Genomic DNA, 222,334 nt, shown 5'->3' with positions numbered 1-222,334 from the left:
GAATGGCGAGCCGCCTCGATCGCTGGGTCAGCCTGATGCGTATGCACGGCGGCTCACAGGCGGAGATGATTGCCGGCGCGCCGGAGGAGATACGCGAGCTTTTTGCTAAGCGCGTAAAATTAATGGCTCCGCTGCTGAAGGCGTGGAAAACGGCGCTGAAAGAGGAAAATGCGGTCGATTTCTCCGGCCTGATCCATCAGGCCATCAATATTCTTGATAAAGGACGCTTTGTCAGCCCGTGGAAGCATATTCTGGTCGATGAATTTCAGGATATTTCACCGCAGCGGGCCTCGCTGCTGGCCGCGCTGCGCCGGCAAAATACCCAGACCACGCTCTTTGCGGTCGGCGACGACTGGCAGGCAATCTATCGCTTTAGCGGCGCCCAGCTTTCGCTGACTACCGCGTTCAACCACTATTTTGGCGAAGGGGACTGCTGCGCGCTGGATACCACATATCGCTTTAATGGCCGCATTGGTGAAGTGGCGAACGGCTTTATTCAACAAAACCCGCACCAGCTGAGCAAGCCGCTCAACAGCCTGAGCGCCGGAGATAAAAAAGCCGTTACGCTGCTGGCGGACGATAAGCTTGATGATTTGCTCGATAAGCTGAGCGGCTATGTGAAAGCTGATCAGCGGATCCTGCTGTTGGCGCGCTATCATCATCTGAAACCCGCCGCGCTGGAGAAGGCCGCAACGCGATGGCCGAATCTGCAGCTCGATTTTATGACGATCCATGCCAGCAAAGGTCAGCAGGCGGATTTCGTGATTGTCCTTGGGCTTCAGGATGGCGATGATGCGTTCCCGGCTCCGGCGCGGGAGTCGATCATGGAAGAGGCGCTGCTGCCGCAGCCGGAGGATTTTCCCGATGCGGAAGAGCGGCGTCTGCTGTACGTCGCCATCACGCGTGCACGTCTTCGCGTCTGGCTGCTGTTCAACAAAGAGCGGCCGTCTGCGTTTGTGGAGATGCTGGAAGAGCTGGATGTACCGGTAGCAAGAAAACCGTAACGGCTGGCGGCCTGGCCGCCAGCGGGGTTTACTTAAGACGTTCCGCCAGGTAACGCTGATAATCCGGGATCAGAATATCGAGAGGCTCGCCAAAGTGCGGCGACAGGATAATAAAGTCGGCGGTTGAAGCATTGGTCGCAACGGGAATGTTCCATACCGTCGCCAGGCGCAGCAGCGCCTTAACGTCCGGGTCGTGAGGCACGGCGTTTAGCGGATCCCAGAAGAAAATCAGTACATCAATTTTCCCTTCTGCAATCAGCGCGCCGACCTGCTGGTCGCCGCCCATCGGGCCGCTGAGCATCGCGTTAACTTCAAGCCCGGTTGCCCGGGAGATGAGATTTCCGGTGGTGCCTGTTGCGTAGAGTTCGTGTTGAGCCAGCAGCGCCTGGTGGCGAGCAACCCACTTCATCAGCATATCTTTACAGTGATCGTGAGCAACCAGAGCGATATGTTTGCGCGCGGGTAGCGTACGTGTCGTCAGTTCCATAATTTCATTCCACATTTTAGCCTGCAGACAGATTACTGGAAGTGACTGTTGCTGCAAGCATCAGGGTGAAAAATTTTGACGTACCCGTTAGTCAGGGTAGATGGCCGGTTAGCCTGGATTAGCTTACACTTGGGCTAAATAGCGGGAGGATAAAATGAAAGAGAACGATATCGCAGGCATTCTGACCTCAACACGGACTATTGCGCTGGTGGGAGCCAGCGACAAACCGGACCGCCCAAGCTATCGGGTGATGAAGTATCTGCTGGAGCAGGGGTATCACGTGATCCCGGTTTCGCCGAAGGTAGCGGGTAAAACGCTACTGGGGCAACAGGGCTACGCAACGCTGGCAGATGTTGCGGAAAAAGTGGATATGGTCGACGTATTTCGCAACTCCGATGCGGCGCTGGGCGTTGCTCAGGAGGCCATCGCCATCGGTGCGAAAACGCTGTGGCTGCAGCTAGGCGTGATTAACGAGCAGGCGGCTGTTCTGGCACGAGAGGCAGGGCTAAACGTGGTGATGGATCGCTGTCCGGCGATTGAAATCCCGAGATTAGGTCTGGCGAAGTAAATAAAAACCCCGCCGTTGCGGGGTTTTTTTGCTAGTTGCGCAGTCGAGGCGCCTGAAGCTGCTGGCGAATGGTCCTCGCCAGCTCGTCCATTGACGGCTGCTCCGGATGCTCATCGCTGGGCTCGCTGCTGAGCTGCGCTTCGGCAAGATAGGTGTGAACGGGCTGGCCATCCTCATCTTCCATCACCACATGATACCAGGGCGATGCCCGCAGCTCGTCATTGGCCGCAATTTCGTCCTCCGCCGGTTCTGCAAGCGAATATTCTGGATCGATATCAACAACCACGCCGAGGAAGCCTAACAGCGTATGGCGAACCTGCTGGCCGATACCGAATTTGCTGGCAATCATAGGCACCTCCTGGGAAACGTTATTACCTGCTATATGCGGGCAACGTTCCGCTTTTCAAGTTACATGATGCGGCAGGCAAACCCTTTCAGATACAGACCTTCCGGGTAGGTTGCGATCACGGGATGGTCGGCAGCCTGGCGGAACTGTTCTATAAATTGTACATCACGTCCGGCGTCAATTGCGGCATCGGCGATGATTTTCTGAAATAAATCGGTAGCCATCAGACCCGAGCAGGAGAAGGTCAGCAGGATCCCGCCGGGATTAAGCAGCTGGATAGCCAGCATGTTGATATCCTTATAGCCGCGGCAGGCGCCCATCAGCTGGCTTTTGTTCTCAACAAACTTCGGCGGATCCATCACGATCACATCAAATTTTTCATTCTGGTCACGATACTTACGCAGCAGCTTAAAGACGTCATCGCGGACAAATTCAGCTTTGGAGAGATCGAGCTGGTTCAGTTCGATATTCTGCTTCGCCACGTCCAGCGCTTCCTGGGAGGTATCGACGCTGATCACCTGACTACAGCCGCCCATCAGCGCGGAAACGGCGAAACCGCCGGTATAGGAGAAGCAGTTGAGGACGCGTTTGTCGGCGACGTAGCGGCGGGTCGCCAGGCGGCTATCGCGCTGATCGAGATAGTAGCCGGTTTTATGGCCGCCCTGAATATCCACCAGCAGCTGCATTCCGTGCTCGGTGATGGGCAGCAGCGCAGGCGGCATTTCGCCGGTAACCAGGCCCTGCGCCAGATCCAAACCCTCTTTTTTACGTACCGCGACATCGCTGCGATCGTAGATGGAGCAGGTCGGGAACAGGGTCTGTAGCGCGCTAACGATGGAGGCGCGCTGATATTCTGCGCCAGCGCTGAGCAGCTGCAGAACGAAAAAATTGCCGAAGCGGTCAATCGTTACGCCTGGAAGCCCGTCGGATTCGCCGGCAATCAGACGATAGCTGTCGAGGCCATCGCGCTCCGCCAGCCATTCGCGCCAGGTTTGCGCCTGCTGCAGACGGCGTTCGAAAAAGGCAATATCGATCTCCTCGTTTCGGTCAAAACTCCAGACGCGCGCGCGGATCTGCGATGACGGAGAGAACGCGCCGCGAGCAAGCCATTTCCCCTGCGAATCAACGATATCGATAGTTTCGCCGGAACGGGCTTTACCTTCCATACGGGCGACGGCGCCGGAGAAAATCCAGGGGTGGCGACGCAGCAGGGATTTCTCGCGTCCTTTGGTCAACACTAAGCGGGGGAAAATGGAATCTGTCATGGGGCTACCTTTAGCAACGGGAATGTCGGCACCGAAAAATGGCGCGTAGGTTAGCACATGTGGCCGCCGCAAGCACCATGCCCGCTGCGCCAGCAGGTGAGCGTTTCGGCACAAAACACAGGCACTTTGGCACAATAAAAATCACCCGCGGATCTTACAGTGTTTTCCTCAACCCAATGGAGGAAAATGCAATGAAAACAGGATTTGGCTTAGCTGCGGCCTTGATGTTAGCGATGAGCGGCAGCGCGGCGGCGGCGCAGTTTCAGGTGACCAGCGGCGATATGCGGGATGAAGGAAGCCTCGCTCAGGCACATTGGTTCAGCGGTTTTGGCTGCACCGGCGGCAACGTCTCGCCGCAGCTGGCCTGGAAAAATGCGCCGCCGGGGACCCGTAGTTTTGCCGTCACTGCCTATGACCCGGATGCGCCAACCGGCAGCGGCTGGTGGCACTGGACGGTGGTGAATATCAGCAGCAGCGTGGCAAGTTTAGCCGCTGGCGCCGGAGATAAAAACAACGCTAAACTGCCGGACGGAGCGGTTCAGGGACGCAATGATTTTGGCTATGCCGGATTTGGCGGCGCCTGTCCGCCCGCCGGCGATAAGCCTCACCGCTACCGCTTTACCGTGTGGGCGCTTGATACGCCGACATTACCCGTTGATGCACAGGCCAGCGGCGCGTTGGTCGGATTTATGTTGCATAGCCACGCTATCGCCAGCGCGCAGCTGACGGCAAGGGCAGGGCGCTAAACCTGTAAGGAGGCCAGATGCAGAATATAAACTTTCGCCATAACGCCTTAACCGCGGCGGAAATTACCTCCCGGCGCCTGTATAAACTGCATCGCGTGACGCTGTTTACTCCCGCTCTGTGCCGGGTCAATCGCGGCAGCAAGATTATCGTTCAGGGCGTTAGCCAGATGCTGGCCACGCCGCAGCAGCTGATTATTCTGCCGGCCGATCTTGAGCTCGAGGTGATTAATCAGCCGGATAACGGGCTGTTTTGCTCCGATCTACTCTCTCTGACGCCAGAACTGCTGGCGGATTTTAAAGCTCGCTATATGAGTGAGCCGCAGCCCGGGCGACTGACCTCCCTGTGCGCGCCGGCGACTCCCGATCTGGTGTTTATGTGGCAAAACGTCCTGCAGGCGGTACGCAGCGGATTATCGGCCGAGCTGCAGCATCACCAGGCGATGGGACTATTGCTGGCGCTGCACCAGGCGGGTTACGCCGGGCCGCTGCTCAATGAGAGGCAGCAGAATCTGAGCGGCCAGGTGCGGCAAATTATTATGCTGTCGCCCGCGCAGGCGTGGAGCGTCCCGCGGGTGGCGAAAATGCTGTTCCTTGGCGAATCGACGCTACGCCGACGCCTGCACCAGGAAGATCAAAGTTTTCGCCAGATTGTTGAGGAGGTGCGTATGGCTTATGCCCTCGGCCAGCTACAATCGACCTCATTACCGATAGGCGAAATCGCCGTGAACAGCGGCTATCAGTCCGGTTCGCGCTTCACGGCGCGCTTTCGTCAGCACTATGGCCTGTTGCCGAAACACGTACGCTAGTCAGAATTTGCTATTCTCAGCGTAGAGTTATTGGCACGAAAGGAGAGCAATCATGGCGACACTCTGCACGATGGCATGGGTATACGGTTCAGTTCAGGGGGTAGGCTTTCGCTACACGACGCAGCGGGAGGCGCTACGCTTAGGGCTGACGGGCTATGCGCGCAATCTTGACGACGGTAGCGTAGAGGTGCTGGCCTGCGGTGAGGCGGAGCAGGTGGCGGCGCTGGTGAGCTGGCTGAAGGAGGGCGGGCCTCGCAGCGCGCGGGTCGACCGGGTGCACACGGAGCCTCATCAGCCCACCAGAGAGTGGCAAAAATTCTCCATTCTGTACTAGATGCATTTCACCGGTTTGGGCAGCCCGGCAATTTTCGTTGCCTGTTTGGCGGGGCCTTTGGGGAACAGGCGGTAGAGATAGCGGCTGTTGCCTTTCTCCTCGCCGAACTTATTTGCCATCGCCTTCACCAGCATCCGAATGGCCGGCGAGGTGTTGAACTCCAGATAAAAGTCGCGGACAAAACGCACGACCTCCCAGTGTTCAGGCGACAGGACAATACCTTCCCGTTCGGCAATGGCTGTTGCCAGGGCTTCACTCCAGAGGGTGGTATCCTTCAGATAGCCTTCGCTATCGGTCTCAATTTCATTGCCTTCAAAGATCAACATAATTCTTCACACACAGCTAAAACTGGCGGCAGTTTAGCAAAAAAAAAGGCCCCGCATAAGCAGGGCCTGAGAAGAACGGGAGGGGGATTAATCTTTGCTGGCGAAGCCCAGAATGCTCAGCAGGCTGACAAAGATGTTGTACAGCGACACATACAGGCTCACGGTTGCGCGGATATAGTTGGTTTCGCCGCCGCGGATGATGTTGCTGGTTTCAAACAGGATGGCGCCGGATGAAATCAGAATAAACACCGCGCTGATTGCCAGATGCAGAGCCGGCAGCTGCAGGAAAATATTCGCAACCATACCGATCAGCACCACCACTACGCCCGCCATCAGCATTCCGCCAAGGAAAGACATATCTTTGCGGGTCGTGAGCACGTACGCCGAGCAGCAGAAGAACACCAGCGCGGTACCGCCCAGCGCCAGGCCGATTAAATCTCCCATGCCTGCTGACAGATAGGCGTTGAGCATCGGCCCAAGGATATAGCCCAGGAAGCCGGTAAAAGCGAAGGCCGCCAGGATGCCCGACGGCTTGTCGGCCAGCTTATAGGTCAGGAACATCAACCCGTACATGCCGACCAGAGTCAGAATCAGCCCGGGAGACGGCAGCATCAGGACCGTGCTTGCCGTTGCCGTAATGGCAGAAAATGCCAGCGTCAGGCTGAGCAGGAAATAGGTGTTACGCAGAACTTTGTGCGTGCTGAGCAGCGATGAACGGTCACGCGACGACGTAATTATACGATCCATGAGTCACTCTCTTATGACAGATGTTATTAATAACGAAGCATAAAAAAACCACGCCAGAAGCCATAGTGCTTTTACCCATCTTTACTTAGACCTTAGCGCAAGATTCCAGCATATTATTCTAATAAATTACGAAAAGGCGGTGTGTTTGTGCGTTTGGCGCCAGGAACCAGATCGGAATCTGATAGGTTACTGAAAAATATTGCGTTATCGCCATTCTGTGGCTAAGTGTGGGGAGGGTACAAACGAAGCGTCATAAAGGCAAGGGATATGAAATTACAAAAATATAACGACATCACGCAGGCATTATTGATGGCGGGTTTACTCGCCGCAGCGGCGCCGACTCTGGCTGCACAGGTCCCGGCCGGGACCGTGCTGGCAGAGAAGCAGGAGCTGGTCAGAAATAACGGCAGCGAGCCCTCGTCGCTGGATCCGCATAAGGTCGAAAGTGACGTTGAATTCAACATCATCAGCGATCTCTTCGAAGGACTGGTCAGCGTCTCTCCTGGGGGCGAGATTCAGCCTCGTCTGGCGGAGAAATGGGAAAATAAAGATAACACCGTATGGACGTTTCATCTGCGTCCGGGCATCACGTGGTCTGACGGGACCGCGATTACCGCGCCGGATATTGTCTGGAGCTGGCAGAGGCTGGTTTCCCCGGCCACGGCATCACCCTATGCCAGCTATCCGGGGAACATGCATATTGTGAACGCTCAGGATATCGCGCAGGGTAAAAAAACGCCCGACACGCTGGGCGTAAAGGCTATCGATGACGCGACGCTGGAAGTCACCTTAAACCAGCCTAACGCGGCGTTCTTGCCGATGCTGGCGCATCCGTCTCTGGTGCCGGTCGATAAAGTGCTGGTAAATCGCTTTGGCGAGAAGTGGACCAAACCGGAACATCTGGTGACCAGCGGCGCCTATAAGCTGTCCCGGTGGGTGGTGAACGAGCGCATTGTGGCCGAGCGGAATCCGCGCTACTGGGATAACGCCGATACCGTCATCAATAAAGTGACCTATCTACCCATTAGCTCCGAGGCGGCAGACGTTAACCGCTATAAAGCGGGGGAAATCGATATCGTTTATACGGTGCCGATCAACCAGTTTGCTCAGTTGAAAAAAACTATGGGCGAGCAGGTGAACGTCTCGCCGCAGCTGGCGACTTACTATTACGAGTTCAATACCACTAAGCCGCCGTTTAACGACCCGCGGGTCCGGCTGGCGCTGAATATGGCGCTGGATAAAGACATTATCGCTGAGAAGGTATTGGGGCAGGGTCAGCGTCCGGCATGGCTAATTAGCCAGCCTGATATTGGCGGCGTAAAGCTGCATAACCCGGATTATGCCAGCTGGCCGCGCGACAAGCGTATTGCCGAGGCTAAAAGGCTGCTGAGCGAAGCCGGTTATAACGACAGCCACCCGCTGGTGTTTAATTTGCTCTACAACACTTCAGAATCGCATCAGCGCGTGGCAATCGCCGCCAGTTCGATGTGGAAGAAGAATCTAGGCGTTGAGGCGAAGCTACAAAATCAGGAATGGAAAACGATGCTCGACACCATGCATACGCATAATTTTGATGCGGTGCGCTACGCGTGGATTGCTGATTATGACGATGCCGCTACCTTCCTCAATAACTTCCGTACCGGCGATAGTGAAAACACCAGCCAGTACAGCAATCCTGCGTACGATGAAGCGTTACGCAATGCGGCCAAAGCGCCGGACGTGACCACCCGCGGCAAGTTTTATCAGCAGGCGGAGGATCTGTTGGGCAAAGATGTTCCGGCAGTCCCGGTTTATCACTATGTCCGCACGCATCTGGTGAAGCCGTGGGTCGGCGGATTTACGCCGGATAAGCTGGGGTATTACTTCACCAGGGATATGTACATCAAAAAACATTAACGCGGAGAGGGCGGTTGGCGCTGAAATTCTGTGCAAACCGCCTGATTTTCAGACGAATAACGCGTTTTTGTTTATTTTTAAGGCAGTTGAACAAAATCGTGCTTTACAGCCTGAACAGAGGTGTTTATAGTGCGCCCCATACCGGAAGCGTGGCCGAGCGGTTGAAGGCACCGGTCTTGAAAACCGGCGACCCGAAAGGGTTCTAGAGTTCGAATCTCTACGCTTCCGCCAAATTTGTAATAAAATCAATAACTTGAAATGTAGTTTTGATTTTATGGTGCATCAGATGGTGCAAAAAAAGCCCGTATAAACGGGCTTTTTTTGTATCTGAACTTCTTCATTTTGCTACCTTTCCCACTGAGAAGATTGTTTTTAGCGATATCTGAATCTACTATGTTGTTGTGATAGCTTCTCAAATTCTTCTGCTCTTCTGCTCTTCTGCCCTTCTGCTCTTCTGTTAGTCGTTGCGTGATCTGCCTCTGAGACAGTAATCCTGTTATGGTGCTTCCCTCACTTCTCCTACAATTTTGTCGATGATAGGAACAACGAAAGCAATCAACTCATTGAATATTATGACTAATTTTCACATTTCCTAACTGTGGGAAGAGTGTTGTTTGTGATGTGATATAAATTATTGACCTACTTTTTATAATGGTTAATTATGTCGGTGTTTACGGCTTCGTTTACATTGTGTATAGGATACAAATCACGACCTGTTAGTTATAAATAATGGAGTGGAAAATTGAAAGCGACTACGGAGTCACAAAGGAGACGGTTGATTGCTACGTTGCTAAATGATTTAGCAGAAGATAATTTAGCAATTTTTGCAGGAGCGGGCCTTTCAGCCCCCGCAGGATTTGTAAGTTGGACTGAGTTACTCCGTCCCATAGCTGAAGAGCTGGAGCTAGAGATTGAAAAAGAAACAGATTTAGTTGCTTTAGCTCAATATCACTGCAATTCAAATGCAGCGAACCGAGGTAAACTCAATCAGCTCCTGATAAATAAGCTATCTGATGATGTTGAAATAACTTCAAACCATAAAATTCTTGCAAGGCTTCCAATATCTACATATTGGACAACTAACTACGATAAACTTATTGAGAAATCTTTAACTGAAGCAGGGAAAATACCTGATACAAAATATCGTGTCAAACAACTGAGTTTTACAAAACGTGGTCGAGATGCTGTTGTTTATAAAATGCACGGAGATATAGAAAATCCTGATGAAGCTGTAATCACGAAAGATGATTACGAGAGTTATCATATCAAAATGCAGCCGTTTATTAATGCGTTAAGCGGTGATCTAGTATCTAAGACATTTTTATTCTTAGGTTTTAGTTTTACAGATCCGAACCTTGATTATATCCTGAGCAGAGTGCGAATTGCTTACTCAACGGATCAAAGACAGCATTATTGTATTCAGAAACTTGTAGAGCCAATCGCCGAAGAAACTCAGGCCGATACGGAATATAGAAAGCGCAAACAAGAACTTTTTATTCAAGATTTACTTCGATTTGGTATTAAAACAATACTTGTATCTGACTATTCTGAAATAACAGATATTCTTCATCAGTTAGAATGGGCGTATAGAAGAAAAACTATCTTTTTATCTGGTTCGGCACATGAGTATGCCCGGTGGAAACCAGATGAAGCTCAACATTTCATTTACTCTTTATCGAAAGATATAGCAGCTTTAGGATTCCGAATAGTCTCTGGGTTTGGATTAGGTATTGGTAGCTCAGTTATTACCGGAGTATTAGAAAATGTGTATATGAGCGGTAAGCGTTTAGACTCTGATCAATTAATACTGAGACCTTTCCCACAATATGAAGTTGGTAAACGACCGATTTCAGAGATATGGAATGAATATCGTACGGATATGATTTCGCATGCTGGGATAGCGATTTTTGTTTTTGGCAATAAGATAAAAGATGGTGCTGTTGTCAACGCTGATGGTTTAATTAAAGAGTTTGAAATAGCAAAGAATAACGGGCTTTTGTTAATTCCTGTCGGCGCAACGGAATATGCGACAAGAGAAGTTTATAATAAACTTTCTCAAGATGGATACTTTGATAGTGCTAATTTCACCAAAGAACTGAAAGAGAAAATAGAAAAACTTTCAGACCATAACTCAGATTTGGAAACGATTAAGGGTGTATTAATCGACTTACTTGGCTCATTGAAATAAGGATTGAATCATGACTAAACGTAATTGCTTCTACAGCTTTCATTATATTCCTGATAATTGGCGGGTCGCCACAGTGCGTAGTATCGGAGCTATTGACGGTAATACTCCCACTTCAGATAATAATTGGGAAACAGTTAAAAAAGGCGGAGATGCTGCGATAAAGAAATGGATCGCAGACGAAATGTATGGAAAATCATGCATTGTGGTGCTCGTCGGTAGTGATACAGCTAATCGCAAGTGGATCAATCACGAAATTATTGAAGGATGGAATAATGGAAAAGGTGTTGTAGGTATTTATATACATGGTCTAAAAGACAGTGGTGGAAATACCTCTACTAAAGGTGATAATCCTTTTGATTACATAGGGTATGGCGATAAAGGGAAAAAACTTTCAGCTATTGTGAAATGCTATAATCCTACCGGTTCTACAAGCCAAGAAAAATATAATTGGATTAAAGAAAATCTAGCAAATGTTGTTGAGGACGCTATCACGATTAGAAAAAACAACTAGCCTTAAATTATATAAAATAAAGGAGGCGTTGGGTCTCCTTTATTTTGGTTTAAATGTTGGGTATATAACATCTGGAACTGCTTCCTGTTGTTGTAGCCTTGATGTTTCTTTTTTCAAGTTTGATTTCAGTTTTGATTTAAATCTATTTTTAGATTCAATTAATTGGGCCGGGTTTTTCTTTATTTCCTCTTGAATGATTTTCTCTTTATTTTTAGGGGCTATAATGGGTTTGCTTATTCCTAATCGTTTTCTCATTTCTTCTATCTTAGTTGCTCTACTATTGATGTTGCCACGCTTTTTGAGTCTAAATTTATCTGTGGCTGTAGTAGCTGTTTCTGCATGATCAAGTATCCGACTGATAGAACTGCTATCAGATTTACTATACCAATGATTGAAGCGACCTTGATTATTAATTTTGTTTGGCTGTTGATTGTATTGTTTTTTAAGTCTGTTGAGAGTTTGTGTATTTTTCTGTTTTGTATTTCTAAATCGTCGATTTGCTTGTCTATCGTGTTTCTCGATAAATTTAGTATTGACGATGTTGCTGAGGCTGTTTTCTCTGTCCTCTCTAATACTTGCTGCGTCTGATTTAATGCTGTACTGACTGATTCTGATAATATCATCATCGATTCTGCCAGAGGCTCTATCACTGTTGAAATTTGGTTCAACAAGTGATCGTCCAAAACGATTTTCGTCATCTGTTTTTCTTGCTGAGAATCTTCTAATGATTTCATCATCTCTATCTTTGTCATATTTCACCTTACCTTTAATAGTGTTCCAACTAAATTTTTTACCTAATGAAGATCCCTTAAATGCTATGTCATTTACATTGAATGAAACCCCCGCCACGTTGCCAGTGCTGGCAACATTGAACCTTGGTTCAATGCCTACGGCCTGCAGACGTTCTACGAACGTCCCTAAGTCTGGTTTTCCTGCCATAGCCGCCTGTAAAGAGGCTTGAAGCACTAAACGGGCTGGTTTCTCACCTGTCCTTAATGCTTGCTCGATCTCAGCTTTGGTTGGTGCTGATACCTCTGATTTTTGACCTTTAAGACCCTGTGTAATGGTTAAGCCGTGCTTTACTTCTAAACGTTCACAAGCTGCTATTGTATTAAATGCTGAGTGCTGACCGTGCCATACAGAACCATCAAGGCCGACGCGATTCGCTACTATATGGATATGGTCTTTATCAGTATCTTTATGACGCACACAAATATATTGGTGTTTGTCTATATCGATATTCATTTCTTTCAAATAGTCTTTTGCTATCTCTTGCCATTGTTCATCTGTGAGCTTCTCATCTTTTGGAAGAGATAAAAACGCATGAAAAGTTGGTTTATTTATATCAGGTCTAAAACTGCTTACAGCTTTGAACTCATCAGTTAAATCACTAACATTATTTTTATCTGCTGACATATTGCTACAAATGAAATCATGATCATCTTTTAATATATACTTAACTCTGTTTTTAAATGATTTACCTGACTTCGCCACGTATCCCTTCATAATTTAGATCCTTGTTTATTTCTATTATCCTTCTGCTAACTTGCTTTATATTAAAATTAAGCTTATCAACTTCATTTTTATCAAAGTATTCATTGCTATTTAGTTTTTTTGTTGCTTGATTTATATTATTTCCTAACGATGAAAGTTGTATATAAGTTTTTTGATTAACTTCGGGCATCTTTCTTCTTACAATAGGTTCAGACTTTAATATTTCTCTTCGGATGTAATGGCCTCTTTCAAGGCCAGATGCTGAAACTAATGATTTTAGATATTCAAACTCTGCTTTGTTTACTCTGAACTGTATAGATATATTCCTTCGTTCCTCCGAGGTTAAATTTATACGACCTCTTTTTCTATCTGTATCTAACATATGTAATCCTTAATTGCTTTTATATAGTCTTCATCATTTTCATTAATCAATATTTTTAGAAGGTCATCAGCTTTATTTTCTTTTATATACCTGTGAGCCACGAAATAGCATAGTCTTTGTTCATCACTATTAATTTCATTGAAAGATATATCTTTATCTTGTTCTATGTAATAAAAAAATCTTGCTAATAACTCAAATTTCATTTTTAAACATATTTGTTTCTCTAAGTCATCACTATTCATATTCTATTACTCATCTTATATTTAATCAGTGCTTTTTTATCTATCATTTTTCTAACATTTGATATTGATTGCTTTGCTTCGCTTGAAGAGTCTTTTTTACCCATACAACTACGGATCATGAAGCCGCCAAGCATTATACAAAGAAACATCATTGCTATTGCTATAATCATATATTAATTTCCTCAACTAAAATGAATATAAAACTCATCTTCTTATTTTGATTTCAAAACAACATTATTATAAAAATCTTTAATGTCATTGATACGTTCAGGATCTGGATAGTTCTTTATTTCCTCACTATTTATTATTTTATTCAATGCGTTTTCTGCTCCCTTTTTACTTATTGTTTTACCTTCATTACTACCTGAAAAATGATTATCATATTCTTCACAATGAAAACTCTTATAAAAAACAGCACCAGCATAACCAAAGAAGAAAGCTATTTTTTCATCTTTTTTTCTTTCAATACTAAAATCGTGCGACATATCTATAACTCCTAATATTATTTATAATATCCAAAGTAAATCTTTGGGGTTTGATTTACCGCCTCCCCTTTGATAAGGGGAATAGGTGGAAGGGTAGATTTTTTAACAACCCTCCAAGCGTAGCGCGTGGGGGCAATCCGAAGGATTGGGTAAATACCGGCTACGGGATTACACCTTGCCTCAGTTTCCGAAAAACAAAAATAAAGTTGAACTCAATCTATATTTAAATAAATAACCGATTATAAGATCTAGTCAATAGCGGCTACATAAATAAATACACTGCACAACAGATAAAATGCAAATAAAAGATAGCGTAAATAATATATTGTCTTTCTGGTAGCTGTGCGTAATAGGTAGCTTTGCGTAAAATTTGCAACGGGGTCAAATCGTCAAGTAATAGATCGAGGGGTCCCGCTGACGGATTTTATGTCAGTGGGTTCCGATTTATTACTTGATGACGCAATGAAGGAAATAAATTTTAGATAGGTGATGGTTCGCACTGCGAGCCATCACCTTGAAAGACAGGGCAGTTTTACATTCTTCGTCTAAAAGAAATCCGTTCAGAAAAAGCCAACTTGCTAATAATAAACCCAACAATCCCAATGACAAACAAACTTATATTAAATGCAACTATCCCTACACTCAGCCCGATCAAAATCGACAATATTAAAGTCCCAAATATAACTAAAAATACGTACCAACCCGGAGGAGCACCGTATAATACAGTTGCCTGACACCCCGTGCATACGTGAACCCCTTTCTGGCTTTCTTTTAGACAGTAGGGGCATTGAATAGTATTGTTTTCCATCATAGAGCTTTCCAGCCATTGCTTGTTTTGACAAGATTCATAGCACCATTAGCAGATTCATTCATACCTTTGACGCTGCCGAACGCTTTTTTGTCAACCCAGCCCGGAACGTCAGTAAGCTTCCACGTATAAGACACGCGAACAACTTTCTGATTGCCTTCACCCGGTTCAGTCCATTCAGTAATTTCATCTACGACACGATGACCCACACAGGCACCATCTTTACGATCCCAAAATTCAACCTGCTGACCTTTATCCGTGACTTCCAGAACGTTAACGCTGCTAAAGCCGTTAGGCTGCTGTGAAACATTAAGCAGGCCCTGTTCAGCCAGACCATTTAAGATTTCATCACTGGCACTGTATCCAGAAGAACGGTAGCCTTGATTAACCTTAATGGGGAATCCTTTATTAAAAGCGAAGTCATTATCCTGCAGTGAGTAGCACAGCTTAGACTTTGAAATCTCAGCATTAATTGCTTTCTCAAAGTCGCCTTTCTCACCACATCCTGCCAGAACCAGAGTAGCTCCCGCTACTAACATAAGTTTACGCATATTTTTTCCTTAACAATGGCACAGATCTACGATCGATCTGTAAACGTCTTAGAATTCAATTATTTTCATGCCCAGTCATATCGTTTGTACCGATCGAAAATCACATTGCGATAGTTGCGATCTATCATAATCAAGTGATCGATCGTTCATACCAATTGAACAACGATCGATCCCGTGGTATTTGATTGGTAAAAACTATCAATATTTAACTATCGATCTTTTATATCGATCTGTTCCTGTTAAGGATTTGGATCTCGAACGGACGACAGCGGGAAAATTTCTATGATGGGATATCTGGCACGCGGGATATTTTGATATTTTAGATCTAGTTATACTTTTTACTTTATCCGGCTTCGCTCTATATATTTTGTAGTTCTATATTTACTGTGTTTTTTATTAGTGCCATAGAATAAAAGGCACCCTGTTATTTATTTTAACCAATAATCTCATAATATCTGATATGGTTAAGAGTGCCACTTGACTAGAATATAATATCTGTTATTTATTATAAATGAATGTAAAATCAAAACAAAAAATAAAGCCCCTATTATTCACAGTCGACTAAAACGAAAATAAAAAGGAGCATTACTTATAAGGATTGTTTAATATGATATTGAATCAAAATATTTATAATATAGAAAAATACAAAAGTCAAATACAAGAATATGCTTTATGCTGTGATGATTTTAATGATGGTGTGTATCGAAACCCTAAAGAGAAGGCACTACTGAAGAAATATATTGGATTTAATAATCGTTCTTTCGTTAACGGTCTTGTATTCGATGTAGACCACGAATACGGAGCAATAGCGTGGGATTTAGTAGGTTTACCGAAGCCGAATATTATTATTCAAAATACAAATAATGGTCATGCACATCTTCTGTATGCGTTAAAAAGTCCTGTATTGAAAACTGATGCAGCGAAAATAAAACCGTTGAAATTTGCGGCGTATGTTCAGGCGGGACTAACTGAAAGATTAAAAGCAGATAAAGCATATGCTGATATATTGATGAGAAACCCACTAAATAAAAACGAATCAAGAACAATATGTAATGATATACCAGAATATGAGCTTAATTATTTATCTGATTTCGTCCGCGAAGATTTTTCAACACAAAATAAAAAGCAGAATCGAAGTGATATATATGGATTGGGTCGCAACGTTAATTTATTTGAAGATTTAAGACAAATAGCATATAAAGATGTTTTGAGATATAAATCAAATAAATCATATAATGATTTTTTTAATGATATATTTTCAAAAGCTATTGTATTAAATAACGTTAGCAATGCTACTGATCCACTTTCTCACAATGAAATAAAACAGATCTGTCAAAGTATATGTAAGTGGACTTGGATGAATTTTTCGAAAGAAAAATTTTCTGAGATACAATCTAATCGTGGAATGAAAAATAAAGGAAAGAAAAAAATCACAAATTTAAAAACAAAACTAGATAAGATATGGGAGATATTATGATTATTAATGGAAAAAAGATAAAAGCAAAAGATTTTGCAAAAATGGCTGGCGTGTCTCGTAAAACGATAGTGAAATATTATGCTATGTCTCGTGAACAGTATGAAAAAGAAGCGGCAGAAAAAAGACAGCTTGCTTTTGAATTGAGATCATCTGGTCTTAAGTGGCGTGAGGTAGCTGAAAAAATGGATACCACCATAGATAGTGCTATGGCTTATTATCGTAGATATTTAGCATTACAAGAAAAATATAGGCCACTCCGTGGCTTATGCGGCTTTATTACGTGAATAATAAATCTTATCATTAATCCACTCGTCGATCTCACTTTCAATAAACGCAATAGCACGAGGGCCGAGTTGAATCTGAGTCGGAAACTCATGAACTTTAATAAGTTCATAGATCCAAGAGCGGCTATAGCCTGTACGGTTCATTACTTCTTTAAGTCTGATCAGTCGTGTTGTCTTATCCATATATGCTCCTTTTATTGTGTTGATGAGGCTATTATTCGAATATCGCTTATGACGATCAACATATTTTTGATAAAAAATCATTTATTTTTATGAAATATCAATCCATAAAAATAAATTAATTAAAATCAGTTAGTTATAAAGACAACAATAAGTTGACCAATCATTCATTAAATCAACCCGTTTAGGCCATAGCGTGCCACGTTGGTATGCTGCCTCTGCTTTATCAGCTAACTGATGGGCTAACGCATGTTCAATAACTTCACGTTGATGTGATGTTGCTTCACCTGCCCATTCCCTGAATGTAGATCTGAATCCGTGCTGAGTTAATCCAGCATGTCCCATTCGTTTCAGGACTGCTAATAATGACATGTCAGAGAGTATTTCGGCTCTTGGTGCTGGAAAGACATGATTATTGTCTTTGATACGTGGTAAAGCCTTTAGAAGGTCAATAGCAGCGTCAGATAGTGGGACACGATGTTCTTTATTGGCTTTCATGCGTTCAGCCGGAATAGTCCATGTTTTTGCTTTGAGATCTATTTCATTCCATTCAGCGCCACGGACTTCACCTGAACGGGAAACTGTTAGAATGGAAAACTCTAACGCACGAGCTGATATTCCTTTTTTCTTTCTCAATTCAGACATGAAAGAGCTTATTTCTTCATATGCTAAAGCTGCATGATGATTTTTATCTTGCACTTTACTCGGTAGAGGGAGAAGGGGTTTAAGTGATCCTTTCCATGCTGCCGGATTATCACCTTCAAAAAATTCTTTTGCTTTAGCATAATCAATGATGGCTTCGATACGACCACGTAAACGGCTTGCCGTTTCATTCTTTGTTAACCAGATTGGTTCGAGTATCGTTAACAGATCAATTTTAGTGATAGTGCTGACAGCTTTATCAGCAATGATAGGATAAGCATACGTTTCAAGAGTAGATCGCCACTGTGCTACATGCTTCTTGTTCTTTAGCTCACTGCTTTTGATTTCTATCACTGCTTCGGCGCATTCACTAAAGGTCTTTTGCTTACGTGTTTGAGCTTCCTGAGCAGCTTTACGAGCATGTTTTTCTGCTAGTGGATCAATACCGCTTTTGATCTGTTTACGTATCTCACGAGCTTTGTCACGAGCTTCTGCCAATGAAAGTTCCTGATAAGCACCCAGCCCCATATTCAAACGACGAGGAACTACTTTACCAGCCTTGTTGGTACGAGTTCCCATAGCAAGACGTAAACACCATACACGGGACTGTTTAACGATTCGTAAGTATAAGCCGTCTGCGCCACCAACATAGTAGTCACCATCTTCTTTAAGTTTAGAAACAGCAAGCGCGGACAGTTCTTTAGCTTTCTTTGTCATAAATAAAATATCCAATGGTGCATTGAGTGGTGCATAAAATGACAGATTTTAATCAAACACACAAGACGTTACTGGACACTAAATAATGACAACATATTGTTTTATATTTGAAAAATAAATCAATAATGGGGTTTTATGGACACTAACACGGCGGACTACGCTTCCGCCAAATAAAACAAGGGGTTACCGAAAGGTAACCCCTTGTTGCTTTGTGTTCTACATAAAGTAATACAAAAAAAGCCCATAGAAACGGGCTTTTTTTGCATCCAAAATCCGTATTTTCCCCACCAAAATATTAATGAAGTTGACTTTGAGCAAGTCGCAGCCATGCTGATGTGGTATTCGGATATATTCAGAAAGTAAATTTTACTCTTTCACCGAAAGAGACTAACAATAAAATATAACCAATCAGGCTAAATATGATTGGTAAATTCCATATCATGTATAGGAAAATAAAATAGAAAGCCGCTGCTATCGTGCTAAAAATATCAAATAAGATTTTAATGAAGTTGCGGAAATAGCGTGTGACCGGGTTTCTCCAGAGGATATAAGGGAATGCTAATCTTTATATTCATCGGATGTCGAGATATTATCTGGTAAAACGTTCCCTTTCATTCCATTTGTTTTCTTGTTGTGGAATGATTTTTAAGTATTTATTGACACATGTGGGTGGTAATCGCAATTTCTTACATTGCCACCAATGACAGGGATTCTACGCTTTCTAAGTTGAAATCAGCGGGCGAAAATGGAAATGCAGAAGCCCAATACGCTTTGGGTCTCATGTATTTCTATGGAGAAATGTTGGATGTTGATTATGAGCAGGCAAGGGCCTGGTATGAAAAAGCTGCTGCGCAAAACGATGCACAGGACAGTTCGATCCTGGCGTGATGAATGAACGTGGTGAAGGGTGAAGTATAAACCCAGAGCAAGCAACAACCTGGTATGAGCTGGCATGTAAGAATGGGCACAAGGAAGGTTGCGAACGTTATGAATATTTATTAAAAAAATAATGCAATAATAAAATCACGCGTTAATACGATAAATTTGTATGATCATAAATATCCTGTTTGAGGGTTATTAATAAACGGTGATGCTGAGGGATGAGCGACTAAAATAATCCTGAACATTTATCAGGAAGCCGGCATCCAGGGAGGACAAGAGGTAAAGCCGGGGCTAAGGGCTCCCGAACCCGGTGCGCTGAGCACCGGGCTAAGAGCGAGGTTATCGCTACGAATGTTCCTCATTCCTGATAGGTTCTTTCAGAACAAAGCCATAGCTGAGGGCCCCGAGTAATAACAGAGCCGCACCGGCAAGGAAGACATAGGTAAAGTTGTTGGTCGTATCGAGAATTAAGCCGGCAACGATAGGGGCCAGCGCCGCGCCCAGGAAACCGCCGAAATTCTGAATTGAGCCGAGAGAGCCTACCGAGCCCGCGGGAGCGACATCCGTCACCAGCGCCCAGATTACGCCTGAAGGAAGCTGGGCGGCGAAATAACCAATAGTCAGTAACAACATACACAGCGGCGTGCTTTCAATGTAAGGTACCGGCGCCACCGCACATGCCGCAATTAGCGCTCCGCCGACGATCGGGATCTTACGCGCGGTAATCGCTTTCATGCCTTTTCTAATCAGTAAGTCTGAAATAACGCCTCCCAGCAGCACGCCAAAAATACCCACAAAGAAAGGGATGGCGGCCAGCCAGCCGGTATTCATCAGACTCATATGACGATCGTGCTCAAGATAACGCGGCAGCCAGGTCAGGTAGACCCAGACCGTAAAGTAAATCCCGAAACAGCCTACGACCATCCCCCACGTCGAGCGCTCGCGGAACAGGGAACCCCAGCTGCGGGAAGGTGCGGAAGGCGACTGATGGGGGTCGACAATCTTGTCTTGCGGGGCCTCTTCTGCGGTGGGTTCGCGATAAAACCGCAGCCATGCGAGCAGGATCACCAGGCCGAGAACCCCAATGACGATAAACATGCCTCGCCAGCCCATGGTCAGCATCAGGATCGTCAGTATGGGGGGCGCGATGGCGTTGGCAATCTGCGATCCGGTGTTGAACAGAGCGGTTGGAAAGCCGCGCTCTTCTTTACTGAACCAGCTATTGGTGACTTTGACGCCGGAGGTAAAAAACGGCGATTCCGTTACGCCCAGCAGCATACGCAGCGCGTACATTACCCCAAAGCCATTAGCAAACGCGCAGAATATCGTCACCAGCGACCAGCCCCCGGCGGCAAAGGAAAACATCTTTTTGGGGCCAAAGCGGTCGACAAGATACCCGGCAGGGAGATTGGCCAGCGCATAGGGCCACAGAAAAGCCGATAGCAGTAATCCCATCTGAAATGACGACAGGCCAAATTCAGCGGCAATGGTCGAATTCGCGACGCTGAGATTGGCGCGGTCGAGATAGTTGACCACGGCGGCCAGCAAAATAATCACCACCAGGTACCATCTGAGTTTTGCTCCGGGAATGGCGTTAGCTTTATTCTGGCTGAGGGCATTATCAGGTACGGGTACAGAGTCTGTTCTTCTCATGAAAGAATCCTCTAAACTTCATCTTGACATCGACGTTATGCGTTTAAAATTTATATTATTCGTCGAAGTTAAACGGGAGCTGACGTTTCCAGTTCAGCAAGCCCGGCAATCAAGCTCTGCACTTCTTCGGGCGTAATATTTAATTGCGGCGCGCGCATAACGCCGGCATCAATTCCGCGATATTTAAGCCCTTCTTTAAAGTAAGACATATTGCTGCCGTTTCTCAGCAGCTCGCAATATTTATTCGCCTGGCGCTGGGCGGCGCGTGCGCCTGGAATATCTCCGCGATTAAAGGCCTCATAAATTTTTATAAAAGGCTCCGGGTAAACACAGGAAACCCCTGAAACCACGCCATCGCAACCCATCGCCAGTGCCGGAAGAAACAGACGATCTGCGCCGACCATAACGGAAAAATCATGATCCTTGATGGCAAGGTACTGATTCACGGTGAGGTAGTCCGGGTAGCTGTATTTAATCCCCACGACATTCCTACACTTATCAGCAACGCGCTGAGCGACGTCAGCAGAAAGGTTGTTAGCGGCGCACTGCGGAATATTGTAGAGATAAACCGGGAAATCGTGGGGAACGGCATTGGCGACGGCGACAAAATAAGCTTCCAGCTCACGGTCGTTTGCGCCGAAAAACGCCGGAGTCACGACGCCAATCCCGTCAGCCCCGGCCTCGACCGCATGGCGAGCAAGCGACAGCGTTTCTGCGGTAGTCATCGCACCGACGTGAATATAAACCGTTGCTCGTTGGTTATTTCTTTTAATTACGGTTTCGGCAACTTTCTTGCGTTCTTGTTCGCTGAGGCGAAACATTTCGCCGGTGGTGCCCAGCGGATAAAGACAGTGCACGCCTTTCCCGACAAGAAAATCGGTCAGCGCTTCGATGCTTTCATAATTAATAGTATCGTCATCATTAAATGGTGTAATCATTGCGGTGGTAATGCCATATAATTTTTTCACAGAGACCTCGTCAGATGTTGAAGAAAATATTCCGGAAATAAGCGAAAGACGCCGGGAATTCCGGAGTTTTTACTGCCTGAATAAAGGTGAACAGTCTTGTTATTTATTAACGTAGCGGCTGAATACGCTAAAAATAATCAGCGCGACGGTACCGCCAGGATCTTCTTTACCCGCGCTGCTGTCGGCAAACGCCGCTGCTTTACCATGACGTGGAAACATGGTGCGGGTTGCTTCAAGCCCGGCCAGCGCGGCCGCCTGAGCGGCTTCCGCCGCGCGGCCGAGCGGCGCTCCGGCGGCGGTTTCCCGCGCTAACGCGTCGCTGGCGGGTAATAAGACATCCAGAACGGTTTTATCCCCGGGCTGGGCTTTCCCTCGCTCCGCGATACCCTGAGTAAAGGCGCTGAAGAAGGCGGCCAGATCTGCGGCGCTGAGCGTAATCAGCTCCGGCGCAAGCGCTTTCCCACCGCGCATAAACCCGGTAGCCATCAATGTTCCCATTGTCGATGGCGCCGCCCTGGCCATCGCAAAGCCGCACTGAATGAGGTAATGAGCGATACCTTTCTCCTGCTCGGGTTGTATCTGCTGTGCGGCATGAAAGGCTTTTTGCATCGTAATGCCAAGGTCACCGTCGCCCACGGCCTGGTCTAGTTTGATTAATTCATCCCGCTTCAGGCTCAGTTCGGCAGACCAGGCGGCAATAAGGCCCGTCGTATCGTTAAATGTCAGTTCAGTTTTCATATCGTACCTTTAGCTATCCAGATCCGGCTGGCAGAAGAAGGGGGTACCGGCGGAGGTGGCGAGGTAGCCCGCCAGTTCATCGTTGAGCTTACAAAGGGACAGCGAAAACCCGGTCATTTCCATTGCCGTGGCGTACTCCCCTTGATACACGTGGTATACGACGATGCCGCGTTCATTTAACGTTTGTTTGACCCGGCGGAAAAGAATATAAAGCTCATCCAGAGGCGTCCCTCCCAGGCCATTAAGCAGAACGGCAGTACGATCGCCGGGGGTAAAATGCAGTTCGTTAAGAAGCAGGGGCAGGATGCGGTCAATAATTTCGTCGGCAGTGCCGAGCGCGGCGGACGAAATTCCGGGTTCGCCATGGATACCCATGCCAATCGCCATTTCATTCTCGGCCACCGAGAAGGCGGCCTGACCAACCTCAGGAATGATGCAGGGTGAGAGCCCAATGCCAATCGTTCTGGTGCAATCCCCGACCTGTTTAGCCAGTCTGGCGACTTCATCGAGGGATAAACCGGCGGCAGCGGCGGCTCCGGCGATTTTATACATGAAAAAAATGCCGGCGACGCCGCGCCGCGTTGCCGCCCGTTCAACCGGGGCCGATCCGACGTCATCGGCGCCGCGTACGGATAGCGTTCTGATATCTTCCATCTCCGCCATCTCGGAGGCCATGTCGAAATTGAGGATATCTCCGCTGTAATTACCGTAGAGGTAGAGTACGCCGGCCCCCTTATCCACCGCTTTTGTCACCTGTAAAATCTGATCGGCGGACGGAGATTGAAAAACATCGCCGACGGCGCAGCCATCGAGCAAATTATTCCCGACATACCCCAGAAACAGTGGCAGATGGCCCGAACCGCCGCCGGTGACAATGCCGACTTTCCCTGGGCGAGTCTCCTGGGCGGTCACCAGACAATGGCGATCGTTATTGGCATATTTAAGCTCCCGGGGATGCGCCGCATAAATTCCCTCGAGCATTTCTGCCACATATTCAGTAGGGATATTGATGAACTTCTTCATTTGGTAAATCCTTAAAGGATTGATATTTAATTAATGGCTTGCTGCCTGTCGGATATCTGTTTTGATAATGAAATTGGTCAGCGGTGGCGTAAACTAAAATTTTACTAAAATGATTTTAAGAAAAAATAATTGTGATGACTATCACATGTTTAAATTCGCTAAGCGGCTAGGGTTTATATAATAAAAGATAAGAGAATAAATCTTGTAATACATAGGGTTGAATTGTCATTATGGTTAAAATTAAAGATATTGCTCAAAAGGCCAACGTTTCTTTGAGCGCAGTATCGATAGCGATTAACGGCAAAAAAGGGTTATCCGTAGAGACGCGGGAGAAGATCCTGAAAATTGCCCATGAATTAAATTATCAACAATCATCGACAAGAGAAATTCGCGGCGTATTACGATTCCTGAAAATTGCTTTACATGGCGAAACGATCAACGAGGCGCATAACCTGTTTATCAGTGGATATATTGATGGGCTCATCGAACAGGCCGGAAAATACAGCTATGCGCTTGAGGTTGTGGGCTATGACAAAAAAAGCGTTGAAGAAATCGTCCGCTCACAGAATAGCGGAGCCCTCGCCGATGGGCTGGTCATCCTTGGCACCGAGTTCGAGCAGGGGGACTTTACGCCCCTACGCCGATTATCGGTACCCTTTGTGATTATCGATAATGTGAACGATTTTTTACCCTTTGATTTTATTAACATGAATAATCGCGCGGCGATTTACAACATTCTTCACCATTTCAAACGTGCCGGAATAGAGGATATTGGGCTGGTATACAGCGATGCGCATACGCCAAATTTCAGGCAACGTGAGCAGGCATTTCATGAACTGGTACCGACGATAGGGCTAAGATCCGCAGAGGAGAATCTGGTCTGCGTCAGTCCGAACGCCCGATCGGCATATGAAGCCATGCTGAGCCATATCAGGGCAGCAGGAAAAATTGCACAAGGCTATTTTTGCATTAATGACATCGTCGCCTATGGCTGTATAAGAGCGCTACACGAATGTGGATTCCGCGTGCCCGACGATGTTTCAGTTATCGGTTTTGACGACCTGCCGGTCTCCGGGGTGATGGAACCGGCGCTGACTACCGTGAAAGTGGGGAATAAAAAGCTGGGAGCCGCCGCCGTTGATTTACTGGTCAGTAAAATAGACCACGGGCGGAATAACAACCATACCAGCGTGTTGCTCAGCGGTGAACTGGTCAAAAGAAAAAGCGTGCGTCAACGTTCCGCAAAGCCATGATGAATTACGTTATTTCGTATCAACAGCCACGTATTATTGAGGGTATTATGATTATATCAAGCTTAGATAATGTCAGTCATGATTTTACTCCGTTAACGGAAATACTGAATCATCCCGAACTTGAGCTGTCGACGCTGATAAATACGCCGCCCGGGAAATATTCTGTACAAGGACAGGAGTGGTTCTATATTATCAGCGAAGATGAAACCAAACCTGAAACTGGTCATAAAGCCGAGTTTCATAAACTCTATGGCGATATTCAGCTGGTGATTAACGGCTCGGAAACAATTTACTTCAGGACCACTCCGCCAGATGCAGATGAGTACGGGGTACCGCCTGCCGCAACCGATCTTTATTTTTTAGAACACGGTAGTACGAATGGTTCAGTGGTGCTGAACAAGGGCGAGTTTATTGTTTTTTATCCCGGCGAAATTCATAAACCGATGTGCCATACCGCAGGTCGCGCTAATAGCGTCAAAAAACTGGTGGTGAAATTCCCTTATACCCGGCAAGAGTGAAAACGGGGTGATTAACGCAAGGGTTGCTGACGACCTTTGCGTTAATCCTGAAGGCGGGCTACCGTTTGCTGTCAGACGGGGAATTATCTCCCCAGTAGGGCGGGGTTCCCACTTTCTCAAGCATAAAGTCGATAAAGGTTCTGACCTTATGCGGTAAAATCCGCTTTTGCGGATAGAGCATCCAGATGGCGGTTTCGCTGGGGAACATACTAAACTCCCGGTCCGGAAAGACCCGCTGGATATGGCCTTTTTCCTCCTCCTCACGGGATAACCAGTCAGGCAGAATCGCAATCCCGGCGTGGTTGCAGCAGGCATAAAGCATCGCGGCGCTGTCGCTGACGCTAAGCCGATAGTTAATCGATATCCGCTGCCATTCCTCTTCTGACCCGGCTTTGCGCGTATACCACCCGGCACCGTGCAGGCGAGAAAACATCACAATATTCATCTCTTTCTGACCGTCGCCGCCGGCACCGAGGGTGGCGGGAGGGCTGTTTTGCGCGATCCACTGCGGGCTGGCCCACGCTGCGCGCGTCTGAGAGGCCAGTTTGCGAGCGTGAATAGAGGAGTCCGGCAACACCCCAATGCGGATACTCAGATCGATTCGCGCTTCAATCAGATCCTGGATCTCATCATTAAAACTGATATCCAGAGAGATGTTGGGGTGCAGGCGGAGAAACTCATCGACAAAAGGCATGACATGTAACCGGCCAAAGGTGCTGGGCACGCTGATGCGCAGCAGGCCGGAAGGGTGCTTATCCAGCGCGGAAGTTAAATGGCGCGCTTCCTCCCATTGCAGGAGCAGCTGTCGGGCATGAGAGTAGAAAAAATCCCCGGTTTCCGTCAGCGTTAATCCGCGGGTGGAGCGGTTAAACAGCGTCACCTGTAAATACTCTTCCAGTTCAGAAATATGACGAGAGGCGGTGGATACTTCTATATTTAACGCTTTGGCTGCGGCGCTAAAGCTTTTATGATCGGCGGCGCTGACAAAGGTCCTGATTGCGGATAAATGGTTCATCGAATTTTACGTCTCATTTATGATGAATGTCTTTTCAGCAACCCATTCTGGTGTAGCCGCTTAGCAATAACGGTCCTGACTGTACAGCTTATCACTTTGCTTCCCCAATTATTCCCTGCAGTATTCATGGATACTGATGGTCGATGCATAAAAACGGCTTCCCCAACTGTAGGAAGCCGGATGATTAATGGCATAACATTATTTTGCCGTAACGCGCCAGACGGTATTTCCGACATCATCGGCGATGATTAACGCCCCCTGATTATCCTGAGCGAGTCCGACCGGAGCGCCATACAGCTCTTTCTCATCCCGGGAGACAAAACCGCTGACTACGCTCTCTGGCTTACCGACCGGTTTGCTATCTTTAAAGGCGACGAAGCTAACTTTATAGCCATTGAGCGGTGAGCGATCCCAGCTGCCGTGCTCGCTGATAAAGGCGCCGCCCTGGTATTTTTGCGGCAGCATCTGCCCGGTATAAAACAGCATCCCCAGCGGCGCAACGTGGGAGCTCAGGGCGTAGTCCGGCTTGATGGCTTTGGCGACCTTGTCCGGGCGAGTCGGCTGGACGCGGCGATCGACATGCTGGCCGAAATAGCTCCAGGGCCAGCCATAAAAACCGCCGTCCTGAACGGAGGTCAGATAATCGGGAACCAGGTCGGCGCCTATCTCATCGCGTTCATTGACAATCGCCCACAGTTTCCCGCTCTGCGGCTCCCAGCCGAGGCCCGTCGGGTTCCTGATGCCGCTGGCAAAGATCCGGCTGGCTCCCTGTGCGGTATCGACTTCAAGAACGGCGGCGCGACGGTACTCAACGTCCAGACCGTTCTCGGTAATATTGCTGTTAGAACCGACCCCGACATACAGCTTCTTACCATCGGGACTCGCCAGCAGCGCTTTGGTCCAGTGGTGGTTAATGGTATTGGGCAGATCGGTGAGCTCGGTTCCGGCATCGCTGACGTGCGTTTCACCCTGCTGATAGTGATAACGCATGATGCTGTCGGTATTGGCCACGTACAGGTTGTCGCCAATCAGCTGTACGCCGAACGGGGAGTGCAGATGTTCGAGGAAAACATGTTTCTCCCAGCCGCTGCCGCTTTTGCGTAGCAGGGTAATGCGATTACCGCCTGTACCGCCTTTGCCGGACTGATTTTTTACGATCCCGGCAACCAGCTGTTTCGGTGTGGTCAGCGGCTCTTCGCCGGGACTGTTGCTTTCAACCACCAGCACATCATCGTTTGGCAGGACGTAGACCATGCGCGGATGCAGGAAACCGTCGGCCATCTTCTCAATGCTCAGTCCCTGGGCGACGTCCGGCTGCGCGCCTGCTTTCCAGCCCACGCCGGACGGAACCTGCATTGGCGGCATCAGGTAATCCTGTGCTTTTGGCATCAGCGGATCGGGCCCGGTTTGTTGAGCCGGCGACAGTTTCGCTTTTTCATCACATCCCGCAAGGACCAGAGTCAGCGTTAACATTACTGGTAGGGGCAGTAATATTTTATTCATAGCCATAACCTTTATTTTTTGCGTGGCAGGAGGAGCTGATAATGTTGGCAAGAAGCACACAGATAACGGTGATGGTCGAATAGACCACATTTTGTGGCGCAATGGCGTAAGCATCGCGGCTGTGGACAAAACAGTTCACAATGGCTGAAATAATCGCGATGACGTTCAGCCAGAAATCAATTTTCGCCGCCGGGAGCCGAGGGGAAGGGGCGAAGAACCAGACCTGCGCGAGATTAATCAGCCGTGGGACGATCGCGAAAATCAACCCCAGGGCAATAAGCCAGCTGGCGCTTTTTCCCCACATCACGTTGGCGCTGTAGAGATAAATAATATCAAAGATCCATCCGGCAATAAAAAAACCGTAAGGTACGGGGTTGAGAAGATTATAAATTATTGTCGCAAGCGTATTACGCCGGCCATGAGAGTGTTCACTCATACTATTAATTCCTCGTCAGGGAGAATAAAGGCACGCTGAGGTTTCTGCTGTCAGTTACGTAATAAGGACAGGTGAATGGCTGCCTGCAAAATAACCGGACTAATTAGTGTGTATTAACATTATAAACACGTAAATAATTATACATATTGTTAATAAGTTCGATATATCAATGTACGGAAATCTGTTTTGCAGAAATCGCCATACCTGATGGTGTTATAGTTAGTTATTGTGGTATTCAGCTAAATCGACTACGCAGAGATGTTCAGGTCATGGTCAGCGGAAACTGCGTGGGGATATTAATCGTGATGTGGGAGAATATGGAATGAACTTACCGGTTGTCGCCGTCCTTGGGCTGGGTGCTATGGGGCACGCTTTTGCCAGCAATCTGCTAAAAAATGGCTTTACCGTCCACGGCTGGAACCGTTCGCCAGAACGGGGGGAGGATCTGCTGGGCTGCGGGCTTATCCGGCATGCGACGCCGCAGCAGGCGGTGGCGTCTGCCGAGGTCATTCTGTCAGTCCTGACCGATGCGGAAGCCACATTGAACGTGATCCAGCAGATTGCCCCCGAGTGCCGGGAAGGCGCGATTTTTTGCCAGATGGGCACTATCGGGGTCGGGGAGACCCGGGAAGCCATCGGCCTGCTGGAATCAAGGGCTCCTTCGCTGATCTACCTCGATGCCCCGGTTTCGGGGACCAAAAAACCGGCCGAGAATGCGCAAATTCTGGTGCTCGCCAGCGGCGATCGTCCGCGATGTGCGGCAGCTGAGCGCGTATTCGCCGCCATTGCGCGCCGCACGCAATGGTTTGGTGAAGCCGGCAGCAGCCAGAAAATGAAGCTCGTGCTGAACGCCTGGCTGATTACGATGATGGAAGGCGTGGCCGAAAGCGCATTGCTGGCGGCGAAATTAGGGTTTTCCCCCGCAGAGTTCTGGCAAGCGGTGGATGGCGGTCCGCTGGCGGCGCCGTATGTCAAAGGCAAGCTGGATATGATTGCGGCGAACCGTTTTCCTGCGCAAATGCAGCTCAGCCACGCGCTAAAAGATGCCAATCTGGCGCTCGATGCGGCCGAAGGCACGGAGCTGCCGATCCTGAGCAAAATCGCCGATTGCTGGGACGAGGCGGCCGCAGATGGCTATGCCGATCAGGATCTGGCGGCGGTTTACGCCTGGCTTGCGGGCCAGCCGAAAAGCGAGCGCTAAGCGCTAAGCGCAAAGCGCAGAAGGTCCTGGTGAGTGTGGCGTGAAACCAGCCGCGCTCTTCACGTCGCCCCGAGGAGCGACGCTCAGGAAAAGGCCTCTACTATATCCCCGACCGTCCAATACTCTTGTGCGCCGTCAGGGAGACGGTCATTTACCCGAGTATCGATGCGTTCCGCCTGGGCGCACTGCGCCGGCGAGGAATTATTGAGTTTGCTGTAGTCGCAAACCACACTCGCCTGGCTGGCGTGCTTCACGGAGAGCGTCGCTCGCCCTGCAAAACGAACCATTCACTTTTAGAAATCCTCCGACCGACGTTAATCCCCATGTCGGCAGATAATGAATGAGTCTGTCCCAAACCAGCTTTCTACATCACACTCGCCTGGACGCACCCCACTATCAGTTTGTGCTTATTGTATTCATGCCTGTCGGTTTCTACGCTTGCGTACCGTATTCGCGGGAATAGTTCCGCGCGGAACGGTTACGGTCGGATGAGATAAGTATGTTATTCCTTGTTGGGAACTTTTTAATAGAAAAAAAGCTAATTAACTCATCCGCTTAGGTTCGAGTTTTATTGTTTTTCCTGAGAATGAATCAGTCTGGCAATAGTTTTGCTATCTATAAAAGGCAAAACCAAAACGAACGTTTCTTTTAAGAGGAAAAAGCATGACTCGTAAACTTGCTATTTATGGTAAGGGGGGGATTGGTAAATCCACCACCACGCAAAATACCGCCGCAGCATTGGCCTTTTTTCATGGTAAAAAAATTTTTATTCACGGCTGCGATCCTAAAGCTGACTCCACGCGCCTTATTCTTGGTGGTAAACCGCAAGAAACATTGATGGATGTGCTACGCGATCAAGGGGCGGAGAAAATCACTAATGAAATGGTGGTGAAAACAGGCTGTTTTAATATTCGCTGTGTCGAATCCGGTGGCCCGGAGCCAGGGGTGGGCTGTGCCGGCCGTGGGGTGATAACCGCCATTGACTTGATGGAAGATAATAAGGCCTATACCGACGACCTTGATTTTATTTTCTTTGACGTGCTGGGTGACGTCGTTTGCGGCGGGTTTGCCATGCCTATCCGCGATGGCAAAGCCCAGGAGGTTTACATCGTCGCATCTGGTGAAATGATGGCGATATACGCCGCCAACAATATCTGCAAGGGGCTGGTGAAATACGCCAAACAGAGCGGGGTGCGCCTCGGCGGTATCATCTGCAACAGCCGAAACGTTGATGGTGAAAAGGAGTTTCTTGAGGAGTTCACGGCGGCGATTGGGACGAAAATGATTCATTTTGTCCCACGTGACAATATTGTCCAAAAAGCCGAATTCAATAAAAAAACGGTGACCGAATTTGACCCCAATGCTAATCAGGCGCAGGAGTATCGCGAGCTGGGACGTAAAATCATTGAAAATGACGATCTGGTGATCCCACAGCCATTATCCATGGATCAGCTGGAAAAGATGGTTGTTAAATACGGGATGATGGATTAATTCTCTCCAGGGTTAATATCCCTGTATTCAGCCATATTTGTCAGATGGGGTGGATGATATGCCTTACCATGAATTTGAATGCAGTAAATGTATTCCTGAACGTAAACAACATGCGGTTGTGAAAGGGGAAGATGAAAATATTACATCGGCGTTACCTCTGGGGTATTTAAATACTATTCCGGGAACCATCTCCGAACGCGGGTGTGCCTATTGCGGGGCCAAGCATGTTATTGGCACGCCAATTAAAGATGTCATTCATATTAGTCACGGGCCGGTGGGCTGTACGTATGATACCTGGCAAACGAAACGCTACATTAGCGATAACGATAATTTCCAGCTGAAATACACGTTTGCGACTGACATGAAAGAGAAGCATATTGTTTTTGGTGCGGAGAAGGTGCTCAAAAATAATATTATTGAAGCATTCAATGCGCATCCGACGATTAAGCGTATGACCATCTATCAGACCTGCGCCTCAGCCCTGATCGGTGACGATATCGCGGCTATTGCGCAGGAGGTTATGGATGAGCGCCCGGATGTCGATATTTTCGTCTGTAACTCCCCGGGCTTTGCCGGTCCCAGCCAGTCAGGTGGGCACCATAAAATCAATATTGCCTGGGTTAATCAGAAAGTGGGCACCGTCGAGCCGACGATCGTCAGCGATTACGTCATTAACTATGTGGGCGAATACAACATCCAGGGTGACCAGGAAGTGATGGTGGATTTCTTCAGGCGGATGGGGATCCAGGTACTCTCTACTTTTACCGGCAACGGTTCGTATGACGACCTGCGCGCGATGCATAAAGCGCACCTCAACGTGCTGGAGTGCGCCCGTTCGGCGGAGTATATCTGCAATGAGCTGCGCGTACGCTACGGCATTCCGCGCCTGGATATTGACGGTTTCGGCTTCGGACCGCTGTCCGACTCATTGCGTAAGATTGGCCTCTTTTTTGGTATCGAAGATCGCGCTCAGGCAATTATCGATGAAGAAGTGGCGCGCTGGAAACCCGAGCTGGACTGGTATCGGGAGCGGCTGAAAGGTAAGAAAGTCTGCCTCTGGCCGGGGGGCTCTAAGCTGTGGCACTGGGCGCACGTGATCCATGAAGAGATGGGCCTGGAGGTGGTATCGCTTTATACCAAATTCGGCCATCAGGGCGATATGGAAAAGGGGATTGCTCGCTGTGAAGCCGGGGCGCTCGCCATCGACGACCCTAATGAGCTGGAGTCGCTGGAGGCGATGTACACCCTGAAACCGGACGTCATTTTTACCGGTAAACGCCCTGGCGAGGTGGCGAAGAAAATTCGCGTGCCGTATCTCAACGCCCATGCTTACCACAATGGCCCCTATAAAGGTTTTGAAGGCTGGGTGCGTTTCGCGCGCGATATCTACAACGCGATTTACTCGCCAGTCCATCAGCTGGCCAAACTCGACATCAGCCAGGACGTTATCCCTACAACTCAGGGCTTTGCCACGGCGCGCATGCTCTCTGACGCCAGCCTGAGCGAAGAGATACGCAACAGCCCGGATCTGCGTGAATACACCGGCGGCTACGACAGCGTGACGAAGCTGCGCGAGCGCGAATACCCGGATTTCCCGGCGCAGGCTTCAGGCCGCCAGGAGGCCGTATGACCCAGGATGAAAAAATCGAGCAGATGGTGGATTACATCATGAAGCACTGCCTGTGGCAGTTTCACTCTCGTAGCTGGGATCGGGAAAAGCAGAACGCTGGCGTACTGGGAAAAACCCGCGAACTGCTGTGCGGCGAACCCGTCACCCTGGATACCCCTGCGGACCGCTGCTACTGGGCTGACGCAATGGTGCTGGCGGATGCATGGCGTGCGCGCTTTACGTGGCTGAAGTCGATGAGCGTCGATGCCGTTGCCGAACTGATGGATGCGCTGCATCAGCGCCTGAACTATCTGACTATTACCGGTTCACTCAACGCCGAGCTGACCGATAAGCGTTATTAAGAGGGGTTGATCATGTCTTGTGAACTGAAAGCGAAAGATCGCACCGGGGTAATCAATCCCATTTTTACCTGTCAGCCTGCGGGCGCGCAGTATGTCAGTATTGGCATTAAGGACTGTATCGGCATTGTTCATGGGGGACAGGGCTGCGTGATGTTTGTCCGTTTGTTGATTTCCCAGCATCTGAAGGAGAGCTTCGAGATTGCCTCGTCGTCGGTTCATGAAGATGGTGCGGTATTTGGCGCGCTTGACCGGGTTGAACAGGCGGTGGATGTGCTGCTGATGCGCTATCCCCACGTTAAGGTTATCCCGATTATCACGACCTGTTCCACGGAGGTTATCGGGGACGATGTGGACGGCGTCGTGCGTAAGCTCAACGATGGGCTGCTGAAGGAGAAATACGCCGGCCGGGAAGTGCATCTGATCCCCATCCATACGCCGAGTTTTGTCGGCAGTATGATCAGCGGCTATGACCTTGCCGTGCGCGATATGGTGAAATATTTTGCCCGTAAAAGCGAACCTAGCGGCAAGCTGAATTTGATAACCGGATGGGTCAATCCGGGGGACGTTACGGCCCTTAAGCATCTGCTGGCGGAGATGGCGATCGACGCGACAGTATTGTTCGAAATTGAAGAGTTCGATTCGCCGCTGATGCCTTCCGGGAACCATGTGTCCCACGGCAACACCACGATTGCCGATCTGGTCGGTACCGCTAACGCGACCGCTACCCTTGCGCTCAACCGTTATGAAGGGGCAAAAGCGGCCCGCTATCTGGAGGAGACCTTCGAAGTGCCCGCGCTGATTGGCCCGACGCCGATTGGCATTCGAAACACCGATACTTTTTTGCAAAACCTCAAAAACCTGACCGGCAAACCTGTTCCGCCATCGCTGGTGCGCGAGCGCGGTATCGCCCTCGATGCCCTGACCGACCTGGTGCATATGTTCCTCGCCGACAAAAAGGTGGCGATTTACGGCAACCCGGACCTGGTCGTAGGGCTGGCGGAATTCTGTCTCGATCTTGAGATGAAGCCGATGCTGCTGCTGCTCGGCGACGATAACGCCGGCTACGGCAGCGACCCGCGTATCCAGGCGCTGCAGCAGCAGGTGGATTACAAGATGGAGATTGTCACCAACGCTGACCTCTGGGAGATGGAGAAGCGCATCACGGATGGCTCCCTGGAGCTGGATTTGATCCTCGGGCATTCAAAAGGACGCTTTACCGCCATCGACAACCAGATCCCGATGGTCAGAGTCGGCTTCCCCACTTACGACCGCGCCGGCCATTACCGGCACCCGGTCGTGGGCTATGCCGGGGCCATCTGGCTCGCGGAACAGATGGCCAATACGCTCTTTACCGATATGGAATACAAGAAAAATAAAGAGTGGATCCTCAACGTCTGGTAGTCGCCGTATCCAACGCCGGGGGAACCCGGCTTTTTTCCTGGAGAATATCTATGTCGACGTTACTGTTTGAAAGCGACGACCAGCGCTTTAGCCGCTGCTATGAACACGCCTGCGGCTATCATCATCGGGCGCGACTGCTGGTGGATCAGACCCGGTCATCAAGCCTGGTGTTCAACGTCGGGGCCATTGCGGTGGAGTGTTATCTCATCGCGCTCTGCGCCCTGTATGGCGATATGCCGCTCAACCACAACTACCGCAGCCTGTTGTGCAGTATTGAAGAACACCTTGAGATCGACGATGCGCTCCGGCAGAACATTTTGTCACTGGATACCATTTTCGGCATCTGCTCCGTTGATGACTATCACCACGGCGCCCCTGATGAGAGCGACGGGGCACGCATTCTGGTGCTTTGCGATGAGCTGGATGCGTTAATCAAGGCCGGGCGGGTAGCGCTCGCGGAGAGATCGTGATGGAGACTTCCTCATTCATGTCCGGACACCCGCACGGTGAAATGCGTCGGGATGAACGCGAGATAACCGACCTGGCAGAAATCGACGCCATTCTGACCCAGGAGAGGGTGATGCATATCGCGTTATCCTGCGATGACGTACCGTTTCTGCTGCCGGTTTTCTACGTATGGGATGGTTCATCGATCTATTTTCACTCTGCCCGCGCTGGCAGCAAAATTGAGATCATGAAAAAAAACCGGGCGATCTGCTTTGCTATCTCTCAGTTCGGCGGGGTGGTGGAAGATCCTCTGGCCTGTAATTATGAAGCGCGGCACCGCACGGTTATTGGCCTGGGGAAAACGTATTTCGTTCAGGATGATGCGGAAAAAATTGCCATGCTCCATCGGCTGATGGCGCGTTTTAGTCGCAAATCCTTCACCTTTCCGGCGGCTAACCTGACGGCGACGCAGGTTATCCGCATCGACATTACGTCGATGAAAGGTAAGCAGCACGGCTTTTAATGGGGAGAATGCCATGAAGATCGCCGTATTTGTTGATGAACGAGGCATAACGGCCCCGCTGGGCCAGTCCGGCTATGTCAACGTCTTTACCCGCGAAGAGGGCCAGTGGCAGAGCTGTCAGCGTATCCCTTTTGCTCTCTCACCTACGCTTACGCTTAGCCAAATTCGCCAGCGTACGCTATCCATGCTGGCCGAGCTGCCGCACTGTCGGCATTTTGTCGCCAGCGAGATCCGCGGCGCGCTGCTGGCATGGCTCGACGGCATGGGGCTAACCATGTGGAAAACGAGCGGCAGGCCGGAAGACTTTCTGGATCGTATCGTCGTGCAGATACCGCCCGCGCCTGAACCTGTCACCCTCCTTCCTCAGGCATTCATCATGCCCGCCGAGGGGGAAGGGGCGTTTCGCGTGGATTTGCTGGCGGCGCTGCAGAGCGGCGGAGCGCACACCTCGAAGCGGCTGCTGATGCCGTTCTTCGAGCAGCAGACGTTTAGTTCGCTGGAGATCCGCTGCGACCATCTGCCAAAGTGGTTTTCTGCTCTGGACCCTGCCCGTTTTACCTGGCGCGTCATGCCCGGCGGCGACGGCATGCTCAGCGTCATGGTGGAGCCTGTACGCTAATGTACGAAAGCCAACAATAATGTACCTTGCGGAACACTTTCTCCCGTCGTGCGCGCCTGGTTTTTTAAAGAAATAAATAAATTCAATTGGTTATGTCGCGCTCGTTTCAGGCTGCGCTGGCGTTGATTTTGCATCAGAGAACGCAGGCGGTTTAACGCCGCTCGCTCGTGAGTCTGGTCGTCTATTTATCGGGAGAAACGCGATGCACCTTGAGAAAAGAGCTTTTAACCTGACCGGCGCGACACTTTCCCCCCTAACGGAGCCGCTGTCGTTCAGCTGCCGTCTGGGGGAGTGCCGTTCTGAACTGATGCCGCTGCTCTCGGAGGTCAGTAAAGTGGTCAGCGCAGAGGGAAAACTTTCGCGCACCCTGAAGCTGGTGCTGGAGCTGATGCAAAAACATATGCAGGTGATCCGCGCCATGATTACCCTCTATGACGCGAGTTGCGATCAAATCTTTATCCATGAAAGCTACGGCCTGTCGCCGGAAGAGGTGGAAAAAGGCGTCTATGCGCCGGGGGAAGGCATCACGGGACGGGTGATTGAGACGCGACAGCCCATCGTGGTGCCGCATATTGCCGATGACCCTTTATTCCTTAACCGTACCGGCAGCTGGGATAAGCAGCGTGACGGGCAGCACTCGTTTATATGCGTCCCGATTATCCGTGGCCTAAAGGTGATGGGGACCATCGGCATTGAACGCGTTTACAACAATGTCCAGCTGCGTTTTTTAGATCTGGAAGTGCTGCGGGTCATTGCGGCCATTATTGCTCAGGCGGTGGAGCTTCATTTACTGGAGCGCGCGCACAAAAAAGTGCTGCGGGCGCACAGTACGGCCATCAGTCAAAGCGCGGAAAAGTATAAGCCTGCCAATATTATCGGCAACTCCCGCGCCATGCAGGCGGTATATCAGCTGATTGATAAAGTCAGCCACGCGCGCACCACCGTGCTGATCCTCGGAGAGAGCGGAGTTGGCAAAGAGCGGGTAGCTACGGCGATTCACCAGAACAGCCACTGTTCGGCGGGCCCCTTCATCAAATTCAACTGCGCGTCATTGCCGGAGAGCGTTATTGAGAGCGAACTTTTCGGCCATGAGAAAGGGGCGTTTACCGGGGCCATTTCCCGCCGGGCAGGACGTTTTGAAGAGGCGGATGGCGGTACGATTTTTCTTGATGAAGTCGGCGAACTCTCGCCCTCGGCGCAATCCAAACTGCTGCGCGTCATACAGGAGCGCAGCTTTGAGCGAGTGGGCAGTAACGATACGCTGCAGGTTAACGTCCGGATCCTCGCCGCCACCCATCGGGATCTCAGTGAGATGGTCGGGAAGGGGACGTTTCGCGAAGACCTCTATTATCGCCTGAACGTCTTCCCGGTTACCATTCCCCCCCTGCGCGAACGCGGGAACGATATTTTCATTCTTGCCGATCACTTCAATGCCTGGTTTGCCCGCGAGCAGGGGGTAGAGATCCCCACTATCGCCACGCCTGCGCTGAATATGCTGCTCAACTACGACTGGCCAGGCAACGTACGGGAGCTGGAAAACGTAATGGAGAGGGCGGTGCTGCTGGCGGATGAAGGTATCATTCATGCCTGGCATCTCCCCCTGTCGCTTCAGCCGGTGATTGAGCATCTGGCGGAGCAGGATGGCCTGGAGGCTCGCCTTTCGCGAATCGAATACGATCTGATTGTTGAAGCGCTGGGTATGTTTCAGGGAAATGTCTCTCGCGCCGCCGCGCATCTGAATATGACGCGTCGGGCGCTGGGGCTAAGGCTGGAAAAATACCGCTTGAACTACAAACAGTTTAGGGGGCAAGCCTGACGATGACGCGTAACAACCGCGACAATATCCATACGCCTGAGCGTCCGGCACCCAGGCACAGTGAACCCCGCCCGCTGATTGCCCATTCGCCAGCGATGAAACAGGTGATGACCCGCTTGCAACAATATGCGTCAGTGCAAACGCCGGTGCTGCTGCGCGGCGAACCCGGAACCGGAAAAGATACCATCGCGCGCGCCCTGCATCGCGGGTCGTCCTGGCGGGAAGGTCCCTTTGTGAAGCTTGCCTGCGATCATGTGGCGGAAGAGGAGGTATTGCACGCGTTGCTGGGAGATGCCATGCGCACGCCGCCGGTGCCCGGAGCGTTGGAGCAGGCGGCGGGCGGAACTCTTTTTCTAAGCGAGATCGGTCACTTTTCATTACGCCTGCAACGGCTGTTGATACTGCTGCTTGAGCAACGTCCTTTTCTCTCTCCGGTCGATAATCGCAGCCGGTGCGGCGATACCCGGCTGGTGTGCGCCAGCGAGCTTAATCTGGAGGAACGGGTTGCTCAGGGCGCTTTTTTGCCGGAGCTATATTACCGCTTGCACGTGGCCAGTATTCCGCTCCCGCCGCTACGCGAACGACCTGAGGATCTCCCTGGGCTGGTGGAGGATTTTTTTCGCCGCTTTAACCGGCACAATCACGTTAAGGTGCAGTTGGATCCGCAGGCGCTTTCGCCGCTGTATGTTTGCCAGTGGCCTGGCAATCAGCGCGATCTGGAAAACTGTCTTGAATATGCGGTGCTGCATCGCCAGAGCGATATCATTGCGCAACTGCCCTGTATTCAGGGACGCTGTCTGCGTAAGCAGCTGAATTTGCGTATTGAAAACTACAGTAAACGACGGAGAAATATCTCTCTGCCGGAACCTGCCGGCGGGTGGGATCCCTGCCGGGCGCCCGCAAATATCCAGGCGCCGACGGCGGTGACGGTAAGCGGTAGCGATGCGGATGACGAAATTCGGCATCGATTTATTACGGCACTGGAGAAAAGCGGATGGGTAAAAGCCAAAGCCGCGCGGTTGCTCAATATCACGCCGCGCCAGCTCTATTATGCGCTTCATAAGCTGAAGATTGAGGTGCGAAAATTTTGAATGAAAATAGGGGAAGGTCATCTTACTCAGAACAACGCCAATAATGACATCCTGCTTTCTTGTATGTTCCATAAGCTATTCACCGTCAGCAGATGGGGAGATAATAAGTATCCTTATTGCGTCATGCGCCACCCCATATCCAATTGATGTTCCCCAAATGCCATCTGGTAATTTTGCTTCAACGGACTCCTTTACCGACGGCGGCTTGAGCTATAGCCAAAATTAAGAATGCCGACACAGCAATTGATAAGTTACTATTTTGGTTCCATAAAATCCGGGAGAACGGGTACCGGCAGCACGGAAAGGACTTTTAAGCGCTGCAAAGTTCGGACCTGAGCGCGTTCGAGATGGTCTTTCAGGCAGGCTGCCGCCAGGGGCCAGTTTCCTTTCAGCAGCATGCCATACACCAGAGCGTGTTCCTCCAGCGTGGTTGTTTCCACCGGGATAGCAAGTAAATCGTAGAAGATGCGCGTGACGATGAAGGGGGACTGATGCTGACGCAGGATTTGCATCATCAACTTATTACCGGCAGGTTCGAGGCAGCGGACGTGCAAATCCTCTTCAAGTAATTCCAGCTCCGTGGCCGTCAGCTGCCGGCCTTTGTATTTATGCGTCTTTTCCAGCATGGAAGCAATCCACTCCGCCTGGAGGAGAGGGCCAGCCTTGCAGAGCGCTGCGGGTTCGAGGCTGGCGCGGATCTCAAAGTGATCCGCGATTTCTCGAGCGGTAAGCGGTCCCGTCAACCACTGTGAATAGGGCTCTTTTTCTACCAGTCCCTTATCGCGCAAGCGCATCAGGCTTTCACGGACCACCGAACGACTCACGTTGTAGTACAGCGCCGCCTTTTGCTCATTAACCTGATAACAACCGAACACCATCGCGGTTGAAAGCACGATCTGCAGCCCTTCCAGTACCTTCTCCCCGCTGGTGCGAGTGTCCACCAGCGCTTGCTGCTCGTTAAGCCCGAACAATTCTCGCGTTAAGGCAATACGCAAGGGTTCTACGGCTTCCGCATCCTGCGCCACGATAAAGCCGCGACCCTCAAATCGGGTAATCAGACCTTCTTCATGTAACAGACTTAACGCCCGGCGCACCGGTACCCGGCTGGTGCCGAATAGTTGCGCTAACGGACCTTCCAGCAGCACCAGGCCCTTAGGCACTCGCTGCTCTATCAAGGTGTGACGTAAAAACTGCCGAATGACTTCATAGCGCGCAGAGGCGGTTTCTTCCGTTGCCGCATGCGAAGGGTTTGTCTGCATGACCATATTTTCGATCCTTACCTCATCGCACTTACCTTATCACATCCTGCTCAATGACATAGCTACCCGCATCGCTGGCACCGCCGTGGTGCAGAATGCCCTTTAATGGACCATTGATAACAAAATACATTTTGTTCCATGTCGTGCCGATCCGGGGAAGCAGGAGCAGAGGCCGCAACAGCTATGCTTCATCTCCATGATATTTAATGATTAATACAAATATAATACACTTTGATCACATTTTGGTCACTTATTTGTCGTTTTATTGGCATTCGTTTTGCTATGTTTAAATGGATTTTTAATTAAATATACATTTAAGGTGAGCATGAACGCCAACACGATCCGCCAGCAGTTCCAGCAGGGCCAACTCGATGCCTGCTCTATTGCCGCACTGTTTGCCGAGGGCCAGCTCTCACCGCTCGATTTCACCGACGCATGCCTGGCGGCGGCGGAGAAATCGAGCGGCATTTTCATAACTCTGACTCCCGAGCGCGCTCGTAAAGAGGCGGCGGCGTCGGCGCGGCGCTGGCAGCAAGGGGCGCCGTTGAGCGCGCTGGACGGTATCCCCGTCGCCTGGAAGGATCTGTTTGATATTGCGGGCACACGCACGACGGCAGGGTCGGCAACCCGCCGGAACGCCCCGGCGGCCGTTTGCGACGCCGCGCTGGTGGCGCGTCTGACCCAGGCGGGGATGGTCACGATGGGTAAAACCAACCTGAGCGAATTTGCTTTCTCCGGACTGGGCATTAACCCGACGTTCGGCACCCCGGCCCTGCTGGCGGCTGACGGTGAAGAACAGGTCCCGGGCGGTTCTTCCAGCGGCGCGGCCAGAGCGGTAGCGCTGGGGCTGGCCTGCATTGCGATGGGGACGGATACCGCGGGTTCGGTACGGATCCCGGCGGCGTTCAACGGCGTGATGGGATATCGCTCCAGCCGTCAGCGCTATGACGCGAGCGGGGTGTTCCCTCTCGCCGATTCGCTGGACACGCTCGGCCCGCTGTGCCGTAGCGTTCGCGATGCCCGCGCGCTGGATGCGATTCTCTGCGGCGTGGAAGAGGAGACGTACCCGGCTCCGGCGCTGGTTGTTGATTCTCAACTTATGGACGCCGCTGATGCTGCGGTCCGGGAACAGGGCTATCGCCTGCTTTCGTCCCTGGCTGCCGCAGGTATCGCCGTGGAGTACCGGCGGCTAAACGCCTTCCATGATGCGCTCGCCTGGATTGCGGCGCACGGCTGGCCGGGGGCCGTTGAGGCTTTCCAGCTACATGCTGCGCTGCTGTCATCGCCTGCGGCGGAAAATATCGATCCGTTTATTCGTCGCCGCCTGATGGCTTCCGGGCGCATTGACCCGGCGGTGCTAACCACGTTTTTGCGCCAGCGGCCGCTGTGGCAGCAGGCGCTGGCCGATGAGCTCAATGGTGCGGTGCTGGTGACGCCGACGGTGGCGCATACCGCGCCGCGCCTGGCGCCGCTGGTTGCGGATGCGGAGGCTTTCGCCGTGGTCAATAGCGCGACGCTGCGTTTGACCATGCCCGGCAGTTTGCTGGATATGCCCGGCGTCGCGTTGCCGAGCGGGGTGACGGCTAACGGGCTGTTCACCAGTCTGCTCTTCTCACTACCGACCGGCGAGGATCGCCGTCTCTTGATGGCCGCCAGTGCGGTATCCGACCTTCTTGCGCAGCGGCATGCCGCCTGCGCTGACCCGTTGTATCTCAACTCTTAAGGAAATGAAATATGGCCAAAGACATCCTTTGCGCGTTTGGTGTAGACGTTGATGCCGTTGCCGGCTGGCTGGGTTCGTACGGCGGGGAAGATTCGCCGGATGATATCTCGCGCGGTCTGTTCGCCGGCGAGGTGGGGGCGCCGCGGTTGCTGAAAATGTTCGCGGAACAGAACCTGCGCACCACCTGGTTTATCCCGGGCCACTCGATTGAGACCTTCCCGGAGCAGATGAAAGCGGTTGTTGATGCCGGGCATGAGGTCGGGATCCATGGCTATAGCCATGAAAACCCGATTGCGATGACCCCGGCTCAGGAGGAAGCGGTACTGGATCGCAGTATCGAACTGGTGACGAAGTTAGCGGGTAAACGCCCCACCGGCTATGTGGCCCCCTGGTGGGAGTTCAGCAACGTGACCAACGAGCTGCTGTTGAAAAAAGGGATTAAATACGACCACAGCCTGATGCACAACGACTTCCATCCCTACTACGTGCGGGTTGGCGACAGCTGGACCAAAATCGACTACAGCCAGCATCCGGACGCCTGGATGAAGCCGCTGCAGCGTGGTGAAGAGACTGATTTGGTGGAAATTCCCGCTAACTGGTACCTCGACGATCTGCCGCCGATGATGTTTATCAAAAAATCCCCCAACAGCCACGGCTTCGTCAATCCGCGCCATCTGGAGGAGATGTGGCGCGATCAGTTCGATTGGGTCTATCGCGAAAATGATTACGCCGTCTTCACCATGACCATCCACCCTGATGTTTCCGGCCGTCCCCAGGTGCTGCTGATGCTCGAGCGCCTGATTCAGTACATCCGCAGCCACGAAGGGGTGCGTTTTGTCACCTTTGATGAGATTGCGGACGATTTCAAGGCGCGCGAACCGCGCTCGGCATAATGTCATTTAACCCCGACCGAGGGATTACGCTATGAGCATTTTTAAGAAAACCTCCGTAAACGGCTGGCAGCCGCAGCAGTTGACTATCAAGGATGTGAAATTCGCCACCTGGATTGCATTTTTTGCCTGGGTTTTTGCTGTATACGATTTCATTTTGTTTGGTACTTTGCTGCCGGAAATAGGCGTGCATTTTGGCTGGGACGAGGTTGAGCAGGCGGAAATCGCCACCTGGGTCGCGGTTGGCGGGGCGGTAATCGCGCTGGCGATTGGCCCGCTGGTGGACCGCCTGGGTCGGCGGATGGGAATTGTTATTACCGTCGGCGGCGCCGCGCTTTGCTCATTACTGACCGCCGTAGGCGGCTCCTGGGGGAAAGGCGCGCTCACGGCGATTCGCTCAGTCGCCGGGTTGGGGTATGCCGAGCAAACGGTGAATGCGACATATTTATCCGAGCTATATACCGCCATTGACGACCCGAAGCTCAATAAGCGCAAAGGCTTTGTCTATAGCCTGGTGCAAGGGGGATGGCCGGTGGGTGCCCTGGTGGCTTCGGCGCTGACCGCTATTCTGATGCCGATTATCGGCTGGCAAGGCAGCTTTATTTTCGCCGCCTTACCTTCACTGATTATCGCGGTGTTGGCGTTAAAGCTGAAAGAGACGCCGCAGTTTCAGGTGCAGAAAAAGATCCAGCAGCTGCGCGAGCAAGGCAATGTTGCCGATGCGCGCCAGGTGGCGGCGGATTATCAGGTTTCCTGGGAAGAGCATCACCGCGGCGGCATCGCCGCAGCCTTTCGCGGTCCCTCGCTGCGCGCCACGCTGGTGCTGGGTGCGGCGGTGCTGATTAACTGGTTCGCCATTCAGATTTTTAGCGTGCTGGGCACCACGGTCATTACCAAAACTCACGATGTCTCCTTTAATAACTCGCTGCTGATCTTGATTCTGTCGAATCTGGTGGGCTATTGCGGCTACCTGGCCCACGGCTGGCTTGGCGACCGGATTGGCCGGCGTAACACCATCGCGGTCGGCTGGATGCTGGGGGGGATCGCTTTTGCCGGCATGCTGTTCTGCCCGGACAACTTTGCCACGATCGTCGCGTTGTACAGCATTGGATTATTTTTCCTGATCGGTCCCTATGCCGCGGCGCTGTTTTTCATTAGCGAAAGCTTCCCTACCGCGATCCGCGCTACGGCGGGCGCACTAATCGGCGCGATGGGGCCGGTCGGGGCGATTATCGCCAGCGTCGGTACTACCGCCGTGCTGAGCCACGGCGGCAACTGGCAGGATGCGGCGCTGTGGTTCGGGGCGGTTCCGTGCTTCATCTCCGGCATCGTGATGTGGTTTGCGCGTGCCGATATGCAGAGCGCGGCAGCAGTCAAAAATGCGGTTAACACTGAGCCTCAAATTTAAGGAGCGATTATGCACATGACGATTTCCAGCCAACCTGTCGCCGCCATCAGCGGCGCAGCGAGCGGTATTGGGCTGGCGTTAGCGACGCTGTACGCCCGGCGCGGCGTTCGCGTGATTGCGGGCTACTACCCTGACGATCCGCATGACCCTGCCGCCGCCGCGGCTCAGGTCGAGGCCGCCGGAGGGGAGGCGCTCTGGCTGCCGCTGGACGTGGCCGACACCGCGTCGGTGGATGCGTTTATCTCCCAGGGGGTGAACCATTTTGGCCGTCTTGATTATGTTATTGCCAATGCCGGGATCTTACGCTGTTCGCCGATTGAAGAGATGAGCGACGAGCGGTGGAACGCCATGCTTAATGTTGATTTGACGGGCGTGATGCGTTGTTTTCGCGCCGCGGCCCGACATCTGGGGGACGGCGCTAGCCTGGTGGCTATTTCGTCGATTGCTGGTGGCGTCTACGGCTGGCAGGAGCATGCGCACTATGCGGCGGCGAAGGCTGCCGTGCCTGGGATCTGCCGTTCGTTAGCGGTTGAGCTGGCTCCGCGAGGGGTCCGCTGCAATGCGGTTATTCCCGGCTTGATTGAAACGCCGCAGTCGCTGGATAAACAGAACTCTCTTGGGCCCGAGGGGCTGGCGAAAGCCGCGAAATCTATCCCATTGCAGCGGGTGGGGCGTCCGGAGGATATTGCCCGGGTGGTGGCCTTTCTGACCAGCGCAGAGAGCAGTTATCTGACCGGACAAAGCCTCATTGTTGATGGCGGTCTGACCGTTCGTTGGCCTGATTAAGGAGTCAGTATGCTACTGCAAAACAGACGTTGCGTTATCACCGGGGCGGCCAGCGGAATAGGCGAGGCAATCGCCGTGCTGTTTGCCTGCGAAGGAGCGCGGCTGGTGTTGACCGACCGCGATAGCGATAGATTGTCCGCCGTGGTTGAACGCTGCCGACAGTCAGGGGCGGTATGCCAGGGCATCGTCGCCGATGTCGGCGAGGTCGCCGGGGCGACCGCCGGGGTTGATGCCTGTCTTGAATACTATGAAGGCATTGATGTGCTGGTCAACAACGCGGGTATGCTGACCCAGGCGCGCTGTAGCGACATCACGCTGGAGATGTGGGAAACGATGATGGCGGTGGATCTGCGCAGCGTGTTTCTGGCGAGCCAGCGTGCGCTACCGGCGATGCTGGCACAGCGATGGGGGCGCATTATTAATATTGCCTCCCAGCTGGGCATTAAGGGTGGGGCTGAGCTGTGTCACTATGCGGCGGCGAAGGCGGGGGTGATAGGCCTGACAAAATCACTGGCGCTGGAAGTCTCTTCCGGCAACGTGCTGGTGAACGCTATCGCGCCTGGGCCGATTGATACACCGCTCATCGACGGGATTAACCAGGCCTGGAAGGCGGCGAAAGCGGCAGAGCTGCCGTTGGGCCGCTTTGGACGAGCGGAAGAGGTGGCGCCGGTGGCGTTGCTGCTGGCCAGCGAACCCGGCGGCAACCTGTTTGCCGGCCAGACGCTGGGCCCTAATTCTGGCGATGTGATGCCCTAAGGAGCCCAAAATGTGTGGTGTTTGCGGTCTGCTTGACAACGGGCCGCAGTGGAGCGATCCGCTGCGGCAGGATATTCCCCGGCGCCAGCTGCGTTTGCAGCAGCTGGCGCTGCTCAACCGGACTCTGAAGCCCTGGCGCCTCACGCTGACGGAGTTTCACGGCAGCTGGCTGCTGGCCAGCCCAACGGGGCAGCAGGTGCTGGTGCACTCGCTTGACGTATTGTGGAAAGAGGCCGAAAAAATGCTCCACCGCGCGGTCGACCCGCTGGATGAGGGCTGGCTGGCCGCGCTGGACGCGACGGGGAGGGATGATGTCTTACGATGAAAAATTACCCCTACATGTATTGAGCGGGTTCCTTGGCAGCGGCAAAACGACGCTGCTTAAAGGCTGGCTGGCTCAGCAGAATCTCAACGATGTCGCCTTGCTGGTCAACGAGTTTGGCGAGGTCGGTATCGACCATCATCTGCTGAATGAAGTTGCGCCGGATACGGTGCTGCTGCCGAGCGGCTGCGTATGCTGCCAGATTCGCGGCGAGCTAAAGGCTGCCCTGTTGGATCTCTATGAACGCCGGACCCGCGGCCTTATCCCGGCATTTCATCATGTGGTGCTTGAGACCACCGGGCTGGCCGATCCGGCCCCCATTCTTTCCACGCTGCTGCACGATCGGCAGCTGCAGAACCATTTTGTGCAGGGAACGCTGGTTACGCTCGTTGATGCGGAACATGCTCGTCATCAGGCGGATAGCCAGCCCGAGTGGCTGGCGCAGGTTAGCGCGGCGGATAAATTGCTGGTGAGCAAAAGCGATCGCGTCCCGACGGAAGAGGCGGCCGCCCTGCGGCAGTGGCTGCGGCAGCTGAATCCGCTGGCGGAGTTGGGGGATACCCGGCAGGCGCTGGATGCGCCAGCGTGGTTATTCCGCAGCGAAGTCGTTCGCGGCTCCCCCGAGCAGCGCGTTCGCTGGCTGGGCGCTTGCGCGGAGAAGACATTTACGCTGATGCCAACCCCCTACAGCGAGGCGCATCCGGCGACGCAGACCTGCGTAATTTCGCTTGAACGGTCGTTAAACTGGCCGGCATTTGCTATCTGGCTATCAATGCTATTACATTGCCATGGGAGCGCAGTCCTGCGGGTGAAGGGGATTTTGCGCGTCAGTGACAGCGACTCGCCAGTGGTGATCCACGGTGTGCAGCATACGCTGCATCCGCCGGTGCATTTACGTGACTGGCCGGGAGCGCTGGAAAGTTCAACGCTGGTCTTTATTTTGCGGGGGCTTGAGGCCAGCTGTTTACAACAGGCCTTCAGCCGCTATATGCATGTATTACAGGAGTCCTGAAGGGATGAATTCAGCCGCGATAATGCGCCCCCCGCTGACGCTTCGGGTGCTTGGTACATCGGTGACGTTGCTGGAGATGCTGCGCATACGCGCGGAGCAAGAGCTGGGGATTAACATCGAATACCTGCTGCACAGCGTTGAGGACGCGCAGCGTATCGCAGTCATGCAGCCGGAAAGTTACGATCTGTACGATCAGTGGTTTCATAATATCGATTTTGTCTGGCCAGCCCGCGCTATTCAACCTCTTGAAATTAAACGGTTGAAATACTGGGATGAGGTCAACGAGCTGGCTAAATTGGGCACCTTAACCGGTGAGCTTGCCGACGGCAGCGTCCCGTCCCAGCGCTTGTACGTCCAGCGCGATCTCCATTTGAGCAGCCAACCGAGCGATCGCATTAGCATGCTGCCGCTGACGCATAACGCCGATAGCTTTGCCTATCATGTCGACCGTCTTCCTGATGCGCTGCGCGGCGAGGAGGAGAGTTGGGGGTGGCTGCTGCATCCTGCGCTCACCGGGGCGGTTGCGCTGCAGGAGGATGCGGCAATGGGGGGCATTGATGCGGCCCTGGCTATGCAGGGGGCCGGGATGGCGCGGTTTTCGGATATCGGCAATCTGTCGCTGGAAGAGATCGATGTTCTGACGGAGGAGCTGACACAGCTCAATCGCCAGGGGCACTTTGCGGCGTTCTGGTCGACTCAGGAGCAGGCTTGCGACTTAATCGATAACCGGCACGTGGAGGTCCAGAGCCTGTGGGCTCCTATCTATTTCCGTCGCCACTTTCACCAGCGGGGCTATAAAATGGCGCACCCGAGAGAAGGGTATCGCGCATGGTACGGCGGGATGTCGTTATCACGCTGCGTGACCGGGAGCATAAAAGATGCGGCATACGAATACCTCAACTGGTGGCAGTCCGGCTGGCCCGGCGCGGTGATGGCCCGGCAGGGATATTACATCTCCAATCCACAGCGAAGTCGCGCTCATCTCTCACTGGCTGAATGGGATTTTTGGTATGGGGGAAAACCTGCCGCTGAGCTGCTATTTGATGCGCATGGCGCGCCGCTGATCCCTGTGGGCGAGATCCGTGACGGCGGAAGTTACGCGCAACGTATGGGACATATTGCGGTGTGGAATTCGGTTATGGATGAACATAATTATCTGACGAGACGCTGGCAGGAGGCCATGTTAAAGAACTAACCCTATTCTAAGGGAGTAGATTCTCATCAATCCTTTTCTTTAATTGGTTCACTGCGTACTACGGTGGAAACCGTTAAACAACGATCTCATCATTCAGGGGGAGAGCCGGAAGGGAAAACGTTACCCTGAGGCAGGCCGAAGCATTGTGACACCGGCCATGCGCCGTGGGGCTTTCCTGACGCGCTGAGTGAGTGTTAAAGATGGCTTTTGGGGGAAAATCTTCGACGTAGAATTCATCTGTTGCTTTGTTGTGAGATAGCTCAAAAATCCATAACGAAACCGGCCTGAATTTCCGCATACCGTGTCACGATAGATATTCATACGCTTGATGAATATTGATTGTGTAGGGAGCGGCATATGAATTCACTCGCGCAGCGAACGCAGGTCATCGAAAACTGGTATCGGGAATCCGATGATTTTTCGACGCTGGTTAACTATCGGGTTCTCAGGGCGGGGCATATCCGGACTAACGCCAATTTTCATATTCAGCGCCAGTCCGTTGTCGGGCATGAGCTTATATATTGTCTCAAAGGGCGAGGCGTTGTTCGCCTGGAAAATAATCTTCATCATGTGCAGGAGGGGAATCTCGCCTGGCTGCCGGTAAGATGGCCGCATGAACACTATCCGGATAGCGCCGAGCCTTGGGAAATATTATGGCTGAGAATAGATAGTTCAAAATTAAATAGCATCATGCATATTCTCAATGTTCTCCAGGCGCCCGTTTTTACCTTTCAACAGCCGGAGAAGGTAACAGAAATTTATTATCAACTCTTCGGCTTAATGAAAAGCCATACGCTGGTTTCGGACGCGCACTGTGATGCGCTGTGCGCCAAACTTATTTTTACTTTGCTGGAAAACCGCAGTCAGGAAACGGAGAAATCTCCGGTGATTACCCATCGGGGACTGGGGCATCTTATTTATCAGATCCACAGCCACTATAATGACGAGTGGGATATTGGCAAATTTATGCAGTATTGCCAGGTCAGCAAGTCGCAGTTATTTCGCCTGTTTCAGGAAACCTTCAATCAGAGCCCGTTAAAATGGCTAAAAAACTATCGCCTGTCCCAGGCCCGGCGCTTACTGGTGGAAACGGATGACACCATTGGCAAAATTGCCGGGCAGGTGGGCTATAACGATCCGCTGCATTTTTCGCGTGATTTTCATCGTGCGGTTGGGGTTTCGCCCAGCGAGTTTCGCCGCCAGGAGAGACAGCTGTCGGACGGATCGGCAGAATAAACCAGCAGGTGTTCGGCTTTGCCTGAAAGCCGAACACCTTCGATCAGAAGAAGGTTTCCATCTGAATACCAAACGACCACTCTCCACCGGAGTTAAAGCCTTTCTGGCCCAGCGTATCGTTCGGACTGTAGTTATCCAGCGCCTTATCCCAGTTCATCCAGGTGGCAAAAACGCGCAGCTCCGGGCGGGTGAAGAACGGCGAAATATCATCCGGGCGGAAGGTTGGGGCAAAGGTGAGTTTATAGAAGTTGCCGTGTACCTTCTGGTACTGCTGATAGCCGTTGGGGTCGAGATCCATATACTGCCACGTGGCCTCATAGCCTAAAGCGAAGTTTTGCGTAATGTTCTGCATCAGGCGGCCGTTGAGGGTTATCCAGCGGTAGTCGTCGCCCTTGACGTAGCGATCGCGGCTAGATTGCGCAAGGACCGAGGGGGCAAAATCCCAGTCGGGGGCCAGATTGACCATCCCATAGCTAGCAAAACGCAGGGTGCTGGCATCGGAGAGTAGCGCCGGGTCGGTGCCGATATTTTTCACCTCCGCGCCCAGACCTTGTCCCCATGACAGCACGCTGCGCGTTTCCCCCTGCGTCAGCCCATAGAAGCTATCGCCCTGATAGCCGAGCAGGACGGTGTAGCCTTTATTGGCGGCGTTAAAGACTTTATAGCCGCTAAGCGTTTCCCGTTGCTCATTGTCCTTTGCCTGCATGCCGCTGACAAACAGCTGTACCGGGCCAAAATAGTTGTTGGCGGTAAGGATATAGTTCTGCACATCATTATTAACTACGTCGACATCGCCGAAGCTGCGCCCGATAAAAGAGAAGTTGCTGCGCGTATTCTCCGACCAGCGAACGTCATAAATGCCGCCTCCGGTACCGTTGAGCGCCACGAATTTGGAGTCGAGCCACGGAATTTCAAAGTTATCGCGATCGACGCGCTTGCCGGCCCACAGCGTGGTGTCCTTAAGCGGCCCGCTAAAGCTGGGCAGAGAGGCGATTTCGGCAAACGCCTGACTGACGTTTAAGGTGCTGGAATCAGCGGTCCAGTCGTTATAGCTTTTTTGCTGGTCGGCGATCATGGTCATAAAGCGGGTGGTCGCGCCATTATCCAGGCGCTGTTTTTTCTCCAGATAGACTTCGACATAGGTGTCCGGCTCGTTCCCCAAACGGCCAATTGCGCCGCCAGTTTGCCCGGCCGGGGTCATAAACGGTCCTCCCTGTGAATGGCGGGCGTTGTGGTTGGTCATCATCCCGGAGCGCGCATAGCCGTGGAGTTCAAAATAGCCATTATCATCAGGAGTGATTTTTTCAATTTTTTGCGTACGGGTTTCAAGATCTTCGACCTTTTGTTGTGCCTGGTGCGAACCCGCTTCCGTTTGTTTTAGCTGGGTTGCTAATTGTGCATTTTTTTGCTCTGCCACCGCGGTGCGATTTTCCGCCTGCTGAAGCCGTAATTCCAGCTGATTCAGGCGTTGTTCGATACTGACATTCTGTGCGGAAAATGCGTAAGGGATGGTCATGATATTTATCAGGCAGAAACCTGGTAGGGTCATAGAGGTTATTTTCATCTTATTCTCATTAGGTCACTATCATAAATAAAAGTGCAGGGAACCCTGCGCCAGTAAAATAACGCAGAGTGGGGTATTTATTTTTTCTATTAATCGAGGTGGTAAACTTCTTCCATTTCAGCCCACAACGAGCCTTCCGGTTCGCCGTCGAGAGGCATCTGGCATGGCCCGGTCTCCTGCCACCATGCCTGGGTTTTTAAATGCGCGGCCATTTTCTTTTGGTCAGCTTCGTAATCGTCACCGTCATACTCCAGATAGCTGAACAATAATCCATTTTTATAGTAAATAGAGAAGTTGCGTAAATGGCACTCTTTAATCATGGCATTGACTTCCGGCCAAGGGTTAGCGTGAAGCTCTTTATAATAATCGAGCTTTTCTGGACGGACTTTAACCACACAACCAAAGCGGCGAACTTTACTCATCGTTGTCATCCTTATTAATAACGTGGGCACGGTGCAGAATCTGTTTAATTTCTTCTTGCATTTCGTTTGTTAATGGCGACGCGGGAGGTAGCGCATAGACAGGAATATCCACGCCGGTCAGCCGGAGGGCATATTTCACGGCATTATAAAATGGCACATCGATAGCGTAGAGCGGCGGGATCCACGAAAGAGACTGCTGCAGGGCCACCGCTTCGCTAAGATCGTGACGATGCCAGGCGCGAAGTATTCCGCAGGCGAGCTGCGGCGCAAAGTTGGCGCTGGCTGGAATAGCGCCGTCACCTCCCAGAATCAAGGTCCCCAGTAGATATTCGTCATAGCCGGCAAACACCGCGAAATCCGGGCGTAGGGGCTTGACCGCGTGCAGGGTTTCTCTGATATGCGAGAGCGTATCGACGGTATCTTTCAGGCCCACGATATTCGGGCAGCTCAGCGCCAGGTCTTTGATAACCGACGGCGGGATCGACTGACCGGTAAGCGCCGGGAAGTTATAGAGAATGATGGGGAGCGGCAGGGCGTTAGCAATCGTTATGAAATGGCGCACCAGATTGCTTTCACTCAGAGGACTGTACCAGGGGTTAACCACCACCACGCCGTCTGCGCCAGCCTGTCGCGCATGCAGTCCGACCTCGATTGTCTGCTGAGTGCCGCAGCAGGCGATGCCGATCAAAACGGGTTTTCTCCCACCCACCTGGGTGAGACAGAATTCTGCTACATGACGCCGCTGGGCATCGGACATATGGGCAAATTCCCCCGCGCTGCCGAGGAAAAAAAGGCCATCTACCGGCGATGCCAGCAGGTGTTCAATTAATATTGCCTGGGCGGATTCATCAAATTCTCCCTGCGCATTAAATAGCGTAGGTACCGGGGGAATGACCCCGTGGAAAAGAGGCTGAGCCATTGTATTCTCCTGTGAAAATTACCGGGAATCCCGGTATCAGGCGCAGGCGAGGGCCTTCACACTCATTGCTGAGCGCGCTCTCGCCTGCATATAACGCGTTATTTATTTAACGGATTTAATCGGTAATACAAAAAACGATGAAGCAAAGACGAAAACAATAGCGGCAATAAATAGCGATGAATAATCATTATTAAACGTTGCCAGTAGCCATGCGGATAATATTGGGCTGAAAGATTGTGGTAATACGGTAGCAATTGTCAGGATCCCCATATCTTTACCGGCCTGTTTACCGCCGCCCGGCAGCACCTGAGTCATCAGCGCCATATCGATGGAGGTATAAGCGCCATAGCCCAGCCCCATAATGGCGGCATAGATATACATTCCGGTCAGCGTCGGCATAAACAGAGGAACGCATAAACCAGCGGCCATCAGCAGAGTTGAGAGGAACACAAAGATTTTTCGCCGTTGCAGTTTGTCGGAGATGATGCCGGAAACCAGACCGGAGAAAAGCAGCGTCACCAAAGTGATGACCGAGATGGTGCCGATAGCATAGTTAGAATCTTCGACGCTTAAGCCAATGAAATCTTGCAGAATATACAGCTGGTAAGTGACCACGCCCTGGTAGCCCAGATACATGGCGAAGCGGCCAAAGAATGCCCAGCCAAAATCAGGGTATTCGCGTGGGCTGACCCAGAAGTTTTTGAAGAACGACCCCCAGCGGAAGGGTTCAACCTCCATGGCTCGGGTCGAAGGTTCGCGGTTGATCAGCACAAAGGCCACGCAGCAGGCGGCGATAGCCAGTGCGAAAACCAGGTACCCCAGCTGCAGGTTCCAGGCCAGATAGCCGGCAAGAATAATCCCCACCGTGCCGCCGGCGGTGGAACCCGCGCCGACGAAGCCGGAAGCGATACCGCGGTTCTCCGGTAAGAATCGGTCAGCGACCACCGTAGCCAGCGGGCCGTTCATGCAGTTCAGCGAGACGGCAGCCATTAACCAGAACACCGCAATGCCGGCGATAGTGGTTGTCATGGAGATGCCGAAGATAGCCAGCCCGCCGATTAATGCACCGCCAACGATAAACGGCGAACGGCGTCCCCATGTCGAACGGCAGCGGTCGGATACGGCTCCGGCAATCGGCTGAGCGAAAATCGTAAACAGCAGCGCCGAAGTCATGACGATAGCCAGGTTGTTAGCTTTATTTTCCGGGTCGATTTGCGCCACGTGATTGGGGAGAAGAACTGAGATAACCCCGCAGTAGAGCGCCAGCAGAACAAAGAAATTAGTAAACAGCGAGGCCAGCAGAATATTTTTCTTACGCCCCGTCACCATAATGTTATTTGCTGGCGACGTGGTTTGCGACCGATCGTCAACCTTGCCGCCGGGTAATGAATTGATATTATCGGACATGCTTATTTCCTCATTATTATTCAGTAGGGTGAATTGAAATAAACGTCATCTGACTCAGTTTTTATTTATTTTCCCCTCCTGATTGCATCAGGTAAATACGGCGCGCGTTTTCGCCCATTACCGCGTTAATGTCCTCGGGAGATAAGTGGGCAATGGCCTCGGTCACGCAGGTTTGCCAGCGCGCGTAGCCACCCGCCAGTTCGACTACCGGCCAGTCGCCGCCGAATAAACAGCGCCGTGGGCCAAATACCGCTATTGCCTGTTGGATCCAGGGCCGCAGCTGCTCCGGCCGCCAGCTTTGCCAGTCCGCTTCTGTCGGCAAGCCAGAGATTTTGCATGCCAGATGAGGAAAGGCGGCGAGAGCGGTAAATGCGTCCAGCCAGGTCTGCCATTGGGCGTCAGCGATAGCCGGTTTTCCCATATGATCCAGCACGACCAGGGCTTCAGGCGCGCGTTGATACAGCCACGTCAATAAATCGTGAAGCGCGGTCAGTTGAGATGCCCTGACGCACATATCCAGCACAAAGCCTTCGCGGGCCGCCGCCAGTAAACCCTCGCGATAACCGGCGTGATAAAACAGATCCAGCGGCTCATTGTGCAGGGAGCGCCGGATGCCCACCACGCGCGGCAATTCACGTAAATGGCGCAGATAAGGCGCCACGGCGTTGCCCGTTTCCAGCGGCGCCCAGGCGACAATTCCGGCAAGTTTAATCGCGCTGGTTTCAGCCAGCTGGTTTATCCACGCCACCTCCTGGAGCGCCTGCTGCTCGGCGCAGTCGGCCTGAACTACGATGGCCGCTTCCGGGGACTTCGCCACTTCCGCCAGCTGAGCGGGCAAAAAGGGCCGGTTAAGCGCCGGGAGTTCCTGCAGCCAGTCGTAGCGCAGCACGCGCGGATCCCAGAGATGCAGATGGCTGTCGAAGGTGCTCATTTTTGCGCTTTCCCTCCGTTGCCCGGCAGCAGATCCCAGCCAATATTGAGTACGGGAGCCATCAGCTCATTGATTTGAGCGAGCAGTTCCGGGTCAAGCGGCTGCGTGCACCAGCGGATATTATCCAGCATATTGTCGGCGCTGGCGGTGCCGATTACCGTGGAGGCAATGCCGTTATCCGCTGCGGTGGTGAGCGCAAACTGGAGAGCAATCTGGGCAATATTCACGCCGTGGCTATCGCACAGGGTGGACACCTGGCGGCAGATAGCCTGCACATCCTGATGCGCCGGGTGCCAGTCCGGCGCGCCGCTGCGGGTCAGCAGCCCCATCGCCAGAGGCGAAGCGTTGAGTACGCCAATCCCTGCCTGATTCAGCCGCTGCGCTACCGAGCCCAGCCGTCGGTCCTGTAAGCTCCAGGTACAGTAGGCCATCACGGTATCCACTTTTTGCTCACAGGCGACGCGCTCCAGCAGGGCAAGATTGTAGCCGGTGATACCGACGTGGCGTACGACGCCGCTATCGCGTAGCTCCCGCAGCGTCGGCAGCGCTTCATCCAGCAGTTGCCCCATATCACCGTATTCAATGTCATGGCACTGAATCACATCGATATAGTCGCTGCCCAGACGGGTAAGACTTTCATCGATGCTGCGCAGGGTGGCCTCGCGGGAGAAATCCCACTGGCTGTCGCCGTAGCGCCCGACTTTCGTCGCCAGGGTATAGCTGCCGCGGGGTACGCCTTTTAGCGCGACGCCCAGGGCGGTTTCCGCTTTGGTCAGCCCGTAATAGGGGGCAACGTCGAAATAGTTCACGCCGTGGGCAAGGGCCGTCGCCACGGTTTCGTTAGCCTGCTGTTGCGATACCGGGTGATAAATGCTGCCCAGAGAGGCCGCGCCCATCGCCAGCACCGGTACCTGAATTCCCGTGCGTCCAAAAGGTACTGTTTTCATTATTCGCTCCATTATGATTAATCGTCGACGGGCGTCCGCAGGCTCAGGCGCAGCCCCGCGCGTTCGGGCCTGACGTGCGGGCCCTGAGCTATCGTCCAGTTGCCGTCGTTTTGCTGTTGCTGTAATGCGTTTTCATCAATGGCGATCCCGAGCCCCGGTTCGTTGCCCAGTACGATGCCGCCGTTTTCGATGCGCTGATCCACGCGTAATCCGTTCGGGAAGGTGAGATCCTGTATCTCGCAGCTGAGATGGTTGCTGACCGCCGCCGCCGCGTGGGCCACCGGATTGGCGTTGTAGCCGACCGGGCTGACCGGCAGGCTAAACGCCTGCGCCAGGTTGGCGACGCGCAAAAAGTGGGTGATGCCCCAGCACATGCCTGCCTGAAGGACATCCACTGCATTCTCTTTCAGCAGCGGCAGAAATTGTTCCAGGCCGGTGAGGTTCTCCCCGGTAGCCACCGCGCAGCGCACCTGCTGGCGAATGGCGGCGTGTCCGGCGGCGTCCCAGCGGCGCACGGGTTCTTCAATCCAGCTCAGATCCAGCGCTTCCTGCAAACGACTGACGTAGCGCACTGCCTGTTTCGCGCTCATCGATTCGTTAACATCAATCATCATCACCGGCGAAGGGCTGTTAGCGAGATACACTTCGCGCACCGCCAGCAGGCGCTGTAAATCCTGTTCAACGTCGAGGCCGCCCTTGAGCTTAAAGGCGCTGAATCCACGCTCGGCGAAACGCTGATGGAGCGCGGTTAACGCCTCCAGCGACAGCGGGAAATCCAGCCCCGAAGCATATCCGGGGACGAACGGGCTTCTCGCGCCGAGCAGACGCCAGAGCGGCTCCCCGGCGCATTTGGCCTTCAAATCCCACAGCGCCATATCGACGACACCGATCGCCCCAAAAACGCTGCCCGTATGGCCGCTTTTAAAGACCCAGGCCTGCATTCGGTCGTAGAGCGCCGTCACCGCACGCGGATCTTCGCCTTCGATGGCGGGGAAAATGCGCGCAATATCCGCATGTCCGCCGACGCCGATACCGCTAATGCCCTCATCGGTTTCGAGGATCAACACCGGGACTTCAGTGACGCCTGAGGTGAGGGTGCCGTTGACATCGCCAATCGGCCGCCCCCAGCGGTGCCAGGTTTTCAGCGTGCGCCAGCCGGTAATCTTCATGCGCCTGACTCCTCTGTTTGCCGCGACGTGCGTAAATCAATCACCATGCGTCCCTGGATGGTGCCGTTGTCCATCTCGTTAAAAATGGCATTGATCTCTTCCAGCCTGCGGGTCTGTACCACCGGGCGAACGCGTCCGGCCAGCGCGTGCTGAAAAGCCTCCGCCAGATCCTGGCGGGTGCCCACCAGGCTGCCGACTATCTGGATACCATCGAGTACGGTTTTGACGATATTCAGGTCCAGATCGCCCGGCGGAACGGCGACGCAAACCACTTTGCCCGCGGCGCGGACGCTATTGACGGCCTGGTGAAAGGCGGCGCGCGCCACGGCAACCACCACGGCGCAATGGGCGCCGCCATCGGTGATCTGCTGGATGCGTGCGGGAACGTCGTCCCGGCTGGGGTTGAGGGTAATTTCCGCACCGCACTCGCGGGCGAGCGCCAGCTTGTCGTCCTGCAAATCGATGGCGATAACGCGGGCGTTAAAAACGTGGCGGGCAAACTGGATCGCCATATTGCCCAAACCACCGGCACCCCAGATGGCCAGCCACTGTCCGGGACGAACATCGGAGACGCGAATGGCTTTGTAGGTGGTCACGCCAGCGCAGGTAATGCTACTGGCAATCAGCGGGTCGAGGCCTTCGGGGACTTTTACCGCGTAGTCGGCTTTTACGATGCACTGCTCGGCCATCGCGCCATCGACGCTGTAACCGGCGTTTTTTACGCTGCGGCAAAAGGTTTCCCGACCGCTGACGCAGTATTCACATACTCCGCAGCCTGCATAGAACCAGGCGATACTGACCCGGTCGCCGGGCGTCAGGCTGGTCACGTCGTCGGCGACGGCGCGAACGATGCCGATCCCTTCATGGCCCGGAACCCGACCGGGAACGGGGCCAAAATCGCCCTGCACGACGTGGAGATCGGTATGGCAGACGCCGCAGCACTCCACGTCCACCAGCGCCTCGCCGGAAGCTAAAGGACGAACCGCCATCTGACGAATCTCAACCTGGCCTGGATGACGTTCACTGACTACTGCTGCTTTCATCATTGCCTCCCGTCAGCTCAGTTCTGGTACAGCGTTGTCGGTCATGCGCTGGCGTCGCGCGACGTAAGCGGGCAGGGGCTGCACGCCTGAATCGTCGGTAAACCAGGCGAAAGGATCGGTGCTGGCGACGAGAGCGAAATTCGCCCATGGCTCGAACGATCCGGAGCGAATAACCAGCCTGGCTTTGTGCGCGATCTCGTGGCACAGCGTTTCGTGGCTGGCAGCGTAAAACGCCGCGCCAGAGCCGGTATAGATAGTTTGTACTTCGCGATACAGCTGCGGGTGGCAGTCGCGGACTTCGCTGGCAAAATGCACTTCTTCAACGAAAATCTCCGTTCGCAGCACGCGCAGGATGTCGCGGACATCGACGGTGCCGGGCCACAGTCCGAGGTCGATACGGTTCGCTCCGGCCGGGATTGGAAACCCTGCGTCGGTTACCAGCACGATATCGGTATGGCCGAGCGTCGCCAGAGCGGCGGCAAGTTCAGGGTGTAAGATTCTATCGGGTCTCATTGTTATTATTCCTCGGTCACGACGTGAGATTGCAGAAATGCGTCGACATCGGTGCGGTATTTATAAGAGGGGACGGTTTCCCAGTCAGAGCAGCACAGGGCCGCCGCGGCGTTGGCGAACAGTACCGCTTTGCTTATCGGCAGGCCCTCATCCAGCGCCACCGCGAGGGAAGCGTTAAAGCTGTCGCCCGCGCCGTTGCTGTCAACCACATCCACCTGGCAGGGCGGGATCTCCTGAGTGGTTTGCGGGCCAAAAACGGCGGACCCCGCTTCGCCCAGCGTCATCACCACATAGCGGCAGCCGGTTTCAAGCAGCATACTGGCGATTTCCCGGTTGCTGCGGGCGTCGTCCGGCGCCAGGCCCAGCGCGACGCGGGCTTCGGTTTCATTGGGCGTCAGGTAGTCAATGGCGCTCAGGTCGAGGCCGCGCAGGTCTCTGGCCGGAGCCGGGTTGAGAATGGTGATTTTATCCAGTGATTTTGCGCGTCTTAGCCCGTAGAGCGCGGTTTCCAGCGGGATTTCCAGCTGAGCCAGCGCCACGCCACAGCTCTTTATCTGATGCAGAGCGTTATCCACCAGCGCCGGGGTAAACAGTTTGTTGGCCCCCATATCAACCACAATCACGTTGCGCGCTTCTTTATCTTTAATAATCAGGCCAGCGCCGGTCGGCAACTCGTTGGTCAACGTGAGACCGTCGATATTGATCCCTTCCTCAAGCATCAGCTCAACAAACTCATTGCCGAACGTATCTTTACCGACCACGCCGCTATAGACCACATCCGCCCCCAGGCGGGCGGCCTGCACTGCCATATCGGAACCTTTGCCGCCCCAGGTCTGACGAAAGTCATGTCCGATTAGCGTCTCACCAGCCAGCGGTATGCGTTCGGCCGTCATCACCAGGGCTTTTGCATAACTGCCGAGAATAAATACACTCATCACATACTCCTTAAATTGTGCGGGCGTAGTACCGCCGTTACCGGCGGTACTCTTCGGTTAATAGGCGTTGATGTCGCCGACCAGACCTTTCACCAGCTCAGGGCCGGAACTGGTGCCAACCAGCTCTGCGCCTGCGACGAACATCTCTTTCATCTTCTCAAGCGTGTTCACTTTACCGGATACTTTGACCCGGCAAGGGGCCTGGATATTGGCTTTGAGAAGTTGGACATCTTCTACCGTTGCCGCGCAGCCGCCTTTGCCCCAGCCGCTGGATTGTTTCACCCAGTCAATACCTGCTTCGTAGGCGTAGCGGGTGGCTTTGATTTTCATCACCTCTTCGGTGATAAAGCCAAACTCCAGCATCGCTTTGACTTTCATTCCCAGGTCATGGGCAATGTGGGTCACCTCTTTCAGCTCGTTGAAATAGAGGTCATCCATTCCGCCGAGCAAAAAGCCTGGGTTGGGCGGGAAATCAAATTCATCGGCGCCTTCTTTTGCCAGTTCTCTCACCACGGCGACTTTCATTGCTGTCGTATCGTTGGCCTGGGGGAAGTTCACGGTGGTGGCAACGCGAATACCGGTTCCTTTCAGGACGTCTTTGGCGACGGCGACCCAGCACGGCGCGATCATTGCCGCATCAAACTGATACTCCATACAGATGTTGAGATGCTGAATAAGCCCTTCGCGGGTCAGGTCCGGGTTGACGTTGGTGAACTGAATGGCCTTTGCGACCTGGCGGGGATCATTAAAATCGATCATGTACCACTACTCCTGTTGGCTGAAAAAACATAGGTTACGATGTGAATGACATGGGCTTACTGTAAGGAGCTGGCGGAAAAGGCGTGATAGGCAAGAGTCCCGGCCATATGGACAGAATTTTCAGACGGATAATTTTGTGAGGGAGTTGGCAAAATGAGCCGGCGGACAGCGCAGGAAAACGATTGAGGAGGGCGGGTTGCAATCAGGCAAAAAAATAAGGAGTTTCAGAATGCCTGCCAGGCATTGCTCGTTGGAGCCTTATAGTCGAGGCTTATTCAATTGATATGGCTTGTTTTGTCGGCCGGGCAAGGCATGGGCCTCCACCCGGCAGAAATACGATGATAATAGATCCGGTCTCGCAAAATCTTTCTATACGATAATGCGAGGTTTTATTTTATTTTGAATTTCCCTTGCTTCCACTGTTTGATCGTATTCGCTTTTGCCGCAGCGCTCTGGATATATCCTATCCCCCACGAGCCAACGCCATACTGATAAATTTGATTTTTATAGGCACTTTCGGCTGTCGCCTCATGGGCGTAGGGAGCCACTGTACCCTGAAATGCCATAATCCCTTCGTTTGTTCCAAAGTCAGGCCAGTCGGTGACGAACTTTTTAATATCATCAGCCCCCTTGCTGCAGGCCGCAATCAGCTCTTTATAGGGGGTTGCCGAACCCTCTTTTTTTAATGCTTTGGCATTGTAATCGCAGTTATATTCGATATAAGCGGCAACGGCTTTGTCATAATCTGTATCAGCGAGTGCTGGCTGGCTGAGGATGATTAGCGCCAGCAGGTATTTTTTTTCCATTTTGCAAACTCTCCATAATTTAAGGCAATGCGGTGAAATAATTAAAGTCAGCAAGAACGCAGACCGTCAACAGCGCCGGTGCTAAGGACCATCGTTGATTTTATGCTGACGATGATTTTATCGATAATGGCCTGACGTGGGCCTTCGCGCCACGCCGGGCTGCGATAAAAGGCTTCCTGCGAAGTTTTTAAATGAGTTAGATCGCCATAGGCGCGAATCAAATAGTAAGCATCTTTGTCTTCGACAGAGTTACCAAAAGAGACGATATCCATTCCGGCGGCACGGTGGCAAGGCGCACTTTGCTCCAGCATAATCTGGTGAAAATCTTCTCCGGTGCCGGGTTTTAGGGTGTACAGCAAAAACTCAACCGTTTTCATCCTGAACGTTTCCTTTTGAAATCACGTTAGTGATGTAGCAATACAGCACAGCGGTACTCTTTGGACAACCACCAATGTTTTAACTTTTCTCGCCGGTCAGGTCATGAGAGCAGGTTGCAAACCTCCGTCTTTTATTGTTATGTTATAACATAACAATAAATCATTGTGAAATATGTGGCTATTCACCTTTCTTTTTAGATGATCATTATTATCATCTGTTCCAGGGAGTAAAAGATGAAAAAAGATGGGCCGGCAATTCGCTCTGAAGAGCGGCGAAGAGCCTGCTAATGGAGGAGCGTTTGACAAATTGTGGTACGGCCGTTGAGCCGGTGCTTAGCGTCAATATTGAATCATTGCCGCGACCCGGCGGCGGGGAGCTTCTCTCCGGCATTCATTTTAATGCCGGCAGGGGAGAGTGCCTGGCGGTGATTGGGCCGAATGGCAGCGGGAAAACCTCTTTATTACGGGCGATCGATCAGGAGCTGACTTCGCGGGATAGCGACATACGGCTATTCGGTCGCTCCGTTGCGGCTTTGACCCGGCAGCAGCGGGCCCAGCAGATTGCAGTCCTCGCGCAGAATGATGCCCCGGATATGCGGCTGATTCTTGAGGATTATGTCACTCTCGGACGTATTCCTCACGCCCGGGATATGTCGCGTCGTGAACATGAAACCATCGTGACCCGAGCCATTAACGATACGGGATTGCAGAAGCTGCGCAAGCGTCCGCTATCTGCGTTATCCGGCGGGGAGCGGCAGCGGGCGGCGCTGGCGCGGGTGCTGGCCCAGTCGCCAAAACTGGTGCTGCTGGATGAGCCGACCAACCATCTTGATCCGTCGGGCCGGGTGGAACTGCTCTCGCTAGTGAAAAGCCAGGGGATCACGGTAGTCGCGGTACTGCACGATCTTTCACTGATTGAATCCTTCGCCGACCGCGTTTTGCTTTTATCGCAAGGGCGCGCCGTGGCCTGGGATGTGCCGGAGCGCGTGCTTGTTTCGAAACAGCTTTATCCCGTTTTCGGCGTGACCAGCTTTACCGTACCGCATCCTGAGACCGGGAAGGCGCTGCGGATTTTTGAGGTTCCAGGCTATGCGTAATAAATTTCTGAGGACAAAGAATAATGAATAAATGGTTTGCAGGCATGATGGCTGTTCTATCCGTTTCCGCGGCAAACGCTGCTGATTATCCCGTCACCATTGACAGCTGCGGGACGCCGGTGACGTTTACACAAGCGCCGAAAAGGGCGGTAATACACGACCTTAATATGTCTGAAATGGCTTTTGCTCTCGGGTTGCAGGACCGTATCGTTGGGTTAACCGGTATTACCGGCTGGTACAAAATGACCCCGGAATTTAAAAAGGAGATGGGTTCAATTCCCGAGCTTGCGCCTAAATATCCCTCTCTGGAAACGCTGCTGGCGGCTAATCCCGACTTCTTTTTCGCGGGCTGGAATTACGGGATGAAAGTCGGCGGAGAGGTCACGCCTTCCGTGCTCGATAAATACGGCATCAAGACATTTGTTTTGAGCGAGAGCTGCGTATTTACCGCTGACAATAAGCGCAAAGCAAGCATGGACCTGCTGTATAACGATGAGCTGACGCTGGGCAAGATTTTCGGCAAACAGCATGAGGCGCAGGCGCTGGTCGATGGCTGGAAAAAAACGCTGGATGAGCTGCCTGAGCCGCCGCCAGGCGTTCAGCCATTGAAAGTGTTTGTCTATGATTCTGGCGAAGATAAGCCCTTTACCAGCGGTCGATACGCTATGCCGACCGCCATTATCGAAGCGGCGGGGGGCAAAAACGTGATGGACGGGCTGGATATCAGCTGGGGAACAACCTCCTGGGAGAGCGTCGCGACGGCAGAGCCCGACTTTATTATTCTTCTTGATTATCAGACCGGTAGCGGAGCGGATTCGCTGCGTCGCTTCCTCGAAAATCATCCGTTAATGAAGCAGACTCCGGCGGTGAAGAATCAGCGTTATCTGAAGCTGCAGTACGCTGAACTGACGCCTGGTCCGGCAAATATTAAAGCGGCCGAAAAACTGGCTCATGCGATGTATCCAGCGGCCAACCAATGAGTGGTACTCAATGTCGCTACTACTGGGCAATGTGGGGCGCTGTGCCAGTATTAGCCGGATTGATGCTGCTCAGCGTTGCCAAAGGCAGCGCGCCGCTATCGCTGGAGCAGGTCCTGGGTGCCTTACGGCTTCTTGATGTGCCGGTTTCTGAGATGGTCAGCCGCATCGTCATTGATTTACGTGTGCCAAGAACGCTGCTATCGGTGCTGGCGGGAGCCGTGCTGGCTATGGTTGGCGGGCTTTTGCAGACCACCACGCGCAACGATCTGGCCGATCCTTTTTTATTCGGACTTTCCTCCGGCGCTTCGGCGGGGGCGGTACTGGTGATTACCCGATTCGGTGAGCGGCTTGGCGCGCTGACGCTGCCGGTATCGGCGTTTGTCGGCGGTATCTGCTCCGCGGTGGCGGTGATGCTGCTGTTCCATTTTAAAAAGCAGCGTGGCGCCGAACACTTAGTGATCTGCGGGCTGGCTATCTCCTTTTTATTCGGTGCGCTGACCAGCTATCTGATTTTCTCCGGCGATCAGCGGGCCGCCAGTTCGGTGCTGTTCTGGTCGCTGGGGGGCCTCGGTCTCGCGCGTTGGGATAATTTACCTTATGCCATATTTAGCCTGCTATTTCTCAGCGCTTTTATTCTGTTACGCTGGCGCTCGCTGGATGGTTTACTGGCCGGTGAGCAAACGGCGCAGTCGTTGGGGATTAACGTCAGCCGCCTGCGGATGGAGGTTTTCCTCTGCTGTGCGCTGGCAACTTCGCTGCTGGTGGCTTTAACCGGGGTGATTGGCTTTATCGGGCTGATGGTTCCGCATATGTGCCGCTACTTTTCCGGCGTTAAGCATCTGCTGCTGCTTCCTTTATGCGGTCTATGGGGGGCGGCGCTTTTGTGCGGCGGCGATATCGTCAGCAGGACGCTGTTAGCCCCGCAGGAGCTGCCGATTGGGATCATTACTGCAGGAATAGGCGGCTTGTTTATTATTATCCTGCTGGCCAGAAGCCGTTCATAAACCTATCAACGCCGGGCACCGGCCTGGCGTTTTTATCTTATCGGGTTGGTGTATTGATAAATGGATATTTTCAATTTCAATCATCAAATACCTGTCGATTCACAGCGCCTTGCCGGCATTGTCTGATTATTTACAGGCATCTGCGATGAGCGATAAATTCACGACGGATTAATCACCCCGCAGTCATGCATTACGGTATCTTTCTTCTTCCATCCGCATTCGTTGCGTAGGTAAGGATCGCTTCTTTACCCATCCGCCGCCGCAAAACCATAAACAAATGTGAAGAGGGCAGCCGCATGCGGGAGATCATTAATCTTCAGCCGAAGGACGAGCTGGTCGCGCTTAATGAATCTTTCTCTCCGGCACCTGAGTGCGCGGAATAACGGCAGATAGCTGATTCTCCGCTCCTCGACAGAAAGAACGGAGATATTTCCTCTATATCACCGTCATGACCAAAAAGCCGGCAGCGGTCATCAGTAGTGAACCAAAGACATGCGCCAGTACCGAAATGATGGCCCACGAATAATTACCGTTCTGAAGCAGCACCACAACCTCGGCGGAAAACGTGGAAAAGGTCGTCATGCCGCCGCACAGCCCGGTGGTAATAAAAAACTTCCACGCCGGATCAAGATGCGGTTGCCTGACGAAAAAGGCCAGAGCAAGTCCGATAATAAAGCCGCCAATCAGGTTAACCAGCAGGGTACCGGGCGGCAGATTAGGAAAGGAGCCATTAAGACGCATGGAGAGTACCCAGCGGATCACGCAGCCCAGCGATCCGCCGATAACCACCGCGAATAATGATTTATACATAAAACCTCACAGATATACGGGAGCGTCGGCGCTGACTCCAGAGGAGAGCGGCCGCGGGGTTAGCGTTTTTTAAAGGCGGACTTACCCGCAAAGACGGCCGCATCGCCCAGCTCATCTTCAATTCGCATCAGCTGATTGTATTTCTCAATCCGCTCCCCGCGGCTGGGGGCGCCGGTTTTCAGGTGCCCGGCGCGAAGTCCTACGGTCATATCAGCAATAAAGCTGTCCACGGTTTCCCCGCTGCGGTGCGAAATAAAGGTCCCCCAGCCGTGGTCCTGGCACAGCTGTACAGCCGCAATCGTCTCACTCAGGGTGCCGATCTGATTGAGCTTAATCAGCGCCGCGTTGGCCAGGTTCTCATCAATGCCGCGCTGAATGTATTTCACGTTAGTCACAAAAATGTCGTCACCAACCAGCTCGACTTTATCGCCCAGCGCGTCGCTCAGGATTTTCCAGCCAGCCCAGTCATCTTCCGCCAGGCCATCTTCAATCAGGACAATCGGGAACTCCTCCACCAGCTGCTCATAGTAACGAGTCATCTCCTCGGCACTGAGCTGCGCATTTTCCGTACGCAGGGTGTATTTCCCATCTTTATAAAACTCGCTGGATGCCGGGTCCACGCAGATCGCGATATCTTCGCCAGGCCGGTAGCCGGCCTTCTTAATGGCTTCGACAATCAGCTCCAGCGGCTGCCGGTTGGAGGAGACCACCGGGGCAAATCCCCCCTCGTCACCCACGCCGGTGGAGAGGCCTTTTTCAAGTAAAACCTGACGCAGATTCTGATACACCTCGCTACCCCAGCGAATAGCCTCACGTACGGAGGAGGCCCCCCAGGGCGCAATCATAAACTCCTGAAAATCGGCGCCTTGCCAGCGGGCATGAACCCCGCCGTTAATAATATTCATGCAGGGGACCGGCAGCAGATTAGCGCCGATGCCGCCCAGATAGCGGTACAGCGGGATACCGGATAGCCGTGCGGCCAGACGAGCCACCGCCAGCGAGACGCCGAGAATGGCGTTGGCGCCTATCCGGCCCTTATTTTCCGTCCCGTCCAGGGCAATCAGACGGCTATCGATATCTTTCTGCCGGCGGACGTCGTAGCCCCGCAGAGCATCGTGAATTTCCGTATTGATGCTGTGCACGGCATCCAGCACTCCCTTGCCGCCAAAACGTCGCCCGTCGCCGTCGCGACGCTCAATAGCCTCACGGGAACCCGTGCTGGCGCCGGAAGGCACTGACGCCCGCGCAACGCGGCCATCAGCAGAGGTCACCTCCACTTCTACGGTTGGATTACCCCGGGAGTCCAGAATTTCTCTGGCGATTACACCTTCGATTTCATAGCTCATACAATGACCTTATTTTAAGGAGCAGGTATATGTTTAATCAGTACATCAACGCAGAGGTGGTTGATAAATTCGCACGAGAACGAGGAATACACCCCGAACAGGCGGTTTTTATGCCCCAGCATGACCAGATCGATATCCTCATGCTGCACCACGTCTTCAACGTCTCTGAAGCGATGAATACTGACGAGGGATTTGACTTTGATATCAATACTGCAGGATTCCACCAGGCGGCTCAGCATCTCCTTTGCATCGATAATTTCCCGCGACTGGCGGTCCTTGATGAGTGAATCACTGGTGTACTCCATTTCCCGATAATCAGCGCTGAGATGGCCAACCGTGATGCGGATTGCCGTCTCTTTTGCCAGGCGTTCAGCATGTCGGAGCAGCAGCAGCCCGTCGGTTTCATTCTGAACAAGTAACAATGCGTGCCGGTAGATGTGCATAGCTCACCCCTTAGTCGAAGCGAAACGAAGCGTTAGCGAAGGAAGATCGTCTTTTTCCTGCAGCTGAGCTGGCTGAGTCACGTCGGATTTTGGCCGAATGTACTGGGTTTTCGAGGGCATTTCCCCGAGATGAGAGGGCCTTACGGGCCTGATGGTATGGCCGAGCCAGCCGGTAATAACCGGCGCGCGGCAGGGCGTGTTGCCGTCAGGATTGTCATGGACAAAAACGCGAACGGGAGCGCCGCTTTCAGATGAGAAAGCCGTGGGAAGTGCAGAAAAATCAATTATGTTTTGCATAGCAACACCTGACATACATGCCTAAAAGGAAACAGCAACAGTTGTATATCAGGCGTCATCATCCGGTTCAACAGAACCGGCGGTTGGGAAAGGTGGAACACCATCACCTTGTCATTTGAGCTTATATGACGCTTTTCGCTAAATCAATATTTATTGATGCCGAGGGGGCGGTTTTTCTTCCGCTATGGCGGCGGAGCGATCGGGATTTTTACCGATGGTTGAGTTTATTCGCATCCGGTGACATTTAATAAAAGTGGCCTTCGCAGGGGCCTGGATGCGAGGGGACCATATTCAAATCGACGCCCTACATCGTTACGTGATTATTTGTACGGTTAATATCCATTTGTGGTTAAATATTAATCTGATGCTTATTTTGCTATTATCTGAATTATTCTCTCATCAGGGTGTTGCTGTCGAGGGTATATAAATTTAATACATACCCTACGCGCTAGTGATAAATTTCGCGGATATTAGCGATAGCGAACGCCCGGCATCGGAGCCGGTAAGGAATATCAAATGCGAACCAGGTATTAATCTTATCCCTCAAACTATATTAGTATCAAAAAAAGGAGGATTTATGCTACTAATTGATGACGTAAAGAATGAAGAGCTACGAGATATACGTTTTGTTTTAACCGATATGGATGAAACGCTAACCTATCGGGGAAGGTTACAGGCGCGGACTTATGAAAGCCTTGAGCTGCTACAGGATGCTGGAATTAAAGTCATTCCTGTGACTGCAGCCTCCGCCGGATGGGCGGATCAAATGGCCAGAATGTGGCCGGTAGATGGCGTTATTGCCGAAAATGGAGGGCTATTCCTCACCCGTAACGCCGACGGTCATAGCGTGCAGAGATACTACTGGCATGAGGCCGCGTTTTTAAACAATAAACAACGGCTCACTGATATTCAGGAAATAATTCAGCTTAAGCTTCCATGGACACGGGTATCTGACGATCAGGAGTTTCGCCTTACCAGTATTGCGTTCAGGCTCCCTGATTCCCCTGTACAAACACAACAGCTTGTTGACGAATTACGTCAACAAGGTTGCTGTTACACCATTAATAATTTATGGCTGCTAGGCTGGCTGGGGCAGTATGACAAGCTGGCTATGAGCCGAAAAGTTCTGCAGCAATTTTATGCTCTGCGAGAACAAGATGAGCAAGCCTCTGTCTACTACAGCGGCGATTCGCTCAATGACGCGCCTATGTTTCGGTATTATCGTAAAAGCTTAGGAATGAGCACCGTCAATAAAGTGTTACAGGAAATGCCTGCTTTGCCCAGCTGGATTAGCAAATACCCCGGTGGAGAGGGATTTGTGGATGGCGCGCTTAGGATTCTTAATGCCAGGATAGGCCAGTAAAGCATCCTCTGCATCCGCGCCCGAGGCGGCGAAACCACTGGTCAGAGATGCTTGTGGAAAGAGCTGTAGCGATGGGTTACATTGTGATTAACATATTTGCACGTTTTTCTCCTGTGATTCTGTCATGCATACTGCTACGCCTCTGGGTTGGTTTATATGGATAACATAATGTTAACTGATATTTCATATCGTCATTTCGTTGAAAATGTGAAAGATTATGCTATCTATATGCTGGATCTGGATGGCACGATCGCCAGCTGGAATGAAGGCGCGCGCCGGGCTAAGGGCTACTCCAGCAAAGAGATTATTGGCAGTAACTTCAGCATATTTTATAGCGAAGGCGAACAGCAATCGGGAGAGCCGGCGAGAAATCTGGCGATCGCCCTGAAAACCGGGAAATTTGAGGGAGAAGGGTGGCGCTACAGGAAAGATGGTTCGTCCTTTTGGGCGCACGTCGTAATAGACGCTATCAGAAATGATGATGGTACTTTACTGGGTTTTGCCAAAATAACCCGGGATATTACCGAGCATAAGGAAGTGATTGATAAGCTTTCGTGGATGGCGAGGTATGATTCTCTTACCGGGCTACCTAACCGGGTGGCATTCTTTGCGTTTGTCGAAGGATTGATGGCGGGCAATAACTATACGCAGCTGGCGATCTTTACTATAGACCTTGATAAGTTCAAGGAAATAAATGACGTTGAGGGTCATCTTATTGGCGACCTCCTCCTGCAAAGAGTCTCGGCTAATGTGACTAAAATGGTCAAGAATGATGAACTCGTGGCGAGGTTTGGCGGCGATGAGTTTGTGGCGGTAAAGCCGTTTGAGTCCGCCGAAGACCTCGACCTCTTTATCGAGAAACTGCAGGGCTGTTTTACCGGAACGCACAATTTTGCCAGCACTTCGGTTTCAGTCATCGCCAGTATTGGGATTTCTATTTTCCCGCGCGACGGTTCCGATATTAACACCTTAATTAGCAACTCAGATTTGGCGATGTATCGTGCCAAATCTGATATCGACAACAAGGTATGCCGGTACGAGCCTGAAATGGATGAACGAACGCGTAAGCGTAATCAGATGATTTCAGATATCAGGCAGGGGATCAAAGACGGCCAGTTTTATCTCCATTATCAGGAAAAACACTCAATTTCCGGGCAGCAGGTTACGGGGTATGAAGCCTTATTACGCTGGCAGCATCCGGAACTCGGGCTGATATACCCTGACGAATTTATTCCCGTCGCGGAAGAGAGCGCAACGATTATACCCTTGGGCTATTGGGTATTAGAGCAGGTGTGCCGCGAAGCGTTAGTGAACAAGATTCACAAGAAGGTTTCGGTAAATATCTCTCCGGTGCAGCTGCGGCATCGCCATTTTATAGACAATGTCCGCGGCATTCTTATGAGAACCTGTTTCCCGGTTAGCCTCCTTGAGTTCGAGGTGACGGAGACGGCGTTTATTGTCGATAAAAAGCTGGTATTTAACGTTCTCTATCAAATAAAAAATATGGGGATCAGTATCGCCCTCGATGATTTCGGAACCGGCTACTCCTCCATTAGCATGCTGCGTGAATTTCATTTCGACCTCATCAAAATGGACCGCAGCTTTCTGCAAAACATTGAGAATGACTCCGAAGTTCGCTCCTTCGTGAGAGCGGTGATCTCACTCAGTAAATCGATTAACACCCCGCTGATTGCCGAGGGGGTTGAGACGTTCGAACAGCTGAAAATTCTGGAAGATGAAGGCTGTAAAGAAGTTCAGGGATTTCTTTTTGGCAAGCCGACGATTATTGAGCAATTAAAAAAGTAGGCTCTCAGGTTCTTCATCTCTACGCTGCGAGCAGGCCCGAGAGGCCTGCCTGCCGGCAGAAAGCCGGCTTCTCCTGCGGTTCGTCCCTCGACTGAAACTCCCCGAATGAAAAACGCCGGCGTTCCCGACGGGGGAAAGCGTGATGGCATTGACATTTTATCTACCAACTAGTAGGTTGTTTTTGCCGGCCGCATAAAACTACCCGATTCTGACCACTGCGGGTCGGCTAATAAACGCAAGCCTCGGCCCTTAACGCGGTTTTGCAGCAATAAGATTTTGTCCTGCGGGAATCGTTTCTCGCGTATTTGTTTGTGGGTGCAATGTTAATAGTGTGAGCGAAAATATGACAACCTCTTCACTTTCCGGTGGCCAAAAAATAGCGCGTCTGCTGTTAGTTGGTCTTATTCCTTTAGGCGTAATATTGCTCTTTCTGTGGGCGGGCGGCTGGCTGACGCCGAATCGTCTCAGCGCGGACAAGCTGGTGACGGTCCTGCAAAAATCGGGCGGCGAGCATCCTGGCTTTCGTCGCAATCATGCCAAAGGCGTATGCGTGGTGGGGCGTTTTATCTCTAACGGCAACGCCAGCTCGCTGTCGCGCGCAGCGCTGTTCGCCGCCGGAGAAACGCCGGTAACGGGCCGCTTTGCCATCGCCGGCGGCAACCCCAACGCGCCGGATTATGCCGTTCCCGTACGCAGCATGGCGCTGGAGTTCAGACAGGGGAACGGGGAGCAGTGGCGGACGGGGATGAACGCCATGCCGCTGTTCCCGGTTTCCACCGTTGAAGAGTTCTACGAGCTGCAAACGGTCACCTTGCCCGATCCGGCAACCGGCAAGCCGGACCCGGAAAAGCTGAAGGCGTTTGTGGGCTCGCACCCCCAGCTGCAGCGCTATCTGGCCTGGGCGAAGCAGTACGTCCCCTCATCGAGCTGGGCGAGCGATCGCTATAACAGCCTGAACGCGTTCCGTTTTATCGACAGGACGGGGGCCGAGCATCTGGTTCGCTGGAGCATGGTGCCGCATACCGGCTATCAGCCCATTAGCGAGGCGGATAAAAGTAATAAAGATTTCCTGCAGCAGGATATTACACAGCGCCTGGCTCAGGGACCGCTGCGGTGGGATCTGATGATCACCGTCGCCCAGGCGGGCGACGCGAGCAACGATGCGGCTAAACTCTGGCCTGACGATCGGCAAACCGTCAATGCCGGTACCCTCGAGCTGGTAAGCGCCAGCGCGCAGGAGAACGGCCCATGCAACGATATCAACTACGATCCGCTGATCCTGCCGGCCGGGATCGCCGCGTCGGACGATCCTTTACTCAACGCGCGTTCGTCGGCCTACGCCAAATCGTATAACGCGCGCACCCGCGAGCAGTCCCAACGGTCAGGAGCCCACTTATGAAACAGGTAACCCATTTTCATCCGGCGCTGCGCTGGCTGCACTGGCTGATGGCCGCGGCAATCGTGGCGATGCTGTTTATTGGCGTGGCGATGGTTTCAACGGTTTCGTCGCTGCATGCGCTGCTGGTGTCGATTCACAAACCGCTGGGCCTGATGATCCTGCTGCTGGTGGTGGTGCGGCTGTGGCTGCGCTTTTACACCGCCGTGCCGCCGCTGCCGGCTGCCATACCCGCCTGGCAACGGCGGCTGGCGCATCTCTCGCACTGGATACTGTACGCGATGATGTTCCTCCAGCCGCTCATCGGCTGGGCGATGCAGTCGGCGGCGGGGTATCCGGTCTCCGTCGGCGGGGCCCTTGTTTTACCGCCTGTCGCGCCGGTGAATAACGACTGGTATGCGCTCCTGCGCCCGCTGCACTCTGCGGTTGCGCTACTGCTGTTCATTACCGTGATGCTGCATCTGGCCGCCGCGCTATTTCATGCTTTAGTGCGCCGCGACGGCGTCTTTGAAAGTATGTCCGGGAGCGGCAGGCGATAAGAGAGTGAGGTCGGGGATAAGGCGCTATCGAGCCGCCGGGCAAAACCGTGCCGAACTGTTTTCGGCACGGGGTGGGGGATTAATCCGGGTTCATGGCGCGAAAAAGCGTCGCAAACGTGCCCTCTTTTTCCGCCCAGCGGCGGCCCTTATCGCCATCAAGCAGGATCTCCCCGTTCGGGTGCCGATGGTGCTCAATCAATTCCATCACTCTCGAGATATACTCCGCCAGCGGCATCGCCCTCGGGTCGGCGGCCTGAGCGCTGCCCGTCAGCTCGGTCTGCACGTACGGCGGCGACAGCTCAAGGACCTCAACCGGAATATGCCGCATCTGGTGACGCAAAGAGATCAGCCACGAGTGCAGGAACGCCTTGCTGGCGCAGTAGGTTGGGAAGTCCGCCTTAGGTACGAATGCCAGCGCGGAGCTGGTTGCCATAAAGGTGGCGTCCGGCTGGCCCTGAATCAGCGGCAGGAAGGCCGCCGCGAAGCGGATGGTGCCGAGAATATTGGTCCTGACTATGTCCTGAGCGACGCCCGCGTCCCCGCCGTCGGCGAGGAAATTTTCGCTGCGCGAAATACCGGCATTGGCGATCAGCACGTTCAGCTGTGGAAAGCGCGCTTTGACCTCTGAGGCAACGGCCTCAAGCATCGCGTCATCATCTATATCGAGCCTGAAGCCCGTTATTCCGGGATGAGTGCGGGCGATCTCGTCGAGCAGAGCCTGGCGGCGTCCGGTGATGATGACCCGGTTGCCGCGCGCGTAAAACGCTTCGGCCAGCGCGCGGCCGATACCGCTGGTGGCGCCAGTAATCAGAATGGTGTTACCGCTAATTTTCATAACAATGTCCTCTCCGGTCAGAGCTGGTGGAAAGGCGGCGAGGGGCTATCGGAGCTGCCGTAGCAGATGATAACCGCCTGAAAACAGAACGTCGCCGCTAGATCCCCGTATTCTCTGCTGAGACCCTGGGGTATCCGGGCGCGTTGGATGACGGTAACGCCTACGGCATTGTGGAAATGCCCGGTGATTATATTTACGCCATCTTGGGTCGGCAAGGGAATTATCTGACCAGCGATTGTCGGTTAAACCCCGGCGGCGCTTTGCGCATCGGCAGGAGGGCTACCTGTTGGTAGGTTTCCTGCCAACGCTCTGATATTATGCACCTTATTCAGTATCACATGCACACGCGGATCCGACTATGGCGACTGAGCGTTCATCGAAAGCAAACGAAATTATTTCTTATACCCGACAGCTACTTACCTCCGGCGGCTACCAGAGTTTCAGCTTTGCCGATATTTCTGCAAAGGTGAATATTCGTAAAGCGAGCATTCATCACCATTTCCCGAGCAAGGCGGAGCTGGTGAAGGTCGTGGTAACCGGGTATCGGGAAGAGGCGCGGGCCGGAATGCAGGCGATGAGCCGGCAGATGAATAACCCGGTGGCGGAACTTCAGGCCTACGTCGACTACTGGGCTACCTGTATTCGCGAGGGCTCCTCACCGTTTTGCATCTGCGCGATGCTTGCAGTCGAGCTGCCGACGCTGCCGCCGGAAATAGCCAGCGAAGTGACCGGGCATTTCAGCGATCTTACCGATTGGCTGGCCTCTTTACTGCGCAGGGGGGAAAGCGAAAAGCGCCTGCGGATATCCGGCGCCCCTGCGGATGAGGCGAGCCTGCTGATGGCGACGGTGCATGGCGCCATGCTGTCGGCGCGCGCCTTTAACGATGCGGATATTTTCCGCAGAATTGTGCAGCCACTGATCGATAACATCACGCTCCGCGCCTGATCGTTCGCCGGAGATCGCGCGATACAATCAGCCGTCTCATATCTGCGCAGCGTTGACCCAATGCGGCTATTGATCGGCAAAAAGGGCATTCATTTTGAATGAGTCATAATATCCCCAGATTTTTACGATTTTCTGATGCTCCAGGCGCAACACCCAGCAATATTGCATATTAAAATCTGCGCCGTTTTTACCTTGACCGCCGGTGGCGTGGAACTGCAGGCAGGCAAGGTCTCCGTCAACGATCAGGCTATCGACGATCGGCATGGGCCATGACGCCAGTCGGTCATCAAGCCGTTTAAGCAGCCGTTGGCGGTAGTTTTCTTTTCCCCGGTAGCATCCCGAGATCGGCGAGGTGCCCATAGCATTGAATTCCAGATCGTCATGCAATGCGGCGATAAAATTCTCTCCCCATCCCCGATCCGCTATCGAAAGGAAAAGCGACGATAAAAACTGGCGGTTCTCTTCACTCATGATCTTGCTCCGTAGCGGTTAATGGGTTCTGGTAGGTCGCCTGCAGAACATCTGCGAGGCCTCGCGCCAGCAGCTGACGCGGGGCCTCGCTCCCGTCGACGGGAAGCAGCGTTCTGCTGCGTATTTTCCAGCGCCCGTCGTGGCATTCAAGCTCCCAGCGGTTAACGACAACCCGATGGATGCGGTACCCGGTGGAGGTGCCGTGGTTAGCCATTTCCCGCGGCGCACCCTGCTTATCCAGCTGCAAAAGCTGTAAATAGGAGGTCACAACGGCCGTATCGCCGCGCAGGTCGATAAGCGGTAATCCGGCAAAATGCGCCAGCCCGCTTTTGATGGCCTCTTCATGAGCCGGCCTGAGAATAAATGCCGCAATAGCCGCCACGCCTTTTGCGCCGTCCAGCCCCTCTCCGCGATTAAACACGCCGTCCTCCATATAGACGGATGCCGTATATTCAGCGAGCCCGCTGTCGGCGCTGGGGGGATGAGAGGCAATAAGCTCATAGATCGCTAATTTCGCTTCTATTATTCGCAGCCGTTGTTCTATCGTAAGTTGATTTTCGTTAGCCATACGGTATCTCTTCCTGTTGTTTCGGGCTTGACTAAAGCGGTACGACCATAATAATTGTTTTATGGAATTGCATAATCCGCTAAAAACTTGATGCAGTGATTAGCCATATTTAATAAAGGGGCAACGGATGATTAGCCGCGCGCATTTTCCGGCGCTTAATACGTTTGTTATGGTCGCCGAAAAGCTGAACTTCAGGGCCGTTGCGGACGGGCTGGGCGTTTCCGCATCCGCCGTCAGCCAGCAAATTAACGGGCTTGAAGAGCAGCTGGGGCTGCGGCTTTTCAACCGAACAACGCGTTCCGTAAGCCTCACCGAGGACGGCAGGGGGCTGTATCTGCAGGTCGCCCCGCTGCTGGAGAACCTTGCCGGCGCGCTGATGCAGGCGCAGTCCCGCAGTCGGGTCATCAAGGGGCATATTCGCCTTCACGCTTTTCGCTCGGCGGCAGAAATGTTCCTCGACGCCAGGATACCCGCTTTTCTCGCCGCTTTTCCCGAAGTGCATATAGATATTGCCGTCCACGACTCCCCCGTGGATCTGATTGCCGGTGGGTACGATCTTTCGCTTCGGCTGGGCGAGGTGCTGGCGCCCGGGTTAGTTGCGGTCCCCGTTGGCGGGCCGCTGCATCAAATCGTCGTCGCGGCGCCGTCCTATCTGGCAAGGCATGGCAGCATCGGGCAGCCAGAGGATTTAAGCCATCACAACTGTATCGGCTGGCGGTGGCCGGGAGCGGCAACGCCGGAGCCCTGGCAATTCGCTTATAACGGCCGGTTAAAAAATATTGCGGTGAGCGGGAATTTGCTGGTGGACGATCGCGAGCGGCAGTATCAGGCGGCGATCGCGGGAGTCGGGGTGGCTCAGGTTACTGAGGAACGGGTGAAGCCGCATCTGGTTTCCGGCGCCCTGCAGCGCATTCTTAGCGCCTGGGAAACTGAATTTGCGGGATACTATCTGTGCTGGACGGCGGGGAGAGCTATGTCGCCGGCGATGAGGGCCTGTATCGACTGGTTACGGCAAGAACCGCGAGAGCCTCTGGCGTCAGGCGGCTTTAATCCGGGCGAAAAACCTCACGGATAATCGCCATGAGGCTGGTGGCTACTTGCCGAATTTTTCATGGAATCGGCGCTCTATTCCGCCAAGGTGCCAGTGCAGTTTCTCATGCGCCTGCTGGTCCTCCTGCCGCTCTAACAGCCCGACGATCGTTTCATGATCAACCTGGGAATTTTGAAACTCTTCCGGCGTTCTGGTCAGATGGTTCAGGAAGGCGCGTATGCGGTTGATGCTGGTTTTATAGAAACCGATCAGCTCCCTGTTCTGACTGGATTCAACGATCGCCATATGAAAATCCGAATCGGCCTGGCGGTAGCTCTCCGGCGCGTTTTGCAACGCCTCGCGTCCCCGCTCAACGTGCTCTTTCAGCAGCGCAACCAGCGCCTGGCGATCGTGTCGAAGAGCCAGCGTTAGCGCGCCGGCCTCAAGGATTTGCCGCATTTCACAGGTTTCCCGCATCTCCTGCTCATTGAACTCAAAGACGAAGGTCCCACGCTGGGGGAATATTTGTACCAGGCGTTCCATTTCCAGCTTTTGCAGCGCGGCTCTTACCGGCGTCCGGCTCACGTTGAGCTGGGCCGCAATATCATTTTCTGAAATTAGCGAGCCGGGCTCTATTTGGCAATTGACGATGAGGTCGCGAATGTGATCGGCCAGAATACTACTCAGTGACTGAGGGCGGATTATCTTCTTCGAGGACCAGTCAATAAATAGTTTATCGGAGGACATAGCGTGGCGTACTTCCCTAATACAAATAGCCTTTATTGCCTCAATAGTTGCACGATCCGATTTAAGATGCAAGGTGTAGTATACAAGATACATCCCCCTCAAACGGCAGGAAATTCGCCGTTTGAGGGGGGCAGGATCAGGAGGTGAACAGGTACTCCTGATGTCGAATATGCTCAGGATTAAGCGCCATCCCCATGCCCGGCGCTTCAGGCACCCGAATCAGGCCATTTTCCGGGACCAGCGGTTCGCTGAGGAAATACTGGTGAATGTCGTTCCATTTCACCAGGTACTCCTGATAGGGCGTGTGGATCGGCGACTGCGTGGTGGTAAAGTGGGCCGTGGCGATGGTGGAATGACCGTGCGGAATGACCTGCAGATCGTACATCGTGGCGGCCGCGGCGATTTTTAAGGTTTCAGAAAGACCGCCGCACCAGTAGATATCCGGCTGAATAACGTCCAGCACGTCGGCCTCAAAGAAGCGTTTGAAACCCCAGCGGGTATATTCATGTTCAGCCCCTGCCAGCGGGATGGTCAGCTTCTCTTTCAGGCGGCGCATGCTGTCGATTCTGTCCGGCATGACGCACTCTTCCAGCCAGCGCGGGCGATAGGGCTCAATGGCCTTCGCCAGTTCGATGACGTAGGTCACGTCCATCGACTGCCAGCAGTCAAACATCAGATCGTAATCCTCACCCACCGTCTCGCGCAGGGTTTTTACCAGCTCAACGTTTTTCTTTAATCCTTCCCTGCCGCTCATTGGCCCATGACGGAAAAACCATTTTTGTCCGCGATAGCCCAGCGACTTGTACTGCAGCGCTCGTTCACGCACTAGTCCCATATCCTGTACGGCAAAGCCCAGCATTGAGGCGTAGGCCGGGATCTCCTCGCGAATTGAGCCGCCCAGCAGACGATAAACCGGCTGCTGCATCCACTTGCCGCGGAGATCCCACAGCGCGCAGTCGACCGCGCTAATCGCCAGCATGGCGTCGCCCTGGCGACCGTGAATCAGGGCCCGATGCATCTGGTCCCACAGGCGCTCGCTGTCGCGCGGGTCCTGGCCCAGCAGTAAAGGGCGCAGCTGGCCGTGGACAATCGATGCCACGGCGTGGGGAACGGGGCCCGCCAGCCCTTCAACGCCTTCGTCGGAGATAATTTCCAGAAAGACGGTGGATATAGAAAAACCCTCTTTCAGCTGCACGCCGCCGTCATGATTGTCCACGATGCGATACTGGGCATACACGTCGGTCGGGCGAGCAAGGCGCTCTTCCCAAAAGTCCACTTCCCCGGGCAAAACGCCCTTAACCTGAAGTAACCGGACGTCGATAATCTTCATCTTACTGACCCTCATGTTGTTCATTGCTGTTTTGATATACCGATGATTGCTGGCGACGGAAAATGATGCTCAGGGTAATGATGGAGAGCAGCGCCATTGCCGCCAGCCAGTAGAATCCGCCGTTATAGCTGCCGCTGCGATCGCGGATAATGCCGATGACCCACGGGTTAACTACGCTGGCAATGCTGCCGAGGGCGTTAATCAGCGCGATGCTGCCCGCCACCACCGATGCGGGGAAGAACTGCGCCGGCAGGCCCCAGAAAACGGGCATCGCGCCGAAAAAGCCGAACGCCGAGCAGCAGAGAAACGCCATTTTGAGCAGGGAGTTATCGAACCACGCCACGCAGAGCAGGCCGAGGCATGAGATAAGCAGCGCCGCGTAATTGGCCAGCAGGCGCGAGCCGGGACGGTCGGCGATGCGTCCTAATACCAGCATGCCAATCAGGCCGAAGATATAAGGAATAATGGTGATAAAGCCGGTCTGCACGTGGCTTAAACCCGTTTCGCTGATAATTAGCGGCAGGAAGGTGCTGACCGCGCCGTTGAGGTTAGCCAGCCCGTAGTAGGTGAGGCTGAATAACAGCACCAGCGGGCTGAATAGCGCTTTGAGCAGGCCGCCGTGTCCGCGTGACGGCAGCTTTTTTTGTTCCGCAGCGAGGGTTGCCATCAGCCAGCGCTGCTCTTCTGCTTCGAGGAATTTGGCGTCTTTGGGTTTGTCGGGCAGCGCGAAGGGGACAATCAATCCCAGGGCAATGGCCGGAATGGCTTCGATCAGGAACATGATCTGCCAGCCGCTGAGCCCCATCCATCCGTGCAGCTCCAGCAGCAGGCTCGAAATCGGCGTGCCGATAATCAGCGCAATCGGGATACCCGTCATGAAGGAGGCAATAATGCGTCCGCGCCAGGCGGCGGGGAACCACATGGTGAGATAAAACACGATGCCAGGGAAGAAGCCGGCTTCGGCGGCGCCGAGCAGGGCGCGCATCACGTAAAGGCTATTTTCGTTCCAGACGAAGATATGCGCGCCGGAAACGAGCCCCCACGTCACCATAATTCTGGCGATCCACCAGCGGGCGCCAATTCTTTCCATCAGCAGGTTTGAGGGCAGTTCAAGGAGAGCGTAGGGGACAAAAAACAGCCCGGCGGCCAGGCCAAAGCTTGCGGCGCTGAGGCCGATATCCGCATTCATGGTTAATGCGGCAACTCCGATATTGGCCCGATCGATAACGGCGATGACGTAGCAAGCAATCAGCAGCGGGATCAGCCGCCAGGAGAGTTTGCGTATAACCCTTTTTTCAATTTCAGAATCTGTGGTTTGCATGGTGTGTCCTGATTATAAGGTCATAGGTATTCAAGGTTCTTGTATACAAGTTCTGTTGTATTCATCTCCCGTCCGGAGTTCAATACCGTCATTATCGAAATGAGATGTGAAACGTTTCAGCCGATGATTACAGGTCCTGGGCGATCGATAACGTTGAGCGGGGGCGGCAAAAGCGTCGGGCGGGGTTCCGCGCACGAAGCGGCGGCGCAGCCCCGATGAGTTAAGCAAGGCTGGGGGAAAAGGCGCCGACAAAGGTGCGGTGAAAGGCGCGAATCACGAGCGGAAGCGCTGGGCTCCCCGCCTCAATTAGCGCGCGTTTCGGCGGCGTTACTTTGCAGAAGGATGGGGAAAGAGCAGCCAGAAGCTCGTCCGGCGCCGGCCGGAGTTTACGCCGCAGCGCCCCTGGTGCAGCTGCATAATGCTGCGCACGATAGACAGACCCAGCCCGCTGCTGTTTCTGGAGGCGTGGCGGGCGCTATCGGCGCGCCAGAAGCGATCGAACAGCCGCTCCTGCTGCTCCGGCGAAATCGCCTCGCCGCGGTTGGTGACGCTAAGCAGTACGCCATCGGGCTGGGTCTGCGCTTCAACCTGTACTTCGCTACCGCTGTCGGCGTAGCGAATCGCGTTATCGAGCAGATTGGCGACGGCCCGCCGCAGCAGGTCGGCATCGGCGGTGATTTTTCCGCTGGCCGAAAAGCGCAGGGCGATCTGCCGCTCTTCCGCCGGACCTTCAAAATATTCCGCCAGCGGACGTAGAACCTCATCCAGCGACAGCGGCGCTTTGTTAATCGCCTGGCTGGCATTTTCCGCCCGGGCGAGGAACAACATTTTGTCGATCATGGTGGACAGGCGCACCAGCTCTTCAAAATTGGAGCCCAGCAGCGCGGTGTAATAGGCTTCGGTGCGTTTTTGCGTCAGCGCGATTTCGGTCTGCCCCAGCAGATTGCCGATGGGCGTGCGCAGATCGTGGGCCATATCCGCGCTGACCTGGCTGAGCTGCTGAAAGCTGTTTTCCAGCCTGTCCAGCATCTGATTAAAGGCGCTGATAAGCGGCCGTAGTTCCGCCGGAGGGTTGCGCAGCGTGATGCGCCTGCCCAGGTGGCGTACGTCAATCGTCGACGTTTCTCTGGCCAGACGCTGCAAAGGCCGCAGGCTGCGCCGGGCGAACAGGGCGCTGAGCACTATCACTACCAGCGCCGCGCACAGGGTGATCAGCGCGATCTGGCGAAGGTAGTTGGCCTGGATTTGCGTCCGCTCGGTCATCAGCCTGCCGGTAATAATTTCCAGCTGGCGTGAGGGAGAATGGCCGGTAATCGCCAGAGCGGAAGCCGAGATAAAGGGCACGCCGTTTGGCGTCTGCTGGTGATGCACGTCCTGCGGGACGATTGGCCGGCTGGCGGTTACCGGCTCGATGTCCGGCAGCGGACGCCTGCCCGGATTGACCTCAATCAGCGCAGGCTGGCCGGGGAAACGCAGCACCAGCAGCGATTCGGTATTGCCCAGCATATTGGTAAACAAATGGGGCTTTTCGCGGATCATCTGCTGGACATCCTCGTTAAGCACCAGCGTGCGGATTTGGTCCAGGCGGTTGGTTAAGGCGATGTCGTCGCGGATGCTGAGCTGCTGGCAGAGAGAGCGGTAGAGCGCGGTACCGACGCCGAACAACACCACCAGAACCGCAGCCCCTATCATCAGTGATAATCGGGTGCTGATTGCCAGGCTTCTCATTCCTGCTCCTCGCAGCAGTAGCCCACGCCGTGCACGGTATGAATCAGCGGAAAGTCAAAGGGCGCATCTACCTTTTGCCGCAGACGGCGCACCGCCACATCCACCACGTTGGTGTCGCTATCAAAATTCATGTCCCACACCCGCGAGGCGATCAGGGTGCGGGTCAATACCTGGCCGGAGTTGAGCATAAAGAGCTGTAGCAGGTTGAATTCTTTGTTGGTGAGGTCCAGGCGTACGCCGGCGCGCTCTACCCGCCGCGTCGTGATGTTGAGGCGCAAATCGCCGACCGTCAGCTGCTCTTCGCGCTTAGCCTGTCCGCCGCGGCGCAGGGCGGTGCGGATGCGCGCCAGCAGCTCGGCAAACGAGAAGGGCTTGAGCAGATAGTCATCTGCGCCGAGTTCCAGCCCCTTGATTTTGTCCTCGACGGTGCCTTTGGCGGTGAGGAAAATCACCGGGGTGTCAAACTGCTCATCCAGCTGCGCCATCACTTCCCAGCCGTTCATCTGCGGCATCATCACGTCCAGCAGGATGAGATCGTAGTGGTGCTCCCGGGCCATAAACAGCCCCTCCTGGCCGTTTACGGCAACGTCGACCACGTAGCCGGACTCGGTCAGGCCGCTGCGCATGTACTCACGCGCTTTGGGTTCGTCTTCTATCACCAGTATTTTCACCATGGCTCCTGAACGCGTTTCCCCACGCAGCGGCAGCGACTCACTTCTGCGCGCCGTTGGCCGCCTGCTCAATCAGCGCGGCGACCTCTTTGGGATGAGACTGAAAAACGGAATGGCTGCCGTCAACTTCCACGGTATGGCTTTTCGCGCGTTTAGCGTACATGCGCTCCAGATCGGGGTTAATAATTTTGTCCGATTTCGCCACCATATACCAGCTCGGCTTGGTTCGCCACGCGGCCTGCGTCACCACGGCAGCAAGCGAGGTCGGGGAGGTGGGGATTTGCGACTGGGCGCCAAATTGAGCCTGCTCGCGCGGCAGGTCGGCGGCAAAATCCCCCGGGAAGTAGCGCGGATCGAGCATCACGTAGCCGTCAGCCGTTTTGATAAACGGGTGCGCGGAGTTGGGATATTTTTTGCTGACCTCCGCCCGGTTCTCTCCGGCATCCAGCGCGTGGGCGGCGATATAAACCAGCCCGGCCACCTTCGGGTCGTTACCGGCCTGGGTAATAATCGCCCCGCCGTAGCTGTGGCCGACCAGAATGACCGGACCCTCCTGACGATCCAGAATACGCCGGGTGGCGGCGACATCGTCGGCAAACGAGGTCAGCGGCTCCTGCACCAGCGTGACCCTGTAGCCGTCGCGGCTCAGGATGTCATAGACCGGCTTCCACCCGGAACCATCAACAAAGGCGCCGTGTACCAGCACGATATTTTTCACCGGCGCGGCCTCGGCCGCGTGGCTGGCGCCGGCCATCATCATGGCCGCGGCGACAAGGCTCATTACTGCTTTATGTTGGATTTTCATGCTCATTCTCTCCTCAACGGGGATTTGTTCGGTGTGGGAGTGAGTGTAGCGAGAGGGTTCTGACAGGAAGGTGAGTCAGTTATGACAAAAAAATGACGGGCCGGGCGCGGGCCTTTGGCGCACGGGGAGAGGCGCGGAGGAAGGCGTGGCTAAAGGCGCGCGGCGGCGTTTAGGCCCCTGTTCGTGACCCGGAGAGCCGCCTGGGGTTCACGCCATTACCGCGCGTGGCGACTTCAGCGTTCTCTGATCCCAACCAGAAACAGGTTTACCAAATGCGCGATGCGCGATGGCGGCGATTCATCCTGCTCCGCTGCCAGAGAGATCGCCGTGACGACATACACCAGATCGTCAAAGGTCACATCGTGACGCAGGATCCCGGCTTCCTGCCCGCGGCGGAGCAGGCGCTGGCCCTCTTCGGTTATCGCATGGCAACCGGGCGTACCGCTTTGCAGAACCGTGCCAAGCGAGGCGGCAAGGCTGCGATAGATATTGGTGTTGGTCACGAGCTCTTCAAGATAGAGGCGTACCGCGCTACCCGGATCGACCTCGGCATCCCGGGCGCGGCTGGTCTCCGCCAGAGACAGAAAGCGCTCGCTGCAGGCGGCTGCCAGAAGGGCTTCACGGGTCGGGAAGCGCCGATACAGCGTACCGATACCGACCCCCGCACGTTTAGCCACGTCTTCCAGCGAGACGCTGGCCCCTTTGGTCAGAAATACCTCTTCGGCGGCGGCAAGAATCCGCTCGCGGTTTCTCTGCGCGTCAGCGCGCAGTATGGATTCGTCGTTCAATTTTTTCTCTCCCCCTTTGACAAGTGGAGGATACCTCCGTATTTTAAGTGGAGCAATACTCCACTTATTGATTGAGAGGGCGATGAAATGACGAAGCGGTTTGAGAACAAGGTTGTGGTCATCACCGGCGGCAGCGACGGTATTGGCCTGGAGACGGCGAAACGGTTCGCCGCTGAAGGTGCCCACGTGTATATCACCGGGCGTCGGCAGGAGCATCTCGATGCCGCCGTGCAGGAGATTGGCAACGGCGCGGTGGGCGTGCAGGGGGATGTCGCTATTCCCGCCGATCTCGATCGTCTCTTCGCGCGGATCGGGCATGACCACAGCAGGGTGGACGTTGTCTTTGCCAATGCGGGGATTGCCGAAACGCAACCGCTGGGGGCGATCGACGAAGCCCATTTCGACCGAATGTTTGCGGTGAATGTCAAAGGCTTACTTTTCACCGTGCAGAAGGCGCTCCCGTTGATGAGTGCGGGGGGCGCGATCGTCCTCAATGGATCGGTCGCCGGCAGCAAAGGCTTTGCCGGCCAGTCGCTGTACAACGCGAGCAAGGCCGCGGTTCGCTCGTTCGCGCGAACCTGGACCAATGACCTGAAAGAGCAGGGTATTCGTGTGAACGTCGTCGCGCCGGGAGGCACGGAAACACCTCTGATGCGTGGCTATCTTGACGCGCGTCCTGGATTTGAAGATATGCTGAATCAGCTTGTTCCGCTCGGCAGGCTGGGGCGGCCGGACGAAGTGGCGAAGGCCGTGCTGTTCCTGGCATCCAGCGAGAGCAGCTTCATCGCCGGCAATGAGCTGTTTGTCGATGGCGGCAGCGTCGCCGTTTAGCCGCCTCGCTGCCTGGGGCAGAGCCATTCCGACCGGCGGCGGGGAGAGCTCTGCCATCTCCCGGGACAAAAGCGCGGTGGACAATCCGCGCTTTTTTTTATGGCACGCTATCTCTAAATTTTATCCCCGCAGGGGGGCGTTTACGCACTCCGGACGGCAATACACTTTATTTCGACCAGCAGGCCCGGATGCGCCAGGTTCGTCACCTCTACACAGGTCCATGCGCTTCTGCCTCGTGGGAAAAGGCTGTCCTTCACGCGGCGAAAGGTACTCATATGTTCCGCCATATCAACGTGATAAGTGGTCATCTCCACCACATCGTCAAAGCTGCAGCCCGCTTCGTTGAGCACTAATTCCAGGTTACGCCAGCAGGCAATAAACTGCTGTTGCGGGTCGGTAATCACCTCAAGCTCGGCCGTGCGGCCCACCTGCCCGGCGCAATAGAGGGTGTTGCCGACCAGCACGGCGGGCACGTAGCCGGTGCGTTCAGAGAGCGCCCGCATGGCGGCGGGGATAATGAATTTTCTTTCAGTCATGACGTATTTAATCCTTCGTTGTGCAGCCAGGCGGCTTGCGTTTGTCCTTCCGCCGCTGCTAGTATAGGAACCAATCGGTTTATAATCTAAGCCTCCTGTTTGGGTTTATCAATGAAAAATCTGTCTGGTATCGGGCGTCCGCGAGAGTTTGAGCTGGAAGAGGCCGCCCGCGATGCAATGAATGTTTTTTGGGATCTCGGCTATGAGGCGGCCTCGCTGCCGGATTTGATCGCCGGTACCGGCTTATCGCGCGGTAGCCTTTACAAAGCGTTCGGCGATAAAAAGGGGCTGCTGCTGGCCGCGCTGGATCTGTACACCGCCGACGGGCTGAAGGCGACGGCGGATATTCTGTCCCAACCCGGATCGGTAGCCGAAGCGATCCGCGCTTCGCTGCTGCGCTATGCCGCGCTTTCATCGGGCGAGAAGGGGCGACGCGGCTGCCTGGTGGTGTCATTGACCACCGAAATGGCCGCGCGCGATGAGCAGGTGGCCGAGCGAACCGGGCGCATGTTCCGGCGGTTGCAGCAGCTGTATGCCGCGGCGATCGTGCGCGGTCAGATCGGCGGCGAGCTGCCCGAGTGCGATGAGCAGGCGGCGGCACGTTTTCTGGTTTGTCAGATTGAAGGTATGCGGGTGCTGGGCAAAACCGGCGCGCGCGAAGAAGAGATGCACGCCGTGGTTGATTGCACGATGCGGGTTATCGAGGGTTAAATTTTTATCTTATTTGGAACTGAATGGTTCCATTTTGGAGGCCGTATATGTCCCACATAGATCCTGACTCAGCCGAGCCTCATCGTTGGGCGATGTTTATCGTCCTGCTGGTGGGCGCTTTTTTACCGCCGCTTGATTTTTTTATCGTGAACGTGGCGCTGCCTTCAATTCAGGGGGAGCTGGGGACCTCAGCTTCGGCTGAGCAGTTTGTCATATCGTCCTATGCCGGATTTTATGCCGTTACGCTGATCACCGGCGGGCGGCTGGGGGATCTGTTTGGGCGCGGGCGGATGTTTTTTACCGGCTTGATTGGCTTTGCCGCGGCATCGGCGCTGTGTGGTTTTGCCTGGTCGCCCGGGGCGCTGATCGCCGGCCGCGTGTTGCAGGGGATCGCCGCCGCGATTATGGCTCCGCAGGCGCTGGCGTCGATTCAGGCTATTTTCCCGGAAGCGGAAAAATCGCGCGCGCTGGGCCTTTACGGGGCGGTGTTCGGCCTGGCGTCGGTTATCGGCCAGGCGCTGGGCGGCATTCTGATCTCTTTAAATCTCTTTGATAGCGGCTGGCGGGCCATTTTCCTCGTCAACCTGCCGATCGCGCTACTGGTCATCCTGTTCGGCATTCCGCTGATAAAAGAGACGCGCGCACCGCAGGCCCGCAGGTTAGACATGGGCGGGATGACGCTCTCAGTCATCACCCTGGGGCTGCTTATCGTACCGCTGATCGAAGGCCGGGAGGCGGGCTGGCCGTGGTGGTCCTGGCTGGCGCTATCACTCACGCCGGTCGCTGCCTGTCTGTTCTGGCGCTATGAAAACCGGCTTGCGCGCAGGGGCGGCGATCCCCTTATCGACCCGATGATTTTTCGCGAGCCGGGCATGGGGCTTTCCCTGCTGCTGGCGCTGCTGTTCTATTCGATTGGCGTCTTTTTCCTGCTGTTCTCGATCTATTTGCAGAGCGCTCTGCAGCAAAGCGTACTGCGGGCAGGGCTGATCTTTTTGCCGTTCGGCGCCGGTTTTTTGCTGGGGCCGCTGTCAACGCCGTTTGGCCGACGGATGGTCGGTCCTTACGTCAATCCCATCGGCATGGGGCTGGAAACGCTGGGTCTGCTCGGATTTGCCGGGCTGATGATGACGACGGCGGACGGTATCCCGCCGGCCGCCGTCCCCCTGTCAGCGGCGCTTTTCATCATCGGCTTCGGCCAGGGGCTGGCGCTCCCGACGCTGATGCACATTATTACCGGCCGCGTTGCGCCGGCCTATGCCGGGATGATTGCCGGCGTGGTCAGCTCGACCCTACAGCTGAGCACCGCCCTTAGCGTGGCGGTTATTGGCGGCATTTTTTATGCCGTACTGGGTTCACGCAGCGATCCTGCCGCGATTACCCATGCCTTTATCGTCGCCGTCCTGTGCATCGCCAGCTGTCTGGCGGCCGGGGCAGGGTTAAGTATCAGGCTGGCCCGAAAGTCTGCGGTTGGGCTGAAGGTCCTTAAATCGAACGTATGAGCCGCTCAACCCGCGCTGAGGCCAGCGCGGCTATTTCAAATCCCTTTAACAGAAGAGCATTATGAATACAGAGAATACGCAGGTTGTTATCTACGTCAGCTATCAGGGCAGCGCGCAGGATCGTTTCGATCGGCAATACTATGTTAACGGCCATCTTCCGCTGGTGATGGACCTCTGGGGAAAATATGGTTTGCTCAGCGTGGCCGCTTTCTTCCCGATGCGGGAGGAACCGGGAACTCTTGCCATTTGTGAATGTATTTTCCGCGATGAGGCGGCGGTGGCCGCGGTATTTTCTTCGCCGGAAGTCGCCGAAGTGATGGCGGACGTGCCGCTGTTTACCGATATCCACCCCGTGCGCATGCGCGCTCGTCCGCTTTGATTACGTAAATAAGCCACCTGCAGAGCAGGTGGCGTTAATCTTATTGCGTTTCCGGGAATCAGATGCCGGGACGACAGGCCTCACCAATCAAATTCGATCGCAATTTTACCGAAATGCCCGCCTTGCGACATCAGCTCATAGGCCTGCGCGAGCTCGTTGAGGGTGAATTTGCGGTCGATGACCGGCTCGATGCGGTGTGCTGCGATCGCCGCCACCGCAGCGGCCAGATCGGCCACCGACCCACCGTTGGCGCCCTGAACGCGCACCTCCTTGAAGATCACTGACAGCAGGTCCAGCGGAGTCGAGCCACCGCCGAGAAAACCGATCGCTGCTACCGTGCCGCCGTGGCGCACGGCGGATACCGAGCGGTTAAAGGCTTCCCCTCCGACGGGATCGATAACTAAGTCCGCGCCCACGCCGCCGGTGCGCTGCTGGATAAATACGTCCCATGCGGCGTCCTTGCGGTAGTTGAACACCTCATCGGCACCTAGTTCACGGGCTCGCCTCAGCTTTTCCTCGGAGGAGGAGGTGATGATGACCCTGGCCCCGCGGGCCTTGGCCAGCTGCAGAGCGAATATTGACACCCCACCTGTACCCAGCAGAGCGACGGTCGATGCGGGTCCAATATGCGCCGCCTCCAGAGCCCGCCATGCGGTCATCGCGGCGACGGGCAGCGTACCCGCCGCTTCCCAACTTAAGTAATCAGGGATCTTTACAACGCCAGCCGCGTCGAGTTCGGCGATTTCAACCAGCGAACCGGGGAGGGTCGCTCCGCGCATGGGGTTGGCCAGCTCGGCGCTGGAGCGGCCGGCAATCCAGCGCGCCTTAACGTGGACGGCGACGCGATCCCCCACTTTGACCTGCCAGACATCCTCCCCGATAGCCACGACTTCACCCGCGCCATCGGCAAGCGGAATAATGGGATAAGGCACACCGGGATATTGGCCGGAGGCCACGGCCAGATCGGCGAAATTAATACTGCCAGCCTTCATCCGTACCAGGATGCGCCCTTTGGTCGGGGGGACGGGGTCGGGACGCTCTCCATACTGGAATGCATCTCGTGAAGGGGCTGTGATTTCAATGTATTTCATCGGGGTTACTCCGTGGGGAAAAACCCACTGTACATTGCTGCATTTATATTTAGAATTGATAGAAATTACACTTCATCCGTGCGATATATGCAGCAATCATTCTTTTCTAATTTGAACGAACTGGCGGCATTTGTGGCGCTGGCTGATACGGGGTCTTTCGCCGCGGCCGGTCGGCAACTCGGACGCGATTCGACGGCTATTTCTCGCCGCCTGAGTGCGATGGAGGCGAGAATGGGGATCAGACTGGCGGAGCGAAGCACGCGTAAGGTTGTCCTCACGGAAGCGGGCCGCAGCTACCTGGAGCGTATTCGTCCGCTGCTGTATGAGCTGCAGGCCGCCGGAGGGGAGGCGGCTGCCTTTGCCGATGGCGAAGCCCGCGGACATTTACGCGTCACCTTGCCGGGAAACTTTGGCCGCCTGTGGCTGACTCCGCTCATCCTGGAGTTTCTGCGCGCGCATCCTCAGGTAACCGTGGAAGTGGATACCAGTAACCGATTCGTCGATCTTATCGGCGAGCGTTTTGATCTCGCTATTCGGCTGGGAGAGCTCCCCGACTCGCGCCTGGTTGCGCGCAAAGTAGCCGAGCGGCGCCGATTAATCTGCGCATCACCGGCGTTTATTGCCCGGCATCCGACTATCCGGGTACCGCAGGACCTGACGAACGTGCCGTGCTTATGCTTCACCGGCCGGCACGATCCTTACAAATGGAGCTTCAGCAAACCAAACGGAGGAGCCTCTGGCGTCGCGGTGACCGGCCCCCTTGCTTCGGACGATGCCGAGCTATTGGTCGAGGCGGCCGTCAGCGGCATGGGGGTTTTATATACTTCTGACTGGTATGCCTCCCGTGAACTGGCAGCGGGGCGGCTTGTTGAGATCCTGCCTGACTGGACCCTACTCGACCGAGGTGCGGTGTATGTGGTCACCCCCGCAGCCGCGGGTACGCCCTCGAAAACTCGCGCCTTTTCTGATTGGATCGCGGAGAGATTGAAGCCGCCGCCTTGGGCCGTGTTACCGAAGGTTGCCTCCTGACCATCCCGTCACGCTGAGTTCGCACGATCGCGGCGCGGGGGGATAATTCAGCGGGTTATGATAAAGCCCTGACGGCTCCTTCAGGGCTTTTTAATTGGGCGCTTCGGCAGGGGGCCGTATGCCCGGTGCAGGCCGCAGGGGGGAGGATCGAGGCCAGCGCCACTCGGTCAATTTATTTGATGCATTATGTTAAATAAACGATATTTATTCTCATCAGCGAATGCGTAAAGTAGACCTAAACCTCGGCAGGTGCTGATTGACGGCACCGTGGTCAATGCCAGCCTGCGGATAATTTCCCTGCAAACCAGGATGAATACGTCATGAAAAAGATTGGATTTTTGTCATTTGGTCACTGGACGCCGTCGGCGCAGTCCGCAACCCGGTCGGCCGCTGACGCGCTGCTGCAATCCATCGACCTGGCCGTTGCCGCCGAAGAGCTGGGCGCGGACGGCGCCTATTTCCGGGTGCACCATTTTGCCCGCCAGCTCAGCTCGCCGTTTCCTCTCCTGGCCGCGATAGGCGCGAAAACCCGCAGCATTGAAATCGGGACGGGCGTTATCGATATGCGCTATGAAAATCCGCTGTATATGGCCGAGGACGCGGGGGCGGCGGATTTGATCTCCGGCGGCCGCCTGCAGCTTGGTATCAGCCGCGGCTCTCCGGAGCAGGTGATCGACGGCTGGCGTCATTTTGGCTATGTGCCTTCCGCCGGGGAAAACGAAGCAGACATGGCGCGCCGTCATACCGAAGTGCTGCTGGACGTACTGCGAGGCGAAGGTTTTGCCAAACCGAATCCGCAGCCTATGTTTCCTAACCCGCCGGGCCTGCTACGCCCCGAGCCCTATGCCGAAGGGCTGCGCGAGCGTATCTGGTGGGGGGCGGGCTCGAACGCGACCGCGGTATGGGCGGCGAAGCTGGGCATGAACCTGCAAAGCTCGACGTTGAAAGATGACGAAACGGGCGAGCCTTTCCATATTCAGCAGGCGAAACAGATCCGGGCCTACCGCGAGGCCTGGGCGCAGGCGGGACATTCCCGCACGCCGCGCGTCTCGGTCAGCCGCAGTATTTTTGCCCTGATGGACGACCGCGATCGGATGTATTTCGGTTCCGGCCGCGATGACGGCGATACGATCGGCTTACTGGATGAGAAAACGCGCGCGATTTTCGGCCGCAGCTATGCCGCAGAGCCGGACAGGCTTATCGAGCTGCTGAAACAGGACGAAGCGATCGCCGAAGCGGACACCTTATTACTGACCGTGCCGAATCAGCTGGGCGTGGATTACAACGCGCACGTTATCGAGTCGATCCTCAAACACGTTGCGCCGGCGCTGGGCTGGCGCGGCTAATTGGCTGTAAGGCAAAACGCTCCGCAGGCATTGCGCCATGCGGGGCGTTAATCATCGATACGTTGAACGCACGACCCTACGGGTGCGTTTGCGGCTGTAGCTGATAGATCCATGCGCACAGGCGCCGACCATCGGCCGTCGTCACCTCAACTTCCACCCGGTCGTAGCCCTCTTCAAATTCATCCAGCATTGGCCAGCACTCCGCCAGCTTCGCGGACAAAAACAGATAACCCTGGACCTGCGGCCCGTTTTTACTCAGGACGATCCCCGGAAAATCAGCGGCAGCGCCCCAGCCGCGTTCGTAAAACGTGCCGGTCACCGCGCCTGGCAGCCACTCTCCGCCGATGTTTTCCAGAATATGAGCATTAGCGTGGCCCGGGCGCAGCGTGCCGTAGACAAATAAGCGTTCCATTATCCCTCATTAAGCAAAGTGATGAATTCCCCAACGGGCAGGGGACATCGCTTATACTGGCGGAATCATCACGCTTTTTAAAGCGCCGGGATAGCGCTTCAGCCTGGTCAGCGACCCGCCGGTGTGAATAAAAGGACGTCACAGGAACCGTTCTGATACTCTGACATGCTTTGTTTGCCGGACGGTCAACGGAGCGGATGGATATCAATAAATAAAAAACGAGCGCATCTGGCGAGCAGGCTGCGTTCAATATTTCCCGCATTAACGCCCTGCCGTTGGCGGCTGGCGTGGCGGGCTAAAATGTTATGTCGATCGCGTTTATTATTATTGCGCTTAAAAAACATTTCCACCTTAAGGTTATTTTAAGCTTCTTTTATCCCGTAATTTAAAATAAGAATAATCAAACAAGCCGCTTATTAAACAGAGTGTTTTTAACTGTTTTGTTTTGATGGTAATTGTTTTCATTATCATTCTTATTTCTCTGTGCTTTAATCCTTTTCGCTCTGCTTTGGTTGCCCTTTTTCTTCTATTACTAAGGATTAGCATATGAATTTCCGCCTCTCATCCTGTTACTCTGCGGCGTTGGTCGCGTCGGCAATGTTCCTTGCGCCCCAGGCTCTGGCTGCAGATAGCAGCGAAGGTATTGTTATTTATAATGCGCAGCATGAAAACCTGGTTAAGTCGTGGGTTGACGGGTTTACCAAAGAGACCGGTATTAAAGTGACCTTACGTAACGGCGGAGACAGCGAGCTGGGCAACCAGCTGGTGCAGGAAGGGGCGGCATCTCCGGCCGACGTCTTCCTGACCGAAAACTCTCCGTCGATGGTGCTGGTTGATAACGCCAGGCTGTTTGCCCCCCTGGAGGCCGATACCCTGAAGCAGGTGGCGCCAGAGTATCGCCCGGAGCACGGGCGCTGGGTCGGTATCGCCGCACGCAGCACCGTGTTCGTCTATAACCCGCAAAAAATCAGCGAATCTCAGCTGCCGAACTCGCTGATGGACCTGGCAAAACCAGAGTGGAAAGGGCGCTGGGCGGCCTCTCCGTCAGGGGCCGATTTCCAGGCTATCGTTAGCGCGATGCTGGCGCTGAAAGGCGAGAAGGCGACCCTCGACTGGCTCAAAGCAATGAAGGCCAACTTTGTGGCCTATAAAGGCAACAGCACGGTGATGAAGGCGGTCAACGCGGGACAGATTGATGGGGGCGTGATCTACCACTACTACCGCTTTGTCGATCAGGCTAAAACCGGCGAAAACAGCAAAAACACCAGGCTCTATTACTTCAAGCAGCAGGACCCGGGCGCGTTTGTCAGCATTTCCGGCGGTGGCGTACTGGCATCCAGCAAGCATCCGCAGCAGGCCCAGGCCTTTATCAGGTGGATCACCGGCAAGCAGGGCCAGGACGAGCTGCGCACCAACAATGCGTTTGAATATGCCGTTGGCGTCAACGCGGCCTCCAATCCGAAGCTGACGCCGCTGCGCAAGCTGGATGCGCCAAAAGTTGAGCCTTCCTCACTGAACGGTAAAAAGGTCATCGATCTGATGACGCAGGCTGGTCTGCTGTAATCCCTGGCTGAAGTGAAAAATTTATGTCTGGTCTGAGTCTTATACTCGGAAAAAAAGTTGGACGCCTGCCTGAGCGCAGGCGTCCTGCGTTTCCGATGATGGCATTAGCCGTCCTGTTTTCATTACTTGCGCTGCTGCCGCCCGGTTTTGTCATTGCTGTTGGCATTGAAACCGGCTGGGAGACCATTAAAACGCTGGTATTTCGCCCGCGGGTTGGCGAATTGCTCAACAACACGCTGTGGCTGACCGCGCTGACGATCCCGCTGTGCATTACGCTCGGGGTGATGGTGGCATGGCTGACGGAGCGCACGACGCTGGCGGGTCGCGGGATATGGTCGGCGCTGGCCGTTGCGCCGCTGGCCATTCCGGCATTTGTGCAAAGCTATGCCTGGGTCAGCGCCGTTCCGTCGATGCACGGCCTCTCCTCCGGCGTCTTTCTCTCGGTCTTAGCCTACTACCCGTTTATCTATATGCCGGTTGCGGCGGTGCTCAAACGTCTTGACCCGACGCTTGAGGACGTGGCTGCATCGCTCGGGACGCCGCCCTGGAGGGTCTTTTTCAGCGTGGTATTCCCCCAGCTGAAGCTGGCGATTTGCGGCGGGGCGCTGCTGGTAGCCCTTCATCTGCTGGCGGAGTACGGTCTGTTCGTGATGATCCGCTTCGATACCTTTACTACTGCGATTTACGACCAGTTTCAGTCCACTTTCAGCGGCTCGGCCGCGAACATGCTGGCCGGCGTCCTCGCGCTGTGCTGCCTGGCGATTTTACTGCTGGAGGGCGCAGCGCGCGGTAAGGCCCGCTACGCGAGGATTGGTGCGGGGGCCGCGCGCGAACAGAAGCGGCGGACGCTGAAAACGCCGGCCACCCTTGCCGCGCAGCTGCTGCTTTTTACGCTGGTGCTTCTCGCGCTCGGCGTGCCGCTGATTGTCCTCTGCCGCTGGCTATGGCTGGGGGGAGTGGCAAACTGGTACCACGCCGATCTCTGGCTCTCGCTGCGCCAGACGCTGATGACCGGCGCCGCCGGCGCCCTGTTGACCACCGCCTGCGCTATCCCCATCGCGTGGCTGGGCGTACGCTATCCGCACCGCGTGTTCCGCCTGCTGGAAGGGTGCAACTATATAACCAGCTCGCTGCCGGGTATCGTCACGGCGCTGGCGCTGGTGACGGTCACTATCCACTACGCGCGGCCGGTCTATCAAACGGAAGTCACTCTGTTTCTTGCCTATCTGCTGATGTTTATGCCCAGAGCGCTGATCAATCTGCGCGCCGGGATTGCCCAGGCGCCGGTGGAGCTGGAAAACGTCGCGCGCAGCCTGGGGCGAACTCCTGCCCGGGCGCTCTGGAGCGTCACCATGCGCCTCGCGGCACCCGGCGCCGCCGCCGGCGCGGCGCTGGTCTTCCTCGGCGTGAGCAACGAGCTGACCGCCACGCTGCTGCTTTCGCCGCTGGGTACCCGCACGCTGGCAACCGGCTTCTGGGCGCTCACCAGCGAGATTGACTACGTGGCCGCCGCGCCCTACGCGATGTTAATGATTCTGATCTCGCTGCCGCTAACCGGCATTCTTTATGTACAGTCGAAAAAAATGGCAGGTTTGTAATATGCTGGAACTCACCTCGCTCTCTAAATCTTTTGCCGATGCCCTGGTGCTGGATAATCTCAATCTGACGGTGGCTCCCGGCAGCCGTTCGGCGATCGTCGGGCCTTCAGGGTCCGGAAAAACCACCTTGCTGCGCATTCTTGCCGGCTTTGAAACGCCGGATACCGGCCGTATCGTTATGCAGGGAAAAACGCTGTACGGCGAAGGGGTTTTTATTCCCGCTCACCAGCGTGGTATCGGCTTTGTGCCGCAGGAGGGGGCGCTTTTCCCCCATCTTAACGTGGCGGACAATATTGCCTGGGGTCTGGACGATACCCGCCGGGAGAAGCGCCGTAAGGTAGAGGCGCTGATGGAGATGGTCTCTCTGGACCCTCAGCTGGCGACCCACTGGCCTCACGAAATTTCCGGCGGCCAGCAGCAGCGCGTGGCCTTAGCCAGGGCTCTGGCGCAGCGTCCCGCGCTGATGCTGCTGGATGAGCCTTTCTCGGCCCTCGATACCGGACTTCGCGCCGCCACCCGCAGAGCTACCGCAGATTTGCTGGCGCAGAGCGGCGTGGCGTCCATCCTTGTAACCCACGATCGGAACGAAGCGCTCTCTTTCGCCAGCCAGGTGGCGGTGATGCGCGAGGGGCGTTTCACTCAGGTCGGCAGCCCTTTTGCGGTTTACTCCCGGCCGGTTGATGAGGCGACCGGGCTGTTTCTTGGCGACGCGCTGGTGCTTCCCGCCCGGCTCAGCGCCGGCCGCGCGGAGTGCGTCATTGGCGAGGTGCTCACCGATGATGACCATGCTGCGGGGAGTGGCCGGATTATGCTGCGCCCGGAGCAGCTGATTGTTACCGTCTGCCAGGCGCATGAAAGCGCCATGACGATCGTTGACGTCGATTTTTGCGGACATCTCTCTACCCTGAGCCTGGCAGCCCCGGGGATGGCGGAACCGCTGATCCTGAAAACCGTTAGCCAGGCAGGCTGGACGATGGGCGCCGCGGTGCGTTTAGCGGTCGCCGGGAAGGCGCGGGTATTTATGCATTAAAATAATGATACCTCTTTTGTCGATGATTGTTCTGTCCGGGCAGCCAAATGGCGTGACAGAGTGCTGCATATCTGCTGCCGAATAATGATAACGCGATATTTTCACGGTAAATGCGCCATATTACGCTGCGGTTTCGGGCTATAAAATAGCCGAAGTCCGCAGCCTCACGGCGTATTGATTGCCCTTGAGTTCACGGAATGAATGGATTACTGTAGGGCGGCGCTTATTTATTGCGCGTTCCGTGCGTTCGCCGATAAGCGCAAAATACTAATAAGATAATACTTGCCCGATCCCATTATCAGGGAGGCGGCGCTGTTCGTTTTTACACACAACAAAATCATAATGCGGCTGCTGGAGTTCATATGTGGACTGTGATTGGCATTCTAATTGTGCTGGCTATTATTGGTAACTTAATAAAAAAAAAGGAAACGCCACCTACTAAATCAGGTAGTCAACCGGTTGCGCCGCAGGCGGTGGTTGCAAAGCCAGAGGCGCGCCAGCGAGGGGCTGAGCCGTTCCGCGAGGCGGCGGAACAGCGCAATTCACTATTTAATAACCGCGAAGTAGTTAATAAAGAAAAGCCGGCGCTAAGTCGCGAGCCTGATAATGTACCGGTGTCGATTACGATGACCGAGGCGCTGGCTATTATTATGCATGTCGTCGGGTTTAAAGATTATATGCTAACGCGCTACGCGATTACCGGGTTGACCAATCTGGCGCCGGCCTATACATCAGATTTACATTACGCATTTATGCAGCAAATTCCGGGCAAGCCGTTCTATGCCATTCAGCAATTTAACTGGGCGCGGGCGATAGATTTTTCGCAGGTAAAACGCCGGAATATCTCTTCACTGTATCACTTTACTCACCTGGATAATTTGAAAGGGATATTTTCATTAGGCATTATGACGCGCCAGCAAATTGAAAATGCGGGCTACTCTTTTCACTATAATGACGAACTACGATTGGATGGGGTACGAGATTCAATATCTCTGTCGGTAGGCCATATTAATAGTAAAATGCTCTACAAATATTCTCAGGGGTTAAGCCATCGTGAGTGGGTGATTTTGAAGATCAAAAAAGAGCTAATCAGCGGGCCCACTCAGCCCTCATTTGACTTTTCACAGCTGCTCAACCGGGCCGTATTCTGCAGAAGCAACGCGGCATCGAATGCGGTGAAGGCCGTCAGCGTTGACGAGCGTAAAAAGCATACGGCGTTTCAAACCATGTTTGTCGGGGATAATGACGAGGAGTTCGGGGATCGCCCGTATGATATTCAGGCGGAAATTCTCTATCTTGGCAATATTCCCCCCGGGTTTATCAGTGAAGTTATTTTCTACAGCGCCGATAATATTCCTTTATGGCTACGCGATAGTCCGGTGATAATCACGGTCGATCCTTCTCGTTTTTCTTTCAGGTGAATTTATGGCCGTACGCCCCGTGTTTATCCCGAGAAGCCAGGGGGATACCCTGGTCGATATCGCTAATGTGGAGTTCAGCTGGTCAGCCGGGCTGGCGGTGACGCAAAAGCAGAAATCTATCGCCTCCCTGCACGATAACTATCGGCAACATGCCCCGGGCGCGAAAATTCTTGAGGTATCCAGTAAGTCCACGCAAGCCGTGGGCAGGGAGCTGAGCGCCTTTAATATGGGCGTGCAGAGCAGCGGGGGGCAGTTTATTAGCGTGGAATCGCTATTTCAGTCTTCGAAAGTATTTATTGATAACGGGATTGTGCGCGGCCCTTTTCGCGAACTGATGCGCATGTCGCCGAAAGACGCCAAGCGCGCGGAGCAGCTGAAAACGTCCGGGCGACTGGCGCACTTTTCCTTCCAGCCGAACGAACAGCGCGCAGCCATCATCTGGGCATTAGAACCGAAAACCGCCTTCTATGACTGGCTGTACCTCAATGCGCTCAACCATTCGCCGGTTAAAGAGAGCGTGCTGGATTACCAGGCGTTTACAGATATTGAATTCAACCCGGAAAAATCGGTGAATTGTCAGGCCTACTCCGTGGCGCTGTGGTGCGCCCTGAGCCAGCGTAAGCTGCTGGAGAACGGGATCCCGCCGCGCGACGAATTTATTGCACTGATCGAGAGATTCACGATTTACAACACCAGCGATGGCGATCTGCGCAATATGCGTCTGTTTTAAATTATCAGGAGGCTCTTATGGTCAGGCGACTCCCTGGCACGGTTTTCACCACCGACTCTGCATCAACGGATGCCTTTACCGATATCCCTGCCGAGCGTCGACGGGAGATTCAGGCAGAAGTGCAGCAAGCGTACTTCGACCGCGTTAACGCGGTTAAAAAACAGGTGGATGCGCTAAGCGTCGCGCAGCGGGAAATGTTTCATCGCCAGCTGGCAGAGACGCTGAGGCTGATCTCGGCCGGGGGAACTGAGCAATGAGCGAGAATAAAATACTGGCCGCCGTCGCCGAATCGCTGCAAAAAAGCAGCGCCGCGATTAATCAAGCTAATAGCAAAATGGGCGCGCTGGCGCGGGAGTTTCTCTATCGCTCAAAGCTTGAAAGTGAGCTGGCAGGGGAGCTTATTGCTATGGAGGCGGCGCTGAAATCGGTGCAGGAGAGTATCCGCAGGCAGGAGCAGCGCGAGGCGCTGGTGGCGGATTTAGACCCGCAGAGCCGCGAGACGTTTAACGCACTCTTTGCGCAAAACCATGCCCGCTTAAGCGACCTGCTGAAAAACGAAAAATCAGGCCGGTGACGGCAAAAAAAAGCCAGCCAAAAGCTGGCTGGCAAATACTCGGATAGAACTCAATTTTATTGTGGATGTCCAGAATGATTCCTGAGCACCGGTCTGGAGGCTGCGACAGGCAATACCCAGACAGCTGGTCAGGATCGTCACGCTACTTGTCTACCAGGAGAGACCTTCTCTTACTCTCTGCCAGCAGGAGGCGTCTGGCGAGGCCTGATTTGTCATACAAATATGGCGGTATTTGCTTCAGAAAGGAAATGAATAATTTTTATCAGAATTATTCGATTAGGGAATGTTTAACTAACTTTTTGATATGTAGATATTTTATCGGCGGGCAGGGCGCCAGCCTGCTTTATGGCAGCCTGGCGCCAGCGGAGAGCGGCATCCGCTAGAGATCGATCAGCAGGTTTGGCGAGTGGCTGCGGGAGCAGCATAGCGCGATACGCTGCGCGGCGGCGGCTTTCTCGGTCGGGGACTGTACCGTATCCCGGTGATCGACAACGCCCTCGATAACCGGCGTGAGGCAGGCGCCGCACATCCCCATCTCGCAGGACAGCGGGACCGCAACTCCCTGCTGCTGGAGCACCTGGGCGATAGTCTGGTGCGCCGGCACCGGCCACTGCGCGCCTGATGACGCCAGGGTGACGATAAACGTATCGGACTCACTGTTTACGTCGGCGATCGCCGGCGTCGCCTGAAACGCTTCGCTGTGGATCTGCGCCTCCGACCAGCCCCTTTCCGCCGCGGCCTGGCGTGCGCAGGCCATAAAACCGTGGGGCCCGCACAGATACAGATGCTGCCCGGCCCGCGCCTCGGCGAGCGTCGTGGCGAGGCGCTGACGCGGGCTTTGCCCCTCTTCTGAGCAGTAAAGAGTACAGGTTCCCTGACGGAAGCGCCGTGCCAGCTGGCGGATGAACGCCGCGTTTTCGCGGCGCTTCACGTAATAATGCAGCTCAAACGGCACGCCGTCCGCTTCGAGCTGCAGCAGCATCGCGTACAGCGGCGTAATGCCAATACCGGCGGCCAGCAGCAGAACGCGTTCCGCCGGTTGGAGCGTAAACAGATTACGCGGGGGAGAGATGCGCAGCGCCTGGCCTGGGCGCAGCGCCTCGTGGATATAGCGCGATCCGCCCCGCGATGCGCGATCCCGCGCGACGCAGATCAGGTAGCCCTCCGCGCCGCTCGTCGGGCCGGTCAGCGAGTACTGGCGCATCATCCCATCCGGCAGATGGAGATCGATATGCGCCCCCGGCCGCCACTCGGGAAGCGGCTCCCCGCGGCTGGCCACCAGCCTGACGGCGAGGCTGGTATCGCCCTCGCGCCACATTCCGTCAACGACAACCTGCAGCAGTTCACTCATTTACGCCTCCGCCTATACGAGGAAAAAGTCGCCAAAGCCCATCTTCTGCAGCCCGCGACGGTAGGCAATCGAGCTGCGGTCGGCGGGAATATGCGCCTCAAGGGTTAAGTCCAGCGGCAGCCTCTCCGGCCGCTGGGTTTCGACCATCAGCCGGTCCTCCTCGAAGACGCGCAGATTGAACGCGTGAACGTCCGCGACCGGAACGTGTAGATCGAAGTTGCGCGCAATCGGGGCGAACATGCGGGTGACGCGTGACGATACCGGCGAAGCGGCGTTCATAATCACCAGCCTGGCTTCGCCGGGGAAGTGGATGGTCAGCGTCGCGGTAAAGGGCAGGTGCATCTCGAAATGGCGCAGCCACTGAAACCCCTCCGGCGCGCGGAATCCGGCGCTGGCCGGATAGTTGCCGACCGAGCTCCAGTAATCGGCAATAAAACCAAAAGACGTTTCCTGCGGGCTGTAGGCCGGCACCTCCTGATTATCCGGGTCGGCGAAGGTATCGGTATGGATCCAGGCAAAATGGGCGACATCGAGAAACCCCTCCACCTGACGGCCGGCAAAGCCGTTGACTTCAAACGCCGGGCAGTTGATCTGCTGAAACCCCTCATCGTGCCAGTGCGGCATGGTGGGCAGCGGCATCGGGTTCTCCGGGTCGAAGGCCATGCACACCCAGATCAGGCCAAAGCGCTCCTCCACCGCATAGTGGGTCAGGTGGAGCCTCGCCGGAACCGGCTGGTCGGGGCTGGAGGGGATTCGGTTGCAGCGCCCCTGTTCGCCGAAGCGCAGGCCGTGATAGGGGCAAATAATCCCTTCGTCGTCGTGAGAGCCGAGGGTCAGCGGTACGCCGCGATGGGGGCAGACGTCGCGGGCGACCACCACCGAGCCTTTAATCCGGTAGATAACCAGCGGTTCGTCCAGCAGGGTCGCCTTCAGCGGGGCGCCGCCGACATCCTCGGCGCGGGCGACCGGGTGCCAGCATTTCGCCAGCCTGAGCCAGTCATCCGGCTCGAAGGTGCAGCGGGCCGGTGGGGTGGGATTGGTTCTGTTCATCATGTTCCTTCCTGCTCACGGAAAAGCATTTGTTTAATTGTTGTGAGTTTATTGTTGTCATATTAGGGTGTTGACATCCATCGCCATTAATTCAATAACCCGTTGCAAAAAAGAGAACAGGTGGGATATGAGTCCGTTTTCGCGTTTCGCTATCTATTTCGCCGCGGTGGCCCGCAGCGGCAGCCTGCGCCGGGCGGCTGAAAAGCTGCATATCTCGGCCTCGGCGATTAACCGCCAGATCCTGCAGGCCGAAGAGGAGTTCGGTACGCCGCTGTTTGAACGGCTGCCGGAAGGGCTGCGAATGACCACCGCCGGAGAGCTGCTCTATGACAACCTGCTGCGCTGGCAAAAAGAGTTTCAGCTTACCCGCCAGCAGTTTGACGAGCTGCAGGGGTTAAAGCGCGGCAGCGTCAGCATCGGCATGGTGCAGGCGCTGGCGGAGGGCAGCTTTGCCGCGGCGCTGGCCGATATCATTACCGGGTGGCAGTGGCTGGAGCTCAATCTGCGGGTGGCGGATAGCCACGCGGTGAGCGAGAAAGTCCGTCAGGCCGACGTCGATTTTGGGCTGATTCTCGACCCGGAAGGCCAGGCGGGACTTAGCGTGCTGGCGTTCGTCGAGCTGGAGATGGGGGTGGTGATGCGCCCGGACTGCCCGCTCGCCCAGGGCGCTGCGCTGTCGTTAGGCGATCTCAGCCAGCTGCGGCACATCGTTCCCGGCGCGCCGCTTATCGTGCACGACCGGGTGGCGATGCTCTACCGGCACTATGACTTTTCCCCGGCAAACAGCATCAGCTGCAATGATATTCGCCTGATTAAATCGCTGGTCCTTAAAGGCAGCGGCGTGACGGTATTGAGCCTGCTGGACGTGCTGGATGAGGTAAAAAGCGGACAGCTGGCGTTTATTCCGTTGCGCAATAAGCTGCTGCGGCCGCTGACCCTGGCGCTGTGCACCGCGCCATCGCGCCAGCTCTCTCGTCCGGCGCAGATGGCGATTCAGAAACTGACGGCGGTGATGGAGGAGATGCAGGCCGTCGGCGAAAGGCGAGGCAGCGGCCCTGAAAGCGGCGGCTAGCCGAGCGGGCCGCCCTGTATCGTCTCGCACAGGCCGTTGATAATCCGCTCGCCGCTCTCCTCCTGCAGCTCCCGGTACCAGGCCTCGGTCAGCGCCATCTCCTTGCCGTGGGTGATATCGCAGCGCTTTCGCGCTTTCAGTACCAGGTCGCGAACCCGCTCGCAGCGCCGGGCTTCGTACTGGCGCAGCGCGGTGACAATATCCTTGCCGTCGCGGAACATCTCGCCCAGCACAACCGCGTCTTCCAGCGCCGCGCAGCCGCCTTGGCCGATATCCGGGGTGGTGCTGTGCCCGGCGTCCCCGAGCAGGGCTACCTTCCCGCGCACCAGCCTGTCGAAGGGCTCAATATCGTGAATTTCGATACGGTTGGTGGTGGCCGGATCGAGGCGGGCTATCAGCTTCTGCACCGGCGCGGCCCAGCCGCTGAAATAGCGGCTAAGATCCGCCCTCAGGGTGCTGCGATCTTCCTGCAGTCCGGCCGGTAGGGGGACATCAAAGAAAAAATAGAAGCGCCCGTTGGCTACCGGCATCAGCGAGACGCGTTTGCCTTCACCGACGAAGGTGGTCCACTGATCGGCGGGGGCAATGGACTCATCAATCTCCACCAGACCGTTCCAGTTGACGTAGCCCGCGTAGCGCCGTTCGGGCGTAAAGCCAAGCACGTACGGGCGCAGGGCCGAGTGGCTGCCGTCGGCGGCAATCAGCATATCGCCGTGGGCCGTGGTTCCGTCGCTGAACCACACCGTCACGCCGTCCTCCTCCTCCTGCACGCGGGTGGCCCGTTTACCGAACCGTACCGCGTCGCGGCCCCAGAAATTGAGCATCTCGCCCTGCAGTTCGCTGCGCGAAACCGGGCAAGGGCGGCCGCCGGTGCGCTCGACCAGCGGAGCAAGGCTAAAGCGGGTCAGGGTTTTTCCATCCAGGTAATCCTGATAGGCCATATAGCGCAGCGGCCCGCCGTAGGTCTCGGTGATGTCGCCCATACCCAGCCGGTTCATGCACTTCACCCCGTTGGGCCAGATTGAGATGGCGGCGCCAACCGGCTTAATCTCCTGCACCGCCTCAAAAACTTCGCAGCTAATCCCGGCGTCTTTAAGCGCGACGGCCGCGCTCAGGCCACCGATACCGGCGCCCATCACTAATGCTTTCATCATCTTCTCCTGTGGCATGCGTCCTGAAGAACCGAGCAATTTGCGTACCAGCTTGCCGGCGGGCGCGACAGAGGCGTCTGGCGGACGCGTTGGCGGGGGTTATGCGCTAAAGTGGTGCGTTATCGGGCAATAATTGCCTTTTTTTGCATCAAAAATTGTAAGGTTGGCGTATGAGAATCAACCGTTTCATCAGGCCGCGGCGGCCAGACCCGCAATGAGGGAATGTGGCCTGCTTTGTGCAAGCCGCTTTGTGCAATATTGCGCTAACGCTATTAACAACGAGCCGCATGGCCGTTTGGCATAAGGGGCGACAACATGTCCGAAGAGGCCGCGACAATCGCGATTGGGGAGTTTAACCTGCTGGATGAAGAGGCGGCCTGCTGCCTGCTGCGGCCCTGCGTGGCGATCCCCGCCTGGGCCACGGCGCTGGTGCGGGGCCGTCCCTATCCTGACCTTGCCGCGCTGCTGGCCGCCGCCAATGAGGCCGCGCAGCGCTGGGGGGAGGCCGAGCTGGATCGGGCGCTGAGCGCCCATCCGCGAATTGGTGAAAAACCGGCCGGAGAGCGGGGCCATGCCGCGCTGTCGCGGCGGGAGCAGGCGTCCATCAATGATGAAGATACGCTCCTCGCTCAGGCGTTGAGGGAGGGCAACGCCCGCTACGAAGCCCGCTTCGGACGGGTGTTCCTGATCCGCGCCAAAGGCCGCAGCGGGGAAGAGATACTGCAGGCGCTGACGCAGCGGCTGAACCACGGCGAAGCGGAAGAGGCGCAGGTGGCGCTGGCGCAGCTTCGCGAAATTACCTTATTAAGACTGACGGGAGTCATAGGCGAATGAATACGTTGAGCACCCATATTCTCGATATCTCCAGCGGCAGGCCCGCCGAGGGCGTGGCGGTGAGCCTGCTGCTGGGCGGGCAATCCATCGCCAGCGGCCTGACCGATGAACAGGGCCGCATTGCGCTGCTGGCGCCGGGCATGCTGGTTGCCGGGCGCTATCGGCTGGTGGCGGAGATTGGCGACTGGTTTTCGCGCGACGGGCGGGAAACGCTCTACCTCAAGGCGCAGATCGATTTTGCTATCGGCGAAGAGGACGGTGAGCACTTTCACCTGCCGTTTTTGATCGCCCCCGGCGGCTGGTCAACCTATCGGGGGAGCTAACTTTTCCTTGCGGCCCGGCCTGCGGCGTCAGCCCTGCTGGCGCCAGACGGGCTCGCCGTTGACCCAGGTCTCGCTGATATTACGCTCGTCGCCGAGGGTCATCAGCACAAACAGCTGCTCGTAGATATCTTTGCAGCGTCCGATCCGCAGCCGCTGCAAAGGGGTGGCTGCCGGGTCGATGACCACGAAATCGGCCTCTTTTCCCGGCTGGAAATTGCCAATTTTATCGTCGAGGCGCAGGGCGTGCGCGCCGCCGAGAGTGGCGTGGTAAAAGGCCTCGCAGGCGGGCAGACGATAGCTTTGTAGCTGCGCAACTTTGTAGGCTTCACCTAGCGTGCGCAGCATGCTGAAGGTGGTTCCCGCCCCCACGTCGGTGCCGATGCCGATCCGCACCCGCTGCTGCCAGCTGGCGGGCAGGCGAAACAGGCCGCTGCCGAGGAACAGGTTGGAGGTCGGGCAAAAGGCCAGCGCGGAACCGGTATCGTGCAGGCAGCGCCACTCCGCGTCGGCCAGATGAATGCCGTGCGCAAACACGCTGCGCTCGCCGGTCAGCCGGTAGTGGTGATAGACGTCGAGATAGTGCTCATGCTCCGGCCACAGGCTTTTCACCCACGCCACCTCGCTGAGATTTTCGCTCAGATGGGTATGCAGCCAGGTGTCCGGAAACTCCTCCCTCAGCTGCTGAATGGCCGACAGCAGCTCCGGCGTGGAGGTGGGGGCAAAGCGCGGGGTAATGGCATAGCCCAGACGCCCGCGGTGGTGCCAGCGTTGAATCAGCTCGCGGGTTTGCCGGTAGCTCTGCTGCGCCGTCTCCGTCAGATAATCCGGCGCGTGGCGGTCCATCATCACCTTCCCGGCGAGGAGCCGCATATTCAGACGCAGCGCTTCGGTAAACAGCGCATCGACGGACTCGGGATGCAGCGTGCAGAAGACCAGCGCGGTGGTGGTGCCGTGGCTGAGCAGCTGGTTGACAAAAAACTGGGCGATCTCCGCGGCGTAGGCCTCATCTGCGAACTGGCTTTCGACCGGAAAAGTGTAGGTGGTTAACCACTCCAGCAGCTGTTCGCCGTAGGCGCCAATCATCTCCGTTTGCGGATAATGGACGTGGGCGTCGATAAAACCCGGCAGCAGCAGCCGGCCGCGCAGGTCGGTATAACCCTTGTGCGGATGGAGAAACTGCTCTCCCTCCAGCCACGGCAGCAGCATGCGGATCGCGCCGTTCTCAATAAACAGCAGGCCATCGGCAAGATAGCGCGCGTGGCGGGCGATATCGTCAGCGCTGTCGGCGACCTGGGCGATATCGAAAAACGCCCCGCGAATTGCAGCATCGTACGACCTGATGGTTTCCGCCATGTTGACTCCCTGTTGAAGCGCTCATTGAGTAAAATTTAAAGCAATATTGATGCCAGCCGTCGCGGTTGAGGAGTATGCCGCGCCGGAGGCGCGGCCAGAGAGGGGAGATTACTCTTTCTGCGCAACGGCGCGGGCGTCATAGCGCGTGGCGACGACGGCGGCGCGATCGTCGCGGGCAATCCAGCGGTAGGCGGCGCCGCTCAGGAACACGCCGATAAACCAGCTGAAGTTGGCGACCTCGTGCAGGGCGGGGATAAAGCTGATAACCAGAGCGATAGCCACGGAGGGCACCAGCGCGGCAATGGCCTTCGGGTTAAAGCCGTTGCGATACCAGTATTGTCCTTTCGGCGTGTCGTCAAACAGATCGTCCACCGAGATTTTCCCGCGCTTAATTAAGTAGAAATCAACCAGCAGAATGCCGAACAGCGGGCCGATAAACGCCCCCAGCACGTCGAGGGTGTAGTGGATAAGCTCCGGGGAGTTGAACAGGTTCCATGGGGTGAGCAGGATCGACCCCACCGCGGCGATCATGCCCCCGGTACGGAAGCTGATTTTTTGCGGCGAGCAGTTGGAAAAGTCGAAGGCCGGGGAGACAAAGTTGGCGACGATGTTGATCCCGATGGTCGCGGTGATCATCGTCAGCAGGCCGATCGCCACCGCCAGGTCGTTACCTACGCGGCTCACGGTTTCAATCGGGTCGGTTATCATACGGCCGAACAGCGACTGCGTCCCGGAGACAATCACCACGGTGACGATAGAGAACAGCAGGAAGTTAAACGGCAGTCCCCAGCGGTTGCCGCGGCGGATTTCACCCATGCTTTTGCCATAGCGCGAGAAGTCGCCAAAGTTAAGCAGCGGGCCGGAGAAATAGGAGACCACCAGCGCGGTCGCGGTGATCATCTGCCAGGTTTGCTCCCCGGCGCTCAGCGACTTGCTGGCGAGGGTAAAGGAGATCCCGTCAAAGCCGGTCTTGTATACAATCCAGCCCGCCAGCGCCAGCATCACCACGTAGACCGCCGGACCGGCGATATCAATAAAGCGCTTGATGGCGCTCATGCCGTGCCAGAACACCATCGCCTGCAGCAGCCACATGGTGGCGAAGCACAGCCAGCCGAGATGAGACAGCCCGAGGAAGCTGCTCGCGGTAAGCGTCGCCAGCGACGGCCAGAACTTTAGCATCACCAGCATCAGCGCGTTGGCGGCCAGATAGGTCTGAATCCCGTACCAGGCAAAGGCGATAAGCCCGCGGATCACCGCCGGAATATTGGCGCCGAAGACGCCGAACGCCTGGCGACAGATCACCGCATAGGGCACGCCCGCCATCTGGCTGGGCCGGGCGACCAGGTTGGCGCACAGCTGGACGATACAGATGCCGACCAGCAGGCACAGCAACACCTGCCAGCTGGCTAGGCCCAGGGTAAAGAAACTCGCCGCCACGACGTAGCCCCCCATGCTATGCACGTCCGACATCCAGAAGGAAAAGATGTTGTACCAGCTCCAGTTCTGATCGCGCGTCGGCGCCAGATCCTCATTGCACAGCCGTGGACTGTAGCCGGCGCTGGAGTCAGCGGCCTTAACCTGATGCGTATTTTGTGAATGTGGCATGAAACCTGCTCCTCTTAATGAAACCCCTTGAAATGGATTGATGAGGCTGTTGCAGGAATTAGGCCAAAATAGTTAATCTTGTATGCAGGATTTAATTTTTATGTATACGATCCGATATCGAAACGTGAATATGGAGCCGGTTAATGAGTCACGAAAATCGTCTGTACGCCGCGCCAGGCCTGCAGGACAAGGATGAACCCATCTATCAGGCGCTGATGACCGCCATTGTTGAGCATCAGCTGCCGCCGGGCAGTAAACTGCCGGAGGAGGCGCTGGCGGAGGTCTTTGGCGTCAGCCGCACGGGGATCCGCAAGGTGCTGCAGCGACTCGCCGCTGTGCAAATGGTCGCCCTGGCGCCCAAACGTGGTGCACAGGTTGCCAGCCCCACGGAGGAAGAGGCGCGGGATATCTTCCGTACGCGAGAGCTGCTGGAGGTGGCTAATTTGCCCGACGTGCTGGCCCGCTGCCGGCCGCCGCATCTGGCGGCGCTGGAGGCGATTATTCGCCAGGAGCAGCAGGCGCATGAAGCCTGTGATGGCCCGGCGGCGATCCGCTACTCCGCCGAATTTCATATTCAGCTGCAGGCGATCTCCGCCAACGAGGTGCTTACCGATATGGTCACCCGCCTGAGCCAGCGCTCTTCATTAGCTATTGCGGCATGGGGCTCGCCGTGGCGACAGGGCTGCCGCTGCGACGATCACGGGCAGCTTATCAGGCTGCTGCGCGACGGGGAGCTGCAGCCGCTGAGCGAGGCGCTGACCCACCACTTTGCCCATATTGTTGCCAGCCTGCGCTTTGACCGGGCGGGCGTTTCCCTGCCCGATTTCGCCCGGCTGTTTGCCGGCTACAAGGAGCCGTAATGCCCTCTGTTTGTATACAAGTGATTAATCCCAACACCAGCCTCGCCATGACCGAGACCATCGGCGCCGCCGCGCGGGCGGCCGCCGCGCCGGGAACTGAGATTCTGGCGGTCTGCCCGGCGGAGGGCGTGCCCTCCATCGAAGGGCATTTCGATGAAGCCATCGCCGCGGTCGGCGTGCTCGAACAAATTAAGGCCGGGCGCCAGCAGGGCGTCTCCGGGCACGTGATCGCCTGTTTTGGCGATCCGGGGCTGCTGGCGGCGCGCGAGCTGGCGCAGGGGCCGGTTATCGGCATCGCCGAAGCGGCGATGCATATGGCGACGCTGGTAGCCACCCGCTTTTCCATCGTCACCACGCTGCCGCGCACGCTGATTATCGCCCGCCACCTGCTGCACCAGTATGGCTTCTATCATCACTGCGCCGGGCTGCACGCCATCGACCTGCCGGTGCTGGCGCTGGAAGATGGCAGCGGGCTGGCGCAGGAGAAGGTACGTCAGCGCTGCATTCAGGCGCTGAAGGAGGACGGCTGCGGGGCGATTGTGCTGGGCTGCGGCGGGATGGCGACGCTGGCGCAGGAGCTCACTCGCGAGCTGCGCGTTCCGGTCATTGACGGCGTGAGCGCGGCGGTAAAAATGGTCGAGTCGCTGGTGGCGCTCGGCCTGTCGACCAGCAAGCAGGGGGACTTAGCTTTCCCGGAAGCGAAAAATTTAGGCGGCAGGTTTCAGTCATTCAACGGATAGTGATTAGTGAAGAGGTGGGAGATGGGTCAGCAGTCAGCGCTTTTTAATCAGGACTACCCTCGCGACCTGCGGGGCTACGCCGGCCAGACGCCGCGCGCGCCGTGGCCGCAGAACGCGCGTATCGCCGTACAGTTTGTTTTAAATTATGAAGAGGGGGCGGAAAACCACGTGCTGCACGGCGACGCGGGCTCCGAGCAGTTTCTCTCCGACATTATTGGCGCCGCCAGCTACCCTGACCGGCATATGTCGATGGACTCGCTGTATGAGTACGGCAGCCGCGCCGGGTTCTGGCGCATTCACCGCGAGTTCAGCCAGCGCGGGCTACCGCTGACCGTGTTCGGCGTGGCGATGGCGCTGGCGCGGCATCCGGATATCGTGGCGGCGATCAGGGCCGCCGACTACGACGTGGTCAGCCACGGCTGGCGCTGGATCCACTATCAGCAGATGGATATCGAGACCGAACGCGCGCATCTGCAGCAGGCGGTGCAGGTGTTAACCGATCTCTTCGGCAGGCCGCCCACCGGCTGGTACACCGGGCGCGACAGCCCCAACACTCGCCGGCTGGTCGTCGAGCACGGCGGCTTTGATTACGACAGCGACTACTACGGCGACGATCTGCCGTTTTGGGTTGAGGTGCCGTGCGGCGACGGTTCGCGTAAGCCGCACCTGATTGTGCCCTATGCCCTCGACACCAACGACATGCGTTTTGCCACCGCTCAGGGGTTCAACACCGCGGAACAGTTTTATACCTACCTCAAAGATAGCTTCGACGTGCTGTATGAAGAGGGGCGCGAGGCGCCGAAGATGATGTCTGTCGGCATGCACTGCCGTTTGTTAGGCCGGCCGGGACGCTTTCGGGCCCTGCAGCGCTTCCTTGATTACGTCCAGCAGCATGAGCAGGTGTGGGTCTGCACCCGCCAGCAGATAGCCGACCGCTGGCGGGAGGCGCATCCGTTTCGTCGCTAGCCGATGGCCGGACCGGAGCCTGCTCCGGTCCGGTTGTACCGGCCGCTTTCGTTAGCTCATCAGGCTTACCTGAGCGGCGACAATGCGCCAGCCGAAGGGAAAGCGCACCCAGGTTTGCTGCTGGCGGCCCACGCGATCGCTGCCTTCACGCGTAAACTCGGTGCTGCAGACCGCGTAATCCTCGCCGAAGCTGACGATCACCGTGTGGCGCAGCTCGCGCTGGAGTCCGGCCGCCGGGCGGGCGGCGCGAAAGGCGCGGATTTCGTCCGCGCCGTAGAGATTCTCCCCGGCGCCGAGGCGCACCGTGCGTTTATCCTCCCAGAACAGCTCGTCGAGCACCGCGACGTTGTTGCTGACCAGCGCCTCTTCATAGCGATAAAAGGCGGCCGTCACCTCGGCCAGAACGCGAGGCCGGTTGATATTATCCTGATCGATCATGCTATTACCTCCGCAGGGCTGGCATCGGTAAGCCCCATCTCTTCCAGTACGCGCGCCGCCCGCAGGCAGGCCTGTTCATTAAACGGAGCGGCGATCAGCTGCAGGCCAATCGGCCGCCCGGAGGCGCTGCGCAGCGGCACCGTAGCGACCGGCAGCCCCACGAAGGAGATGGGCTGGGTGAGCATTCCCATGCTGGCGCGGACCGGCAGCGGCTGGCCGTTGATTTCCATCGTCTGCTCGCCGATGAGCGTGGCGCTGCGCGGCGTTGCCGGCGCGATCAGAATATCGGCGTGGGCAAACAGCGCCTGAAACGCCTGCCGGGCGTGGCGGCGAAAACGCTGCGCCTGAATATACCAGCTCGCCGGGATCATCGCCCCGGCCAGCAGGCGCTCCCGGGAGTGGGGTTCGAAGCGTTCCGGCTCGCGGCGCAGCGCGGGCAGGTAGTGATTGCCCCCTTCGGAGGCGCTGATGATAAACGCCGCCGAGCGGGAGAGCTCGGCCTCGGGGAACAGCAGCTCTTCACGGGCGTCGAGGGCCTGGGCCACCCGGGCGACGGCGGCCCGCGCGTCGTCATCGCACCAGCGGCTAAAATAGCCGCCGAGCACCGCGCAGCGCAGGCCTTCCAGACCGCGTGGCAGCAGGTTGCTGGTTCGCTCGCTGGCCTTATCGGCCTGGAAACCGTCGCCGGGATCGCGCCCCTGCAGCGCATCGTAGACCGCGGCGAGGTCGCCGACGCTGCGGGCTAAGGGGCCGATGTGGTCGAGGCTGGCGACGAACGGATGGCTGCCGGATCGCGACAGGCGGCCAAAGGTCGGCTTGAGGCCAAAAATGCCGCATAAGGAGGCCGGTACGCGGATGGAGCCGTTGGTATCGCTGCCTAAGGCGAAGTGCACCAGCCCGGCCGCCACCGCCGCCGCCGAACCGCCGGATGAACCGCCGGCGATGCGCGCCAGGTCGTGCGGGTTACGCGTCGCGCCGTAGTGGCTATTTTCGGTGGTAAAGCCGTAGGCGTAGGCATCCATATTCAGCATCCCTGACAGCAGCCCGCCGGCGGCGTGCAGCTGGCGCACCGCCCAGCCGTCGGCCGCGGCGGGAGCGCGTTCGCTAAACAGCCTGGCGCCGGCGAGGGTGGTCTGTCCGGAGACATCGAACAGATTCTTCACCGCGTAGGGGACTCCGGCTAGCGGCGGCAGCGGCTGCTTGCCCCGGCGCAGGGTATCAATACTCTCCGCTTCGGCGAGCATTCGCGCTTCCGTCACCGTCGTCCAGGCGTTGATGTGCGGGTTGACCCGCGCAATGGCATCCAGGGTCTGGCGCGCGATCTCCCGGGCGCTGAGCTCCCCGGCCTGCAGCGCGCGCTGGATCTCGCTAATCGTCATTTGGTTAAGCGTCATGCTTTATACACTCCGGCGATTTCCAGGCGTTCATCGATGGGGAAGGCCATCAGCGGTTCGGCCATGGCGGCGATGCGGCTGAACTGCAGCTGAAGCTCGGCGCGGCGGGCTTCATCAAGCTCCATCCCGAGGATCTGCTCCATTTGTGCCAGGTACGTGCTCCAGTCGAGCGTCATTTTTTGCATGCTAAACTCCTAATAACCAGCGGCTGAGCCGTTGCTGCGCGGATCGGATGCCCCTTCAAACAGGCCATTCGGATGACGGACGATGGCGCCGGCGTGGCCCATAGCTTCGCTGAAATCGTCCAGCACTTCGACCTCATGCCCCAGCGCCCGCAGGCGGGCAACGCTCTGCGGCGTAAAGCGGCCTTCCAGCTTCAGCGAGTCGGAGGTTTGTCCCCAGGTCCGCCCCAGCAGCCAGCGCGGCCGGGAAATGCTCTCCTGCAGCGGCACCCCCTGCAGGATATAGCGGGTAAATAGGGCGGCCTGAGTTTGCGGCTGGCCGTCGCCGCCCATCGAACCATAAACCATCACCCGGCCGTCGCTGAGGCGGGCCGCCGCCGGGTTAAGGGTGTGGAACGGCTGCTTGCCGGGAGCCAGCGCCAGCAGGTGCTGCGGATCGAGGCTGAACGAGGCGCCGCGGTTCTGCCAGACAATCCCGCTCTCCGGCAGCACGACGCCGCTGCCGAACTCATGGTAGATGCTTTGAATAAAGGAGACCGCCAGCCCGCTGCCGTCCATGACCCCCATCCACACGGTATCGCCGGGACCTTTGCCGGCGCCCCACGGGGCGGCCTGCCGGTCGCTGACCTGCTCGGCCAGCGCCTGCAGCGCCGCCGGTTCCAGCAGACTTTGAATATCGACATCAAGATGGCGCGGGTCGGTGATATGGGCGTCGCGCAGGCTAAAGGCCAGCTTGGTCGCCTCGACGATGCGGTGGACGGTCAGGGCCTCATCGGCCTCGGCCATCGCCAGGCGATCGGTAATGCCGAGAATCGCCAGCGACACCAGCCCCTGGGTCGGCGGCGCCAGGTTCCACAGCTCGCCGTGCTGATGCGTAAGTTTTAGCGGCGCAGGGCGGCGGGCGCGGTGCTGCCGAAGGTCGTCGAGGGTGATGGGCAGTCCGTACTGCGCCATGCCCTCGGCCAGGGTTTCAGCCAGCGGGCCGCGATAGAAGCTATCCAGCCCCTCATCGACCAGCCGTCTGAGGGTGTTGGCCAGCGCCGGTTGGCGAAAGCGGCTGCCGGCGACCGGCGGCTGGCCGTCGACCAGAAAGGTCCCGGCAAATCCCGGCAGCGAGCGGAGTTCATCAAGCTTGCCGGCGGTGGCGCTGGCCTGGGATTCGGTGACCGGAATACCGTTGCTGGCGTAGCCGATAGCATCTTCCAGCAGACGCGCCAGCGGCAGCGCTTTTCCGCTCAGGGAGCGCGACACCTGGAGCGCTTCGTCCCAGCCGCTGACGGTGCCGGCGACGGTCAGCGCGGCGCGCGGGCCGCGGTGCGGGATCTGCTGCAGGTCGGAATAGGCGTTCAGCGTTGCTCCCGAGCCCGCCGCGCCGCTGGCGTCTATCGCTATCGGTTCCCCTTCCGGCGGCACGATAAGCCAGAAGCCGTCGCCGCCGAGCCCGTTCATATGGGGATAAACTACGGCGATGGTGGCCGCCGCGGCGACCATCGCTTCTATTGCGCTTCCGCCTTCGCGCAGAACGGCAAGCGCGCTTTGGCTGGCCAGGTGATGGGGGGCGACCGCCATCCCCCGGGTGGATACATGACTGTGCATTCGTTGTCCTCGTGACGCGATGTATTCTCTCAGAGTGCAAAAGCCGTTCCACTTCTGAACCCAAAGTTTCATTCCCGGCCGCCGACGCTTTTTGCCGGACTGGCACGTATCGTGAAAGGAAGGGTATTCAACGTCATGCGCGCCGCAGGCCGGGCATAAATAGCGACAACAGCGCGAGACGCATCGCCAGCGCATAGGCAAGGTGGAGTATGACGGGTATAGTTTGATGAAACAAAAGTTACAGGGGCCTTATGCAACAGCTTGATGAACGACTCAAAGGGCAGTACGCCGCCCTGTCGCCCCAGGAGCAGCGGGTGGCGGATTTTATTTTCGATCACTTCGATGACCTGATTAGCTATAACAGCGCCGAGCTGGCGCAGCTTAGCGGGGTGTCGAAAGCGACGGTGAGCCGCCTGTTCAAGCGGCTAGGGTATGAGAAGTATAAGGATATGCGCGATGAGCTGCGCACCCTGCGGCAGAGCGGGATGCCGCTGACCGATAACCGCGACGCGGTGCAGGGAAACACGCTGCTGGCGCGGCATTATAAGCAGGAGATGGCCAATCTGACGCAGTGGGTCAATGCGCTCGACGCGCGCCAGTTTGCCGAGGCGATTAACGCTATGGTGACCGCCGAACGGGTGGTCATCGTCGGCATGCGCAACGCCTATCCTGCGGCGCTACACCTGCGCCAGCAGCTGCTGCAGGCGCGCGGTCAGGTGCAGGTGCTGCCGCAGCCGGGGCAAAGCTTAAGCGAGGAGCTGGTGGATCTGTCGGCCAGAGATGTGGTGGTGGTGATGGCCTTTCGCCGCCGCCCGCGGCTTATTCGTCCGCTGCTGCAGCAGCTCCAGGCCAGCGGCGTTCCGGTGCTGCTGATGTGCGAGCCGCAGGCGCACGGCCTGTTTCCGCTGGCCCGCTGGCAGCTCTGCGCGCCGCTCGATAGCGTCTCGGCCTACGATAGCTATGCGTCGGTCAACAGCCTGATCAACCTGCTGGCTAACGCGTTTTTGCATGAGATCCTCGATAAAGGTCGCCCGCGCATTCACGAAATCGCCACCCTTTATCAGCAGCTGGACGAGCTCGAGCAGCGATAATGGGGCGTCAGCGTGGTGCTTTGCATTATTTTAGTGCGAATTTCCGACGGTGAGAGAGGGCGATATTTCCCCGCATTCTCTCTCTCTTCCTTGTTTCATCGCTATTTAATGGTGCTTTCCGCGTCGGCGCCGGCGTCGCAAAGACCTGGCACATTAGTTGCAAAAGTTTATTTAAAGAATCTTTTGTTTCATACTAACGTAACGGGTAAACATCATGAAAAAACTGTTGATCGCACTGGCCGGGGCCGCCTGTCTGTTCACGCAAATTAGCGCGGCCAAAGCCGACCAGCTGCAGGATATTGAAAAGCGCGGCGTTATCCGTATCGCGGTGCCGCAGGATTTCCCGCCGTTTGGCTCGGTGGGTACCGATCTTCAGCCCCAGGGCTATGACATCGATATGGCGCGCTACCTGGCGAAGCAGATGAAGCTCAGGCTGCAGCTGGTGCCGGTGACCAGCGCCAACCGGGTGCCTTACCTGCAAACCGATAAAGTGGATCTGGTTATCTCCAGCCTCGGCAAGAATGCGGAGCGCGAGAAGGTGATTGATTTCAGCCGCGCCTACGCGCCGTTCTTCCTCGGCGTCTTCGGGCCGAAGGGGCAGGAGCTGAAGGATGCGGCGGCGCTGAGCGGTAAAACCGTCGGCGTTACCCGCGGCGCGGTGGAGGACATGGTGCTGAGCGAGCTGGCGCCGAAAGAGGCGCAGATCAAGCGCTACGAGGATAACAACACCACGCTGTCAGCCTACCTCTCCGGGCAGGTGCAGTACCTGGCGACCGGTAACCTCGTGGTGGCGGCTATCTCCCGGCAAAATGCGCAGAAGGCGCCGGTAGCGAGCTTTATGCTGAAAGATTCGCCGTGCTTTATCGGTCTGAAAAAGAACGAGCCGGCGCTGAAGGAGAAGGTGGACGCGCTGATTGAGCAAGGGGTTAAGGACGGCACGCTCAACGCGCTGTCGCAGCAGTGGCTGAAGGCGCCGCTGCCCGCAGGCTTTGGCGCATAAGGTCCCGGCATGACGGAACAACTTCATTTTTCCGAACTCTGGCCGCACTGGCCAGAGCTGCTGGCAGGGCTGTGGGTGACCGTTCAGCTGACGGTGCTGGCGACGGCGGGCGGCTTAGCGATAGGCATTTTCGGTGCCGCGATCCGCAGCGGGCGTCCGACGTGGTTTAGCCGCATCTGGGGCGGCTACGTGGAGCTGATTCGCAATACGCCGTTCGTGGTCCAGCTGTTTTTTATCGTCTTTGGCCTGCCCAATTTAGGGTTGAAGATGACCGCCGGCGAGGCCGCGCTGCTGGCGATGGTGGTCAACCTCGGGGCTTACAGTACCGAAATCGTGCGCGCCGGGATTCAGGTTACCCCCAAGGGGCAGTGGGAGGCCGGGCGCGTGCTGGGGCTTAGCCGCACGCAGACCTTTATTCAGGTGGTTCTGCCGCCGGCGCTGCAGCGGATTTATCCGGCGCTGGTGAGCCAGTGCATCATCGTGATGCTGGGATCGTCGGTGGTTTCGCAGGTTTCGTATGAGGAGCTGACCTTCGCGGCGAACCTGATCCAGTCGCGAACCTTCCTCAGCTTTGAGGTCTATCTGGTCACCACGGGGATCTACCTGGTGCTGTCGATAACAATGCGTCAGCTGCTGATGGCGGCGGGGCGAAAATGGCTGGGAGTACAGGCATGATGGCCACCTTTACCGACTGGGACATTATCCGCAATCTGCTGCTGGCCGGGCGCTGGACGGTGCTGCTGTCGCTGGTGGCGTTTCTCGGCGGAGCGCTGGTGACGCTGCCGCTGCTGCTGCTGCGTCTGACCGGCGGGCGCCAGATCAAGCGGCTGATCCGCGGCTACGTCGAGCTGTTCCAGGGAACGCCGCTGTTAATGCAGCTATTTTTGGCCTTCTTCGGCGTGGCGCTGTTTGGTATCGACGTCTCGCCGTGGACCGCTGCATCGCTGGCGCTGACCTGCTATACCAGCGCCTTTTTGCTCGATATCTGGTTTGGCAGCCTGCGCGCCTTACCGAAAGGACAGTGGGAGGCGTCGCGCTGCCTCGGGCTGAGCTTCACCCAGACGCTGTGCCGGGTTATTGCGCCGCAGGCGCTGCGTATCGCCATCGCCCCGACGGTGGGCTTCGCGGTCCAGGTGGTGAAAGGCACCGCCCTGGCGTCGATTATCGGCTTCGTCGAGCTGACCAAAGCCGGAACGATGCTGACCAACGTCACCTACCAGCCGTTTAAGGTCTTTGCGCTAGTGGCGCTGGGCTACTTTATTCTGTGCTACCCGCTGTCACGCTACAGCCGCTATCTGGAGAACAAATTCAATGCCTCTCATCACCATTAATCAGATGCAGAAGTACTACGGCGACAACCACGTGCTCAAAGGCGTCGATCTGGATATCGATATGGGCGAGGTGATCTCGATTATCGGCCGCAGCGGGTCGGGGAAAAGCACGCTGCTGCGCTGCATCAACGGCCTGGAAGGGTATCAGGACGGCAGCATTAAGCTCGGCGGGATGACCATTACCGACCGCGATTCGCAGGCCCGCGAGATCAGCCGTTCCATCGGGATGGTGTTCCAGAACTTTAATCTGTTCCCGCACATGACGGCGCTGGAAAACGTGATGCTGGCCCCGCGGCGGGTGCTGAAAAAGAGCGCCGCCGAATGTCGCGAGCTGGCCCGGCAGATGCTGGAAAAAGTGGGGCTCGGCGACCGGCTGGACTACTATCCGGCCAATCTTTCCGGCGGCCAGCAGCAGCGGGTGGCGATTGCACGGGCGCTGGCGATGTCGCCGAAGGTTCTGCTCTGCGACGAGATAACCTCGGCGCTGGACCCCGAGCTGGTTGGCGAAGTGCTCAAGGTCCTTGAGCAGCTGGCGGCCGAAGGGATGACGCTGATCCTCGTGACCCATGAAATGAATTTTGCCCGTGAAGTGGGCGACCGCGTGGTGTTTATGCATCAGGGACGCGTCTGGGAGCAGGGCGACAGCAAAACGCTGTTTGCCAACCCGCAGACTCACGAACTGAAGCAGTTTATCTCCTCCGTGCGTGGCCTGAATTAAGAGCCTGGCCGTTAGGCTATTTTATTCAGCATTTTGAACCTGGGCAGTGCGCAAAATCCTCACGTACTACGTGTACGCTCCGGTTTTTCCGCGCTGTTCTTGTTCAAACTGCCTTCAACAATTGCGCCTACCGGGATAGGCACACTAAGGAATCTAAGATGGATATCGCTCAATTTTCTCCAGTCAACCCGCCGCCGCGTATGCTGATGGGGCCGGGACCGATCAACGCCGACCCGCGCGTGCTGCGCGCCATGTCGAGCCAGCTTATCGGCCAGTATGACCCGGCGATGACTCACTATATGAACGAAGTGATGGCCCTGTATCGCGGCGTGTTTCGCACCGATAACCGCTGGACGATGCTGGTGGACGGGACTTCGCGCGCGGGAATTGAAGCGATTCTGGTCTCCGCCATCCGCCCCGGCGACAGGGTGCTGGTGCCGGTATTTGGCCGCTTTGGCCACCTGCTGTGTGAAATCGCCCGCCGCTGCCGCGCCGAGGTTCATACCATTGAGGTGCCCTGGGGAGAGGTCTTCAGCCCGCAGCAGATTGAGGACGCCATCCGCCGCGTACGCCCGCGCCTGCTGTTAACGGTGCAGGGCGACACCTCCACCACCATGCTGCAGCCGCTGGCCGAGCTGGGCGAAATCTGCCGCCGCTACGACGTGCTGTTCTATACCGATGCGACCGCTTCGCTGGGCGGTAACGCCCTCGAAAGCGACGCGTGGGGGCTGGATGCGGTATCGGCGGGGATGCAGAAGTGTCTTGGCGGCCCGTCCGGGACCTCGCCCGTCACCCTGAGCGTGCGGATGGAGGAGGCTATTCGTCGCCGCAAGTGCGTAGAAGAGGGGATTCGCACCGACGCCCATCTCGACGGCGTTGATGAGGCGATCTACTCCAACTACTTCGATCTCGGCATGATCATGGATTACTGGGGGCCGGAGCGCCTGAATCACCATACCGAGGCCACCTCGGCGCTGTTCGCCGCCCGCGAATGCGCCCGCCTGATCCTTGAGGAGGGGCTGGATAACGGCATTGCCCGGCATAAGCTGCACGGCGATGCGCTGCTGAAGGGGATCCAGGCGATGGGGCTGGAGATCTTCGGCGACCTGCGGCACAAGATGAACAATGTGCTGGGGGTGGTTATTCCGCAGGGGATCAACGGCGACCAGCTGCGTAAAATCATGCTCGACGATTTCGCCATCGAGATCGGCACCTCGTTCGGCCCGCTGCACGGCAAGGTATGGCGTATCGGCACGATGGGCTATAACGCGCGCAAAGATTGCGTGATGACCACCCTCAGCGCTCTGGAGTCGGTGCTGAACCACCTCAAATTTGCCACCACTCAGGGCGCCGCCATGCAGGCGGCATGGGACCACTACCGCAGCGAGAGTCCGCAATGAGCCAACCGGTACGCCAGCAGGCGGAGTGGGCGCAGGCCGCGGCGCGGGTGATGGCGCGGGCCGATGAGCTGGCCGCGATCAGCGAAACCGCTGATGCGCTGACCCGGGTTTATCTTTCACCGCAGCATCTGCAGGCCAACCAGCAGGTCGCACGCTGGATGACCGAGGCCGGGATGCGCGTCTGGCAGGATAGCGTCGGCAATATTTGCGGGCGCTACGAAGGGGAGCAGGCAGGGGCCGCGGCCATTCTGTTAGGTTCGCATCTCGATACCGTGCGCAACGCCGGGCGCTACGACGGCATGCTGGGGGTGCTGACGGCGATTGAGGTAGTACAAAGCCTCTATCAGCAGGGGCGACGGCCGGCGCGGGCGATTGAAATTGTCGGCTTCTGCGATGAGGAAGGGACGCGTTTCGGCATTACTCTGCTCGGCAGCCGGGGTTTGACCGGCACCTGGCCCGAGGGCTGGCTGGCGCAGACCGATGCCGAAGGCACCAGCGTGGCGCAGGCGATGACGCAGGTCGGGCTCGATCCGACGCGGGTCGCGCTCGCCGCCCGCCGGGTGGAGGAGATTGCCGCCTACCTGGAGCTGCATATCGAGCAGGGGCCGTGCCTCGAACAGGAGGGGCTGGCGCTGGGCGTGGTTGAGGCGATCAACGGCGCGCGCCGCCTGAACTGTCGCTTTCGCGGAGAGGCGGGCCACGCGGGGACGGTACCGATGATCCACCGCCGGGATGCGCTGGCCGCCGCCGCCGAATGGATGACGCTGATTGAGAGCCGAACCCGGCAGCAGGGGGGCAACCTCGTGGCCACGGTAGGCACCCTGCACTGCGCGCCGGGGGCGGTCAACGTGATCCCCGGCGAGGTGACGCTGAGCCTTGATATTCGCGGCCCGCACGAGGGGCCGTTAGAGGCGCTGCTGGACACGCTGCTCGACGATGCGCGGACGATTGCCGACCGCCGGGGCCTGCAGTTTGGCTCCGAGGAGTTCTACCGGATTGCGGCCACCGCCTGCGATGAGCGGCTGCAGAAGGTGCTGAGTACCGCAGTCTGCCGGGTGCAGGATCGTTCCCTGTCGCTGCCGAGCGGCGCCGGGCACGACGCCATCGCGATGGCCGAACGCTGGCCGGTAGGGATGCTGTTTGTCCGCTGCAAAGGCGGCGTCAGCCATCATCCGGCGGAGTCGGTGACGGCGGCGGACGTTGCCCTGGCGATCGCGGCGTTTAGCCAGGCAACCCTGGCGCTGAGCGATATTACCTGATGTTTCCCTCCCGTTTTGGGAGGGAAAAGTCGGGGGGATTTGTAAAAAAACTAGCACTAAATGCTAAAAATGCCGCAGGCGATCGCTATACCATCCGCGGCACTGACCTCGTCGCCACGGATTGGTAGTCAGTTGGAAAAATTCCGCGGGGTCAGTCCACTCTCTTAGTCCACCTTTTATACCCACTTCGTGCCGCTTATTTACGCTCCCGCTATGCGGGTTTTTGATGCGCCGAATCTCATCGGGCTGGTATGCTGCGTTTTGAGAGAGACAACGTTGTTTGAGAGACACGCCGATGCCTGATTTACAAAAACATTTGCCTCCCAAGGCCCCGCTGGCCACTTCCCCGGGTAACCTGCTTCCCGCGCTATTCGTGATTATCGCCGTATCGGCGTTATGCGTTTTTATTTCCCAACCTTTAGGCCCCTGGAACGTGATATTTGCCAACTCCGGATTCTATATTGATCTGCTGGCCCTGCTGTTTCTGGTATTTATGCTGTGGAATTCTGCAAAAGTCAGAATGAGCCACGTGGCGGTTAACTGGGTGCGCTACGGGCTGCTGCTGTGGATCGCCGGCGGCACCTTCGATTTAATGGACGAGATTTTCGTCCAGCCGCGGTGGATGGGCTACTACTGCGAAGATCTGCTGCGCCTGTCGGGCATGCTCCTGACCACTATCGGGATCTACAAAATTATCGATCGCATTAACATCCTCTACGTCGACGCGCGCTCGCAATCGCTTAAAGATGAATTAACCCAGCTGCCCAACCGGCGCTTTTTTATTGATACCATTCGCGAAAAGCAGGGCCACCAGCTGGCGCTGATGATTCTCGACATCGATTTCTTCAAGAAAATTAATGATACCTACGGTCACCTGGTGGGCGATGAGGTGCTGTTTGCGCTCGGCAAGCAGCTGGCAAAATTAACCAGCGATAAAATACAGCCGGCGAGGATTGGCGGCGAGGAGTTCGCCATTATCATCGACGGTATGTCGCCTGACGAGGTGCGTGGCCTGGCGCAGTCGATTCTGGAGAATGTCCGCACCATTTTGATTAATAGCGACTACCCGCTGTCGGTGAGTATCGGCGTCGGCATGCGCGGCCGCGATGAGCCTCAGGAAACGTTTATCAAGAAAGTGGATGAAGCGCTGTACAAGGCGAAAAATAACGGCCGCGGCCGGGTGGAGTGGGCCTGACGCGCGGCGGGAATTACGCCTGCTGCGCGCTGCGGCAGTGGCGACGATACTCTGAAGGGGAGCGCTCGGTGTAGCGTTTAAAGACCCGGCAAAAATAGTTGCTGTCGACGAAACCGCAGTTATGGGCGATCTCTTTGACCTTTAAATCATAGCCGCGCAGCAGCTTTTTGGCTTTTTCCAGCCGAACGCTGGTCAGATATTCGTTAAACCCGACGGAGCCCGATTTCTGGAATATATGCGAGAGGTAGTTGGGGGTAATATGGAAACGTTTCGCCACCGACTCCCGGGTTAAGGGCTGGCTGAGATTGTCCTCCAGAAAATCCTGGACGGCCAAAAACAGATCGCGGCTCCGGCTGACCCGCATCTCAAGCCCGACGAGCTGCTCAAGACAATGGCTTAATAGCGCCGACACCACCAGCCTGGCGGTGACCGGGTCCGGCTGAAGGCAGATTTCATTCAGCGCCAACAGCAGATACGATCCGACGCGCGGCCCAAGCCGGGCGACGTTTTGCTTCTCCGTGTGCAGCTGCTTGCCATCCCAGCGCTGGATGCAGAATCCCAGCTTTTGTCTGCCGAACAGGATGCTCAGCGTCGACGCCGGGCCGGTCCACTCCGGTAACGTCCATTTACCTGCCTGCACGTACAGCGCCTGCGATAGCCTTAGCTGGCTATCAGACAGCGGCAAACCGCGCTCTCTTAGCTCGCCGTCCAGCACAATTTCCAGCCGAGGGAAGGGCACTTTATAGGCCAGCTCAGGGACCGATACGTCCGGCTCAGGGAATCTGACCTGCAGCGTATCCTGCTGATTGACCAGGCGATGTAGAATTTCCGGCAGATCTGCAATCATCCTCTAAACCCCGAAAGATAGCTATTATCCTTTTGATTATAAACTATTTTATAAATAAATGACGCGGTTGGATCACCTTGCAGCGCGCCGGCTTCGCCGCGGACGGCAGCGGATGCGGAGATTTTGATGGCAATCACAGTTTGCTCCCCCGCGTACGGATATCCAGTTTTTCGTAGGATTAGCCTCATGTATTTCAGCCGGCCGCCGTTTAAAGTTTATTTCGTGTTATCGAAAGGTTAAAGGAAATAAATATGGAACATCAGTCTGCCGTATATCTGGATGCGCTTGGCGCCAATATTGCGCTTACAGAAAAGATGAAAGAGGAGCTGAATACCCTCGGCTACACCGTGGTGCATGGCGTCGCCGACCCGCAATGGCTGGAGGCGATGCGGGACCTTATCGACGAGATTGTTGAGAAAGAGGGGGATAATCTCGCCATCGAACACCATCAGGAAGCAACGGCGACCCGTATTGCCAACCTGATTAACAAGGGCGTGATTTGGGAGAAAGTCTGGGCTCATCCGCTGATCCTCTCCGCCTGTCGGTATATTTTTCAGGGCGATTTTAAGATTTCCAGCCTCAACGCGCGGGAAGCGTTGCTCAACGGCGGCAGCCAGCCGCTGCATGCCGACTGGAAAAAGCCGCGACCGGATTTTCCGAAAGTACATCTGGTAAATACGATTTGGGCTATTGACGATTTAAGCGCCGAAAATGGCGCGCCGCGCATTATTCCCGGCACTCATCTGCGACCGGAGCTGCCGGAGGACGTGCTGGAGGACCCCGAGCTGCCGCATCCTGACGAGGTGGTGTTTGCCGCGCCAGCGGGAAGCGTGATGATTTATAACGCCCATACCTGGCACGGCGGCACCTGCAATCACATCGGCAGCAGAAGGCGCGTGCTGCACGGTCTCTATATCGACAGGCAAGATACGCCGCAGCAGGACCAGCAGCGCTGGCTCAGGCCTGAAACGGCAAGTCGTCTGACGCCGGCGCAAAAATGGTTGCTTGATGTGAAGTAGGCCAGCGAAATAAGGGCGGTTCAGGGGAGCCGCCCTTTGCTGAAGGAAAGGTCAGGGAATATCCAGATAGACGACCGGTTTTTTCATGATGCACTTCACCGCCTCAATAACCTGCTGCGGCTGAAGTAAAAAGGTTTTGATGCTGGTTTTAATGGTCCGTACGCCGATAAACCGTTGCGCATCGTCGATTTCAATATCTGTCACCAGCAGCACCACGTCGGCGTGGGTAATTTCGTCAGGGGTAATCTTATTCTCAACGCCTAATGCGCCCTGGGTTTCAATTTTCATATGCCATTTTTCATGGTGAGCGACTTTGACCAGACGTTCCGCCGCCATATAGGTGTGCGCCACGCCGCTGACGCAGGCGGTCACCGCTACGATATTCAGTTCCATATTCTCCTCCAGGCGCTAACCGCCGATGGTGACGCGAAAACCCGCTTTCTCAGCCATAATCCTGAATGGCTCAATCTGTGACGCGTCCGGGGCCTTAATTGTCGCCATCGACCACTTCCTGCCGAGCAGCGCGTATTTAGGCTCGCCATATTGATGGAACGGTAGAAGATGTATTTCAGGAAGCTTAAATGGCGCCAGAAACGCCAGGATTTGCCGGAAGTTCTCTTCGCTAAGCGTATACCCGGGAATGAGCGGTACCCTGGGAATAACCCGAATGCGCTTCTCCACCAGCCTGCTGAAATTATCTAGCACCCGCGGTACATCGATCCGCAGCTGAGCCTGCGCGCGACCGGTATCCATGATTTTCAGATCAAACAGCACCTCATCGCACTGCCTGGCGAGCGGGTAAAAGCGGCTGAACGCCGCGTCGCCGGCCGTTTCAATCGCCGTGCGTATTCCCAGCTGGCGTAAGGTTTGCAGGAAGCGAGTTGCAAACCCGGCCTGCATTAATACTTCGCCGCCTGACAGGGTGACGCCGCCGCCGGAGGCGCGAAAGAAAACGTCATCCTTGAGGACTTCCTTAACTAAATTATTCAGCGTCACGTCGCGGCCGATTTGCTCCCATGCGCCGGAGGGGCACTCTTCGACATCCTGCTGGCAGCGCGTACAGCGCAGGCATTTGCTCTCCCGGCGTACGGTCTCTATTTTAGTGGAGATAGATTCCGGGTTGGCGCACCACGGACAGACGTGCGGGCAGCCTTTAAAAAAGACTACCGTCCTGATCCCCAGGCCATCGTTCAGCGAGTAGCGCTGGATGTTAAAAATGCGCGCCCGATCGGCGCGCGTCTCCAGAACCTCACAGCTGATGCGCGGTGCGGTGGATAATGTCATCCTGAATCTCCTTTGATAGCTCGACAAAGAAGGCGCTGTAACCCGCTACGCGCACCACCAGGCCTGCGAAATCCTGGGGACGCTGCTGCGCTTCGCGCAGGGTATCGGCATTGACCACGTTGAACTGGATATGCTGAAGCTTGAGCTTGCTGAATGCCTGCAAAAAGTCAGCCAGCTTATTGAGGCCGCCGTCACCGGCAAGGGTAGCCGGCGTAAACTTCACGTTAAGCAGCGTACCGTTGGATAAAAGATAGTTATCCAGCTTGCTGACGGATTTCAGTACCGCCGTCGGCCCTTGAGAGTCCTGGCCGACCATTGGCGAAAGCCCGCCGTCGGCTAGCTGATCGCCGGCCAGACGACCGTCGGGCGTTGCGCCGACCACTGACCCCAGGGGCACGTGCGCTGAGACGGTGTAGGAACCCGGCGTGAAATGTCCGCCGCGCGGGTTGAGATACTGCTCGACTTCTTTACAGTAAAAACGCAGTAAATCGGCGCTGATATTGTCGACTTCATCGATATCATTGCCATATTTTTCAAAACGGTTAATCAGCCGCGCGCGGATCTTTTCCCCTTCCGGAGTTTTGAAGTTGGCCTTAAGAACCTGAATGAGCTCATCAAAACTCATCCGCTGCTGCTCGAACACCATTCCCTTGAGCGCATGTAAAGAGTCGCTGAGGTTGGCGATACCAATGCCCTGCACGCCGGAGAAGTTATAGCGCGCTCCGCCCTCGGTGATATCTTTACCGCGTTCAATACAGTCCAGAATAAAAGAGGACAGCAGGGGAACCGGCGCCTGGTCGCGATGGCCGATATCGCAAATATTGCTGCCGTTAATCATCAGCTTGATGTAGTAGCGAATTTTTTCGCGGATTTGGTTGAGCAGCCCGTTCCAGCTCACGTCGGGATTGCCTTCATTCTCCAGGATTACGATCTCCATCACCTTGAGCAGGTTAAACATCGCAATATCGTGCAGCCCGTATGTTCGCCCGGGGATCGACAGCTCAACGCAGCCGACGACGGCGTAGTCGCGAGCATCCTCAAGCGATACCCCGCGATTCAAAAACGCCGGAATTACGACTTCATCATTAAAGACCTGCGGGATACCGGTACCCAGGCGGATCGTTTCTGCGGTCTTGCGCAGGAACGGACGGTCGATCAGCTCATTGACGCGGACGCCAAGATTAGGCTGCGGTAGCCGGACTTTCTGATACGCATCAAGAGCCAGAAACGAGAGTACGTTCACCGCGCTGCGTCCGGTCTCGCTCAGCCCGCCGAGCAACGCGGTATAGCCGGTCGGGAAGCCGGCAAAATAGCGAGCGCTGCTTGACGAGCGCAGCAGGACGATATCGTTGCACTTGACCCACAATGACTCCAGCAGCTCCTGCAGGAAAGCCGGGTCCTGGCCCCGATTTAACGATGTCTGATAGAACGGCAGCATGTACTGGTCGAAGCGCCCCAGCGAGAGGGAGCTGGCGTTAGATTCATGCTGCAAAATAATATTCATATGCCAGAACAGCTGACAGGCCTGGTAGAAATCCTCCGGGCGATGAACCGCGTTATGCCGGGAGATCGCGGCGATTGCGGCGAGCTCCTGACGCCGCTTAGCGTCGCTGCAGGCGGCGGCCATCTCCTCGGCCAGCAGCGCATAGCGCAGAATGTGCCGCTGCGAGGCCTCCAGCAGAATCAGCGCGGCCTGATAGAAGTGGTTGCCTGGCGCGCTTTCGGCCGCCGCCCGTAGTTCTGCAACCAGGGCCGCGAGGCCATTATTGAGCAGCCGGGGGTAGTCGATAATGATATGGCCCTGGCCCTTATCGGTCTGGTTGACGCTGAAAATCTGGGTGCTGACGGCCGCTTTGACCTCATCGGTCATCCGGGCGTTAATAAAGTCTTTCATCGAGCGCTTTTCCCAGTAAGGAAACAGCGCTTCGCGGTAAATGCGTTTATCTTCTTCGCTGATGACAAAACGATCCTGGGGGCGAGAGGCGAAGCTGTCCAGTTCGTTCAGTAACCAGTAAGGGTCCATTTCCGGGGAGACGATCCCGGCTCGCGGCTTGACCGTGCGGTTGCCCACAATGAGTTCATCCTCACGAATCGAGATCTGCACATGATCAAGGATCCACGCGGTGGCTTTCGCCCGGCGTAATAGCACCGGCTCACCCGCCGTCTGTTTGTGGCTTGCGGTATACAGCAGCGCCCGCTCAAGCGAGATCTCCCGCGGCTGGGCGAACAAACTGTCTTTTAAGCGTTGAGTACGATTCGTCATGACAAACTCCATGTTAGTCCGGCGGAGCGCCAGGGCGCTCCGCTCTGTTCAGGCTTTCTGTGCAAGATGGCCGTCGATTTTTTGCATGATAGCCTCCGCGCGTTTCACCGCATCGCTGATATTGACGCGGACGATGGTTTTACCGGAAAAGCGCTCTTCAAACTTGATGCCGATATCCTTGGTCAGGATGACCATATCGGCGCGGGCGACATCCTCCGCCGTCAGTTCGTTTTCGATCCCGATAGAGCCCTGGGTCTCGACTTTTATCTGCCAGCCTTTCGCTTTGGCGGCGCTCTCCAGCGACTCGGCGGCCATATAGGTATGCGCTACTCCCGACGGGCAGGCGGTGACGGCAATAATGTGGGTCATAGAATTATCCTCTCTGCTTCTCAGTTAATTTCGAAATCAAGATCCAGCTCGTCATCGGCTTTAGCGGCCGGCGTTTTCTTTTTTGTCAGCGCTTTAAGAGTAATGACGCAGGCGGCGGCGACGCATGCGCCGACCAGCAGGCCAGCGATAAATCCGCCTTTACCCTGCACGACCGGCAGCACGATTAGCCCGCCCCAGCCGGCATAGCACTGCACGCCGAGCAGGGCGGTGGTGACGCAGCCGCTGGCGGCGCCAATCATAATTGAGGGGATCACCCGCAGCGGGTCGGCGGCGGCAAAGGGGATGGCGCCTTCGGAGACGCCTACGCAGCCCATCACCAGCGCGGCTTTGCCGGTCTCACGCTCTTCGGCGCTGAAATATTTGCGGCCGACAAGCGTTGCCAGCCCCATGCCAAGCGGCGGAACGGCGATACCGACGGCGGCAATCGCTACGACGCTGTAAATGCCCTGGGAGACGCAAATCAGCATAAAGGCGTAAGCCACTTTATTCACCGGGCCGCCCATGTCGAAGGCCAGCATCAGGCCCATAATGATGGCGAGCAGGACAATACTGCCCTCGCGCATTCCCTGGAGCCATCCGGTGAGGCTGGCGGTTAGCGCACCGACGGGCTCGCCTAAACCCCACATCATGATCCCGGCGGTAATAAAGGTGCCGACGATCGGGATGACAAAAATGGGCATCACCGAGCGCAGCACCTTGTGGACCGGGATCTTCTTGAGGTAATAGACCACCAGACCGCCGATCATCCCGGCGATCAGCGCGCCAAAGAAGCCGGCGCCAAAGCTGTTGCCTACCCACGCCCCGATGGCGCAGGGCGCCAGAGCCGCGCGGTCCGCAATGGAGTAGCCGATATACGCCGCCAGGAAGGGCACCATCAGCGTCAAACCGGCGACGCCAATATCAAACAGTTTTTTCAGATTCGGATCGGTCGCGACATCCGGGACCGCGCCCTTGCCGTACAGCATGACGGAGATGGCGAGCAGGATGCCGCCGGAGACCACGAAGGGGATCATATGTGAAACGCCGGTCATGAGATGCTGGCGTGTATTTTTTAGTATTTGCACCAGTTCGTTCATTGCTTGCTCCTGAGCGTGCTCTCGCTCGTGACGGTATTGATGTCTCAACAGTAGGAAAATGGCGGTACAGAAAATAGAAGAGAAAAAGTGCATTTACTGGATATTTGTAAGGTGAGAATAAAATTGCGATCCACCTCAAATCTTAGCGCTGGCGGGTATAAAACCAATTTATACGCCGCATTTGTGACCGCGGGCATGAAAAAGAATGCTGTGTACAATAGTCCAGTAATTAAGAGTTATTTCGCGTAGTGCCGCCAGGGTTCTTTCTTTACCTTTTGGGTAACTAACGTATTGCTCAGGAGAAAGGCGATGGCTCTGGTCATTAAATTCATATGCGATTTGTCGAATGGCGTTCACGCCCGCCCGGCCAGTCTGGTCGAAACGCGCTGTAATACCTTTTCGTCCACCGTCGACTGGCTGAATACGCGCAGCGGAAGGCGCGGGAATGCGAAAAGCGCGCTGGCGATCATCGGTACCGATACGATTAAGGGGGACGAGTGCCAGTTAATCATCTGCGGCGATGACGAGCAGCAGGCGTTTGCCGCGCTGTCGACGTTTATTGTGGAGGAGTTTCCGCACTGTGATGCGCCGCTGGCAATGGTAAACAGCATGGACGTGCAGCCGGTCCCTGAATCGCTTTCCCGCCTGAACCCGACGCTCTTTCGCGGCCAGCCCGTCTGTGGAGGGAGCGCGGGAGGCAGGCTCAGTCATCTGAAATCCCTTGAGCTTAGCGACCTCGGGCCGCTGCCCGCTGCCGGCAGTATCGAAGAGGAGCAGGCGCTGCTGGATAAGGGATTGCTGCTCCTGGTCAGGAATATCGAATTCCGCCTGCTGGACAACGACGGTACCGCCGGCGCCATCCTTGAAGCGCATCGTTCTCTGGCGACCGATGCCTCCTTGCGCCAGCATCTGCTCGACGGGCTGCTTGGCGGATTGAGCTGCGCGCAGGCGGTTGTCGCCAGCGGCGAGCACTTCTGCTCCCGGTTTAGCGAATCCGCGAATAGCTACCTGCAGGAAAGGGTGCTCGACGTCCGCGATATCTGCTTTCAGCTGCTGCAGCATATCTACGGCGAGGCCCGTTTTTCGGCGCCGGGTCAGCTCAACGCGCCGTCTGTTTGTCTGGCAGAAGAGCTAACGCCCGGCCAGTTTCTTGAACTGGACAAGACCCTGCTCAAAGGCCTGCTGCTGCGCAGCGGCGGGACCACCTCGCATACCGTGATTCTGGCGCGTTCGTTTAATATTCCCACGCTGGTTGGCGTCGATATGGACGCGCTGCTCCCCTGGGTCGGCCAGGCGGTGCATATCGACGGCAACGCCGGGCTGCTGGTGGTCAATCCCGATGAGGCGGTCGCGCGCTATTATCAGCAGGAGGCCTGGGTTCAGGCGCAGGTGCATAGCCAGCAGCAGGCGTGGCTGGATAAGGAAGGGCAGACCAAAGACGGCCTGCGTCTGGAGGTGGCGGCAAATATCGCGCACTCCGTTGAAGCCGCTGTGGCATTCAATAACGGGGCGCAATCGGTAGGTTTGTTCCGCACCGAAATGCTGTATATGGACCGGCCCGGCGCGCCGTCCGAGTCCGAGCTCTATAATATTTTCTGCCAGGCGCTGGAGCCGGCCTGTGGGCGCAGCATTATCATCCGCACGATGGATATCGGCGGAGATAAGCCGGTGCCCTATCTGAATATTCCGGCTGAAAACAATCCGTTCCTCGGCTACCGCGCGGTGCGGATTTATGAAGAGTATCAGGCGCTGTTTCATACCCAGCTCAGGGCCATTCTGCGCGCCTCCGCGCACGGTTCGCTGAAAATCATGATCCCGATGATTTCGTCGATGGAGGAGATTCTATGGGTGAAAGATCGGCTGGCGGAAGCCAGGCAATCGCTGCGCGACGAGCATATCCCGTTTGATGAGAAGATCCCGCTCGGCATCATGCTGGAGGTGCCGTCGGTGATGTTTATCATCGATCAGTGCTGCGAAGAGGTCGATTTCTTTAGTATCGGGAGTAATGACCTGACGCAATATTTGCTGGCGGTAGACCGCGATAACGCGAAGGTGACGCGCCACTATAACAGCCTCAACCCCGCTTTTTTACGCGCTCTGGACTACGCGGTTCAGGCCGTGCATCGCCAGGGAAAGTGGATCGGTCTTTGCGGCGAGCTAGGTGCGAAGGGCTCCGTTTTGCCGCTGCTGGTCGGCCTCGGAATGGATGAGCTGAGCATGAGCTCGCCGTCAATTCCGGCAGCTAAATCGCGCCTGGCGCAGCTCGACAGCCGGGCGTGTCGCCAGCTGCTGAACCAGGCGATGCAGTGCCGAACCTCGCTGGAAGTGGAGCATCTGCTGGCCCAGTTCCGTATGACCCAGCAGGACGCCCCGCTGATCGCCAGCCAATGCATCACCCTGAACAGCGACTGGCGCAGCAAAGAGGAGGTGATTAAAGGCATGACTGACAACCTTCTGCTGGCGGGCCGCTGCCGGTATCCGCGCAAGCTGGAGGCCGATCTCTGGGCGCGGGAGGCGGTGTTCTCCACCGGGTTGGGCTTCAGTTTCGCCATTCCGCACAGCAAGTCGGAACATATCGAACAATCCACCATCAGCGTTGCCCGCCTGGCTGAGCCGGTGGCCTGGGGAGAGGACGAGGTGCAGTTTGTCATTATGCTGACGCTGAATAAGCACGCCGCCGGCGACCAGCATATGCGAATTTTCTCCCGTCTGGCGCGGCGCATTATGCATGAAGCGTTCAGAAACTCGCTGGTCACGGCGCAGAGCAGCGAAGCTATTGCTGAACTGCTACACCGCGAACTCGAACTGTAAAGCGCTACGGACTCTGCGGTCCCGGGTAGGGAACGGAAAAAAGCAGATGCCAGAGCCCGGCGTCTTCGAGGGACAGGCCGCGTCAGCGACGCGGCATCTATTTTATCTGCTGCTCTTAACGCAGAATGGCCTGACAAATGGCCTCGCTGACCTGCTGAGTCGAGGCCGCGCCCTGCATATCCGGCGTTTTTGGCCCGCTGGCGATAACCTGCTCAATCGCTGCCAGAATACCGTTATGTGCCGCTTCGTAGCGCTCGTCGCCCGCCCCGAGGAAATCAAGCATCATCGCCCCGGCCCAGATAGTCGCTATCGGGTTGGCGATATTTTTGCCATAAATATCCGGCGCCGAGCCGTGGACCGGCTCAAATAGCGACGGGAAGGTGCGCTCGGGGTTGAGGTTTGCCGAAGGGGCGATACCGATGGTGCCGGTACAGGCCGGGCCGAGATCGGAGAGAATATCGCCGAACAGGTTCGAGGCCACCACCACGTCAAAGCGCTCGGGCTGCAGCACGAAGCGGGCGCAGAGAATGTCGATATGCTGCTTGTCCCAGCGGATCTCCGGGTAGCCCTGCGCCATCGCCTCAACCCGCTCGTCCCAGTAAGGCATGCTGATGGCCAGACCGTTGGACTTGGTCGCCGAGGTCAGGGTTCTGCGCGGCCGGCTCTGCGCCAGCTCAAAGGCGTAGCGCAGAATGCGATCGACGCCGCGGCGGGTGAACACTGACTCCTGGATCACCACCTCGTGCTCGGTGCCTGGATTCACGCGCCCGCCGAGGGCCGAATACTCGCCTTCGGTATTCTCACGCACCACGTAGAAGTCGATGTCACCGGCCTTTTTCCCCGCCAGCGGGCAGGGGACGCCGGCGAACAGGCGCACCGGGCGCAGGTTGACGTACTGGTCGAACTCGCGGCGAAACTTCAGCAGCGATCCCCACAGGGAGACGTGATCCGGCACGGTATCGGGCCAGCCGACGGCGCCGAAATAGATGGCGTCGAACTCTTTGAGCCGGGCATGCCAGTCGTCCGGCATCATTTTGCCGTGGCGGGCATAATATTCGCAGCTCGCCCATTCAATCTGTTCAAAGCTGAGCGCCAGATCCCAGCGTTCGGCCGCGGCCTGGAGTACGCGAATACCTTCAGGCAGAACTTCCTTACCAATACCGTCGCCGGGAATAGCGGCAATGCGCCAGGTTTTCTTCATACGGGTTCTCACTTATTAGCGGGCGAAATTGACTTCTCCTCAATCCTATAATTGACTGCTTCATAATTAATCATGCTAACTGGTGAAACATAAAACACAGATCATGAACAATCTGCCGCTGCTAAATGATTTACGCGTGTTTATGCTGGTTGCCCGCCGCGCCGGTTTTGCCGCCGCCGCCGAAGAGCTGGGCGTCTCCCCGGCCTTCGTCAGCAAGCGAATTTCCCTGCTTGAACAGACCCTGCACGTGGCGCTCTTGCACCGCACCACGCGGCGTGTCGCCATCACCGAAGAGGGCGAGCGCATCTACGAATGGGCGCAGCGCATTTTGCAGGATGTGGATCAGATGCTGGATGAACTCTCCGACGTCCGTCAGGTTCCGCAGGGTACGCTGCGCATTATCAGCAGCTTTGGCTTCGGCCGGCAGGTGGTGGCTCCCGCGCTGGCGGCGCTCTCCCGGCAGTATCCCCAGCTGGAGCTGCGCTTCGATGTTGAAGACCGGCTGGTGGATCTGGTCAGCGAAGGGGTGGATTTAGATATTCGCGTGGGGGACGATATTGACCCGAATCTGATTGCCCGCAGGCTGGTGAGCAATCGGCGCATTCTCTGCGCCTCGCCGACCTTCCTGGCGCGCCACCCGCAGCCGAAACAGCTTAGCGATCTGGCGACCCTACCGTGCCTGGTGATTAAAGAGCGCGACCGGCCCTTCGGCGTGTGGCAGCTGCAGGGTAAAGAGGGCGAACGGGCGATTAAGGTCACCGGCCCGCTGTCGTCGAACCACGGCGAAATTGTGCATCAGTGGTGTCTTGACGGCCAGGGGATCGCTTTACGTTCATGGTGGGATGTGAGTGAAAATATCGCCAGCGGCCATCTGGTTCACGTGCTGCCGGACTATTACCAGCCCGCCAACGTCTGGGCGGTATACGTGTCGCGGCTGGCGACCTCAGCTAAAATTCGCACTACCGTGGAGTTTTTGCGCCACTATTTCCAGCAGCACTATCCGCAGCAGCGTATCGTCAGCGACGAGGTGAAATAGCCGACGGCGTTGGCCGCCGGCCGAGGGCGTTACGGGCGGGTCACCTTTTGCAAAATGGCCAGCGCGCCGGCGAACTGCGCGTCAGGGATGGTGAGCGGATAGAGGAAACGGATCACGTTGCCGTACTGGCCGCAGGTCAGCAGCAGCAGGCCCTGCTCCAGCGCCCGGCGCTGGATCTCCTGCGCCAGCGCCGCCGAAGGTTCGCCGCTTGCCGGGTCAACGAACTCGGCGGCAATCATCGAACCCACGCCGCGCACTTCAGCCAGCCCCGGACACCAGGCTTTTGCCTCTTCCAGGGTCGAAATCAGGCGCTCGCCGAGGGACTGCGCGCGCGCGCACAGCGCTTCTTTATCAATAATGTTAAGCACCGCGTGGGCGGCGGCCACCGCCAGCGGGTTACCGGCATAGGTGCCGCCTAATCCACCTGGCGCCGGAGCGTCCATAATCTGCGCGTTGCCGACCACCCCGGAGAGCGGCATTCCGCCCGCCAGGCTCTTCGCCATGGTCATCAGATCCGGCTTGTCGGCATAGTGATCCATCGCGAACAGCTTACCGGTACGGGCAAAGCCGCTCTGCACCTCATCGGCGATCATCACGATGCCGTGCTCGTCGCAGAGGCGGCGAACGGCGGCGACCAGCTCTTTAGGCGCGACGTTAAAACCGCCTTCACCCTGTACCGGTTCAAAAATAATCGCCGCCACCTGTTTGGCTTCAATATCGGCCTTGAACAGACGTTCGATGGCGGTCATCGCATCCTGAGTGGTAATGCCGTGCAGGGCCGACGGATAGGGGACGTGGTAGACGGAGCCGGGGAACGGCCCAAAGCCCAGCTTATAGGGGGCAACTTTACCGGTCAGCGCCATCGTCATGTAGGTACGGCCGTGGAAGCCGCCGCCAAAGGCGATCACCCCGGGACGTCCGGTATGGGCGCGGGCAATTTTAATCGCGTTTTCTACCGCTTCGGCGCCGGTAGAAAAGAAGGCGGTTTTGGCCGGACCGCGCACCGGCGCCAGCTCGTTAAGCTTCTCGGCCAGCGCGACGTAGCTCTCGTAGGGCACAATCTGGTAGGCGGTATGGGTAAACAGCTGCAGCTGCTGCTGTACGGCGGCGACCAGCTCCGGGTGACGATGCCCGGTATTCAGCACGGCGATCCCGGCGGCAAAGTCGATGTAATCCCGACCTTCGACGTCGGTCAGGGTGGCGTTTTGCGCCGATTGGGCAAAGAAGTTGCACATCACGCCCACGCCGCGCGGGGTCGCTGAAAGACGACGCTGATGAAATTCGCTGTTGCTCATGTTTAACACCTTTTAGCAAAGTTGATGACGTTGACCGGCGCGGAGGCTTAAACCCCGAGGCGATCGCGCAGGCTGTAGTAGGCGGCGCCCATCGCGGTAAACGGAATGCGCAAGCTGCGTCCGCCCGGGAACGGGTAGTGCGGCAGTTTGGCAAAGGCGTCGAAGCGCTCGGCATCGCCGCGCAGAAGCTCGGAAATCAGCCTGCCGGCGAGATGCGTACAGGTGACGCCGTGGCCGCTGTAGCCCTGCATGTAATAAATGTTCTTATCGAGACGGCCGAACTGCGGCATCCGCGACAGGGTCAGCAGGAAGTTGCCGGTCCAGCGATAGTCGATCTTCACCCCTTTCAGCTGGGGGAAGGTTTTCAGCAGCTTCGGCATAATCAGACGCTCGACGTCGTCAGGGTCGCGGGCGCCGTACACCACGCCGCCGCCGTAGAGCAGGCGGTTATCGCCGGTTAAGCGGTAGTAATCCAGCAGGTAGTTGCAGTCCTCTACGCAGTAGTTCTGCGGGATCAGCGAGCGCGCGACCTCAGCAGAGAGCGGCTCGGTGGTGACCACCTGGGTGCCGCAGGGCATGCTGCGCTTCGCCAGCTCCGGCTCGAGCTTATCGCCCAGATAGGCGTTACCGGCGACAATAACGTAGCGCGCGGTGACCTGGCCGCGGGCGGTGCTGACCACCGCCGGGCTGGTGTGCTGGATCTGCGTGACCGGCGACTGCTCGTACACCCGGCCGCCGTTGAGGCGGATAGCGTCCGCTTCGCCGATGGCCAGATTCAGGGGATGAATATGACCGCCGCTACGATCGAGCAGCGCGCCGGTGTAGCGATCGCTGTTGACTTCGCGGCGGATAGCGGCGGCGTCCAGCAGCTCCAGCTGGGTATTGCCGTAGCGCTCCCAGTTCTCTTTTTGCTCCTCCAGCGTCTCCAGCTGCTTATGGTTCATCGCCACAAACAGGCCGCCGGGGCGGTAGTCGCAGGCAATCTGATAGCGCTCGATGCGTTCGCGGATAATATCGCCGCCTTCAAACATCATGCTGCCCAGCATTTTTGCCGCATCCGGGCCGTAGGTGCGTTCAATCACGTCGATATCGCGGCTGTAGGAGTTAACCAGCTGGCCGCCGTTGCGGCCGCTGGCGCCGAAGCCGATGCGCGCGCCTTCCAGCAGCACCACGTCGTAGCCCATTTCCGCAAGATGCAGGGCCGAAGAGAGGCCGGTATAGCCGCCGCCGACGACGCAGACGTCGCAGCTGATGGATTCATCCAGCGTCGGGAACGGCTCGTAGGCGTTGGCGCTGGCGGCGTAATAGCTGGTGGTATGTTCGGTCATGATTAAGACTCCAGAGCAATCCAGATGGTTTTCAGTTCGGTGAATTTTTCCAGCGCATGCAGGGATTTATCGCGTCCGTTTCCGCTCTGCTTGTAGCCGCCAAAAGGTACGGTCATATCGCCATCGTTATAGTTGTTGACGAAGACCGAGCCGGCTTTCAGGCGGCGGCTCAGGCGGTGGGCGCGGGAGAGGTCGCGGGTCCATACCGCAGCGCCGAGGCCGTAGCTGCTGTCGTTGGCCAGCCGCAGCGCCTGTTCCTCGCTTTTAAAGCGGGTCACCACCAGTACCGGGCCGAAAATCTCTTCCCGGCTAATGGTCGAGGCGGGATCGACGTCGACAAAAATGGTCGGGCCAATGGCCGCCGGCCACGGGTTTTTGCGCCCGTCGAGCAGCAGGGTGCTTTTACTCTCCCCGGCGCGAATAAAGCTGTGAACGCTATCGGCGTGGGCGTTATCGATAAGCATGCCCATCGTGGTGTTCGGATCGAGCGGGTTGCCCGGCTGCCAGCGGCTTGCCTGCTCCTGCAGGCGGGCAAGAAACGCGTCGGCGATGCTGTCTTCGACCAGCAGACGGGTGCCGGCGATGCACACCTGGCCCTGGTTATAGAAGATGCCGCCGGCGGTGGCGTCCACCGCTTTCTGCAGGTCAGGGCAGTCGGCAAAGACGATATTGGCGCTTTTGCCGCCGGCCTCCAGCCACACGCGTTTCATATTGCTGTCGCCGGCATCTTTTAACAGCTGCTTGCCGGTGCGGGTCGAGCCGGTAAAGGTAATGACTTCTACATCCGGATGCAGGGAGAGGGCCTGGCCCGCCTCGTGGCCGTAGCCGCTGATGACGTTGAGCACGCCGTCCGGCAGCCCGGCCTCTTTCGCCAGCCCGGCAAGACGCAGCGCGCTGAGCGGTGATTTTTCTGACGGCTTAAGGATCACGCTGTTGCCGGCCGCCAGCGCCGGGCCCAGCTTCCAGCAGGCCAGCAGCAGAGGGAAGTTCCACGGCACAACCGCGGCGACGACGCCAATCGGTTCGCGGACGATCAGCGCCAGCTCGTTCGTCCCGGTCGGGGCAACTTCGCCATAGACCTTATCGATAGCCTCGGCGTACCAGCGGATCGCCCGCGCCGCGCCGGGGATATCATCGCGCAGGCTGTGGCGAATCGGTTTGCCGGTGTCGAGGGTTTCCAGCAGCGCCAGCTCTTCGCGATGGGCTTCTATCAGGTCGGCAAATTTATGCAGCACCGCCTTACGCCGGGCCGGCGAGGCCTGGGACCAGTCGCCGCGATCGAAAACGTCGCGCGCTGCCTGAACGGCGCGATCGACGTCGGCTTTTTTACCGCGCGCCACGTGGGCCAGCGTTTGCTGAGCGGCGGGGTCGATGGTTTCAAAGGTGCTATTATCGGCGGCGGCGCAATATTCCCCGTTAATAAATAGCCGGGTCTCCGGTTGCAGGCTATTTGCTTGTTCCTGCCAGTAGGTCAGATGCTGAAAATCCATATATAGACTCCATCATAATATAAGCGGGTAAGAATATTCATAAAGTAATCGGATAATAATATTAGGTATTTTCAGACAGCGCGGGACGGATTGCGTCATACCTCAAGCCGAAGCCTTGAGATATAGGCGGTCCCCGGAGTCAGATACCGTTAAGCGCTATTTTATTTGCGCGTATTATTAAGGCCGGCGGAGAGTTATATTTCCGCGCTGCGCAAATAGATTATTTGCGTACTCTGCGCGCCGGCGGAAATATTTCAGCCGCCGGCGCGGGCCTGAAGAATACCTGAAACCAGCTCAGGCTAAAATTAGAACGTGGTGGGGGTATGGGCACTGATAATTCGGCAAATACCTGCCGAAGTGTTGCTGAAGCTGTGCGGTATGCCGGTATTAATGGCATAGCTTTGCCCGGCAACCAGGTGATACGACTGACCGTTAACAATCAGCACAACCTCACCTTCCAGTACGGTGCCTATTTCCTCACCCTGATGTTTGATCCTCTCCCCGGTGGTGGTTCCAGGCTGGTAAGTTTCAAAAATCATCGCCAGCGTACGGTTCGGATTTCCGTTGTGAACCAGCTTCATCGAAACGCCCTGACTGCCCATTTCAATAAGGTCATCCTGATTAATAACCACCTGCGGTTCATCAGGTTTTTCTGGTTCAGAAAAGAATTCCGAGAGCGACAGCCCATAGACTTTCAGCAGCTTTTGCAGCGTACTGATGGCAGGACTGACTTTATCCTGCTCTATGGTACTGATGGCACTATGTGTTAACCCAGACAGTTCGGCGGCACGACGTTGTGAGAGACCCAGCTGTTGGCGGATCGCTGACAGACGTTTCCCTGGCGCCAGTCCGTCATCGCTCATATTTGCATTTCCTTAACTGTAGTGGTCAGAGCCGCTGCTTTTCAGCAATGTGGTTCTGACAGGCGGTGATAAAACCTTCAAACAACATACGCGACAGGGCGTATTCGCTACTGTTCCATTCAGGATGCCACTGTACGCCCAGCGCGAAAGGGTGGTCGTTAACGCTGACCGCTTCCGCCAGCCCGTCCGAAGAGCGGGCCTCCACGCGCAGACGTGGGCCTAATGTTTTTGCTCCCTGCCCGTGTAGCGAGTTTACCCAAAACGTGTTGCAGCCCGGTATTAACTGAGAAAGTAATCCTCCTTCCTGAACCTGAACTTCGTGAGAGGGAGCGTACTGCTGCTCTACCGGAAGCTCGGGGTCTTCGCGATGTTCAAGCAGTTCCGGCTGCTCGAAAAGACGACGATACAGAGTCCCGCCGGTGGCGACAACCAGTTCCTGCAACCCACGGCAGATGGCGAAAATGGGGATGCGCCTTTCGAGTGCGGCGGCAATTAATGCCATGCTCAGAAGATCACGCCCGGGATCGGCGTCAGGCTCATCGCCGTTTTCACCATAAAGGTGCGGCTGGACGTTGCTGGGGCTGCCTGGCAGATAGATTCCGTCCAGTTTGGGTAACAGCGCGGCCAGCAGTTCCGGCTCGGCCAGCGCGTGCGGCAGGGCAATCGGCAGCCCACCGGCGTTAATAATCGCATTCAGGTACTTTTCTTGCAGGGTCTGGGTCTGATGACCCTTGAGCCTGTTCCTGCACATCACGACGCCAATAACCGGCCTGTACATTATATTTTCCATGATCGCCCTCACAAAGTGGACTAAATTATGACCATTTAGGGTGTTAAAAGGCCATATCGTTCAATATTTTCTCAATCTAGCAGCGAGAATAGCCGTTTGCAAACTTAATTTAACATTTGACAAACATTTTGTTTGCATACACATTCGAATGGTGGACATTATATTTAACGGCAGCAGGCCGAAGTCCGAAACCAACACAACGGCGGTGAATGATGGAAACCAATATCGTAGAAGTTGAGAATTTTGTTCAGCAGTCAGAAGAGAGACGGGGCAGCGCATTTGCTTCTGAAGTAAAGCGCTACCTTGAACGTTACCCTGATACCCAGTACGTCGATGTGCTGTTAACCGACCTTAACGGCTGCTTCCGCGGCAAGCGCATCCCGGTTTCCAGCCTGAGTAAACTGGAGAAAGGCTGCTACTTCCCGGCTTCGGTTTTTGCGATGGACATTCTGGGTAACGTGGTTGAAGAGGCGGGTCTCGGCCAGGACATGGGCGAGCCGGACTGCACCTGCGTGCCGGTGCCGGGCACCTTAACGCCTTCCGCCGCCGATCCGCAATACATCGGCCAGGTGCTGCTGACTATGGTTGATGAAGATGGCGCTCCCTTTGACGTTGAGCCGCGGAACGTACTTAACCGTCTCTGGCAGCAGCTGCGCCAGCGCGGGCTGTTCCCCGTGGTAGCGGTAGAGCTGGAGTTCTATTTACTCGATCGCAAGCGTGATGCCGAAGGCTATCTCCAGCCGCCCTGCGCGCCGGGCACCGACGTGCGCAACACCCAAAGCCAGGTTTACTCCGTTGATAACCTCAACCACTTCGCCGACGTGCTGAATGATATCGACGAGCTGGCCCAGCTGCAGCTGATCCCCGCCGATGGCGCGGTAGCGGAAGCCTCGCCCGGACAGTTTGAAATCAACCTTTACCATACCGATAACGTGCTCGATGCCTGCGATGATGCGCTGGCGTTAAAACGCCTCGTGCGTTTAATGGCGGAGAAGCATAAGATGCACGCCACTTTTATGGCCAAGCCTTATGAAGAGCACGCCGGTAGCGGGATGCATATCCATATCAGCATGCAGAACAATAAGGGTGAAAACGTGCTGGCGGACGCGCAGGGCGAAGATTCCGCGCTGCTCAAGCGCGCGCTGGCCGGGATGATTGACCTGATGCCGGCATCGATGGCGCTGCTGGCGCCGAACGTTAACTCGTACCGTCGCTTCCAGCCGGGAATGTATGTCCCGACCCAGGCATCGTGGGGACACAACAACCGCACCGTGGCGCTGCGCATTCCCTGCGGCGATCGCCATAACCACCGCGTCGAGTATCGGGTCGCGGGGGCGGATGCCAACCCGTATCTGGTGATGGCGGCAATCTTTGCCGGGATTTTACACGGGCTGGACAATACGCTGCCGCTTCAGGAAGAGGTGGAGGGCAACGGGCTCGAGCAGGAGGGGCTGCCGTTCCCGATTCGCCAAAGCGATGCGCTATGGGAATTTATGCAAAACGACTCCCTGAGAGAGCTGCTCGGCGAGCGCTTCTGCCACGTTTACCATGCCTGCAAGCATGATGAGCTGCTGCAGTTTGAGCGCCTGATCACCGAAACAGAGATTGAGTGGATGTTGAAAAACGCCTGATCGCCGCCCCGTAAGGGGGCAACGGGTGAGAACCATCGGTAGCATCATACGGCCTGAGCGGAGCCTGGCCGAATATTTTTGCTGGGGATCCAGCCGCTTCCCGGATGTCGCGTTAAGGAGCGCAGGCGACAACGGGGCTTCAGTTAACGACACAGTGTGTGACGAGGTAGGAGATGATGCAGATGTTCAAATATCCGCAGGGAGAAGGGGGCCATGAGGGCCGCTATGAATGTGAACCCGCCGCCGTTCGCCGGTACGTTTTACCCTGTTGTTTACGCTTAACCCCCTTGCTAAGCAGGTTTGTAACCCGGTCAGTGTACCCACAAACCTACGCGTGCATGGGGGGAAACGGTCATGGCTGCTAATACTTCTCTTAACATCTCATCCGAGGCGGGAAAGCCTCGGCTGCGCAAGTCGCTCAAGCTCTGGCAGGTGGTGATGATGGGCCTCGCCTACCTGACGCCGATGACGGTGTTTGATACCTTCGGCATTGTCTCCGGCATCAGCAACGGCCACGTGCCCGCCTCCTATTTACTGGCGCTGGCGGGGGTGCTGTTTACCGCCATCAGCTACGGTAAGCTGGTTCGTCAGTTCCCGGAAGCGGGGTCGGCGTATACCTACGCTCAGAAATCAATCAGCCCGCACGTCGGCTTTATGGTTGGCTGGTCGTCGCTGCTGGACTACCTGTTCCTGCCGATGATCAACGTCCTGCTGGCTAAGATTTATCTTTCCGCCCTGTTCCCTGAAGTCCCGCCGTGGGTGTGGGTGGTGTCGTTTGTGGCGATCCTCACCGCCGCGAACCTGAAGAGCGTGAGCCTGGTCGCCAACTTCAACACCCTGTTTGTGCTGGTGCAGATTTCTATCATGGTGGTCTTTATCGTGCTGGTGGTGCAGGGGCTGCATAAAGGTGAAGGGGTGGGGACCGTCTGGTCGCTGCAGCCGTTTATCAGCCAAAACGCTCATCTCATCCCGATCATCACCGGGGCGACGATCGTCTGCTTCTCGTTCCTCGGCTTTGACGCGGTGACCACGTTGTCGGAGGAGACCCCGGACGCCGCGCGGGTGATCCCGAAGGCGATTTTCCTCACCGCCATGTACGGCGGCATTATCTTTATCGTCGCCTCGTTCTTTATGCAGCTCTTTTTCCCCGATATCAGCCGCTTTAAGGACCCCGACGCGGCGCTGCCGGAGATCGCGCTCTACGTCGGCGGCAAGCTGTTCCAGTCGATTTTCCTCTGTACCACCTTCGTCAATACCCTGGCGTCGGGGCTGGCTTCGCACGCCAGCGTCTCGCGTCTGCTGTACGTGATGGGGCGCGACAACGTCTTCCCGGAGCGCGTTTTCGGCTATATCCACCCGAAATGGCGGACGCCGGCGCTGAACGTGATTATGGTGGGAATTGTCGCCCTGTCGGCGCTGTTCTTCGACCTGGTCACCGCCACGGCGCTGATCAACTTCGGCGCGCTGGTGGCCTTTACCTTTGTCAACCTGTCGGTGTTCAACCACTTCTGGCGGCGCAAGGGCTACAACAAAACCTGGAAGGATCGTTTCCACTATCTGCTGCTGCCGCTGATTGGCGCCGTGACGGTCGGCGTGCTGTGGGTGAATCTGGAGGCGACATCCCTGACGCTGGGCCTGGTGTGGGCCGCGGTCGGTCTGCTCTATCTGACCTGGCTGACCCGGCGCTTTCGTAAGCCGCCGCCGCAGTTTGACGGCGCCAGGGCGGAGCAGGCCTGGGAGTCGTAGCGCGCAGGTGGGAACTGAATAAAGAAAAGCAGGCAACATGCCTGCTTTTCTTTTGTCGCTATAGCGTCTCTATAGCAGACCGGGGGTTATTTTTTCTTCTTGTGAAAAGGCAGCTGGCTGGCGCGACGCTCCTTGACGTATGACACCAAACTGTAAAGCGCAACCCCCAGCAAAATGACCGCAGCGAGAAGGAGAATAATACCGGACATACACAATCCTGGGTCCTGGTTGAAAACGATGCACTCTATAAATACGCGGCTAAGATAGCATCGGGATATGTCTGAAATATGACTCTTCCATCGGTAAAACCTAACAAACGCGGCAGGAAAACCTGTTGTTTTGTCGGGCGGGGTAACACTCCGTTAAGTGATTTTACAGACGCGCGGCCTTCAGGCTGTTACTCTGCACGCGAGTTCGAATTGTCTGAGAATATTGAATGCGTAATAAACATGTCGTCAGCCTGCCAGGGCTGGCACTTATCCTGGTCTCGTTTGCTTCACAGGCGGAGTCCGAACGTCAGCAAACCCGGGAGCGGATCGTCGATCAGGTACTCAAACCCTGCGAAGGAAAGAAGGCCGGAGACAAAGTGGTGATGGTCGATCGTCGCGGCGGAGAGCATGAGGCTATCTGCACGCTGGCGGCGGTACCGCTGCCGGAGTAACGTCTACCGCCGCCGGGCAGATTAGAGATTTCCCGTGCCGCCATCCACCAGCAGCTCGGTTCCCACGACGTAGCTGGACTCGTCCGAGGCGAGGTACAGCGCGGCTTTCGCCAGCTCCTGCGGTGTGCCCATTCGCCCGAGCGGGACCAGGTTTTTGATCTCCTCCTGCAGGGCGCTCAGCGCCTGCGCGCTGAGGCCGAGCTTATCTAGCGCCGGCGTGCGCACCGGGCCCGGGCTCAGGCCGTTAACGCGAACGCCGCGCGGCAGCAGCTCCGCCGACAGGGTGCGGGCCAGCGACAGCAGCCCGGCTTTGCTGGCGGCATAGGCGCTGCTGGTCGGCAGGCCGATATGGGCGCTCACCGAGCCGCAGAGAATCACCGAAGAGGGGTTCGCCAGCAGCGGCAGCAGGGCCTGAAGTAAAAAGAACGGCCCTTTGAGATTGGTATTCATCAACCGATCCCAGCTCTCTTCACTCCAGTCGCCAATATTCGCGTGGGTGACGTCGCCGGCGTTGATGAATACCGCATCAAGGCGCGGCCAGCGGCTGGCAAGAACGTGCGCGAGCCGACGCTGGTCTGCGGCATCGCCCGCATCGGCGGCGATAGCCCATCCTCGATCCCCCAATAGTTCCTGCGCCTGTTGAAGCGCCTCAGGGCTGCGGCCGGTTACCGCAACCTGCGCGCCCTCGGCGATAAATTCCTGCGCCGTAGCAAGGCCGATGCCGCTGGTTCCACCGGTAATTAAGGTCAATTTTCCTGCTAAACGTCCCATCGTTGTGCTCCCAATCGCTCACTGGAAATCCCACTATAAAAGCATTAGTATCCAAAAGGTACCAGGTACCAATTGGGTACTAAATAGGGGAGTGGTGTGCTATGGCGAAAACAGCGGCGCAGGCTGCGGAAAATAATTTTGTACCACCGGTTTGCCCGATGACCAGCTTCGTTAATCTGATCGCCGGGAAATGGGCGATCCCCGTGCTCTATCGTCTGATCGTGCTGAATACTCCGGTGCGCTTTGGCGAACTGCTGCGCGCAATCGCCCCCATTACGCAAAAAGAGCTGACCCGCCAGCTGCGGCTGTTTGAGCAGCGCGGGCTGGTGTCGCGCTGCGTCTATCCGGAGATCCCGCCGCGGGTTGAGTATCAGATAACCGAGCTCGGGCTATCGATGCGCGAGGCGCTGCAGCCGCTGGCGGAGTGGATGAACCACAACGGCCATCGGCTGAAGCGGTAAAAGAATGCCCGCTGCCTCAGTTTGCGCGCTGTTATCTGGCAAAATGTCATAAATTTGTCACAATCAGGGCGATGCTAATCACTGACTGAGGGTTAAGGGATGAGAAAAAGTCTACTCGCCGGCGCGATTGCCGCTGGCGTTTTGTTATCCGCGGGCGTCCAGGCACAGGAACAGGCGGCCCCGCAGGGCTATCAGCTCCAGCAGGTGCTGATCATGAGCCGCCACAACCTGCGCGCGCCGCTGGCGAATAACGGCAGCGTGCTGGAACAGTCAACGCCGAAATCATGGCCGGAGTGGGACGTCCCGGGCGGGCAGTTGACCACCAAGGGCGGGGTGCTGGAAGTCTATATGGGGCACTATATGCGGGAGTGGCTGGCGCAGCAGGGGCTGGTGACCAGCGGCGAGTGTCCGCCGGACAACGCGGTGTACGCCTATGCCAACAGCCTGCAGCGCACCGTCGCGACCGCCCAGTTCTTTATTACCGGCGCCTTTCCCGGCTGCGGCGTAACCGTCCATCACCAGCCGCAAATGGGCACTATGGACCCGACCTTTAACCCGGTTATCACCGATGACTCCGCGGCGTTTGGCGAGAAAGCGGTGCAGGCAATGGAAAAAGAGCGGCAAAAAATGCAGCTCACCGACAGCTACAAGCTGCTTGAAGAGATGACCGACTATCGCAATTCGCCTTCCTGTAAAGAGAAGCAGCAGTGCTCGCTGAGCGACGGAAAAGACACCTTCAGCGCCAAATATCAGCAGGAGCCGGGCGTTTCCGGGCCGCTGAAGGTCGGTAACTCGTTGGTGGATGCGTTCACCCTGCAGTATTACGAAGGCTTCCCGCAGGACCAGGTGGCGTGGGGTGAAATCAAAACCGATAAGCAGTGGCAGGTGCTGTCGAAGCTGAAAAACGGCTATCAGGATAGCCTGTTTACCTCAACGGAAGTGGCGCGCAACGTTGCTAAGCCGCTGGTGAAGTATATCGACAAGGCGCTGGTGGGCGATGCGACGCAGGCGGCGAAAGTGACGCTGCTGGTGGGACATGATTCCAATATCGCCTCGTTGCTGACGGCGCTGGATTTTAAACCTTATCAGCTGCACGATCAGCACGAGCGCACGCCGATTGGCGGGAAAATTGTCTTCCAGCGCTGGCATGATAGCGGCGGCAACCGCGAGCTGATGAAGATCGAGTACGTCTATCAAAGCACCGCACAGCTGCGTAATGCCGACGCGCTGACGCTGCAGTCGCCGCCGCAGCGGGTGACCCTGGCGCTGAGCGGATGTCCGGTGGACGCCAACGGCTTCTGCCCGATGGAGACCTTTAAAACGGTGATGAACCAGGCCGCAAAATAAACAAAAAACCCGGAGCAATCCGGGTTCCTGACCCCATGATAAAGCAGCGTTTTTGCGAGCGATCGTGGGGTTAATTATTGCTATGAAGGATCGACGTTAATCGTGGTTATGGCAGATATTTTTTTAAATCCGCTATCAACGGCTTAAGCACGTCATCATCCTCCCAGTACTGGGTGTGGGACATTGGGTTCCAGCTTCTGCCAATCCATCCGAAAGGGCCTTCTCCGGCATTTATCGCGTAGTCCTGGACCACTAAACCATATTCGGTGGAAAGCTTTGCGAGCGGCCATCCGAGCACATCGTCTTTATCGTAGTAGTTTTTCCAGATAAAACTGTCGTTTGGTTTGAACGGTAAAATATCAACGGTGGCATGGGCCGCAACGAAGATTGGAATATTGCAGCCGGTCGTATAAAAATACTTAAATCTATTTCCTGCTAAAAACGACAGCTGTGCCGGCGTTAATTCATTGCCATTATTCACGTATAAATTCAGGTCGCTGTTACTCTTCCATATCCCGGCGCTAACGAATTTGTTCTTCTGATGTTCCTGCGCATCCCAGAAATAACAGGATGCGACATGGCAACCCAGCGATTGTGCAATGATAAAAACGGGTGCATCAGCTGCAATCTTGCTGTAGGTATCAAGCAGAACTTTACCTATTTCAGCCTGGGCCAGAGTATAAACGCTATTTGGGTACTCTTTTTTGGCCTCCAGCCCCGCCGCGTCACCGAATCCGAAGAGGACAAACTCTCTCAGATCCAGCCATCTGACCTGATCCATCACGTTTTTCCAGACCGCGTCTTCATTGTCCTGCAATATTTTTTGGTAATAAATTCTGTCCGTATGCAGGGAATCATATTTTTTCCCCAGCATCTTTTTTACGACCTTAAAAAAACCGTCAGGATAATCTTCCTGGGTTTTTCCCATCCCATGTATGGTTATCAAAGCCGCTTTTTTTGACATATCTTCTCCAGAGATGCGTAATCACAAAGGATAGCCTGAAAAGTAATAGCCTGATCATCAGTTGTATAAATAAAGGCGTCCGCGCCTTCAATAAGAAATAGCATTTGTTTAATAGGGCGTTTGGATTTTGCTGAAAAAAATATATTTCACTTCTAAAGGCCAAATGAGCGGATTTTTTTCTACGCCAGGGAAAGAAAACAAAAATATATACTCAGCCAAGAGGGGGAAGTTCGCTGCTAATGTAACCCTTTGGATTATATTGATGCGTTATGGTTAAGGCGGTGATAAAAACCCGTACCGGCGGGGCCGATATGGACGCCCGGTGGCTGCACATTCGGCAAAAGGCGCAGTATTGCGCTGCGTAAAAAAACCCGGAGCAATCCGGGTTTTTTTATTCTGCCGCATCGTGGTTACACGTTTTTACGCTCGATGGTTTGCTCGCCCCAGAACAGCGAATCTTTATCCGTTTTCGCAAAGGCCAGCGGCAGCACTTCATCGCTGCCTTCTTCCCAGATTTTTTCCGCTAACTTTTCATCGTATTTAGCCAGTTCGAAAATCGCTTCGGCGATCTCCACCGAGGTATTGCGTAAACTTGCCCACTCACCGACGTGGTGAGCTTTTGCTTCTTGAGTTGGCATGCAGATCCTCCTGCTGAGGGTTAACCCTGTAATTTAACCGCCAGGCCGGCGACATGTTCGCCCTGGTAGCGGGCGATCGCCAGCTCTTCTTCGCTCGGCTGGCGAGAACCGTCGCCGCCGGCGATGGTGGTTGCGCCATACGGCGTACCGCCGCGAACCACCGAGACATCAAATAATTCCTGAGCGCCGTAGCCAATTGGCACGATCACCATCCCGTGATGGGCGAGGGTGGTCCAGGTCGAGGTAATGGTTTGCTCCTGTCCACCGCCGGTGCCGGTAGAGCTGAATACGCTGGCCAGCTTGCCGTACAGCGCGCCGGATGCCCACAGACCGCCCGTCTGATCGAGGAAGGTGCGCATCTGTCCGGACATGTTGCCGAAACGGGTCGGGGTACCAAAGATGATAGCGTCATACTCTGCCAGCTCCTGCGGCGTGGCGACGGGCGCATTTTGCGTTTTCCCGCCTGCTTTGGCGAATGCCTCAGCATGCATAGTTTCCGGCACGCGCTTCACCACCACTTCCACGCCGTCTACTCTGTTCGCCCCTTCGGCGACGGCATGAGCCATGGTTTCGATGTGTCCATACATTGAATAATAAAGCACCAGAATTTTAGCCATTTGCATCACTCCTCGGTTGCGTTATAGGCCAGCCAAACGACTGGCTATCTTTAAAGATAAGGCGTCTGGCGGAGAGTGCAAATCTAACAATCATTTATTTGATTTATAACAAAATTGCAAAGATTGCTTTTGTCGCAAAAAGATACATTTTCCGCTGCGCTGTTTTCGTCTGCCTTAAGAGAGGCTTAGCGCACGGCAGGGGCGGGAATATGTCTGCAAAGTCGAAAGCTGTTGCAGGATGTTACTATTGGCGAGATGAATGAGTTTCGTTCGCTACGCTTAAAGGCACGCGATACGATAATGGTGATGCCATAGGCCGCAGACGCTGCGGCTGCGTATCGCGCGTAATGCAGTATGATGTCTAACCAAGTGGAGGTCAGTGATGGCAAACCATCGTGGCGGTTCCGGCAACTTCGCCGAGGATCGTGAAAGAGCATCAGAAGCAGGTCGTAAAGGTGGTCAGCACAGCGGGGGGAACTTTAAAAACGATCCCCAGCGCGCCTCTGATGCGGGCAAAAAAGGGGGCAAAAATAGTCACGGCAATCGTCATAGCTGATTCATCGCGGATGATGTTTGTCGACCGTTTATGATGCGGGGTTAATCTCCCCGGTACCCTCCGCATCGCCCTCGCCGCCGGCAGCTGCCGGCGGTTTTTTTATCGCCAACGGTTGCGCTCGCGGCCGGCTAATTGCACACTAGCTGGCTATCTATCGTTACCGGCCGCGCTATGTCTTCGTTCAAATTCTCCATTAAACCCCAGGAAGCGATCCTCATCGTGATCACCATGTTCTGGGGCGGTACCTTCCTTGCCGTGCAGTATGCCGTGACGCTCAGCGGGCCGTTCTTTTTTGTCGGCGTTCGTTTTGCGACCGCGGCGCTGGCGGTTGCCCTGCTATCGCTTCGCGTCCTGCGCGGGCTGACGTGGCTTGAGCTGAAGGCCGGCTTGGCGATCGGCGTATCCATTGCGCTGGGGTACAGCCTGCAAACCTGGGGCCTGCAGTCGATCTCCAGCAGCAAGTCGGCATTTATTACCGCCATGTACGTTCCGCTGGTGCCGCTGCTGCAGTGGCTGTGCCTTGGGAAAATGCCGGGAGTGATGTCCTGCCTGGGCGTGGTGCTGGCATTTACGGGCCTGATCCTGCTGGCCGGGCCGGAAAATAATCTGCTGGCGCTCGGCGTCGGCGAAGCGATCACCCTCGCCAGCGCGCTGGCGATCGCCGCGGAGATTATCTTAATCAGCGCCTGGGCCGGGAAGGTGGACGTCCGGCGGGTGACGGTGGTGCAGCTGGCAACCGCGTCGCTGGTGGCTTTTGCGGCGATGGTGCCGGCAGGGGAAGCGATTCCCCCGATGTCGCCGGGGCTGCTGGGCGTCGCGCTGGGGTTGGGTATTTTCAGCGCCATTATTCAGGTCACCATGAACTGGGCGCAGCGCAGCGTGTCGCCGACCAGAGCGACGCTTATTTATACCGGCGAGCCGGTGTGGGCGGGCATTTTTGGCCGCATTGCCGGCGAGCGCTTGCCGCTACTGGCGCTGGTAGGCTGCGCCTTTATTCTGGCCGGCGTTCTGGTGAGCGAGCTGAAGCTGAAGCGAAAAAGGGCCTCCGATGTACAGGAGGCCCCGGCAGAGGTCAAGGCGCTGTCCGAGCTGGCGGAGCGTCCGGACCCGTAGTTCCGGTCGGCATGGCGCGACCGGGAAAGCCCGGTCTACACCGTGGCGTTAGGTTCTTCCGCTACCCGCGCGCGGCGGCTAAGCAGAGCGTGCAGGAGAATGGCGCCAAAGGTCGCGGTGCCGATCCCCCCCAGGGTGAAGCCGCCCAGCGAGAGGGCAAAATCACCGGCGCCGAGCACCAGCGTCACCGCCACCATAATCAGGTTCCCGTTCTGGCTCAGATCGACGCGGTTCTGCACCCAGATCCGCGCCCCGGCCACCGCAATCAAACCAAATACCACAATCGAGGCCCCGCCGATTACCGGCCCGGGAATGGTGTGGATCAGCGCGCCAAACTTGGGCGAAAACCCGAGCAGGACGGCAATCAGCGCGGCGGCAACGAACACCAGCGTCGAGTAGACTTTGGTGACCGCCATTACCCCGATATTCTCCGCATAGGTGGTGACGCCGCTGCCGCCGACGGCGCCGGAAAGCATCGTCGCCAACCCGTCGCCGACGAACGCCCGGCCCATATAGGGGTCCATATTGCGCCCGGTCATTCCGGCTACGGCCTTCAGATGGCCGAGGTTCTCAGCGACCAGAATCACCGCCACGGGCGCAATCAGCATCATCGCCTGACCGTTAAAGGTCGGGGAGGTGAAGTGGGGGAGACCAAACCACGCGGCCTGTTCCAGCAGAGAAAGATCGAGCGGCTTGCCCAGCCCGAGGCCGTTTGCCAGCAGCGCGTAGAGCACGCAGGCCACAATCAGGCCGACGAGGATCAGCAGCCGCTGGAGCATTCCGCTGGTGAAGACCGCCACGAGGCCGATGCACAGCACGGTCAGCACCGCCATCCAGCCGTCAAACGGCGTCGCTGAAACGCTGCGCACCGCAATCGGCGCGAGGTTCAGGCCAATCGCCATCACCACCGCGCCGGTGACCACCGGCGGCATCAGGCGTTCAATCCAGCGGGTGCCGGCTTTCATCACCACCAGGCCAATCAGGGTATAGAGCAGGCCGCAGACGATAATCCCGCCGAGGGCGACGTCCAGATGCGGGTTCAGCCCCTGGCCGTTAAAGCCGGTGACGGCAATGACCACGCCGACAAAGGCCGCGCTGGAGCCCAGATAGCTCGGCACCCGGCCGCCGGTCACCAGGAAGAACAGCAGGGTGCCAATGCCGGACATCAGGATCGACAGGTTGGGGTCGAGCCCCATCAGTATCGGCATTAGCACGGTGGCGCCGAACATCGCGACCGCGTGCTGCACGCCCATGACCACGGTTTGCCCGACGGAGAGGCGTTCATCTGGGGCCACCACGCCGGAAGCGGCGGAGGGGGAGGTCAACTGCCAGCGAGGAAAATCGAAAAGTGCCATGATGATATCCCGGGTTCAAGGTTAACAGGCTGGGCGCATAAGCGTGTGATAGCCGCGGTCGAACCACATCAGCCCGCGCGGCTGCGGATGCTTAACGATGGCGGCGACCTCGCAGAACAGAATGTCGTGGCTGCCGACGCTGACGACCTGGCTGATGCGGCAGTCGAAGCTCGCCAGGGCATCGTTCAGGCGCGGGCAGCCGGTGACGCCGGGCTGCCATTCGGCGGCGGCGAAGCGCTCCGCCATCGGCGTTTTACCGCCAAACAGATTGGACAACGGCTCCTGTCCCGCCGCCAGCGTATTGACGCACAGCGTTTGATGCTGGCTAAAGGTCGGCCAGACCGAGGCGGAGCGGTTCAGGCAAACCAGCAGCGTCGGCGGCTCGTCGGTCACGCTGCACACCGCGCTGGCGGTAAAGCCGGCCCGGCCCGCCGGGCCGTCGGTGGTAATAATGTTAACCGCGGCGCCGACCTGGGCCATGGCGTCGCGAAAGCTTTGTTTATCCGCTATAGGCATGGAGGCTCCTTATGCCAGCCGGCAGGCATCGTCAAAGGAGAGACGCGGCAGGCGATCGTAGAGCTTTGTCTCATCGCCATAGCCGATGTTAATCAACAGGTTGCTCTTCCATCCGCTGTCGGCAAAGAACGCCGCATCGACCTTTTCCCGATCGAATCCCGACATCGGCCCGGTATCCAGACCGAGCGCGCGGCAGGCGAAAATCAGATAGGCCGCCTGCAGCGAGCTGTTGCGGAACGCGGTCTCCTCGGCGAGCTGGGGGCTGGAGGTAAACCAGCTGCGGGCGTCGCCGTGGGGAAACAGCTCCGGCAGGCGATCGTAAAAGGCGCTGTCCCACGCCACGATGGCGGTGACCGGCGCGCGGAGGGTTTTTTCCACGTTGCCGCTGGAGAGCGTCGGGCGCAGCTTCTCTTTGCCCTCCGGGGTGCGGACAAAAACGATCCGCGCCGGAGAGCAGTTGGCCGAGGTCGGGCCCATTTTCATCAGCGCGTAAATTTCCTCCAGCAGGCTGTCGGCTACCGGCTTATCCAGCCAGCCGCTGTGGGTCCTGGCGTGGCTGAACAGCGTTTCGCACGCGCTTTGGCTAATACTCTCACTCATAAACTCTCCTGGCCGGCGGGCAGCATCGCGGCAAGCCCGTCGCATAAAATGGGGTTGAAGGTCTCGGTATCGGTGACGTTACAAGCATGGCCTCCCCAGGCCATCTCCACCAGCTGACTGCCGGGGATTGCGGCCTGCAGCGAGCGCGAGCAGGAGGCGGGCACCAGCAGATCGTCATGGGCGCTGATCATCAGGGTCGGACAGGTCACCGCCGCGGCCTGCCGGGAGAAGTCAGCCTGCTTCAGCGCCTGTAGCCGCTTCAGCAGATTGTCCTTACCCTGAAAATGGCTGAGCGCGAGGGCATCCTCCGCCTCCAGCCGCGGCGCGCGCGCGGCCATCCACTCCGCCGGATAGAGGAACAGCGGCTGCGCTTCCACCCACGCCTGGGCGCCGCCGGTATGCAGCAGGCGCTCGCGCACCTGGAAGCAGCGGCGGGTGTGGGTCGATAGCGTCAGCCAGGCGTTGACCAGCACCAGCGCGCTGACCGCCCGGGGTTTGTCCAGCGCCAGCTGCAGGCCGATCAATCCTCCCAGCGCATGGCCCACCAGCGCGAAGCGCGTAATTCCGGCCTTCTCCAGCGCCTGCCACAGCTCCTGGGCCATAGTCGCCATGCTGTAGGCGGCGGGCAGCGGGCCGGCGTTTTCGCCGGTGCCGTTCTGGTCATAGGTCACCAGCTGGTATCGCGCTGCCAGCGGCGCGCGCTGCGCGGTCCAGTAGCTGCCCGCGCCGCCCAGCCCGGCGCTCAGCACCACAACCGGGGCGCCCTCGTAAGGCGCAGGGGCGATATTCAGCTTCATGGCGCAGGTTTCCCGATATGCGCCACCGTGGCGATCTCCACCAGCGCCTCGGGCTTCACCAAACCGCATTGAATGCAGAACCGCGCCGGCTTATCGCCGGGGAAAAACTCGGCGTAGACTTCGTTAATCGCGGCGTAGTTTTTCCAGTCGGTGATAAAAATGCTGTTGAAGGTCACATCCTCCATACTGCCCCCCGCCGTTTCGATAACGCTGCGGATGGTCTCCAGAACGTGACGGGTTTGCGCCTTTGGGTCGCCGATGTGGACCACGTTGTTTTGCTTATCGAACGGCAGCGTACCGGAGACATACACTACGCCATCGGCCAGCGTGCCGGGTACGAAAGGGGCGATCGGCGTGGTGGTGCCGGGTGGAATAATGACCTGTTTAGGCATAACGTTTCTCCTCCGGGAACGGGATGGGGCTGGCGGGCTGCAGGGCATCGCAGAAGCTGGCGACGTCGCTGACCCAGCCAAAGAAGGTCTCAATATTGAACAGCGCCGCCTGCTGAGCGAAGGCCGGTCCGGCCTGATGGGTAGCGTCTTCCAGCACGATGCCGAAATATTCGAGGAAGAAGCCGTCGCGCAGGGTGGACTCCACGCAGACGTTGGTGGCGATGCCGGTGAACACCAGGTGGCGAACGCCGCGGCTGCGCAAAATGCTGTCCAGCTGGGTGTTGTAGAAGCCGCTGTAGCGCGGTTTCGGCAGCACCACGTCGCCCGGCTGCGGCTTAAGCTCATCGACCAGCTGGTAGTCCCAGCCGCCTTTAGCCAGCAGCTTGCCCTGCAGCTCAGGACGGCTGCGCATGGTCTTCAGGGCGTTGGATTTATGGTAATTGGGCGAGCCGGGGCCGCCGGCCTCCATGTACTGGTCGTCCCAGCCGTTCTGAAACCAGATAATCAGCATCCCGGCGGCGCGGGCGGCGGCGACGGCGGTGTTGATGTTGTCGATAACCGGCCGGGTGGCGGAGACGTCAAAACCGGCCAGATCGAGATAGCCGCCCTGGCTTGCATAGGCGTTTTGCATATCAACCACGATCAGCGCGCTGTTTTGCGCCGCGAAGGTCAAGGATTCCGGGCGAGCGGGAAGGGTAATCATCAGGCAACCTCGCGAGTAGCGGTGGCAATATGGTCGCGGCAGCGCATCAGCGGCTGAATGCGCTCGCCGAAGGCGTCAATTCCGGAGAGGAAATCATCAAAGGTCAGCAGCACGCCGTCGGTACCGGGGACCGCGGCGACTTCATCGAGCATGCGGGCGACGCTGGCGTAAGAGCCGACGAGAGTGCCCATGTTGATATTGACCGCTGAGGTGGGGTCGGCCATCTGGCGGACGTTGGTATCGCTACCGGAGCGGGTATCCTTCTGGCTCTGCTCGGTCAGCCACGCCAGCGCGTCTTCGTCGGCGCCGGCTTTGTAGTGCTCCCATTTCGCGCGCGCGGCTTCATCCGTTTCGTCGGCGATAACCATAAACAGCACGTACGAGCCGACGTCGCGGCCGGTTTTTTCCGCCGCCTGCATCATGCGCGCGGCGGTCGGGGCGAAGGCGGCCGGAGTGTTGACCCCTTTGCCGAAGCAGAAGTTGTAGTCGGCGTACTGGGCGGAGAAGGCCATACCGGCATCGCTTTGCCCGGCGCAGATAACCTTCATCGGCTGCGACGGCTGCGGGCTGACGCGGCAGTCGTTCATCGTGAAGTAGTCGCCCTTAAAGTCGCTCTGCCCGGTGCCCCACAGGTCGCGCAGCACCTGGACATATTCGCTGAGATAGTCGTAGCGGCTGGCGAAATAGTCGTCACCCGGCCAGATCCCCATCTGCTCGTATTCTGGTTTTTGCCAGCCGGTAACCAGGTTGACGCCGAAGCGGCCGCCGGAAATCGAGTCAATGGTGGAGGCCATCCGGGCGACGATGGCCGGAGGCAGGGTCAGGGTGGCGGCGGTGGCGTAGATTTGGATCCGCGAAGTCACCGCCGCCAGGCCCGCCATCAGGGTGAAGGATTCGAGATTGTGATCCCAGAATTCGGTTTTGCCGCCAAAACCGCGCAGCTTGATCATCGACAGCGCGAAGTCAAAGTTGTAATGCTCGGCTTTCTGCACAATCGCTTTATTCAGCTCAAACGTCGGCATGTACTGCGGGGCATGGGTGGAAATCAGCCAGCCGTTATTGCCAATCGGAACGAAGACACCAATTTTCATATGCACCTCAATGCGGTCGTTAAACAAGAAGGCGTGCGGCGCTGCATCCTGCATCTCCCTGAGCCACCTCGCTAACAGGCTAAAGCAAAGGTGATGCCAGTTTTACAAAAGCCAATGTTATTAATGTGTTGCTTAATGGTTGCCGGATATGATGTCGAGAAAAGTAGACTAAATGGTCAAAATCAGTGCACGAAAAAACGGCAGTCATGCGCAATTGGGGTGCAGAAGGTCGTGTCGGCGATGGGCTTTTGCTATGCTGATGGCGGTGAAAGAAGGAGATAACGAATGGCACAGGGCGCCGAGAAAAAAAACGGCAAGCGTTCACTGGCGGTGAGCGCAAAAAAAGAGGCTATCCTCGCCGCCGCGCTGGACGCGTTTTCGCAATTTGGCATTCACGGCACGCGGCTTGAGCAGGTTGCGGAGCTGTCCGGGGTATCGAAAACCAATTTGCTTTACTACTACCCGTCGAAAGAGGCGCTGTACGTTGCCGTTTTGCAGCAGATCCTCACCATCTGGCTGGCGCCGCTGAAGGCCTTTCGCGAAGATATCAGCCCGCTGGTGGCGATCCGCGAGTACATCCGCCTGAAGCTGGAAGTCTCCCGCGACCATCCGCAGGCGTCTAAACTGTTCTGCCTGGAGATGCTGCAGGGCGCGCCGCTGCTGATGGGAGAGCTGACCGGCGATCTGAAAGCGCTGGTGGATGAAAAGTCGGCGATCGTTTCCGGCTGGGTCGAAAGCGGCAAGCTGGCGCCGGTCGATCCCCAGCACCTGATCTTTATGATCTGGGCCACCACGCAGCATTACGCCGATTTTGCCACCCAGATTGAGGCGGTGACCGGCGCAACGCTACGTGATGAAGCGTTCTTTCAGCAAACCGTGGAGAACGTTCAGCGGATGATCGTTGAAGGGATCCGGGTGCGCTAGTTGGCCGGCGGCAGCGGGCAGCTCTGATCGCCATCTTCGCACTGCAGCAGCGAAGAGAGGTACGATTCGCGCTCCACGGTTTTGTCCGTCATGCACTGGTTGATCAGCGTCGGCTGGATGGTGCCGCCTTCGGCTCCGGAGGCCAAAAACGCGCAGTCGGCATCGCGCAGCGCGATCCACGCCAGCTGGGATTTTTTCAGCAGCGTCAGCTGGTTGCCTGAGGCACGTTTCAGCGCCTGCTGATAGGTCTGGTTGAGCTTGCCATCGGCCGCCTGATACTGCGCCGCCGTGCACTGGTTCATCTCCATCTGATTGTTGGCGTTAGCGCATTCGTCCGCCAGCGCCTGCCCGCTTGCCAGCAGGGCGGCAAGCGCGAGTAAAGTGCGTTTCATTGTTCCACTCCCATACATAAAAAAAGGCCCCCGTCCGGGAGCCTTAATTAACCACAGCTTTGGCCTGCTGTCATCCGGTCCGCGATCCCCCGGCGGCGGGCTACGGTTTTGCCCGAACCGCTGCCGGACGCCGCCTCGGGGATCGGCCTTAGCCGATGGTCATCAGGCTGGCGTTGCCGCCCGCCGCGGCGGTATTGACGCTGAGCGAGCGCTCGATATAGAGGCGCTCCAGCAGCAGGTTGGTTTCGCCGCGGGCGAATCCCTGTACCGAAACAATCGCCCCGTCCCGCGCCGCCACCTGTTCGCACAGCTCGCGCAGCTGATCGGAATCGCCGTGGTAAATCACCGCGTCGAAGGCCTGGGCGGTCAGATCGGTCTCTTTGGCGAAGTGGATGCGCTCGCTGACTTCGCGCGGCAGCTTCTTCGCCAGTTCGCGATGCAGGGCGTTATCCGGCCACAGGATCTCGCAGCCGACGGCGGCGACCGCCGCCAGCTGGGTCAGCGCATCCTGTTCATTATCCGCCACGCACAGCACGCGATCGCGGGGAATGAAGGTCAGGGTGTTGCGCTCACCTGTCGGCCCCGGCAGCACACGCTGGGTGCCGGCCTGCGCCTGTTCGCTATACTGCTGGCACAGCGTCTGCAGCTCCGGCCGGCCTGCGGCCCACTGCTGTAGCGCGACCAGCGGTTTTTCCAGCAGGGTTTTCAGCTGGGCGTCCAGCGGACGTTCAGCGTCCTGGCGGGCGAGGGTTGCGCCGACGGCGTTCTGCGGACGGCTTGAGAGCAGGCGGTACAGATACAGCGGGCCGCCCGCTTTCGGGCCGGTTCCCGACAGGCCTTCGCCGCCGAACGGCTGGACGCCAACCACCGCGCCCACCATATTTCGGTTGACGTACAGGTTGCCGACTTTTGCGCTGCCGGTGACCTGGGCGATGGTTTCGTCGATGCGGGTATGGACCCCGAGCGTCAGGCCATAGCCGGAAGCGTTGATCTGCTCAACCAGCCGATCCAGCGCGTTGCGGTTATAGCGCACCACGTGCAGGACCGGGCCAAAGACCTCTTTTTTCAGTTCGTCAAAGCTGTCGAGTTCGATAAGCGTCGGCGGAACGAAGGTCCCGCTCTGCCATTCGCGCGCGTCGTCGCTGTTCTCGCGCACCGCCTGGAAGACGTTGCGGCCCTTGGCGCGCAGCGTCTGAATATGCCGCTCGATATTCTCTTTGGCTTCGGCATCAATCACCGGGCCGATATCGGTGGTCAGGCGGCCCGGGTTGCCCATCCGGCATTCGCCCATTGCGCCACGCAGCATGGTCAGCGTATGGTCGGCGATTTCCTCCTGCAGACAGAGCACCCGCAGCGCGGAGCAGCGCTGGCCGGCGCTATCGAAGGCGGAAGCCAGCACGTCAACCACCACCTGCTCGGTAAGCGCGGAAGAGTCGACAATCATGGCGTTCATGCCGCCGGTTTCGGCAATCAGCGGCGTCGGACGCCCCTGGGCGTCAAGGCGGCTGGCGATATTGCGCTGCAGTAAAGTCGCGACCTCGGTTGAGCCGGTAAACATCACCCCACGCACGCGCTGGTCGCCGGTGAGCGCCGCGCCGACGGTTTCCCCGCGGCCCGGCAGCAGCTGGATAACGCCCGGCGGGACGCCGGCCTCCAGCAGAATCGCCACGCCCTGAGCGGCGATCAGCGGCGTCTGCTCGGCGGGTTTCGCCAGCACGCTGTTGCCCGCGGCCAGCGCGGCGGCAATCTGGCCGGTGAAGATCGCCAGCGGGAAGTTCCATGGGCTGATGCACACCACCGGCCCCAGCGGACGGTGGGTTTCATTATCAAAGTCGTCGCGAACCTGACCGGCGTAGTAGTGCAGGAAATCGACCGCTTCACGAACTTCGGCGATGGCGTTGCTGAAGGTTTTACCCGCTTCGCGTACCAGAATCCCGATAAGCGTTTGCGTTTGGCCTTCCATTAAGATCGCCGCGCGTTCGAGGATTGCCGCGCGCTCCTGCGGCGGCGTGGCGAACCAGATCGGCGCGCAGTTGACCGCGCTGGTCAGCGCCTGCTGTACCTCTTCGTCGCTGGCTTCGCGTCCGTGGCCGACGATATCTTTCGGTTCCGCAGGGTTGACGATCGCCTGCAGCTCGCCTTCGACGACCGGATGCTCCAGCATCGGCAGAGCCTGCCACTTATGCAGGGCGCTGTTGAGTAAAGAGGAGGAGAGGGAGGCGAGGCGGTGTTCGTTCGCCAGATCCAGTCCCGCCGAGTTGCTGCGGCCCTGACCATAGAGATCGCGCGGCAGCGGAATTTTCGGATGCGGCAGGCCGGCCTGGCCTTCCTGCTGCGCCAGCTTCTCGACCGCGCTGACCGGGTCGGCGACCAGCTCGTCAAGCGGCAGGCTGGTATCGGCGATGCGGTTGACGAAGGAGGTGTTGGCGCCGTTCTCCAGCAGGCGGCGTACCAGGTAGGCCAGCAGGGTTTCGTGGGTGCCGACCGGGGCATAGATTCGGCACGGGCGGTTAAGCTTACCGTCGGCCACTTTGCCTACCACCTGCTCATACAGCGGCTCGCCCATGCCGTGCAGGCACTGGAATTCGTACTGACCCGGATAATAGTTTTGCCCCGCCAACTGGTAAATAGCCGCCAGGGTGTGGGCGTTATGGGTGGCGAACTGCGGATAGATCAGGTTCGGCACCGTCAGCAGCTTTTTCGCGCAGGCGAGATAGGAGACGTCGGTGTAAACCTTGCGGGTATAAACCGGATAGCCTTCCAGGCCGTCCATCTGCGCGCGCTTGATTTCGCTATCCCAGTAGGCGCCCTTGACCAGGCGGATCATCAGACGACGGCGGCTGCGGGTGGCGAGATCGATCAGCGAGTCAATCACGAACGGACAGCGCTTCTGATAGGCCTGAATAACGAAGCCGATCCCGTTCCAGCCCGCCAGCTCCGGCTCAAAGCACAGCTTCTCCAGCAGGTCGAGAGAGATCTCCAGGCGATCGGCCTCTTCGGCGTCGATATTAATGCCGATATCGTACTGGCGCGCCAGCAGGGTTAGCGACTTCAGGCGCGGATAGAGCTCATCCATCACCCGATCGTACTGCGCGCGGCTGTAGCGCGGGTGCAGGGCGGAGAGCTTGATGGAGATCCCCGGGCCTTCATAGATGCCGCGGCCGTTGGAGGCTTTGCCGATCGCGTGGATAGCCTGCTGGTAGGAGACCATATAGGCCTGGGCGTCGGCGGCGGTCAGCGCCGCTTCCCCGAGCATATCGTAGGAGTAGCGGAAGCCCTTCTCTTCGAGCTTCCGGGCGTTGGCCAGCGCTTCGGCGATGGTTTCGCCGGTGACGAACTGCTCGCCCATCAGGCGCATCGCCATATCGACGCCTTTGCGAATCAGCGGCTCGCCGCTTTTACCAATGATTCGGTTCAGCGAGCGCGACAGGCTGGTTTCATTGTGGGTGGAGACCAGTTTGCCGGTAAACAGCAGCCCCCAGGTGGCGGCGTTTACGAACAGCGACGGGCTGCGGCCGATATGCGACTGCCAGTTACCGTTGCTGATCTTGTCGCGAATAAGGGCGTCGCGGGTGGCTTTATCCGGAATACGCAGCAGCGCTTCCGCGAGGCACATCAGCGCCACGCCCTCCTGTGAGGAGAGGGAAAACTCCTGCAGCAGGCTCTGCACCATTCCGGCGCGCCCGCTGGCGGTTTTTTGATTGCGTAACTTTTCCGCCAGCTTCCAGGCCAGCTTATGCGCCTGTTCGTTCAGCGGCTGCGGCAGGCGGGCCTGTTCGAGGAGCATCGGTACGGCGTCGGTTTCGGCGCGGCGATACGCTGCGGTAATGTCCGCCCGCGCCACCGACTGGGGCAGGATCTGCTCGGCAAATTCAAGGAACGGCTGGTACGGCTCCTCGGTCAAAGGACCCGATTCGTCGCTTTCGTTGGCCGCGCCGGAGAGCAGCGCCGGAAGCTCTGGCAGCGATTCGTCATTCTCCAGCTTTTCCAGATAGTTGAAAATCGCCTGCTTGATCAGCCAGTGCGGCGTGCGGTCGATACGGCTGGCGGCGGACTTGATGCGTTCGCGCGTGGCTTCGTCAAGTTTAACGCCCATGGTGGTGGTGCCCATGTCATGAACTCCTGTTATTGGTCATTCGCTTCAGCCATTACCCGGCCCGCCTGGCGGCGGCATGATTCGGCGGATTGAGCTTCTGTGCGGTTATGCGGTTGCGTAGGAATATCTACTATGTTGCAACTTTGTGCAACCTTGTTAATCACAACTTGTGGACCAGGCTGAAAAATGCCTTTGTTGTTAAATTTAATGGCGGGATTAGCGACAATTTAACCTTTATTTAATGGCGTATTTATCTGCGTCAGTTAACAGTTTTACCAGGTGCAACCAATAAAAACGTGAGGAAGTGCAACCTATAACAAAATGAAGTTTGGTCATTGGCGGAATTAGTGTAAATGCTGTGTTAAATCGTTTGTGAAAAAACGCAGCTTCCGTCAGGATACGGTCGCCCAATACAACCATTGTGCCATTACCCCGTTCCGGTAGTGGAATAAACGACAAATCTGGACGCTGTCGACAAAAAAATTCTGGAGATTTGCATGGCTATTAGCACCCCGATGTTGGTGACTTTTACGGTTTATATATTTGGCATGGTACTGATCGGGTTTATTGCCTGGCGATCGACGAAGAACTTCGATGATTATATTCTGGGCGGGCGGAGCCTCGGTCCATTCGTGACCGCGCTGTCTGCCGGGGCCTCGGATATGAGCGGTTGGCTGCTGATGGGGCTGCCGGGGGCAATATTCCTTTCCGGCATTTCCGAGAGCTGGATTGCCATCGGCCTGACGCTGGGGGCGTGGATTAACTGGAAGCTGGTGGCCGGTCGTCTGCGCGTTCATACCGAGGTGAATAATAACGCGCTGACCCTGCCGGACTATTTCACCGGCCGTTTTGAAGATAAAAGCCGGGTGCTGCGTATTATCTCCGCGCTGGTTATTTTGCTGTTCTTCACTATTTATTGCGCCTCCGGCATTGTTGCCGGCGCGCGTCTGTTTGAAAGCACCTTTGGCATGAGCTACGAAACGGCGCTGTGGGCCGGTGCCGCCGCGACGATTATTTATACCTTCGTCGGAGGGTTCCTCGCGGTAAGCTGGACCGATACCGTACAGGCCAGCCTGATGATCTTCGCGCTGATCCTGACGCCGGTAATGGTGATTATTTCCGTCGGCGGTTTCGGCGATTCGCTGGAGGTGATTAAGCAAAAGAGCATTGAGAACGTTGATATGCTGAAAGGGCTTAATTTCGTCGCCATTATCTCGCTGATGGGCTGGGGCCTCGGCTACTTTGGTCAACCGCATATTCTGGCACGCTTTATGGCAGCGGACTCCCATCACAGCATCGTGCACGCTCGCCGTATCAGCATGACCTGGATGATCTTCTGCCTGGCGGGTGCCGTGGCGGTTGGCTTCTTCGGCATCGCGTGGTTTAACAACAATCCGGCGCTGGCTGGGGCGGTAAATCAGAACTCCGAGCGCGTCTTTATTGAACTGGCGCAAATCCTGTTTAACCCGTGGATTGCCGGGATCCTGCTGTCGGCGATTCTGGCCGCGGTGATGTCAACCCTGAGCTGCCAGCTGCTGGTCTGCTCCAGCGCGATTACCGAGGATTTGTATAAGGCATTTCTGCGTAAGAACGCCGGCCAGACCGAGCTGGTGTGGGTTGGTCGGATGATGGTGCTGGTGGTGGCGCTGATTGCCATCGCGCTGGCGGCAAATCCGGATAACCGCGTGCTGGGCCTGGTGAGCTATGCCTGGGCGGGCTTCGGCGCCGCCTTCGGTCCGGTAGTGCTGTTCTCGGTGATGTGGTCACGCATGACGCGCAACGGCGCGCTGGCCGGAATGGTTATCGGCGCGCTGACCGTCATCGGCTGGAAACAGTTTGGCTGGGTGGAACTGTACGAAATTATCCCTGGCTTTATCTTTGGCAGCCTCGGGATCGTGGTCTTCAGCCTGCTGGGCAAAGCGCCTTCGGCAACGATGCAGCAGCGTTTTGCCGAGGCCGACGCGCACTATCACTCCGCGCCGCCGGTACCTGCGACCGCAGAGTAACCTTTCCCTCCTGCTAAAGCCCGCCTCTGGCGGGCTTTTTTGTGCGGCTTACCGCCGCCGACCCGCCTCAGCCAGTGCCGATGCGGGCAGGAACCCTCTTGCTAATTCTCTGAAAATACGCTGATATCTCAGCACAAATAACAATGAGGATAGCAATATGACTTTCAGACAGGGTGCGATGGCGTTGGTTCTGGCAGGGCTGCTTGGCGGCTGCGTGGCGCCGAGCAAAACGACCGTCTCAGCGCCGGCTGCCGCGGCCTGCCCGGCGGACAATACGATGGAGCAAACCACGCTGTACTTCGGCCTCAGCCGACCGGCGGGTAAAGATATCTCCGCCGAGGAGTGGCAGCGGTTTGTTGACCGCGATGTCACCCCGCGCTTTCGCGATGGCTTGACGGTGTTTGACGCCCGCGGCCAGTGGCTGGGGAATGACGGTACCGTTGCGCGCGAGCAGAGCAAGGCGCTGATGTTGATCCACGGTAAAGATGCGAAGAGCGAAGAGGGGATTGAAGCGCTGCGCACGCTCTACAAGTCGCGCTTCGCCCAGGAGTCAGTGATGCGCGTCGATCGGCAGGTTTGCGTCCATTTCTGAATAACGTTTGTTTCTAAATAAAAGGCGGGGCATAGCCCCGCCTTCAGAATGCTGATATTCGCAGCGTGCGCCTGGCTTACAGCACCAGCCCGGCGAAGCTGGCGGAGAGCAGGCTTACCAGCGTCGCGCCGTAGACCAGGCGCAGGCCGAAGCGGGAAACCGTATTCCCCTGCGGCTCATTAAGCCCTTTAATCGCGCCGGCGATAATGCCAATAGAGGCAAAGTTAGCAAAAGAGACCAGGAATACCGACAGAATACCCAGCCCGCGCGGCGTCATGCCGGCAGCAATTTTCTGCAGCTCGATCATCGCGACAAATTCGTTGGCTACCAGCTTGGTCGCCATAATACTCCCGGCGTTCAGCGCATCGCTTAGCGGAATACCAATCAGCCACGCCAGCGGATAAAAGACGTAGCCCAGAATCTGCTGGAAGCTGAGGCCAAATACCGTAGCGAAGAGGGCGTTGATGGCGCTGATTAAGGCAATAAAGCCGATCAGCATCGCCAGAATAATCATCGCCACTTTGAAGCCAGCCAGAATATATTCGCCGAGCATTTCAAAGAAGCTCTGCGATTCATGCAGCTTCTCCAGCTTAATCTCTTCTTCGCTGCCCGGTCGCGTCGGGTTAATAATTGACAGCACAATAAAGGTGCTGAACATATTGAGGATCAGCGCCGCGACGACGTATTTCGCGTCCAGCATGCTCATATACGCGCCGACGATCGACAGCGATACCGTCGACATCGCGGTGGCGGCCATGGTGAACAGACGACGAGAGGAGAGATCGCCGAGCACGCCTTTATAGGCAATGAAGTTTTCCGACTGCCCGAGGATCAGCGAGCTGACGGCGTTAAAGGACTCGAGCTTACCCATGCCGTTGACTTTTGACAGCAGGGTGCCGATGACGCGAATAAAAATGGGCAGAATGCGCCAGTGCTGGAGAATGCCAATCAGCGCCGAGATAAAGACGATCGGGCACAGCACGCCGAGGAAAATAAAGGCCAGGCCTTTTTCACTCATGCCGCCAAATACAAAACTGGTGCCTTCAGCGGCAAAACCGAGTAATGAGGTGAAAAAGCCGGAGATATTTTTAACTACCCACAGGCCGCTTTCGGCGTGGAGAAAAAAGAATGCCAGCGCAATTTCAATAACAATTAACTGGATAATATAGCGAATGCGGATTTTTTGTCGGTCATAGCTGGCAAGCCAGGCAAGGCCGAGGATAACCACCAGCGCCAGCAGGAAGTGTAAAAACTGTGTCATATTATTCTTTTCGCAGGTAAATAAGGCCGCTATTTAGCCACAGTCGCTACGCCCGGTAAATATCTGCCGCGAAAAAACCGCCGATCCTGCCCGCCGCCGCTGGCGCAGGCGAATACTTTCCTAAGTAATTATTTAACAGCGATTAATTTACAACTCGTCATCATTCTCTACACATTTCACTTGTGTTTCTGATTATTGTAATGATAATCACTATCAGAAATATTTACCTATCTTTGCATCCGTTGACCGCGGCTCACATTTAAGGATGTTGGCATGTTTGTTCCATTTCTCATCATGTTACGTGAAGGCCTGGAAGCAGCGCTGATTGTCAGCCTGATCGCCAGCTATCTGAAACGCACTCAGCGTGGAAACTGGATTGGCGTAATGTGGATTGGGGTCATCCTCGCGGCGGCGCTGTGCCTCGGGCTGGGGATCTTTATCAACGAAACAACCGGCGAATTCCCGCAGCGTGAACAGGAGCTGTTTGAGGGCATCGTGGCGCTGGTCGCGGTCTGTATCCTGACCTGGATGGTGTTCTGGATGCGCAAGGTGTCGCGTAACGTGAAGCAGCAGCTGGAGCAGGCGGTGGATAACGCCCTGCAGCGCGGCAATAACCACGGCTGGGCGCTGGTGATGATGGTCTTTTTTGCCGTGGCGCGCGAAGGCCTGGAGTCGGTATTTTTCCTGCTGGCGGCGTTCCAGCAGGATGTCGGTATCTGGCCGCCGCTGGGCGCGATGCTTGGCCTCGCCACCGCCGTCGTCCTCGGTTTCCTGCTGTACTGGGGCGGCATCCGCCTTAATCTCGGCGCGTTCTTCAAGTGGACCAGCCTGTTCATCCTGCTGGTCGCCGCGGGCCTTGCTGCCGGCGCCATTCGCGCCTTTCACGAGGCCGGGCTGTGGAACCACTTCCAGGACGTGGCGTTCGATCTGAGCGGCGTGCTGTCGACGCACAGCCTGTTCGGTACGCTGCTTGAAGGGATCTTCGGCTATCAGGAAGCGCCGACCGTCAGCGAAGTGGCGGTGTACTTTATCTATTTGATTCCGGCGCTGGTGCTGTTTGCGCTGCCGCCGCGTAGCAATCCAGCAGCCTCGCGTACCGCTCCGCTTAAGTAGGGCGCCCGCAGGTGTAAATAGTGACCACATACTTATCGAAAGGGATGATCATGATGACTCATTTTCGCCGTAATGCGCTGCAGCTTGCCGTCGCAGCGTTGTTCAGCTCCGCCTTCTACGCCCAGGCTGCGGATATTCCGCAGGTAAAAGTGACCGTTAATGACAAGCAGTGTGAACCGATGAACGTGACCGTGAAAGCGGGTAAAACGCAGTTTATCATTCAGAACCACAGTCAGAAGGCGCTGGAGTGGGAGATCCTCAAAGGCGTGATGGTGGTGGAAGAGCGTGAAAACATTGCGCCGGGCTTTACGCAAAAGCTGACGGCTAACCTGCAGCCGGGCGAATACGACATGACCTGCGGCCTGTTGACCAACCCGAAAGGTAAGTTAATTGTCACCGGCGCGGCCACCAAAGACTCGGCGAAAGCCGATGCGCTGCTGAGCCTCGGCGAAGCGATTACCGCCTATAAAGCCTACGTCACGGCGGAAACTGCCCAGCTGGTTACCGGCACGAAGGCCTTCACCGACGCGGTGAAAGCGGGCGATATCGAAAAAGCGAAAGCGCTGTATGCCCCGACGCGTCAGCACTACGAACGTATCGAACCGATCGCCGAGCTGTTCTCCGATCTTGACGGCAGCATTGATGCCCGTGAAGACGATTATGAGAAGAAAGCGGAAGATCCGAAATTCACCGGCTTCCACCGTCTGGAAAAAGCCCTGTTTGGCGACAACAGCACCAAGGGCATGGAGAGCTACGCCGACCGTCTGAACACCGACGTGCTGGAGCTGCAAAAACGCATCAGCGAGCTGGCGTTCCCGCCGTCTAAAGTGGTGGGCGGCGCTGCGGGCCTGATTGAAGAAGTGGCCGCCAGCAAAATCAGCGGGGAAGAAGATCGCTACAGCCACACCGACCTGTGGGATTTCCAGGCCAACGTTGACGGCGCGCAGAAAATTGTCGATCTGCTGCGTCCGCAGCTGCAAAAAGAGAACGGCGCGCTGCTGGCGAAAGTTGACGCTAACTTCAAGAAAGTTGACGCTATTCTCGCGAAGTATCGCACCAAAGACGGCTATGAAACGTATGACAAACTAACTGATGCGGATCGTAATGCGCTGAAAGGCCCGATCACCACCCTGGCGGAAGATCTGGCTCAGCTGCGCGGGATCCTGGGTCTGGACTAAGTCGATGGCAGAACAGAAGCAATTCGACGTGAATGAGCCTTCACGTCGGCGGTTATTAAAAGGGATCGGCGCGCTAGGCGGCGCGCTGGCCATTGCCGGCGGCTGTCCGGTTGCGCATGCGGCCAAAAGCACCAGCTCGCCGGGAACGCTATCACCCAACGCGCGTATGGAGGAGCAGCCCTTTTATGGGCTGCACCAGGCGGGGATCCTCACCCCGCAGCAAACCGCGATGATGCTGGTGGCTTTCGACGTGCTGGCCAGCGATAAGGCCGACCTTGAGCGTCTGTTCCGTCTGCTGACCCAGCGTATTGCCTTCCTGACCAAAGGCGGGCCGGCGCCGGACACGCCAAATCCGCGCCTGCCGCCGATGGACTCGGGCATTCTCGGACCGTGGATCGCCCCGGATAACCTGACGATGACCGTTTCGGTCGGCCATTCGCTGTTTGACGAGCGCTATGGGCTCGCGGAACACGCGCCGAAGAAGCTGCAGAAGATGACGCGCTTTCCCAACGATTCGCTGGATGCCGCGCTTTGCCACGGCGATTTGCTGCTACAAATTTGCGCCAATACCCAGGATACGGTGATCCACGCGCTGCGCGATGTGATTAAGCATACCCCGGATCTGCTGAGCGTCCGCTGGAAGCGCGAGGGCTTTATCTCCGATAGCGCCGCGCGGAGCAAAGGCAAGGAGACGCCGGTTAACCTGCTGGGCTTTAAAGACGGTACGGCTAACCCGGTCAGCACCGACGGCGCGCTGATGGATGAGGTGGTATGGGTTACCGCCGGACAGGGAGAACCGGCGTGGGCGACGGGCGGCAGCTATCAGGCGGCGCGTATTATCCAGTTCCACGTCGAGTTCTGGGACCGAACTCCGCTGAAAGAGCAGCAGACGATTTTCGGTCGCGATAAGCACAGCGGAGCGCCGCTGGGTATGCAGCACGAACACGACGTGCCGGATTACGCTAAGGATCCGAATGGCGATGCCATTGCGCTCGATAGCCATATTCGACTGGCTAACCCGCGTACGCCGCAGACGCAGTCGAGCCTGATGATGCGCCGCGGCTACAGCTATTCGCTGGGGGTGACCAACTCCGGGCAGCTGGATATGGGGCTGCTGTTTGTCTGCTATCAGCACGATCTGGAAAAAGGTTTCCTGACGGTGCAAAAGCGCCTCAACGGCGAAGCGCTGGAGGAGTACGTGAAGCCGATCGGCGGCGGCTATTTCTTTGCGCTGCCGGGAGTGATCGATAGCCAGCACTATCTGGCGCAGTCCCTGCTTGAAGCCTGACGTTCCTGCCCGTAAGGGCAGGGCGTTTCTGCTGTTTTTCCATTCTTTTTTTGTATTTCCTGCCTTGTGTTATTTTTCTGTAATCTATTTGTCGGAAACTCTCCTGAGCTGCGATGAGAATTATTTGTTGTCTGTATGTAAAAAATAAGTTGCATTAAGAATTATTTTTGATGTACTTATTACAGACGCGGTAGTTCCCGGCAGTGATGTCGTTTCACTATGGAGATCGCGAATGCCCGATTGCTGTAACGGAAAATGTAAATCTTCTTACCGTACTCATCAGCACGGGGGCCACACTTCCGGCCGCGATTGCCACACCTCAAATTTTTCTCCAGTCACCACAGATAACCTAAACCCAGACAGGGTACGCGGTGCGCGTAGCCGCGACCCGTTGTCAATTCGACAGGCAAGCAATGGCTTACAAGGAAGCCAAACCTCAATCGTTCGTGCGCATAATCGCGTCGATATTGACGCGTGTGATGTAAACCAACAACGCAAGGTGCTATCCATGGGAAGACAAAAAGCAGTGACCAAAGCTCGTCGTGAGGCCAAACGTGTGCTGAGACAGGATTCGCGCAGCCATAAGCAGCGCGAAGAAGAATCGGTCACATCGCTTGTGCAAATGAGTGGCGTAGAAGCAATTGGTATGGCGCGGGACAGTCGCGATTTGTCGCCAATTGAAGCGCGCAATGACGCTCAGGTGCATTATTTGAATGCCATTGACAATAAACAGCTGATCTTTGCCACCGGCGAAGCCGGGTGCGGGAAGACCTGGATCAGCGCGGCGAAAGCAGCTGAAGCCCTGATCCATAAGGATGTGGACAGAATTATTGTTACCCGTCCCGTTCTGCAAGCCGATGAAGACCTCGGCTTCTTACCGGGAGATATCGCCGAGAAATTCGCCCCCTATTTCCGCCCGGTTTATGACGTGCTGGTGAGACGGTTGGGCGCTTCCTTTATGCAATACTGCCTGCGGCCGGAAATCGGCAAGGTGGAAATCGCGCCGTTCGCCTATATGCGTGGACGTACATTTGAAAATGCGGTTGTGATTCTGGACGAGGCTCAGAACGTGACCGCCGCGCAAATGAAAATGTTTTTGACCCGCCTCGGGGAGAACGTGACGGTTATCGTCAACGGCGACATTACCCAGTGTGATTTACCCTCTGGCGTAAGGTCTGGCCTGGTCGATGCGCTGGCGCGTTTTGAAGAAGACGAGATGGTTGGCATTGTCCGCTTTACGACCGACGACTGCGTCCGCTCGATGCTCTGCCAGCGGGCGCTGAAAGCCTACTACTAGTGGTTATATCCAGTGCAAAGCCCGGGGAAACCCGGGCTTTGTTATTTTTCGGCCGCCGTCCGGCGAAGGCGTTAGCCCATGCCGGAGCGGTAAAACGCGCGGCTCGTGGCTTAGCCAATCGCCCCCAGCGCATCTTCGCTGCCCTGTTTTTTCGGCAGCAGGAACAGGGTGGCGAAAATATCCAGCAGATAGAGCAGGGCCAGCAGGCTGATCGCCGCGGTAAATGACCAGTGGCTGACGAACAGGCCAATCACCAGCGGTCCAAATCCGCCGACGCCGCGCCCCAGATTAAACAGGACGTTCTGCGCGGTGGCGCGCACTTTTAGCGGGTAGGTATCGGAGATAAGCGCCCCGTAGCCGCCGATCATCCCGTTGACAAACATCCCCATCAGCGCCCCGGTAAACAGCATGACGGTGGGGTCGCGCAGCTGGGCGTAGATAATGACCATCACCACGGCGCCGACCTGGTAAATGAGGAAGATTTTCCAGCGCGGGAAGCGATCCGCCAGCACGCCAAACAGCCAGATGCCGAAGGTCATCCCCACTACGGTGACCGCCGTCCACAGCCCAGATTTGGTCAGCGAGAAACCAAAGCTGGAGGAGAGATAGCTGGGCATCCAGATCATCAGGCCGTAGTAACCAAAATTCTGCACCGAACAAAGGATCAGGATACCGATGCTGGCCTTCGAGGTGGCGCTGTCGGCAAACAGCATCTTGATCCGCGCCGTGAACGATATTTCCTGAGCGACGTGGCTATCTTTGGTAAAGGCCTCCGGTTCCCCCATCCCGCGGCGTATGGCAAACGAGACCAGCGCCGGCAGGAGTCCGACCAGAAACATCCCGCGCCAGCCGATGATATCCAGCAGGAGCGGGGTGATAAAGGCGGCAAGCAGTACGCCAAGCTGCCAGCCGATGCCGACCCATGCCGAGGCCCGGTTACGCTTATGGGCCGGCCAGACTTCGGCAATCAGCGCCATGCCGATACCGAATTCGCCGCCGAGCCCCATACCCGCAAGGGTGCGATAGGCCAGCAGATCCCAATAGCCCTGCGCGACCGCACAAAGACCGGTAAAAACGGAGAACATCAAAATCGTGAAGGTCAGTACGCGAATGCGTCCCAGGCGATCGCTGAGATGACCAAATAAAATCCCGCCCAGCACCGCGCCAATGAGGGTCCAGGTGACGAGAGAACCCGCCTGAGAGGTGCTGAGTGCCAGAGAAGCGCTGATTGCCGGCAGCATGAAGCCAAGGATCAGCAGATCGAAACCATCCATTGCGTAGCCGCTGATCGCCGCGACCATGGCTTTAGCCGGCGTCACGCCGCGTTTGTTTTGTGGGGAAGAGAAGGTCATGTCCAGGCCTTAGGGTTAAATTGTGCGCCAAGTATAGATTTGTCAGCGGCCGCAATCTACACCAAAGAGGATCGGGAAGCGCGAGCGAAGCCGGAGCGGTGCCGATGAATGATGATGAATAACAGAGGAGCGACCGGCGTCGCTCCTCTGTGCGGGAGAAGGGATTAGTTAGCCCGCCAGCCGGCGGTCCAAATTGAGCTGGGTTTTTGCCATCATATTGACTGGCCGAGCTACAGCGCAGCGCAGGACTACGACCAGCTATTGGTATCGCTCAACGGTTCTGATGACAATCCCGGCGTTGCGTTCGGCGTTTCCATCCCGTCTGACCGCCCGCAGGAGCGTCTGGCTATGTGGATCAACATGGGAGGAAGGATGCCGTCTTGCCGACCGCCAACTTTTAACCTCCGCCGTGGGTTATCTCCTTTGAACTGCTGAGCCAGGCGCTGGCCGGACTACCGAGAGAAGGGGGATTAAATCACATCCTTTCAACCGTCCGGCGGTACATGCGTTTGGGGTGGCCTATTTTACCGTATTGCATCTCTACCGACAAAAAACCGGACTCCACGCCGTGCTCCAGATAGCGGCGGGCGGTGGTTTTACTGAGCCCCGTTTCCGTCGCCACTTCATCGACAGAAAAGCAGCGCTCGCCGGATTCGCTAAACAGCGTCTGCACGCGGGCCCGCGTATTCTCCTCAATCCCTTTACTGCCGCTATCCAGCCGGTAGTTTTTGGCCTGCAGCTGATACAGAGAATCCACGTTCTGCTGATCGACAATCTTCCACACCCTTTGCTGTTCAGCGAACTGCACAAACCGCTCCAGCGATTGACTCAGACGCTTCCACGACACAGGTTTCAGAATGTAGTCAAAGGCACCATTGCGAATGGCCTGGCTACAGGTATCCATATCGCTGGCGGCAGTAATGAAGATAACCGAACAGTTGGCGCGAACGATCATCGGGTCGCTAATCAGCGTGATCCCTTTACCGTCCGGCAGATAATTATCGAGCAACACCAGCTGGGGCTGCTTACTGATGAGCTGTGCCTGCGCGTCCGCCAGTGAGTTGGCAATGCCCACCAGACGCAAATGCAGGTGCTTGCTGATAAGCTCAGCATGTAGCTGAGCCAACTCGTTTTCATCTTCTACTATCAGCACATCTATCTGTTCATGTCGCATAATTCTGATCTTCCAGAGTTGGAGCGGGGCGTTGTACGTGACCCGTTTCAGGAATAAATAAAGAGAAAATCGTTCCGCGCGGCGAGTTATCAGAAACTTCGATGGTGCCGCCTACCTGCGTGACGTAGCTGGAGATCAGATACAGGCCGATGCCATGATCGCCGTTGCGTTTTGTCGTCATCCCACGGTCAAAAATGCGATCCCGAATGGCCGGTTCGATCCCGACGCCGCGATCAGCCACTTCAATAATCAGCTCGCGCTCATTTTGCAGGATCAGGACCTCGACGGGATCGTGCGGCAACCCGGCGCGTTGTGTTGCTTCAATGGCGTTATCTAACAGGTTGCCAATAATCGATATCAGTTCGGCCTCAACCAGCAAATGCGCCGGGCGCGACATCTGGCAGCCAGGGTCAAAGGCCAGCTCCACCCCTTTTTCTCTGGCGCGGGCCGCTTTACCCAGCAGTAAACCGCACAGCGTAGGAGAATAAAAACGTGACGAGATAAAATCGAGCAGACCCTGCGCATGCTCCGACTGGGCCTGAATATAACGTATTGCTTCGTCATAACGTTCCATATGCAGCAGGCCGGACAAGGTCGTCATACGGTTAAGCTGCTCGTGGCGCATGATGCGTAGATTATCAACATAGCGCTTGACCTGACTGAGTTGGGCGCTGAGGCTGTCGATTTCATTGCGGTCACGGAAGGTAATCACCCAGCCCTGCAGCTTATCTTCCAGCATGATGCGCACACGGCTGGCAATGACCGTAACGTGGTTAAAGCGGCCGATCTCATCGTGAGTATCTTTTTCCAGCATCGCATTGCGGGAAAAGAACGACACTGGCGGAATGACCTCGGTAATCAGTTGTCCCCGCAGTTCCCGCGTGGGTTGGCTCAGGCTGAGCAAGGTTCGTGCGGCCTGGTTTATCACCTCGATACGCAGGTTGCTGTCGATGGCGATCACCCCTTCGTAAATCGACTCCATCATCGCCTTTTGCTGGCGTACCAGTAGACCGATTTCTCGCGGCTCCAGCGAGAAGATCTGCTTTTTGATACTGCGGGTAAAGAACCACGAAAAGATAAACAGCGCCGCTAACAGCAGCACGGCGGCAATAAAGATATTGATTGCCTTGCTCAGGGTGACGGTATCGAGATAGCTGGTCAGATAGCCCACGGAAACAATACCGATAACCTGGCCCACGTCATTAAATATGGGAGCTTTACTGCGCAGGGAAACACCCAGGCCGCCCTGGCGAATAGTGGTCAGGCTTTTTCCCTGCAAGACTTCCTGATTATCGCCACCAACCAGCGTGGTACCCACCCGGTCATTATAAACCGAATGAAATAGGTGAATGCCTTTATTATCGCCAATGACAATAAAGCTGGCATCACTGCGTTCGACCACTTGTTGCATAAATTTATCAATCACCGGAATATCTTTTTCAGCAACTGATTTGCGTAAGTTCGGAATTATCGCTATTTCTTCAGCTTGTATTTTTGCTCGCGTGCTCATTTCCTGATAAAGCTGGCGAGCGGCATCGATATAATAATAACCACCCAGTAAGACGTACAAACCGGAGAAGAACAGCACCAGCGAAATAAAGAGCTTAATCTGGAAAGAGACTTTCATGGCATGGGCCGCAGAGATCAACAAAAACAGTAATGTAACATCTTTCGTGTTTGCTGTGGCGAGTTTACTGGAAACTTGTGATCCCTTGCACACCAGGCGGTGACTGGAAGTATTAAAGAAACAAAGTTTTTTGGAGAATGTTATTAACTTGTATTTTTATATAAAAAAATCATAAAAACCGCAGAGATAATTAAGGCGTTAATCACACTAAATAATAGAAACCATAAAAATCATAGGTGCCATTAAAATTTCGATTTTAATATGCCGTGCCTCACATAATGTAAAAACCTCGCCCTTTAAGCTAAAAATGCAAAATAACCAAGGGGCTTAATTATGAGCACAACTGACGATTCTTTTTCTACTACCTCTGAATTGCTGTCGATTCAAAAACCATCGTTGAAAGATAGATGGTGGCACATCATGGATACCTGGAAAGTTGGGATTATTCCATTGCCGCTTTTTGTTCTGGCTGGTGCATTAATTACCATTGATTGTCTGGGCGGTAAATTACCCAGCGACATCGTAGTAATGGTAGTAACTCTGGCGTTCTTCGGCTTCGCCTGTGGTGAATTCGGTAAGCGTCTGCCAATCGTAGGTAAACTAGGCGCGGCGGCGATTTGCGCCACCTTTATACCGTCCGCAATGGTCTATTACGGCCTGCTGCCGGATGTGGTGGTTGAGTCCACCACCAGGTTCTACAAATCAACCAACATTCTGTACCTCTACATCTGCTGCATCATTGTTGGCAGTATCATGAGCATGAATCGTACCACGCTGATTCAGGGCTTCCTGCGTATTTTCTTCCCGATGCTGTGCGGTGAAATTGCCGGCATGCTGGTGGGGATGGGCGTGGGTATGCTACTCGGTCTCGAACCGTTCCAGATCTTCTTCTTTATCATTCTGCCGATCATGGCGGGTGGTGTCGGTGAAGGTGCGATTCCGCTCTCTATCGGCTACGCCACTATTCTTCATATGGATCAGGGCGTTGCATTGGGCCGCGTACTGCCAATGGTGATGCTTGGCGGCCTGACTGCCATCATTATCTCCGGCTGTCTGAACCAGCTGGGTAAACGTTTCCCGCACCTGACCGGTGAAGGCCAGTTGATGCCTGACCGTGACAACACCAATGAAAAAGCGGCTCCCGCTGCGCCTGCGTTCAGCGGTAAAGCGGACGTGACCGCCATCGCCTCCGGTGCGCTGCTGGCGGTGCTGCTCTATATGCTGGGTATGCTGGGCCACAAATTGATTGGTCTGCCTGCGCCGGTTGGCATGTTGTTCATGGCAGTGCTGGTCAAACTGGTCCACGGCGTATCGCCGAAAATCCTCGAAGGCTCTCAGGTCGTTTACAAGTTCTTCCAGACCTCTGTGACTTACCCAATCCTCTTCGCGGTGGGCGTGGCTATCACCCCGTGGCAGGAGCTGGTGCACGCATTCACCCTGACTAACCTGCTGGTTATCGTCAGCACCGTGACCACGCTGGTTGCTACTGGCTTCTTCGTAGGTAAAAAAATCGGTATGCATCCGATAGATGTCGCCATCGTCTCCTGCTGTCAGAGCGGGCAGGGCGGCACCGGGGATGTTGCCATCCTCACTGCAGGTAACCGTATGAGCCTGATGCCGTTCGCCCAGATTGCTACCCGCATCGGCGGCGCGATCAACGTCTCGGTATCGCTGCTGATTCTCGGTAACTTCCTCGTCTGATTCATGTGTTACAGGAACTGATATGAAACTCTCAAGCTTTGTCCATCAGGGGATCCGCAGTTACGGGATCGTGAAAGCCGATGGTGTGGTCGATCTGGGACGCCGTCTGGGGGATCGTTACAGCGATTTGAAATCGCTGCTCGCCGCCGACGCGTTAAACGAAGCTCAGCAGCTGTTCGGTGAAAAACCGGATCTGCGCTTCGATGCGCTGGAATTTTTACCGGTGATTGATAACCCAGGAAAAATACTCTGCGTTGGCATGAACTACGCTGAAAAACGCAAAGAGTTTGACCAGCACAACCCGGCACCGACGCTGTTCATCCGTTTTGCCGATTCGCAAACCGGACACCAGATGCCCGTCCTCAAACCGCGCCACTCAAGGGAGTTTGACTATGAGGGCGAGCTGGCGGTGATCATCGGTAAAAGTGGAGACGATATCTCCCGCGAAGAGGCATTGAGCCACGTAGCCGGATACAGCTGCTATATGGACGGTTCTGCACGCGACTGGCAGCACACCTGGTTTACCGCCGGTAAAAACTGGCGTCAGACCGGTGCGTTCGGTCCGTGGATGACCACGGCGGATGAAATCCCTGACCCTCATCAGCTGGCGATCCGCACCTGGCTGAATGGCCGCATGGTACAGGAAGACAACACCGCCAGCATGATCCACAAGGTGGCAGAGCTTATCGAGTACATCAGTACCTTTACCCGCCTGAACGCCGGCGATGTGATTATCACCGGTTCGCCGGGTGGTGTCGGCAAAAAACGCACCCCGCCGCTGTTCATGAACGCGGGCGATCGCATTGAAGTGGAGATCGAAAATATTGGTCATCTCAGCAATGTGATCATGGATGCGCCAGCCCAGTCACTGGCAGCCATGCACTAAGGAATCAGGCGAGATCATGCAAGCACAACTCCCCATCGATTTTCGCGTCGCAGACGTTGCCAGCGGATCGCAGCGTTTTATGCAGATTCGCTCTCTGCTCGCGGACAGTGACTTAGGCCTGGACAGCGATATCACCACCTTTGTTGAAGCCTGGTCCGGTACCCGGCTGGTGGGTTGTGCGGGCCTGACCGCCAATGTCATCAAATGTGTTGCGGTGGATAAAGCCCTGCGCGGTGAAAACCTCAGCGCACGCTTGCTGGCAGAGGTAGAACACCTGGCGCTCGCACGGGGCCATTTTCATCTGTTTCTGTGTACGCGTCCTTGTAACAAGGAGCGCTTTGCGCACAGCGGGTTCTGGCCTATCGCGCAGAGTGGCAATAACGCTGTGTTAATGGAAAACACACCGTCTGGTGTCAGCCGCTACTGCCGCTCATTGCAGCGCCAGCGCGTGGCTGGCGAACGTATCGGGGCAATAGTGATGAATGCCAACCCCTTTACGCTCGGGCACCGTCATCTGGTGGAACAGGCCGCATTTTCTTGTGACCACTTACATGTGTTCGTGGTGCAGGAAGATGCCTCATTTTTCCCGTTTATGGCGCGTATGAAGATGGTGAAAGCCGGTGTTGCACACCTGCCGAATGTTACCGTCCACGAAGGCTCGGAGTACATCATCTCCCGGGCCACCTTTCCGGCCTATTTCCTCAAAGAGACCGGGAAAGTGCAGCAGGCGTGGAGCGAGATCGATTTGCTGATTTTCCGCAACCATATCGCCCCTGCGCTGGGGATCACCCACCGCTTTATCGGCTCGGAGCCGTTTTGCGACATTACCCGTCAGTACAACCAAACCATGCACAGTCTGCTGGCGGGCGCGGTTGAGGTGGTCGAGATCCCGCGCATTAAAGCCGCGGGCAGTGCCATCTCTGCCTCAGAAGTTCGGCGTTTACTGAAAACGCAGCAGTTTTCCCGTATTCGGGAAATCGTACCGGATACCACTTTCGCGCACCTTGAAATGCACTATCGCGCGGAAGTCGCTTAAAAAACTCAGGATATAAAATATGAAAATTGTTAGGGAGGCGCTGGCCGGGACCATGGAATCCAGTGACCTGATGGTGAAAATTGCCCCTGCCGAAGGTGAGCTGGACATCGTCATCCACAGTGAAGTGATTAAACAGTTCGGCGAACAGATCCGTCAGGTCGTGGCCACCACGCTACGTAATATGGACGTCTACCAGGGGGTCATCATTATCGAAGACAAAGGTGCGCTGGATTGCGTTATCCGTGCCCGTCTGCAAAGCGCCATCCTGCGCGCCAGCGACAGCGACAATATTAACTGGGAGAAACTGCTATGAAAAAACTCCGTCGCAGCATGCTGTTTCTCCCCGGCGCCAATGCCGCCATGCTCTCCACCGCGTTTATCTACCGCCCGGACTCCATCATGTTCGACCTGGAAGATGCGGTAGCTCTGCGTGAAAAAGATACTGCCCGCGTGCTGGTCTTCCACGCTCTGCAGCACCCGATGTACAAAGACATCGAAACCGTTGTTCGCATCAACCCGCTGAACACCCCCTTTGGCCTGAAAGATCTGGAAGCCGTGGTGCGCGCCGGGGTGGACGTGGTTCGTCTACCGAAGACCGACACGCCTGAAGATATCTACGAACTGGAACGCCATCTGGAACGCATTGAAATGGAATGCGGCCGTGAGCTGGGATCTACCCGTGTGATGGCAGCGATCGAATCTGCGATCGGTGTTATCAATGCCGTGGCCATTGCCCGCAGCTCCCAGCGCCTGATCGGCATTGCGCTGGCAGCGTTCGACTACGTGATGGATATGCAAACCGAGCGCGGTGACGGTACCGAACTGTTCTATGCCCGTTGTGCCGTACTGCACGCCGCACGCGCCGCGGGCATCGATGCCTTTGACGTGGTGTGGTCAGATTTGAACGACGAAGCCGGTTTCCTACGAGAAGTCGACCTGATCCGCAAAATGGGCTTCAACGGTAAGTCGCTGATCAACCCTCGTCAGATCGATTTGCTGCATAACGCGTATGCGCCAACCCAGCAGGAAGTCGAGCACGCCAAACACGTCATTGAAGCGGCAGATGAGGGTGAACGTAACGGGCTCGGCGTGGTCTCGCTGAACGGCAAAATGATCGACGGCCCCATCATTAACCACGCGCAGGTTGTACTCGAACGTGCCGCCGCGTCCGGCGTGCGTCGATAAGGACAGAACGATGAATCAGATAGAGCTTCTCCACGTTAATTTTCCGCACCTGCGTGACTTAAAACCGTTTGATACGGCCCATAGCGCAACGCCCTGGCTTGCAGATGTCGAGAGCAAACATAACCGTAAACTGTGTGCGACCCTTGAAGACGCCATTGCCAACAGTGGCCTGAAAGACGGGATGACCATTTCGTTCCATCACGCGTTTCGTGAGGGCGACAGGGTCATTAACAACGTCGTGGCGACCCTGGCGCGCCTGGGCTTTAAAGACCTGACGCTGGCCTCCAGTTCGCTAATGACATGTAACGACAGCCTGATTGAACATATTCAGAATGGCGTGATCACCCGTATCTACACCTCAGGGATGCGCGGTAAGCTGGCGGATGCGATTTCCCATGGCCTGATGGAGGAACCGGTACAGATTCACTCCCACGGCGGTCGCGTGAAGCTGCTGCAGGACGGCGAACTGAACATTGACGTCGCCTTCCTCGGCGTACCGTGCAGTGATGAGTTTGGTAACGCCAACGGCACCCAAGGGAAATCCGCCTGCGGATCGCTGGGTTACGCGATGGTCGACGCTCAGTTTGCCCATAAAGTGGTGCTACTGACCGAAGAACTGGTGCCGTTCCCGAATATGCCAGCCAGCCTGGTGCAGGATCAGGTGGATTATATCGTGCAGGTGGAAAGCGTGGGTGATCCGGCAAAAATCAGCGTCGGTGCGGCCCGTGTGACCAGCAACCCGCGCGAGCTGATGATTGCCCGCTACGCAGCTGATGTAATCGAGCACTCCGGCTACTTCAAAAACGGTTTCTCCATGCAGACCGGTTCCGGCGCGGCGGCCACGGCCTGTACGCTCTTTATGGAAGAGAAGATGGAACGTAGCGGCGTGAAGGCGAGCTTTGCACTGGGCGGCATCACCGGCGGTCTGGTCTCTCTATACGAAAAAGGGCTAATAGCGAAGCTGCTTGATACCCAGTGCTTTGACAGCAAAGCTGCGGCCTCGCTGGCGCGTAACCCGAATCACGTTGAAATCTCCACCAACGTCTATGCCAACCCGGGCAGCAAAGCCGCCTGTTGTGACCAACTGGACGTGGTCATACTTAGTGCGCTGGAAATCGACGTCGACTTTAACGTCAACGTGATTACCGGCTCTGACGGCGTGATGCGCGGTGCATCTGGTGGTCATTGCGACGTAGCGGCTTCTGCCAACCTGACCATTGTGGTGGCCCCTTTACTGCGTACCCGCATTCCGACCGTGGTGAAGCGTGTGACCACGCTGCTGACGCCGGGCGAAAGCATTGATGTGCTGGTCACCGATCACGGCATCGCGGTGAATCCGGCGCGCCCAGAAATCCACGAGCGTCTGGTGGAAGCGGGCCTGAAGGTGGTGGACATTGAGGCGCTTTACGAGCGTGCTATTTCCCTGACCGGCACACCGAAATCGATTGAATTCACCGACCGCATCGTTGGGGTCATTCGCTATCGCGATGGCAGCGTGATTGACGTTGTCCATCAGGTGAAGGAGAGCATCTAATGACATTACTGACGCCCGTAAGAGCGGGCGTCAGCCTTGAAGCACTGCTGACGGCAAAAGAAAACCGTGCGGCGCGTCAGGCTGACTGGCTCACTCATTATCACCATCCGGTTATCTCCCTGACGCTGGTGACCCCCGGCGCACAGAAAGACAGTATCCGTTACCGCAATACCATGGGCGTGGCGCTGCAGGCGTGTGATCAGCTGCTGTGGCAGAACCGCTGGCCGGTGGTGGACCGTCAGGTGCTGTGGTTGCCGACCGGTGCGGAAGCGCTGTGGTGCGTTGACCATGCGGCGGCGGAAATCAAAGCCCAGTGTATTGAGCTGGAACAGACGCATCCGCTCGGCAGACTGTGGGATTTTGATGTGATCTGCCCAAAAAATGGCCTGGTGGGACGCCAGTCTCTGGATCTCAGAACCCGGCGCTGCCTGGTGTGCGATGAGCCTGCCCACGGTTGTGCCCGTTCGCGCCGTCATTCCATGGAAGAGGTTGTATCACGTGTGGAGACTCTGATCGATGGCTGGTTCGCTCGCGACTAAACTCGCCCGCTTTGATGTCTGGGCGCTGGCGGCAACGGCGCTGCGTCTTGAATTAAATCTCACTCCCAAACCGGGGTTGGTGGATATGGCGAACAACGGTTCGCACAACGATATGGATCACGCGCTGTTTTTGCGCAGTATCGATGCCATCACCCCCTGGTTTCGCGTGTTCGAAAAGGCCGGTTTTGAGCATGCGTTCAAACCTGCCAGCGAACAACTGCGCTTACTGCGCCCGGCAGGGATGGCCTGCGAACAGGCTATGTTCGAGGCGACCGACGGCGTTAATACCCATAAAGGAGGCATCTTTTCGCTGGGCCTGATCTGCTTTGCGGCAGGGCGTTTACGTGGACAGAATCGGCTGGTCTGCGCGGAGTCTGTTTGTCAGCAGGTGGCTGAGATCTGCAAAGGGATGGTGGCTCGCGAGCTGGCTTCCCGCACCTATGCGACAACGGCGGGTGAAAAACAGTATCAGCAGTTTGGCCTGACCGGCGCGCGCGGTGAGGCGGAGCTAGGGTTTCCCACGGTGCGACAACACGTGTTGCCATACTGGTATCAAGAGTCGGGTGAACGGCGCTTTCACCATGCGCTGCTGCGCTTAATGGCGATAAACCCTGACAGCAATCTGGTCTCCCGTGGTGGTATCGACGGGCTGTGTTATGTACAGGATTACGCGTTGACGCTGCTGAAAAATGGCTGGAATATTGTGCGCCTGCAGGAGATGGATAAAGCCTTGACCAGCCGTAACCTTAGCCCCGGCGGCAGCGCCGATCTGCTGGCGGTATCCTACGTGCTGGCGACGCTGGGGTAGGGGCTATAGGGGTACGGGCAGCCCGCAGGCTCGCGGTCTGCCTGGCTGGCTGCGCCAGCTGTCGACCCCCGGTCGGGGCTTCTCATCCCCCCCGGCGGAGTGCGACAGGCGAAAAAAAAGCCCGTACCTGCGTACGAGCTCTTCTTTAAATATGGCGGTGAGGGGGGGATTCGAACCCCCGATACGTTGCCGTATACACACTTTCCAGGCGTGCTCCTTCAGCCACTCGGACACCTCACCATATTGTTTCGCTGCTCACCTTGGGTGGGCAACGGGGCGGTACTATAGGGAGTTGCGCTAAAACGGTCAAGCAGTATTTATTCTTTCCTTACCGTTCGCTCAAGCAATGAACACCGCCCCGGTAAAAAACGCTGGGGCGGCGACTTTAACGCTGCGAATCAAGCTGTTCGCTATTCTTCACCACGTCCTGAGCTTTGGCGTTACTCTCAATCAGCCGCTGCCTGGCCGGGAATATTTTCGTATAAACCTCGGCCCATTCGACGGCCCGCGCGCAGTTCCGGCATTGGCATATCGCCAACGATCTGGAACAGGCCGCTCTGGCGATCGATCCGCAGCATGGCGCTGTCGTTCACATCAATCACCCGGGCGAGCCCCGTTAAAATTAGCGGGAGTAGGCATTTCTTGCACCTCTGGCGGATCAGATTTGGCCGAAACGGCCGCTATTAAAATCACGCACCGCTTCCGCGATTTGCGTTTTGCTATTCATGACAAATGGGCCATAGCCGACGATAGGCTCACCCAGCGGTTCTCCGGCCAACAGCAGGACTTTGGCATCAGCGGTTGCGTTGAGGTGCAGCGTTTCACCCTGCTGGCTCAACACCACCAGTTGGCCTTCACGCGCATTTTCAGTACCGTTGACGCTGATTTCACCTTCAAGAACAACCAGCGCGGTGCTCCAGCCGTCAGGCTGACGTAGCGAAACGTCGTGACCCTGCGTCAGCTGCATATCCCAGACGTTCAGCGGCGAAAAGGTCCGCGCCGGGCCGGAAACGTCGGCGTAATGACCGGCGATGACCCGAACCTGGCCTGCGTTATCCGGCAGAACGACGCGCGGAATGACCTCAGCGGTGATGCTCTGATATCCAGGCGCGGTCATTTTGTCTTTGGCCGGCAGATTGACCCACAGCTGAATCATCTTCAGCTCTCCCCCGGTACGGGTAAATTCCGCCGAGTGGAACTCTTCGTGCAGGATCCCGGCGCCCGCCGTCATCCACTGCACATCGCCGGGGCCAATCACGCCGCCTCTGCCGGTCGAGTCGCGATGCTCAACTTCACCAGAATAAACTACGGTTACGGTTTCAAACCCGCGATGCGGATGTTCACCGACGCCGCGTTTGCCGCTCCCCGCCGGGAAGCTATGCGGCCCCGCGTAATCCAGCAGCAGGAAGGGGCTCAGCTGCTCGCCGTGGGTTTGATAAGAAAACAGCGAGCGTACCGGGAAACCGTCACCGACCCAGTGCTGAGATGGCGCGGTATAGACTCCTGTGATCTGTTTCATTGTTCTCTCCTGCGTATTTGTATCGATGTCGATAAGCTTATACGCACGGCTAACCCCTCGGTAGGTAGCAAAAATGACCTATACTGTTCTGAAAATGGAACGATGGGGGAAGGATGCAGGATCTCAACGACTTAGCCTGGTTTGTGCAGGTGGTGGATCATGGCGGATTCGCCGCTGCGGGCAGGGCGCTCGATCAGCCCAAATCGAAACTAAGCCGCCGCATTGCTCAGCTCGAAGAGCGGCTCGGCGTGCGCTTGATACATCGCACCACGCGTCAGTTTGCGGTAACCGAAGTTGGGCAGACGTTTTATCAGCACTGTAAAGCGATGCTGATTGAGGCCGAGGCGGCGCAGCAGGCGGTCGACACGCTTCGTTCTGAGCCGCGCGGCAGCGTTAAGCTGACCTGTCCGGTTACCCTGCTGCATGTGCACATCGGGCCCATGCTGGCGCGGTTTATGCAGCGCTATCCGGGAGTAAACGTGCAGCTGGAGGCAACCAACCGGCGGGTTGATGTGGTCGGTGAAGGGGTTGACGTGGCTATTCGCGTGCGGCCGCGGCCCTTCGACGATAGCGATCTGGTGATGCGGGTGCTGGCCGATCGTGGGCATCGGCTGTTTGCCAGTCCGGCGCTGGTGGAGCGCATGGGGCAGCCGCAGGCGCCGGCTGAACTTAGCGAGTGGCCGGGGCTGAGCCTGGCCGCCGGCAAGCATCAGCATAAATGGCAGCTGGCCGGTCCGCAGGGAGCGCGAGCGGAGGTCTATTTTACGCCGCGAATGGTGACCACCGACATGCTGGCGCTGCGGGAAGCGGCGATCGCCGGCATTGGCATTGTTCAACTGCCGCTATTAATGGTGCGCGATAAGCTGGCGTCAGGTGAGCTGGTGGTGGTACTTGATGAGTGGCAGCCACGTCGGGAAGTGATTCATGCGGTTTTTGCCTCACGCCGCGGGCTATTGCCGTCGGTGCGCGCGCTGGTGGATTTCCTCACCGAAGAGTATCAGCGGATGGAAGAGGATTAGCGCCGGGCGGCATCAGTTCGCCTCCCTTTCTGCGGATGAGGCGGGGAAAATTTACCCGTGGATAGCCTGGATGATAATAAGCAGGCCGGACCGGCGGGAGCTGATGGGGGCAATGGATACGTCCAGATGCAGAGGACGCTCATCTGGCGTTAGCTTCCGGCGGGGTGCGACAGGCGAAAAAAAAGCCCGTACCTGCGTACGAGCTCTTCTTTAAATATGGCGGTGAGGGGGGGATTCGAACCCCCGATACGTTGCCGTATACACACTTTCCAGGCGTGCTCCTTCAGCCACTCGGACACCTCACCATATTGTCATTCCCGTTGCTGCCGGGAACGGGCGCTAATTTAGGGAAATACCTATCTCCCGTCAATCAACTTTTTAAAAAAAACGCGCGTTTAGCCAAACTTCGCGCAACTTGCTGGCGAAGTGCGCGACAATCGTTTTTTTTGTCACCACTCTCTTTTTGCCCGCCAGCCAGGCGAAATTTGCTATGCTGGCAAATCAATAGAAAACAACAAGTAAAATACGGCGCTAACGCAAACCTGCTTAAGACATTAGCTATCAGGAGTCACAATGGAGATTATCTTTTACCACCCGACGTTTGATATCCCGTACTGGATTGCCGAGCTGGAAAAACAGCTGCCCGGTTCGCGCGTACGGGAGTGGAAGCCTGGCGACGATCGGCCCGCAGACTATGCGCTGGTCTGGCATCCGCCGGTGGAAATGCTCCAGGGCCGCGACTTAAAAGCCGTCTTTGCCCTCGGGGCAGGGGTGGACTCGATCCTCAGTAAGCTGCGCGAACATCCGGAGATGCTGCCGCTATCGATTCCGCTGTTCCGCCTCGAAGATACCGGTATGGGGCTGCAGATGCAGGAGTATGCGGTCAGCCAGGTGCTGCACTGGTTCCGCCGGTTTGACGATTATCAGGCGCTGAAACAGCAGGCGCGCTGGCAGCCGCTGGATGAATACCGGCGCGAAGATTTTACTATCGGCATTATGGGAGCAGGCGTGCTCGGCGCGAAGGTTGCGGAAGGGCTGCAGGCATGGGGCTTCCCGCTGCGCAGCTGGAGCCGTAGCCGCAAGGAGTGGCCGCAGGTGCAAAGCTTTTCCGGGGCTGAGGAGCTGAATGAATTCCTGCGCGGAACGCGGGTGCTGATCAACCTGCTGCCCAACACGGCGGAAACCGTCGGCATTATTAATCAGCAGCGACTGGCGCAGCTTCCGGATGGCAGCTATGTTCTCAATCTGGCGCGCGGCGTCCATGTCGTTGAGGACGATCTGCTGGCGGCGCTGGAAAGCGGTAAACTTAAAGGCGCCATGCTGGATGTCTTCAGCCGCGAGCCGCTCCCGGCGGCAAGCCCGCTGTGGGCGCATCCGCGAGTGGCAATGACGCCGCATATCGCCGCGGTGACGCGGCCGCAGGAAGCGATTACCTATATAGCCGGTACGATTAGCCAGCTGGAGCGAGGGGAAACGGTCGCCGGGCAGGTCGATCGCCAGCGCGGTTACTAAAAGAGGACCCCCGCTGCGGCGGGGTTTTTGCTAATCATACGTCCTGATTCCTGCTATTCTTGCCACAAACAGAGAAGGAGATTGTGATGTATCCTGTTGACCTGCACATGCATACCGTCGCCAGTACCCACGCCTACAGCACCCTGCACGATTATATTGCCGAAGCAAAGCGCAAGGGGATCAAACTCTTTGCGATCACTGACCATGGCCCGGATATGGCCGATGCGCCGCACTACTGGCACTTCGTCAATATGCGCATCTGGCCGCGGCTGGTGGATGGCGTTGGCATTCTGCGCGGTATTGAGGCGAACATTAAAAACACCGCAGGGGAGATTGACTGCAGCGGACCGATGCTAACCTCCCTGGACCTGATAATCGCCGGCTTCCATGAGCCTGTATTCCCGCCGCAGAATAAAGCAACCCATACCGAGGCGATGATCGCCGCGATGGCGAGCGGCGCGGTGCACATTATCAGCCACCCGGGCAACCCTAAATTCCCGGTTGATATCCCGGCTATCGCCGAAGCGGCGGCAAAATACCAGGTGGCGTTGGAAATCAACAACTCCTCTTTTATCTCTTCACGCGTAGGCAGTGAAGATAACTGCCGGGCCATTGCCGCCGCGGTGCGCGATGCCGGAGGCTGGGTGGCTCTCGGCTCTGATTCGCACACAGCCTTTACGCTTGGCGAATTCAGAGAGTGTCGCAAGATCCTCGATGAGGTGAATTTCCCCGAGGAGAGGATCCTTAACGTTTCTCCGCGCCGGCTGCTGAACTTCCTTGAATCCCGTGGGATGCCGGCGATTGCTGAATTTGCCGATCTTTAATTTGTATAACTGGAATAACTGAATGAACGAGTTTTCAATCCTCTGCCGCGTGCTGGGCTCCCTGTACTATCGTCAGCCGCAGGACCCGCTGCTGGTGCCGCTGTTTTCCCTTATTCGTGAAGGCAAGCTAGCGGCAAGCTGGCCGCTGGAGCAGGATGAGCAGCTGGAGCGCCTGCAAAAGAGCTGCGATGTGCAGCCGCTGGCCGCTGATTACAACGCGCTGTTTGTCGGCGAAGAGTGCGGCGTCCCGCCATATCGTAGCGCATGGGTTGAAGGCGCTACGGAAGCCGAAGTTCGCGGTTTTCTGAGCGAGCACGGGATCCCAACCGGAGAGGGGCGAGCCGATCATATTGGTTCCCTGCTGCTGGCTGCTTCGTGGCTTGAGGATCATGCGACGGAAGATGAAAGCGAAACGCTGGAAACGCTGTTTGCCGACTATATTCTGCCGTGGTGCGGGATCTTCCTCGGCAAGGTCGAAGCCCATGCGGTGACGCCTTTCTGGCGGACAATGGCGCCGCTGACGCGCGAGGCGCTCTCTGCCATGTGGGATGAGCTGCAGGAAGAGAATGAAGAGTAAGTGTGATTTAAGTCACATTATTGTTGCAACAGAAAGAGCGCCATTTTATATAGTGTGCTCGAAATCACGTTTGAAGGGCGCGTATCTGCTATGATACGCGCCATGAACATACTTCTCGCAATTGCAATAACGACGGGCATTCTCTCCGGGATCTGGGGATGGGTGGCGGTCGCGTTCGGCCTGCTGAGCTGGGCTGGCTTTCTCGGCTGCACGGCCTATTTTGCCTGCCCGCAGGGCGGCCTGAAAGGGCTGCTGATCTCGGGCTGTACGGTGATGAGCGGCGTGATATGGGCGCAGGTGATCGTTTACGGCAGCGCCCTGGCGCCGCATCTGGAAATCCTCGGCTATATGATGACCGGCATTGTGGCGTTTTTGATGTGCATTCAGGCGCGTCAGCTGCTGCTTTCCTTCGTTCCTGGCACCTTTATCGGCGCCTGCGCCACGTTTGCCGGCAGCGGCGACTGGCGGCTAATTGTGCCTTCTCTGGCGCTGGGGCTGGTTTTTGGCTACGCGATGAAAAACAGCGGACTCTGGCTGGCGGCGCGCGCGGAAAAGAGTAAATCGTTGGCCCACGAAAGGCCCGACGAAGCCTGAGCGACATTATCCCGTAGTGATAAACAGGACCTCAGGTCCTGTTTTGCTTTTCTACAAATCATCCTTTTCCTGCTTCTGCGGCGATCCTTTGCTCCACGGCGGGCGTCATAATCGCCCGGGCCACCATTTTAGCCGTTGGATAAGCGGCCTTCCCCAGACGAAAAAACGAACGGATTGCCGATCGGGAGCCCGCAAAAGGGAGCCTGGATGTTGAAAACGGCGAATCAGTACAATTAAAGTATATTAATCCGCAACATACCCTTGCTATTCTGGCAACCGAATATCGGTCATTGCCGGGCCTCAGGCTTCCGTCCGCGGGGCCGTCATGCGATATTACCGCTAAGCTTTACTTAAGACGTTTGCCGACAGGAGGCGAAATGGCTGTTAAACCTGAGGTTATTCTCGGAGACATCACGACGCTGGCAGTCGATGTTATCGTCAACGCTGCTAACCCTTCGCTGCTTGGCGGCGGTGGAGTTGATGGCGCTATTCATCGGGCCGCCGGGCCGGAGCTTCTGGCGGCGTGCAAAATAGTGCGGCAGCAGCAGGGCGAGTGCGCTCCGGGCCATGCGGTGATCACCATCGCCGGCCAGCTCCCGGCCAGCGCGGTAATTCACGCCGTTGGGCCGGTCTGGCACGGTGGCGATCGACAGGAAGCGGAACTGCTGGCCGATGCCTATAAAAACAGCCTGCAGCTGGCGGCGGCGAATAGCTACCGCACGATTGCCTTCCCGGCAATCAGCACCGGCGTGTACGGCTACCCTAAACAGGCTGCGGCGGAGATCGCCGTACGGACGGTGAATGCCTTTCTCACGCGCTACAATCCGCTGGAACGCGTCTGCTTTGTCTGTTTTGATGCCGAAACGGCTGAAATTTATAACCGCTTGCTGCAGGCACAATAGGCGCTGCGCAACGCCGCCGCCGCCGGGAAGCGATAGTTGTCCGCAGGCGTCGGCGATTATCAATTAAGGAGATCTGTTGGTGGCTGAGGGAAAGGTAGCGCAAAAGCAGCTCGTTCGTCGGGCGGAGATTGTTTCTGCCGCACAAACATGTTTTGCCGCAAAAGGGCTGCACGGCGCATCCGTTGCCGATATTGCCCGCGAGGCCGGGCTTAGCGTAGGGCAGCTGTATCGCATCTTTGCAAGCAAAGAGGAGATTATTGAAGCGATAGTCAGCGAAATTGTCCACGCCAGGGTGGGGGAGATGATTCGCGGAAATCACGACCTGGAGCGGATGGCATCGCTGCTGGCTGGCGTCATACCGCCGCCGGCCGCAACAATAAGCGATAATTATCTGCTGATGGAGATTAACGCTGAAGCCTCAAGAAATCCGCGCCTGCGTGAAATTTTACAGCAGGCCGACCGGCGTTTAAAAGAGGAGGGCGGGCGGCTCACCCGTCACTCTCATCCCGAGATGTCGGCGGAGCAGATCGACGCCGCCAGCGAGCTGATCGCCGTCTTAACGGAAGGCGCGGCGTATCGTCGCGAGCTGACCAGCGCATCGGAGGTGGATAAGCCGGCGATGGCCGCGCTCTATCGCGACGTGTTCCGGCTTTTGTTTGCCAAAGAATAATCTTCGCCGGCCGACGCAGCCCCGATGAGGCTATCCGTTGGCCGAAACCTGCGGTTTTACCGTCTTAGCCTGGAATTTTCCCGAAAAGAGGAAGCGCAGCAGCGGGATGCGCAGGTGAATTTCGTAGAGGATCAGCGCAATCCCCACCACAAAAATCAGACCGGCAATAAACCCTAAGGTGTTCGATTTGATGGCCGGAGCAACCCAGGCTCCGTACAGCAGGGTCAGCGGGTGGTGCACCAAATAAATAAACAGGGATGCATTGACAAAATAGGTCACCCGCGCCGACTGGAAGTTCAGCAAGCGGTGTCCAAGGGAAAACACCACGTTAACCATCCACAGGCCGAGCACCATGGTAATGACGTACTCGGTTTCAAACATCCACGCGTCCCCGGAACCGTACTGCTGGTTCAGGCGGTAGGCGATAAAGCCCAGCAGCGCCCCGACGAAGCACCACGGAGACGGCTGCGTAAACAGTGCTTTCAGGCGCGGGTTGATAAAGGTCTGCGCCCCGAGAATGAAGAACGGCAGATAGAACAGCGTCTGCATGACGATAAAATTAAACAGGCCGTTGCTGAGAATCGGCGGGTAGAGAATAAACAGCGAGCGGCGAATCAGCGCGTAGAGCACGCCGAGCGCGAGAAAAATCATCGATAGCTGAGCCAATGTGACGGTGTCACCAAAGGTCTGGCCGCTTCCCGCGCGGCGTCCGGTGAGCCATTTGAACAGCACGACGCCGAGGGTGGTCAGCACCACCAGCACCAGTAAAAACCACAGATGCGAGATCAGCTCCCAGACGAGGGTATTGAATTTGTCGTACCCCGAAAGCGCGTGCCAGCTATCGGCTTTACCGTTGACGTACTGCAGCATAATAAACTGCGGCAGGGTCAGCAGAGGAATGGCGGTTAACATGGGGATGCCTACGCGCTCAACCCGCACCTTCCACCATTTTTTGAGCGGATAGCGGAGAAAGAGCATGTAGGAAAAATAGCCGGAAATGACGAAGAAAACCTGCATGCGAAAAGCATGAATAAAATCGTTAAACAGCGTCAGCCACCAGGAGGGTTCGGCGCTATTAACATGCCAGCTGTGGCTGGAATAGATAAGCGATATGTGAAAAGGTATCCCCAGCAGCATTAACCACGCGCGGATGCTATCGAAGAAATATTCACGTTCTACTGGCGCATTATTCATACAGTTTCACTACATTCTCAGACAATTCGTCTTATCACTCAAGGTGATAACGTTTAAATTCTCAGCAACCCTACATCAACTCTGGATATCTGTCTCCAGGATAAGCACGCAAAGTGCAAAAGTGACAGAGAACTGTCCATTACCTGTACTGCTAAGCTGAACAATGCAGGGATTATGTTGTCGGATTGCCTGAATTTCCATTAAAATAGATCGGATCGATTTAAGCACACAAAGGGGGAAGTGCTTACTTATATGAAACATAAACCACAGATGATGAAAATGCGCTGGTTAAGCGCAGCCGTAATGTTGTCCCTGTGTACTTCATCTGCATGGGCGTTTAGCATTGATGACGTTGCAAAAGAGGCAAAATCGTTAGCCGGGAAGGGCTATGAAGCGCCGAAGAGCAACCTGCCCTCCGTTTTCCGCGACATGAAATATGCGGACTACCAGCAAATCCAGTTCAACCACGATAAAGCATACTGGAATAACCAGAAGACCCCGTTCAAACTTGAATTTTATCATCAGGGCATGTACTTCGACACGCCGGTCACCATTAATGAAGTGACGGCAAGCAGCGTGCATAAGATTAAATATAACCCGGACTATTTCAATTTTGGCAGCGTCCAGCATGACAAAGACACGGTAAAAGACCTTGGCTTTGCCGGGTTTAAAGTGCTGTACCCGATCAACAGCAAAGATAAGAATGACGAAATTGTCAGCATGCTCGGAGCCAGCTATTTCCGCGTACTGGGCCAGGGCCAGGTTTACGGGCTCTCCGCTCGCGGGCTTGCAATCGATACTGCGCTGCCTTCAGGCGAAGAGTTCCCGCGTTTTCGCGAGTTCTGGATCGAGCGTCCAAAAGCTACCGACAAGCGTCTGACAATTTATGCTCTGCTCGACTCCCCGCGCGCAACCGGAGCGTATCGTTTTGTCATTATGCCGGGTCGCGATACCGTGGTTGACGTGCAGTCGAAGGTGTACCTGCGTGACAAGGTCGGCAAGCTAGGCGTTGCGCCGTTGACCAGCATGTTCCTGTTCGGGCCAAATCAGCCGTCTCCGGCGACAAACTACCGTCCGGCGCTGCACGACTCTAACGGTCTGTCTATTCTTGCCGGCAACGGCGAGTGGATCTGGCGTCCGCTGAACAATCCGAAGCATCTGGCCGTCAGCAGCTACGCGATGGAAAATCCGCAAGGGTTTGGTTTGCTGCAGCGCGGGCGTCAGTTCTCTCGCTTTGAAGACCTCGACGACCGCTACGATCTGCGTCCGAGCGCATGGATCACGCCGAAAGGCGACTGGGGTAAAGGTAAAATCGAACTGGTTGAAATTCCAACCAACGATGAAACTAACGATAACATCGTGACCTACTGGACGCCGGATCAGCTGCCGGAGCCGGGTAAAGAGATGAACTTCAAATACTCTATTACCTTTAGCCGCGATGAAGACAAGCTGCACGCGCCGGATAACGCCTACGTTATGCAAACCCGTCGTTCCACCGGCGATGTGAAGCAGTCAAACCTGATTCGTCAGCCGGACGGCACCATCGCGTTCATCGTTGATTTCACCGGTCCTGAGATGAAAAAAATGCCGTCAGATACGCCGGTAACGGCGCAGGCGAGCATTGGCGATAACGCGGAAATCGTTGAGAACGCGGTGCGTTATAACCCGATCACCAAGGGCTGGCGTATGATTCTGCGCGTGAAGGTGAAAGATCCGAAGAAAACTACGGAAATGCGCGCTGCGCTGGTCAATGCCGACCAGACGCTGAGTGAAACCTGGAGCTATCAGCTGCCTGCTAATGAATAACATAACCAAGTACATTGACGCCTTGCCGCTGTCGGGGGCAGAGAAATCTGCGCTTCCTGATAGCAGCCTGAAGGCGGTACATGAAGCGCTGGATGCCGATCGTCACGATTTTCCCCGCGAAGACGATTCCCCTCTGGGGTCGGTGAAATCGCGGCTGGAGCACAGCTGGCCAGACGCGCTGGCGGGCGATCAGCTCATCAAAGATGATGAAGGGCGCACCCAGCTGCACGCCATGCCGAAGGCGAAACGCTCCTCTATGTTCCCGGATCCGTGGCGGACCAACCCGGTCGGTCGCTTCTGGGATCGGCTCCGTGGACGCGATGTCACCCCGCGCTATCTTTCTCGTCTGACCAAAGAAGAGCAGGAAAGCGAGCAGAAATGGCGCACCGCCGGTACCATTCGTCGCTACATTCTGCTGCTGCTGACGCTGGCGCAGACGGTCGTCGCGACCTGGTACATGAAAACCATTCTGCCATATCAGGGCTGGGCGTTAATCAACCCCGCCGACATGGTAGGGCAGAATCTGTGGGTTTCATTTATGCAGCTGCTGCCGTATATGCTGCAAACCGGTATTCTGATCCTCTTTGCGGTCCTCTTCTGCTGGGTATCAGCGGGATTCTGGACGGCGCTGATGGGCTTCCTGCAGCTGCTGATGGGGCGCGATAAGTACAGTATTTCCGCCTCCACCGTCGGCGATGAGCCGCTGAATCCAGAGCATCGGACGGCGCTGATCATGCCTATCTGCAACGAAGACGTCGATCGCGTTTTCGCCGGTCTGCGCGCCACCTGGGAATCGGTGAAAGCGACGGGCCAGCAGCAGCACTTCGACGTTTACATCCTGAGCGACAGCTACAATCCGGATATTTGCGTAGCGGAGCAAAAGGCGTGGATGGAGCTGATTGCTGAAGTCCAGGGTGAGGGGCAGATTTTCTATCGCCGTCGTCGTCGTCGCGTGAAGCGTAAAAGCGGTAACATCGATGACTTCTGCCGCCGCTGGGGCAGCCAGTACAGCTACATGGTGGTGCTGGACGCCGACTCGGTGATGTCCGGAGAATGTCTGACCGGGCTGGTGCGTCTGATGGAGGCTAACCCGAACGCCGGGATTATCCAGTCGTCGCCGCGTGCCTCCGGGATGGACACCCTCTACGCCCGCTGTCAGCAGTTCGCGACCCGCGTATACGGCCCGCTGTTTACCGCCGGTCTGCACTTCTGGCAGCTTGGCGAGTCGCACTACTGGGGTCATAACGCAATTATCCGCGTAAAACCGTTCATTGAGCACTGTGCGCTGGCGCCGCTGCCGGGTGAAGGCTCCTTCGCCGGATCGATTCTGTCGCACGACTTCGTGGAAGCCGCGCTGATGCGTCGTGCCGGCTGGGGCGTGTGGATTGCCTATGACCTGCCGGGCTCCTATGAGGAGCTGCCGCCGAACCTGCTGGATGAACTGAAGCGTGACCGTCGCTGGTGCCACGGTAACCTGATGAACTTCCGCCTGTTCCTGGTTAAAGGTATGCACCCGGTACACCGGGCGGTGTTCCTGACCGGCGTCATGTCCTATCTCTCCGCGCCGCTGTGGTTTATGTTCCTCGCCCTGTCGACCGCTCTGCAGGTGGTGCACGCGCTCACCGAGCCGCAGTACTTCCTGCAGCCGCGCCAGCTGTTCCCGGTCTGGCCGCAGTGGCGTCCGGAGCTGGCGATCGCCCTGTTTGCCTCAACGATGGTGCTGCTGTTCCTGCCGAAACTGCTGAGCATTATTCTGGTGTGGTGCAAAGGGTCGAAGGAGTACGGCGGGTTTATCCGCGTGACGCTCTCTCTGCTGCTGGAGGTGCTGTTCTCCGTGCTGCTGGCGCCGGTGCGTATGCTGTTCCACACCGTGTTTGTGGTCAGCGCCTTCCTCGGCTGGGAAGTGGTCTGGAACTCGCCGCAGCGTGATGACGACTCGACCCCGTGGGGCGAAGCGTTTATGCGCCACGGTTCACAGCTGCTGCTGGGCCTGGTTTGGGCCGTCGGAATGGCGTGGCTGGATCTGCGCTTCTTGTTCTGGCTGGCGCCGATCGTATTCTCGCTGATCCTGTCGCCGTTCGTGTCGGTGATTTCCAGCCGGGCGACCGTTGGTCTGCGTACCAAGCGCTGGAAACTGTTCCTGATCCCGGAAGAGTATTCCCCGCCGCAGGTGCTGAAGGATACCGATGCTTATCTGACCCTGAACCGTCAGCGTTCGCTTGATGATGGATTTATGCACGCCGTGTTTAACCCATCGTTTAACGCGCTGGCGACGGCAATGGCTACCGCTCGTCACCGTCACGGTCGGATCCTCGATATCGCCCGCGAACGTCACGTTGAGCAGGCGTTGAACGAGACGCCGGACAAACTTAACCGCGACCGCCGTCTGGTGCTGTTAAGCGATCCGGTGACGATGTCGCGCCTGCACTATCGGGTATGGGCCGCGCCGGAGAAATACTCTTCGTGGGTGGATGCCTATGGTCAGCTAACGCTGAATCCGCTGGCATTAAAAACGAAGTAAGCCGCGCGTTAATAAAAATACCGGCAATTTGCCGGTATTTTTTTCTCCAGGAGTTGAGGTTACAGATGAGAATTTTGCTGGTCATCGTTATGACCCTGGTGCTCAGCGGCTGCGGCAGCATTATTAGCCGCACGGTGCCGGGGCAGGGGCATGGCAATCAGTATTACCCCGGCGTTCAGTGGGACGTTCGCGATTCGTCGTGGCGCTATATCACTATCCTCGACCTGCCATTTTCACTGGTGTTCGACACGCTGCTGCTGCCGCTTGATGCGAGCCACGGACCCTACAATTAGCTAGCGCTCATCCCACTCATCGGCCGCCGTCTGACCCTCTTCCGTATCCAGAGAGGGTTCAAGCTGAAACTCGCCCTCATCCCATTCATGGAGCGTATTCTCTTCCAGCCACTCCTGGCGGAGCTCTATCTCGTCATAATCGCCGTCAAAAACGCTCTGAGCCGCTTCGCCGCTGAGCACTGGCAGACAATCGCCTTCCCCATCTTCGTCGGCAAAAAACTCGGCCTGCCAGGCGATATCGCCATCCTGCAAAATGTATTTCTGGATATTCAGCTGCTCGACGTTAGCGCTCTCCTCGTCGCTATCCGGATTATTGGCCAGGTACTCTTCGCGGGCCGCATCGATAGCTTCTTCGAGCGTGGCATAGAAAACGGAATCCTTTGGCATGGCTAACCCCCTAAGAAGAATGAGAAATGGACTCGATTCAATCTATAGAAGGCGGCGGGCAATGCGTCAAGGGGAAGGGCGCCTTGCTGACTTAATTTACCGAACGATCGCCGGAGTCCCGGCTGTCAGAAGGTGCGCTGCTTCGCGGCTGGCGTAAGGTGATAGTCGAGTAGATAGCGTTGAACAGCACCACGCAGGCGGTGACCAAAAAGACCGCCCGGAAGCCATAGTTGGCGGAGACGGAGGCGCCGATGAGCGGGCCGGTGACGTTACCAATATCGCGAAACGACTGGTTATAGCTGAAGATGCGGCCGGCGACCTGGCTGGTGGAGTTGTACACCAGTAGCGTTTGCACGGCCGGCAGCAGCGCGCCGTCGGCAGCGCCGAGCAGAAAACGCAAAACGCCCAGCTGCAGCGGCGTCTGGACGAATGACATCGGAATAAGCAGCAGAACGGAGAGGATCAGCGCCACGATGAGGATTTTTTCCGGCCCGATACGGTCCCCCAGCCTGCCGAGACGCGGGGCGCTGATCAGGGCGGCAACCCCGGGAACGGAGGCGATCATCCCGCTGATAAACGCAATATTGCTGATGTCCCCGCTCAGATCCCGCACGTACAGCGTCAGGATCGGGGCAATCGACCCGGTAGCAACCTGGATAATCAGGGTGGTGACGAACAGGCTGAGCACCAGTTTTGGGCTTTTCAGCGAGGAGAACACGTCTCTGGCGCTGAGCATCTCTTTTTTCGCCACCGGCACAAACTGCTCGCGGATGAAGAACAGCGTCAGGAGGAAGCAGATAAACAGGACGCTGGCGGTAAGAAAGAAGACGGCGCGCAGGCCCCACAGATCGGCGAGAAAACCGCCGGCCAGCGGGCCAAGCAGGGCGCCGCTGACGGCCCCGGTGGAGAGCGTTCCCAGCGCCCAGCCGCTTTTCTGGCGAGGGATTTGGGTCGCGATAAGGGCATTGGCGTTCGGAATAAAGCCGCCTAACAATCCCAGCAGCGCGCGCAGCACCAGAAATTGCCAGATATTTTGCGCCAGTCCCATCAGCATCATGACGATAGCCATTCCGAGAGCGGAACGTAGCAGCATGATTTTTCGACCTTTTCGGTCGGCAAGCCCGCCCCAGAACGGTGAGGCAACGGCGGAGAAAAGAAAGGTAATGCTGAAGACCAGCCCCGACCACATATTGAGGGCGCCGTGGCCCGTGACGCCGAGCTGTTCAACGTAAAGCGGAAGGAACGGCATAACCAGGCTGAACGCCGCGCCGGTCAAAAAACAGCCGAACCAGGTGACGGTAAGATTGCGTTTCCAGTTAACAGGTATATCAGCAGACGACATAGGTTCCCACTGGCCTGCGCCGCAGGTCAAAAGTTGAAAATATGAGCCTGCTAATTATGCGCCTGAGAAACGGTTGCCGCAATGGAGGACCGCTTTTAATGCTAAGGGCGTGGCCCCCGAAACGGGGGCTTTGTGCGGAGTAACGGCGGTTATTCGTAGCGTGAAGGAACGCCGGGCGGGCGCGACTTGAAGCGGCGATGCATCCACATATACTGCTCCGGCGCCATCAGAATGCATTTCTCGACGATGTGGTTCATCCACACGGCGGTCGTTTGCGGGTCATCCAGCGGCGGATCGCACTCCGGCGGCAGAATAATCAGCTCATAGCCTTTGCCATCGGGCTTACGGCGCGGTACGAAGGGAACGATGCAGGCCTTCGACATTTTTGCCAGCATCCAGGTGCCGGAGGTGGTGGCGGCCTGGTCGACGGCGAAAAACGGCACAAAGACGCTGGAGGCCGGGCCGTAGTCGTGATCCGGCGCATACCAGATAACATCGCCTTTTTTCAGCGCCCGCACCATGCCCTTCAGATCCTTACGGTCGATCATATCCTTGTTGGAGCGCAGTCGCCCCCACGTCTGCAGCCAGTCGATAACCGGGTTATCATTCGGGCGATAGACACCAATCCCCGGCTCATTCATCCCGAACATGCGGGCGCCCATTTCAAGGGTGAGGAAGTGGATACCGATCAGCAGAATGCCGCGTTTTTGCTCCTGCACGGCCCGGATATGTTCGACGCCAGTCGCATCCGTCCAGCGCGCAATGCGCCGCGCAGGCCAGAACCAGGCCATGCCGGTTTCCATCAGGCCCATGCCAACGGATTCAAAATTCTGTTTTACCAGCTGATGGCGCTCCTGCTCGCTCTTCTCGGGGAAGCAGAGCTCCAGGTTGCGGTAAGCAATTTTGGCCCGTCGGGTCATCAGGCGCATCGCGAGTCGACCCAGAGCGGTGCCCAGGCGATAAATCAGCGGATAGGGAAGCTGGACAACCAGCCACAGCAGGCCAATTCCTGGCCAAAGCAGCCAATAACGCGGGTGCAGTAACGCCGCGGAAAATTTAGGTAAATGGGTCATCTCATACCTGTTCAATTAAGCAACGCGTTCTATTATCGCATTTTTTTATGGTTCAGCCAAAACGACTGGCCCAGGTGGCATTTATTGTTAAATCATAGCGAATGTTGCTGTAAAAAATGTAGCTTGAAATGTATGGATGTAAATTAATGCCGTTTACTATATGATGCCGGCCGTTTATTTTACTCATTTTTATGTCGAGCAGGTACACCATGCCAGTGTTACATAACCGCATTTCAAATGAGACGTTAAAAGCGCAGATGTTGGCCGAGACCGAGCCGCGCACGACGATCTCTTTCTATAAGTACTTCACCATCGTTGATCCACAAGCGACGCGCGACGCCCTGTGGATTGCGCTCACTAAGCTGAACGTGTTTGGCCGTATTTACCTGGCCCACGAAGGGATCAATGCGCAAATCAGCGTACCGCAGAGCCGCGTTGAGGCCCTGCGCGAGTATCTGTACGCGTTCAACCCGGCGCTGGAAGGGCTGCGAATGAACATCGCTCTCGACGACGACGGGAAATCGTTTTGGGTGCTGCGCCTGAAGGTGCGCGACCGAATTGTCGCCGATGGTATCGACGATGAGACGTTTGATGCCTCTAACGTGGGTGACTACCTGAAAGCTGCGGAAGTTAACGCGATGCTGGATGACCCCGAAGCGATCTTTATCGATATGCGCAACCATTACGAATACGAAGTGGGGCATTTCGAGCAGGCGATGGAAATTCCCGCCGATACTTTCCGCGATCAGCTGCCGAAGGCGGTTGAGATGATGCAGGAGCATAAAGATAAAAAAATCGTTATGTACTGTACCGGCGGCATCCGCTGCGAAAAAGCCAGCGCGTGGATGAAGCACAACGGCTTCAGCAAGGTCTGGCACATCGAAGGCGGCATTATTGAGTATGCGCGTCGCGCGCGAGAGCAGGGTCTGCCGGTGCGTTTTATCGGTAAAAACTTTGTTTTCGATGAGCGCATGGGCGAGCGTATTTCTGACGACGTTATCGCGCACTGCCATCAGTGCGGCGCGCCCTGCGATAGCCACACCAACTGCCTGAACGACGGCTGCCATCTGCTGTTTATCCAGTGTCCGAGCTGTGCGGAGAAGTTTGCCGGATGCTGCAGCGAATCCTGCATGGAGGAGCATAAGCTGCCGGAAGAGGAGCAGCGTCAGCTGCGGGCCGGGCGTGAGAACGGGAATAAGATCTTCAATAAATCTCGCGGGCGTCTGAATACCAAGCTGGGGATCCCGGATCCTGAGCCTTCAGAAAAACCATAGCCAGACAAGGTCGATGATGGCCAGCAGCAGCCACAGCGCGAGATAAATCATAAAATGCTCGCGGATGTTGTTGATCAGTAAGTCATACAGGCGACGCATAAGATCTCTCAGTCATAAACGGCCTCCGGTGAGGCCGTTTTTTTATCGGTGCGGTGGCAGCGCCGCGGGGTGGCTATTATTGCTGAAAGCGCGCCAGTGAGAAGGGGGTCAGATCAAAAGCCGGCGATTCTCCCCGGGCAAACTGGACGGCAATTTCGCCCAAAACCGGAGCAAATTTAAAGCCATGACCGCTTAATCCGCTAATAAGCAGCGTTTGCGGATGACCGGGGAGAGTATCGATAATGAAGTCCTCATCCGGCGTATTGTCGTAGGTGCAGGATGCGCCGTGCAGGCAGCCGCCGATGCCTGGCAGGACGTTGCGCAGAAAATTGAACGATTCCGAGCCGTCCGTCGCCACGCTGCCAAACGGCGTGCGTTCTTCCGCGGTGGAGATGAGCTGCCCGCCGTTGTGCTTGCCGATTTTGAGTTCATTATCTTCCGCCGGGAAGCCGTAGAACTGATCGCCGCTGGGCAGTTCGCCGGTAAACGCCGGAAAATTGTTTTTGCGGCTGTAGCGGCCATCGGCCTGGAACCAGGCGAAGATTTTGCGCACCGGCTGAACCGGCAGCTCAGGCAGCAGGCGGGTCACCCAGGTACCGGCGCTGATCAACAGCTTTTTAGCGCCGTACTGGCCATCCGCGGTGTCGATAGTGACGCCATCCTGATGATGATGGATCGCGGTGACCGGACAGTTGAACAGCTGCGCACAGCCCGCTTCACGAGCCAGGCGAATCCAGGTTTCAATGGCCAGTTCGCTGCGCAGGACGCCTGATGCTGGTTCAAATACCCCGCGATAGCCCTCAGGCACGCGAATTTCCGGCCAGCGGGCCATAATGGCCTGGGCGTCCATCTCTTCAACGTTGAGCTCAAATTCACGAGCGCTGTTCATGACGTTAGTGAGAAACGCGGAATCCGCCGGGCCGAGGTTGATCACCCCGGTACGTTCAAAAACGGCTTCACCGCTGAGGGCGGCTAGTTCGTCCCAGAGCTGCTGCGCCCGCAGCACCAGAGGGACGTATCTTTCACCTTCACCATAGGCGTGGCGGATAAGACGCGTGTTGCCGTGATGGCTGCCTTCCTGGTGCGGAGGCTGGTGGGCGTCGGTCATCAGGACGTTGAGTCCTGCGCGACGGGCATAATAGCCTGCGGCGGCGCCGGTTGAGCCGCTGCCGATAATGATGAGGTCGTATTGCATGGTATGTTCCGGGTTTTTGCTTTATTAGCAGGGTAATTAACAACCCGTACTTATACAAGCCCGAAAATAAATCAGGCACCAACCGGTGCCTGTTTAGTTAGAGTATATGGATGACAGCAGAATCACTAATGTCTGCGGTACTCATTTACCTGGTATTCACCTGCTTCAATCTTCGCAATGCCGGCTTCAAGAATAGAAATAAATTGACGTGCGACGTCCGTCGTCAGCCATAAAGTCTGGCCAATTTCAGCTTCATTACTGCTTTCATGAGTGGGGTTCTGGTAGTGCAGGCGCAACATCAGCGCGTCGTAGCTATCTACGGTGCTGATGTCCCATCCGACGAGGGGATGGGTCTGGATGACTTCATTATTCTTTTCCATCATAACCCCTTATTCATATGTTAAAAGACAACAATTCTCGAGGTTTAATGCATATTTTTTGAAGCAAGTTAATTATATCAGCAGTTAAGAATAAACTCGAGAAATTAACGCGAACGGGGCGAGCTTTTCTCTTTTTGACGCTTTTTTGCGCAAATTTTGTACCGCGGTACGTTATTTTTTAAGGAAATTATCAGGGATTAAAGAAAAATCCGAGTATCAGACGGAGGGAATAAAAAAGCCGGGGCGACCCGGCAAAAGAAGCACAATGAGGGAGCAAATTAATTTGCTGTACCGGTCAGACTTCGAACCGCATGAGTATTGGGCAGGCAAAAGCTTCGGCTAACAGCCTGAGGCGTTCTGCGCTGTCGCTTTCATGCGCACGGGTGACTCAGGGTACGTCGTGGATAAACCAGTCATCAGCGCTTTCCCAGGTTTCTTGCAGGATTTCGCTTATCCGGTTTTTATCTTCTTTAAGGCCACCGATAACGGAAAGATTGTTACCGGTGGCGAAGCGTACGGTTACCTGGCTTGGTTCAGCCGGAAACTGCAGATCGATACGTCGGGAGAGTTCATTATTCAGCGCTTCTAAAGCGCCGCTCGGTAAGGCTGTGGTTTTGGCGATAGACACTTCGATGCGCATGATTGCCCCCTGTGTAATGTACTGTTTATTTATACAGTATCGTTTTTGTATTTACAACAGAGGGCGGCGTTTTATTTTTTCATCGTCCAGCGTATGGTTTCACCGGCCAGGAAGGGGACCAGCGTGTCGCCCGGCAGTGCGATGCTTTCTGCCACAACGCTCTCTTCGCGCACCAGCTCAACAAAGCTCTCATTGACCGGCAGACCGTAGAAGCGCGGGCCGTTAAGCGAACAAAATGCTTCGAAGTGCTGCAGCGCATTCATCTCTTCGAACACCGTTGCGTAGCTACCCAGCGCGGTTGGCGCATTAAAGCAGCCGGCGCATCCGCAGCTGGTTTCTTTACGATGACGCGCGTGCGGCGCGGAGTCGGTACCGAGAAACGCGCGGGTAAAGCCGCTGGCGACCAGCTCGCGCAGGGCCTGCTGGTGAATATTACGTTTCAGAATCGGCAGGCAGTAAAGGTGCGGACGAATACCGCCGACCAGCATGTGATTACGGTTAAACATCAGATGCTGTGGCGTAATGGTGGCGGCCAGCAGTTCGTTGCCATCGCGAACGTACTCTGCGGCATCCTTGGTGGTGATATGTTCGAACACCACTTTCAGACCCGGCAGGCGCTGGCGCAGCGGCTCCATCACCGTTTCGATAAAGCGCGCCTCGCGATCGAAGATATCGATCTCCGCGTGCGTCACTTCGCCGTGTACCAGCAGCGGCATGCCGAGTTTTTGCATACGCTCAAGCACCGGCATAATGGCATCGATGCTGGTCACGCCGTGGCTGGAGTTAGTGGTGGCATTGGCCGGGTACAGTTTAGCCGCGGTAAAAACGCCGGCCTCAAATCCGCGCTCCAGCTCGGCTGGATCGAGCGTATCGGTCAGGTAGCAGGTCATCAGAGGGGTAAAATCATGCCCGGCGGGCACGGCGTTAAGGATCCGCTGGCGATAGGCGACGGCGGCTTCAACGGTGGTGACAGGCGGCGCCAGATTCGGCATCACGATCGCCCGACCATAAAACTCGCTGGTGTAAGGCACGACGGTTTCCAGCATATCGTCATCGCGCAGATGGATGTGCCAGTCGTCAGGGCGACGGATTTTCAGTACCTGGGGTTGTGCTGTCATGGAAGGCTCCGGCTAATAGGTTCAGTCATCAGGGCTGTTTTTCACCGGGCACAAAGGATAAGCGTAAACGTTTTCCTTTGCATCAACTTCCGTAAAAAAACGGGCGCCCTGGCGCCCGCGATGTTAATTGGTGAAGGGGATGATTATCTCACCCGGCTTGACCTCAATGCCTTTAGCGTACTTTTTCGCCAGCGCTTCACCGGTGCTGGCGTCTTCGCGCAGAACGTAGGCGGGCTGCTGGTTAAAATAGCTGCGCAGGGATTGGTTCAGGTAGGGGATCAGCGTCTGCACTACCGACTGCAGCTTCTCCGGCGCGACTTTCGCATCGACGACTTCCATTTCCTGCAGGAAGATCGCCCCTTTTTCCTTATTGAATACCGGCAGCGCTTTAAGCTTAAGGTCAATAGTGGCTTTTTGATTACCGAACAGCGAATTGAGATCCAGATTGGCAACGCCGCTGAGGGTCACTTTATTCGGCTCCTCGCGACCAATCGCGCTGGTTAAATCGTGCAGTTCGATATGCGCATCCGCCACGCCCGGCAGGCCGATATCCTTGGCGAAGTGGTTACGTTTCTGCAGCGCCTGATTAATTTCCTGTTCGCTTATCGAATACTGCGTAAGCTGGTTACAGCCGCTCAGGAGGCCGCTAACGATAAGCGCGGCCACGATAAACATCTTTTTCATTGGGTTCCTTAACGTAATGCCATGGGCTCATCCTGACACAAAGCAGCATGGCCTGCCAGCACCGTAGGCGCTAGCGGAAAATGCTGAAAATCAGCCTGGCTTTACGCAGCGGCTCAGGTTCGTGGCTCGAGCATTCCGGAGGCCGAACGCCTGGCGCTGAACTGCCACCACAGGGCGATAAAGGTGATAAAGCCGATAATACCCAGCATCAGCCACGGTAGCTCCGGCTGGTTGAGCACTTTACCGGCGTCAAACAGCCACCCGCCGCCGGCGTAGCCGAAGGCCCCGCCAAAGGCCAGCCCCAGTCGACTGAAGCCCATGTAGCTGCCGCGCGCGCGCGCGTCGGCCAGCGACGCGCCCAGGGTTTCACGCGCCGGCTCCGCGATAATCGAGCCCATATAGAAAATGCAAATCAGCGTAAATAGCTGCTGCAGGTTGCTGGTTAAACCAATCGGCAGCATGGCGAGCGTCATGACCAGCAGACCGGCCATCAGCCGATGCTCCAGCCGATAGCGCTTTTCACTCCAGCGGGCAATCGGATACAGCAGCGTCAGCGATATCGTCGCTTCAATGGCATACATCCATTTGACCGCAGAAGGGGAGCCCGCGATGTCGTTGACCATAATCGGCAGCATCAGCATGACCTGCACCGCCAGCATGTAATAGCCGGTTAGCGTCAGAACATAGGTTACGAAGCGCCTGTCGCGCAGCACGCGCCCCAGCCCTTCGCGCACCGGCGTTTTCACCGTCGACAGCTTCCAGGCCGGGAGATACCAGGCGTTGAAGCCGGCGCAGGCGACAAACAGCGCCGCGCCTACGCTGCACACGAGGCGGAAATCGTACTGTAACAACCAGCTGCCGAGCAGGGCGCCGATGACCGCGCCGGCGCTGTCCTGCATCATCAGGAGCGAAAAGAAGCGACCGCGCTGATGCGGGCGCACCAGCTTCACCACCAGCGCCGCGCGCGGCGGGTCAAACAGCGTTCCGCCGAGGCCCGAGAGAATGCAGGATAGCCAGAGCACCCACGGCTCATGGGCCACCGCCATCGCGGCAAAGCCGCCCGCGCGCATCAGCATACCGGTGACGATCATCGGCTTGGCGCCGAAACGGTCGGCAACCGCGCCGCCAAAAATCCCCAGACCCTGCTGGACCAGCTGGCGCAGGCCGAGGGCGATACCGACCATCAGCGCGGCCCAGCCCATCTGGTCGACAAAGCGAATGGAAATCAGCGGGAAGACGACAAAAAAGCCGAGAACGACCAGCATGTTGTCGACCAACAGGAAGTATTTACCCAGGCTCCTTGCCTGCGATACGCGGGACATTTCCCCTCCTGGGAAAATAAAGATTAGCCCTACTAGTTTGCGGGGAAGCCCGGGCGTTTCCCAGCGTACTTGCGACAATATTTTTTTATCAAAAAGCAAGTTTGATAGAGGCTATTCATCGAAAAAGGGAGATGGTGCAGAAAATGGTATGTTGCTGTTTTCACTCCGTCGTTCAGGACAGGTATAGTGAAGGGAGCAGGGTAATAAGTCAGGGGAACAGGAGAGGGGAATGTTTGGCTACCGCAGTAACGTACCAAAGGTGCGTTTGACGACGGACAGGCTGGTGACGCGGCTGGTCCACGATCGTGACGCCTGGCGTCTGGCCGACTACTACGCGGAGAATAAAGGGTTCTTAAAACCCTGGGAGCCGGTGCGCGACGACAGCCACTGCTACCCCTCCGGCTGGCAGGCGCGCTTGTCGATGATTTCGGAGTTTCATAAGCAGGGCTCGGCGTTCTATTTTGCGCTCCTCGATCCGCAAGAGAAGGAGATAGTCGGCGTGGCGAATTTTTCGAACGTGGTGCGCGGCTCGTTTCATGCCTGCTACCTCGGCTACTCCATCGGCGAGAAGTGGCAGGGGCAGGGGCTGATGTTTGAAGCGCTGACCTCGGCAATTCGCTATATGCAGCGCACGCAGCATATTCATCGCATTATGGCCAACTATATGCCGCACAATCAGCGCAGCGGCGATTTGCTGGCGCGTCTTGGCTTTGAAAAAGAGGGTTACGCCAAAGATTATCTGTTAATCGATGGCCAGTGGCGTGACCACGTATTGACGGCGTTGACGACACCGGACTGGATCCCGGGTCGCTAAGGAGAGATCATGAAATATCAGTTAACCGCGCACGAAGCGCGCGTTATTGGCTGCCTGCTGGAAAAACAGGTCACGACGCCGGAGCAGTATCCTCTATCGGTCAACGCGGTGGTGACCGCCTGTAACCAGAAAACCAACCGGGAGCCGGTGATGTCGCTCAGTGAAAGCGATATTCAGGATCTGCTGGATACGCTGGTCAAGCGCCACTATCTGCGTACGGTGAGCGGGTTTGGCAATCGGGTGACCAAATACGAACAGCGATTTTGCAATTCCGAGTTCGGCGATCTGAAGCTGACGCCGGCGGAGGTCGCGGTGGTCACGACGCTGCTGCTGCGCGGCGCGCAGACGCCGGGCGAACTGCGCAGCCGGGCGCAGAGAATGTACGAATTCAGCGATATGGCGGAAATCGAAAGCGTGCTCGAGAAGCTGGCAAGCCGTGATGACGGCCCGTTCGTCGCGCGTCTGCCTCGTGAGCCGGGGAAACGCGAATGCCGCTACATGCATCTGTTCTGCGATGATATGGATTCGCTTATCACGGCGGTAGAAGCGGTATCGCCGTCGGGAGACGATCTCCAGACCCGGGTTGAGGTGCTGGAGGCCGAAGTGGCGGAACTAAAAGAGCGGCTGGCATCGCTGTTGGCCCATCTGGGGGATTAATCGTGACGGCGAAACTACGCGTTGGAGTGGTGGGACTGGGTGGCATTGCGCAGAAGGCCTGGCTGCCGGTATTAGGCGCCGCGGACGGCTGGACGCTGCAGGCGGCCTGGTCACCGGGTAAAGAGAAGGCGCTACGTATCTGCGAAACCTGGCGCATTCCCTATGCAGATTCCCTGGAGCAGCTGGCGGCGCAGTGTGATGCGGTATTTGTTCATACCTCGACGGCCTCGCACTTTGAGGTCGTCAGCCGGTTGCTTAACGCCGGGGTGCACGTCTGCGTGGATAAACCGCTGGCGGATAAGCTCAGCGAAGCCGAATCCTTGGTTGAGCTGGCCGCTCGCCGCGGGCTGACGCTGATGGTAGGATTTAACCGCCGCTTTGCTCCGCTTTATCGCGAGCTGAAAGCGCATCTGGACGATGCCGCCTCGCTGCGTATGGATAAGCATCGTGGCGACAGCGTCGGTCACGACCTGCGCTTTACCCTGCTTGATGACTACCTGCACGTGGTCGATACCGCGTTGTGGCTGGCGGACGGGAAGGCGCGTCTGAGCGGCGGCCTGCTGCAAACCACCGCCCAGGGTGAAATGCTCTATGCCGAACACCGCTTCAGCTCGCCGCAGCTGGAGGTGACCACCAGCATGCACCGGCGCGCCGGCAGCCAGCGGGAGTGGGTTCAGGCGGTCACCGACGGCGGCCTGTATGAAGTTCGTGATATGCGCGAGTGGCAGGAAGAGCGCGGCCAGGGAGTGGTTCAGCGTCCGGTTCCCGGCTGGCAAACGACCCTCGAGCAGCGCGGCTTTGTGGGCTGCGCGCGTCATTTTATTGAATGCGTGCAAAATCAGACGGTTCCCGAAACCGCAGGCGAACAGGCGCTGCTGGCCCAGCGCATCGTTGAAAAGCTGTGGCGCGAGGCGATGAGCGAATAATTCGTTGTAACATCTGGCAGTAGTAATTCATGACGAACCCGGTAGACTATCGCCACTTTCCAGCGCCCGCCATTGCGGGCGTTTTACTTCAGGGTTGTGGAAAACACCTCAATGAACCTTTTAAAATCACTGGCGGCAGTCAGTTCGATGACCATGTTTTCGCGCGTGCTGGGCTTTGCGCGAGACGCCATCGTCGCGCGTATTTTTGGTGCGGGAATGGCAACGGACGCCTTTTTTGTGGCGTTCAAATTACCGAACCTGCTGCGTCGCATTTTTGCCGAAGGCGCGTTTTCTCAGGCGTTTGTGCCGATACTGGCTGAATATAAAAGCAAGCAGGGCGAAGACGCCACCCGCGTATTCGTGGCCTATGTTTCGGGTCTTCTGACGCTGGTTCTGGCGATAGTAACCCTCCTCGGCATGCTGGCCGCTCCCTGGGTCATCACCGTGACCGCGCCAGGGTTTGCCGACTCCCCGGATAAATTTGCGCTGACGACGCAGCTGCTGCGCATCACCTTCCCCTATATTTTGCTGATCTCGCTGGCCTCATTAGCCGGCGCGATCCTCAATACCTGGAACCGTTTTTCCGTTCCCGCCTTTGCGCCCACTTTTCTTAACGTCAGCATGATTGGCTTTGCGCTATTTGCGGCGCCGTATTTCCACCCGCCGATGCTGGCAATGGCGTGGGCGGTCACCGTCGGCGGCGTACTGCAGCTGGCCTATCAGCTGCCGCATTTGAAAAAAATTGGCATGCTGGTGCTGCCGCGTATCAACCTGAAAGACGCCGGTGCGGTACGGGTGGTGAAGCAGATGGGGCCGGCGATCCTCGGCGTGTCAGTTAGCCAGATTTCGTTGATTATCAACACAATATTCGCGTCTTTCCTCGTTTCCGGCTCGGTATCCTGGATGTACTACGCCGATCGTCTGATGGAGTTTCCATCCGGCGTGCTGGGCGTGGCGCTGGGGACAATTCTGCTGCCGTCGCTGTCAAAAAGCTTTGCCAGCGGTAATCATGATGAGTACTGCCGGTTGATGGACTGGGGGCTGCGCCTGTGCTTCCTGCTGGCCTTGCCGAGCGCGGTGGCGCTGGGGATCCTCGCGAAGCCGCTGACGGTAGCGCTGTTCCAGTACGGTAAATTTAGCGCCTTTGATGCGGCAATGACCCAGCGCGCGCTGGTGGCCTATTCCGTCGGGCTGATGGGGCTGATTGTCGTTAAGGTTCTGGCGCCGGGGTTCTACTCGCGCCAGGATATTAAAACGCCGGTTAAAATCGCCATTGTCACCCTGATTATGACTCAGGTGATGAACCTGATCTTTATCGGCCCGCTGAAGCATGCCGGCCTGTCGCTCTCTATCGGGCTTGCCGCCTGCCTCAACGCCGCGCTGCTCTACTGGCAGCTGCGTAAGCAAAAAATATTCACCCCGCAGCCGGGCTGGTTTACCTTCCTGCTGCGTCTGGTGATTGCGGTGCTGGTGATGTCTGCGGCGCTGCTTGGAATGATGTATATCATGCCGGAGTGGTCCCAGGGGACCATGCCGTTCCGTCTGCTGCGCCTGATGGCGGTGGTGGGGGTTGGCGTGGTGGCCTATTTTGCCAGCCTGCTGCTGCTGGGCTTCCGGGTGAAAGAGTTCGCCCGACGCACGGCCTGAAGCTAAACTCCGGGTAGAAACAGGCCCGTTCCGCAGCGCGGAGCGGGTTTTTTTATTGCCCCGCGCGCTGTAGCGCCGCGATCCGCGCGTTTTCCAGCAGGCGAATCGCAAGGGCGATAGCGCCCGCGGCCACGGCCAGGATCACCACGCCGCTCCAGCCGGCTATCACGTACAGTTTGCTGCCGAGCACGGAACCGAGCGACATGCCAATAAAGACGCCGGTGAACAGCAGGGCGTTCAGCCTGCCGCGGGCCTGCGGCTCCAGACCGTACACCAGATTCTGGTGCGCCACGAGGCTTGACTGCAGACCAAGGTCGAAGCCAATAGCCGAGATAGCGATCAGCGCCAGCTGGCCGTGGGGCGGCAGTACCGGCAGCAGGAACATCAGGGCAAAAGAGACGGTAACCAGCGCTGCGCCCAGTTGGGTGACTTTCCCGGCGCCATATTTATCCGCCAGGCCGCCGGCCAGCGGCGCGGCGAGCGCTCCTGCGGCCCCGGCGATGCCGAATCCGCCGGCAACGGCGCTGCCCATCTGATAGCGTTCGAGCAGCATGACCGCCAGCGTTGACCAGAAGGCGCTGAAGGCGATGGAGAGAAAGCCCTGCGCCAGCGCGGCGCGGCGCAGGGCCGGGTAGCGCTGCCAGAGATGCGCCATCGACTTCATCAGCTGCGGATAGCTGAGGGTCGAGTGAATTTCAAACCGCGGCACCACGCGCCACATCAGCAGGCCAATCAGCGCGATGCTAACTGCCGCAGCCTGGTACATCATCCGCCAGCCAAACAGCGCGCCGACCACGCCGCTCACCGTTCTTGAGAGCAGGATACCCAGCAGCAGGCCGGTCATGACGGTGCCCACCATTTTCCCCTGTTTCCCCGCCGGGGCGAGGATTGCGGCCGCCGGAACGATGTCCTGGGCCATCGTCGCCGCCATCCCGATCAGCAGGCTGACAATCAGCAGGGAAGTGAGCTGCCCCGTCAGGCTACACAGCAGCAGGAGCACGGCCAGCGCGGCGCTTTTGAGTAAAATCAGCGTACGGCGGTCATGGCGATCGCCGAGCGGCAGAAGAAACAGAATGCCTAGCGCATAGCCCGCCTGTGTCAGGGTTGGGACCAGCCCCATGCCTTCGACGCTGAGATGCAGATTGGCGCCCATTAATGGCAGCAGCGGCTGGGCGTAGTAAATAGAGGCGACGCTAAAGCCTGCGCCAAGAGCGAGTATGAAGATAATCCAGCCGGCTTCGCGGGAGGATAGTGTTGTCGGTGCCATGATAAAGCCCTCGTAGATGCGATGGCGCTATTTTTCCCTGAATCAGGCTGGTGCGGTAGATAGCGTGGTGGTAAAACGGTTATACGCAAAACGTATAGGCATAGTAAATATGAAGCGGCAGGAACGTATAGACCGGATTGAACTGATGCGCACCTTTATTCGAATCGTCGAAGCCGGTTCGCTTTCTGCCGCCGCGCTTCAGCTGAACACTACCCAGGCGACGGTGAGCCGGCGCCTGCAGTCGCTGGAAGGCCTGCTGGGCAGTAAGCTGATTCTGCGAACCACCCATGCGATGAAGCTGACCGACGACGGCGAGCGCTGCTATCAGCATGCGCGTCGGGTGGTCGATGCGTGGCTGGCGCTGGAAGACGATCTGAGCATTGCCGATGACCGGCCCGTCGGCGTGCTGCGGGTACGTGCGCCGCACGCTTTTGGTCAGCAGCAGCTGCTGGGGCCGCTGGTCAGCTTTCTGCAGCGCTATCCGCAGCTGTCCGTAGAGTGGATGCTGAATGACAAAACCGTCGATTTTCTCAGCGATAATATCGATTGTGCGATTCGCGTGGGGGCCGAAGTGGACCCTGAGACGGTGTCAGTGCTGCTGGCTGAGGTGCCGCGCAGCGTGGTTGCCGCTCCCTCACTGCTGGCGCGCTACCCGACATTAGAAACGCCTCAGGAGATGTCGCAGCTGCCGTGGGTGGCGATCAGCACCTTTTATCAGCATGAGGTGAAATTATTCCATCAGGAGTGTAATCAGCAGCAGGCCTTCGGCATCGTGCCGTGCCTGAGTACCGATAGCGTGTACGTGGCGCGCAATACCGCGCTGGCGGGATTGGGGGTGGCTATCGTTTCAAGCTGGGCGGTGGTGGGGGATATCGCCGCCGGGCGGCTGGTCGAACCGTTTCCGCAGTGGCGAGCGTCTTCCCTGCCGGTCCATCTGGTTTATCCGTGGGCGCGGTACTATCCGACCCGTTTACGTAAGTTTCTCGACCTGATGCGCGAGGTTATGCCGCAGGTTGCGGGCATGCAGCGTCCGGAAGGGGAATAAAAAAACCGGCCATATAGGCCGGTTTTTTTAGGCTTAACGCTTACTCGACGGACCGTGGGCGGGTAGGTTCCGCCGTAGCCTGATGAGTTGCGCTATGGCCGCCGGCAGAGCCTTTGCCATCGAACGCGAACGACGGACGAACCCAATCGCTGCGACGCGGTGCTTCCGGTTCGTAAGCCGGAGCCGGGGCGCGGGTCATCGGTGCGGTAGCGTGGCGCTCAGAAACGATAACCGCTGCAGCGACGGGAGCTGGCGCCACCGCGGCGACAGGGGCCGGAGCCGCTGCTGCCGGCGTTTCGTCAACAACCTGCGGCGCTGCCGCTTCTTCCGCTGCCACCACCGCTGCTGCTGTCGGCGCTTCGTCAACGCCCTGCGCAGCTACGGTTTCTTCCACTTCAGCCGGTGCGGCTGTCTGGATTGCCGGTGCTTCGTCAACGACGGCGGCTTCAGGCTCGGCGGCAACCTGCTCAACCTCGGCGGCTTCGTCTGCGGTTGCAGATTCAGCGGCGACGGCTGGCTCAGCTACGTCTTCAGCTTCAACTTCAACTTCAACGGCGGCTTCAGCTACGGTCTCAGCAACGACTTCCTCAGGGGCCGCCTGCGGTTCGCTGGCAACAACCTGCTGAGCCGGTTCTGGCGCTTCGGCTTCGCTGGCGGCGACGTCGGTCACTACCGGGGCGATGACTTCAGCTACTGCCGGTTCGCTAACGCTCTGCTCAGCGATAGCGACTGGCGCCGCGGCTTCGGCAACCAAAGCCTGAACCTGCGGCTCTTCCTGCTGCTGGTCCTGCGGACGGGCAACCGGGTAGCGGATCCAGATTTTACCTGAAGCCATTTCCGGCGATGCGCAGGCTACGGTCAGCGGCATCGGCGATTGGGTCGGATAACGCTCGTCGCGGTAACGACGACGACGCTGGCCGCTCACGCGCAGATGACGCGGCGAACGACGAGAGCGACGCGGCATACCGTTAGCATCACGAGATTCGCCGTTCTCTTCGTGCTCGACGTGAGTCTCAACCACCGCCGGCAGGTCAACTTTCGCCAGTTCAGTACGCGGTGCCGCGACTGCTGGCTGCGCTTTCTCAACCACAGCTTCAGCTGCCTCTACGGCGACTTCCGCTACCGCAGATTCGATGCGAACCTTCTGGGCCAGCTGGCGAGGTTTACGACGCGGCATGTTCTGAACGCGCTCTTCCTGCTCAGCTTCCGGCAGAACAACCGGCTCATCCTGTACTTTAACTGCTTCCAGCGGTGCCTGACGCTTATCGTCATTATTACGACGACGGTTACGTTCACGGCGCGGCGGCTGCTCGTCGCGGGATTTCGCTTTTTCCGCTTCGTCGCCGGTAGCCTGGCGAGGTTCGCGCTGCTCGGCGTTCTGCTGCTGTTTCTCACGACGGTTACGGCGGTTTTCCTCGCGAGATTCGCGGGACTCACGGCCTTCACCATTATCGGCGCGATTATCGCGGTCAGCACGGTTATCGCGGTTGTCACGATTTTCCCGGTTATCACGACTATCGCGGCCTTCGCGATTGTCACGACGATCGTTACGATCGCGGCGATTATTAGAACGTGGTTTACGACGTTCCTGCTGGCGTTCCGGCTTCTCTTCGGCTTTTTTCTCTTCCTGGACTTCAGCCGGTTTGGCTTCTTCCGTACCGGAGAAGATATTTTTCAATGCGCCAAAGAAGCGGGAGAGCAGGCCAGGCTGAGCCGGGGCTGAGGCAGCGGCCGCGGTCGGGGCGCTGGCGGCTACAGCGACGGCTGCAGGCTCTTCATGCGCGGGCGCCGGCGGAGCATCCGGCATCACGAAGGTTGCCAGAGCCGGCTGTTCCGGACGTTTACGTTCCGCCGGTTCTTCATCAGCCGGCAGAGCCATCTCTTCTTCATGCAGCTTCGGCAGCAGATAGCTCAGGGTAGAGGTCTCTTCGCCTTTGCGCACGCGCAGCACGGAATAGTGCGGGGTTTCCATCTGGTCGTTTGGCACGATGATCACGCGCACGTCGCCCTGACGGGTTTCGATAGCGCTTACCGCCGCACGTTTTTCGTTCAGCAGATAGGAGGCGATTGGCACAGGAACGATCGCGTGAACTTCCTGGGTGTTCTCTTTCAGCGCTTCTTCTTCAATCAGGCGCAGAATGGAGAGCGACAGGGATTCGTTATCGCGCACGGTGCCGGTGCCGCTACAGCGCGGGCAGACGTGATGGCTGGATTCGCCGAGCGACGGGCTCAGGCGCTGACGCGACATTTCCAGCAGGCCAAAGCGAGAAATATGGCTGATCTGGATGCGCGCGCGATCCTGACGAACGGCTTCGCGCAGGCGGTTTTCCACCGCACGCTGGTGGCGTACCGGGGTCATATCGATAAAGTCGATAACGATCAGGCCGCCGAGGTCGCGCAGGCGCAGCTGGCGGGCAATTTCGTCGGATGCTTCAAGGTTGGTGTTGAAGGCGGTTTCTTCGATGTCGCCGCCGCGGGTTGCGCGGGCGGAGTTGATATCGATCGCGGTCAACGCCTCGGTGCTATCGATGACGATAGAGCCGCCGGACGGCAGACGAACTTCACGCTGGAAAGCGGATTCGATCTGCGACTCAATTTGGTAGTGGCTGAACAGCGGGATTTCACCGGTGTAGAGCTTAATTTTGCTGCTGAAATCCGGGCGACCCAGCGCGGCGATGTGCTGGCGAGCCAGCTCAAGCACTTTCGGGTTATCGATAAGAATTTCACCGATATCCTGACGCAGGTAGTCGCGGAACGCGCGCACGATAACGTTGCTTTCCTGGTGGATCAGGAACGGCGCCGGGCGGCTTTCAGCGGCTTTCTGGATAGCTTCCCAGTGCTTCAGGCGGAAGCTCAGGTCCCACTGCAGCGCTTCGGCAGATTTGCCGACGCCCGCGGTGCGCACAATCAGCCCCATTCCGTCCGGCAGCTCGAGGCTGGCCAGCGCTTCTTTCAGCTCTGTGCGATCGTCACCCTCGATGCGGCGGGAAATACCGCCGGCGCGCGGGTTATTCGGCATCAGTACCAGGTAGCTGCCTGCCAGGCTAATAAAGGTAGTGAGCGCGGCGCCTTTGTTGCCACGTTCTTCTTTATCAATCTGAACAATAACTTCCTGACCTTCACGCAGCACATCCTTAATGTTAGGACGGCCATGAGCGTTATAGTTGGCTGGGAAGTATTCGCGGGCAATTTCTTTAAGAGGGAGGAAACCATGACGCTCGGCGCCGTAATCAACAAACGCGGCCTCCAGGCTAGGTTCAATACGGGTGATTTTGCCTTTGTAGATGTTCGCTTTTTTCTGTTCGTGCCCGGGGCTTTCGATATCCAGGTCGTACAGGCGCTGCCCATCAACAAGGGCGACGCGCAACTCTTCCTGCTGAGTTGCGTTGATTAACATTCTTTTCATCGTAACTTACTCATTATTCTTACATTGACGACTAAGCTGCGGGCAGAGTAACGCCTTGCCGGGGGAAACCGATGGCCTCGTGTCTGTTTCACGTCGCCAACCTCACGGTTGTCGCGCGCTTAAGAGGCGCAGAGTGTCGGTCGCCTGCATTTCAAACGGAAACACAGCGCAATTGTCAGGGGAATTGCCTGGGATGTATCACCAGAGAAGATTCCATTTATACACTTCATGCTTCGAGTTGCTTCTGCACTGGCTGCGCTCGTTCATCCCTGTTACCTGGCGATGCAGGCTTCCGGGGATTCACTCTCTTGCTGCCTTGACGCATCTCGAATAATTTTGCGTATATTCTATCGTTTTTCACGTTGCAGGCGTGTTGGCTTAACCTGCTCATCACAATCATGCGATTATAATGAGCTCCCGGGGATACCCGGAGTCGACGCCTTCCTGCGACGTGAAATCCATAGAGCCTGTACCGGTAAGGACTGCAACCCGCAGCCCGCTAACTGTCTGAAAGATCAATACGTCTTACGCCATTGCTGCGTTGATGATCGGTCAGACAAAATTGGGCATTCCGCTAATCTCTTGTTCTAACAAGATTCAACACGGAAAACGGCATCATTATTCCATTGCTAAGCTTGTTATAGCAAGTTGACTTTTACCTTTTATCACCCGGTTACTCACAGTTTTATCACCTGCGTATACAGATTGTTCTAATAACAAACAAAACGACGATGATGCACACGATGAAAACCGGATAATGATAAATATAAGCATATAAAAATGAGTGGCGCTAATGCGTCGGGCTATTTAGAATCGCGCACCATGAAAACTGAGACCCCAACCGTGAAAATGGTTGCCATTACCGCTGATGAAGCGGGGCAACGCATCGATAACTTTTTGCGTACGCAGCTTAAGGGCGTACCGAAGAGCATGATTTATCGCATCCTGCGTAAAGGCGAGGTGCGGGTGAACAAAAAACGCGTCAAGCCTGAGTACAAGCTGGAAGCGGGCGACGAGATCCGTATTCCGCCGGTACGCGTTGCCGAGCGTGAGGAAGACGCGGTCTCCCCGCATCTGCAAAAAGTAGCGGCTCTGGCTGAGGTGATTCTGTATGAAGACGATCATATCCTGGTGCTCAATAAGCCTTCCGGCACCGCGGTTCACGGCGGCAGCGGCCTGAACTTTGGCGTGATTGAAGGCCTGCGCGCGCTGCGGCCGGAAGCGCGCTTCCTTGAGCTGGTGCACCGTCTTGACCGCGATACCTCCGGCGTGCTGCTGGTGGCGAAGAAGCGTTCCGCGCTGCGTTCGCTGCATGAGCAGCTGCGTGAAAAGGGGATGCAAAAGGATTATCTGGCGCTGGTGCGCGGGCAGTGGCAGTCGCATACCAAAGTGGTACAGGCGCCGCTGCTGAAAAACATCCTGCAAAGCGGCGAGCGTATCGTGCGCGTCAATCAGGAAGGCAAGCCGTCGGAAACCCGCTTTAAGGTAGAAGAGCGCTTTACCGACGCCACTCTGGTGCGCTGCAGCCCGGTGACCGGTCGAACCCACCAGATTCGCGTGCACACGCAGTATGCCGGACACCCGATCGCATTTGACGATCGTTACGGCGATCGGGAATTTGATAAGCAGCTCACGGGCACCGGCCTCAATCGCCTGTTCCTGCACGCCGCGGCGCTGAAATTTACCCACCCGGGGACGGGGGAGGTGATGCGCGTTGAAGCGCCGCTGGATAGCCAGCTCAAACGCTGCCTGCAGGTGCTACGCGACAAGAAGTAACGGGACTCCGCCGCTTTCACCGCGCGGGCCGATGAGCCTGCGGCGGTGACTTTCAGGATACGGAACCGCGCATCAGGCTAGCAGCGGGTTATAGCCTTCTCTGCGCAGCATCTGACAAAGCGCAATCAGCGGCAGGCCAACCAGGGTGTTGGGGTCCCGGCCTTCTAAGCGCTCGAAAAGCGTGATCCCCAGCCCTTCGCTTTTAAAGCTCCCGGCGCAGTGCAGCGGGTTCTCTTTGCGCACGTAGGTCTCTATCTCCCGGTCGCTTAAATGGCGAAAATGAACGTCAAAGGGCTCACATTCGGTTTGCAGATGGCCGTTCGCCGAATTATAGAGCGCCAGCCCGGTGTAAAAGGTCACGATGGTGCCGCTGGCTTTTCTTAGCTGCCGGCGGGCGTTCTCTTCGCTATGCGGTTTACCGGTTATTTCGCCATCAAGGACGCAAATCTGATCGGAGCCTATAATTAAATGCTGCGGGTAGCGGGCGGCGAGAATTTGCGCCTTAGCCTGCGCCAGACGCACGACCAGCTGGCGAGCGGACTCTCCGGGGTGCGGCGTTTCATCGACTTCAGGCGCCGCGCATTCAAACGGTACCGCCAGTTTTTCCAGCAGCATCCGCCGCCAGGGTGAGGTCGACGCCAGGATAAGCTCAGACATATTTTTTCATCCACATATAGCGCTTCGAAGAGCATCATTTTAAACTATGGGCCGCAATGTGTGCGAATAAATGGCAAAAGGCAACCTGAGGCTGCCTTTTTCTTTGACTCTATGACATTACAAAGTTAATATGCGCGCCCTATGCAAAAAGTAAAATTACCCCTGACTCTTGACCCGGTTCGCACGGCTCAAAAACGCCTTGATTACCAGGGCATTTATGCTCGCGATCAGGTAGCACGTGTGGCCGATTCTGTAGTCAGCGTGGACACCGATGTGGAATGCAGCATGTCGTTCGCTATTGATAACCAGCGTCTTGCCGTTATAACCGGCGATGCGAAGGTTTCAGTAACCCTCGAATGTCAGCGTTGCGGGAAACCGTTCCCCCGTCATGTCTACACAACGTATTGTTTCAGCCCGGTCAGAAATGACGAACAGGCCGAAGCACTGCCGGAAGCGTATGAGCCGATTGAGGTTAACGAATTCGGTGAAATCGATCTGCAAGCGCTGGTTGAGGATGAAATTATTCTCTCCTTGCCTGTAGTTCCGGTGCATGATTCTGAACACTGTGAAGTGTCCGACGCGGACATGGTTTTTGGTGAACTGCCTGCAGAGGCACAGAAGCCAAACCCATTTGCCGTATTAGCCAGCTTAAAGCATAAGTAATTGAGGAGTAAGGTCCATGGCCGTACAACAGAATAAACCAACCCGTTCCAAACGTGGCATGCGTCGTTCCCATGACGCTCTGACCGCAGTCACCAGCCTGTCTGTAGACAAAACCTCTGGTGAGAAACACCTGCGTCACCACATCACTGCCGACGGTTTCTACCGCGGTCGCAAGGTTATCACTAAGTAATCACGCGATACTCTATGAATTTCGTGTTGCAGGAAGGCCGCGCAGTTAACGGTTCTGCAGCGTGAAGGACACCGAGTATAAGCGTGGTGAAGCTTAGTGAGGATTTCCCCAGGTAACTGGGGAATAACCGAACCGGGCAGCGACGATACCTTGACACGTCTAACCCTGGCGTTAGATGTCATGGGGGGCGATTTTGGTCCTTCCGTGACGGTGCCTGCAGCACTGCAGGCACTGATCTCTAATTCGCAACTCACACTTCTTTTAGTCGGCGACCCCGACGCCATCACGCCATTACTTGCCAAAGCTGATTTCGAACAACGTTCGCGTCTGCAGGTTATTCCTGCGCAGTCAGTTATTGCCAGTGATGCGCGACCCGCGCAGGCGATTCGCAGCAGCCGCGGAAGCTCAATGCGCGTGGCGCTCGAGCTGGTGAAAGAGGGGCGGGCACAGGCCTGCGTCAGCGCGGGCAATACCGGCGCGCTGATGGGACTGGCGAAATTATTGCTCAAGCCCATTGAGGGGATTGAGCGCCCGGCGCTGGTGACGATACTGCCGCACCAGCAGAAGGGTAAAACGGTGGTGCTGGATCTTGGCGCCAACGTCGACTGCGACAGCACAATGCTGGTGCAGTTTGCGGTGATGGGGGCGGTACTGGCGGAAGAAGTGGTCGGTATTGAAAATCCCCGCGTCGCGCTGCTGAATATTGGCGAAGAAGAAATGAAGGGCCTCAGCAGCATTCGCGACGCCGCAGCGGTTTTGAAAACGCTGCCGTCTCTCAACTATATAGGCTATCTTGAAGCCAATGAACTGTTGACGGGTAAAACCGATGTTCTGGTTTGTGATGGATTCACGGGCAACGTCACACTAAAAACAATGGAAGGTGTTGTCAGAATGTTTCTTTCGCTGCTGAAATCGCAGGGAGAGGGCAAAAAACGGTCGTGGTGGCTGCTGTTATTGAAACGTTGGTTACAAAAAAGCCTCGCAAGGCGATTCAGTCACCTCAACCCCGACCAGTATAATGGCGCCTGTCTGTTAGGATTGCGCGGTTCCGTGATTAAGAGTCATGGTGCTGCCAATCAGCGCGCCTTTAGCGTTGCAATAGAGCAGGCAGTGCAGGCGGTGCAGCGGCAGATACCTCAACGGATCGCCGCTCGCCTGGAATCTTTATACCCAGCAGGCTTCGAACTGCCGGGGGGCGGCAAAAACGGGAACTCCCGACAGCAAAGCGGGACGAACGAGCAGGACTGACGCCCCAGCGGTTTGAACAAGGCGGGTATGTTACCCAAGAGTGACTGAGCGTACATGTATACGAAGATTATTGGTACCGGCAGCTATCTGCCCGAGCAAGTGCGTACTAACGCCGACCTGGAAAAAATGGTAGATACGTCTGACGAGTGGATTGTCACCCGTACGGGTATCCGTGAACGTCGTATTGCCGCACCGAATGAAACCGTTGCTACGCTGGGTTTTGAAGCTGCAAAAAATGCGTTGGATATGGCGGGCGTTAAGCCGGAGCAAATTGGTCTGATTATTGTTGCGACCACCTCTGGCACCCACGCATTCCCGAGCTCGGCCTGTCAAATTCAGTCTATGCTGGGAACTAACGGCTGCCCGGCGTTTGACGTTGCTGCGGCCTGTGCCGGCTTCACCTACGCCCTGAGCATCGCCGACCAGTATGTCAAAAACGGCGCGGTAGACTACGCGCTGGTTATTGGCGCTGACGTTCTGGCGCGCACCTGCGATCCTGCCGATCGCGGGACGATCATTATTTTTGGCGATGGCGCTGGCGCCGTTGTGCTGGGGGCATCCGCCGAGCCGGGCATCATCTCGACCCATCTGCATGCCGACGGCCGCTACGGCGAGCTGTTAACGCTGCCGAACGCCGATCGCGTGGAACCGGAAAATCCGATCTATCTGACGATGGCGGGTAATGAAGTATTTAAAGTGGCCGTGACCGAGCTGGCGCACATTGTTGATGAGACGTTAGCGGCGAACAATCTGGAGCGTACCGCCCTGGATTGGCTGGTACCGCATCAGGCTAACCTGCGTATTATCAGCGCGACGGCGAGAAAGCTCGGAATGTCGATGGATAACGTGGTGGTGACGCTCGATCGTCATGGCAATACCTCCGCCGCCTCCGTCCCTTGTGCGTTGGATGAAGCGGTGCGCGATGGCCGCATTCAGCGTGGTCAGCTGATTCTGCTGGAAGCCTTTGGTGGCGGTTTCACCTGGGGTTCCGCGCTGGTTCGTTTTTAGTATAAGGATTTAGAGATGACGCAATTTGCTTTTGTGTTCCCGGGACAGGGCTCGCAGGCGGTAGGAATGTTGTCAGATATGGCGGCAGCTTATCCCGTTATTGAAGAGACTTTCCGTGAAGCCTCCGCGGCGTTGGGCTACGATCTGTGGGCGCTTGCTCAACAGGGCCCGGCAGAAGAACTGAATAAAACCTGGCAGACCCAGCCCGCGCTGCTGACCGCCTCCGTGGCGCTGTACCGCGCGTGGCAACAGCAGGGCGGCAAAGCGCCGGCTCTGCTGGCAGGCCATAGCCTGGGCGAATACTCCGCGCTGGTTTGCAGCGGCGTGATTGATTTCACCGACGCCGTGCGTCTGGTTGAGATGCGTGGCAAATTTATGCAGGAAGCCGTACCGGAAGGTACCGGCGCCATGTCGGCCATCATTGGCCTTGACGATGCGTCAATTGCCAAAGCCTGCGAAGAGTCTGCCGAAGGCCAGGTGGTTTCACCGGTCAACTTCAACTCCCCGGGTCAGGTGGTGATCGCTGGCAACAAGGAAGCCGTAGAGCGCGCTGGCGCCGCCTGTAAAGCCGCCGGCGCCAAACGCGCGCTGCCGCTGCCGGTTAGCGTGCCGTCCCACTGTGCGCTGATGAAGCCCGCGGCGGAAAAACTGGCGGTTGAACTGCAAAAAATCACCTTTAACACGCCGGCTATTCCGGTAGTGAACAACGTTGATGTGAAGTGCGAAACCGCGCCTGACGCCATTCGCGACGCGCTGATCCGCCAGCTGTACAGCCCGGTTCAGTGGACCAAAAGCGTCGAGTTTATGGCAGCTCAGGGCGTAGAACATCTGTATGAAGTGGGCCCGGGTAAAGTCCTCACCGGTCTGACTAAACGTATTGTTGACACCCTGACCGCTTCCGCGCTTAACGAGCCTGCAGCGCTGTCTGCGGCGCTTGAGCAGTAAAAGAGGAATATCATGAGTTTTGAAGGAAAAATCGCGCTGGTTACCGGTGCAAGTCGCGGGATCGGCCGTGCAATCGCTGAAACGCTCGTTGCCCGTGGCGCAAAGGTTATCGGTACTGCCACCAGCGAGAGCGGTGCGCAGGCGATCAGCGACTATTTAGGTGCTAACGGTAAAGGTCTGCTGCTGAATGTGACCGACCCGGCATCTATCGAATCTGTCCTGGGAAATATTCGCGCAGAGTTTGGTGAAGTTGATATCCTGGTTAATAATGCCGGTATTACTCGTGATAACCTGTTAATGCGAATGAAAGATGACGAGTGGAACGATATTATCGAAACCAACCTGTCATCAGTTTTCCGTCTGTCAAAAGCAGTAATGCGCGCTATGATGAAAAAGCGTCACGGCCGCATTATTACTATCGGTTCTGTGGTCGGTACCATGGGAAATGCTGGTCAGGCTAACTACGCTGCGGCGAAAGCGGGTCTGATTGGTTTTAGTAAGTCGCTGGCACGTGAAGTCGCGTCCCGCGGTATTACCGTAAACGTTGTTGCTCCGGGCTTTATTGAAACGGACATGACGCGTGCGCTGTCTGACGATCAGCGTGCGGGTATTCTGGCGCAAGTTCCGGCGGGTCGCCTCGGCGATGCAAAAGAAATCGCCAGTGCGGTTGCGTTCTTAGCTTCTGACGAAGCAGGTTACATCTCTGGTGAAACCCTGCACGTCAACGGCGGAATGTACATGGTCTGACCGAGTTTTGCGCAAAACGTTCAGGAACCGCGCAGTCTGTGCGGTTCCGGGTACGGTTTTGTGCAAAATGATTTGCGTTATGAGGGCAAACAGCCGCAAAATAGCGTAAAATCGTGGTACGACCTGCCGGGATTTAGTTGCAAATTTTTCAACATTTTATACACTACGAAAACCATCGCGAAAGCGAGTTTTGATAGGAAATTTAAGAGTATGAGCACTATCGAAGAACGCGTTAAGAAAATCATCGGCGAACAGCTGGGCGTTAAGCAGGAAGAAGTTACCAACAATGCTTCCTTCGTTGAAGATCTGGGCGCTGATTCTCTTGACACCGTTGAGCTGGTAATGGCTCTGGAAGAAGAGTTTGATACTGAGATTCCGGACGAAGAAGCTGAGAAAATCACCACTGTTCAGGCTGCCATTGATTACATCAACGGTCACCAGGCGTAAGTGAACATCTCCAGGCGGTCATTCGACCGCCTGAGTTTTATCTTTAGTTTGTCCCACAAGAATTTATTTTCCCTCCCTGGAGGACAACCGTGTCTAAGCGTCGTGTAGTTGTGACCGGACTGGGCATGTTGTCTCCTGTCGGCAATACCGTAGAGTCTACCTGGAAAGCTCTCCTTGCCGGTCAGAGTGGCATCAGCCTGATCGACCATTTCGATACTAGCGCCTATGCAACAAAATTTGCTGGCTTAGTAAAGGATTTTAACTGTGATGACATCATCTCGCGTAAAGAACAGCGCAAGATGGATGCCTTCATTCAATATGGAATTGTCGCTGGCGTTCAGGCCATGCAGGATTCTGGTCTTGAAGTAACGGAAGAGAACGCAGACCGCATCGGCGCAGCTATCGGCTCCGGCATCGGCGGTCTCGGCCTGATTGAGGAAAACCACAGCTCGCTGACCAACGGCGGACCTCGTAAGATCAGCCCGTTCTTTGTACCGTCTACAATTGTTAACATGGTGGCCGGACATCTGACCATCATGTTTGGCCTGCGTGGGCCGAGCATCTCCATCGCGACCGCCTGTACTTCCGGTGTGCATAATATCGGTCAGGCCGCGCGTATCATTGCTTACGGCGATGCCGACGCAATGGTTGCCGGCGGTGCGGAAAAAGCCAGTACCCCGCTCGGCGTGGGTGGCTTTGGCGCAGCCCGCGCGCTCTCTACCCGCAACGACAATCCGCAGGCGGCAAGCCGTCCGTGGGATAAAGATCGCGACGGTTTTGTGCTTGGCGACGGTGCCGGTATGGTGGTGCTGGAAGAGTACGAGCACGCTAAAAAACGCGGCGCGAAAATCTACGCGGAAATCGTTGGTTTTGGTATGAGCAGCGATGCTTACCATATGACCTCTCCTCCG

224 protein-coding genes, 3 tRNA genes, 3 pseudogenes and 1 riboswitch (2 of these 231 running past the window's edge) are annotated in these 222,334 nt (G+C 56.3%); of the genes and pseudogenes, 119 read left to right on the top strand and 111 right to left on the bottom strand.

From position 1 onward, the window contains the following. On the top strand, positions 1 to 1,004 hold the 3' end of the coding sequence (gene helD / locus QFI97_RS19015) for a DNA helicase IV (RefSeq protein WP_346431798.1). 1,051 nt of this gene lie to the left of the window's left edge; the window shows 1,004 of its 2,055 coding nt (coding positions 1,052-2,055); its start codon lies beyond the left edge, outside the window; its stop codon occupies positions 1,002 to 1,004. 28 nt (positions 1,005 to 1,032) lie between these two features. Here the strand turns inward: helD and mgsA are convergent, their stop codons facing one another. Further along, positions 1,033 to 1,491 carry a methylglyoxal synthase gene (gene mgsA, locus QFI97_RS19010; RefSeq protein ID WP_041147568.1) on the bottom strand — a complete coding sequence of 153 codons (459 nt, stop codon included), beginning with the start codon at positions 1,489 to 1,491 and terminating at the stop codon, positions 1,033 to 1,035. Between the two features lie 154 nt (positions 1,492 to 1,645). On the opposite strand from mgsA, the gene QFI97_RS19005 reads away from it, so the two are divergent. Next, the gene (locus QFI97_RS19005) at positions 1,646 to 2,059 is read left to right on the top strand and encodes a CoA-binding protein (protein WP_095095802.1); all 414 of its coding nucleotides are present in this window, start codon (positions 1,646 to 1,648) and stop codon (positions 2,057 to 2,059) included. Between the two features lie 31 nt (positions 2,060 to 2,090). Here QFI97_RS19005 and hspQ read toward each other — a convergent pair whose 3' ends face one another. Next, complete coding sequence (gene hspQ, locus QFI97_RS19000) at positions 2,091 to 2,408, bottom strand: heat shock protein HspQ (protein WP_095095805.1); 318 nt, start codon at positions 2,406 to 2,408, stop codon at positions 2,091 to 2,093. 59 nt (positions 2,409 to 2,467) lie between these two features. Beyond that, positions 2,468 to 3,643 (bottom strand): 23S rRNA (cytosine(1962)-C(5))-methyltransferase RlmI, encoded by a 1,176-nt coding sequence (gene rlmI / locus QFI97_RS18995; protein WP_185022505.1) that lies wholly within the window; start codon positions 3,641 to 3,643, stop codon positions 2,468 to 2,470. 218 nt (positions 3,644 to 3,861) lie between these two features. On the opposite strand from rlmI, the gene QFI97_RS18990 reads away from it, so the two are divergent. The 3 genes from QFI97_RS18990 to yccX are packed head-to-tail and all read left to right on the top strand — an operon-like array spanning position 3,862 to position 5,556. Next, positions 3,862 to 4,416 (top strand): YbhB/YbcL family Raf kinase inhibitor-like protein, encoded by a 555-nt coding sequence (locus tag QFI97_RS18990; protein ID WP_095095810.1) that lies wholly within the window; start codon positions 3,862 to 3,864, stop codon positions 4,414 to 4,416. 17 nt (positions 4,417 to 4,433) lie between these two features. After that, complete coding sequence (locus QFI97_RS18985) at positions 4,434 to 5,222, top strand: helix-turn-helix transcriptional regulator (RefSeq protein ID WP_095095813.1); 789 nt, start codon at positions 4,434 to 4,436, stop codon at positions 5,220 to 5,222. 52 nt (positions 5,223 to 5,274) lie between these two features. Continuing rightward, on the top strand, positions 5,275 to 5,556 hold the full coding sequence (gene yccX, locus QFI97_RS18980) for an acylphosphatase (protein ID WP_041144841.1): 282 nt from the start codon (positions 5,275 to 5,277) through the stop codon (positions 5,554 to 5,556). On the opposite strand, the gene tusE is transcribed toward yccX, so the two are convergent. Beyond that, on the bottom strand, positions 5,553 to 5,882 hold the full coding sequence (tusE, locus tag QFI97_RS18975; protein WP_095095816.1) for a sulfurtransferase TusE: 330 nt from the start codon (positions 5,880 to 5,882) through the stop codon (positions 5,553 to 5,555). The two genes, yccX and tusE, sit on opposite strands and share 4 nt — an antisense overlap. Positions 5,883 to 5,969: 87 nt before the next feature. Further along, the gene (gene yccA, locus QFI97_RS18970; RefSeq protein WP_041144843.1) at positions 5,970 to 6,629 is read right to left on the bottom strand and encodes an FtsH protease modulator YccA; all 660 of its coding nucleotides are present in this window, start codon (positions 6,627 to 6,629) and stop codon (positions 5,970 to 5,972) included. Between the two features lie 267 nt (positions 6,630 to 6,896). Here yccA and QFI97_RS18965 point away from each other — a divergent pair, with 267 nt between their 5' ends. The 4 genes from QFI97_RS18965 (at position 6,897) to QFI97_RS18950 (ending at position 11,224) form a co-directional block, all read left to right on the top strand. Continuing rightward, positions 6,897 to 8,525, top strand: coding sequence for an ABC transporter substrate-binding protein (locus QFI97_RS18965; protein ID WP_346431797.1), 1,629 nt, complete (start codon positions 6,897 to 6,899; stop codon positions 8,523 to 8,525). A 143-nt stretch (positions 8,526 to 8,668) separates the two neighbouring features. After that, positions 8,669 to 8,756: transfer RNA gene (locus QFI97_RS18960), tRNA-Ser, on the top strand. 544 nt (positions 8,757 to 9,300) lie between these two features. Continuing rightward, on the top strand, positions 9,301 to 10,713 hold the full coding sequence (locus QFI97_RS18955; RefSeq protein WP_346431796.1) for an SIR2 family protein: 1,413 nt from the start codon (positions 9,301 to 9,303) through the stop codon (positions 10,711 to 10,713). 10 nt (positions 10,714 to 10,723) lie between these two features. Then, complete coding sequence (locus QFI97_RS18950; protein ID WP_346431795.1) at positions 10,724 to 11,224, top strand: TIR domain-containing protein; 501 nt, start codon at positions 10,724 to 10,726, stop codon at positions 11,222 to 11,224. Between the two features lie 39 nt (positions 11,225 to 11,263). On the opposite strand, the gene QFI97_RS18945 is transcribed toward QFI97_RS18950, so the two are convergent. From QFI97_RS18945 to QFI97_RS18920, 6 genes are all read right to left on the bottom strand, one after another. Then, entirely contained in the window at positions 11,264 to 12,730 is a 1,467-nt protein-coding gene (locus QFI97_RS18945) for a relaxase/mobilization nuclease domain-containing protein (RefSeq protein ID WP_346431794.1), read from the bottom strand. Beyond that, positions 12,702 to 13,100 (bottom strand): plasmid mobilization protein, encoded by a 399-nt coding sequence (locus tag QFI97_RS18940; protein ID WP_346431793.1) that lies wholly within the window; start codon positions 13,098 to 13,100, stop codon positions 12,702 to 12,704. Before QFI97_RS18940 ends, QFI97_RS18945 begins: the two co-directional genes overlap by 29 nt. After that, a complete protein-coding gene (locus tag QFI97_RS18935) occupies positions 13,094 to 13,342 on the bottom strand; it encodes a hypothetical protein (protein WP_346431792.1) in 249 nt (82 codons plus the stop codon). The genes QFI97_RS18940 and QFI97_RS18935 overlap by 7 nt, the downstream gene beginning before the upstream one ends. Before the next feature lie 212 nt (positions 13,343 to 13,554). Then, the gene (locus tag QFI97_RS18930) at positions 13,555 to 13,827 is read right to left on the bottom strand and encodes a hypothetical protein (RefSeq protein WP_346431791.1); all 273 of its coding nucleotides are present in this window, start codon (positions 13,825 to 13,827) and stop codon (positions 13,555 to 13,557) included. Between the two features lie 532 nt (positions 13,828 to 14,359). Beyond that, a complete protein-coding gene (locus tag QFI97_RS18925; protein ID WP_346432108.1) occupies positions 14,360 to 14,635 on the bottom strand; it encodes a hypothetical protein in 276 nt (91 codons plus the stop codon). After that, a complete protein-coding gene (locus QFI97_RS18920) occupies positions 14,635 to 15,186 on the bottom strand; it encodes an SEN1982 family lipoprotein (RefSeq protein WP_346431790.1) in 552 nt (183 codons plus the stop codon). The genes QFI97_RS18925 and QFI97_RS18920 overlap by 1 nt, the downstream gene beginning before the upstream one ends. Before the next feature lie 607 nt (positions 15,187 to 15,793). On the opposite strand from QFI97_RS18920, the gene QFI97_RS18915 reads away from it, so the two are divergent. Further along, positions 15,794 to 16,663: a replication initiation protein gene (locus QFI97_RS18915; RefSeq protein ID WP_346431789.1), complete on the top strand. Its 870-nt coding sequence runs from the start codon at positions 15,794 to 15,796 to the stop codon at positions 16,661 to 16,663. Beyond that, positions 16,660 to 16,947 (top strand): plasmid replication protein, encoded by a 288-nt coding sequence (locus QFI97_RS18910; RefSeq protein WP_346431788.1) that lies wholly within the window; start codon positions 16,660 to 16,662, stop codon positions 16,945 to 16,947. Before QFI97_RS18915 ends, QFI97_RS18910 begins: the two co-directional genes overlap by 4 nt. Here the strand turns inward: QFI97_RS18910 and QFI97_RS18905 are convergent. Together QFI97_RS18905 and QFI97_RS18900 are read right to left on the bottom strand one after the other, a co-directional pair. Next, positions 16,927 to 17,130, bottom strand: coding sequence for a helix-turn-helix transcriptional regulator (locus QFI97_RS18905; RefSeq protein ID WP_102752318.1), 204 nt, complete (start codon positions 17,128 to 17,130; stop codon positions 16,927 to 16,929). The two genes, QFI97_RS18910 and QFI97_RS18905, sit on opposite strands and share 21 nt — an antisense overlap. Before the next feature lie 129 nt (positions 17,131 to 17,259). Beyond that, entirely contained in the window at positions 17,260 to 18,486 is a 1,227-nt protein-coding gene (locus QFI97_RS18900; protein ID WP_346431787.1) for a tyrosine-type recombinase/integrase, read from the bottom strand. Positions 18,487 to 19,149: 663 nt separating this feature from the next. Here QFI97_RS18900 and QFI97_RS18895 point away from each other — a divergent pair. After that, a complete protein-coding gene (locus tag QFI97_RS18895) occupies positions 19,150 to 19,374 on the top strand; it encodes an SEL1-like repeat protein (protein WP_346431786.1) in 225 nt (74 codons plus the stop codon). A gap of 339 nt (positions 19,375 to 19,713) precedes the next feature. On the opposite strand, the gene QFI97_RS18890 is transcribed toward QFI97_RS18895, so the two are convergent. The 4 genes from QFI97_RS18890 to QFI97_RS18875 all read right to left on the bottom strand — a co-directional run bounded on the left by QFI97_RS18890 (position 19,714) and on the right by QFI97_RS18875 (position 23,750). Beyond that, entirely contained in the window at positions 19,714 to 21,021 is a 1,308-nt protein-coding gene (locus tag QFI97_RS18890) for an MFS transporter (protein WP_331835636.1), read from the bottom strand. Between the two features lie 68 nt (positions 21,022 to 21,089). Then, entirely contained in the window at positions 21,090 to 21,989 is a 900-nt protein-coding gene (locus QFI97_RS18885; RefSeq protein WP_095095831.1) for a dihydrodipicolinate synthase family protein, read from the bottom strand. A gap of 99 nt (positions 21,990 to 22,088) precedes the next feature. After that, entirely contained in the window at positions 22,089 to 22,727 is a 639-nt protein-coding gene (locus QFI97_RS18880; protein ID WP_095095834.1) for a DAK2 domain-containing protein, read from the bottom strand. Positions 22,728 to 22,736: 9 nt separating this feature from the next. Then, positions 22,737 to 23,750, bottom strand: coding sequence for a dihydroxyacetone kinase subunit DhaK (locus QFI97_RS18875; RefSeq protein WP_095095837.1), 1,014 nt, complete (start codon positions 23,748 to 23,750; stop codon positions 22,737 to 22,739). 230 nt (positions 23,751 to 23,980) lie between these two features. On the opposite strand from QFI97_RS18875, the gene QFI97_RS18870 reads away from it, so the two are divergent. Together QFI97_RS18870 and QFI97_RS18865 are read left to right on the top strand one after the other, a co-directional pair. Further along, on the top strand, positions 23,981 to 25,003 hold the full coding sequence (locus QFI97_RS18870; RefSeq protein ID WP_095095840.1) for a LacI family DNA-binding transcriptional regulator: 1,023 nt from the start codon (positions 23,981 to 23,983) through the stop codon (positions 25,001 to 25,003). Further along, a complete protein-coding gene (locus tag QFI97_RS18865; protein ID WP_346431785.1) occupies positions 25,000 to 25,521 on the top strand; it encodes a NanQ anomerase/TabA/YiaL family protein in 522 nt (173 codons plus the stop codon). The genes QFI97_RS18870 and QFI97_RS18865 overlap by 4 nt, the downstream gene beginning before the upstream one ends. A gap of 58 nt (positions 25,522 to 25,579) precedes the next feature. Here QFI97_RS18865 and QFI97_RS18860 read toward each other — a convergent pair whose 3' ends face one another. The 3 genes from QFI97_RS18860 to QFI97_RS18850 all read right to left on the bottom strand — a co-directional run bounded on the left by QFI97_RS18860 (position 25,580) and on the right by QFI97_RS18850 (position 28,475). Further along, entirely contained in the window at positions 25,580 to 26,536 is a 957-nt protein-coding gene (locus QFI97_RS18860) for a LysR family transcriptional regulator (RefSeq protein ID WP_095095846.1), read from the bottom strand. Positions 26,537 to 26,734: 198 nt separating this feature from the next. Further along, entirely contained in the window at positions 26,735 to 28,039 is a 1,305-nt protein-coding gene (locus tag QFI97_RS18855; RefSeq protein WP_346431784.1) for a PQQ-dependent sugar dehydrogenase, read from the bottom strand. Beyond that, complete coding sequence (locus QFI97_RS18850; protein WP_346431783.1) at positions 28,032 to 28,475, bottom strand: DUF2231 domain-containing protein; 444 nt, start codon at positions 28,473 to 28,475, stop codon at positions 28,032 to 28,034. The genes QFI97_RS18855 and QFI97_RS18850 overlap by 8 nt, the downstream gene beginning before the upstream one ends. A gap of 322 nt (positions 28,476 to 28,797) precedes the next feature. On the opposite strand from QFI97_RS18850, the gene QFI97_RS18845 reads away from it, so the two are divergent. Beyond that, on the top strand, positions 28,798 to 29,676 hold the full coding sequence (locus QFI97_RS18845; RefSeq protein WP_346431782.1) for an NAD(P)-dependent oxidoreductase: 879 nt from the start codon (positions 28,798 to 28,800) through the stop codon (positions 29,674 to 29,676). An 83-nt stretch (positions 29,677 to 29,759) separates the two neighbouring features. On the opposite strand, the pseudogene QFI97_RS18840 reads toward QFI97_RS18845, so the two are convergent. After that, positions 29,760 to 29,930, bottom strand: a pseudogene (locus QFI97_RS18840) (hypothetical protein); the annotation flags it as partial. 409 nt (positions 29,931 to 30,339) lie between these two features. On the opposite strand from QFI97_RS18840, the gene nifH reads away from it, so the two are divergent. The 9 genes from nifH to QFI97_RS18790 all read left to right on the top strand — a co-directional run bounded on the left by nifH (position 30,340) and on the right by QFI97_RS18790 (position 39,035). Beyond that, entirely contained in the window at positions 30,340 to 31,167 is an 828-nt protein-coding gene (gene nifH / locus QFI97_RS18835; RefSeq protein ID WP_095095861.1) for a nitrogenase iron protein, read from the top strand. A gap of 58 nt (positions 31,168 to 31,225) precedes the next feature. Further along, positions 31,226 to 32,797, top strand: coding sequence for a nitrogenase iron-iron protein, alpha chain (gene anfD / locus QFI97_RS18830; protein WP_095095864.1), 1,572 nt, complete (start codon positions 31,226 to 31,228; stop codon positions 32,795 to 32,797). Further along, positions 32,794 to 33,138 (top strand): Fe-only nitrogenase subunit delta, encoded by a 345-nt coding sequence (anfG, locus tag QFI97_RS18825; RefSeq protein ID WP_095095867.1) that lies wholly within the window; start codon positions 32,794 to 32,796, stop codon positions 33,136 to 33,138. The genes anfD and anfG overlap by 4 nt, the downstream gene beginning before the upstream one ends. 12 nt (positions 33,139 to 33,150) lie before the next feature. Then, positions 33,151 to 34,539 (top strand): Fe-only nitrogenase subunit beta, encoded by a 1,389-nt coding sequence (gene anfK, locus QFI97_RS18820; RefSeq protein WP_346431781.1) that lies wholly within the window; start codon positions 33,151 to 33,153, stop codon positions 34,537 to 34,539. 50 nt (positions 34,540 to 34,589) lie between these two features. Next, positions 34,590 to 35,009, top strand: coding sequence for a hypothetical protein (locus QFI97_RS18815; protein ID WP_095095873.1), 420 nt, complete (start codon positions 34,590 to 34,592; stop codon positions 35,007 to 35,009). Then, entirely contained in the window at positions 35,009 to 35,509 is a 501-nt protein-coding gene (locus QFI97_RS18810; RefSeq protein ID WP_331850518.1) for a pyridoxamine 5'-phosphate oxidase family protein, read from the top strand. Before QFI97_RS18815 ends, QFI97_RS18810 begins: the two co-directional genes overlap by 1 nt. A gap of 13 nt (positions 35,510 to 35,522) precedes the next feature. Then, a complete protein-coding gene (locus QFI97_RS18805; protein WP_095095876.1) occupies positions 35,523 to 36,128 on the top strand; it encodes a Fe-only nitrogenase accessory AnfO family protein in 606 nt (201 codons plus the stop codon). A gap of 202 nt (positions 36,129 to 36,330) precedes the next feature. Beyond that, positions 36,331 to 37,944 carry a sigma-54 interaction domain-containing protein gene (locus QFI97_RS18800; RefSeq protein WP_095095879.1) on the top strand — a complete coding sequence of 538 codons (1,614 nt, stop codon included), beginning with the start codon at positions 36,331 to 36,333 and terminating at the stop codon, positions 37,942 to 37,944. Positions 37,945 to 37,946: 2 nt separating this feature from the next. Then, a complete protein-coding gene (locus QFI97_RS18790; protein WP_346431780.1) occupies positions 37,947 to 39,035 on the top strand; it encodes a sigma 54-interacting transcriptional regulator in 1,089 nt (362 codons plus the stop codon). 254 nt (positions 39,036 to 39,289) lie between these two features. On the opposite strand, the gene QFI97_RS18785 is transcribed toward QFI97_RS18790, so the two are convergent. Further along, complete coding sequence (locus tag QFI97_RS18785) at positions 39,290 to 40,300, bottom strand: GntR family transcriptional regulator (protein ID WP_095095885.1); 1,011 nt, start codon at positions 40,298 to 40,300, stop codon at positions 39,290 to 39,292. A 319-nt stretch (positions 40,301 to 40,619) separates the two neighbouring features. On the opposite strand from QFI97_RS18785, the gene QFI97_RS18780 reads away from it, so the two are divergent. The 9 genes from QFI97_RS18780 to QFI97_RS18740 all read left to right on the top strand — a co-directional run bounded on the left by QFI97_RS18780 (position 40,620) and on the right by QFI97_RS18740 (position 49,622). After that, on the top strand, positions 40,620 to 42,017 hold the full coding sequence (locus QFI97_RS18780) for an amidase family protein (protein ID WP_095095889.1): 1,398 nt from the start codon (positions 40,620 to 40,622) through the stop codon (positions 42,015 to 42,017). Positions 42,018 to 42,028: 11 nt separating this feature from the next. Continuing rightward, positions 42,029 to 42,910 (top strand): polysaccharide deacetylase family protein, encoded by an 882-nt coding sequence (locus QFI97_RS18775; protein WP_346431779.1) that lies wholly within the window; start codon positions 42,029 to 42,031, stop codon positions 42,908 to 42,910. Between the two features lie 31 nt (positions 42,911 to 42,941). After that, entirely contained in the window at positions 42,942 to 44,315 is a 1,374-nt protein-coding gene (locus QFI97_RS18770) for an MFS transporter (RefSeq protein WP_095095892.1), read from the top strand. Between the two features lie 9 nt (positions 44,316 to 44,324). Next, on the top strand, positions 44,325 to 45,101 hold the full coding sequence (locus QFI97_RS18765) for an SDR family NAD(P)-dependent oxidoreductase (RefSeq protein WP_095095895.1): 777 nt from the start codon (positions 44,325 to 44,327) through the stop codon (positions 45,099 to 45,101). A 9-nt stretch (positions 45,102 to 45,110) separates the two neighbouring features. Next, positions 45,111 to 45,857, top strand: a complete 747-nt coding sequence (locus tag QFI97_RS18760; RefSeq protein WP_095095898.1) for an SDR family NAD(P)-dependent oxidoreductase — start codon at positions 45,111 to 45,113, stop codon at positions 45,855 to 45,857. Between the two features lie 10 nt (positions 45,858 to 45,867). Continuing rightward, positions 45,868 to 46,182: a hypothetical protein gene (locus QFI97_RS18755; protein ID WP_095095901.1), complete on the top strand. Its 315-nt coding sequence runs from the start codon at positions 45,868 to 45,870 to the stop codon at positions 46,180 to 46,182. Next, positions 46,169 to 47,191 carry a CobW family GTP-binding protein gene (locus tag QFI97_RS18750; protein ID WP_095095904.1) on the top strand — a complete coding sequence of 341 codons (1,023 nt, stop codon included), beginning with the start codon at positions 46,169 to 46,171 and terminating at the stop codon, positions 47,189 to 47,191. Before QFI97_RS18755 ends, QFI97_RS18750 begins: the two co-directional genes overlap by 14 nt. Positions 47,192 to 47,195: 4 nt before the next feature. Further along, the gene (locus tag QFI97_RS18745) at positions 47,196 to 48,386 is read left to right on the top strand and encodes an ABC transporter substrate-binding protein (protein ID WP_095095907.1); all 1,191 of its coding nucleotides are present in this window, start codon (positions 47,196 to 47,198) and stop codon (positions 48,384 to 48,386) included. Positions 48,387 to 48,743: 357 nt separating this feature from the next. Continuing rightward, positions 48,744 to 49,622, top strand: coding sequence for an AraC family transcriptional regulator (locus QFI97_RS18740; protein WP_095095910.1), 879 nt, complete (start codon positions 48,744 to 48,746; stop codon positions 49,620 to 49,622). Positions 49,623 to 49,665: 43 nt separating this feature from the next. Here the strand turns inward: QFI97_RS18740 and QFI97_RS18735 are convergent, their stop codons facing one another. The 13 genes from QFI97_RS18735 to QFI97_RS18675 form a co-directional block, all read right to left on the bottom strand. After that, positions 49,666 to 51,186, bottom strand: a complete 1,521-nt coding sequence (locus tag QFI97_RS18735; protein WP_346431778.1) for a carbohydrate porin — start codon at positions 51,184 to 51,186, stop codon at positions 49,666 to 49,668. Positions 51,187 to 51,275: 89 nt separating this feature from the next. Further along, entirely contained in the window at positions 51,276 to 51,608 is a 333-nt protein-coding gene (locus QFI97_RS18730) for an L-rhamnose mutarotase (RefSeq protein ID WP_095095914.1), read from the bottom strand. Then, complete coding sequence (locus QFI97_RS18725) at positions 51,601 to 52,527, bottom strand: dihydrodipicolinate synthase family protein (protein WP_095095917.1); 927 nt, start codon at positions 52,525 to 52,527, stop codon at positions 51,601 to 51,603. Before QFI97_RS18725 ends, QFI97_RS18730 begins: the two co-directional genes overlap by 8 nt. 102 nt (positions 52,528 to 52,629) lie before the next feature. Then, a complete protein-coding gene (locus QFI97_RS18720; RefSeq protein WP_346431777.1) occupies positions 52,630 to 53,934 on the bottom strand; it encodes an MFS transporter in 1,305 nt (434 codons plus the stop codon). Positions 53,935 to 53,995: 61 nt separating this feature from the next. After that, positions 53,996 to 54,865, bottom strand: a complete 870-nt coding sequence (locus QFI97_RS18715; RefSeq protein WP_331850516.1) for an amidohydrolase family protein — start codon at positions 54,863 to 54,865, stop codon at positions 53,996 to 53,998. Continuing rightward, positions 54,862 to 55,812, bottom strand: a complete 951-nt coding sequence (locus QFI97_RS18710) for an aldo/keto reductase (RefSeq protein WP_346431776.1) — start codon at positions 55,810 to 55,812, stop codon at positions 54,862 to 54,864. Before QFI97_RS18710 ends, QFI97_RS18715 begins: the two co-directional genes overlap by 4 nt. Positions 55,813 to 55,829: 17 nt before the next feature. Then, positions 55,830 to 56,981 (bottom strand): mandelate racemase/muconate lactonizing enzyme family protein, encoded by a 1,152-nt coding sequence (locus tag QFI97_RS18705; protein WP_095095923.1) that lies wholly within the window; start codon positions 56,979 to 56,981, stop codon positions 55,830 to 55,832. Then, positions 56,978 to 58,024 (bottom strand): alcohol dehydrogenase AdhP, encoded by a 1,047-nt coding sequence (adhP, locus tag QFI97_RS18700; RefSeq protein WP_331835613.1) that lies wholly within the window; start codon positions 58,022 to 58,024, stop codon positions 56,978 to 56,980. Before adhP ends, QFI97_RS18705 begins: the two co-directional genes overlap by 4 nt. A gap of 12 nt (positions 58,025 to 58,036) precedes the next feature. Beyond that, positions 58,037 to 58,537 carry a D-ribose pyranase gene (gene rbsD, locus QFI97_RS18695; protein WP_095095929.1) on the bottom strand — a complete coding sequence of 167 codons (501 nt, stop codon included), beginning with the start codon at positions 58,535 to 58,537 and terminating at the stop codon, positions 58,037 to 58,039. Positions 58,538 to 58,542: 5 nt separating this feature from the next. Continuing rightward, positions 58,543 to 59,472 (bottom strand): ribokinase, encoded by a 930-nt coding sequence (locus tag QFI97_RS18690; RefSeq protein ID WP_157349072.1) that lies wholly within the window; start codon positions 59,470 to 59,472, stop codon positions 58,543 to 58,545. Between the two features lie 57 nt (positions 59,473 to 59,529). After that, positions 59,530 to 60,231: a deoxyribose-phosphate aldolase gene (gene deoC / locus QFI97_RS18685; protein WP_095095935.1), complete on the bottom strand. Its 702-nt coding sequence runs from the start codon at positions 60,229 to 60,231 to the stop codon at positions 59,530 to 59,532. 389 nt (positions 60,232 to 60,620) lie between these two features. Continuing rightward, positions 60,621 to 61,037, bottom strand: coding sequence for a hypothetical protein (locus tag QFI97_RS18680; protein ID WP_095095938.1), 417 nt, complete (start codon positions 61,035 to 61,037; stop codon positions 60,621 to 60,623). A 47-nt stretch (positions 61,038 to 61,084) separates the two neighbouring features. After that, a complete protein-coding gene (locus tag QFI97_RS18675) occupies positions 61,085 to 61,414 on the bottom strand; it encodes an NIPSNAP family protein (RefSeq protein WP_346431775.1) in 330 nt (109 codons plus the stop codon). A gap of 287 nt (positions 61,415 to 61,701) precedes the next feature. Here QFI97_RS18675 and QFI97_RS18670 point away from each other — a divergent pair, with 287 nt between their 5' ends. The 3 genes from QFI97_RS18670 to QFI97_RS18660 are packed head-to-tail and all read left to right on the top strand — an operon-like array spanning position 61,702 to position 64,495. After that, complete coding sequence (locus tag QFI97_RS18670; RefSeq protein WP_346431774.1) at positions 61,702 to 62,511, top strand: ABC transporter ATP-binding protein; 810 nt, start codon at positions 61,702 to 61,704, stop codon at positions 62,509 to 62,511. A 23-nt stretch (positions 62,512 to 62,534) separates the two neighbouring features. After that, on the top strand, positions 62,535 to 63,491 hold the full coding sequence (locus tag QFI97_RS18665) for an ABC transporter substrate-binding protein (RefSeq protein WP_346431773.1): 957 nt from the start codon (positions 62,535 to 62,537) through the stop codon (positions 63,489 to 63,491). Next, on the top strand, positions 63,488 to 64,495 hold the full coding sequence (locus QFI97_RS18660; RefSeq protein WP_331835609.1) for a FecCD family ABC transporter permease: 1,008 nt from the start codon (positions 63,488 to 63,490) through the stop codon (positions 64,493 to 64,495). Before QFI97_RS18665 ends, QFI97_RS18660 begins: the two co-directional genes overlap by 4 nt. A gap of 435 nt (positions 64,496 to 64,930) precedes the next feature. Here the strand turns inward: QFI97_RS18660 and crcB are convergent, their stop codons facing one another. The 4 genes from crcB to QFI97_RS18640 are packed head-to-tail and all read right to left on the bottom strand — an operon-like array spanning position 64,931 to position 67,391. Beyond that, positions 64,931 to 65,305: a fluoride efflux transporter CrcB gene (gene crcB / locus QFI97_RS18655; RefSeq protein WP_095095986.1), complete on the bottom strand. Its 375-nt coding sequence runs from the start codon at positions 65,303 to 65,305 to the stop codon at positions 64,931 to 64,933. A gap of 59 nt (positions 65,306 to 65,364) precedes the next feature. Then, a complete protein-coding gene (gene eno / locus QFI97_RS18650) occupies positions 65,365 to 66,651 on the bottom strand; it encodes a phosphopyruvate hydratase (RefSeq protein ID WP_346431772.1) in 1,287 nt (428 codons plus the stop codon). 14 nt (positions 66,652 to 66,665) lie between these two features. Then, the gene (locus tag QFI97_RS18645; protein WP_095095993.1) at positions 66,666 to 67,094 is read right to left on the bottom strand and encodes an adenine nucleotide alpha hydrolase family protein; all 429 of its coding nucleotides are present in this window, start codon (positions 67,092 to 67,094) and stop codon (positions 66,666 to 66,668) included. Between the two features lie 3 nt (positions 67,095 to 67,097). Continuing rightward, positions 67,098 to 67,391 carry a hypothetical protein gene (locus QFI97_RS18640; protein WP_346431771.1) on the bottom strand — a complete coding sequence of 98 codons (294 nt, stop codon included), beginning with the start codon at positions 67,389 to 67,391 and terminating at the stop codon, positions 67,098 to 67,100. 42 nt (positions 67,392 to 67,433) lie between these two features. After that, a riboswitch (Fluoride riboswitch) is annotated at positions 67,434 to 67,508 on the bottom strand. Between the two features lie 460 nt (positions 67,509 to 67,968). On the opposite strand from QFI97_RS18640, the gene QFI97_RS18635 reads away from it, so the two are divergent. From QFI97_RS18635 to QFI97_RS18620, 4 genes are all read left to right on the top strand, one after another. After that, on the top strand, positions 67,969 to 68,754 hold the full coding sequence (locus QFI97_RS18635) for an HAD family hydrolase (RefSeq protein WP_095095996.1): 786 nt from the start codon (positions 67,969 to 67,971) through the stop codon (positions 68,752 to 68,754). A 156-nt stretch (positions 68,755 to 68,910) separates the two neighbouring features. Further along, positions 68,911 to 70,560 (top strand): sensor domain-containing protein, encoded by a 1,650-nt coding sequence (locus tag QFI97_RS18630; RefSeq protein WP_346431770.1) that lies wholly within the window; start codon positions 68,911 to 68,913, stop codon positions 70,558 to 70,560. A gap of 343 nt (positions 70,561 to 70,903) precedes the next feature. Beyond that, entirely contained in the window at positions 70,904 to 71,959 is a 1,056-nt protein-coding gene (locus tag QFI97_RS18625; RefSeq protein WP_346431769.1) for a catalase family peroxidase, read from the top strand. Next, positions 71,956 to 72,495 carry a cytochrome b gene (locus QFI97_RS18620; RefSeq protein ID WP_346431768.1) on the top strand — a complete coding sequence of 180 codons (540 nt, stop codon included), beginning with the start codon at positions 71,956 to 71,958 and terminating at the stop codon, positions 72,493 to 72,495. The genes QFI97_RS18625 and QFI97_RS18620 overlap by 4 nt, the downstream gene beginning before the upstream one ends. Before the next feature lie 79 nt (positions 72,496 to 72,574). Here the strand turns inward: QFI97_RS18620 and QFI97_RS18615 are convergent, their stop codons facing one another. Further along, positions 72,575 to 73,330, bottom strand: coding sequence for an SDR family oxidoreductase (locus QFI97_RS18615; protein ID WP_346431767.1), 756 nt, complete (start codon positions 73,328 to 73,330; stop codon positions 72,575 to 72,577). A 358-nt stretch (positions 73,331 to 73,688) separates the two neighbouring features. Between QFI97_RS18615 and QFI97_RS18610 the strand changes: the two genes are divergently transcribed. After that, positions 73,689 to 74,276, top strand: coding sequence for a TetR/AcrR family transcriptional regulator (locus QFI97_RS18610; protein ID WP_095096008.1), 588 nt, complete (start codon positions 73,689 to 73,691; stop codon positions 74,274 to 74,276). A gap of 66 nt (positions 74,277 to 74,342) precedes the next feature. On the opposite strand, the gene QFI97_RS18605 is transcribed toward QFI97_RS18610, so the two are convergent. Together QFI97_RS18605 and QFI97_RS18600 are read right to left on the bottom strand one after the other, a co-directional pair. Then, complete coding sequence (locus tag QFI97_RS18605) at positions 74,343 to 74,747, bottom strand: nuclear transport factor 2 family protein (protein WP_346431766.1); 405 nt, start codon at positions 74,745 to 74,747, stop codon at positions 74,343 to 74,345. After that, on the bottom strand, positions 74,740 to 75,315 hold the full coding sequence (locus tag QFI97_RS18600; protein WP_095096015.1) for a nuclear transport factor 2 family protein: 576 nt from the start codon (positions 75,313 to 75,315) through the stop codon (positions 74,740 to 74,742). The genes QFI97_RS18605 and QFI97_RS18600 overlap by 8 nt, the downstream gene beginning before the upstream one ends. A 127-nt stretch (positions 75,316 to 75,442) precedes the next feature. Between QFI97_RS18600 and QFI97_RS18595 the strand changes: the two genes are divergently transcribed. Continuing rightward, positions 75,443 to 76,390 carry a LysR family transcriptional regulator gene (locus QFI97_RS18595; RefSeq protein ID WP_346431765.1) on the top strand — a complete coding sequence of 316 codons (948 nt, stop codon included), beginning with the start codon at positions 75,443 to 75,445 and terminating at the stop codon, positions 76,388 to 76,390. Positions 76,391 to 76,408: 18 nt separating this feature from the next. On the opposite strand, the gene QFI97_RS18590 is transcribed toward QFI97_RS18595, so the two are convergent. The 7 genes from QFI97_RS18590 to QFI97_RS18560 form a co-directional block, all read right to left on the bottom strand. After that, complete coding sequence (locus QFI97_RS18590) at positions 76,409 to 77,092, bottom strand: GntR family transcriptional regulator (protein WP_189339817.1); 684 nt, start codon at positions 77,090 to 77,092, stop codon at positions 76,409 to 76,411. A 136-nt stretch (positions 77,093 to 77,228) separates the two neighbouring features. Next, a complete protein-coding gene (locus tag QFI97_RS18585; protein ID WP_189339818.1) occupies positions 77,229 to 78,422 on the bottom strand; it encodes an enolase C-terminal domain-like protein in 1,194 nt (397 codons plus the stop codon). A 1-nt stretch (position 78,423) separates the two neighbouring features. After that, positions 78,424 to 79,743, bottom strand: a complete 1,320-nt coding sequence (locus QFI97_RS18580; protein WP_095096026.1) for an MFS transporter — start codon at positions 79,741 to 79,743, stop codon at positions 78,424 to 78,426. Positions 79,744 to 80,070: 327 nt separating this feature from the next. Beyond that, positions 80,071 to 81,471 (bottom strand): heavy metal sensor histidine kinase, encoded by a 1,401-nt coding sequence (locus QFI97_RS18575; protein WP_095096028.1) that lies wholly within the window; start codon positions 81,469 to 81,471, stop codon positions 80,071 to 80,073. Beyond that, positions 81,468 to 82,142, bottom strand: a complete 675-nt coding sequence (locus tag QFI97_RS18570; RefSeq protein ID WP_346432107.1) for a heavy metal response regulator transcription factor — start codon at positions 82,140 to 82,142, stop codon at positions 81,468 to 81,470. The genes QFI97_RS18575 and QFI97_RS18570 overlap by 4 nt, the downstream gene beginning before the upstream one ends. Before the next feature lie 40 nt (positions 82,143 to 82,182). Continuing rightward, entirely contained in the window at positions 82,183 to 82,947 is a 765-nt protein-coding gene (locus tag QFI97_RS18565; RefSeq protein WP_159236512.1) for an alpha/beta hydrolase, read from the bottom strand. A 233-nt stretch (positions 82,948 to 83,180) separates the two neighbouring features. Next, positions 83,181 to 83,735 (bottom strand): TetR/AcrR family transcriptional regulator, encoded by a 555-nt coding sequence (locus QFI97_RS18560; protein WP_346431764.1) that lies wholly within the window; start codon positions 83,733 to 83,735, stop codon positions 83,181 to 83,183. 87 nt (positions 83,736 to 83,822) lie between these two features. Between QFI97_RS18560 and QFI97_RS18555 the strand changes: the two genes are divergently transcribed. Continuing rightward, positions 83,823 to 84,566: an SDR family NAD(P)-dependent oxidoreductase gene (locus QFI97_RS18555; RefSeq protein ID WP_346431763.1), complete on the top strand. Its 744-nt coding sequence runs from the start codon at positions 83,823 to 83,825 to the stop codon at positions 84,564 to 84,566. A gap of 140 nt (positions 84,567 to 84,706) precedes the next feature. Here the strand turns inward: QFI97_RS18555 and QFI97_RS18550 are convergent, their stop codons facing one another. Then, on the bottom strand, positions 84,707 to 85,102 hold the full coding sequence (locus QFI97_RS18550; RefSeq protein ID WP_095096046.1) for a RidA family protein: 396 nt from the start codon (positions 85,100 to 85,102) through the stop codon (positions 84,707 to 84,709). A gap of 111 nt (positions 85,103 to 85,213) precedes the next feature. Between QFI97_RS18550 and QFI97_RS18545 the strand changes: the two genes are divergently transcribed. The 3 genes from QFI97_RS18545 (at position 85,214) to QFI97_RS18535 (ending at position 87,691) form a co-directional block, all read left to right on the top strand. Next, entirely contained in the window at positions 85,214 to 85,813 is a 600-nt protein-coding gene (locus QFI97_RS18545) for a TetR/AcrR family transcriptional regulator (protein ID WP_331835590.1), read from the top strand. Between the two features lie 47 nt (positions 85,814 to 85,860). Next, positions 85,861 to 87,312 (top strand): MFS transporter, encoded by a 1,452-nt coding sequence (locus QFI97_RS18540; RefSeq protein WP_346431762.1) that lies wholly within the window; start codon positions 85,861 to 85,863, stop codon positions 87,310 to 87,312. Between the two features lie 61 nt (positions 87,313 to 87,373). After that, positions 87,374 to 87,691, top strand: coding sequence for an EthD family reductase (locus tag QFI97_RS18535; RefSeq protein ID WP_095096054.1), 318 nt, complete (start codon positions 87,374 to 87,376; stop codon positions 87,689 to 87,691). A gap of 80 nt (positions 87,692 to 87,771) precedes the next feature. Here QFI97_RS18535 and QFI97_RS18530 read toward each other — a convergent pair whose 3' ends face one another. Beyond that, positions 87,772 to 88,782: a zinc-dependent alcohol dehydrogenase family protein gene (locus QFI97_RS18530; RefSeq protein ID WP_346431761.1), complete on the bottom strand. Its 1,011-nt coding sequence runs from the start codon at positions 88,780 to 88,782 to the stop codon at positions 87,772 to 87,774. A gap of 87 nt (positions 88,783 to 88,869) precedes the next feature. Here QFI97_RS18530 and QFI97_RS18525 point away from each other — a divergent pair, with 87 nt between their 5' ends. Both QFI97_RS18525 and QFI97_RS18520 read left to right on the top strand, forming a co-directional pair. Beyond that, positions 88,870 to 89,811: a LysR family transcriptional regulator gene (locus tag QFI97_RS18525; protein WP_095096060.1), complete on the top strand. Its 942-nt coding sequence runs from the start codon at positions 88,870 to 88,872 to the stop codon at positions 89,809 to 89,811. Positions 89,812 to 90,131: 320 nt separating this feature from the next. Continuing rightward, positions 90,132 to 91,157: an LLM class flavin-dependent oxidoreductase gene (locus QFI97_RS18520; protein WP_331835586.1), complete on the top strand. Its 1,026-nt coding sequence runs from the start codon at positions 90,132 to 90,134 to the stop codon at positions 91,155 to 91,157. Positions 91,158 to 91,233: 76 nt separating this feature from the next. Here the strand turns inward: QFI97_RS18520 and QFI97_RS18515 are convergent, their stop codons facing one another. After that, positions 91,234 to 91,569: a gamma-glutamylcyclotransferase family protein gene (locus QFI97_RS18515; protein ID WP_095096065.1), complete on the bottom strand. Its 336-nt coding sequence runs from the start codon at positions 91,567 to 91,569 to the stop codon at positions 91,234 to 91,236. A gap of 546 nt (positions 91,570 to 92,115) precedes the next feature. Between QFI97_RS18515 and QFI97_RS18510 the strand changes: the two genes are divergently transcribed. The 7 genes from QFI97_RS18510 to QFI97_RS18480 all read left to right on the top strand — a co-directional run bounded on the left by QFI97_RS18510 (position 92,116) and on the right by QFI97_RS18480 (position 98,485). Further along, a complete protein-coding gene (locus QFI97_RS18510; protein WP_346431760.1) occupies positions 92,116 to 93,132 on the top strand; it encodes an iron ABC transporter substrate-binding protein in 1,017 nt (338 codons plus the stop codon). A 23-nt stretch (positions 93,133 to 93,155) separates the two neighbouring features. Continuing rightward, complete coding sequence (locus QFI97_RS18505; protein ID WP_346431759.1) at positions 93,156 to 94,730, top strand: ABC transporter permease; 1,575 nt, start codon at positions 93,156 to 93,158, stop codon at positions 94,728 to 94,730. Between the two features lies 1 nt (position 94,731). Beyond that, on the top strand, positions 94,732 to 95,760 hold the full coding sequence (locus QFI97_RS18500) for an ABC transporter ATP-binding protein (protein ID WP_346431758.1): 1,029 nt from the start codon (positions 94,732 to 94,734) through the stop codon (positions 95,758 to 95,760). Between the two features lie 362 nt (positions 95,761 to 96,122). Further along, a complete protein-coding gene (locus QFI97_RS18495) occupies positions 96,123 to 97,181 on the top strand; it encodes a DarT ssDNA thymidine ADP-ribosyltransferase family protein (protein ID WP_346431757.1) in 1,059 nt (352 codons plus the stop codon). 4 nt (positions 97,182 to 97,185) lie between these two features. After that, the gene (locus QFI97_RS18490) at positions 97,186 to 97,911 is read left to right on the top strand and encodes a DarT1-associated NADAR antitoxin family protein (protein WP_095096081.1); all 726 of its coding nucleotides are present in this window, start codon (positions 97,186 to 97,188) and stop codon (positions 97,909 to 97,911) included. A gap of 17 nt (positions 97,912 to 97,928) precedes the next feature. Further along, positions 97,929 to 98,168, top strand: coding sequence for a hypothetical protein (locus QFI97_RS18485; protein WP_346431756.1), 240 nt, complete (start codon positions 97,929 to 97,931; stop codon positions 98,166 to 98,168). After that, positions 98,165 to 98,485: a hypothetical protein gene (locus tag QFI97_RS18480; RefSeq protein ID WP_095096087.1), complete on the top strand. Its 321-nt coding sequence runs from the start codon at positions 98,165 to 98,167 to the stop codon at positions 98,483 to 98,485. Before QFI97_RS18485 ends, QFI97_RS18480 begins: the two co-directional genes overlap by 4 nt. Before the next feature lie 379 nt (positions 98,486 to 98,864). On the opposite strand, the gene QFI97_RS18475 is transcribed toward QFI97_RS18480, so the two are convergent. Further along, positions 98,865 to 99,836 (bottom strand): PDR/VanB family oxidoreductase, encoded by a 972-nt coding sequence (locus QFI97_RS18475; protein WP_346431755.1) that lies wholly within the window; start codon positions 99,834 to 99,836, stop codon positions 98,865 to 98,867. 12 nt (positions 99,837 to 99,848) lie between these two features. Then, entirely contained in the window at positions 99,849 to 100,886 is a 1,038-nt protein-coding gene (gene hpxD, locus QFI97_RS18470) for a molybdenum cofactor-independent xanthine hydroxylase subunit HpxD (RefSeq protein WP_095098044.1), read from the bottom strand. Between the two features lie 127 nt (positions 100,887 to 101,013). Between hpxD and hpxR the strand changes: the two genes are divergently transcribed. Next, positions 101,014 to 101,958: a LysR family hpxDE operon transcriptional regulator HpxR gene (hpxR, locus tag QFI97_RS18465; RefSeq protein ID WP_095096093.1), complete on the top strand. Its 945-nt coding sequence runs from the start codon at positions 101,014 to 101,016 to the stop codon at positions 101,956 to 101,958. On the opposite strand, the gene hpxO is transcribed toward hpxR, so the two are convergent. After that, positions 101,955 to 103,109, bottom strand: a complete 1,155-nt coding sequence (gene hpxO / locus QFI97_RS18460; RefSeq protein ID WP_346432106.1) for an FAD-dependent urate hydroxylase HpxO — start codon at positions 103,107 to 103,109, stop codon at positions 101,955 to 101,957. The genes hpxR and hpxO overlap by 4 nt on opposite strands. 315 nt (positions 103,110 to 103,424) lie before the next feature. Here hpxO and uraD point away from each other — a divergent pair, with 315 nt between their 5' ends. After that, positions 103,425 to 103,943, top strand: a complete 519-nt coding sequence (gene uraD, locus QFI97_RS18455) for a 2-oxo-4-hydroxy-4-carboxy-5-ureidoimidazoline decarboxylase (RefSeq protein WP_346431754.1) — start codon at positions 103,425 to 103,427, stop codon at positions 103,941 to 103,943. Beyond that, positions 103,940 to 104,266, top strand: a complete 327-nt coding sequence (gene uraH / locus QFI97_RS18450) for a hydroxyisourate hydrolase (protein ID WP_346431753.1) — start codon at positions 103,940 to 103,942, stop codon at positions 104,264 to 104,266. The genes uraD and uraH overlap by 4 nt, the downstream gene beginning before the upstream one ends. A 27-nt stretch (positions 104,267 to 104,293) precedes the next feature. Here uraH and guaD read toward each other — a convergent pair whose 3' ends face one another. After that, positions 104,294 to 105,619 carry a guanine deaminase gene (gene guaD, locus QFI97_RS18445; RefSeq protein ID WP_346431752.1) on the bottom strand — a complete coding sequence of 442 codons (1,326 nt, stop codon included), beginning with the start codon at positions 105,617 to 105,619 and terminating at the stop codon, positions 104,294 to 104,296. A 108-nt stretch (positions 105,620 to 105,727) separates the two neighbouring features. After that, entirely contained in the window at positions 105,728 to 107,224 is a 1,497-nt protein-coding gene (locus QFI97_RS18440; protein ID WP_346431751.1) for an NCS1 family nucleobase:cation symporter-1, read from the bottom strand. Between the two features lie 143 nt (positions 107,225 to 107,367). On the opposite strand from QFI97_RS18440, the gene QFI97_RS18435 reads away from it, so the two are divergent. From QFI97_RS18435 to puuE (QFI97_RS18425), 3 genes are read left to right on the top strand one after another with little or no spacing between them, the layout of a single operon-like run. Then, the gene (locus tag QFI97_RS18435) at positions 107,368 to 108,084 is read left to right on the top strand and encodes a GntR family transcriptional regulator (RefSeq protein ID WP_346431750.1); all 717 of its coding nucleotides are present in this window, start codon (positions 107,368 to 107,370) and stop codon (positions 108,082 to 108,084) included. Further along, entirely contained in the window at positions 108,084 to 108,824 is a 741-nt protein-coding gene (hpxA, locus tag QFI97_RS18430; protein ID WP_095096113.1) for an allantoin racemase, read from the top strand. Before QFI97_RS18435 ends, hpxA begins: the two co-directional genes overlap by 1 nt. 21 nt (positions 108,825 to 108,845) lie before the next feature. Then, positions 108,846 to 109,790 carry an allantoinase PuuE gene (puuE, locus tag QFI97_RS18425; protein ID WP_346431749.1) on the top strand — a complete coding sequence of 315 codons (945 nt, stop codon included), beginning with the start codon at positions 108,846 to 108,848 and terminating at the stop codon, positions 109,788 to 109,790. 51 nt (positions 109,791 to 109,841) lie between these two features. On the opposite strand, the gene hpxZ is transcribed toward puuE (QFI97_RS18425), so the two are convergent. Genes hpxZ through hpxW form a run of 4 tightly spaced genes read right to left on the bottom strand, consistent with a single transcriptional unit; the run spans position 109,842 to position 113,400 of the window. Then, complete coding sequence (gene hpxZ, locus QFI97_RS18420) at positions 109,842 to 110,228, bottom strand: oxalurate catabolism protein HpxZ (RefSeq protein ID WP_041144880.1); 387 nt, start codon at positions 110,226 to 110,228, stop codon at positions 109,842 to 109,844. Continuing rightward, positions 110,225 to 111,622 carry an AtzE family amidohydrolase gene (locus tag QFI97_RS18415; RefSeq protein WP_095096118.1) on the bottom strand — a complete coding sequence of 466 codons (1,398 nt, stop codon included), beginning with the start codon at positions 111,620 to 111,622 and terminating at the stop codon, positions 110,225 to 110,227. The genes hpxZ and QFI97_RS18415 overlap by 4 nt, the downstream gene beginning before the upstream one ends. After that, positions 111,619 to 111,807: an oxalurate catabolism protein HpxX gene (gene hpxX, locus QFI97_RS18410; protein WP_095096121.1), complete on the bottom strand. Its 189-nt coding sequence runs from the start codon at positions 111,805 to 111,807 to the stop codon at positions 111,619 to 111,621. The genes QFI97_RS18415 and hpxX overlap by 4 nt, the downstream gene beginning before the upstream one ends. A gap of 9 nt (positions 111,808 to 111,816) precedes the next feature. Next, positions 111,817 to 113,400 (bottom strand): oxamate amidohydrolase, encoded by a 1,584-nt coding sequence (gene hpxW, locus QFI97_RS18405; protein WP_346431748.1) that lies wholly within the window; start codon positions 113,398 to 113,400, stop codon positions 111,817 to 111,819. Positions 113,401 to 113,651: 251 nt separating this feature from the next. Here hpxW and hpxU point away from each other — a divergent pair, with 251 nt between their 5' ends. The 8 genes from hpxU to QFI97_RS18365 all read left to right on the top strand — a co-directional run bounded on the left by hpxU (position 113,652) and on the right by QFI97_RS18365 (position 121,394). Next, positions 113,652 to 114,491 (top strand): MurR/RpiR family transcriptional regulator HpxU, encoded by an 840-nt coding sequence (gene hpxU, locus QFI97_RS18400; protein ID WP_095096126.1) that lies wholly within the window; start codon positions 113,652 to 113,654, stop codon positions 114,489 to 114,491. Positions 114,492 to 114,705: 214 nt separating this feature from the next. Beyond that, positions 114,706 to 115,491: a transporter substrate-binding domain-containing protein gene (locus QFI97_RS18395; protein ID WP_095096129.1), complete on the top strand. Its 786-nt coding sequence runs from the start codon at positions 114,706 to 114,708 to the stop codon at positions 115,489 to 115,491. A gap of 9 nt (positions 115,492 to 115,500) precedes the next feature. After that, on the top strand, positions 115,501 to 116,166 hold the full coding sequence (locus QFI97_RS18390; protein WP_095096132.1) for an amino acid ABC transporter permease: 666 nt from the start codon (positions 115,501 to 115,503) through the stop codon (positions 116,164 to 116,166). Then, positions 116,166 to 116,822, top strand: coding sequence for an amino acid ABC transporter permease (locus QFI97_RS18385; RefSeq protein WP_331835768.1), 657 nt, complete (start codon positions 116,166 to 116,168; stop codon positions 116,820 to 116,822). Before QFI97_RS18390 ends, QFI97_RS18385 begins: the two co-directional genes overlap by 1 nt. Further along, entirely contained in the window at positions 116,803 to 117,540 is a 738-nt protein-coding gene (locus QFI97_RS18380) for an amino acid ABC transporter ATP-binding protein (RefSeq protein ID WP_095096138.1), read from the top strand. The genes QFI97_RS18385 and QFI97_RS18380 overlap by 20 nt, the downstream gene beginning before the upstream one ends. A gap of 158 nt (positions 117,541 to 117,698) precedes the next feature. Continuing rightward, positions 117,699 to 118,940: a pyridoxal-phosphate-dependent aminotransferase family protein gene (locus QFI97_RS18375; protein ID WP_346431747.1), complete on the top strand. Its 1,242-nt coding sequence runs from the start codon at positions 117,699 to 117,701 to the stop codon at positions 118,938 to 118,940. After that, positions 118,937 to 120,199, top strand: a complete 1,263-nt coding sequence (gene hpxK, locus QFI97_RS18370; RefSeq protein ID WP_346431746.1) for an allantoate amidohydrolase — start codon at positions 118,937 to 118,939, stop codon at positions 120,197 to 120,199. Before QFI97_RS18375 ends, hpxK begins: the two co-directional genes overlap by 4 nt. Before the next feature lie 295 nt (positions 120,200 to 120,494). Beyond that, complete coding sequence (locus tag QFI97_RS18365; RefSeq protein WP_346431745.1) at positions 120,495 to 121,394, top strand: GGDEF domain-containing protein; 900 nt, start codon at positions 120,495 to 120,497, stop codon at positions 121,392 to 121,394. Positions 121,395 to 121,407: 13 nt separating this feature from the next. Here the strand turns inward: QFI97_RS18365 and QFI97_RS18360 are convergent, their stop codons facing one another. Continuing rightward, positions 121,408 to 122,241, bottom strand: a complete 834-nt coding sequence (locus tag QFI97_RS18360; protein WP_095096149.1) for a helix-turn-helix transcriptional regulator — start codon at positions 122,239 to 122,241, stop codon at positions 121,408 to 121,410. Then, complete coding sequence (locus QFI97_RS18355; protein ID WP_157349074.1) at positions 122,238 to 122,378, bottom strand: hypothetical protein; 141 nt, start codon at positions 122,376 to 122,378, stop codon at positions 122,238 to 122,240. The genes QFI97_RS18360 and QFI97_RS18355 overlap by 4 nt, the downstream gene beginning before the upstream one ends. Positions 122,379 to 122,492: 114 nt before the next feature. Between QFI97_RS18355 and QFI97_RS18350 the strand changes: the two genes are divergently transcribed. Continuing rightward, complete coding sequence (locus tag QFI97_RS18350; protein ID WP_095096152.1) at positions 122,493 to 123,260, top strand: phytanoyl-CoA dioxygenase family protein; 768 nt, start codon at positions 122,493 to 122,495, stop codon at positions 123,258 to 123,260. 51 nt (positions 123,261 to 123,311) lie between these two features. Here the strand turns inward: QFI97_RS18350 and QFI97_RS18345 are convergent, their stop codons facing one another. From QFI97_RS18345 to QFI97_RS18325, 5 genes are read right to left on the bottom strand one after another with little or no spacing between them, the layout of a single operon-like run. After that, positions 123,312 to 123,653, bottom strand: coding sequence for a PTS fructose-like transporter subunit IIB (locus QFI97_RS18345; protein ID WP_095096154.1), 342 nt, complete (start codon positions 123,651 to 123,653; stop codon positions 123,312 to 123,314). A gap of 15 nt (positions 123,654 to 123,668) precedes the next feature. Further along, positions 123,669 to 124,544, bottom strand: a complete 876-nt coding sequence (locus QFI97_RS18340) for a [formate-C-acetyltransferase]-activating enzyme (RefSeq protein WP_133597356.1) — start codon at positions 124,542 to 124,544, stop codon at positions 123,669 to 123,671. After that, on the bottom strand, positions 124,510 to 126,807 hold the full coding sequence (locus QFI97_RS18335; protein WP_159236484.1) for a formate C-acetyltransferase: 2,298 nt from the start codon (positions 126,805 to 126,807) through the stop codon (positions 124,510 to 124,512). The genes QFI97_RS18340 and QFI97_RS18335 overlap by 35 nt, the downstream gene beginning before the upstream one ends. Positions 126,808 to 126,855: 48 nt before the next feature. Beyond that, positions 126,856 to 127,176: a PTS fructose-like transporter subunit IIB gene (locus QFI97_RS18330; protein ID WP_095096162.1), complete on the bottom strand. Its 321-nt coding sequence runs from the start codon at positions 127,174 to 127,176 to the stop codon at positions 126,856 to 126,858. 20 nt (positions 127,177 to 127,196) lie between these two features. Beyond that, positions 127,197 to 128,273, bottom strand: coding sequence for a PTS fructose transporter subunit EIIC (locus tag QFI97_RS18325; protein WP_095096164.1), 1,077 nt, complete (start codon positions 128,271 to 128,273; stop codon positions 127,197 to 127,199). Between the two features lie 309 nt (positions 128,274 to 128,582). Between QFI97_RS18325 and ptsP the strand changes: the two genes are divergently transcribed. After that, positions 128,583 to 131,084, top strand: a complete 2,502-nt coding sequence (gene ptsP, locus QFI97_RS18320; protein ID WP_095096167.1) for a phosphoenolpyruvate--protein phosphotransferase — start codon at positions 128,583 to 128,585, stop codon at positions 131,082 to 131,084. 115 nt (positions 131,085 to 131,199) lie between these two features. Here ptsP and QFI97_RS18315 read toward each other — a convergent pair whose 3' ends face one another. Then, positions 131,200 to 132,285, bottom strand: coding sequence for a tartrate dehydrogenase (locus QFI97_RS18315; protein ID WP_095096170.1), 1,086 nt, complete (start codon positions 132,283 to 132,285; stop codon positions 131,200 to 131,202). Positions 132,286 to 132,367: 82 nt separating this feature from the next. Between QFI97_RS18315 and QFI97_RS18310 the strand changes: the two genes are divergently transcribed. Beyond that, entirely contained in the window at positions 132,368 to 133,321 is a 954-nt protein-coding gene (locus QFI97_RS18310) for a LysR substrate-binding domain-containing protein (protein ID WP_346431744.1), read from the top strand. A gap of 29 nt (positions 133,322 to 133,350) precedes the next feature. Here the strand turns inward: QFI97_RS18310 and puuE (QFI97_RS18305) are convergent, their stop codons facing one another. The 5 genes from puuE (QFI97_RS18305) to puuD form a co-directional block, all read right to left on the bottom strand. Further along, positions 133,351 to 134,616: a 4-aminobutyrate transaminase gene (gene puuE / locus QFI97_RS18305; protein ID WP_331835569.1), complete on the bottom strand. Its 1,266-nt coding sequence runs from the start codon at positions 134,614 to 134,616 to the stop codon at positions 133,351 to 133,353. 47 nt (positions 134,617 to 134,663) lie between these two features. After that, the gene (locus QFI97_RS18300; protein ID WP_095096178.1) at positions 134,664 to 135,944 is read right to left on the bottom strand and encodes an NAD(P)/FAD-dependent oxidoreductase; all 1,281 of its coding nucleotides are present in this window, start codon (positions 135,942 to 135,944) and stop codon (positions 134,664 to 134,666) included. A gap of 2 nt (positions 135,945 to 135,946) precedes the next feature. Then, positions 135,947 to 137,434, bottom strand: a complete 1,488-nt coding sequence (gene puuC / locus QFI97_RS18295; RefSeq protein WP_346431743.1) for an aldehyde dehydrogenase PuuC — start codon at positions 137,432 to 137,434, stop codon at positions 135,947 to 135,949. 305 nt (positions 137,435 to 137,739) lie between these two features. Continuing rightward, the gene (gene puuR, locus QFI97_RS18290) at positions 137,740 to 138,297 is read right to left on the bottom strand and encodes an HTH-type transcriptional regulator PuuR (RefSeq protein ID WP_041144904.1); all 558 of its coding nucleotides are present in this window, start codon (positions 138,295 to 138,297) and stop codon (positions 137,740 to 137,742) included. Between the two features lie 25 nt (positions 138,298 to 138,322). After that, the gene (gene puuD, locus QFI97_RS18285; RefSeq protein ID WP_198389036.1) at positions 138,323 to 139,075 is read right to left on the bottom strand and encodes a gamma-glutamyl-gamma-aminobutyrate hydrolase; all 753 of its coding nucleotides are present in this window, start codon (positions 139,073 to 139,075) and stop codon (positions 138,323 to 138,325) included. A gap of 224 nt (positions 139,076 to 139,299) precedes the next feature. Here puuD and QFI97_RS18280 point away from each other — a divergent pair, with 224 nt between their 5' ends. Together QFI97_RS18280 and QFI97_RS18275 are read left to right on the top strand one after the other, a co-directional pair. After that, a complete protein-coding gene (locus QFI97_RS18280; protein ID WP_095096187.1) occupies positions 139,300 to 140,718 on the top strand; it encodes a glutamine synthetase family protein in 1,419 nt (472 codons plus the stop codon). A gap of 354 nt (positions 140,719 to 141,072) precedes the next feature. Then, a complete protein-coding gene (locus tag QFI97_RS18275) occupies positions 141,073 to 142,464 on the top strand; it encodes an APC family permease (RefSeq protein ID WP_346431742.1) in 1,392 nt (463 codons plus the stop codon). A gap of 86 nt (positions 142,465 to 142,550) precedes the next feature. Here the strand turns inward: QFI97_RS18275 and QFI97_RS18270 are convergent, their stop codons facing one another. Continuing rightward, positions 142,551 to 142,673, bottom strand: a complete 123-nt coding sequence (locus tag QFI97_RS18270; protein ID WP_095096195.1) for a small membrane protein — start codon at positions 142,671 to 142,673, stop codon at positions 142,551 to 142,553. A 227-nt stretch (positions 142,674 to 142,900) separates the two neighbouring features. On the opposite strand from QFI97_RS18270, the gene QFI97_RS18265 reads away from it, so the two are divergent. Next, positions 142,901 to 143,125 carry a hypothetical protein gene (locus QFI97_RS18265; RefSeq protein ID WP_095096198.1) on the top strand — a complete coding sequence of 75 codons (225 nt, stop codon included), beginning with the start codon at positions 142,901 to 142,903 and terminating at the stop codon, positions 143,123 to 143,125. A 21-nt stretch (positions 143,126 to 143,146) separates the two neighbouring features. On the opposite strand, the gene QFI97_RS18260 is transcribed toward QFI97_RS18265, so the two are convergent. Continuing rightward, positions 143,147 to 143,896 carry an SDR family oxidoreductase gene (locus QFI97_RS18260; protein WP_095096201.1) on the bottom strand — a complete coding sequence of 250 codons (750 nt, stop codon included), beginning with the start codon at positions 143,894 to 143,896 and terminating at the stop codon, positions 143,147 to 143,149. A gap of 101 nt (positions 143,897 to 143,997) precedes the next feature. Here QFI97_RS18260 and QFI97_RS18255 point away from each other — a divergent pair, with 101 nt between their 5' ends. Then, entirely contained in the window at positions 143,998 to 144,357 is a 360-nt protein-coding gene (locus QFI97_RS18255) for a winged helix-turn-helix transcriptional regulator (RefSeq protein ID WP_095096204.1), read from the top strand. A 99-nt stretch (positions 144,358 to 144,456) separates the two neighbouring features. Then, on the top strand, positions 144,457 to 145,704 hold the full coding sequence (gene agp / locus QFI97_RS18250; RefSeq protein ID WP_095096207.1) for a bifunctional glucose-1-phosphatase/inositol phosphatase: 1,248 nt from the start codon (positions 144,457 to 144,459) through the stop codon (positions 145,702 to 145,704). A 106-nt stretch (positions 145,705 to 145,810) separates the two neighbouring features. Here the strand turns inward: agp and QFI97_RS18245 are convergent, their stop codons facing one another. From QFI97_RS18245 to wrbA, 3 genes are all read right to left on the bottom strand, one after another. Beyond that, positions 145,811 to 146,668 (bottom strand): hypothetical protein, encoded by an 858-nt coding sequence (locus QFI97_RS18245; protein WP_346431741.1) that lies wholly within the window; start codon positions 146,666 to 146,668, stop codon positions 145,811 to 145,813. Between the two features lie 410 nt (positions 146,669 to 147,078). Next, positions 147,079 to 147,306 (bottom strand): YccJ family protein, encoded by a 228-nt coding sequence (locus QFI97_RS18240; RefSeq protein WP_095096210.1) that lies wholly within the window; start codon positions 147,304 to 147,306, stop codon positions 147,079 to 147,081. Positions 147,307 to 147,326: 20 nt separating this feature from the next. After that, a complete protein-coding gene (gene wrbA, locus QFI97_RS18235; protein WP_045854788.1) occupies positions 147,327 to 147,923 on the bottom strand; it encodes an NAD(P)H:quinone oxidoreductase in 597 nt (198 codons plus the stop codon). Positions 147,924 to 148,305: 382 nt separating this feature from the next. Here wrbA and QFI97_RS18230 point away from each other — a divergent pair, with 382 nt between their 5' ends. Together QFI97_RS18230 and QFI97_RS18225 are read left to right on the top strand one after the other, a co-directional pair. After that, a complete protein-coding gene (locus tag QFI97_RS18230; RefSeq protein ID WP_041144912.1) occupies positions 148,306 to 148,479 on the top strand; it encodes a con-10 family general stress protein in 174 nt (57 codons plus the stop codon). A 171-nt stretch (positions 148,480 to 148,650) separates the two neighbouring features. Then, positions 148,651 to 149,592, top strand: coding sequence for a DMT family transporter (locus QFI97_RS18225; RefSeq protein WP_346431740.1), 942 nt, complete (start codon positions 148,651 to 148,653; stop codon positions 149,590 to 149,592). Between the two features lie 35 nt (positions 149,593 to 149,627). Here QFI97_RS18225 and rutG read toward each other — a convergent pair whose 3' ends face one another. Genes rutG through rutA form a run of 7 tightly spaced genes read right to left on the bottom strand, consistent with a single transcriptional unit; the run spans position 149,628 to position 155,046 of the window. After that, on the bottom strand, positions 149,628 to 150,947 hold the full coding sequence (gene rutG / locus QFI97_RS18220; protein ID WP_346431739.1) for a pyrimidine utilization transport protein G: 1,320 nt from the start codon (positions 150,945 to 150,947) through the stop codon (positions 149,628 to 149,630). Between the two features lie 21 nt (positions 150,948 to 150,968). Next, positions 150,969 to 151,463, bottom strand: coding sequence for an NADH-dependent FMN reductase RutF (gene rutF, locus QFI97_RS18215; protein WP_346431738.1), 495 nt, complete (start codon positions 151,461 to 151,463; stop codon positions 150,969 to 150,971). Between the two features lie 9 nt (positions 151,464 to 151,472). Continuing rightward, positions 151,473 to 152,063, bottom strand: coding sequence for a malonic semialdehyde reductase (locus tag QFI97_RS18210; RefSeq protein WP_095096225.1), 591 nt, complete (start codon positions 152,061 to 152,063; stop codon positions 151,473 to 151,475). Beyond that, positions 152,060 to 152,860 carry a pyrimidine utilization protein D gene (gene rutD / locus QFI97_RS18205; protein WP_331835565.1) on the bottom strand — a complete coding sequence of 267 codons (801 nt, stop codon included), beginning with the start codon at positions 152,858 to 152,860 and terminating at the stop codon, positions 152,060 to 152,062. Before rutD ends, QFI97_RS18210 begins: the two co-directional genes overlap by 4 nt. Next, the gene (gene rutC, locus QFI97_RS18200; protein ID WP_095096230.1) at positions 152,857 to 153,252 is read right to left on the bottom strand and encodes a pyrimidine utilization protein C; all 396 of its coding nucleotides are present in this window, start codon (positions 153,250 to 153,252) and stop codon (positions 152,857 to 152,859) included. Before rutC ends, rutD begins: the two co-directional genes overlap by 4 nt. Then, positions 153,245 to 153,955 (bottom strand): pyrimidine utilization protein B, encoded by a 711-nt coding sequence (gene rutB, locus QFI97_RS18195; RefSeq protein ID WP_327204209.1) that lies wholly within the window; start codon positions 153,953 to 153,955, stop codon positions 153,245 to 153,247. Before rutB ends, rutC begins: the two co-directional genes overlap by 8 nt. Then, on the bottom strand, positions 153,955 to 155,046 hold the full coding sequence (gene rutA, locus QFI97_RS18190; RefSeq protein ID WP_095098047.1) for a pyrimidine utilization protein A: 1,092 nt from the start codon (positions 155,044 to 155,046) through the stop codon (positions 153,955 to 153,957). The genes rutB and rutA overlap by 1 nt, the downstream gene beginning before the upstream one ends. Before the next feature lie 285 nt (positions 155,047 to 155,331). Between rutA and rutR the strand changes: the two genes are divergently transcribed. Further along, positions 155,332 to 155,970: an HTH-type transcriptional regulator RutR gene (rutR, locus tag QFI97_RS18185; protein ID WP_095096235.1), complete on the top strand. Its 639-nt coding sequence runs from the start codon at positions 155,332 to 155,334 to the stop codon at positions 155,968 to 155,970. On the opposite strand, the gene QFI97_RS18180 is transcribed toward rutR, so the two are convergent. Together QFI97_RS18180 and putA are read right to left on the bottom strand one after the other, a co-directional pair. Next, positions 155,967 to 156,362 (bottom strand): lysozyme inhibitor LprI family protein, encoded by a 396-nt coding sequence (locus QFI97_RS18180; protein ID WP_346431737.1) that lies wholly within the window; start codon positions 156,360 to 156,362, stop codon positions 155,967 to 155,969. The genes rutR and QFI97_RS18180 overlap by 4 nt on opposite strands. A gap of 148 nt (positions 156,363 to 156,510) precedes the next feature. Beyond that, positions 156,511 to 160,473, bottom strand: a complete 3,963-nt coding sequence (gene putA / locus QFI97_RS18175; RefSeq protein WP_346431736.1) for a trifunctional transcriptional regulator/proline dehydrogenase/L-glutamate gamma-semialdehyde dehydrogenase — start codon at positions 160,471 to 160,473, stop codon at positions 156,511 to 156,513. 482 nt (positions 160,474 to 160,955) lie between these two features. On the opposite strand from putA, the gene putP reads away from it, so the two are divergent. Continuing rightward, on the top strand, positions 160,956 to 162,464 hold the full coding sequence (gene putP, locus QFI97_RS18170; RefSeq protein WP_095096248.1) for a sodium/proline symporter PutP: 1,509 nt from the start codon (positions 160,956 to 160,958) through the stop codon (positions 162,462 to 162,464). 157 nt (positions 162,465 to 162,621) lie between these two features. After that, a complete protein-coding gene (locus tag QFI97_RS18165) occupies positions 162,622 to 163,056 on the top strand; it encodes a DUF3574 domain-containing protein (protein WP_331835562.1) in 435 nt (144 codons plus the stop codon). 76 nt (positions 163,057 to 163,132) lie between these two features. Here QFI97_RS18165 and QFI97_RS18160 read toward each other — a convergent pair whose 3' ends face one another. After that, on the bottom strand, positions 163,133 to 164,317 hold the full coding sequence (locus QFI97_RS18160; protein ID WP_095096256.1) for a NupC/NupG family nucleoside CNT transporter: 1,185 nt from the start codon (positions 164,315 to 164,317) through the stop codon (positions 163,133 to 163,135). 273 nt (positions 164,318 to 164,590) lie between these two features. On the opposite strand from QFI97_RS18160, the gene efeU reads away from it, so the two are divergent. The 4 genes from efeU (at position 164,591) to phoH (ending at position 169,193) form a co-directional block, all read left to right on the top strand. Beyond that, entirely contained in the window at positions 164,591 to 165,430 is an 840-nt protein-coding gene (gene efeU / locus QFI97_RS18155; protein ID WP_331835561.1) for an iron uptake transporter permease EfeU, read from the top strand. Positions 165,431 to 165,480: 50 nt separating this feature from the next. Then, positions 165,481 to 166,608, top strand: coding sequence for an iron uptake system protein EfeO (gene efeO / locus QFI97_RS18150; protein ID WP_346431735.1), 1,128 nt, complete (start codon positions 165,481 to 165,483; stop codon positions 166,606 to 166,608). Positions 166,609 to 166,612: 4 nt separating this feature from the next. Beyond that, positions 166,613 to 167,896, top strand: a complete 1,284-nt coding sequence (gene efeB / locus QFI97_RS18145; RefSeq protein WP_331835559.1) for an iron uptake transporter deferrochelatase/peroxidase subunit — start codon at positions 166,613 to 166,615, stop codon at positions 167,894 to 167,896. Positions 167,897 to 168,404: 508 nt separating this feature from the next. Next, on the top strand, positions 168,405 to 169,193 hold the full coding sequence (gene phoH, locus QFI97_RS18140) for a phosphate starvation-inducible protein PhoH (protein ID WP_041144929.1): 789 nt from the start codon (positions 168,405 to 168,407) through the stop codon (positions 169,191 to 169,193). A 110-nt stretch (positions 169,194 to 169,303) separates the two neighbouring features. Here the strand turns inward: phoH and QFI97_RS18135 are convergent, their stop codons facing one another. From QFI97_RS18135 to QFI97_RS18125, 3 genes are all read right to left on the bottom strand, one after another. Beyond that, entirely contained in the window at positions 169,304 to 170,545 is a 1,242-nt protein-coding gene (locus tag QFI97_RS18135; RefSeq protein ID WP_095096272.1) for an MFS transporter, read from the bottom strand. Between the two features lie 475 nt (positions 170,546 to 171,020). Continuing rightward, on the bottom strand, positions 171,021 to 171,719 hold the full coding sequence (locus QFI97_RS18130; protein WP_095096274.1) for a response regulator: 699 nt from the start codon (positions 171,717 to 171,719) through the stop codon (positions 171,021 to 171,023). Beyond that, positions 171,709 to 173,346 carry an ATP-binding protein gene (locus QFI97_RS18125; protein ID WP_346431734.1) on the bottom strand — a complete coding sequence of 546 codons (1,638 nt, stop codon included), beginning with the start codon at positions 173,344 to 173,346 and terminating at the stop codon, positions 171,709 to 171,711. The genes QFI97_RS18130 and QFI97_RS18125 overlap by 11 nt, the downstream gene beginning before the upstream one ends. 333 nt (positions 173,347 to 173,679) lie before the next feature. Here QFI97_RS18125 and QFI97_RS18120 point away from each other — a divergent pair, with 333 nt between their 5' ends. From QFI97_RS18120 to citG, 8 genes are read left to right on the top strand one after another with little or no spacing between them, the layout of a single operon-like run. Further along, positions 173,680 to 175,047 carry a 2-hydroxycarboxylate transporter family protein gene (locus QFI97_RS18120; protein ID WP_095096280.1) on the top strand — a complete coding sequence of 456 codons (1,368 nt, stop codon included), beginning with the start codon at positions 173,680 to 173,682 and terminating at the stop codon, positions 175,045 to 175,047. 22 nt (positions 175,048 to 175,069) lie between these two features. Continuing rightward, positions 175,070 to 175,933, top strand: a complete 864-nt coding sequence (locus QFI97_RS18115; RefSeq protein WP_095096283.1) for a fumarylacetoacetate hydrolase family protein — start codon at positions 175,070 to 175,072, stop codon at positions 175,931 to 175,933. Positions 175,934 to 175,949: 16 nt separating this feature from the next. Continuing rightward, on the top strand, positions 175,950 to 176,969 hold the full coding sequence (gene citC, locus QFI97_RS18110) for a [citrate (pro-3S)-lyase] ligase (RefSeq protein WP_095096286.1): 1,020 nt from the start codon (positions 175,950 to 175,952) through the stop codon (positions 176,967 to 176,969). 19 nt (positions 176,970 to 176,988) lie between these two features. Beyond that, a complete protein-coding gene (gene citD / locus QFI97_RS18105) occupies positions 176,989 to 177,282 on the top strand; it encodes a citrate lyase acyl carrier protein (protein ID WP_095096288.1) in 294 nt (97 codons plus the stop codon). Next, positions 177,279 to 178,154, top strand: a complete 876-nt coding sequence (gene citE, locus QFI97_RS18100) for a citrate (pro-3S)-lyase subunit beta (RefSeq protein ID WP_095096291.1) — start codon at positions 177,279 to 177,281, stop codon at positions 178,152 to 178,154. The genes citD and citE overlap by 4 nt, the downstream gene beginning before the upstream one ends. A 10-nt stretch (positions 178,155 to 178,164) precedes the next feature. Further along, the gene (gene citF, locus QFI97_RS18095) at positions 178,165 to 179,688 is read left to right on the top strand and encodes a citrate lyase subunit alpha (RefSeq protein ID WP_095096293.1); all 1,524 of its coding nucleotides are present in this window, start codon (positions 178,165 to 178,167) and stop codon (positions 179,686 to 179,688) included. Then, entirely contained in the window at positions 179,688 to 180,227 is a 540-nt protein-coding gene (citX, locus tag QFI97_RS18090; protein ID WP_346431733.1) for a citrate lyase holo-[acyl-carrier protein] synthase, read from the top strand. The genes citF and citX overlap by 1 nt, the downstream gene beginning before the upstream one ends. Beyond that, complete coding sequence (gene citG / locus QFI97_RS18085; protein ID WP_095096298.1) at positions 180,205 to 181,035, top strand: triphosphoribosyl-dephospho-CoA synthase CitG; 831 nt, start codon at positions 180,205 to 180,207, stop codon at positions 181,033 to 181,035. The genes citX and citG overlap by 23 nt, the downstream gene beginning before the upstream one ends. 152 nt (positions 181,036 to 181,187) lie before the next feature. On the opposite strand, the gene QFI97_RS18080 is transcribed toward citG, so the two are convergent. The 4 genes and pseudogenes from QFI97_RS18080 to QFI97_RS18070 all read right to left on the bottom strand — a co-directional run bounded on the left by QFI97_RS18080 (position 181,188) and on the right by QFI97_RS18070 (position 182,554). Beyond that, positions 181,188 to 181,275 (bottom strand) — tRNA-Ser (locus QFI97_RS18080). 145 nt (positions 181,276 to 181,420) lie between these two features. Next, positions 181,421 to 181,540, bottom strand: a pseudogene (locus QFI97_RS23535) (hydrolase); the annotation flags it as partial. 1 nt (position 181,541) lies between these two features. Continuing rightward, positions 181,542 to 181,674: pseudogene (locus QFI97_RS23530) on the bottom strand (hydrolase); the annotation flags it as partial. A 19-nt stretch (positions 181,675 to 181,693) separates the two neighbouring features. Further along, a complete protein-coding gene (locus QFI97_RS18070) occupies positions 181,694 to 182,554 on the bottom strand; it encodes a pirin family protein (protein ID WP_346431732.1) in 861 nt (286 codons plus the stop codon). Between the two features lie 113 nt (positions 182,555 to 182,667). On the opposite strand from QFI97_RS18070, the gene QFI97_RS18065 reads away from it, so the two are divergent. Next, a complete protein-coding gene (locus QFI97_RS18065) occupies positions 182,668 to 183,573 on the top strand; it encodes a LysR family transcriptional regulator (protein ID WP_095096305.1) in 906 nt (301 codons plus the stop codon). Positions 183,574 to 183,790: 217 nt separating this feature from the next. Here QFI97_RS18065 and QFI97_RS18060 read toward each other — a convergent pair. Further along, positions 183,791 to 183,878: transfer RNA gene (locus tag QFI97_RS18060), tRNA-Ser, on the bottom strand. Positions 183,879 to 184,146: 268 nt separating this feature from the next. Between QFI97_RS18060 and ghrA the strand changes: the two genes are divergently transcribed. From ghrA to QFI97_RS18030, 6 genes are all read left to right on the top strand, one after another. Then, the gene (gene ghrA / locus QFI97_RS18055) at positions 184,147 to 185,085 is read left to right on the top strand and encodes a glyoxylate/hydroxypyruvate reductase GhrA (protein ID WP_346431731.1); all 939 of its coding nucleotides are present in this window, start codon (positions 184,147 to 184,149) and stop codon (positions 185,083 to 185,085) included. An 86-nt stretch (positions 185,086 to 185,171) separates the two neighbouring features. Beyond that, positions 185,172 to 185,909 (top strand): phosphatase, encoded by a 738-nt coding sequence (locus tag QFI97_RS18050; RefSeq protein WP_157349075.1) that lies wholly within the window; start codon positions 185,172 to 185,174, stop codon positions 185,907 to 185,909. Positions 185,910 to 185,931: 22 nt separating this feature from the next. Continuing rightward, positions 185,932 to 186,486 carry a TorD/DmsD family molecular chaperone gene (locus QFI97_RS18045; protein WP_095096318.1) on the top strand — a complete coding sequence of 185 codons (555 nt, stop codon included), beginning with the start codon at positions 185,932 to 185,934 and terminating at the stop codon, positions 186,484 to 186,486. A 102-nt stretch (positions 186,487 to 186,588) separates the two neighbouring features. Continuing rightward, positions 186,589 to 187,080: a DUF1097 domain-containing protein gene (locus QFI97_RS18040; protein WP_095098050.1), complete on the top strand. Its 492-nt coding sequence runs from the start codon at positions 186,589 to 186,591 to the stop codon at positions 187,078 to 187,080. Between the two features lie 377 nt (positions 187,081 to 187,457). After that, positions 187,458 to 187,982 (top strand): O-acetyl-ADP-ribose deacetylase, encoded by a 525-nt coding sequence (ymdB, locus tag QFI97_RS18035; protein WP_095096322.1) that lies wholly within the window; start codon positions 187,458 to 187,460, stop codon positions 187,980 to 187,982. Positions 187,983 to 188,061: 79 nt separating this feature from the next. Further along, positions 188,062 to 188,652: a TetR/AcrR family transcriptional regulator gene (locus QFI97_RS18030; RefSeq protein WP_095098053.1), complete on the top strand. Its 591-nt coding sequence runs from the start codon at positions 188,062 to 188,064 to the stop codon at positions 188,650 to 188,652. Between the two features lie 30 nt (positions 188,653 to 188,682). Here QFI97_RS18030 and mdoC read toward each other — a convergent pair whose 3' ends face one another. Continuing rightward, complete coding sequence (mdoC, locus tag QFI97_RS18025; protein WP_095096324.1) at positions 188,683 to 189,846, bottom strand: glucans biosynthesis protein MdoC; 1,164 nt, start codon at positions 189,844 to 189,846, stop codon at positions 188,683 to 188,685. Between the two features lie 252 nt (positions 189,847 to 190,098). Here mdoC and mdoG point away from each other — a divergent pair, with 252 nt between their 5' ends. From mdoG to QFI97_RS18010, 3 genes are all read left to right on the top strand, one after another. Next, on the top strand, positions 190,099 to 191,652 hold the full coding sequence (gene mdoG, locus QFI97_RS18020) for a glucans biosynthesis protein MdoG (RefSeq protein WP_095096327.1): 1,554 nt from the start codon (positions 190,099 to 190,101) through the stop codon (positions 191,650 to 191,652). Further along, positions 191,645 to 194,173: a glucans biosynthesis glucosyltransferase MdoH gene (gene mdoH / locus QFI97_RS18015; RefSeq protein WP_095096330.1), complete on the top strand. Its 2,529-nt coding sequence runs from the start codon at positions 191,645 to 191,647 to the stop codon at positions 194,171 to 194,173. The genes mdoG and mdoH overlap by 8 nt, the downstream gene beginning before the upstream one ends. A 65-nt stretch (positions 194,174 to 194,238) precedes the next feature. Then, complete coding sequence (locus QFI97_RS18010; RefSeq protein ID WP_095096332.1) at positions 194,239 to 194,466, top strand: YceK/YidQ family lipoprotein; 228 nt, start codon at positions 194,239 to 194,241, stop codon at positions 194,464 to 194,466. On the opposite strand, the gene QFI97_RS18005 is transcribed toward QFI97_RS18010, so the two are convergent. From QFI97_RS18005 to QFI97_RS17995, 3 genes are all read right to left on the bottom strand, one after another. After that, on the bottom strand, positions 194,467 to 194,853 hold the full coding sequence (locus QFI97_RS18005) for a MysB family protein (RefSeq protein WP_095096335.1): 387 nt from the start codon (positions 194,851 to 194,853) through the stop codon (positions 194,467 to 194,469). Positions 194,854 to 194,944: 91 nt separating this feature from the next. Then, on the bottom strand, positions 194,945 to 196,195 hold the full coding sequence (gene mdtG / locus QFI97_RS18000; RefSeq protein WP_346431730.1) for a multidrug efflux MFS transporter MdtG: 1,251 nt from the start codon (positions 196,193 to 196,195) through the stop codon (positions 194,945 to 194,947). A gap of 149 nt (positions 196,196 to 196,344) precedes the next feature. Continuing rightward, complete coding sequence (locus tag QFI97_RS17995; RefSeq protein WP_095096342.1) at positions 196,345 to 197,268, bottom strand: Kdo(2)-lipid IV(A) acyltransferase; 924 nt, start codon at positions 197,266 to 197,268, stop codon at positions 196,345 to 196,347. Positions 197,269 to 197,477: 209 nt separating this feature from the next. On the opposite strand from QFI97_RS17995, the gene trhO reads away from it, so the two are divergent. Continuing rightward, positions 197,478 to 198,542, top strand: a complete 1,065-nt coding sequence (gene trhO / locus QFI97_RS17990; RefSeq protein ID WP_095096345.1) for an oxygen-dependent tRNA uridine(34) hydroxylase TrhO — start codon at positions 197,478 to 197,480, stop codon at positions 198,540 to 198,542. On the opposite strand, the gene QFI97_RS17985 is transcribed toward trhO, so the two are convergent. The 7 genes from QFI97_RS17985 to mdtH all read right to left on the bottom strand — a co-directional run bounded on the left by QFI97_RS17985 (position 198,528) and on the right by mdtH (position 203,980). Then, a complete protein-coding gene (locus QFI97_RS17985) occupies positions 198,528 to 198,641 on the bottom strand; it encodes a DUF2770 family protein (protein ID WP_095096348.1) in 114 nt (37 codons plus the stop codon). The genes trhO and QFI97_RS17985 overlap by 15 nt on opposite strands. A gap of 76 nt (positions 198,642 to 198,717) precedes the next feature. Continuing rightward, a complete protein-coding gene (gene solA / locus QFI97_RS17980; RefSeq protein ID WP_346431729.1) occupies positions 198,718 to 199,836 on the bottom strand; it encodes an N-methyl-L-tryptophan oxidase in 1,119 nt (372 codons plus the stop codon). 125 nt (positions 199,837 to 199,961) lie between these two features. Further along, entirely contained in the window at positions 199,962 to 200,216 is a 255-nt protein-coding gene (gene bssS / locus QFI97_RS17975) for a biofilm formation regulator BssS (RefSeq protein WP_041144949.1), read from the bottom strand. A 388-nt stretch (positions 200,217 to 200,604) separates the two neighbouring features. After that, positions 200,605 to 200,856 (bottom strand): DNA damage-inducible protein I, encoded by a 252-nt coding sequence (gene dinI / locus QFI97_RS17970; protein WP_346431728.1) that lies wholly within the window; start codon positions 200,854 to 200,856, stop codon positions 200,605 to 200,607. Positions 200,857 to 200,927: 71 nt separating this feature from the next. After that, a complete protein-coding gene (pyrC, locus tag QFI97_RS17965; protein WP_095096357.1) occupies positions 200,928 to 201,974 on the bottom strand; it encodes a dihydroorotase in 1,047 nt (348 codons plus the stop codon). Between the two features lie 123 nt (positions 201,975 to 202,097). Beyond that, complete coding sequence (locus QFI97_RS17960; RefSeq protein WP_095096360.1) at positions 202,098 to 202,658, bottom strand: lipoprotein; 561 nt, start codon at positions 202,656 to 202,658, stop codon at positions 202,098 to 202,100. Positions 202,659 to 202,771: 113 nt separating this feature from the next. Beyond that, positions 202,772 to 203,980 (bottom strand): multidrug efflux MFS transporter MdtH, encoded by a 1,209-nt coding sequence (mdtH, locus tag QFI97_RS17955; protein ID WP_346431727.1) that lies wholly within the window; start codon positions 203,978 to 203,980, stop codon positions 202,772 to 202,774. A 229-nt stretch (positions 203,981 to 204,209) separates the two neighbouring features. Here mdtH and rimJ point away from each other — a divergent pair, with 229 nt between their 5' ends. The 4 genes from rimJ (at position 204,210) to murJ (ending at position 208,024) form a co-directional block, all read left to right on the top strand. Beyond that, on the top strand, positions 204,210 to 204,794 hold the full coding sequence (gene rimJ / locus QFI97_RS17950; RefSeq protein WP_041144954.1) for a ribosomal protein S5-alanine N-acetyltransferase: 585 nt from the start codon (positions 204,210 to 204,212) through the stop codon (positions 204,792 to 204,794). A 9-nt stretch (positions 204,795 to 204,803) separates the two neighbouring features. Next, positions 204,804 to 205,451: a YceH family protein gene (locus QFI97_RS17945; protein WP_095096369.1), complete on the top strand. Its 648-nt coding sequence runs from the start codon at positions 204,804 to 204,806 to the stop codon at positions 205,449 to 205,451. A gap of 2 nt (positions 205,452 to 205,453) precedes the next feature. Beyond that, the gene (locus QFI97_RS17940; RefSeq protein WP_095096372.1) at positions 205,454 to 206,377 is read left to right on the top strand and encodes a Gfo/Idh/MocA family protein; all 924 of its coding nucleotides are present in this window, start codon (positions 205,454 to 205,456) and stop codon (positions 206,375 to 206,377) included. A 111-nt stretch (positions 206,378 to 206,488) separates the two neighbouring features. Further along, positions 206,489 to 208,024, top strand: coding sequence for a murein biosynthesis integral membrane protein MurJ (gene murJ / locus QFI97_RS17935; protein ID WP_346431726.1), 1,536 nt, complete (start codon positions 206,489 to 206,491; stop codon positions 208,022 to 208,024). 52 nt (positions 208,025 to 208,076) lie between these two features. Here the strand turns inward: murJ and QFI97_RS17930 are convergent, their stop codons facing one another. After that, entirely contained in the window at positions 208,077 to 209,291 is a 1,215-nt protein-coding gene (locus tag QFI97_RS17930; protein WP_331850507.1) for an MFS transporter, read from the bottom strand. 16 nt (positions 209,292 to 209,307) lie between these two features. Here QFI97_RS17930 and QFI97_RS17925 point away from each other — a divergent pair, with 16 nt between their 5' ends. Next, the gene (locus QFI97_RS17925; RefSeq protein ID WP_189339822.1) at positions 209,308 to 210,336 is read left to right on the top strand and encodes a LysR family transcriptional regulator; all 1,029 of its coding nucleotides are present in this window, start codon (positions 209,308 to 209,310) and stop codon (positions 210,334 to 210,336) included. A gap of 40 nt (positions 210,337 to 210,376) precedes the next feature. On the opposite strand, the gene rne is transcribed toward QFI97_RS17925, so the two are convergent. Then, on the bottom strand, positions 210,377 to 213,742 hold the full coding sequence (gene rne / locus QFI97_RS17920; protein ID WP_346431725.1) for a ribonuclease E: 3,366 nt from the start codon (positions 213,740 to 213,742) through the stop codon (positions 210,377 to 210,379). An 822-nt stretch (positions 213,743 to 214,564) separates the two neighbouring features. On the opposite strand from rne, the gene rluC reads away from it, so the two are divergent. Continuing rightward, a complete protein-coding gene (gene rluC / locus QFI97_RS17915) occupies positions 214,565 to 215,518 on the top strand; it encodes a 23S rRNA pseudouridine(955/2504/2580) synthase RluC (RefSeq protein WP_346431724.1) in 954 nt (317 codons plus the stop codon). A 72-nt stretch (positions 215,519 to 215,590) separates the two neighbouring features. Here the strand turns inward: rluC and QFI97_RS17910 are convergent, their stop codons facing one another. Beyond that, complete coding sequence (locus QFI97_RS17910; protein ID WP_346431723.1) at positions 215,591 to 216,175, bottom strand: Maf family protein; 585 nt, start codon at positions 216,173 to 216,175, stop codon at positions 215,591 to 215,593. A 141-nt stretch (positions 216,176 to 216,316) separates the two neighbouring features. Here QFI97_RS17910 and yceD point away from each other — a divergent pair, with 141 nt between their 5' ends. From yceD to fabF, 8 genes are all read left to right on the top strand, one after another. Further along, the gene (yceD, locus tag QFI97_RS17905) at positions 216,317 to 216,838 is read left to right on the top strand and encodes a 23S rRNA accumulation protein YceD (RefSeq protein WP_095096396.1); all 522 of its coding nucleotides are present in this window, start codon (positions 216,317 to 216,319) and stop codon (positions 216,836 to 216,838) included. Positions 216,839 to 216,854: 16 nt separating this feature from the next. After that, positions 216,855 to 217,028, top strand: a complete 174-nt coding sequence (gene rpmF / locus QFI97_RS17900; protein WP_003857964.1) for a 50S ribosomal protein L32 — start codon at positions 216,855 to 216,857, stop codon at positions 217,026 to 217,028. 150 nt (positions 217,029 to 217,178) lie between these two features. Next, a complete protein-coding gene (plsX, locus tag QFI97_RS17895; protein WP_095096399.1) occupies positions 217,179 to 218,276 on the top strand; it encodes a phosphate acyltransferase PlsX in 1,098 nt (365 codons plus the stop codon). 54 nt (positions 218,277 to 218,330) lie between these two features. After that, on the top strand, positions 218,331 to 219,284 hold the full coding sequence (locus QFI97_RS17890) for a beta-ketoacyl-ACP synthase III (protein WP_346431722.1): 954 nt from the start codon (positions 218,331 to 218,333) through the stop codon (positions 219,282 to 219,284). A 15-nt stretch (positions 219,285 to 219,299) separates the two neighbouring features. Continuing rightward, the gene (gene fabD, locus QFI97_RS17885; protein ID WP_346431721.1) at positions 219,300 to 220,229 is read left to right on the top strand and encodes an ACP S-malonyltransferase; all 930 of its coding nucleotides are present in this window, start codon (positions 219,300 to 219,302) and stop codon (positions 220,227 to 220,229) included. 12 nt (positions 220,230 to 220,241) lie between these two features. Then, entirely contained in the window at positions 220,242 to 220,976 is a 735-nt protein-coding gene (gene fabG / locus QFI97_RS17880; RefSeq protein ID WP_041144966.1) for a 3-oxoacyl-ACP reductase FabG, read from the top strand. 210 nt (positions 220,977 to 221,186) lie between these two features. Beyond that, on the top strand, positions 221,187 to 221,423 hold the full coding sequence (gene acpP, locus QFI97_RS17875; RefSeq protein ID WP_000103754.1) for an acyl carrier protein: 237 nt from the start codon (positions 221,187 to 221,189) through the stop codon (positions 221,421 to 221,423). Positions 221,424 to 221,512: 89 nt separating this feature from the next. Beyond that, positions 221,513 to 222,334 carry the 5' portion of a beta-ketoacyl-ACP synthase II gene (gene fabF / locus QFI97_RS17870; protein ID WP_095096408.1) on the top strand. It continues 420 nt past the right edge of the window, so only the first 822 of its 1,242 coding nucleotides appear in the window; its start codon is at positions 221,513 to 221,515; its stop codon lies beyond the right edge, outside the window.

It is taken from the genome of Klebsiella scottii (genome assembly GCF_036561945.1).
Taxonomy (GTDB): Bacteria; Pseudomonadota; Gammaproteobacteria; order Enterobacterales; family Enterobacteriaceae; genus Klebsiella; species Klebsiella scottii.
Note: the sequence above shows the minus strand (reverse complement) of the source record. Positions and strands in the feature narration are given on the sequence as shown.

What these genes read in the sequence shown, in the direction of transcription:
- mgsA (WP_041147568.1), bottom strand. Translation starts at nt 1,491, where the DNA reads ATGGAACTGACGACACGTACGCTACCCGCGCGCAAACATATCGCTCTG.
- QFI97_RS19005 (WP_095095802.1), top strand. Translation starts at nt 1,646, where the DNA reads ATGAAAGAGAACGATATCGCAGGCATTCTGACCTCAACACGGACTATT.
- hspQ (WP_095095805.1), bottom strand. Translation starts at nt 2,408, where the DNA reads ATGATTGCCAGCAAATTCGGTATCGGCCAGCAGGTTCGCCATACGCTG.
- QFI97_RS18990 (WP_095095810.1), top strand. Translation starts at nt 3,862, where the DNA reads ATGAAAACAGGATTTGGCTTAGCTGCGGCCTTGATGTTAGCGATGAGC.
- QFI97_RS18985 (WP_095095813.1), top strand. Translation starts at nt 4,434, where the DNA reads ATGCAGAATATAAACTTTCGCCATAACGCCTTAACCGCGGCGGAAATT.
- yccX (WP_041144841.1), top strand. Translation starts at nt 5,275, where the DNA reads ATGGCGACACTCTGCACGATGGCATGGGTATACGGTTCAGTTCAGGGG.
- tusE (WP_095095816.1), bottom strand. Translation starts at nt 5,882, where the DNA reads ATGTTGATCTTTGAAGGCAATGAAATTGAGACCGATAGCGAAGGCTAT.
- yccA (WP_041144843.1), bottom strand. Translation starts at nt 6,629, where the DNA reads ATGGATCGTATAATTACGTCGTCGCGTGACCGTTCATCGCTGCTCAGC.
- QFI97_RS18965 (WP_346431797.1), top strand. Translation starts at nt 6,897, where the DNA reads ATGAAATTACAAAAATATAACGACATCACGCAGGCATTATTGATGGCG.
- QFI97_RS18950 (WP_346431795.1), top strand. Translation starts at nt 10,724, where the DNA reads ATGACTAAACGTAATTGCTTCTACAGCTTTCATTATATTCCTGATAAT.
- QFI97_RS18945 (WP_346431794.1), bottom strand. Translation starts at nt 12,730, where the DNA reads ATGAAGGGATACGTGGCGAAGTCAGGTAAATCATTTAAAAACAGAGTT.
- QFI97_RS18940 (WP_346431793.1), bottom strand. Translation starts at nt 13,100, where the DNA reads ATGTTAGATACAGATAGAAAAAGAGGTCGTATAAATTTAACCTCGGAG.
- QFI97_RS18935 (WP_346431792.1), bottom strand. Translation starts at nt 13,342, where the DNA reads ATGAATAGTGATGACTTAGAGAAACAAATATGTTTAAAAATGAAATTT.
- QFI97_RS18930 (WP_346431791.1), bottom strand. Translation starts at nt 13,827, where the DNA reads ATGTCGCACGATTTTAGTATTGAAAGAAAAAAAGATGAAAAAATAGCT.
- QFI97_RS18925 (WP_346432108.1), bottom strand. Translation starts at nt 14,635, where the DNA reads ATGGAAAACAATACTATTCAATGCCCCTACTGTCTAAAAGAAAGCCAG.
- QFI97_RS18920 (WP_346431790.1), bottom strand. Translation starts at nt 15,186, where the DNA reads ATGCGTAAACTTATGTTAGTAGCGGGAGCTACTCTGGTTCTGGCAGGA.
- QFI97_RS18915 (WP_346431789.1), top strand. Translation starts at nt 15,794, where the DNA reads ATGATATTGAATCAAAATATTTATAATATAGAAAAATACAAAAGTCAA.
- QFI97_RS18910 (WP_346431788.1), top strand. Translation starts at nt 16,660, where the DNA reads ATGATTATTAATGGAAAAAAGATAAAAGCAAAAGATTTTGCAAAAATG.
- QFI97_RS18905 (WP_102752318.1), bottom strand. Translation starts at nt 17,130, where the DNA reads ATGGATAAGACAACACGACTGATCAGACTTAAAGAAGTAATGAACCGT.
- QFI97_RS18900 (WP_346431787.1), bottom strand. Translation starts at nt 18,486, where the DNA reads ATGACAAAGAAAGCTAAAGAACTGTCCGCGCTTGCTGTTTCTAAACTT.
- QFI97_RS18895 (WP_346431786.1), top strand. Translation starts at nt 19,150, where the DNA reads ATGTGGGTGGTAATCGCAATTTCTTACATTGCCACCAATGACAGGGAT.
- QFI97_RS18890 (WP_331835636.1), bottom strand. Translation starts at nt 21,021, where the DNA reads ATGAGAAGAACAGACTCTGTACCCGTACCTGATAATGCCCTCAGCCAG.
- QFI97_RS18880 (WP_095095834.1), bottom strand. Translation starts at nt 22,727, where the DNA reads ATGAAAACTGAACTGACATTTAACGATACGACGGGCCTTATTGCCGCC.
- QFI97_RS18875 (WP_095095837.1), bottom strand. Translation starts at nt 23,750, where the DNA reads ATGAAGAAGTTCATCAATATCCCTACTGAATATGTGGCAGAAATGCTC.
- QFI97_RS18870 (WP_095095840.1), top strand. Translation starts at nt 23,981, where the DNA reads ATGGTTAAAATTAAAGATATTGCTCAAAAGGCCAACGTTTCTTTGAGC.
- QFI97_RS18865 (WP_346431785.1), top strand. Translation starts at nt 25,000, where the DNA reads ATGATGAATTACGTTATTTCGTATCAACAGCCACGTATTATTGAGGGT.
- QFI97_RS18860 (WP_095095846.1), bottom strand. Translation starts at nt 26,536, where the DNA reads ATGAACCATTTATCCGCAATCAGGACCTTTGTCAGCGCCGCCGATCAT.
- QFI97_RS18855 (WP_346431784.1), bottom strand. Translation starts at nt 28,039, where the DNA reads ATGAATAAAATATTACTGCCCCTACCAGTAATGTTAACGCTGACTCTG.
- QFI97_RS18850 (WP_346431783.1), bottom strand. Translation starts at nt 28,475, where the DNA reads ATGAGTGAACACTCTCATGGCCGGCGTAATACGCTTGCGACAATAATT.
- QFI97_RS18845 (WP_346431782.1), top strand. Translation starts at nt 28,798, where the DNA reads ATGAACTTACCGGTTGTCGCCGTCCTTGGGCTGGGTGCTATGGGGCAC.
- nifH (WP_095095861.1), top strand. Translation starts at nt 30,340, where the DNA reads ATGACTCGTAAACTTGCTATTTATGGTAAGGGGGGGATTGGTAAATCC.
- anfD (WP_095095864.1), top strand. Translation starts at nt 31,226, where the DNA reads ATGCCTTACCATGAATTTGAATGCAGTAAATGTATTCCTGAACGTAAA.
- anfG (WP_095095867.1), top strand. Translation starts at nt 32,794, where the DNA reads ATGACCCAGGATGAAAAAATCGAGCAGATGGTGGATTACATCATGAAG.
- anfK (WP_346431781.1), top strand. Translation starts at nt 33,151, where the DNA reads ATGTCTTGTGAACTGAAAGCGAAAGATCGCACCGGGGTAATCAATCCC.
- QFI97_RS18815 (WP_095095873.1), top strand. Translation starts at nt 34,590, where the DNA reads ATGTCGACGTTACTGTTTGAAAGCGACGACCAGCGCTTTAGCCGCTGC.
- QFI97_RS18810 (WP_331850518.1), top strand. Translation starts at nt 35,009, where the DNA reads ATGGAGACTTCCTCATTCATGTCCGGACACCCGCACGGTGAAATGCGT.
- QFI97_RS18805 (WP_095095876.1), top strand. Translation starts at nt 35,523, where the DNA reads ATGAAGATCGCCGTATTTGTTGATGAACGAGGCATAACGGCCCCGCTG.
- QFI97_RS18800 (WP_095095879.1), top strand. Translation starts at nt 36,331, where the DNA reads ATGCACCTTGAGAAAAGAGCTTTTAACCTGACCGGCGCGACACTTTCC.
- QFI97_RS18790 (WP_346431780.1), top strand. Translation starts at nt 37,947, where the DNA reads ATGACGCGTAACAACCGCGACAATATCCATACGCCTGAGCGTCCGGCA.
- QFI97_RS18785 (WP_095095885.1), bottom strand. Translation starts at nt 40,300, where the DNA reads ATGGTCATGCAGACAAACCCTTCGCATGCGGCAACGGAAGAAACCGCC.
- QFI97_RS18780 (WP_095095889.1), top strand. Translation starts at nt 40,620, where the DNA reads ATGAACGCCAACACGATCCGCCAGCAGTTCCAGCAGGGCCAACTCGAT.
- QFI97_RS18775 (WP_346431779.1), top strand. Translation starts at nt 42,029, where the DNA reads ATGGCCAAAGACATCCTTTGCGCGTTTGGTGTAGACGTTGATGCCGTT.
- QFI97_RS18770 (WP_095095892.1), top strand. Translation starts at nt 42,942, where the DNA reads ATGAGCATTTTTAAGAAAACCTCCGTAAACGGCTGGCAGCCGCAGCAG.
- QFI97_RS18765 (WP_095095895.1), top strand. Translation starts at nt 44,325, where the DNA reads ATGCACATGACGATTTCCAGCCAACCTGTCGCCGCCATCAGCGGCGCA.
- QFI97_RS18760 (WP_095095898.1), top strand. Translation starts at nt 45,111, where the DNA reads ATGCTACTGCAAAACAGACGTTGCGTTATCACCGGGGCGGCCAGCGGA.
- QFI97_RS18755 (WP_095095901.1), top strand. Translation starts at nt 45,868, where the DNA reads ATGTGTGGTGTTTGCGGTCTGCTTGACAACGGGCCGCAGTGGAGCGAT.
- QFI97_RS18750 (WP_095095904.1), top strand. Translation starts at nt 46,169, where the DNA reads ATGTCTTACGATGAAAAATTACCCCTACATGTATTGAGCGGGTTCCTT.
- QFI97_RS18745 (WP_095095907.1), top strand. Translation starts at nt 47,196, where the DNA reads ATGAATTCAGCCGCGATAATGCGCCCCCCGCTGACGCTTCGGGTGCTT.
- QFI97_RS18740 (WP_095095910.1), top strand. Translation starts at nt 48,744, where the DNA reads ATGAATTCACTCGCGCAGCGAACGCAGGTCATCGAAAACTGGTATCGG.
- QFI97_RS18735 (WP_346431778.1), bottom strand. Translation starts at nt 51,186, where the DNA reads ATGAAAATAACCTCTATGACCCTACCAGGTTTCTGCCTGATAAATATC.
- QFI97_RS18730 (WP_095095914.1), bottom strand. Translation starts at nt 51,608, where the DNA reads ATGAGTAAAGTTCGCCGCTTTGGTTGTGTGGTTAAAGTCCGTCCAGAA.
- QFI97_RS18725 (WP_095095917.1), bottom strand. Translation starts at nt 52,527, where the DNA reads ATGGCTCAGCCTCTTTTCCACGGGGTCATTCCCCCGGTACCTACGCTA.
- QFI97_RS18720 (WP_346431777.1), bottom strand. Translation starts at nt 53,934, where the DNA reads ATGTCCGATAATATCAATTCATTACCCGGCGGCAAGGTTGACGATCGG.
- QFI97_RS18715 (WP_331850516.1), bottom strand. Translation starts at nt 54,865, where the DNA reads ATGAGCACCTTCGACAGCCATCTGCATCTCTGGGATCCGCGCGTGCTG.
- QFI97_RS18710 (WP_346431776.1), bottom strand. Translation starts at nt 55,812, where the DNA reads ATGAAAACAGTACCTTTTGGACGCACGGGAATTCAGGTACCGGTGCTG.
- QFI97_RS18705 (WP_095095923.1), bottom strand. Translation starts at nt 56,981, where the DNA reads ATGAAGATTACCGGCTGGCGCACGCTGAAAACCTGGCACCGCTGGGGG.
- adhP (WP_331835613.1), bottom strand. Translation starts at nt 58,024, where the DNA reads ATGAAAGCAGCAGTAGTCAGTGAACGTCATCCAGGCCAGGTTGAGATT.
- rbsD (WP_095095929.1), bottom strand. Translation starts at nt 58,537, where the DNA reads ATGAGACCCGATAGAATCTTACACCCTGAACTTGCCGCCGCTCTGGCG.
- QFI97_RS18690 (WP_157349072.1), bottom strand. Translation starts at nt 59,472, where the DNA reads ATGAGTGTATTTATTCTCGGCAGTTATGCAAAAGCCCTGGTGATGACG.
- deoC (WP_095095935.1), bottom strand. Translation starts at nt 60,231, where the DNA reads ATGATCGATTTTAATGATCCCCGCCAGGTCGCAAAGGCCATTCAGTTC.
- QFI97_RS18680 (WP_095095938.1), bottom strand. Translation starts at nt 61,037, where the DNA reads ATGGAAAAAAAATACCTGCTGGCGCTAATCATCCTCAGCCAGCCAGCA.
- QFI97_RS18675 (WP_346431775.1), bottom strand. Translation starts at nt 61,414, where the DNA reads ATGAAAACGGTTGAGTTTTTGCTGTACACCCTAAAACCCGGCACCGGA.
- QFI97_RS18670 (WP_346431774.1), top strand. Translation starts at nt 61,702, where the DNA reads ATGGAGGAGCGTTTGACAAATTGTGGTACGGCCGTTGAGCCGGTGCTT.
- QFI97_RS18665 (WP_346431773.1), top strand. Translation starts at nt 62,535, where the DNA reads ATGAATAAATGGTTTGCAGGCATGATGGCTGTTCTATCCGTTTCCGCG.
- QFI97_RS18660 (WP_331835609.1), top strand. Translation starts at nt 63,488, where the DNA reads ATGAGTGGTACTCAATGTCGCTACTACTGGGCAATGTGGGGCGCTGTG.
- crcB (WP_095095986.1), bottom strand. Translation starts at nt 65,305, where the DNA reads ATGTATAAATCATTATTCGCGGTGGTTATCGGCGGATCGCTGGGCTGC.
- eno (WP_346431772.1), bottom strand. Translation starts at nt 66,651, where the DNA reads ATGAGCTATGAAATCGAAGGTGTAATCGCCAGAGAAATTCTGGACTCC.
- QFI97_RS18645 (WP_095095993.1), bottom strand. Translation starts at nt 67,094, where the DNA reads ATGCACATCTACCGGCACGCATTGTTACTTGTTCAGAATGAAACCGAC.
- QFI97_RS18640 (WP_346431771.1), bottom strand. Translation starts at nt 67,391, where the DNA reads ATGCAAAACATAATTGATTTTTCTGCACTTCCCACGGCTTTCTCATCT.
- QFI97_RS18635 (WP_095095996.1), top strand. Translation starts at nt 67,969, where the DNA reads ATGCTACTAATTGATGACGTAAAGAATGAAGAGCTACGAGATATACGT.
- QFI97_RS18630 (WP_346431770.1), top strand. Translation starts at nt 68,911, where the DNA reads ATGGATAACATAATGTTAACTGATATTTCATATCGTCATTTCGTTGAA.
- QFI97_RS18625 (WP_346431769.1), top strand. Translation starts at nt 70,904, where the DNA reads ATGACAACCTCTTCACTTTCCGGTGGCCAAAAAATAGCGCGTCTGCTG.
- QFI97_RS18620 (WP_346431768.1), top strand. Translation starts at nt 71,956, where the DNA reads ATGAAACAGGTAACCCATTTTCATCCGGCGCTGCGCTGGCTGCACTGG.
- QFI97_RS18615 (WP_346431767.1), bottom strand. Translation starts at nt 73,330, where the DNA reads ATGAAAATTAGCGGTAACACCATTCTGATTACTGGCGCCACCAGCGGT.
- QFI97_RS18610 (WP_095096008.1), top strand. Translation starts at nt 73,689, where the DNA reads ATGGCGACTGAGCGTTCATCGAAAGCAAACGAAATTATTTCTTATACC.
- QFI97_RS18605 (WP_346431766.1), bottom strand. Translation starts at nt 74,747, where the DNA reads ATGAGTGAAGAGAACCGCCAGTTTTTATCGTCGCTTTTCCTTTCGATA.
- QFI97_RS18600 (WP_095096015.1), bottom strand. Translation starts at nt 75,315, where the DNA reads ATGGCTAACGAAAATCAACTTACGATAGAACAACGGCTGCGAATAATA.
- QFI97_RS18595 (WP_346431765.1), top strand. Translation starts at nt 75,443, where the DNA reads ATGATTAGCCGCGCGCATTTTCCGGCGCTTAATACGTTTGTTATGGTC.
- QFI97_RS18590 (WP_189339817.1), bottom strand. Translation starts at nt 77,092, where the DNA reads ATGTCCTCCGATAAACTATTTATTGACTGGTCCTCGAAGAAGATAATC.
- QFI97_RS18585 (WP_189339818.1), bottom strand. Translation starts at nt 78,422, where the DNA reads ATGAAGATTATCGACGTCCGGTTACTTCAGGTTAAGGGCGTTTTGCCC.
- QFI97_RS18580 (WP_095096026.1), bottom strand. Translation starts at nt 79,743, where the DNA reads ATGCAAACCACAGATTCTGAAATTGAAAAAAGGGTTATACGCAAACTC.
- QFI97_RS18575 (WP_095096028.1), bottom strand. Translation starts at nt 81,471, where the DNA reads ATGAGAAGCCTGGCAATCAGCACCCGATTATCACTGATGATAGGGGCT.
- QFI97_RS18565 (WP_159236512.1), bottom strand. Translation starts at nt 82,947, where the DNA reads ATGAAAATCCAACATAAAGCAGTAATGAGCCTTGTCGCCGCGGCCATG.
- QFI97_RS18555 (WP_346431763.1), top strand. Translation starts at nt 83,823, where the DNA reads ATGACGAAGCGGTTTGAGAACAAGGTTGTGGTCATCACCGGCGGCAGC.
- QFI97_RS18550 (WP_095096046.1), bottom strand. Translation starts at nt 85,102, where the DNA reads ATGACTGAAAGAAAATTCATTATCCCCGCCGCCATGCGGGCGCTCTCT.
- QFI97_RS18545 (WP_331835590.1), top strand. Translation starts at nt 85,214, where the DNA reads ATGAAAAATCTGTCTGGTATCGGGCGTCCGCGAGAGTTTGAGCTGGAA.
- QFI97_RS18540 (WP_346431762.1), top strand. Translation starts at nt 85,861, where the DNA reads ATGTCCCACATAGATCCTGACTCAGCCGAGCCTCATCGTTGGGCGATG.
- QFI97_RS18535 (WP_095096054.1), top strand. Translation starts at nt 87,374, where the DNA reads ATGAATACAGAGAATACGCAGGTTGTTATCTACGTCAGCTATCAGGGC.
- QFI97_RS18530 (WP_346431761.1), bottom strand. Translation starts at nt 88,782, where the DNA reads ATGAAATACATTGAAATCACAGCCCCTTCACGAGATGCATTCCAGTAT.
- QFI97_RS18525 (WP_095096060.1), top strand. Translation starts at nt 88,870, where the DNA reads ATGCAGCAATCATTCTTTTCTAATTTGAACGAACTGGCGGCATTTGTG.
- QFI97_RS18520 (WP_331835586.1), top strand. Translation starts at nt 90,132, where the DNA reads ATGAAAAAGATTGGATTTTTGTCATTTGGTCACTGGACGCCGTCGGCG.
- QFI97_RS18515 (WP_095096065.1), bottom strand. Translation starts at nt 91,569, where the DNA reads ATGGAACGCTTATTTGTCTACGGCACGCTGCGCCCGGGCCACGCTAAT.
- QFI97_RS18510 (WP_346431760.1), top strand. Translation starts at nt 92,116, where the DNA reads ATGAATTTCCGCCTCTCATCCTGTTACTCTGCGGCGTTGGTCGCGTCG.
- QFI97_RS18505 (WP_346431759.1), top strand. Translation starts at nt 93,156, where the DNA reads ATGTCTGGTCTGAGTCTTATACTCGGAAAAAAAGTTGGACGCCTGCCT.
- QFI97_RS18500 (WP_346431758.1), top strand. Translation starts at nt 94,732, where the DNA reads ATGCTGGAACTCACCTCGCTCTCTAAATCTTTTGCCGATGCCCTGGTG.
- QFI97_RS18495 (WP_346431757.1), top strand. Translation starts at nt 96,123, where the DNA reads ATGTGGACTGTGATTGGCATTCTAATTGTGCTGGCTATTATTGGTAAC.
- QFI97_RS18490 (WP_095096081.1), top strand. Translation starts at nt 97,186, where the DNA reads ATGGCCGTACGCCCCGTGTTTATCCCGAGAAGCCAGGGGGATACCCTG.
- QFI97_RS18485 (WP_346431756.1), top strand. Translation starts at nt 97,929, where the DNA reads ATGGTCAGGCGACTCCCTGGCACGGTTTTCACCACCGACTCTGCATCA.
- QFI97_RS18480 (WP_095096087.1), top strand. Translation starts at nt 98,165, where the DNA reads ATGAGCGAGAATAAAATACTGGCCGCCGTCGCCGAATCGCTGCAAAAA.
- QFI97_RS18475 (WP_346431755.1), bottom strand. Translation starts at nt 99,836, where the DNA reads ATGAGTGAACTGCTGCAGGTTGTCGTTGACGGAATGTGGCGCGAGGGC.
- hpxD (WP_095098044.1), bottom strand. Translation starts at nt 100,886, where the DNA reads ATGAACAGAACCAATCCCACCCCACCGGCCCGCTGCACCTTCGAGCCG.
- hpxR (WP_095096093.1), top strand. Translation starts at nt 101,014, where the DNA reads ATGAGTCCGTTTTCGCGTTTCGCTATCTATTTCGCCGCGGTGGCCCGC.
- hpxO (WP_346432106.1), bottom strand. Translation starts at nt 103,109, where the DNA reads ATGAAAGCATTAGTGATGGGCGCCGGTATCGGTGGCCTGAGCGCGGCC.
- uraD (WP_346431754.1), top strand. Translation starts at nt 103,425, where the DNA reads ATGTCCGAAGAGGCCGCGACAATCGCGATTGGGGAGTTTAACCTGCTG.
- uraH (WP_346431753.1), top strand. Translation starts at nt 103,940, where the DNA reads ATGAATACGTTGAGCACCCATATTCTCGATATCTCCAGCGGCAGGCCC.
- guaD (WP_346431752.1), bottom strand. Translation starts at nt 105,619, where the DNA reads ATGGCGGAAACCATCAGGTCGTACGATGCTGCAATTCGCGGGGCGTTT.
- QFI97_RS18440 (WP_346431751.1), bottom strand. Translation starts at nt 107,224, where the DNA reads ATGCCACATTCACAAAATACGCATCAGGTTAAGGCCGCTGACTCCAGC.
- QFI97_RS18435 (WP_346431750.1), top strand. Translation starts at nt 107,368, where the DNA reads ATGAGTCACGAAAATCGTCTGTACGCCGCGCCAGGCCTGCAGGACAAG.
- hpxA (WP_095096113.1), top strand. Translation starts at nt 108,084, where the DNA reads ATGCCCTCTGTTTGTATACAAGTGATTAATCCCAACACCAGCCTCGCC.
- puuE (WP_346431749.1), top strand. Translation starts at nt 108,846, where the DNA reads ATGGGTCAGCAGTCAGCGCTTTTTAATCAGGACTACCCTCGCGACCTG.
- hpxZ (WP_041144880.1), bottom strand. Translation starts at nt 110,228, where the DNA reads ATGATCGATCAGGATAATATCAACCGGCCTCGCGTTCTGGCCGAGGTG.
- QFI97_RS18415 (WP_095096118.1), bottom strand. Translation starts at nt 111,622, where the DNA reads ATGACGCTTAACCAAATGACGATTAGCGAGATCCAGCGCGCGCTGCAG.
- hpxX (WP_095096121.1), bottom strand. Translation starts at nt 111,807, where the DNA reads ATGCAAAAAATGACGCTCGACTGGAGCACGTACCTGGCACAAATGGAG.
- hpxW (WP_346431748.1), bottom strand. Translation starts at nt 113,400, where the DNA reads ATGCACAGTCATGTATCCACCCGGGGGATGGCGGTCGCCCCCCATCAC.
- hpxU (WP_095096126.1), top strand. Translation starts at nt 113,652, where the DNA reads ATGCAACAGCTTGATGAACGACTCAAAGGGCAGTACGCCGCCCTGTCG.
- QFI97_RS18395 (WP_095096129.1), top strand. Translation starts at nt 114,706, where the DNA reads ATGAAAAAACTGTTGATCGCACTGGCCGGGGCCGCCTGTCTGTTCACG.
- QFI97_RS18390 (WP_095096132.1), top strand. Translation starts at nt 115,501, where the DNA reads ATGACGGAACAACTTCATTTTTCCGAACTCTGGCCGCACTGGCCAGAG.
- QFI97_RS18385 (WP_331835768.1), top strand. Translation starts at nt 116,166, where the DNA reads ATGGCCACCTTTACCGACTGGGACATTATCCGCAATCTGCTGCTGGCC.
- QFI97_RS18380 (WP_095096138.1), top strand. Translation starts at nt 116,803, where the DNA reads ATGCCTCTCATCACCATTAATCAGATGCAGAAGTACTACGGCGACAAC.
- QFI97_RS18375 (WP_346431747.1), top strand. Translation starts at nt 117,699, where the DNA reads ATGGATATCGCTCAATTTTCTCCAGTCAACCCGCCGCCGCGTATGCTG.
- hpxK (WP_346431746.1), top strand. Translation starts at nt 118,937, where the DNA reads ATGAGCCAACCGGTACGCCAGCAGGCGGAGTGGGCGCAGGCCGCGGCG.
- QFI97_RS18365 (WP_346431745.1), top strand. Translation starts at nt 120,495, where the DNA reads ATGCCTGATTTACAAAAACATTTGCCTCCCAAGGCCCCGCTGGCCACT.
- QFI97_RS18360 (WP_095096149.1), bottom strand. Translation starts at nt 122,241, where the DNA reads ATGATTGCAGATCTGCCGGAAATTCTACATCGCCTGGTCAATCAGCAG.
- QFI97_RS18350 (WP_095096152.1), top strand. Translation starts at nt 122,493, where the DNA reads ATGGAACATCAGTCTGCCGTATATCTGGATGCGCTTGGCGCCAATATT.
- QFI97_RS18345 (WP_095096154.1), bottom strand. Translation starts at nt 123,653, where the DNA reads ATGGAACTGAATATCGTAGCGGTGACCGCCTGCGTCAGCGGCGTGGCG.
- QFI97_RS18340 (WP_133597356.1), bottom strand. Translation starts at nt 124,544, where the DNA reads ATGACATTATCCACCGCACCGCGCATCAGCTGTGAGGTTCTGGAGACG.
- QFI97_RS18335 (WP_159236484.1), bottom strand. Translation starts at nt 126,807, where the DNA reads ATGACGAATCGTACTCAACGCTTAAAAGACAGTTTGTTCGCCCAGCCG.
- QFI97_RS18330 (WP_095096162.1), bottom strand. Translation starts at nt 127,176, where the DNA reads ATGACCCACATTATTGCCGTCACCGCCTGCCCGTCGGGAGTAGCGCAT.
- QFI97_RS18325 (WP_095096164.1), bottom strand. Translation starts at nt 128,273, where the DNA reads ATGAACGAACTGGTGCAAATACTAAAAAATACACGCCAGCATCTCATG.
- ptsP (WP_095096167.1), top strand. Translation starts at nt 128,583, where the DNA reads ATGGCTCTGGTCATTAAATTCATATGCGATTTGTCGAATGGCGTTCAC.
- QFI97_RS18315 (WP_095096170.1), bottom strand. Translation starts at nt 132,285, where the DNA reads ATGAAGAAAACCTGGCGCATTGCCGCTATTCCCGGCGACGGTATTGGT.
- puuE (WP_331835569.1), bottom strand. Translation starts at nt 134,616, where the DNA reads ATGAGCAACAGCGAATTTCATCAGCGTCGTCTTTCAGCGACCCCGCGC.
- QFI97_RS18300 (WP_095096178.1), bottom strand. Translation starts at nt 135,944, where the DNA reads ATGACCGAACATACCACCAGCTATTACGCCGCCAGCGCCAACGCCTAC.
- puuC (WP_346431743.1), bottom strand. Translation starts at nt 137,434, where the DNA reads ATGGATTTTCAGCATCTGACCTACTGGCAGGAACAAGCAAATAGCCTG.
- puuR (WP_041144904.1), bottom strand. Translation starts at nt 138,297, where the DNA reads ATGAGCGATGACGGACTGGCGCCAGGGAAACGTCTGTCAGCGATCCGC.
- puuD (WP_198389036.1), bottom strand. Translation starts at nt 139,075, where the DNA reads ATGTACAGGCCGGTTATTGGCGTCGTGATGTGCAGGAACAGGCTCAAG.
- QFI97_RS18280 (WP_095096187.1), top strand. Translation starts at nt 139,300, where the DNA reads ATGGAAACCAATATCGTAGAAGTTGAGAATTTTGTTCAGCAGTCAGAA.
- QFI97_RS18275 (WP_346431742.1), top strand. Translation starts at nt 141,073, where the DNA reads ATGGCTGCTAATACTTCTCTTAACATCTCATCCGAGGCGGGAAAGCCT.
- QFI97_RS18270 (WP_095096195.1), bottom strand. Translation starts at nt 142,673, where the DNA reads ATGTCCGGTATTATTCTCCTTCTCGCTGCGGTCATTTTGCTGGGGGTT.
- QFI97_RS18265 (WP_095096198.1), top strand. Translation starts at nt 142,901, where the DNA reads ATGCGTAATAAACATGTCGTCAGCCTGCCAGGGCTGGCACTTATCCTG.
- QFI97_RS18260 (WP_095096201.1), bottom strand. Translation starts at nt 143,896, where the DNA reads ATGGGACGTTTAGCAGGAAAATTGACCTTAATTACCGGTGGAACCAGC.
- QFI97_RS18255 (WP_095096204.1), top strand. Translation starts at nt 143,998, where the DNA reads ATGGCGAAAACAGCGGCGCAGGCTGCGGAAAATAATTTTGTACCACCG.
- agp (WP_095096207.1), top strand. Translation starts at nt 144,457, where the DNA reads ATGAGAAAAAGTCTACTCGCCGGCGCGATTGCCGCTGGCGTTTTGTTA.
- QFI97_RS18245 (WP_346431741.1), bottom strand. Translation starts at nt 146,668, where the DNA reads ATGTCAAAAAAAGCGGCTTTGATAACCATACATGGGATGGGAAAAACC.
- QFI97_RS18240 (WP_095096210.1), bottom strand. Translation starts at nt 147,306, where the DNA reads ATGCCAACTCAAGAAGCAAAAGCTCACCACGTCGGTGAGTGGGCAAGT.
- wrbA (WP_045854788.1), bottom strand. Translation starts at nt 147,923, where the DNA reads ATGGCTAAAATTCTGGTGCTTTATTATTCAATGTATGGACACATCGAA.
- QFI97_RS18230 (WP_041144912.1), top strand. Translation starts at nt 148,306, where the DNA reads ATGGCAAACCATCGTGGCGGTTCCGGCAACTTCGCCGAGGATCGTGAA.
- QFI97_RS18225 (WP_346431740.1), top strand. Translation starts at nt 148,651, where the DNA reads ATGTCTTCGTTCAAATTCTCCATTAAACCCCAGGAAGCGATCCTCATC.
- rutG (WP_346431739.1), bottom strand. Translation starts at nt 150,947, where the DNA reads ATGGCACTTTTCGATTTTCCTCGCTGGCAGTTGACCTCCCCCTCCGCC.
- rutF (WP_346431738.1), bottom strand. Translation starts at nt 151,463, where the DNA reads ATGCCTATAGCGGATAAACAAAGCTTTCGCGACGCCATGGCCCAGGTC.
- QFI97_RS18210 (WP_095096225.1), bottom strand. Translation starts at nt 152,063, where the DNA reads ATGAGTGAGAGTATTAGCCAAAGCGCGTGCGAAACGCTGTTCAGCCAC.
- rutD (WP_331835565.1), bottom strand. Translation starts at nt 152,860, where the DNA reads ATGAAGCTGAATATCGCCCCTGCGCCTTACGAGGGCGCCCCGGTTGTG.
- rutC (WP_095096230.1), bottom strand. Translation starts at nt 153,252, where the DNA reads ATGCCTAAACAGGTCATTATTCCACCCGGCACCACCACGCCGATCGCC.
- rutB (WP_327204209.1), bottom strand. Translation starts at nt 153,955, where the DNA reads ATGATTACCCTTCCCGCTCGCCCGGAATCCTTGACCTTCGCGGCGCAA.
- rutA (WP_095098047.1), bottom strand. Translation starts at nt 155,046, where the DNA reads ATGAAAATTGGTGTCTTCGTTCCGATTGGCAATAACGGCTGGCTGATT.
- rutR (WP_095096235.1), top strand. Translation starts at nt 155,332, where the DNA reads ATGGCACAGGGCGCCGAGAAAAAAAACGGCAAGCGTTCACTGGCGGTG.
- QFI97_RS18180 (WP_346431737.1), bottom strand. Translation starts at nt 156,362, where the DNA reads ATGAAACGCACTTTACTCGCGCTTGCCGCCCTGCTGGCAAGCGGGCAG.
- putA (WP_346431736.1), bottom strand. Translation starts at nt 160,473, where the DNA reads ATGGGCACCACCACCATGGGCGTTAAACTTGACGAAGCCACGCGCGAA.
- putP (WP_095096248.1), top strand. Translation starts at nt 160,956, where the DNA reads ATGGCTATTAGCACCCCGATGTTGGTGACTTTTACGGTTTATATATTT.
- QFI97_RS18165 (WP_331835562.1), top strand. Translation starts at nt 162,622, where the DNA reads ATGACTTTCAGACAGGGTGCGATGGCGTTGGTTCTGGCAGGGCTGCTT.
- QFI97_RS18160 (WP_095096256.1), bottom strand. Translation starts at nt 164,317, where the DNA reads ATGACACAGTTTTTACACTTCCTGCTGGCGCTGGTGGTTATCCTCGGC.
- efeU (WP_331835561.1), top strand. Translation starts at nt 164,591, where the DNA reads ATGTTTGTTCCATTTCTCATCATGTTACGTGAAGGCCTGGAAGCAGCG.
- efeO (WP_346431735.1), top strand. Translation starts at nt 165,481, where the DNA reads ATGATGACTCATTTTCGCCGTAATGCGCTGCAGCTTGCCGTCGCAGCG.
- efeB (WP_331835559.1), top strand. Translation starts at nt 166,613, where the DNA reads ATGGCAGAACAGAAGCAATTCGACGTGAATGAGCCTTCACGTCGGCGG.
- phoH (WP_041144929.1), top strand. Translation starts at nt 168,405, where the DNA reads ATGGGAAGACAAAAAGCAGTGACCAAAGCTCGTCGTGAGGCCAAACGT.
- QFI97_RS18135 (WP_095096272.1), bottom strand. Translation starts at nt 170,545, where the DNA reads ATGACCTTCTCTTCCCCACAAAACAAACGCGGCGTGACGCCGGCTAAA.
- QFI97_RS18130 (WP_095096274.1), bottom strand. Translation starts at nt 171,719, where the DNA reads ATGCGACATGAACAGATAGATGTGCTGATAGTAGAAGATGAAAACGAG.
- QFI97_RS18125 (WP_346431734.1), bottom strand. Translation starts at nt 173,346, where the DNA reads ATGAAAGTCTCTTTCCAGATTAAGCTCTTTATTTCGCTGGTGCTGTTC.
- QFI97_RS18120 (WP_095096280.1), top strand. Translation starts at nt 173,680, where the DNA reads ATGAGCACAACTGACGATTCTTTTTCTACTACCTCTGAATTGCTGTCG.
- QFI97_RS18115 (WP_095096283.1), top strand. Translation starts at nt 175,070, where the DNA reads ATGAAACTCTCAAGCTTTGTCCATCAGGGGATCCGCAGTTACGGGATC.
- citC (WP_095096286.1), top strand. Translation starts at nt 175,950, where the DNA reads ATGCAAGCACAACTCCCCATCGATTTTCGCGTCGCAGACGTTGCCAGC.
- citD (WP_095096288.1), top strand. Translation starts at nt 176,989, where the DNA reads ATGAAAATTGTTAGGGAGGCGCTGGCCGGGACCATGGAATCCAGTGAC.
- citE (WP_095096291.1), top strand. Translation starts at nt 177,279, where the DNA reads ATGAAAAAACTCCGTCGCAGCATGCTGTTTCTCCCCGGCGCCAATGCC.
- citF (WP_095096293.1), top strand. Translation starts at nt 178,165, where the DNA reads ATGAATCAGATAGAGCTTCTCCACGTTAATTTTCCGCACCTGCGTGAC.
- citX (WP_346431733.1), top strand. Translation starts at nt 179,688, where the DNA reads ATGACATTACTGACGCCCGTAAGAGCGGGCGTCAGCCTTGAAGCACTG.
- citG (WP_095096298.1), top strand. Translation starts at nt 180,205, where the DNA reads ATGGCTGGTTCGCTCGCGACTAAACTCGCCCGCTTTGATGTCTGGGCG.
- QFI97_RS18070 (WP_346431732.1), bottom strand. Translation starts at nt 182,554, where the DNA reads ATGAAACAGATCACAGGAGTCTATACCGCGCCATCTCAGCACTGGGTC.
- QFI97_RS18065 (WP_095096305.1), top strand. Translation starts at nt 182,668, where the DNA reads ATGCAGGATCTCAACGACTTAGCCTGGTTTGTGCAGGTGGTGGATCAT.
- ghrA (WP_346431731.1), top strand. Translation starts at nt 184,147, where the DNA reads ATGGAGATTATCTTTTACCACCCGACGTTTGATATCCCGTACTGGATT.
- QFI97_RS18050 (WP_157349075.1), top strand. Translation starts at nt 185,172, where the DNA reads ATGTATCCTGTTGACCTGCACATGCATACCGTCGCCAGTACCCACGCC.
- QFI97_RS18045 (WP_095096318.1), top strand. Translation starts at nt 185,932, where the DNA reads ATGAACGAGTTTTCAATCCTCTGCCGCGTGCTGGGCTCCCTGTACTAT.
- QFI97_RS18040 (WP_095098050.1), top strand. Translation starts at nt 186,589, where the DNA reads ATGAACATACTTCTCGCAATTGCAATAACGACGGGCATTCTCTCCGGG.
- ymdB (WP_095096322.1), top strand. Translation starts at nt 187,458, where the DNA reads ATGGCTGTTAAACCTGAGGTTATTCTCGGAGACATCACGACGCTGGCA.
- mdoC (WP_095096324.1), bottom strand. Translation starts at nt 189,846, where the DNA reads ATGAATAATGCGCCAGTAGAACGTGAATATTTCTTCGATAGCATCCGC.
- mdoG (WP_095096327.1), top strand. Translation starts at nt 190,099, where the DNA reads ATGAAACATAAACCACAGATGATGAAAATGCGCTGGTTAAGCGCAGCC.
- mdoH (WP_095096330.1), top strand. Translation starts at nt 191,645, where the DNA reads ATGAATAACATAACCAAGTACATTGACGCCTTGCCGCTGTCGGGGGCA.
- QFI97_RS18010 (WP_095096332.1), top strand. Translation starts at nt 194,239, where the DNA reads ATGAGAATTTTGCTGGTCATCGTTATGACCCTGGTGCTCAGCGGCTGC.
- QFI97_RS18005 (WP_095096335.1), bottom strand. Translation starts at nt 194,853, where the DNA reads ATGCCAAAGGATTCCGTTTTCTATGCCACGCTCGAAGAAGCTATCGAT.
- mdtG (WP_346431730.1), bottom strand. Translation starts at nt 196,195, where the DNA reads ATGTCGTCTGCTGATATACCTGTTAACTGGAAACGCAATCTTACCGTC.
- QFI97_RS17995 (WP_095096342.1), bottom strand. Translation starts at nt 197,268, where the DNA reads ATGACCCATTTACCTAAATTTTCCGCGGCGTTACTGCACCCGCGTTAT.
- trhO (WP_095096345.1), top strand. Translation starts at nt 197,478, where the DNA reads ATGCCAGTGTTACATAACCGCATTTCAAATGAGACGTTAAAAGCGCAG.
- QFI97_RS17985 (WP_095096348.1), bottom strand. Translation starts at nt 198,641, where the DNA reads ATGCGTCGCCTGTATGACTTACTGATCAACAACATCCGCGAGCATTTT.
- solA (WP_346431729.1), bottom strand. Translation starts at nt 199,836, where the DNA reads ATGCAATACGACCTCATCATTATCGGCAGCGGCTCAACCGGCGCCGCC.
- bssS (WP_041144949.1), bottom strand. Translation starts at nt 200,216, where the DNA reads ATGGAAAAGAATAATGAAGTCATCCAGACCCATCCCCTCGTCGGATGG.
- dinI (WP_346431728.1), bottom strand. Translation starts at nt 200,856, where the DNA reads ATGCGCATCGAAGTGTCTATCGCCAAAACCACAGCCTTACCGAGCGGC.
- pyrC (WP_095096357.1), bottom strand. Translation starts at nt 201,974, where the DNA reads ATGACAGCACAACCCCAGGTACTGAAAATCCGTCGCCCTGACGACTGG.
- QFI97_RS17960 (WP_095096360.1), bottom strand. Translation starts at nt 202,658, where the DNA reads ATGAAAAAGATGTTTATCGTGGCCGCGCTTATCGTTAGCGGCCTCCTG.
- mdtH (WP_346431727.1), bottom strand. Translation starts at nt 203,980, where the DNA reads ATGTCCCGCGTATCGCAGGCAAGGAGCCTGGGTAAATACTTCCTGTTG.
- rimJ (WP_041144954.1), top strand. Translation starts at nt 204,210, where the DNA reads ATGTTTGGCTACCGCAGTAACGTACCAAAGGTGCGTTTGACGACGGAC.
- QFI97_RS17945 (WP_095096369.1), top strand. Translation starts at nt 204,804, where the DNA reads ATGAAATATCAGTTAACCGCGCACGAAGCGCGCGTTATTGGCTGCCTG.
- murJ (WP_346431726.1), top strand. Translation starts at nt 206,489, where the DNA reads ATGAACCTTTTAAAATCACTGGCGGCAGTCAGTTCGATGACCATGTTT.
- QFI97_RS17930 (WP_331850507.1), bottom strand. Translation starts at nt 209,291, where the DNA reads ATGGCACCGACAACACTATCCTCCCGCGAAGCCGGCTGGATTATCTTC.
- QFI97_RS17925 (WP_189339822.1), top strand. Translation starts at nt 209,308, where the DNA reads ATGCGATGGCGCTATTTTTCCCTGAATCAGGCTGGTGCGGTAGATAGC.
- rne (WP_346431725.1), bottom strand. Translation starts at nt 213,742, where the DNA reads ATGAAAAGAATGTTAATCAACGCAACTCAGCAGGAAGAGTTGCGCGTC.
- rluC (WP_346431724.1), top strand. Translation starts at nt 214,565, where the DNA reads ATGAAAACTGAGACCCCAACCGTGAAAATGGTTGCCATTACCGCTGAT.
- QFI97_RS17910 (WP_346431723.1), bottom strand. Translation starts at nt 216,175, where the DNA reads ATGTCTGAGCTTATCCTGGCGTCGACCTCACCCTGGCGGCGGATGCTG.
- yceD (WP_095096396.1), top strand. Translation starts at nt 216,317, where the DNA reads ATGCAAAAAGTAAAATTACCCCTGACTCTTGACCCGGTTCGCACGGCT.
- rpmF (WP_003857964.1), top strand. Translation starts at nt 216,855, where the DNA reads ATGGCCGTACAACAGAATAAACCAACCCGTTCCAAACGTGGCATGCGT.
- QFI97_RS17890 (WP_346431722.1), top strand. Translation starts at nt 218,331, where the DNA reads ATGTATACGAAGATTATTGGTACCGGCAGCTATCTGCCCGAGCAAGTG.
- fabD (WP_346431721.1), top strand. Translation starts at nt 219,300, where the DNA reads ATGACGCAATTTGCTTTTGTGTTCCCGGGACAGGGCTCGCAGGCGGTA.
- fabG (WP_041144966.1), top strand. Translation starts at nt 220,242, where the DNA reads ATGAGTTTTGAAGGAAAAATCGCGCTGGTTACCGGTGCAAGTCGCGGG.
- acpP (WP_000103754.1), top strand. Translation starts at nt 221,187, where the DNA reads ATGAGCACTATCGAAGAACGCGTTAAGAAAATCATCGGCGAACAGCTG.